Annotated in this window: 218 protein-coding genes, 1 tRNA gene, 1 other RNA gene and 8 pseudogenes (2 of these 228 only partly in view); 114 read left to right on the forward strand and 114 right to left on the reverse strand. The window is 67.6% G+C overall.

Going from position 1 to position 227515, the window contains the following annotated elements; all coding sequences use genetic code 11:
* Window positions 1-1337: the 5' portion of a glycoside hydrolase family 15 protein gene (locus C5E41_RS06365; RefSeq protein ID WP_258080790.1), read on the reverse strand. The gene continues 712 nt to the left of window position 1, outside the view; only the first 1337 of its 2049 coding nucleotides appear in the window; its start codon is at window positions 1335-1337; its stop codon lies beyond the left edge, outside the window.
* A 111-nt stretch (window positions 1338-1448) separates the two neighbouring features.
* On the opposite strand from C5E41_RS06365, the gene C5E41_RS06370 reads away from it, so the two are divergent.
* From C5E41_RS06370 to C5E41_RS06400, 8 genes are all read left to right on the forward strand, one after another.
* Window positions 1449-1781: a hypothetical protein gene (locus tag C5E41_RS06370; protein WP_104374914.1), complete on the forward strand. Its 333-nt coding sequence runs from the start codon at window positions 1449-1451 to the stop codon at window positions 1779-1781.
* A 114-nt stretch (window positions 1782-1895) separates the two neighbouring features.
* A complete protein-coding gene (locus tag C5E41_RS06375) occupies window positions 1896-2153 on the forward strand; it encodes a hypothetical protein (protein WP_062962676.1) in 258 nt (85 codons plus the stop codon).
* Between the two features lie 238 nt (window positions 2154-2391).
* Entirely contained in the window at window positions 2392-2484 is a 93-nt protein-coding gene (locus C5E41_RS35890; RefSeq protein ID WP_310400397.1) for an Ms4533A family Cys-rich leader peptide, read from the forward strand.
* Between the two features lie 187 nt (window positions 2485-2671).
* On the forward strand, window positions 2672-3730 hold the full coding sequence (locus C5E41_RS06380) for a sulfate ABC transporter substrate-binding protein (protein ID WP_104374915.1): 1059 nt from the start codon (window positions 2672-2674) through the stop codon (window positions 3728-3730).
* 174 nt (window positions 3731-3904) lie between these two features.
* Entirely contained in the window at window positions 3905-4672 is a 768-nt protein-coding gene (gene cysT / locus C5E41_RS06385; RefSeq protein ID WP_258080813.1) for a sulfate ABC transporter permease subunit CysT, read from the forward strand.
* A complete protein-coding gene (gene cysW, locus C5E41_RS06390) occupies window positions 4669-5478 on the forward strand; it encodes a sulfate ABC transporter permease subunit CysW (protein ID WP_104374917.1) in 810 nt (269 codons plus the stop codon). Before cysT ends, cysW begins: the two co-directional genes overlap by 4 nt.
* On the forward strand, window positions 5475-6470 hold the full coding sequence (locus C5E41_RS06395; protein ID WP_030512833.1) for a sulfate/molybdate ABC transporter ATP-binding protein: 996 nt from the start codon (window positions 5475-5477) through the stop codon (window positions 6468-6470). The genes cysW and C5E41_RS06395 overlap by 4 nt, the downstream gene beginning before the upstream one ends.
* A 355-nt stretch (window positions 6471-6825) precedes the next feature.
* Window positions 6826-8046, forward strand: coding sequence for an Hsp70 family protein (locus C5E41_RS06400; protein ID WP_146097473.1), 1221 nt, complete (start codon window positions 6826-6828; stop codon window positions 8044-8046).
* Window positions 8047-8206: 160 nt separating this feature from the next.
* On the opposite strand, the gene C5E41_RS06405 is transcribed toward C5E41_RS06400, so the two are convergent.
* Both C5E41_RS06405 and C5E41_RS06410 read right to left on the reverse strand, forming a co-directional pair.
* Window positions 8207-9472 (reverse strand): MFS transporter, encoded by a 1266-nt coding sequence (locus tag C5E41_RS06405; protein WP_104374919.1) that lies wholly within the window; start codon window positions 9470-9472, stop codon window positions 8207-8209.
* A complete protein-coding gene (locus C5E41_RS06410) occupies window positions 9472-10131 on the reverse strand; it encodes a GntR family transcriptional regulator (RefSeq protein ID WP_104374920.1) in 660 nt (219 codons plus the stop codon). Before C5E41_RS06410 ends, C5E41_RS06405 begins: the two co-directional genes overlap by 1 nt.
* 282 nt (window positions 10132-10413) lie before the next feature.
* Here C5E41_RS06410 and C5E41_RS06415 point away from each other — a divergent pair, with 282 nt between their 5' ends.
* The 4 genes from C5E41_RS06415 to C5E41_RS06430 all read left to right on the forward strand — a co-directional run bounded on the left by C5E41_RS06415 (window position 10414) and on the right by C5E41_RS06430 (window position 16752).
* On the forward strand, window positions 10414-11421 hold the full coding sequence (locus C5E41_RS06415) for an AurF N-oxygenase family protein (RefSeq protein WP_104374921.1): 1008 nt from the start codon (window positions 10414-10416) through the stop codon (window positions 11419-11421).
* A gap of 14 nt (window positions 11422-11435) precedes the next feature.
* Window positions 11436-13019, forward strand: a complete 1584-nt coding sequence (locus C5E41_RS06420) for an FAD-dependent oxidoreductase (RefSeq protein ID WP_104374922.1) — start codon at window positions 11436-11438, stop codon at window positions 13017-13019.
* Between the two features lie 420 nt (window positions 13020-13439).
* Complete coding sequence (locus tag C5E41_RS06425) at window positions 13440-15668, forward strand: Hsp70 family protein (protein WP_181063125.1); 2229 nt, start codon at window positions 13440-13442, stop codon at window positions 15666-15668.
* 295 nt (window positions 15669-15963) lie between these two features.
* On the forward strand, window positions 15964-16752 hold the full coding sequence (locus C5E41_RS06430; RefSeq protein ID WP_258080791.1) for an HAD family hydrolase: 789 nt from the start codon (window positions 15964-15966) through the stop codon (window positions 16750-16752).
* Between the two features lie 78 nt (window positions 16753-16830).
* Here C5E41_RS06430 and C5E41_RS06435 read toward each other — a convergent pair whose 3' ends face one another.
* From C5E41_RS06435 to C5E41_RS35900, 7 genes are all read right to left on the reverse strand, one after another.
* Complete coding sequence (locus C5E41_RS06435; protein WP_258080792.1) at window positions 16831-17673, reverse strand: sirohydrochlorin chelatase; 843 nt, start codon at window positions 17671-17673, stop codon at window positions 16831-16833.
* A gap of 1 nt (window position 17674) precedes the next feature.
* A complete protein-coding gene (locus C5E41_RS06440) occupies window positions 17675-19000 on the reverse strand; it encodes a sulfate adenylyltransferase subunit 1 (RefSeq protein WP_104374924.1) in 1326 nt (441 codons plus the stop codon).
* Window positions 19000-19932: a sulfate adenylyltransferase subunit CysD gene (gene cysD, locus C5E41_RS06445; RefSeq protein WP_104374925.1), complete on the reverse strand. Its 933-nt coding sequence runs from the start codon at window positions 19930-19932 to the stop codon at window positions 19000-19002. Before cysD ends, C5E41_RS06440 begins: the two co-directional genes overlap by 1 nt.
* Window positions 19911-20627 carry a phosphoadenylyl-sulfate reductase gene (locus C5E41_RS06450; protein WP_104374926.1) on the reverse strand — a complete coding sequence of 239 codons (717 nt, stop codon included), beginning with the start codon at window positions 20625-20627 and terminating at the stop codon, window positions 19911-19913. Before C5E41_RS06450 ends, cysD begins: the two co-directional genes overlap by 22 nt.
* A gap of 13 nt (window positions 20628-20640) precedes the next feature.
* Entirely contained in the window at window positions 20641-22419 is a 1779-nt protein-coding gene (locus C5E41_RS06455) for a nitrite/sulfite reductase (RefSeq protein WP_104374927.1), read from the reverse strand.
* A gap of 133 nt (window positions 22420-22552) precedes the next feature.
* The gene (locus C5E41_RS35895) at window positions 22553-22645 is read right to left on the reverse strand and encodes an Ms4527A family Cys-rich leader peptide (protein ID WP_368854180.1); all 93 of its coding nucleotides are present in this window, start codon (window positions 22643-22645) and stop codon (window positions 22553-22555) included.
* A gap of 44 nt (window positions 22646-22689) precedes the next feature.
* The gene (locus C5E41_RS35900) at window positions 22690-23073 is read right to left on the reverse strand and encodes a zinc-binding dehydrogenase (protein ID WP_368854486.1); all 384 of its coding nucleotides are present in this window, start codon (window positions 23071-23073) and stop codon (window positions 22690-22692) included.
* A 185-nt stretch (window positions 23074-23258) separates the two neighbouring features.
* On the opposite strand from C5E41_RS35900, the gene C5E41_RS06465 reads away from it, so the two are divergent.
* The 14 genes from C5E41_RS06465 (at window position 23259) to recO (ending at window position 36528) form a co-directional block, all read left to right on the forward strand.
* Window positions 23259-24068 (forward strand): AraC family transcriptional regulator, encoded by an 810-nt coding sequence (locus C5E41_RS06465; RefSeq protein ID WP_104374929.1) that lies wholly within the window; start codon window positions 23259-23261, stop codon window positions 24066-24068.
* 45 nt (window positions 24069-24113) lie between these two features.
* Complete coding sequence (gene hemW / locus C5E41_RS06470) at window positions 24114-25316, forward strand: radical SAM family heme chaperone HemW (protein WP_104374930.1); 1203 nt, start codon at window positions 24114-24116, stop codon at window positions 25314-25316.
* 271 nt (window positions 25317-25587) lie between these two features.
* A complete protein-coding gene (locus tag C5E41_RS06475) occupies window positions 25588-25797 on the forward strand; it encodes a hypothetical protein (protein ID WP_062962660.1) in 210 nt (69 codons plus the stop codon).
* Between the two features lie 233 nt (window positions 25798-26030).
* Entirely contained in the window at window positions 26031-27062 is a 1032-nt protein-coding gene (hrcA, locus tag C5E41_RS06480) for a heat-inducible transcriptional repressor HrcA (RefSeq protein WP_036499751.1), read from the forward strand.
* 131 nt (window positions 27063-27193) lie between these two features.
* Window positions 27194-28342: a molecular chaperone DnaJ gene (gene dnaJ / locus C5E41_RS06485; RefSeq protein ID WP_104374931.1), complete on the forward strand. Its 1149-nt coding sequence runs from the start codon at window positions 27194-27196 to the stop codon at window positions 28340-28342.
* A 7-nt stretch (window positions 28343-28349) separates the two neighbouring features.
* Complete coding sequence (locus C5E41_RS06490; RefSeq protein ID WP_104374932.1) at window positions 28350-29090, forward strand: 16S rRNA (uracil(1498)-N(3))-methyltransferase; 741 nt, start codon at window positions 28350-28352, stop codon at window positions 29088-29090.
* Between the two features lie 147 nt (window positions 29091-29237).
* The gene (locus tag C5E41_RS06495) at window positions 29238-30146 is read left to right on the forward strand and encodes a LysR family transcriptional regulator (RefSeq protein WP_104374933.1); all 909 of its coding nucleotides are present in this window, start codon (window positions 29238-29240) and stop codon (window positions 30144-30146) included.
* 196 nt (window positions 30147-30342) lie between these two features.
* Window positions 30343-31419, forward strand: coding sequence for a PhoH family protein (locus tag C5E41_RS06500; RefSeq protein WP_104375135.1), 1077 nt, complete (start codon window positions 30343-30345; stop codon window positions 31417-31419).
* Between the two features lie 162 nt (window positions 31420-31581).
* On the forward strand, window positions 31582-32136 hold the full coding sequence (gene ybeY / locus C5E41_RS06505; protein ID WP_030512859.1) for an rRNA maturation RNase YbeY: 555 nt from the start codon (window positions 31582-31584) through the stop codon (window positions 32134-32136).
* A gap of 145 nt (window positions 32137-32281) precedes the next feature.
* Entirely contained in the window at window positions 32282-33640 is a 1359-nt protein-coding gene (locus C5E41_RS06510) for a hemolysin family protein (RefSeq protein WP_104374934.1), read from the forward strand.
* Between the two features lie 115 nt (window positions 33641-33755).
* Window positions 33756-34052, forward strand: coding sequence for a cytidine deaminase (locus C5E41_RS06515; RefSeq protein WP_104375136.1), 297 nt, complete (start codon window positions 33756-33758; stop codon window positions 34050-34052).
* Window positions 34049-34969, forward strand: a complete 921-nt coding sequence (gene era / locus C5E41_RS06520; RefSeq protein WP_104374935.1) for a GTPase Era — start codon at window positions 34049-34051, stop codon at window positions 34967-34969. The genes C5E41_RS06515 and era overlap by 4 nt, the downstream gene beginning before the upstream one ends.
* Window positions 34970-35200: 231 nt before the next feature.
* Complete coding sequence (locus C5E41_RS06525) at window positions 35201-35614, forward strand: hypothetical protein (protein ID WP_146097475.1); 414 nt, start codon at window positions 35201-35203, stop codon at window positions 35612-35614.
* 140 nt (window positions 35615-35754) lie between these two features.
* Window positions 35755-36528, forward strand: a complete 774-nt coding sequence (recO, locus tag C5E41_RS06530; protein WP_104374937.1) for a DNA repair protein RecO — start codon at window positions 35755-35757, stop codon at window positions 36526-36528.
* A gap of 9 nt (window positions 36529-36537) precedes the next feature.
* Here recO and C5E41_RS06535 read toward each other — a convergent pair whose 3' ends face one another.
* On the reverse strand, window positions 36538-37413 hold the full coding sequence (locus C5E41_RS06535; RefSeq protein ID WP_104374938.1) for an LLM class F420-dependent oxidoreductase: 876 nt from the start codon (window positions 37411-37413) through the stop codon (window positions 36538-36540).
* A gap of 155 nt (window positions 37414-37568) precedes the next feature.
* Between C5E41_RS06535 and C5E41_RS06540 the strand changes: the two genes are divergently transcribed.
* From C5E41_RS06540 to C5E41_RS06550, 3 genes are all read left to right on the forward strand, one after another.
* Window positions 37569-38387 carry an SAM-dependent methyltransferase gene (locus C5E41_RS06540; RefSeq protein WP_104374939.1) on the forward strand — a complete coding sequence of 273 codons (819 nt, stop codon included), beginning with the start codon at window positions 37569-37571 and terminating at the stop codon, window positions 38385-38387.
* Between the two features lie 71 nt (window positions 38388-38458).
* Window positions 38459-39256 (forward strand): isoprenyl transferase, encoded by a 798-nt coding sequence (locus tag C5E41_RS06545; protein ID WP_104374940.1) that lies wholly within the window; start codon window positions 38459-38461, stop codon window positions 39254-39256.
* An 8-nt stretch (window positions 39257-39264) separates the two neighbouring features.
* Window positions 39265-39663 carry a hypothetical protein gene (locus tag C5E41_RS06550; RefSeq protein WP_439956467.1) on the forward strand — a complete coding sequence of 133 codons (399 nt, stop codon included), beginning with the start codon at window positions 39265-39267 and terminating at the stop codon, window positions 39661-39663.
* Window positions 39664-39689: 26 nt separating this feature from the next.
* Here the strand turns inward: C5E41_RS06550 and C5E41_RS06555 are convergent, their stop codons facing one another.
* Together C5E41_RS06555 and C5E41_RS06560 are read right to left on the reverse strand one after the other, a co-directional pair.
* Window positions 39690-40121: a Fur family transcriptional regulator gene (locus C5E41_RS06555; RefSeq protein ID WP_104374942.1), complete on the reverse strand. Its 432-nt coding sequence runs from the start codon at window positions 40119-40121 to the stop codon at window positions 39690-39692.
* Complete coding sequence (locus C5E41_RS06560) at window positions 40118-40513, reverse strand: ArsR/SmtB family transcription factor (protein WP_258080793.1); 396 nt, start codon at window positions 40511-40513, stop codon at window positions 40118-40120. Before C5E41_RS06560 ends, C5E41_RS06555 begins: the two co-directional genes overlap by 4 nt.
* Window positions 40514-40670: 157 nt before the next feature.
* Between C5E41_RS06560 and C5E41_RS06565 the strand changes: the two genes are divergently transcribed.
* From C5E41_RS06565 to C5E41_RS06590, 6 genes are all read left to right on the forward strand, one after another.
* Complete coding sequence (locus C5E41_RS06565; RefSeq protein WP_104374943.1) at window positions 40671-42062, forward strand: glycine--tRNA ligase; 1392 nt, start codon at window positions 40671-40673, stop codon at window positions 42060-42062.
* A gap of 201 nt (window positions 42063-42263) precedes the next feature.
* The gene (locus tag C5E41_RS06570) at window positions 42264-43184 is read left to right on the forward strand and encodes an NADP-dependent oxidoreductase (protein WP_104375138.1); all 921 of its coding nucleotides are present in this window, start codon (window positions 42264-42266) and stop codon (window positions 43182-43184) included.
* Window positions 43185-43252: 68 nt separating this feature from the next.
* Window positions 43253-44188 (forward strand): ABC transporter ATP-binding protein, encoded by a 936-nt coding sequence (locus C5E41_RS06575; protein ID WP_104374944.1) that lies wholly within the window; start codon window positions 43253-43255, stop codon window positions 44186-44188.
* Between the two features lies 1 nt (window position 44189).
* Complete coding sequence (locus C5E41_RS06580) at window positions 44190-44972, forward strand: ABC transporter permease (protein ID WP_104374945.1); 783 nt, start codon at window positions 44190-44192, stop codon at window positions 44970-44972.
* A gap of 88 nt (window positions 44973-45060) precedes the next feature.
* Entirely contained in the window at window positions 45061-46254 is a 1194-nt protein-coding gene (locus C5E41_RS06585; protein WP_104374946.1) for a sensor histidine kinase, read from the forward strand.
* 253 nt (window positions 46255-46507) lie between these two features.
* Window positions 46508-47155 carry a response regulator transcription factor gene (locus C5E41_RS06590; protein ID WP_181063126.1) on the forward strand — a complete coding sequence of 216 codons (648 nt, stop codon included), beginning with the start codon at window positions 46508-46510 and terminating at the stop codon, window positions 47153-47155.
* 177 nt (window positions 47156-47332) lie between these two features.
* On the opposite strand, the gene C5E41_RS06595 is transcribed toward C5E41_RS06590, so the two are convergent.
* A complete protein-coding gene (locus C5E41_RS06595) occupies window positions 47333-49330 on the reverse strand; it encodes a TPM domain-containing protein (RefSeq protein ID WP_104374947.1) in 1998 nt (665 codons plus the stop codon).
* A 64-nt stretch (window positions 49331-49394) separates the two neighbouring features.
* On the opposite strand from C5E41_RS06595, the gene C5E41_RS06600 reads away from it, so the two are divergent.
* The 4 genes from C5E41_RS06600 to dnaG all read left to right on the forward strand — a co-directional run bounded on the left by C5E41_RS06600 (window position 49395) and on the right by dnaG (window position 54108).
* Complete coding sequence (locus tag C5E41_RS06600) at window positions 49395-50090, forward strand: MBL fold metallo-hydrolase (protein WP_104375140.1); 696 nt, start codon at window positions 49395-49397, stop codon at window positions 50088-50090.
* A 114-nt stretch (window positions 50091-50204) separates the two neighbouring features.
* Entirely contained in the window at window positions 50205-50861 is a 657-nt protein-coding gene (locus tag C5E41_RS06605; RefSeq protein ID WP_258080816.1) for a YdcF family protein, read from the forward strand.
* A 24-nt stretch (window positions 50862-50885) separates the two neighbouring features.
* Window positions 50886-52148, forward strand: coding sequence for a deoxyguanosinetriphosphate triphosphohydrolase (locus C5E41_RS06610; protein ID WP_104374949.1), 1263 nt, complete (start codon window positions 50886-50888; stop codon window positions 52146-52148).
* A 49-nt stretch (window positions 52149-52197) separates the two neighbouring features.
* Entirely contained in the window at window positions 52198-54108 is a 1911-nt protein-coding gene (dnaG, locus tag C5E41_RS06615) for a DNA primase (protein ID WP_104374950.1), read from the forward strand.
* 193 nt (window positions 54109-54301) lie between these two features.
* On the opposite strand, the gene C5E41_RS06620 is transcribed toward dnaG, so the two are convergent.
* Window positions 54302-54547 (reverse strand): hypothetical protein, encoded by a 246-nt coding sequence (locus C5E41_RS06620; RefSeq protein WP_036499775.1) that lies wholly within the window; start codon window positions 54545-54547, stop codon window positions 54302-54304.
* Window positions 54548-54840: 293 nt separating this feature from the next.
* On the opposite strand from C5E41_RS06620, the gene C5E41_RS06625 reads away from it, so the two are divergent.
* The 3 genes from C5E41_RS06625 (at window position 54841) to C5E41_RS06635 (ending at window position 56557) form a co-directional block, all read left to right on the forward strand.
* Window positions 54841-54913: transfer RNA gene (locus tag C5E41_RS06625), tRNA-Asn, on the forward strand.
* A 495-nt stretch (window positions 54914-55408) separates the two neighbouring features.
* A complete protein-coding gene (locus tag C5E41_RS06630) occupies window positions 55409-55858 on the forward strand; it encodes a Zn-ribbon domain-containing OB-fold protein (RefSeq protein WP_104374951.1) in 450 nt (149 codons plus the stop codon).
* Between the two features lie 213 nt (window positions 55859-56071).
* Complete coding sequence (locus C5E41_RS06635) at window positions 56072-56557, forward strand: hypothetical protein (RefSeq protein WP_104374952.1); 486 nt, start codon at window positions 56072-56074, stop codon at window positions 56555-56557.
* Window positions 56558-56569: 12 nt separating this feature from the next.
* On the opposite strand, the pseudogene C5E41_RS36130 reads toward C5E41_RS06635, so the two are convergent.
* Window positions 56570-56823 (reverse strand): annotated as a pseudogene (locus tag C5E41_RS36130) (SDR family oxidoreductase); the annotation flags it as partial.
* A gap of 290 nt (window positions 56824-57113) precedes the next feature.
* Window positions 57114-57995 (reverse strand): MerR family transcriptional regulator, encoded by an 882-nt coding sequence (locus C5E41_RS06645; RefSeq protein ID WP_104375141.1) that lies wholly within the window; start codon window positions 57993-57995, stop codon window positions 57114-57116.
* A 210-nt stretch (window positions 57996-58205) separates the two neighbouring features.
* Here C5E41_RS06645 and C5E41_RS06650 point away from each other — a divergent pair, with 210 nt between their 5' ends.
* From C5E41_RS06650 to C5E41_RS06660, 3 genes are read left to right on the forward strand one after another with little or no spacing between them, the layout of a single operon-like run.
* Window positions 58206-58916: a lipocalin family protein gene (locus tag C5E41_RS06650; protein WP_308706088.1), complete on the forward strand. Its 711-nt coding sequence runs from the start codon at window positions 58206-58208 to the stop codon at window positions 58914-58916.
* A gap of 48 nt (window positions 58917-58964) precedes the next feature.
* The gene (locus tag C5E41_RS06655) at window positions 58965-60302 is read left to right on the forward strand and encodes a cryptochrome/photolyase family protein (protein ID WP_308706089.1); all 1338 of its coding nucleotides are present in this window, start codon (window positions 58965-58967) and stop codon (window positions 60300-60302) included.
* A 24-nt stretch (window positions 60303-60326) separates the two neighbouring features.
* Window positions 60327-61799 carry an SDR family oxidoreductase gene (locus C5E41_RS06660; RefSeq protein ID WP_104374955.1) on the forward strand — a complete coding sequence of 491 codons (1473 nt, stop codon included), beginning with the start codon at window positions 60327-60329 and terminating at the stop codon, window positions 61797-61799.
* Here the strand turns inward: C5E41_RS06660 and C5E41_RS06665 are convergent.
* Genes C5E41_RS06665 through C5E41_RS06675 form a run of 3 tightly spaced genes read right to left on the reverse strand, consistent with a single transcriptional unit; the run spans window position 61794 to window position 65414 of the window.
* On the reverse strand, window positions 61794-62726 hold the full coding sequence (locus C5E41_RS06665; RefSeq protein ID WP_104374956.1) for a phytoene/squalene synthase family protein: 933 nt from the start codon (window positions 62724-62726) through the stop codon (window positions 61794-61796). The two genes, C5E41_RS06660 and C5E41_RS06665, sit on opposite strands and share 6 nt — an antisense overlap.
* A gap of 10 nt (window positions 62727-62736) precedes the next feature.
* On the reverse strand, window positions 62737-64275 hold the full coding sequence (gene crtI / locus C5E41_RS06670) for a phytoene desaturase family protein (protein ID WP_104374957.1): 1539 nt from the start codon (window positions 64273-64275) through the stop codon (window positions 62737-62739).
* A gap of 11 nt (window positions 64276-64286) precedes the next feature.
* The gene (locus C5E41_RS06675) at window positions 64287-65414 is read right to left on the reverse strand and encodes a polyprenyl synthetase family protein (protein ID WP_308706090.1); all 1128 of its coding nucleotides are present in this window, start codon (window positions 65412-65414) and stop codon (window positions 64287-64289) included.
* A gap of 344 nt (window positions 65415-65758) precedes the next feature.
* Between C5E41_RS06675 and C5E41_RS06680 the strand changes: the two genes are divergently transcribed.
* Window positions 65759-66256 carry a DUF6764 family protein gene (locus C5E41_RS06680; protein WP_258080794.1) on the forward strand — a complete coding sequence of 166 codons (498 nt, stop codon included), beginning with the start codon at window positions 65759-65761 and terminating at the stop codon, window positions 66254-66256.
* A 148-nt stretch (window positions 66257-66404) separates the two neighbouring features.
* Window positions 66405-67832 (forward strand): glutamine synthetase family protein, encoded by a 1428-nt coding sequence (locus tag C5E41_RS06685; RefSeq protein ID WP_258080795.1) that lies wholly within the window; start codon window positions 66405-66407, stop codon window positions 67830-67832.
* 9 nt (window positions 67833-67841) lie between these two features.
* On the opposite strand, the gene C5E41_RS06690 is transcribed toward C5E41_RS06685, so the two are convergent.
* Window positions 67842-68330, reverse strand: a complete 489-nt coding sequence (locus C5E41_RS06690; protein ID WP_104374959.1) for a hypothetical protein — start codon at window positions 68328-68330, stop codon at window positions 67842-67844.
* Window positions 68331-68439: 109 nt separating this feature from the next.
* On the opposite strand from C5E41_RS06690, the gene C5E41_RS06695 reads away from it, so the two are divergent.
* Both C5E41_RS06695 and C5E41_RS06700 read left to right on the forward strand, forming a co-directional pair.
* A complete protein-coding gene (locus C5E41_RS06695) occupies window positions 68440-68988 on the forward strand; it encodes a TetR/AcrR family transcriptional regulator (protein WP_104374960.1) in 549 nt (182 codons plus the stop codon).
* A gap of 19 nt (window positions 68989-69007) precedes the next feature.
* Entirely contained in the window at window positions 69008-69814 is an 807-nt protein-coding gene (locus C5E41_RS06700) for a methyltransferase domain-containing protein (RefSeq protein WP_146097476.1), read from the forward strand.
* Window positions 69815-69821: 7 nt separating this feature from the next.
* Here the strand turns inward: C5E41_RS06700 and C5E41_RS06705 are convergent, their stop codons facing one another.
* From C5E41_RS06705 to C5E41_RS06730, 6 genes are all read right to left on the reverse strand, one after another.
* Window positions 69822-70970 carry a cation:proton antiporter gene (locus tag C5E41_RS06705; RefSeq protein ID WP_104374961.1) on the reverse strand — a complete coding sequence of 383 codons (1149 nt, stop codon included), beginning with the start codon at window positions 70968-70970 and terminating at the stop codon, window positions 69822-69824.
* Window positions 70971-71119: 149 nt separating this feature from the next.
* On the reverse strand, window positions 71120-71857 hold the full coding sequence (locus C5E41_RS06710) for a hypothetical protein (RefSeq protein ID WP_104374962.1): 738 nt from the start codon (window positions 71855-71857) through the stop codon (window positions 71120-71122).
* A gap of 35 nt (window positions 71858-71892) precedes the next feature.
* Window positions 71893-72405, reverse strand: coding sequence for a hypothetical protein (locus C5E41_RS06715; protein ID WP_104374963.1), 513 nt, complete (start codon window positions 72403-72405; stop codon window positions 71893-71895).
* Between the two features lie 123 nt (window positions 72406-72528).
* Window positions 72529-72942 carry a hypothetical protein gene (locus C5E41_RS06720; RefSeq protein WP_258080796.1) on the reverse strand — a complete coding sequence of 138 codons (414 nt, stop codon included), beginning with the start codon at window positions 72940-72942 and terminating at the stop codon, window positions 72529-72531.
* Between the two features lie 73 nt (window positions 72943-73015).
* A complete protein-coding gene (locus tag C5E41_RS06725) occupies window positions 73016-73795 on the reverse strand; it encodes an ATP-binding protein (protein WP_104374964.1) in 780 nt (259 codons plus the stop codon).
* Between the two features lie 111 nt (window positions 73796-73906).
* Window positions 73907-75184, reverse strand: a complete 1278-nt coding sequence (locus C5E41_RS06730) for a GAF domain-containing protein (protein ID WP_104375146.1) — start codon at window positions 75182-75184, stop codon at window positions 73907-73909.
* A 97-nt stretch (window positions 75185-75281) separates the two neighbouring features.
* Between C5E41_RS06730 and C5E41_RS06735 the strand changes: the two genes are divergently transcribed.
* Complete coding sequence (locus tag C5E41_RS06735) at window positions 75282-77108, forward strand: flavin-containing monooxygenase (RefSeq protein WP_104374965.1); 1827 nt, start codon at window positions 75282-75284, stop codon at window positions 77106-77108.
* A 158-nt stretch (window positions 77109-77266) separates the two neighbouring features.
* Here the strand turns inward: C5E41_RS06735 and acs are convergent, their stop codons facing one another.
* Window positions 77267-79198, reverse strand: a complete 1932-nt coding sequence (acs, locus tag C5E41_RS06740) for an acetate--CoA ligase (RefSeq protein WP_104374966.1) — start codon at window positions 79196-79198, stop codon at window positions 77267-77269.
* A 159-nt stretch (window positions 79199-79357) separates the two neighbouring features.
* On the opposite strand from acs, the gene C5E41_RS06745 reads away from it, so the two are divergent.
* Window positions 79358-80581: a helix-turn-helix domain-containing protein gene (locus C5E41_RS06745; RefSeq protein WP_104374967.1), complete on the forward strand. Its 1224-nt coding sequence runs from the start codon at window positions 79358-79360 to the stop codon at window positions 80579-80581.
* Window positions 80582-80639: 58 nt separating this feature from the next.
* Here C5E41_RS06745 and C5E41_RS34820 read toward each other — a convergent pair whose 3' ends face one another.
* Together C5E41_RS34820 and C5E41_RS34825 are read right to left on the reverse strand one after the other, a co-directional pair.
* On the reverse strand, window positions 80640-81566 hold the full coding sequence (locus C5E41_RS34820) for an MSCRAMM family protein (protein WP_308706092.1): 927 nt from the start codon (window positions 81564-81566) through the stop codon (window positions 80640-80642).
* A gap of 18 nt (window positions 81567-81584) precedes the next feature.
* Window positions 81585-82991, reverse strand: a pseudogene (locus C5E41_RS34825) (MFS transporter); the annotation flags it as partial.
* Window positions 82992-83232: 241 nt separating this feature from the next.
* On the opposite strand from C5E41_RS34825, the gene C5E41_RS33190 reads away from it, so the two are divergent.
* Window positions 83233-83448 (forward strand): hypothetical protein, encoded by a 216-nt coding sequence (locus tag C5E41_RS33190; RefSeq protein WP_146097477.1) that lies wholly within the window; start codon window positions 83233-83235, stop codon window positions 83446-83448.
* Window positions 83445-84821 carry a lipase family protein gene (locus C5E41_RS06755; RefSeq protein ID WP_258080797.1) on the forward strand — a complete coding sequence of 459 codons (1377 nt, stop codon included), beginning with the start codon at window positions 83445-83447 and terminating at the stop codon, window positions 84819-84821. Before C5E41_RS33190 ends, C5E41_RS06755 begins: the two co-directional genes overlap by 4 nt.
* Before the next feature lie 28 nt (window positions 84822-84849).
* On the opposite strand, the gene C5E41_RS06760 is transcribed toward C5E41_RS06755, so the two are convergent.
* Window positions 84850-86178 (reverse strand): LLM class flavin-dependent oxidoreductase, encoded by a 1329-nt coding sequence (locus tag C5E41_RS06760; RefSeq protein WP_104374969.1) that lies wholly within the window; start codon window positions 86176-86178, stop codon window positions 84850-84852.
* Between the two features lie 244 nt (window positions 86179-86422).
* Here C5E41_RS06760 and C5E41_RS06770 point away from each other — a divergent pair, with 244 nt between their 5' ends.
* The 3 genes and pseudogenes from C5E41_RS06770 to C5E41_RS06780 form a co-directional block, all read left to right on the forward strand.
* On the forward strand, window positions 86423-88018 hold the full coding sequence (locus C5E41_RS06770) for an FAD-dependent oxidoreductase (protein ID WP_104374971.1): 1596 nt from the start codon (window positions 86423-86425) through the stop codon (window positions 88016-88018).
* Window positions 88018-88356, forward strand: coding sequence for a 4Fe-4S dicluster domain-containing protein (locus tag C5E41_RS06775; RefSeq protein WP_104374972.1), 339 nt, complete (start codon window positions 88018-88020; stop codon window positions 88354-88356). Before C5E41_RS06770 ends, C5E41_RS06775 begins: the two co-directional genes overlap by 1 nt.
* Before the next feature lie 210 nt (window positions 88357-88566).
* A pseudogene (locus C5E41_RS06780) lies at window positions 88567-88869 on the forward strand (LLM class flavin-dependent oxidoreductase); the annotation flags it as partial.
* 11 nt (window positions 88870-88880) lie between these two features.
* On the opposite strand, the pseudogene C5E41_RS34830 reads toward C5E41_RS06780, so the two are convergent.
* Window positions 88881-88988, reverse strand: a pseudogene (locus C5E41_RS34830) (zinc-binding dehydrogenase); the annotation flags it as partial.
* A gap of 120 nt (window positions 88989-89108) precedes the next feature.
* The gene (locus C5E41_RS06790) at window positions 89109-89984 is read right to left on the reverse strand and encodes a class I SAM-dependent methyltransferase (protein ID WP_219823103.1); all 876 of its coding nucleotides are present in this window, start codon (window positions 89982-89984) and stop codon (window positions 89109-89111) included.
* 80 nt (window positions 89985-90064) lie between these two features.
* Here C5E41_RS06790 and C5E41_RS06795 point away from each other — a divergent pair, with 80 nt between their 5' ends.
* The 3 genes from C5E41_RS06795 to C5E41_RS06805 all read left to right on the forward strand — a co-directional run bounded on the left by C5E41_RS06795 (window position 90065) and on the right by C5E41_RS06805 (window position 92487).
* Window positions 90065-90865 (forward strand): nuclear transport factor 2 family protein, encoded by an 801-nt coding sequence (locus C5E41_RS06795; RefSeq protein ID WP_104374974.1) that lies wholly within the window; start codon window positions 90065-90067, stop codon window positions 90863-90865.
* Between the two features lie 168 nt (window positions 90866-91033).
* On the forward strand, window positions 91034-92146 hold the full coding sequence (locus C5E41_RS06800; protein ID WP_146097478.1) for a hypothetical protein: 1113 nt from the start codon (window positions 91034-91036) through the stop codon (window positions 92144-92146).
* On the forward strand, window positions 92143-92487 hold the full coding sequence (locus tag C5E41_RS06805; RefSeq protein WP_104374976.1) for a hypothetical protein: 345 nt from the start codon (window positions 92143-92145) through the stop codon (window positions 92485-92487). The genes C5E41_RS06800 and C5E41_RS06805 overlap by 4 nt, the downstream gene beginning before the upstream one ends.
* Here C5E41_RS06805 and C5E41_RS06810 read toward each other — a convergent pair.
* Window positions 92440-92883: a hypothetical protein gene (locus C5E41_RS06810; RefSeq protein ID WP_146097479.1), complete on the reverse strand. Its 444-nt coding sequence runs from the start codon at window positions 92881-92883 to the stop codon at window positions 92440-92442. The two genes, C5E41_RS06805 and C5E41_RS06810, sit on opposite strands and share 48 nt — an antisense overlap.
* 403 nt (window positions 92884-93286) lie before the next feature.
* Complete coding sequence (locus C5E41_RS06815; protein ID WP_104374978.1) at window positions 93287-94147, reverse strand: haloalkane dehalogenase; 861 nt, start codon at window positions 94145-94147, stop codon at window positions 93287-93289.
* Window positions 94148-94675: 528 nt separating this feature from the next.
* On the opposite strand from C5E41_RS06815, the gene C5E41_RS06820 reads away from it, so the two are divergent.
* Together C5E41_RS06820 and C5E41_RS34835 are read left to right on the forward strand one after the other, a co-directional pair.
* The gene (locus C5E41_RS06820) at window positions 94676-95626 is read left to right on the forward strand and encodes a cytochrome P450 (RefSeq protein ID WP_258080819.1); all 951 of its coding nucleotides are present in this window, start codon (window positions 94676-94678) and stop codon (window positions 95624-95626) included.
* 183 nt (window positions 95627-95809) lie between these two features.
* Window positions 95810-96418, forward strand: coding sequence for a cytochrome P450 (locus C5E41_RS34835; RefSeq protein ID WP_258080798.1), 609 nt, complete (start codon window positions 95810-95812; stop codon window positions 96416-96418).
* A 242-nt stretch (window positions 96419-96660) separates the two neighbouring features.
* On the opposite strand, the gene C5E41_RS35905 is transcribed toward C5E41_RS34835, so the two are convergent.
* The 6 genes from C5E41_RS35905 to C5E41_RS06850 form a co-directional block, all read right to left on the reverse strand.
* On the reverse strand, window positions 96661-97191 hold the full coding sequence (locus C5E41_RS35905) for a hypothetical protein (protein WP_219823104.1): 531 nt from the start codon (window positions 97189-97191) through the stop codon (window positions 96661-96663).
* Complete coding sequence (locus tag C5E41_RS06830; protein ID WP_104374981.1) at window positions 97188-97583, reverse strand: hypothetical protein; 396 nt, start codon at window positions 97581-97583, stop codon at window positions 97188-97190. The genes C5E41_RS35905 and C5E41_RS06830 overlap by 4 nt, the downstream gene beginning before the upstream one ends.
* A gap of 128 nt (window positions 97584-97711) precedes the next feature.
* On the reverse strand, window positions 97712-97948 hold the full coding sequence (locus tag C5E41_RS06835) for a hypothetical protein (RefSeq protein WP_104374982.1): 237 nt from the start codon (window positions 97946-97948) through the stop codon (window positions 97712-97714).
* 1 nt (window position 97949) lies between these two features.
* On the reverse strand, window positions 97950-98129 hold the full coding sequence (locus C5E41_RS06840; protein ID WP_104374983.1) for a hypothetical protein: 180 nt from the start codon (window positions 98127-98129) through the stop codon (window positions 97950-97952).
* A complete protein-coding gene (locus tag C5E41_RS06845; protein ID WP_104374984.1) occupies window positions 98116-98307 on the reverse strand; it encodes a hypothetical protein in 192 nt (63 codons plus the stop codon). The genes C5E41_RS06840 and C5E41_RS06845 overlap by 14 nt, the downstream gene beginning before the upstream one ends.
* 14 nt (window positions 98308-98321) lie before the next feature.
* Complete coding sequence (locus C5E41_RS06850; RefSeq protein ID WP_104374985.1) at window positions 98322-99221, reverse strand: GlxA family transcriptional regulator; 900 nt, start codon at window positions 99219-99221, stop codon at window positions 98322-98324.
* 17 nt (window positions 99222-99238) lie between these two features.
* Here C5E41_RS06850 and C5E41_RS06855 point away from each other — a divergent pair, with 17 nt between their 5' ends.
* The 4 genes from C5E41_RS06855 to C5E41_RS06870 are packed head-to-tail and all read left to right on the forward strand — an operon-like array spanning window position 99239 to window position 107256.
* Window positions 99239-100450, forward strand: a complete 1212-nt coding sequence (locus C5E41_RS06855; protein ID WP_104374986.1) for a TIGR02679 family protein — start codon at window positions 99239-99241, stop codon at window positions 100448-100450.
* A gap of 49 nt (window positions 100451-100499) precedes the next feature.
* Entirely contained in the window at window positions 100500-102014 is a 1515-nt protein-coding gene (locus C5E41_RS06860) for a TIGR02677 family protein (RefSeq protein ID WP_104374987.1), read from the forward strand.
* Window positions 102011-103267, forward strand: a complete 1257-nt coding sequence (locus tag C5E41_RS06865) for a TIGR02678 family protein (RefSeq protein WP_104374988.1) — start codon at window positions 102011-102013, stop codon at window positions 103265-103267. The genes C5E41_RS06860 and C5E41_RS06865 overlap by 4 nt, the downstream gene beginning before the upstream one ends.
* Window positions 103264-107256, forward strand: a complete 3993-nt coding sequence (locus C5E41_RS06870) for a TIGR02680 family protein (RefSeq protein ID WP_104374989.1) — start codon at window positions 103264-103266, stop codon at window positions 107254-107256. Before C5E41_RS06865 ends, C5E41_RS06870 begins: the two co-directional genes overlap by 4 nt.
* 21 nt (window positions 107257-107277) lie before the next feature.
* On the opposite strand, the gene C5E41_RS06875 is transcribed toward C5E41_RS06870, so the two are convergent.
* Together C5E41_RS06875 and C5E41_RS06880 are read right to left on the reverse strand one after the other, a co-directional pair.
* Window positions 107278-107931, reverse strand: a complete 654-nt coding sequence (locus C5E41_RS06875) for a Uma2 family endonuclease (protein WP_258080799.1) — start codon at window positions 107929-107931, stop codon at window positions 107278-107280.
* Between the two features lie 138 nt (window positions 107932-108069).
* Window positions 108070-108519 (reverse strand): hypothetical protein, encoded by a 450-nt coding sequence (locus tag C5E41_RS06880; RefSeq protein ID WP_104374990.1) that lies wholly within the window; start codon window positions 108517-108519, stop codon window positions 108070-108072.
* A gap of 452 nt (window positions 108520-108971) precedes the next feature.
* Between C5E41_RS06880 and C5E41_RS06885 the strand changes: the two genes are divergently transcribed.
* A complete protein-coding gene (locus tag C5E41_RS06885; RefSeq protein ID WP_258080800.1) occupies window positions 108972-110234 on the forward strand; it encodes a cytochrome P450 in 1263 nt (420 codons plus the stop codon).
* A gap of 127 nt (window positions 110235-110361) precedes the next feature.
* Here the strand turns inward: C5E41_RS06885 and C5E41_RS06890 are convergent, their stop codons facing one another.
* From C5E41_RS06890 to C5E41_RS06900, 3 genes are all read right to left on the reverse strand, one after another.
* The gene (locus C5E41_RS06890) at window positions 110362-112755 is read right to left on the reverse strand and encodes an MDR family MFS transporter (protein WP_104374991.1); all 2394 of its coding nucleotides are present in this window, start codon (window positions 112753-112755) and stop codon (window positions 110362-110364) included.
* A 188-nt stretch (window positions 112756-112943) separates the two neighbouring features.
* Complete coding sequence (locus C5E41_RS06895; protein ID WP_104374992.1) at window positions 112944-113156, reverse strand: DUF397 domain-containing protein; 213 nt, start codon at window positions 113154-113156, stop codon at window positions 112944-112946.
* Window positions 113153-114031 (reverse strand): helix-turn-helix domain-containing protein, encoded by an 879-nt coding sequence (locus C5E41_RS06900; protein ID WP_104374993.1) that lies wholly within the window; start codon window positions 114029-114031, stop codon window positions 113153-113155. Before C5E41_RS06900 ends, C5E41_RS06895 begins: the two co-directional genes overlap by 4 nt.
* A gap of 372 nt (window positions 114032-114403) precedes the next feature.
* Here C5E41_RS06900 and C5E41_RS06905 point away from each other — a divergent pair, with 372 nt between their 5' ends.
* The 6 genes from C5E41_RS06905 to C5E41_RS06930 all read left to right on the forward strand — a co-directional run bounded on the left by C5E41_RS06905 (window position 114404) and on the right by C5E41_RS06930 (window position 118569).
* Window positions 114404-114589: a hypothetical protein gene (locus tag C5E41_RS06905; protein WP_146097481.1), complete on the forward strand. Its 186-nt coding sequence runs from the start codon at window positions 114404-114406 to the stop codon at window positions 114587-114589.
* Window positions 114590-114750: 161 nt separating this feature from the next.
* Complete coding sequence (locus tag C5E41_RS06910; protein WP_104374995.1) at window positions 114751-115308, forward strand: hypothetical protein; 558 nt, start codon at window positions 114751-114753, stop codon at window positions 115306-115308.
* A gap of 221 nt (window positions 115309-115529) precedes the next feature.
* Window positions 115530-116051, forward strand: coding sequence for a DUF3558 domain-containing protein (locus C5E41_RS06915; protein ID WP_181063128.1), 522 nt, complete (start codon window positions 115530-115532; stop codon window positions 116049-116051).
* A 10-nt stretch (window positions 116052-116061) separates the two neighbouring features.
* A complete protein-coding gene (locus C5E41_RS06920) occupies window positions 116062-116439 on the forward strand; it encodes a hypothetical protein (RefSeq protein ID WP_104374997.1) in 378 nt (125 codons plus the stop codon).
* A gap of 15 nt (window positions 116440-116454) precedes the next feature.
* Complete coding sequence (locus tag C5E41_RS06925; RefSeq protein WP_146097482.1) at window positions 116455-117759, forward strand: hypothetical protein; 1305 nt, start codon at window positions 116455-116457, stop codon at window positions 117757-117759.
* A gap of 3 nt (window positions 117760-117762) precedes the next feature.
* Window positions 117763-118569 carry an ESX secretion-associated protein EspG gene (locus C5E41_RS06930; RefSeq protein WP_104374999.1) on the forward strand — a complete coding sequence of 269 codons (807 nt, stop codon included), beginning with the start codon at window positions 117763-117765 and terminating at the stop codon, window positions 118567-118569.
* A gap of 23 nt (window positions 118570-118592) precedes the next feature.
* Here C5E41_RS06930 and C5E41_RS06935 read toward each other — a convergent pair whose 3' ends face one another.
* Together C5E41_RS06935 and C5E41_RS06940 are read right to left on the reverse strand one after the other, a co-directional pair.
* Window positions 118593-119246, reverse strand: a complete 654-nt coding sequence (locus C5E41_RS06935; RefSeq protein WP_104375000.1) for a Uma2 family endonuclease — start codon at window positions 119244-119246, stop codon at window positions 118593-118595.
* A gap of 104 nt (window positions 119247-119350) precedes the next feature.
* Window positions 119351-120847, reverse strand: coding sequence for an NERD domain-containing protein (locus C5E41_RS06940; protein ID WP_104375001.1), 1497 nt, complete (start codon window positions 120845-120847; stop codon window positions 119351-119353).
* A 394-nt stretch (window positions 120848-121241) separates the two neighbouring features.
* On the opposite strand from C5E41_RS06940, the gene C5E41_RS06945 reads away from it, so the two are divergent.
* Window positions 121242-122921, forward strand: coding sequence for a bifunctional metallophosphatase/5'-nucleotidase (locus tag C5E41_RS06945; protein ID WP_258080801.1), 1680 nt, complete (start codon window positions 121242-121244; stop codon window positions 122919-122921).
* 67 nt (window positions 122922-122988) lie between these two features.
* Window positions 122989-124884 (forward strand): Eco57I restriction-modification methylase domain-containing protein, encoded by a 1896-nt coding sequence (locus C5E41_RS06950; RefSeq protein WP_308706091.1) that lies wholly within the window; start codon window positions 122989-122991, stop codon window positions 124882-124884.
* Between the two features lie 74 nt (window positions 124885-124958).
* Here C5E41_RS06950 and C5E41_RS06955 read toward each other — a convergent pair whose 3' ends face one another.
* From C5E41_RS06955 to C5E41_RS06970, 4 genes are all read right to left on the reverse strand, one after another.
* Window positions 124959-125579: a TetR/AcrR family transcriptional regulator gene (locus C5E41_RS06955; protein ID WP_104375002.1), complete on the reverse strand. Its 621-nt coding sequence runs from the start codon at window positions 125577-125579 to the stop codon at window positions 124959-124961.
* Between the two features lie 113 nt (window positions 125580-125692).
* On the reverse strand, window positions 125693-125872 hold the full coding sequence (locus C5E41_RS06960; RefSeq protein ID WP_104375003.1) for a hypothetical protein: 180 nt from the start codon (window positions 125870-125872) through the stop codon (window positions 125693-125695).
* 129 nt (window positions 125873-126001) lie between these two features.
* Window positions 126002-126520 (reverse strand): gamma carbonic anhydrase family protein, encoded by a 519-nt coding sequence (locus C5E41_RS06965; protein WP_104375004.1) that lies wholly within the window; start codon window positions 126518-126520, stop codon window positions 126002-126004.
* The gene (locus tag C5E41_RS06970; RefSeq protein ID WP_258080802.1) at window positions 126501-126647 is read right to left on the reverse strand and encodes a hypothetical protein; all 147 of its coding nucleotides are present in this window, start codon (window positions 126645-126647) and stop codon (window positions 126501-126503) included. Before C5E41_RS06970 ends, C5E41_RS06965 begins: the two co-directional genes overlap by 20 nt.
* Window positions 126648-126884: 237 nt before the next feature.
* Between C5E41_RS06970 and ald the strand changes: the two genes are divergently transcribed.
* Window positions 126885-128009 (forward strand): alanine dehydrogenase, encoded by a 1125-nt coding sequence (gene ald, locus C5E41_RS06975; RefSeq protein WP_104375152.1) that lies wholly within the window; start codon window positions 126885-126887, stop codon window positions 128007-128009.
* A 16-nt stretch (window positions 128010-128025) separates the two neighbouring features.
* Here ald and sigJ read toward each other — a convergent pair whose 3' ends face one another.
* Complete coding sequence (gene sigJ / locus C5E41_RS06980; RefSeq protein WP_439956466.1) at window positions 128026-128946, reverse strand: RNA polymerase sigma factor SigJ; 921 nt, start codon at window positions 128944-128946, stop codon at window positions 128026-128028.
* Window positions 128947-129061: 115 nt separating this feature from the next.
* On the opposite strand from sigJ, the gene C5E41_RS06985 reads away from it, so the two are divergent.
* Window positions 129062-130054, forward strand: a complete 993-nt coding sequence (locus tag C5E41_RS06985) for a cobalamin biosynthesis protein (RefSeq protein WP_104375006.1) — start codon at window positions 129062-129064, stop codon at window positions 130052-130054.
* A 120-nt stretch (window positions 130055-130174) separates the two neighbouring features.
* On the opposite strand, the gene C5E41_RS06990 is transcribed toward C5E41_RS06985, so the two are convergent.
* Window positions 130175-131194, reverse strand: a complete 1020-nt coding sequence (locus tag C5E41_RS06990; protein WP_104375153.1) for an SURF1 family cytochrome oxidase biogenesis protein — start codon at window positions 131192-131194, stop codon at window positions 130175-130177.
* A 5-nt stretch (window positions 131195-131199) separates the two neighbouring features.
* Window positions 131200-131694 carry a low molecular weight protein-tyrosine-phosphatase gene (locus C5E41_RS06995; RefSeq protein WP_104375007.1) on the reverse strand — a complete coding sequence of 165 codons (495 nt, stop codon included), beginning with the start codon at window positions 131692-131694 and terminating at the stop codon, window positions 131200-131202.
* 118 nt (window positions 131695-131812) lie between these two features.
* Here C5E41_RS06995 and cobC point away from each other — a divergent pair, with 118 nt between their 5' ends.
* Together cobC and C5E41_RS07005 are read left to right on the forward strand one after the other, a co-directional pair.
* Window positions 131813-133099, forward strand: coding sequence for an Rv2231c family pyridoxal phosphate-dependent protein CobC (gene cobC, locus C5E41_RS07000; protein WP_258080804.1), 1287 nt, complete (start codon window positions 131813-131815; stop codon window positions 133097-133099).
* Window positions 133100-133460: 361 nt separating this feature from the next.
* Window positions 133461-134582, forward strand: coding sequence for a Nif3-like dinuclear metal center hexameric protein (locus C5E41_RS07005; RefSeq protein ID WP_258080805.1), 1122 nt, complete (start codon window positions 133461-133463; stop codon window positions 134580-134582).
* 233 nt (window positions 134583-134815) lie between these two features.
* Here C5E41_RS07005 and C5E41_RS07010 read toward each other — a convergent pair whose 3' ends face one another.
* Window positions 134816-135259, reverse strand: a complete 444-nt coding sequence (locus C5E41_RS07010; protein ID WP_181063129.1) for an OsmC family protein — start codon at window positions 135257-135259, stop codon at window positions 134816-134818.
* Between the two features lie 245 nt (window positions 135260-135504).
* Between C5E41_RS07010 and C5E41_RS07015 the strand changes: the two genes are divergently transcribed.
* Both C5E41_RS07015 and C5E41_RS07020 read left to right on the forward strand, forming a co-directional pair.
* A complete protein-coding gene (locus tag C5E41_RS07015; RefSeq protein ID WP_104375008.1) occupies window positions 135505-136242 on the forward strand; it encodes a zinc ribbon domain-containing protein in 738 nt (245 codons plus the stop codon).
* 10 nt (window positions 136243-136252) lie between these two features.
* Window positions 136253-137494: a bifunctional RNase H/acid phosphatase gene (locus C5E41_RS07020; RefSeq protein WP_104375009.1), complete on the forward strand. Its 1242-nt coding sequence runs from the start codon at window positions 136253-136255 to the stop codon at window positions 137492-137494.
* Between the two features lie 17 nt (window positions 137495-137511).
* Here C5E41_RS07020 and C5E41_RS07025 read toward each other — a convergent pair whose 3' ends face one another.
* Together C5E41_RS07025 and C5E41_RS07030 are read right to left on the reverse strand one after the other, a co-directional pair.
* Window positions 137512-138399 (reverse strand): alpha/beta hydrolase, encoded by an 888-nt coding sequence (locus C5E41_RS07025; RefSeq protein WP_104375010.1) that lies wholly within the window; start codon window positions 138397-138399, stop codon window positions 137512-137514.
* Between the two features lie 62 nt (window positions 138400-138461).
* A complete protein-coding gene (locus tag C5E41_RS07030) occupies window positions 138462-139625 on the reverse strand; it encodes an alpha-hydroxy-acid oxidizing protein (protein ID WP_104375011.1) in 1164 nt (387 codons plus the stop codon).
* Window positions 139626-139890: 265 nt separating this feature from the next.
* On the opposite strand from C5E41_RS07030, the gene rnpB reads away from it, so the two are divergent.
* Window positions 139891-140308: RNase P RNA component class A (rnpB, locus tag C5E41_RS07035), an RNA gene on the forward strand.
* Between the two features lie 146 nt (window positions 140309-140454).
* Here rnpB and C5E41_RS07040 read toward each other — a convergent pair.
* Genes C5E41_RS07040 through C5E41_RS07050 form a run of 3 tightly spaced genes read right to left on the reverse strand, consistent with a single transcriptional unit; the run spans window position 140455 to window position 141882 of the window.
* Window positions 140455-140727 carry a Clp protease N-terminal domain-containing protein gene (locus tag C5E41_RS07040; protein ID WP_104375012.1) on the reverse strand — a complete coding sequence of 91 codons (273 nt, stop codon included), beginning with the start codon at window positions 140725-140727 and terminating at the stop codon, window positions 140455-140457.
* Window positions 140724-141014 carry a nuclear transport factor 2 family protein gene (locus C5E41_RS07045; RefSeq protein WP_104375013.1) on the reverse strand — a complete coding sequence of 97 codons (291 nt, stop codon included), beginning with the start codon at window positions 141012-141014 and terminating at the stop codon, window positions 140724-140726. The genes C5E41_RS07040 and C5E41_RS07045 overlap by 4 nt, the downstream gene beginning before the upstream one ends.
* A 34-nt stretch (window positions 141015-141048) precedes the next feature.
* Entirely contained in the window at window positions 141049-141882 is an 834-nt protein-coding gene (locus C5E41_RS07050; protein WP_104375014.1) for an oxidoreductase, read from the reverse strand.
* A gap of 797 nt (window positions 141883-142679) precedes the next feature.
* Here C5E41_RS07050 and C5E41_RS07055 point away from each other — a divergent pair.
* Both C5E41_RS07055 and C5E41_RS07060 read left to right on the forward strand, forming a co-directional pair.
* The gene (locus C5E41_RS07055; protein WP_104375015.1) at window positions 142680-143012 is read left to right on the forward strand and encodes a hypothetical protein; all 333 of its coding nucleotides are present in this window, start codon (window positions 142680-142682) and stop codon (window positions 143010-143012) included.
* A 15-nt stretch (window positions 143013-143027) separates the two neighbouring features.
* Window positions 143028-144497: an RNB domain-containing ribonuclease gene (locus C5E41_RS07060; RefSeq protein WP_104375016.1), complete on the forward strand. Its 1470-nt coding sequence runs from the start codon at window positions 143028-143030 to the stop codon at window positions 144495-144497.
* Here the strand turns inward: C5E41_RS07060 and C5E41_RS07065 are convergent.
* The 6 genes from C5E41_RS07065 to C5E41_RS07090 all read right to left on the reverse strand — a co-directional run bounded on the left by C5E41_RS07065 (window position 144485) and on the right by C5E41_RS07090 (window position 150788).
* Window positions 144485-145354, reverse strand: coding sequence for a CHAD domain-containing protein (locus C5E41_RS07065; protein ID WP_104375017.1), 870 nt, complete (start codon window positions 145352-145354; stop codon window positions 144485-144487). The two genes, C5E41_RS07060 and C5E41_RS07065, sit on opposite strands and share 13 nt — an antisense overlap.
* Entirely contained in the window at window positions 145351-146313 is a 963-nt protein-coding gene (pip, locus tag C5E41_RS07070) for a prolyl aminopeptidase (protein WP_104375018.1), read from the reverse strand. The genes C5E41_RS07065 and pip overlap by 4 nt, the downstream gene beginning before the upstream one ends.
* Window positions 146313-146807 (reverse strand): hypothetical protein, encoded by a 495-nt coding sequence (locus C5E41_RS34840; protein ID WP_258080806.1) that lies wholly within the window; start codon window positions 146805-146807, stop codon window positions 146313-146315. Before C5E41_RS34840 ends, pip begins: the two co-directional genes overlap by 1 nt.
* Window positions 146808-146865: 58 nt before the next feature.
* Window positions 146866-147759, reverse strand: coding sequence for a hypothetical protein (locus C5E41_RS07080; RefSeq protein WP_104375019.1), 894 nt, complete (start codon window positions 147757-147759; stop codon window positions 146866-146868).
* Between the two features lie 67 nt (window positions 147760-147826).
* On the reverse strand, window positions 147827-149164 hold the full coding sequence (gene glnA, locus C5E41_RS07085; RefSeq protein ID WP_104375020.1) for a type I glutamate--ammonia ligase: 1338 nt from the start codon (window positions 149162-149164) through the stop codon (window positions 147827-147829).
* Between the two features lie 73 nt (window positions 149165-149237).
* Window positions 149238-150788, reverse strand: coding sequence for an alpha/beta hydrolase (locus C5E41_RS07090; RefSeq protein ID WP_104375021.1), 1551 nt, complete (start codon window positions 150786-150788; stop codon window positions 149238-149240).
* A 206-nt stretch (window positions 150789-150994) separates the two neighbouring features.
* Between C5E41_RS07090 and panB the strand changes: the two genes are divergently transcribed.
* The 3 genes from panB (at window position 150995) to C5E41_RS07105 (ending at window position 156950) form a co-directional block, all read left to right on the forward strand.
* Window positions 150995-151858: a 3-methyl-2-oxobutanoate hydroxymethyltransferase gene (panB, locus tag C5E41_RS07095; RefSeq protein ID WP_104375022.1), complete on the forward strand. Its 864-nt coding sequence runs from the start codon at window positions 150995-150997 to the stop codon at window positions 151856-151858.
* A 344-nt stretch (window positions 151859-152202) separates the two neighbouring features.
* Window positions 152203-155214 (forward strand): bifunctional [glutamine synthetase] adenylyltransferase/[glutamine synthetase]-adenylyl-L-tyrosine phosphorylase, encoded by a 3012-nt coding sequence (locus tag C5E41_RS07100; protein ID WP_104375023.1) that lies wholly within the window; start codon window positions 152203-152205, stop codon window positions 155212-155214.
* Window positions 155215-155576: 362 nt separating this feature from the next.
* On the forward strand, window positions 155577-156950 hold the full coding sequence (locus C5E41_RS07105) for a bifunctional lysylphosphatidylglycerol flippase/synthetase MprF (protein ID WP_104375024.1): 1374 nt from the start codon (window positions 155577-155579) through the stop codon (window positions 156948-156950).
* 7 nt (window positions 156951-156957) lie between these two features.
* Here the strand turns inward: C5E41_RS07105 and C5E41_RS07110 are convergent, their stop codons facing one another.
* On the reverse strand, window positions 156958-157485 hold the full coding sequence (locus C5E41_RS07110) for a hypothetical protein (protein ID WP_104375025.1): 528 nt from the start codon (window positions 157483-157485) through the stop codon (window positions 156958-156960).
* A gap of 249 nt (window positions 157486-157734) precedes the next feature.
* On the opposite strand from C5E41_RS07110, the gene C5E41_RS07115 reads away from it, so the two are divergent.
* Window positions 157735-159189, forward strand: coding sequence for a metallopeptidase (locus C5E41_RS07115; protein ID WP_104375157.1), 1455 nt, complete (start codon window positions 157735-157737; stop codon window positions 159187-159189).
* Window positions 159190-159278: 89 nt separating this feature from the next.
* On the opposite strand, the gene C5E41_RS07120 is transcribed toward C5E41_RS07115, so the two are convergent.
* The 6 genes from C5E41_RS07120 to C5E41_RS07145 form a co-directional block, all read right to left on the reverse strand.
* Entirely contained in the window at window positions 159279-159746 is a 468-nt protein-coding gene (locus C5E41_RS07120) for a 6,7-dimethyl-8-ribityllumazine synthase (protein ID WP_104375026.1), read from the reverse strand.
* A gap of 9 nt (window positions 159747-159755) precedes the next feature.
* On the reverse strand, window positions 159756-160592 hold the full coding sequence (locus C5E41_RS07125) for an alpha/beta hydrolase (protein WP_104375158.1): 837 nt from the start codon (window positions 160590-160592) through the stop codon (window positions 159756-159758).
* A gap of 92 nt (window positions 160593-160684) precedes the next feature.
* The gene (locus C5E41_RS07130; RefSeq protein ID WP_030515341.1) at window positions 160685-161092 is read right to left on the reverse strand and encodes a DUF3224 domain-containing protein; all 408 of its coding nucleotides are present in this window, start codon (window positions 161090-161092) and stop codon (window positions 160685-160687) included.
* A gap of 37 nt (window positions 161093-161129) precedes the next feature.
* Window positions 161130-162488, reverse strand: coding sequence for a M20/M25/M40 family metallo-hydrolase (locus tag C5E41_RS07135; RefSeq protein ID WP_104375027.1), 1359 nt, complete (start codon window positions 162486-162488; stop codon window positions 161130-161132).
* Complete coding sequence (locus tag C5E41_RS07140; protein ID WP_104375028.1) at window positions 162488-164167, reverse strand: CocE/NonD family hydrolase; 1680 nt, start codon at window positions 164165-164167, stop codon at window positions 162488-162490. Before C5E41_RS07140 ends, C5E41_RS07135 begins: the two co-directional genes overlap by 1 nt.
* A 79-nt stretch (window positions 164168-164246) precedes the next feature.
* Window positions 164247-165158 (reverse strand): oxygenase MpaB family protein, encoded by a 912-nt coding sequence (locus C5E41_RS07145; protein ID WP_104375029.1) that lies wholly within the window; start codon window positions 165156-165158, stop codon window positions 164247-164249.
* Between the two features lie 198 nt (window positions 165159-165356).
* On the opposite strand from C5E41_RS07145, the gene C5E41_RS33695 reads away from it, so the two are divergent.
* Complete coding sequence (locus C5E41_RS33695; RefSeq protein ID WP_181063148.1) at window positions 165357-165524, forward strand: hypothetical protein; 168 nt, start codon at window positions 165357-165359, stop codon at window positions 165522-165524.
* Between the two features lie 73 nt (window positions 165525-165597).
* Here the strand turns inward: C5E41_RS33695 and glnA (C5E41_RS07150) are convergent, their stop codons facing one another.
* Entirely contained in the window at window positions 165598-167034 is a 1437-nt protein-coding gene (glnA, locus tag C5E41_RS07150) for a type I glutamate--ammonia ligase (RefSeq protein WP_104375030.1), read from the reverse strand.
* A gap of 462 nt (window positions 167035-167496) precedes the next feature.
* Here glnA (C5E41_RS07150) and C5E41_RS07155 point away from each other — a divergent pair, with 462 nt between their 5' ends.
* Window positions 167497-167958: an RDD family protein gene (locus tag C5E41_RS07155; protein ID WP_036500011.1), complete on the forward strand. Its 462-nt coding sequence runs from the start codon at window positions 167497-167499 to the stop codon at window positions 167956-167958.
* A 7-nt stretch (window positions 167959-167965) separates the two neighbouring features.
* On the opposite strand, the gene C5E41_RS07160 is transcribed toward C5E41_RS07155, so the two are convergent.
* Window positions 167966-168532 (reverse strand): TetR/AcrR family transcriptional regulator, encoded by a 567-nt coding sequence (locus C5E41_RS07160; protein WP_104375031.1) that lies wholly within the window; start codon window positions 168530-168532, stop codon window positions 167966-167968.
* A gap of 84 nt (window positions 168533-168616) precedes the next feature.
* On the opposite strand from C5E41_RS07160, the gene C5E41_RS07165 reads away from it, so the two are divergent.
* A complete protein-coding gene (locus C5E41_RS07165; protein ID WP_104375032.1) occupies window positions 168617-169477 on the forward strand; it encodes an aldo/keto reductase in 861 nt (286 codons plus the stop codon).
* 334 nt (window positions 169478-169811) lie between these two features.
* Here C5E41_RS07165 and C5E41_RS07170 read toward each other — a convergent pair whose 3' ends face one another.
* The 8 genes from C5E41_RS07170 to sucB all read right to left on the reverse strand — a co-directional run bounded on the left by C5E41_RS07170 (window position 169812) and on the right by sucB (window position 179457).
* Window positions 169812-170555, reverse strand: coding sequence for a DUF4191 domain-containing protein (locus C5E41_RS07170; RefSeq protein WP_104375033.1), 744 nt, complete (start codon window positions 170553-170555; stop codon window positions 169812-169814).
* 65 nt (window positions 170556-170620) lie between these two features.
* On the reverse strand, window positions 170621-172822 hold the full coding sequence (locus C5E41_RS07175; protein WP_104375034.1) for an elongation factor G-like protein EF-G2: 2202 nt from the start codon (window positions 172820-172822) through the stop codon (window positions 170621-170623).
* A 176-nt stretch (window positions 172823-172998) separates the two neighbouring features.
* A complete protein-coding gene (gene lipA / locus C5E41_RS07180) occupies window positions 172999-174009 on the reverse strand; it encodes a lipoyl synthase (RefSeq protein WP_104375159.1) in 1011 nt (336 codons plus the stop codon).
* Between the two features lie 74 nt (window positions 174010-174083).
* Window positions 174084-174635: a GNAT family N-acetyltransferase gene (locus C5E41_RS07185; RefSeq protein ID WP_308706073.1), complete on the reverse strand. Its 552-nt coding sequence runs from the start codon at window positions 174633-174635 to the stop codon at window positions 174084-174086.
* Window positions 174636-174705: 70 nt separating this feature from the next.
* A complete protein-coding gene (locus C5E41_RS07190) occupies window positions 174706-176235 on the reverse strand; it encodes an MFS transporter (RefSeq protein ID WP_104375035.1) in 1530 nt (509 codons plus the stop codon).
* 4 nt (window positions 176236-176239) lie between these two features.
* Window positions 176240-176542 (reverse strand): hypothetical protein, encoded by a 303-nt coding sequence (locus tag C5E41_RS34845; protein WP_146097483.1) that lies wholly within the window; start codon window positions 176540-176542, stop codon window positions 176240-176242.
* A 147-nt stretch (window positions 176543-176689) separates the two neighbouring features.
* Window positions 176690-177589 carry a TIGR01777 family oxidoreductase gene (locus C5E41_RS07200; RefSeq protein WP_104375037.1) on the reverse strand — a complete coding sequence of 300 codons (900 nt, stop codon included), beginning with the start codon at window positions 177587-177589 and terminating at the stop codon, window positions 176690-176692.
* Between the two features lie 32 nt (window positions 177590-177621).
* Window positions 177622-179457 (reverse strand): 2-oxoglutarate dehydrogenase, E2 component, dihydrolipoamide succinyltransferase, encoded by a 1836-nt coding sequence (gene sucB / locus C5E41_RS07205; protein WP_104375038.1) that lies wholly within the window; start codon window positions 179455-179457, stop codon window positions 177622-177624.
* Window positions 179458-179868: 411 nt separating this feature from the next.
* Here sucB and C5E41_RS07210 point away from each other — a divergent pair, with 411 nt between their 5' ends.
* Complete coding sequence (locus C5E41_RS07210; protein WP_104375039.1) at window positions 179869-180219, forward strand: oxidoreductase; 351 nt, start codon at window positions 179869-179871, stop codon at window positions 180217-180219.
* Window positions 180220-180413: 194 nt separating this feature from the next.
* On the opposite strand, the gene C5E41_RS07215 is transcribed toward C5E41_RS07210, so the two are convergent.
* Window positions 180414-181922: a leucyl aminopeptidase gene (locus C5E41_RS07215; protein WP_104375040.1), complete on the reverse strand. Its 1509-nt coding sequence runs from the start codon at window positions 181920-181922 to the stop codon at window positions 180414-180416.
* A gap of 144 nt (window positions 181923-182066) precedes the next feature.
* Window positions 182067-182729 carry a phosphate signaling complex PhoU family protein gene (locus C5E41_RS07220; protein ID WP_104375161.1) on the reverse strand — a complete coding sequence of 221 codons (663 nt, stop codon included), beginning with the start codon at window positions 182727-182729 and terminating at the stop codon, window positions 182067-182069.
* Window positions 182730-182873: 144 nt separating this feature from the next.
* Between C5E41_RS07220 and C5E41_RS07225 the strand changes: the two genes are divergently transcribed.
* Both C5E41_RS07225 and C5E41_RS07240 read left to right on the forward strand, forming a co-directional pair.
* Window positions 182874-183947: a ParA family protein gene (locus C5E41_RS07225; protein ID WP_104375162.1), complete on the forward strand. Its 1074-nt coding sequence runs from the start codon at window positions 182874-182876 to the stop codon at window positions 183945-183947.
* A 443-nt stretch (window positions 183948-184390) separates the two neighbouring features.
* Window positions 184391-184681, forward strand: a complete 291-nt coding sequence (locus C5E41_RS07240; protein ID WP_104375041.1) for a hypothetical protein — start codon at window positions 184391-184393, stop codon at window positions 184679-184681.
* Window positions 184682-184843: 162 nt separating this feature from the next.
* Here the strand turns inward: C5E41_RS07240 and C5E41_RS07245 are convergent, their stop codons facing one another.
* From C5E41_RS07245 to C5E41_RS07255, 3 genes are all read right to left on the reverse strand, one after another.
* The gene (locus C5E41_RS07245) at window positions 184844-185383 is read right to left on the reverse strand and encodes a dihydrofolate reductase family protein (protein ID WP_308706120.1); all 540 of its coding nucleotides are present in this window, start codon (window positions 185381-185383) and stop codon (window positions 184844-184846) included.
* Window positions 185380-186297, reverse strand: a complete 918-nt coding sequence (locus C5E41_RS07250; RefSeq protein WP_219823105.1) for a helix-turn-helix domain-containing protein — start codon at window positions 186295-186297, stop codon at window positions 185380-185382. Before C5E41_RS07250 ends, C5E41_RS07245 begins: the two co-directional genes overlap by 4 nt.
* An 83-nt stretch (window positions 186298-186380) precedes the next feature.
* Window positions 186381-186803 carry a DUF1707 SHOCT-like domain-containing protein gene (locus C5E41_RS07255; protein ID WP_104375043.1) on the reverse strand — a complete coding sequence of 141 codons (423 nt, stop codon included), beginning with the start codon at window positions 186801-186803 and terminating at the stop codon, window positions 186381-186383.
* A 348-nt stretch (window positions 186804-187151) separates the two neighbouring features.
* Here C5E41_RS07255 and C5E41_RS07260 point away from each other — a divergent pair, with 348 nt between their 5' ends.
* Both C5E41_RS07260 and C5E41_RS07265 read left to right on the forward strand, forming a co-directional pair.
* The gene (locus tag C5E41_RS07260) at window positions 187152-188204 is read left to right on the forward strand and encodes a mechanosensitive ion channel family protein (RefSeq protein WP_104375044.1); all 1053 of its coding nucleotides are present in this window, start codon (window positions 187152-187154) and stop codon (window positions 188202-188204) included.
* A gap of 19 nt (window positions 188205-188223) precedes the next feature.
* The gene (locus tag C5E41_RS07265) at window positions 188224-189078 is read left to right on the forward strand and encodes a TIGR03621 family F420-dependent LLM class oxidoreductase (protein WP_104375045.1); all 855 of its coding nucleotides are present in this window, start codon (window positions 188224-188226) and stop codon (window positions 189076-189078) included.
* Window positions 189079-189082: 4 nt separating this feature from the next.
* On the opposite strand, the gene C5E41_RS07270 is transcribed toward C5E41_RS07265, so the two are convergent.
* Window positions 189083-190213 (reverse strand): helix-turn-helix domain-containing protein, encoded by a 1131-nt coding sequence (locus tag C5E41_RS07270; RefSeq protein ID WP_104375046.1) that lies wholly within the window; start codon window positions 190211-190213, stop codon window positions 189083-189085.
* 106 nt (window positions 190214-190319) lie between these two features.
* The gene (locus C5E41_RS07275) at window positions 190320-191147 is read right to left on the reverse strand and encodes an SGNH/GDSL hydrolase family protein (protein ID WP_258080808.1); all 828 of its coding nucleotides are present in this window, start codon (window positions 191145-191147) and stop codon (window positions 190320-190322) included.
* Between the two features lie 288 nt (window positions 191148-191435).
* Here C5E41_RS07275 and C5E41_RS07280 point away from each other — a divergent pair, with 288 nt between their 5' ends.
* The 3 genes from C5E41_RS07280 to C5E41_RS07290 all read left to right on the forward strand — a co-directional run bounded on the left by C5E41_RS07280 (window position 191436) and on the right by C5E41_RS07290 (window position 194716).
* Window positions 191436-193370 (forward strand): UvrD-helicase domain-containing protein, encoded by a 1935-nt coding sequence (locus tag C5E41_RS07280; protein ID WP_104375047.1) that lies wholly within the window; start codon window positions 191436-191438, stop codon window positions 193368-193370.
* 48 nt (window positions 193371-193418) lie between these two features.
* A complete protein-coding gene (locus C5E41_RS07285; RefSeq protein WP_104375048.1) occupies window positions 193419-194225 on the forward strand; it encodes a hypothetical protein in 807 nt (268 codons plus the stop codon).
* A gap of 74 nt (window positions 194226-194299) precedes the next feature.
* Window positions 194300-194716, forward strand: coding sequence for an alpha/beta-hydrolase N-terminal domain-containing protein (locus C5E41_RS07290; protein WP_181063131.1), 417 nt, complete (start codon window positions 194300-194302; stop codon window positions 194714-194716).
* A gap of 47 nt (window positions 194717-194763) precedes the next feature.
* Here the strand turns inward: C5E41_RS07290 and C5E41_RS07295 are convergent, their stop codons facing one another.
* The 3 genes from C5E41_RS07295 to C5E41_RS07300 are packed head-to-tail and all read right to left on the reverse strand — an operon-like array spanning window position 194764 to window position 195976.
* Window positions 194764-195279: a gluconokinase gene (locus tag C5E41_RS07295; protein ID WP_104375165.1), complete on the reverse strand. Its 516-nt coding sequence runs from the start codon at window positions 195277-195279 to the stop codon at window positions 194764-194766.
* Window positions 195280-195326: 47 nt separating this feature from the next.
* Window positions 195327-195467: a hypothetical protein gene (locus tag C5E41_RS36135; protein ID WP_439956444.1), complete on the reverse strand. Its 141-nt coding sequence runs from the start codon at window positions 195465-195467 to the stop codon at window positions 195327-195329.
* A gap of 17 nt (window positions 195468-195484) precedes the next feature.
* Window positions 195485-195976: an NAD-dependent epimerase/dehydratase family protein gene (locus C5E41_RS07300; protein WP_439956445.1), complete on the reverse strand. Its 492-nt coding sequence runs from the start codon at window positions 195974-195976 to the stop codon at window positions 195485-195487.
* Between the two features lie 84 nt (window positions 195977-196060).
* Between C5E41_RS07300 and C5E41_RS07305 the strand changes: the two genes are divergently transcribed.
* Window positions 196061-196639 (forward strand): TetR/AcrR family transcriptional regulator, encoded by a 579-nt coding sequence (locus tag C5E41_RS07305; protein WP_104375050.1) that lies wholly within the window; start codon window positions 196061-196063, stop codon window positions 196637-196639.
* A gap of 27 nt (window positions 196640-196666) precedes the next feature.
* Here the strand turns inward: C5E41_RS07305 and C5E41_RS07310 are convergent, their stop codons facing one another.
* The 9 genes and pseudogenes from C5E41_RS07310 to C5E41_RS07350 form a co-directional block, all read right to left on the reverse strand.
* The gene (locus C5E41_RS07310) at window positions 196667-197830 is read right to left on the reverse strand and encodes an MSMEG_0565 family glycosyltransferase (RefSeq protein WP_104375051.1); all 1164 of its coding nucleotides are present in this window, start codon (window positions 197828-197830) and stop codon (window positions 196667-196669) included.
* Complete coding sequence (locus C5E41_RS07315; RefSeq protein WP_104375052.1) at window positions 197830-198681, reverse strand: carbon-nitrogen hydrolase family protein; 852 nt, start codon at window positions 198679-198681, stop codon at window positions 197830-197832. The genes C5E41_RS07310 and C5E41_RS07315 overlap by 1 nt, the downstream gene beginning before the upstream one ends.
* An 11-nt stretch (window positions 198682-198692) precedes the next feature.
* Window positions 198693-199934, reverse strand: coding sequence for an MSMEG_0569 family flavin-dependent oxidoreductase (locus C5E41_RS07320; protein WP_104375053.1), 1242 nt, complete (start codon window positions 199932-199934; stop codon window positions 198693-198695).
* 17 nt (window positions 199935-199951) lie between these two features.
* Window positions 199952-200266: an MSMEG_0570 family nitrogen starvation response protein gene (locus tag C5E41_RS07325; RefSeq protein WP_104375054.1), complete on the reverse strand. Its 315-nt coding sequence runs from the start codon at window positions 200264-200266 to the stop codon at window positions 199952-199954.
* Window positions 200259-201182: a carbon-nitrogen hydrolase family protein gene (locus C5E41_RS07330; RefSeq protein WP_104375055.1), complete on the reverse strand. Its 924-nt coding sequence runs from the start codon at window positions 201180-201182 to the stop codon at window positions 200259-200261. The genes C5E41_RS07325 and C5E41_RS07330 overlap by 8 nt, the downstream gene beginning before the upstream one ends.
* A complete protein-coding gene (locus tag C5E41_RS07335) occupies window positions 201179-202633 on the reverse strand; it encodes an MSMEG_0567/sll0787 family protein (protein WP_104375056.1) in 1455 nt (484 codons plus the stop codon). The genes C5E41_RS07330 and C5E41_RS07335 overlap by 4 nt, the downstream gene beginning before the upstream one ends.
* 1 nt (window position 202634) lies before the next feature.
* Window positions 202635-203693 carry an MSMEG_0568 family radical SAM protein gene (locus tag C5E41_RS07340; RefSeq protein ID WP_104375057.1) on the reverse strand — a complete coding sequence of 353 codons (1059 nt, stop codon included), beginning with the start codon at window positions 203691-203693 and terminating at the stop codon, window positions 202635-202637.
* 9 nt (window positions 203694-203702) lie between these two features.
* On the reverse strand, window positions 203703-204248 hold the full coding sequence (locus tag C5E41_RS07345) for an MSMEG_0572/Sll0783 family nitrogen starvation response protein (protein ID WP_030515292.1): 546 nt from the start codon (window positions 204246-204248) through the stop codon (window positions 203703-203705).
* A 374-nt stretch (window positions 204249-204622) separates the two neighbouring features.
* A pseudogene (locus C5E41_RS07350) lies at window positions 204623-205505 on the reverse strand (sterol desaturase family protein).
* 75 nt (window positions 205506-205580) lie between these two features.
* Between C5E41_RS07350 and C5E41_RS07355 the strand changes: the two are divergent.
* Together C5E41_RS07355 and C5E41_RS07360 are read left to right on the forward strand one after the other, a co-directional pair.
* A complete protein-coding gene (locus tag C5E41_RS07355; protein WP_104375058.1) occupies window positions 205581-206201 on the forward strand; it encodes a TetR/AcrR family transcriptional regulator in 621 nt (206 codons plus the stop codon).
* Between the two features lie 80 nt (window positions 206202-206281).
* Window positions 206282-207040, forward strand: coding sequence for a histidine phosphatase family protein (locus C5E41_RS07360; protein WP_104375059.1), 759 nt, complete (start codon window positions 206282-206284; stop codon window positions 207038-207040).
* A gap of 22 nt (window positions 207041-207062) precedes the next feature.
* On the opposite strand, the gene C5E41_RS07365 is transcribed toward C5E41_RS07360, so the two are convergent.
* Entirely contained in the window at window positions 207063-207650 is a 588-nt protein-coding gene (locus tag C5E41_RS07365) for a TetR/AcrR family transcriptional regulator (protein WP_104375060.1), read from the reverse strand.
* Between the two features lie 86 nt (window positions 207651-207736).
* Between C5E41_RS07365 and C5E41_RS34385 the strand changes: the two genes are divergently transcribed.
* From C5E41_RS34385 to C5E41_RS07390, 4 genes are all read left to right on the forward strand, one after another.
* Window positions 207737-208660, forward strand: a complete 924-nt coding sequence (locus C5E41_RS34385; protein ID WP_258080809.1) for a nitroreductase/quinone reductase family protein — start codon at window positions 207737-207739, stop codon at window positions 208658-208660.
* 41 nt (window positions 208661-208701) lie between these two features.
* On the forward strand, window positions 208702-209133 hold the full coding sequence (locus C5E41_RS07380; protein ID WP_104375061.1) for a hypothetical protein: 432 nt from the start codon (window positions 208702-208704) through the stop codon (window positions 209131-209133).
* Window positions 209134-209344: 211 nt separating this feature from the next.
* On the forward strand, window positions 209345-210517 hold the full coding sequence (locus C5E41_RS07385) for an aminoglycoside phosphotransferase family protein (RefSeq protein WP_104375062.1): 1173 nt from the start codon (window positions 209345-209347) through the stop codon (window positions 210515-210517).
* Between the two features lie 146 nt (window positions 210518-210663).
* Window positions 210664-211935, forward strand: a complete 1272-nt coding sequence (locus C5E41_RS07390) for a cytochrome P450 (protein ID WP_104375063.1) — start codon at window positions 210664-210666, stop codon at window positions 211933-211935.
* A 58-nt stretch (window positions 211936-211993) separates the two neighbouring features.
* Here C5E41_RS07390 and C5E41_RS33205 read toward each other — a convergent pair whose 3' ends face one another.
* The 3 genes from C5E41_RS33205 to C5E41_RS33700 form a co-directional block, all read right to left on the reverse strand.
* Complete coding sequence (locus C5E41_RS33205) at window positions 211994-212506, reverse strand: hypothetical protein (protein WP_146097485.1); 513 nt, start codon at window positions 212504-212506, stop codon at window positions 211994-211996.
* A gap of 432 nt (window positions 212507-212938) precedes the next feature.
* On the reverse strand, window positions 212939-213238 hold the full coding sequence (locus C5E41_RS07400) for a hypothetical protein (protein ID WP_104375065.1): 300 nt from the start codon (window positions 213236-213238) through the stop codon (window positions 212939-212941).
* 186 nt (window positions 213239-213424) lie between these two features.
* Window positions 213425-213925, reverse strand: a complete 501-nt coding sequence (locus C5E41_RS33700; protein WP_181063132.1) for an integrase core domain-containing protein — start codon at window positions 213923-213925, stop codon at window positions 213425-213427.
* Between the two features lie 143 nt (window positions 213926-214068).
* Here C5E41_RS33700 and C5E41_RS34850 point away from each other — a divergent pair.
* Window positions 214069-214492 (forward strand): annotated as a pseudogene (locus C5E41_RS34850) (transposase domain-containing protein); the annotation flags it as partial.
* Window positions 214493-214843: 351 nt separating this feature from the next.
* On the opposite strand, the gene C5E41_RS07415 reads toward C5E41_RS34850, so the two are convergent.
* The 6 genes and pseudogenes from C5E41_RS07415 to dapA all read right to left on the reverse strand — a co-directional run bounded on the left by C5E41_RS07415 (window position 214844) and on the right by dapA (window position 218886).
* A complete protein-coding gene (locus C5E41_RS07415) occupies window positions 214844-215287 on the reverse strand; it encodes a hypothetical protein (RefSeq protein WP_146097486.1) in 444 nt (147 codons plus the stop codon).
* Window positions 215288-215311: 24 nt separating this feature from the next.
* The gene (locus C5E41_RS07420; protein WP_104375068.1) at window positions 215312-216643 is read right to left on the reverse strand and encodes a hypothetical protein; all 1332 of its coding nucleotides are present in this window, start codon (window positions 216641-216643) and stop codon (window positions 215312-215314) included.
* Entirely contained in the window at window positions 216644-216946 is a 303-nt protein-coding gene (locus C5E41_RS07425; RefSeq protein WP_104375069.1) for a WXG100 family type VII secretion target, read from the reverse strand. It abuts the gene before it with no gap.
* Window position 216947: 1 nt separating this feature from the next.
* Window positions 216948-217238, reverse strand: a pseudogene (locus tag C5E41_RS07430) (WXG100 family type VII secretion target); the annotation flags it as partial.
* A gap of 496 nt (window positions 217239-217734) precedes the next feature.
* Complete coding sequence (locus C5E41_RS33210) at window positions 217735-217953, reverse strand: hypothetical protein (protein ID WP_146097487.1); 219 nt, start codon at window positions 217951-217953, stop codon at window positions 217735-217737.
* 42 nt (window positions 217954-217995) lie between these two features.
* Window positions 217996-218886, reverse strand: a complete 891-nt coding sequence (gene dapA, locus C5E41_RS07435; RefSeq protein ID WP_104375168.1) for a 4-hydroxy-tetrahydrodipicolinate synthase — start codon at window positions 218884-218886, stop codon at window positions 217996-217998.
* 239 nt (window positions 218887-219125) lie between these two features.
* Between dapA and C5E41_RS35910 the strand changes: the two are divergent.
* Window positions 219126-219260: pseudogene (locus C5E41_RS35910) on the forward strand (hypothetical protein); the annotation flags it as partial.
* Between the two features lie 122 nt (window positions 219261-219382).
* Here C5E41_RS35910 and C5E41_RS07440 read toward each other — a convergent pair.
* Window positions 219383-219685: a helix-turn-helix domain-containing protein gene (locus C5E41_RS07440; RefSeq protein ID WP_104375071.1), complete on the reverse strand. Its 303-nt coding sequence runs from the start codon at window positions 219683-219685 to the stop codon at window positions 219383-219385.
* Between the two features lie 93 nt (window positions 219686-219778).
* On the opposite strand from C5E41_RS07440, the gene C5E41_RS07445 reads away from it, so the two are divergent.
* From C5E41_RS07445 to C5E41_RS07475, 7 genes are all read left to right on the forward strand, one after another.
* A complete protein-coding gene (locus C5E41_RS07445; RefSeq protein ID WP_104375072.1) occupies window positions 219779-222595 on the forward strand; it encodes a GmrSD restriction endonuclease domain-containing protein in 2817 nt (938 codons plus the stop codon).
* Window positions 222596-222648: 53 nt separating this feature from the next.
* Entirely contained in the window at window positions 222649-222855 is a 207-nt protein-coding gene (locus tag C5E41_RS34390) for a WXG100 family type VII secretion target (protein WP_104375073.1), read from the forward strand.
* A 17-nt stretch (window positions 222856-222872) separates the two neighbouring features.
* Complete coding sequence (locus C5E41_RS07455; protein WP_104375074.1) at window positions 222873-223289, forward strand: hypothetical protein; 417 nt, start codon at window positions 222873-222875, stop codon at window positions 223287-223289.
* 10 nt (window positions 223290-223299) lie between these two features.
* Window positions 223300-223593, forward strand: a complete 294-nt coding sequence (locus C5E41_RS07460) for a hypothetical protein (RefSeq protein ID WP_104375075.1) — start codon at window positions 223300-223302, stop codon at window positions 223591-223593.
* 237 nt (window positions 223594-223830) lie between these two features.
* Complete coding sequence (locus C5E41_RS07465; protein WP_181063134.1) at window positions 223831-226233, forward strand: ATP-binding protein; 2403 nt, start codon at window positions 223831-223833, stop codon at window positions 226231-226233.
* Window positions 226230-227360 (forward strand): aminotransferase class V-fold PLP-dependent enzyme, encoded by a 1131-nt coding sequence (locus C5E41_RS07470; protein ID WP_104375077.1) that lies wholly within the window; start codon window positions 226230-226232, stop codon window positions 227358-227360. Before C5E41_RS07465 ends, C5E41_RS07470 begins: the two co-directional genes overlap by 4 nt.
* A gap of 2 nt (window positions 227361-227362) precedes the next feature.
* Window positions 227363-227515 carry the 5' portion of an aminoglycoside phosphotransferase family protein gene (locus C5E41_RS07475; protein WP_104375078.1) on the forward strand. Its footprint extends 771 nt past the window's final position, so 153 of the gene's 924 nt are visible here — the first part of the coding sequence; the start codon lies at window positions 227363-227365; the stop codon falls past the right edge of the window.

Below are 227515 nucleotides of genomic sequence, written 5' to 3' on the forward strand. Positions count from 1 at the left end.
AACGTTTCCGGCACCTGCTGGCGTGATTTCACGTGCAGATAGACCGAATCCAGGATGGTGCCCCAGATGTCGTGCTGCTGTTGTTGATAGGCCCCGTTACCGATGCGGACCGGCTTGGCGCCGTCGTACCCGTGTAGGTGTGGAATTTCGAATTCGTCCAGATCGCGTTCCCCGCCGATGCCGTACATCACCTGAAGCGGTTGCGCCTCACCGTCGTTCGCGGTGGCCACATCGTGCAGGAAGGCGAAGAAGTCGTCGGCCTCTCGGTTGAGGCCCAGCGTGTAGAGGCCCCACAGGGCGAAGGTGGAGTCGCGCACCCAGCTGTAGCGGTAGTCCCAGTTGCGTTCGCCGCCCGGCGTTTCCGGAAGGGAGGTGGTCGCGGCGGCCATCAGGGCGCCGGTCGGCGAGTAGATCAGTCCCTTGAGCGTCAGGGCGCTGCGCTGCAGGTAGCCGCGCCACTGATGATCCGGGAATTTGCCCAGAGTGATCCACTGCCGCCAGCATTCGGTGGTCTGCCACATCTTCTCCGCCGCCTCGGCGAAGGTGCGCGGCGCCGGCAACTCCGACCAGGACAGCGCCACGAACAATTCGTCGCCCTCGCGCATGCGGGTGCGGGCACGCGCCTCGCGCCCCTCCAGTCCGAGCCGCATATCCGTAGTGAGAACCAGTTGCCCACAGGGCAATTCGTCGTGGGAGCAGGTCGCGGTGGCGGTGGCGCGTTCGTAGACCTCGCCGGTGTATTCCCAATTCGCGGGCGCTCGGTGGTAGTCGAAGGCCGGCTCGCAGCTCATCTCCAGTTCGACCACGCCGCTGACACATTTCACCGTGCGCAGCAGGATGTGCTCGGCGTCCCAGTCCTCGGGCGTGCGGCGATAGGTCCGGCTACGCCGGTCGTTGTTGTGCCACGGGCCCAGTACCAGCGCGTCGCGGACGATGATCCAGCCGGTGTCGGTCTGCCAGGTCGTCTCCACGATCATGCCGCCGGGTAGATAGCGCCGGTCCGCGGGCACGTTGACGCCGTAGGGGCCGAGCCGGAAGTGGCCGGCGCTGCGGTCCAGCACGGCGCCGAACACACTGGGCGAATCGGGCCGCGGCAGGCACATCCACTCGACCGCGCCGTTGCGTGCGATGAGGCAGCAGGTTTCGCAATCGGAGAGAAAGGCGTAGTCGTCGATCGGCGGATACGACGACTTGTGCACGACGCCCGAAGAAATCGGCAGGTAGTTCGCCGAGATCTCGGCATCGGAGATATCGGCCAGAGCATCGCGCGGCGGCGACATGTCGTCGAGCGTCTCGATGAGAGGTTGTTCGGTGATCGGTTCGTCGTAGGACGCCATACAGCCATCATGGTGGATTCCGGTCGCGTTCGCCGCGACTGTCGGCACCTCGCGACGGCCGGTCGGCATGCCCCGCGGCCGGCGTGCCCGTGACCTACTAGGCTGGTGGTTGTGCATCATGTCGCGGGCTGGTGGGACGGCTTCGAGTTGTGGGTGGCCGGATTACCGTTCATCCCGCAGTTCGTCGTGGTTCTGGTCGGGGCGGTGCCGGTCAGTTTCCTGATCGCCTACCTGCTCGATCGGGGATTGCGGATCGTGCTGCGGCTGCTCGGCCGGGACCGCTCGGTCGTCGCCGAGACCGACATCGTCGCCGGCGACGCGGCAGCCGAGATGGCGGCGGCATCCGAGATCGCGTCCGGTGCGGCGACCATCGCACCGCCCGAACCGGCGTTGGCCGGCGCCTCGATGCATACTCCGGGTCCGAGGCCGAAGGAAGCGATCTGATGCCACGCTCACGGGTTCAGTTGGCGCTGATCGCGCTGCTCGTGCTGATCGTCGTCGCCTGGTTGCTGACGCGATAATCCCCGGCTGTCGGAGGTTGCAGGTACTGTGCAGCCCATGCCAACCGATGAGGAATTCGTCGACCTCGAGCAGCTTCTGGAGATCGAGGACGGACCCCGATTGATCGCGACCCACTACACCACCGCCGACGAGGCGATCGAGATGGTGCGCGCCGCGCAACTGCTCGGTCTGGGTGTGCGGCTGCAGAACCGGCTGCGCGCCGACGAGCCCGACGAGGACGGTGAGGACACCGCCGTCGAGGAGTGGGTGCTCGACCTCTACGAAAGCCCGCCCGAGTCCGCCGACGAGGAGTAGGCCGGCCGCCCGATCGGCTGGTGCCGGAACGCACGCTCCGGGGTCCGCGCGACTGTGGTCTTCACCACGGTTCGCCCGGACCCCGGTTGTCGTTCCGTGTCGGTGCGGTGGCGGCCAGGAATCCGAAACGTGAATACTTCCCGCCGGTCATGGGCGGTTTTTCCCGAGTTTCGACAGATCCGGCCAATTCCGCTTCGACCGATTCGCGCGGTTTCGAGCGCTCTGTTAGAGTCTGCCCGTGTCATCGAGCGTTGTTCCGCAGGTCCGCCATGAATTGGCGTTGATCGCGGTCGGCTGTCTCGTCGTCGCGGACATTCACTGTCGTCGATAGCTGATCGGACACGCTGCGCCTTCTCCATCGGATCGGCGCACATCTTTTCCGCAGCGTTTCCGCTTCCCGCGGCTCTGCCGCATGCGCCTCTGTCCGGCATTCGCCGGGGCAGATCTACCGCTGAATCGAAGTACTTCCGGCCCCGGCAGCAGTATGCCGGTGGCGGGCGGCAGGAAAGGTCACGTCCATGTCTCGCAGATCGTCCAGCAGATCCTGGTTCTCGGTGCGCCGAGGGCGCATCGCCGTCGCGCTCACGGCGCTGGCGGCCGTGGGACTGACCGCCGCCTGCAGTGGTGGCTCGAGCGATACCGCCGGCGGCGACGCGGCCGCTGGTGGCGGACAGCTGACGCTGTTCGCCTATTCGGTCGCCAAGCCGGGCTACGACAAGGTGATCGGCGAATTCAACAAGACCGAGGCCGGCAAGGGCGCGCAGATCCAGCAGTCCTACGGCGCCTCCGGTGACCAGTCGCGAAAGGTGAAGGACGGGGCCCAGGCCGACGTCGTCAGTTTCTCGGTCGAGCCCGACATCACCCGGCTGGTGGATGCCGGCTTGGTCGACTCGAACTGGAACGCCGACGCCAACAAGGGTGTGCCGTTCGGTTCGGTCGTCGTGATCGCCGTCCGCAAGGGCAACCCGAAGGGGATCCACGACTGGAACGACCTCATCAAGCCGGGCGTCGAGGTGGTGACACCCAATCCGTTCAGCTCCGGCTCCGCCAAGTGGAACCTGCTGGCGCCCTATGCCGCGGCGAGTGACGGCGGGAAGAATCCGCAGGCGGGCCTGGACTACCTGGGCAAGCTGATCTCCAAGGACCACATCAAGGTGCAGCCGAAGTCCGGCCGCGAGGCGACCGAGACCTTCCTGCAGGGCACCGGTGACGTCCTGCTCAGCTACGAGAACGAGGCGATCTTCTCCGAACGCAGCGGTGATCCGATCGAGCACGTCATCCCGCCGACCACCTTCAAGATCGAGAATCCGGTGGCCGTGACGAAGAACGCCAAGAACCCCACCACGGCCGTGGCGTTCAAGGACTTCCTGTACTCGCAGGCGGGTCAGAAGGCATGGGCGCAGGCCGGTTTCCGTCCGGTCGATCCGCAGGTCGCCGCGCAGTACAGCAAGGATTTCCCGGCTCCGCAGAAGCTGTGGACCATTGCTGATCTAGGCGGGTGGAAGAAGGTCGACAAGGACCTGTTCACACCCGATACCGGCAGCGTGGCGGTGCTCTACGACAAAGCCACCAAGTGAGCCGGTGACTCGGAGCGCACGGAATACTGGGCAACTGTGACTGACACCCGTACGAAGGCCGAAACCGGCAGGAGTACCGACGCTGGGACCACCACCGGTCCCGGCGTTGTCCGGCAGCGGTCCGCCGGACCGGCCTGGCGGTCGCGGCTCACCGGTTCGGCGGGTTCGCTCGGCCTGGCGATCACGGTGTTGTGGCTGAGCATCATCGTCTTGCTGCCGCTGGCCGCGCTGACGGTCCATTCGTTCGACGACGGGTGGTCCGGGTTCTGGGATGCGGTGACCGCACCCGCGGCACTGGACGCGTTGCGGGTGACGGTTCTCGTATCGGTGGTCGTCGCCGTGATCAACGTCGTCATGGGCACCGTGGTGGCGTGGGTGCTGGTGCGCGACGATTTCCCGGGCAAGAGTTTCGTCAATGCCCTGATCGATCTGCCGTTCGCGCTTCCGACCATTGTGGCGAGCATCGTGCTGCTGTCGCTGTACGGGCCGCAGAGCCCGGTCGGTATCCACCTCAACGCCACCCAGCCGGGACTCGTGGTGGCGCTGGCATTCGTGACGCTGCCGTTCGTCGTGCGCTCGGTGCAGCCGGTGCTGATCGAAGCGGATAAGGAAGTAGAGCAGGCCGCCGCCTCGCTGGGCGCGAACAACCTGACCATCTTCCGTCGCGTCGTGTTGCCGTCGCTCGCGCCGGCCATCATCTCCGGCGGCGGTCTCGCCTTCGCGCGCGCCATCGGTGAATACGGCTCGGTGGTCTTGATCGGCGGCAATATTCCGCGCCGCACTCAGGTGGCGTCGCAGTACATCCAGCAGCAGATCGAGGTGGACCGTCCGGTGAACGCGGCGGCGGTGTCGGTAGCGCTGCTCGCGATTTCCTTCGCCGCCTTGCTGATCCTGCGCGTCTTCTCCGAACGCACCGCCCGCAAGGAACAGGCCAGCCGATGAAACTGTCCGCCCCGTCCCGGATTTCGCTGCGCGTGATCGCGCTCGCGTATCTGATCGTGTTGCTGGTGGCTCCGCTGGTGATCATTCTCTGGCGCAGCTTCCAGCACGGGATCGGCGCATTCCTCGATTCCATCACCACACCCGCCGCGATCTCGGCGTTCAATCTGTCGCTGTTGATCGTCGCGATCGTGGTGCCGCTCAATGTGGTCTTCGGAGTCATCACCGCCATCGCCCTGGTGCGCGGAAACTTCCGGGGGCGCACGCTGATTCAGGGTGTGGTGGATCTGCCGTTCGCGGTGTCACCGGTGGTGGTCGGCGTATCGCTGATCATGCTGTGGGGTGTCGGCGGCTGGTTCGGCGGCCTCGACAGCTTCGGCTTCCGGGTGATCTTCGGCCTGCCGGGCATGGTGATCGCCACGCTCTTCGTGACGCTGCCCTTCGTGGTCAGCGAGGTCGTCCCGGTCCTGCACGAGATCGGCGACGATCAGGAGCAGGCCGCGGCGACCCTGGGCGCCAGTCGCTGGCAGACCTTCTGGCGCATCACACTGCCGGCCATCCGGTGGGGCCTGACCTACGGCATCGTGCTCACCGTCGCCCGCGCCCTCGGCGAATTCGGCGCCGTGATCATGGTGTCGTCCGGACTGCCCGGAATTTCCCAGACCCTGACGCTGCTGGTGCACGGTCGCTATATCAACGACCACAACGCCTTCGGCGCCTACTGTGCGGCGACCCTGCTCATGGCCATGGCGCTCGTCACCCTCATCCTGATGACCCTTCTCGAACGCAAGCGGGGCACTGCCAAATGATCACCGTCACCGACGCGAACAAGCGATATGGTTCGTTCGCCGCCCTCGACAACGTCAGCCTGGACATTCCCTCCGGGGAGCTGACCGCGCTGCTGGGGCCCTCCGGTTCCGGGAAATCGACGCTGCTGCGCTCGATCGCCGGCTTGGAATCGTTGGATTCGGGCATCGTGACCATCGCCGACCGCGACGTCACCCGGGTCTCGCCGCAGAAGCGTGATATCGGCTTCGTCTTCCAGCACTACGCGGCGTTCAAACACATGACCGTGCGCGACAACGTGGCGTTCGGGCTGAAGATCCGCAAGCGGCCGAAGAACGAGATCCGCAAGCGCGTCGACGAACTGCTCGGCATCGTGGGCCTGGACGGTTTCCAGCATCGCTATCCGGCGCAACTGTCGGGTGGTCAGCGTCAGCGCATGGCTCTGGCCCGGGCGCTGGCCGTCGACCCGCAGGTGCTCTTGCTCGACGAACCCTTCGGCGCCCTCGACGCCAAGGTGAGACACGACCTGCGCACGTGGTTGCGGCGCCTGCACGAGGAGGTGCACGTGACGACGGTGCTGGTCACCCACGACCAGGAGGAAGCGCTCGATGTCGCCGACCGGATCGCGGTGATGAACGCCGGTCGCATCGAACAGGTCGGAACGCCCGAAGACGTATACGACCGTCCCGCCAACGAATTCGTCATGTCCTTCCTCGGTGCGGTGGCCAAGTTGAACGGACATCTGGTGCGTCCGCACGATATTCGCATCGGCCGCGATCCGGGTATGGCCCTGGCCGAGCACGAGGGCACCGCGGAGTCGGCGGGCGTGACCCGCGCGACCGTTGAGCGCGTCGTCCGCCTGGGTTTCGAGGTTCGCCTCGAATTGCGCAATGCGGCCACCGGCGATCTGTTCACCGCGCAGGTCACTCGCGGTGATGCGGAGGCTTTGCGGTTGGCGGAGGGCGAGACCGTCTTCGCCCGCGCCACCCGCATCCCGGAACTGCCGGCGGCCTGATCTCGCCTGCCGGCGGTTCCGAGCGCTCGTGCGGCGTTGGGGGAGTGGGTGTTTCGCTGGATGCGCCACCGTTGCCGGATCGCCGGTATACGGTGTCCGAGGATATTCGGACGATTGCTGGCAAACCTGTACCGGTCGGTCGGTGTCGCGAAATGTCCACTGCGCGTATGAATTGCCTGATTTGTTACCGCAGGTAAATGGGTATATCTGCGGTATCGGCGGCGTCGTCGCGGAGTGCGGCGGTTGAGCGGACAACCGATTGTCCGGTGCTTGGCAAGTTCTCAGCACAGTGGTTGCCTGATGCCGGATCGGGACATGTCAGCGAACGTACGCTCGTCGATCGAGGGGAATTGTGATGACGGTTGGGCTCGGAGTGAGTATCGGCACGGTCAACACGGTGTGCGCCGTCGATACTGCTGAGAGCGGGAAGAACACACGTGGCCGCGGGCGCAGCGCGGCCGGCGAATCCGGTGGGCGCGCGGCGACCGGCCGGCGCAAGCGGGCCTCGGGCCCGAAATCCGCGCTGTCGCAGCAGCGTACGATGCCCGGAACCTGGCGCACGACACTTACTTTCGACAGCAGCGGCACCGCGCGGGTCGGCCGGATTCCACGCCACGGCCGCGCCGTGACCGATTTCGCCGATCTGAACGAGCGTGGCCGGACCGCGCGTGTACGTCATCGTTCGCTGTCCGCGGCCGATCTGGTGGCGACCGTCGCGCGCACCGTGGTCGCGGACGTGTCCGCCCACGTGGTGGCCACCGCCGACGGTCGCAGTCCGGAAACCGCTGTCGCCGTGACACATCCGGTGAGTTACGGCGAAGAGCGGATGCTCGAACTGCGCGAGGCCCTCGATTCGATCGGACTCTCCCATGCCGCCCTGGTGGCCGAACCGGTGGCGGCCGCGGCCTGGCTGTCGGCGGCGCACGGTCCGCTGCTGCCGGGCTTGGCGCTGGTCTACGACCTCGGTGGATCGGGGCTGACCGTCACCCTGGTGCGTATCGGCGCCGGTACTCCGGCCCGGCCGGTGATCGGGGAACCCTTGCGCTCCACCGCCTTCGGTGGCCGCGCCTTCGGTGCGAAGATGGCCGCGCAGGACAACTGGCGCGCCGGTGATTGGCCGGCTGCCGACTCCGACGCCGCCATCACGGCCCTGCGCACCGCGCACATCCGTGAGTCGCTCGATGTGGTGTACGAATGCCTCGGACGAGCCCGCGTCACGATGGCCGACGTCGACTGCGTGCTGGTCGTCGGCGGCGCCGCCCGTCCGCCCGAAGTCGCCGCGGTCCTGGCCGCGGCGTTGGCACGGCCGGTGATCGTCGCCCCGGACCCGGAGCGCACGATCGCCGAGGGTGCGGCCGTCCTCGCCCGCCGCGCCGCGGAATCGGCCCGGGAGAGCGAGGTCGCCGAGGCGCCCGAGCGGCCCGAGCCGCCGCGCATGCTGCGCCGCCGGCTGACGCGGGTCGCGGTCACCGTCGCCGTCGCGGCCGGTGGCGCGCTGTTCGCGGCAACGGCTGTGGTGGGTGATGAAGCGGGAGCGCAATCCATGGGCGCCGGGCTCGTGCACATGCAGCACTGACGGCGTGCCGCCGCGCCCGCGGACCGCCATCCCCGCGACTGCACCCGCCGGCAGCGGGCGCAGTCGCGGGTGCGTTATCGCCCGGGGTCGCGGGTGCTTGTGGGATGTCGCGGGCGGGATAAGGGGACGCCGGGGCCGACAACGACCTGCCCGACTCGACTTATCGGCTGATCCGTTGCTCGACGGCGCTCGCGCTGTCCGGATCGCGATAGTTGTCGAGCACCACCGCGAGACATCCGAGGGCGAGGACCGCGCCGACCGCGAACATCACCGGATAGCCGATGCGCCATGCGTTGTGCAGCAGCGACAGCAGCGCCGGCGAACCGAATCCGAGGTAGCTCACCGAATAGAACACCGCGGTCAGCCCGGCCAGATCGTCCGGCCGGGCGATCCGCTCGATCTCCTGCAGTCCGGCGACCATCCCGATGCCGAATCCGAAGCCGAGCAGGGCAGCGGTCGCGACGACGGTCCACAGCTGCAACGATGCCGCCGCGTAGACGGATGCGGCCATGCCGGCGGTGGTGAGGATCAGCGACAGTGCCGCGATCCGCGCGGTACCCGGCAGATCGATCCGCCGCGCCACCGACTGGATGGCGAAACCGCATCCCAGCGTGATCACCGTGATCAAGGCGGAGAAGGCGATCGGCGTTGTGGCGATGCGGTCGGCGGCCAGCGTCGGCAGGATCGCGTAGGCGGCCGCGGCGGAGGTGAACAGCCACAGCGCCAGCGGCAGTGCGATGCGGCGGAAACGCCGATGGCCTGCCACCGGAATCCGCAGATCCTCACGCAGTGGCTTGCGGATCGGTTGCGGCGCTACGGTTTCCGGCACGCGCAGCACCCAGACGGCCGCGATCAGGCACAGCGCCACATTGATGAGATAGGCCAGGGTCGCGGGCCACGGCGCCCACTGCGCCAGCACTCCGGCCACGCCGGCTCCGATGGCGAAACCGCCGGTGAGGCTCATCGCCGAGCGCCGAGCGCCGGTGCCGGGAGCCGACGCGGGCCCGAACGGCGGCTGCGACAGCTGCTTCAACCAGCTGCCGCCCACGGCCATCGCCAGCCCGAGACCGACTCCGCACAGGACACGACCGATCGACAACATCGGCACCACGCCGGAACCGAAGGCCAGCAGCGTCGATCCCACCGCGGTGATCAGCGGTGCCGGCCGCATCAGCCGCTGCCTGCCGTAGCGATCCGACAGCGGCCCGCCGATCAGCAACGCCGGCACGATGCCCAGGACGTAGTCGAACAGCAGCAGATCGACCGTGGTGACCGGCAGGCCGTCGTTCTTGTACATCACCAGCAGTGGGGTGAATTCGTTTCCGCCCCAGGCGATCGCGAAGACCGCCGCGGCCACCCCCCACCAGGCGTGCGGGATGGCGCCGAGCCGTGTCGGGCGGATGTCGACGGCGGTTGGCGCGGTCATCACAGTCCTCTCAGTTCGAGCTGGTGCACACCCGAAAGGTGTTCGGCCAGTGCGGTATCGAAGCCCGCGGTATCGCCGGCGGCGATCAGATCGGTCAGCTGCGCATGTTGTTCCACGATGCGGGCGGTATTCATCGGCGCGCGATGCAGGGCGACGCTGTTCATCCGCCGCTGGCGTTCGCGCAGCGAGTCGTAGAACCCGGTGAGCAGCGGGTTGCCCGCGGCGACCACATAGCCGCGATGAAAGTCGGTGTCCTCGGTGGCGAAGCGGGACAGCGCCCGGCCGTCGGACGTGGCGAGGTTCGCGACGAGTTCGCGCTGGCGGGTGAGCGATTCGCGCAGGGCGTCGATCAGTGCCGGCCGGTCGTCGGCGGTGAGGGCGCGCACCGCCGCGGTCTCCACCACATAGCGGGCATGGGCGACGTGCTCGGCCTCGTGCGAGGGAATCGGTACCACCAGCGCGCCGCGTTTGGGATACAGCCGCATCCAGCCCTCGGTCTCCAACCGCAGGAACGCCTCCCGGACCGGAGTACGCGAGGTGCCCAGATCGGTCGCGATCTCGCCCTCGCTGATCAGCTCTCCGCCGGGCAGTGCCCCGGTCAGGATGCGCTCCTTGATCTCCCGGTACGCGCGCTCCGCCGCTGAATACGTCTTAGACACAAGTTGTAGCTTAGCCGGACATGGGATGAATTGCCATGTGGGTGCCGACACGTACGACCCGCCTCGAAAGTGGGTGGTGACGCCCTCCCCTCCGATGTGACGACCCGCACAGTACATCCCGGTAATGCTGTTTCGGTTGCCGCTGAGCTGCGAATTCGGCGGACTATCGGCGGGGTTGCGCGATCGTGTCCGGCACGGCCGGTCGCCGGTGTTGACCCACGCCGTTATAGGTGTAACTATGGGAAACAGTTACCCATGCGAGATGGAGAGGCTGTGACGACGATGTCCGTTGCCGCGACGCCGGAAGTAGACCCTGTGGTCGCCCAGGCCATGGAATACGCCCAGAAGCTGCTTCTGCTGTCCGAGGGGTCGGTCAACAAGCACTTCGATCCGTTCACCGACATCGACTGGGACAACCCCGATTTCGCCGCCGATGCCGGTGAACAGCGGTGGATCCTTCCGGAATCCGCCGACCCGCTCGGGCGTCACCCTTGGTATAAAGCGCTGCCGGAGGAGCGGAAGATCGCAATCGGCAAGTACCGCCAGGCCAATGTGGCCAAGGTCGGTCTGCAGTTCGAGTCGATCCTGATCAGCGGCATGGCGACCCACAACTTCGGCCTGCCCAACGGTTCGCCCGAATTCCGGTACTGCTCCCACGAGATGATCGAGGAGCACAACCACACCCTGATGTTCCAGGAGATGGTCAACCGGATCGGCATCGACGTGCCGGGGATGGGCCCGTTGGTGCGCAAGTTCCGCTACGTTGCCGCACCGGTCGCCGCGCGGCTCCCCAATCTGTTCTTCATGGCGGTACTCGCCGGCGAGGAACCGATCGACCACATCCAGAAGCAGATCCTGCGCTCCGGCGAGGAAGTGCATCCGATCATGCGCGGAGTCATGGCGATTCACGTCGCCGAGGAGGCGCGCCACATCTCCTTCGCGCACGAGTTCCTGAAGAAGCATGTGCCGGAGTCGAATCCGGCCGCGAAGTTCGTGCTGTCGCTGGCCATGCCGATCGTGATGTGGATTCTCGGCCGGTCCATCGCGACTCCGCCGAAGTCCTTCTTCGAGGAGTTCGACATCCCGGACGACGTGCGTAAGGAACTGTTCTACGGCTCCGCCGAGGCGCGGCAGACCTTCGCCGACTACTTCATCGACGTGCGGGCCCTGGCCAAAGATCTGGGCCTGATGAACCCGATCTCGAAGAACGTCTGGAAGCTGCTGAAGATCGACGGTCCGGCCAGCCGGTACCGCTCCGAGCCGCAGCGCGCCAAGACCAAAGCCGCCTGAAGGGTAGCCATACAGTGCCGTATGTAGTCACCCAGTCGTGCTGCAGCGACGCCTCCTGTGTCTACGCATGCCCGGTCAACTGCATCCATCCCACGCCGGACGAACCGGATTTTCCGACGGCCGAGATGTTGTACGTCGATCCCGCGGCATGCGTGGACTGCGGCGCATGTGCCACGGCCTGTCCGGTGGACGCCATCACCTCCTCGACGAAGCTCACCGCGGAGCAGAAGCCCTTCATCGAGATCAACGCCGATTTCTATCGCCAGGCGCGGCCGCGTCCGCTGCTGGCCAAGCCGGTGCCCGCCGCCGAGGTGGACACCGATCGCGGCCCGATGCGCGTCGCGATCGTGGGTTCGGGCCCTTCGGCGATGTACGCCGCCGACGAGCTGCTCACTCAGCCGGAGGTGACGGTGACGGTCTTCGACCGGTTGCCGGTACCCTACGGCCTGGCCCGCCACGGCGTCGCGCCCGACCATACCCGGACCCGGCAGGTGAGCCGGTTGTTCGATGTGATCTCCGCGCAGCCCGGATTCGGGTCGTACCTGAATGTGGCGGTGGGTGAGGACATCTCGCACGCCGAACTGCTGGACCACTTCGATGCGGTGATCTACGCCGTGGGCGCCTCCTCCGACCGCAAGCTCGGTATCCCCGGCGAGGGTCTGCCCGGCAGCTTGTCCGCGACCGAGTTCGTGGCGTGGTACAACGGCCATCCGGACTACGCGCAGCGCAGTTTCGATCTGTCGCAGCGGCGCGCGGTGATCGTCGGCAACGGCAACGTCGCGCTCGACGTGGCCCGGATTCTCACCATGGATGCCGACCTGCTCGATGCCACCGAGGTGTCGCCGACGGCGCTGGCGGCACTGCGGCACAGCAAGATCGAGGAAGTGGTGATCGTGGGCCGCCGCGGTCCCGCCGAATCCGCCTTCACCGTCCCCGAATTCGTGGGCCTGCTCGGATCCGATCTCGACATCGTCGTGGAAGGTGATGTGCCGGAACCGACTCCGGATATGCCGCAGAAGGTCGAGCGGAAACTGAAGCTGCTGCGCGGCGTGGCCGACCGCCCGGTGGGCGCGCGCAAACGCATCGTCTTCCGTTATCGCTCCTCGCCGGTGGCACTGGTCGGCACCGACCGGGTGACCGGAATCGAGCTGGTGCGCAACGAACTCGTCACCGACGAGGCGGGCATCACCCGGGCCGTCGCGACCGACGAGACCGAAACCCTGGATGCCGCGCTGGTTCTGGCTTCGGTGGGTTACCGCGGTGTGGCCGTGCCGGGGGTGCCGTTCGACGAGCGCGCCGGTGTCATCCCGAACGCCGACGGCCGGGTGCTCGAATCCGCCGGCGCCGCGGTGGTTCCGGGCACCTATGTGACCGGCTGGATCAAGCGCGGTCCGACGGGCTTCATCGGTACCAACAAGTTCTGCGCACAGCAGACGGTGCGACAGCTGGCCGACGACTTCAACGCCGGGCGTCTGCGCCGCCCCACCGCCGACGCCGCCGATTTCGATCGGCTGGTCCAGCGCCGCCGCCCCGATGCGGTGCGCGGCGGTGCCACGGCCCAGCCGTGGTGGAAGCGTAAGCTGCTCGCTCGCGCGTGAGCCGGACATATCAGCCGACCGCCCCGATCCACCCGGATCGGGGCGGTCGTCGTTTCGGCAACCATCCAGTCATCCGGAACGGCGGCACGGAATTCGGTCTCGTGAATGTCATTGCCGCAATTCCATAGAAAACCGGTCGGTATTCTGCGCGATCGACTGTGAAATGGCCAGTTTTGCCAGCTATTCTCGTGCGGTAGGTGAATTCGACCTTCTGATCTTGTCGAAGATCGCGGTCTATCAGGTCTTTTGCTCGATCGAGCGGCGAGTGTGAAAGCTTTTCCGTCCATTCGGTTTCCGTGATCGAGACCGACCAGCTAACCTGTGTTCGCTGTTTGGTAAACGACCGCGACCACATGGTTGAAGCACCTGGGGCCGTGGTCTCGGTGCGTTGACGGGATGGCAATGACGGTTGGCTTCGGCATGAGCATCGGCACAGTGAATTCCGTGTGGGCGGCAACTACCGGTGATCGCGGCCGTCCGGCGGTCCGCGTGCGCCGCACCGCGGTCACTTTCGACCGCTCCGGGGATGTCCGGGTCGGGGGAGTTCCTCGATTCGCGCCGGTGGTCACCGATTTCGCCGATCTCACCCGCACGCGCGAGCCGGTGTCGCTGGGCGGCCGGATCCGATCGTCGGCCGACCTGGTCGCCTCGGTCGCCACCTGCCTGATCGATGGCAGCGATCCCGAAGCGGGGCCGGTCCTCACCTATCCCGCCTGCTACACCGACCGGCAGATCGCATCGCTGCAGTACGCGTTGCACCGCTGCGGCGCCTTCGACGTGATTCTGATGCCCGAACCGGTGGCCGCCGTGGAATGGCTCGACGACGAATATGGTGTTTCCGCAAGCTGTTCCACGCTCGTCTACGATCTGGGCGCCAACAACCTGGACGTCGCGGTGGTCCGGACCGAAGCGGAATGGAATCAGCGCGGAGTGCTCGGCTCGGCGCTGCGATCCGATGCCTTCGGTGGCCGGCCGCTGGGCGCCGTCCTGGCGCGCTACGCGCGGGCGCTGGCTCCGGACGTGCCGGCACCGGTGTCGAAGGTGGTGCCGGCCGAGGACACCCGCCGCCTGCGCACGTGGCATGTGCGCAATTCCCTTCGGGTGGTCCGCGATTGCCTGAAGCGTGCGCGGGTGACCATCGACGACATCGATCGCGTGTTACTGATCGGTGGCGCCGCGCGGCCGGTCGAGGTGGCGGAGGTGCTGGCCGAATTGGGCCCTCCGGTGATCGTCCCGCCGGACCCGGCGCACACGGTCGCGACCGGAGCCGCCATCGCCTCGGCTCGATTCGCCACGAGCAACAGCAATGCCGGGCGGTATGCCCGGGGTGCGGCGGTTGCGTCCTCCGCCGCGGTCGTCTCCGCCCTCGCGATGTCGGCGGCAACCATGATCGGTGGTGGCCCGCTCGGTACCGACGGCCCGATCATGGAATTCGCCCCCGCGCTGGCCGGTCCGGCGGATGCGTTGCGCGAACAGTTCGGCGAGCTGCCGCAGACGCCCGGCTTCGGGGTCGGATTCACGGCGCTGGCGGCCCGCGCCGACAGCCTGATGGGCACCTCGCTGACCGGATTGCGCGGCTATGCCGGTGCGGCGCACGACTTTTCGCACGCCATGACCGATCGGGTCGACAATGCGCTGCGCGACTACGGCGCTGTCACGCCCTGCGTGCCGCCCCGCGCCCGGACCTACTCCGATCCGGCGCGTTTCACCAACCCCATGCCGTTCGTGAACTCGGGTGCGGCGGCGCTCCTGGCGGCCGGCGCCGCGGCCCGCAACCTGCCCGGCACGGGACATCCCGGTGAGCCGGGATCAGGTGATCAGGGCACCCCGCCCGACGGGGGCACCACACCCGGGGACTCGTCGAAATCCGGAAGTCCGGCGCCGAAACCGGACGGTTCGACCACACCCGCATCGGGCACGAACCCCGCGCCCGCCGACAACACGGCCGCCGCTCCCGCAGCGGCGTCCGGGAATTCGCATTCCGGCGATGCCGCGTCCGCTCCGGAGTCCGGGCACTCGAGCGGCACCGCGGCCAGCGGTGACGGCTCGGGTACCACGTCGGCCGAGTCGAACTCGGCCGGCGAGACCGGCGGTTCGAGCGCATCGTCCAACGGCTCGGGGTCCAACAGCGCCGATACGCACGGCGCGCACGCCGACGACTCCGCGAACTCCGGTGGTACGGAATCGGATGCGGCGAAACCGGGGGCCGCGGACTCGGGCCCGGCACGCTCCGGCGACGCCGCGAACTCCGGCACCGGAACCGATGCCGGTGGTACGGCGAATTCCGACGGCGGCTCCCACTCGGGCGACTCCGCGAATTCGAACGGCGCTGCGAATTCGAACGGCGCTGCGAATTCGAACGGCGCTGCGAATTCGAACGGCACTGCGAATTCGAACGGCGCTGCGAATTCGAACGGCACTGCGAACGCCGGGGACAATGCGAAGCCCGGCCCCGGGGCGAGCGCGGCCACACCTCCCGGCGGCGCTACCCGGCCCGGCGGGACGAACCCCGCTCCGGTCGCCCCCGCCCACCCCGGGGCCGTCGCGCCGAGCCACCCCGGCCTGGGCGTCACCCCCGGTGGCGGCTTCCACGGGGGCGGCCTGGGCGGCGGCTTCCACAGCGGTGGTTTCGGCGGTTTCGGGCACTGACCGGGTTCCCCGACAGGCCTCGGCCACCGATAACGCGGCCGGCCGGCGACTACGAGTGCAGCACGACCTTCGACTCGAAGCGGTGGTGCACCGTCGTGTCCATCTCTGTTGTCCTCTCCATATCCGTTGTCTGCCAGACGATCTCGTGACCACTGCCAGTCAAGTCGCGCGAAGCCGACAAAGCTCGCGGGATTCGGACCTGCAGTTGACGTGTCATCCAGCCCTTGGGGGGCATACCGTTGGGTAACGGTGGCGGGGCTGTAAGCGCAGACGCACAATCGGTGACAATGACTCGGTGAACAGTCCTCGACTGATTGCCCTGGATGTGGATGGGACCATCCTGCAGGCGGGCGCACCGATGAGCCCGCGGGTGCGTGCGGCGGTGCGCGCCGCGGTCGATGCGGGCGCCCATGTGGTGATCACGACCGGCCGCACCCTGCTCGCCACCCGGCTCGTGATGGAGGAGCTGGGACTCGAGGAGGGTCAGGCGCTGTGCTCGAATGGCGCTGTGCACGTCGACATTTCGAACTGGGAGCCACTGGCGGTCCACACCTTCGATCCGGAACCCGCGGTCGCGACGCTGCGTTCACTGCTGCCCGATATGGTGCTGTCGGTGGAGAAGGTGGGGGTGGGTACCTGGGCCACCGGCTACTATCCCGGCAGCTTCCGGCTCGGCGAATTCCGCTTCGTCGACGATGCCGAACTGAGCCTGGAGCCCACCACGCGGCTGAACGGCTGGTGGCCCGGCGGCAGCCTCGACGAAATGATCGACGCCGTCGGCGACCTCGACCTCCCTGGAGCCGGCTGGGTGCACGGTGAGGACGAACCGTGGCTGGTCGCCTCCAAACAGGGGGTGTCCAAAGGCTGGGCGCTGGAACAACTTCGCCTGACTCTCGACATCCCGCTCGAGCAGACCCTGGCCATCGGCGACGGCTACAACGATATCGAAATGCTCACCTGGGCAGGACATTCCGTCGCCATGGGCAACGCGGTGCCCCCGGTTCACGAGCTCGCCGACGAAACGACCGCCGATATCAGCGAGGACGGGGCGGCCCTGGTGCTGGAGCGCTGGTTCGCCGGATGAACCCCGGCGCCCGAAGTCGCGCGACCGTCGCGAGTCCAGGGGCCGGTGTGACCGAGACTGCCGTGCGGCCAGGTGGAATCAGGCCGAGAGATCGAGGAATAGCCGGTCGGCGGCTCGATAGCGCTCGAGGGCGACCTCGGTGAGGAACCGGTGCGGCCCGATCGCGGGCGCGTGCACGAGGCCGGGCTCGGCGACGGCCAGACGATCGATGAGCAATCCCGGGGCGAGGAACCATGGGGCGACCATCACCCGGCGGGCTCCCCGGCGGCGCAGATCCGAGACCGCTCGGCTCAGCGACGGCTGCGTGGTCGCGAAGCAGATCGCGGACCGCCAGCGGGTGCCGCGCGTGAGCGCCACTGCGACCTCGGCCGTGATCCGGTTGGCGGCAGCGGACGACGACCCGACGGCTGCGACCGCGATACCCAGCTCGGCATCGTCGCGATCGGCCCCCGCGTTCAGCGCTCTGTCCCGTAACGCCGCCACCAGTCGCTCGTCGGTCCCGAGCACATCGGCCTGCGTGATTCGCAGTAGCGGATGCCGATGGCGGGCAGCCGCCAGCATGCCGGGTAGATCGACCCGGGCGTGAAAAGCGCTGCCCAGCAGCAACGGAACGACGATGGCCTCGGTATGTCCCTGTGTCGCAACGGCATCGATGACCTGTTCCACCGAGGGGGTGTTCAGATCCAGGAATGCCAGTCGTACGTCGACATCCGGACGGTGTCCGGCGATCTCGGCGACCACGGCCGACATCGTCGCGGCGGACCGCGGATCACGGCTCCCGTGTGCGACCGCGATGAACGCCGGGGGACGGCCGGCCCGGTCTCCGGCATCGGCAAGTCCGGTGCCGGAAGCCGTGGTGTGCGCGGCGAACGGCCTGAGCGACCGCTCGCGGTTCACGAACATCCCACCGGCCGAACCCATCTCAGCTGCCGACCTCGACGGAGGTCAGTACGTCGCCCACCAGGCCCGCGGCCAGCGTGTTACCGCCCGCCGGGTCGATGAGCAGGAAGCTGCCGGTGTACCGGTTGACCCGATAGTCGTCGGCCGCGATCGGCTCCGCGACGCGTACCGAGATGCGGCCGATATCGTTGAGCGCCAACGATTCCGGATTCGGATCGGCGGCCAGGTTCTGCTCGTCGAACCGCTCGATCAGCGCGCCGACGATGGCCTGCGTGGTCCGGGTGCCGTGCTTGAGCAGCAGGCGGGCGCCGGGCCGCAGCGGCTTGTCGCCGAGCCAGCAGACTGTGGCGTCGAACGAATCGATCGGGTCGGGCGCATCGGCGGCCGCGACGATGGTGTCACCGCGGGAGATGTCGACATCATCGGTGAGCAGCAGGGTCACACTGCGGCCGGGCTGGGCGGAGGGCAGTTCGCCGTCGGCGGTGTCGATGCGCTCGACCGTGGTCCGGATGCCGGAGGGCAGCACCACGACCTCGTCCCCCTTCGACACCACGCCCGCGGCGACCTGCCCGGCATACCCGCGGTAGTCCGGATACTCCGCGGTTCGCGGGCGGATCACGTACTGGACCGGGAAGCGCAGGCCCACCTGATGACGGCCGGTGCTGTCGGCATCGACAGGCACCGACTCCAGATGCTCGATCAGGGAGGGGCCGTCGTAGAACGGGGTGTTCGCCGAGCGCGACGCGATATTGTCACCGTGCAGCGCCGAGACCGGGATCTCCACGACGTCTTCGGCGGCCCAGCCGAGTTTGCTCGTCAGCTCGGTGAACTCGGCCACGATCTGGGCGAAGACCGCTTCCGCGTCGTCGACCAGATCGATCTTGTTCACCGCCAGTACCAGCTTCGGCACGCCCAGCAGCGCCATCACCGCGGCGTGGCGCCGGGTCTGCTCGATGACACCCTTGCGGGCATCGACCAGCAGGATCACCAACTGTGCCGTCGACGCGCCCGAGACGGTGTTGCGGGTGTACTGCACGTGGCCCGGGGTGTCGGCGAGCACGAAGGACCGTTTCGGCGTCGCGAAGTACCGGTAGGCCACATCGATGGTGATGCCCTGTTCGCGTTCGGCGCGCAGCCCGTCGACCAGCAGCGAGAGATCGGGGGTGGCCAGGCCCTTGTCGACCGAAGCCCGGGTGACGGCGTCGATCTGGTCGGCCAGCACCGATTTCGTGTCGAAGAGCAGGCGTCCGACCAGGGTGGACTTGCCGTCGTCGACACTGCCGGCGGTGGCGAGACGGAGGAGATCGGGCTGTGTTGTCTGCTCGTTCCGCAAGCTCCACTCGCTCATCAGAAGTAACCCTCTCGCTTGCGGTCTTCCATGGCGGCCTCGGAGACGCGGTCGTCGCCGCGGGTCGCGCCACGTTCGGTGAGTCGCGACGCGGCGACCTCGGCGAGGATGTCGTCGTTGGTCGCGGCATCGGAAAGTATTGCGCCGGTGGTGGATCCGTCGCCGACGGTGCGGTAGCGCACCGACTTGACCACCAGCTCCTCACCCTCGCGCGGACCACCCCAGGAGCCCGGGGTCATCCACATGCCGTCGCGCTGGTAGACGGGCCGCTCGTGCGCGTAGTAGATGGTCGCGAGTTCGACGTTCTCGCGCGCGATGTAGCGCCAGATGTCGAGTTCGGTCCAGTTGCTCAGCGGGAACACCCGCACGTGCTCACCGGGCGCGTGCCGGCCGTTGTACAGGTTCCACAGTTCGGGGCGCTGCCGCTTCGGGTCCCAGCGGCCGAAGGCGTCGCGCAGCGAGAAGATCCGCTCCTTGGCCCGCGACCGCTCCTCGTCGCGCCGGCCGCCGCCGAAGACCGCGTCGAAGCGGTTCTCGGTGATGGCGTCCAGCAGCGGCACGGTCTGCAGCGGGTTGCGGATACCGTCGGGCCGCTCGGTGAGCCGGCCGTCGGCCAGGTACTCCTCGACGCTCGCGACGTGCAGCCGCAGCCCGTACTTCTCGACCACGTGGTCGCGGAAGGCCAGCACCTCGTCGAGGTTGTGGCCGGTGTCCACGTGCAGCAGCGAGAACGGCAGCGGCGCGGGCCAGAAGGCCTTGAGCGCCAGGTGCAGCAGGACCGTGGAGTCCTTCCCGCCGGAGAACAGGATCACCGGACGCTCGAATTCGCCCGCCACCTCACGGAAAATGTGGATGGCTTCGCTCTCGAGGGCGGCGAGGGTATCGAATTGTGTTTCGGTCACCGTTGAAGTCATGAGGCGTGCAACCCGCATTCGGTCTTGGCGAGGCCGGCCCAGCGGCCGCTTCGCGGATCGGATCCCGGTTCCGGTTTCCGCGTGCACGGAGCGCAACCGATGGACGGATATCCCTCCTCGACAAGAGGATTGACGAGAATGCCGTGCTGGTCGATATACGCGGCCATCTCGTCGTCGGACCAGGCGGCGATCGGGTTGATCTTCACCAGGCCGAAGCCCTCGTCGAAGGAGATCAGGGGGGCGTTGGCCCGGGTGGGGGCCTCCACGCGCCGGATGCCGGTCACCCAGGCGTTGTAGGGGGTCAGCGACTTCTTCAGCGGGACCACCTTGCGCAGCCGGCAGCATTCACCCGCATCGCGCGCGAACAGATCCTTGCCCAGCAGCCGATCCTGTTCGGCGACGGTGTGTTCGGGCTGCACATTGAGGATGTTCACGCCATAGACGGTTTCGACCGCGTCCCGGGTGCCGATGGTTTCGGCGAAGTGGTAGCCGGTGTCGAGGAACAGGACCTCGACACCGGGCCGCACCTGCGCGGCCAGCTGCACCAGCACCGCGTCCTGCATATTCGAGGCGACGATGTAGCTGGAACCGAAGGTGTCCTCGGTCCACTGCAGCAGCTCGGTGGCCGAGGCGTCCGGACCCAGCCGCGCCGCGCCGTCCTCGGCGATCCCGCGCAGCTCGGCTTCGCTCAGCTTTTCCAAAGTGGTTGCCATACTGAATCTCCCGTTACCGAAGGTCGGCCTCGTCGGCGCGGACGGCCCATTGCGCGAACCGCTCACCGTCGTTGCGGTTCTTGACGAAATTGCGGACGACACGCTCGATGTAGTCGCCGAGCTCCTCGCTGGTCACCTTGTGCTGGCGCAGCTTGCGGCCGAAGCCGCTGTCGAGCCCGAGGCTGCCACCGAGGTGAACCTGATAGCCCTCCACCTGATTCCCCTCGCCGTCGTCGACGAGCTGACCCTTGAAACCGATGTCGGCGATCTGCGAACGGCCGCAGGAGTTGGGGCAGCCGTTGATGTTGATCGTGACCGGCACGTCGAGCTGGGCGTTGATATCGGCCAGGCGCCGGTCGAGTTCGGGCGCCAGGACCTGCGAACGCTTGCGGGTCTCCACGAAGGAGAGCTTGCAGAACTCGATACCACTGCAGGCCAGCAGGTTTCGCCGCCAGGCCGACGGCCGGGCCTGCAGGCCCAGCGGTTCCAGTTCGGCGATGAGTTCTTCGACCTTGTCGTCGGGGACGTCGAGCACGACGATCTTCTGGTAGGGGGTGAACCGGATCCGGTCCGCACCGACCCGTTCGACGGCGTCGGCGACCTGGGTCAGGATCGCGCCCGAGACGCGACCGGCGATCGGGGAGAAGCCGATCGCGTTGAGACCGTTGCGCAGCCGCTGCACGCCGACATGGTCGATGGGCCGGGCCGGCTTCTCGGGCGCCGGACCGTCGATGAGCTTGCGCTGCAGGTACTCGGTTTCGAGAACTTCTCTGAATTTCTCGACGCCCCAGTCCTTGATGAGGAACTTCAACCGCGCCTTGGTCCGCAACCGGCGGTAACCGTAGTCACGGAACAGCGAGACGACCGCTTCCCACACATCCGGCACCTCGTCCAGCGGCACCCACGCACCGACCCGCTGCGCGAGCATCGGATTGGTGGACAGGCCGCCGCCGACCCACAGGTCGAAACCGGGGCCGTGCTCGGGATGTTCGACGCCGACGAACGCGACGTCGTTGATCTCGTGGACCACATCCTGCTGGCCGGAGATCGCCGTCTTGAACTTGCGGGGAAGGTTCGAGTACTCCTTCTTACCGATGTAGCGCCGGGTGATCTCTTCGACCGCCCAGCTGCCGTCGACGACCTCGTCCAGCGACTCACCGGCCAGCGGGGAGCCGAGGACCACACGCGGGCAGTCGCCGCAGGCCTCGGTGGTCTGCAACCCGACCGCCTCGATGCGCCGCCAGATCTCCGGGACGTTCTCGATTTCGATCCAGTGGTACTGCAGGTTCTCGCGGTCGGAGAGGTCCGCGGTGTCGCGGGCGAACTCGGTGGAGATCTGGCCGAGGGTGCGCACCTGCTCGACGTTCAGCGCGCCGCCGTCGCAGCGGATGCGCATCATGAAGTATTTGGCCTCGAGCAGATCGATGTTCTCGTCACCGGTCCAGGTGCCGTCGTAGCCCTGCTCACGCTGGGTGTAGAGGCCCCACCAGCGGAAGCGACCGCGCAGATCGCTCTTGTCGATCGAGTCGAATCCGCCCTTGGCGTAGATGTTCTCGATGCGCGCACGGACGTTGAGCGGATTGTCGTCCTTCTTGCTCTGCTCGTTCGCGTTCAGCGGCTCCCGGTAACCGAGGGCCCACTGGCCCTCGGACTTGCGGCGGACCGGCTTGCCGGTACGTTCGCGCGGGCCGGAAGCCTCCGGGCGGGGCCGAGCGCGACGCTCACGGGCGAGACGTTCACGATCCGCGCGAACGGACTCGGGGGTGGGACCGGCGTCGGTACTCGACGTCATAGGGTCGCTCCTGAAGAAGATGGATCAGGCCTTGCGGCAGGCGGGAGGGGCTGGCTCGCGCCTTCGGTGTTCAGCGAATCGAACCGATGGGCATCGCGACGGATGCCGGGAACCGGGAAGAGGGGAGGCCGAGCTACCGGAGGCGATCCGGCAGACAACTGGCGCTGCAGACGCGCTTGAAGTCGACATGGCGGCGCGCCACGAGTCGTACTCCAAGTCCGGTCATGAGAGTTATTGTGCCATGTCAGATGGGTCTTTCCGACCGGTGGGTCATATTCTCCGCAAAAAAGGGGGAAATTCCCTGGACGGCCGTCCTAATTTGTGAGATGCGTCATAGATCAAGAGGATTCGCCGATCGCGACGCGGCCGGGTCCGTCCGACGGGGCACCGAGGGGTCGGCTCGGGCAGGAGGACGAGCTTTCCGGTCGCCTCGTCGTTCTCCATCCGGTGGTGGGCCGCGCCCACGTCGTCCAGTGCGAAGACGCGGTCGACATTCGGATGCGGAACGCCCGCTACGACGGCGTCGGCGAGGCGCTGCGACACCGCCGTGCTGCCCGCGCGCTCGTCGCTGTGGAAGGCGGTGATCCCGGTTCCGGGCCGGAGAATGGCCTGCCGGGTCCGTAGCTCCGATCGGTTCACCCCCGCCCCGCGCACCCGAACCGGGCTCCATCCCGCCCGGACCCGCGGATCGCAGTTCCCTGATCTCCAGCACCTTCGGCGATCTCCAGCACCTTCGGCCCGCCCGCTCGCATACAGACCGCCGCACGCATCGTCGTCTCCTTCATGCGTTCACTGTCGTCGGCGTCCGAGGCGGCGGACCATCGATAGAATGCCGATTCATGCCCGTTCGTCGCCAACCTGCCGAGGCGGCTCCCACGTCGCGGCTGTGGCCGTCCGGGGGCGTTCACCAGTGGGCTTCGGGAGCGTCGAGTTCGGTCCACGCGCATGCGCGCGGGCATCTGGTGTACGCCGCCCGCGGTGTGCTCTCGGTGCACACCGAACGCGGGACGTCGATCGTGCCGGCCAACCGAATCGGCTGGACTCCAGCCGGATTCACGCACCAGCACCGCGCCCACGGGCGGACCGACATGCGGATCGTCTTTCTCCCGGCGGCACCGGCCCGGCTGCTACCGGACCGCCCCGCGGTGTTCAGGGCCACCGATCTGGCCCGCGAGGTATTCCTCAGTCTCACCGGGCCCCGCGACCACGATCGCGGTGCGCGCGCCCGGCTGCATCGCGTGCTCGTCGACGAACTGCGGGAAGCGCACGAGCAGCCGCTGCAACTGCCGCAACCCCGCGACGACCGGTTGCAGGCCCTGGCGCGGATTCTGCACGACGACCCCGGCGACAACACCGCCCTGGCTGAACTCGGGCGCAGGGTCGGGGCCGGTGCGCGGACGCTGAGCCGGCTGTTTCACGACGAGCTCGGCGCGACCTTCTACGAATGGCGCACTCAACTGCGCATCTCGCACGCGCTCGTGCTGCTCGCCGACGGCCACGACGCGACGTACGTCGCGCACGCCTGCGGGTGGGCGAATCCGAGCGGCTTCATCGCGGCGTTCGCCGACATCGTCGGCACCACTCCCGGAAAATACGCCCGCGCGCACCGAACCCGCCGCGGGCGATCTGTGCCGGAAGCGATCGACTAGCCGGTGTGCCGCCGGTCACTGCGCCGCACCGGGCACACTGGTGGGGTGACCGCATCCGCTCCCGAACACACCACCGCCGCGCCGGCGCTGCGCGATTTCGGCGGCGGGCCGTTCGGGATCTACGTGCACGTCCCGTTCTGCGCGACGCGCTGCGGCTACTGCGATTTCAACACCTATACGGCGGGCGAGTTGGGCTCCTCCGCCTCGCCGGAGTCGTGGCTCGAGGCCCTACGTGGGGAATTGGCCACCGCGGCAGCGGCTTTCGCGGAACTGCCGAGTGCGCAACCGCCGGTGTCGACGGTCTTCGTCGGCGGCGGCACCCCTTCCCTGCTGGGCGGCGACGGTCTGGCCGACGTCCTCGACGCCATCCGCGCCGAGTTCCCCCTCGCCGCCGATGCGGAGGTGACCACGGAATCGAATCCGGAGTCCACCTCCCCGCGGTTCTTCGAGCGCATCCGAGCGGCCGGATACACCCGCGTCTCCCTCGGCATGCAATCGGCCGCGAGCCACGTCCTGCGCATCCTCGACCGCACCCACACTCCCGGGCGCGCCGTGGCCGCCGCCCGCGAGGCCCGGGCAGCCGGTTTCGACCACGTCAACCTCGACCTCATCTACGGCACGCCCGGCGAATCCGACGCCGACCTCGACACCAGCCTGGACGCGGTCCTTTCCGCCGGTGTCGACCACGTCTCCGCCTACTCCCTGATCGTCGAGGACGGCACCGCCATGGCCCGCAAGGTCCGCCGCGGCGAACTCCCCGCCCCCGACGAAGACACCCTCGCCGCCGGCTACGAACGCATCGATGCCCGCCTCACCGCCGCCGGATTCGGCTGGTACGAGGTATCCAACTGGGCCACAACGTCTCCCGCGCGCTGTCGGCACAACCTCGGCTACTGGGACGGCGGCGATTGGCTCGGCGCCGGCCCCGGCGCGCACAGCCACCTCGGCGGCGTGCGTTGGTGGAACGTGAAGCATCCGGGCCGCTACGCCGAGCGCGTCGCCGCCGGCGACGGACTGCCCGCCGCCGGCTGGGAGGCGCTGACCGACGCGGAGCAGTACACCGAGCGGGTGATGCTCGGCGTACGCCTGCGCTCCGGACTCCCGCTCGAGGAATTGGATGCCGATGGGCGCGCGGCATGTGAGCGTGTGGTCGCCGACGGTTTGGCCGTTGTCGACCGTGACCGGTTGGTGTTGACCGACCGTGGGCGTCTGCTCGCCGATGGCGTGGTTCGCGATCTGCTGGGCTGACCGGCGGTCGGCTCTCGGATCGGTCTGTTTCGCTGCTGGTCTCGCGCTCATCGAGCCCGGCAGTGCCGTCTCGCGTGATCGGAGCGTTCGGCAACGATGGCCGAATGGAGTTGGTACCCGGACGATTTCGCGGTCGTGGGGTATAGCGATGCCAACGATCGGATTCCGCGGTGACGGGCGCTACCTATCAGTCTATTTCGCCCCGAATTCGGCGCTGCGGCCCGGGCGCGGGCCCGGACAGCGTAGGGTTCGAGGCAACTTGAGGAGATCCATGTCACAGGCACGCCACATCACACTTGTCCACGAGCAGAGCGAGTTCGCTGAAACGCGTGCCGCAGAGAAGGCCGAGGCCGCACGGCGCAGCGCGCTCGCCGCGCGGGCGGTGGCCAGTCATTCGACCGGAGTCGACGACTGCCAGTCGCTGCTGACGATGCTCGGATTGGATGCGGCGGCAGGCAAACTTGTCGCCGAATCCGACTGAGTTCACGCCTCGGGCGCACGACGGACGTCGTCGCCCGCGCCGCCCGGGGCTGACCTCCGTTCCGCTGCGCGACCGGGTGCCCGGCGCCGGTCCGGCGCCACTGTGCGACCTCACACGCGGGAACTCGTCCGCACAGGAACTAAACTGGTAGCGGATCAACCGGGAATCCGCGTGGTAGATGCTGCCCGTGTGCGGCCACGTGGACTCCGAAGGCGAGCGAGGAGGTGGGGCCGATGTCGAGCACCGAGAAGCGGCGGCTGGAGGTCCTGCGTGCGATCGTCGCGGACTACATCGCGACCAAGGAGCCGATCGGGTCGAAAACGCTGGTGGACAAGCACAATCTGGGCGTCTCCAGCGCAACCGTGCGCAATGACATGGCGGTCCTCGAGGCCGAGGGGTACATCACCCAGCCACACACGAGCTCCGGTCGCATCCCGACCGACAAGGGCTATCGCCAGTTCGTGGACAACATCGCCGAGGTCAAGCCGCTGTCCAATGCCGAGCGCCGCGCGATCATGGAATTCCTGGAAAGCGGAGTCGACCTCGACGACGTCCTGCGACGCGGGGTGCGGCTGCTGGCGCAGCTGACCCGGCAGGTCGCGATGGTGCAATATCCGACCGTCTCGGCGTCGACCGTGCGCCACCTGGAGGTCGTGGCGCTCAATCCGGCCCGGTTGCTGCTGGTCGTGATCACCGATACCGGGCGGGTCGATCAGCGGCTCGTCGATCTGGGTGCGGTGATCGACGACGAGGATCTCGCCGCACTGCGCGGCATGCTCGGCAAGGCGATGGACGGTAAGCGTCTGTCGGCTGCCTCGAGCGCCGTCGCGGCGCTGCCGGAGAACGCCCCCGCCCGGCTGCGCGACGTCCTGGTCCGGGTGTCGACCGTGCTGGTCGAAACCCTGGTGGAACATCCGGAGGAGCGGCTGGTGCTGGGGGGCACGGCCAACCTGACCCGCAACGCCGGCGATTTCGGCTTCCCGGGTTCGCTGCGTGCCGTCCTCGAGGCGCTCGAGGAGCAGGTGGTGGTGTTGAAGCTGCTGGCCGCGGCGCAGCAGCCCGGCACGGTGACGGTGCAGATCGGTGAGGAGACTCGCGTCGAGCAGATGCGCGGCACCTCGGTGGTATCCACCGGGTACGGTATGCCGGGTACCGTGCTGGGAGGTATGGGAGTGGTCGGCCCGACCCGGATGGACTACCCCGGCACGATCGCCTCGGTCGCCGCGGTCGCTCGTTATATCGGCGAGGTGCTCGCGGAACGATGAGCCCGCCCCGGTAACCGGGATCCGCGCCGGCCGGCAACCGAGTTCGCCGGTCGGCCACAGTGAACATGGCAGCATCGGCTGTGAGCAGGGATGCTGGACGACACCCATTCGGAACAGGACTAGAGACTCAAGTGGCACGGGACTACTACGGAATCCTCGGCGTCGGGCGCAACGCGTCCGACCAGGAGATCAAACGCGCCTACCGCAAGCTGGCCCGGGAACTGCACCCCGACGTCAACCCGGATCCGGACGCGCAGGAGCGGTTCCGCGAGGTATCCACCGCCTACGAGGTTCTCACCGACTCCGAGAAGCGCCGCATCGTCGATATGGGCGGCGACCCGATGGAATCGGCGGGAGCGGGCGGCGGCTTCTCCGGCGCCGGTTTCGGTGGCCTGGGCGATGTGTTCGAGGCCTTCTTCGGCGGTATGAACGCCACCAGTTCACGCAAACCGCGCGGCCGGGTGCAGCCGGGCGCGGATTCGCTGCTGCGGACCCGGTTGTCACTGGCCGAATGCGCGGTCGGCGTCACCAAACACCTCACCGTCGACACCGCGGTGCTCTGTGATCTGTGCCAGGGCTCGGGCACCAACGGCAATTCCACGCCGGTGCGCTGTGAAACCTGTGGCGGCGCGGGTGAGGTGCAGACCGTGCAGCGGTCCTTCCTGGGACAGGTGATGACGTCACGGCCGTGTCCGACCTGTCGCGGTACGGGCGAGACCATTCCCGATCCCTGCCGCAAGTGCGGTGGTGACGGCCGGGTGCGTGCCCGCCGCGAGATCGCCGCGCCGATTCCGGCGGGTGTCGCCAACGGCATGCGGGTGCGGCTGGCCGCGCAGGGTGAGATCGGCCCCGGCGGCGGACCGGCCGGTGATCTGTACGTCGAGATCGTGGAGCAGCCGCACGACACCTTCGTCCGGGACGGCGACGATCTGCATTGCACGATCCGGGTACCGATGGTCGATGCCGCGCTCGGCACCACGGTGGTCATCGACACGATCCTGGATGGCCCCACCGAACTGACCATTCCGCCGGGCACCCAGCCGGGCGAGGTGTCGGTGCTGCGGGCCCATGGCATGCCCAAGCTGCGTTCCAGTTCGCGCGGTGACCTGGTCGCGCACCTGGACATCGTGATTCCGACCAAACTGGACAACAAGCAGTTCGACCTGCTGCGCAAGTATCAAGCGCTGCGCAACGGCGAACACACCGAGGTGCTCTCGGCCCAGTCCGAACACAACAGCGGATTGTTCGCGCGGCTGCGGGCTTCCTTCAGCGGTCGCTGAAAACGCCGTGGCCGCAACGGTTTTCTATCTCGACGAGATACCGCCGGTCGGCGCGGTCGCGGTGCTGGACGGTCCCGAGGGGCGGCACGCCGCGACCGTGCGCCGCATCCGGGTCGGCGAGCCGGTCACCCTCTCCGACGGTGCGGGACTGCTCGCCGAATCCGAGGTCGTGGCGACCGGGCGCGATCGCCTGGATCTGAAGGTGCTCGATCGCGTGGTCGCCCCGCCCGTGTCGCCGGCGGTGACGGTCGTGCAGGCACTGCCCAAATCGGATCGTTCCGAACTCGCGGTCGAATTGATGACCGAGGCGGGCGCCGACGCGATCGTGCCGTGGCAGGCCGCCCGGTGTGTCGCGAACTGGGAAGCCAAGGCGCGCAAGGGCGTCGACAAGTGGCGTGCTGCGGCCCGGACGGCGGCCCGGCAGTCGCGGCGGGCCTACATCCCCGAGGTCGCCGATCTGCATCGCACCGCGGATGTGGCCGCATTGGTCCGGAAATCCGTCGCGGACAATGGCATAGCGATCGCCCTGCACGAATCCGCGACGGCGCGATTCGCCGAGCTGGCGTTCCCGCAGTCCGCGCCGATCGTGCTGATCGTGGGACCCGAAGGCGGTCTCGACGACTCGGAATTGGATGCGCTCACCGCGGCGGGGGCCACCGTCGCGCTCCTGGGGCCGACGGTCCTGCGCACCTCCACCGCCGCGGCGGTCGCGCTCGGTGCGCTGGGGGCATTGACTCCGCGCTGGTAGGTCCCGGATCCGGGCGACATCCGCGGTGCACCGTGCTCCGGCAGTGCGGCGCGGTCGTCAGGCGGGGCCGGCAGTACCGACCTCGGCTGGGCCGGCCGCAGGCCGGGACCGGGAACTCTCGCCACGCAACCGGAATCCGGTCTTCTGATGGCGAGTGACGATTTGCACTGGTTTCTGACTCTCGCCGAACTCGAACGCGTGGGTGCGGCGGCCGATCGGTTGCATCTGGCCCAGCCCACGCTGTCGCGCATGCTCGCTCGGCTGGAACACCGGCTCGGCACGCAGTTGTTCGATCGGCACGGTAAGCGGCTGACGCTCAACGAATCCGGGCGCATTTTCTACGAACACGCGCGCCGCGCCCAGGCCGAACTGGACGCCGCGGGCCGGGCGCTCGCGGAGCTGGCGAATCCGGCCAGCGGGTCGGTGCGGCTGGCATTCGTGCCTTCCTTCGGCGGGCGGGTCGTGCCGGAGCTGATCGCCGGCTTCCGGCGCGTGTCCGGGCGGATCACGTTCCGGCTCGACCAGGGCCCCGCCAATGTGGTGGCCGCCGAGGTGCTCGACGGTACGGCGGATCTCGGTCTGACCTCGCCCGAACCGGCGCTGCCCGGGCTGGGCTGGCGCACGCTGTTCCGGCAGCGCCTCGCCCTCGGAGTTCCGGTCGATCATCGGCTGGCGGGGCGGCGGCAGATCCGGCTGGCGGAGGCCGCCGAGGCCGAATTCATCGCCATGCCCATCGGGTACGGGATGCGCAGAATTCTCGACGAGCTCTGTGCCGCAGCGGATTTCCGGCTGCGGATCGTGCTGGAGTCCAGTGATCTGGTGACCGTGTCGGGTCTGGTGGCGGCGGGACTCGGAGTGGCGCTGCTGCCGTTGGAGGAGCCCGCGGTGCGGGGGCCGCAGCCCGGGCCGGTGCTGGTTCCGCTCTCGGATCCGGGTGCCGCCCGCGCGGTCGGGCTGATCTGGTCGGCCGACGCGGTACCCGGCGACGCGGTGCGCACCTTTCGAGAGTTCGCCATCGAATGGTCGCGCGAATGGTCGCGCGGGAGCGGTCGGTGAACGGACGGTGACGACTGCTCATCTTCCGGGTGAGCGGCCTCTGAGCTGGGGCTGGAGATCAAATAAGTGGGCGGTGTCGGTGCCGCGCGATAGACTTTGGAGAAAGGAGAGGATCCGTTCGAGACCGGAAAGCAGGCTATAGCCCCTTTTGCGAACATCAGGCGATATCGGCGACCCGACAACTCCCACGACCGGCATCGGAGCCGGTGCCCCCGGCAATGGTAACGGTTCGGGTCCAGCGGCCCGGACGGTGCGGTCCAGCATCGAACTGGCCCCGGAGTCCGTGTTCGGATTCCTCGGTTCCGCCGATGCGAACCTGCGTGAACTGGAAGATCTCCTCGACGCCGACATCCACGTGCGCGGGAATTCGGTCACCCTCACCGGTAAGGCCGCCGACGTGGCGCTGGCCGAGCGGGTGGTCGAGCAGCTCGTGGCGTTGACCGCGCACAATCGCGTCGTCACTCCGGAAGCGGTCCGGCATACCGTGTCCATGCTGACCGAGGGGTCCTCCGATTCTCCGGCCGAGGTGCTGAGCCTGGACATCATCGCGCGGCGCGGCAAGACCATCCGCCCGAAGACGCTGAACCAGAAGCGCTATGTCGACGCCATCGACGAGCACACGATCGTCTTCGGCATCGGTCCGGCCGGTACCGGTAAGACCTATCTGGCGGTCGCCAAGGCCGTGCAGGCGCTGCAGAGCAAGCAGGTGACCCGCATCATCCTCACCCGTCCGGCGGTGGAGGCCGGGGAGCGGCTGGGATTTTTGCCGGGCACGCTGAACGAGAAGATCGATCCGTATCTGCGTCCGCTCTACGATGCCCTGCACGACATGATGGACCCCGAGGCGATTCCGAAGCTGATGGCGTCCGGCGTGATCGAGGTCGCGCCGCTGGCGTATATGCGCGGACGCAGCCTCAACGATTCCTTCATCATCCTGGACGAGGCGCAGAACACCACGCCGGAACAGATGAAGATGTTCCTGACCCGTCTCGGCTTCGGTTCGAAGATCGTCGTCACCGGCGACGTCACCCAGGTCGATCTGCCCGGCGGTACTCGATCCGGGCTGCGGGTGGTCAGCGACATCCTCACCGATATCGACGACATCCATTTCGCGGAGCTCACCTCCAGCGACGTGGTGCGCCATCGGCTGGTCTCGGAGATCGTCGACGCCTACGACCGCTACGAGTCCGACGCCCGGCCGCAGGTGGCGCGGCACTACCCGGGCGGCAACCGCGCTCAGCGCCGCGCGGCCGACAAGGCGGCTCGCCGCTGAGTGGGTTGAGCGGCTCGCCGCTGAGTGAGTTGAGCGGCTCGCCGCTGAGTGGGTCGAGCGGCTCGCCGCTGAGTGAGTTGAGCGGCTCGCCGCTGATCCATCGGAGCGGCTCGCCGCTGGTGTGGTGGTAAGGCCATGCGCGGCCCCCATTAGGCTGGCAGGGTGAGTATCGAGATCGCCAACGAGTCGGGCATCGACGTATCGGAACCGGATCTGGTCAGCGTCGCGCGGTTCGCGATCGAACGGATGGACGTGCATCCGGCGGCCGAATTGTCGATGGTGCTCGTTGATCTCGACACCATGGCCGACCTGCACATGCGATGGATGGATCTGCCGGGTCCCACCGATGTGATGTCGTTCCCGATGGACGAACTCGAACCCGGTGGCCGTCCCGACGGCGCCGAACCGGGCCCCTCGATGCTCGGCGATATCGTGCTCTGCCCGGAATTCGCCGCCGCTCAGGCCGGTAAGGCCGGCCATTCCCTCGACCACGAGCTGGCGCTGCTCACCGTCCACGGGGTACTGCATCTGCTCGGCTACGACCATGCCGAACCGGAAGAGGAGAAGGTGATGTTCGGCCTGCAGAACCGCCTGCTCGCCGAATGGTACGAAAGCCTGCGCGAGGCCGCCCGCCGGGCCGAACTGGCCGAACGCGACCGCCGCCTGCTGGGCAAGACCGGATTCACCGCCCCGGGTGACCCCCTGGACCCCGCATGAGCGGTCAGGGCCGGAGGCGGCAGCGTAGCGTCACCACGCAGGCCCGAGCTCATGCGGCCAATGAACACAGCATGAGCGGTCAGGGCCGGAGGCGGCAGCGTAGCGTCACCACGCAGGCCCGAGCTCATGCGGCCGAGGGCAGAGCGTGAACTGGCTGATCCCACTGCTGCTGGCGATCCTGCTGGTGCCGGTCGGCGGGGTCTTCGCGGCGATCGATTCCGCGTTGATGACCGTCTCGCCGGCGCGGGTCGACGATCTGGTCCGCGCCGACCGTCCGGGCGCTCGCCGGCTGGCCCGGATCGCGATCGACCGGCCGCGCTATGTGAATCTCATGGTGTTGCTGCGGCTGGCCTGTGAGATCGCGGCGACGGTCCTGCTGGCCGCCGCGCTGAGCGAGGTGCTCAGCTGGGGGTGGGCGCTGGCCGTGACCGCGGTGATCATGGTCGTCATCGACTATGTCGTCATCGGTGTCGGCCCGCGCACGCTGGGGCGCCAGCACGCGTATTCGATCTCGCTCGCGGCCGCGCTGCCGCTGCAGGCGATCGGGGCGCTGTTCGGTCCGGTGAGCCGGTTGCTGATCATGATCGGGAACGCCATCACCCCGGGTCGCGGATTTCGCAACGGCCCCTTCGCTTCCGAAGTGGAACTGCGCGAGATCGTCGATATGGCGCAGCAGAGCGGTGTGGTCGACTCCGAGGAACGCCGCATGATCCAGTCGGTGTTCGAACTCGGCGACACCGCGGCCCGCGCGGTGATGGTGCCGCGCACCGAGATGGTGTGGATCGAGGCGGACAAGGCGGTGGCGCAGGCGATGTCGCTGGCCGTGCGGTCCGGGCACTCGCGCATTCCCGTGATCGGCGAGAACGTCGACGACATCCTCGGTGTGGTCTATCTGAAAGATCTTGTGCCGTATGCGGATCGGGGCCGCAGCGTGCAGGTGCGGGCGGTGATGCGGCCGGCCGTGTTCGTGCCCGATTCGAAACCGCTCGACGCCTTGCTCGACGAGATGCAGCGTCGCCGTAACCATATGGCGCTGCTGGTGGACGAATACGGCGGAATCGCCGGGCTGGTCACCATCGAGGATGTCCTCGAGGAGATCGTCGGTGAGATCGCCGACGAATACGACACCGACGAGATCGCGCCGGTGGAGGAGCTGGGCGAGGGCGTCTACCGCGTCTCCACCCGGCTGCCGGTCGAGGATCTGGGCGAGCTGTTCGGCCTGGAGATCGAGGAGGAGGACGTCGACACCGTCGGCGGCATGCTGGCCCACACCCTGGGCCGGGTGCCGCTGCCGGGATCGGAGGTCGTCGTGCACGGGCTGCTGCTGCAGGGGGAGGGCGGCGCCGATACCCGCGGCCGGGTGCGGGTGCACACCGTCGTCGCGCGCCGCGCGGGGGAGCCGGATGAACTGTCGGACGCGCTCGCGGATGCGGTGCGCGGCGACCGTCAGGGGCGGGAAGAGACGTCGAGATACGAGAACGGAGATGGCGATGACCGAGGGTGAAACCGCCGATGTGAACCCCGCTGATTTGAACCCCGCCGATTTGAGCACCGCCGATTTGAACCCCGCCGATTTGAACAACGAGGACGGCAAACTGCTGCTGCTGGCGCGCGGTGCGATGGGACGCACCGGTGGGGTGGCGGGTGCGGCGATCCGCGATACCGACGGCCGCACCTATGCGGCGGGCACGGTGGATCTGAACGCGCTGTCGTTGTCCGCGCTGCAGGCGGCGGTCGCGGCCGCGATCTCCAGCGGTGCGGAGGGATTCGAGGCGGCGGTGCTGGTCGGTGGTCGGGATTCCGATCCCGGGGTGGCCGCGGTCCGTGAGGTGAGCGCGGCGGCGGTCGTCATCGTCACCGATCGCAAGGGCGCCACCTACCGCACCGTCGACGCCGGAACCGAGTCGGCACGATGAGCGTCCAGCAGCCCCGCGAGGGCGAATTCCGTTCCGGCTTCGTCTGTTTCGTGGGCCGGCCCAACACCGGCAAATCCACGCTCACCAACGCCATGGTCGGCCAGAAGATCGCGATCACGTCCTCGCGGCCGCAGACCACCCGCCATACCATCCGCGGCATCGTCCATCGCGACCACGCCCAGCTGATCCTGGTCGACACTCCCGGACTGCACCGGCCGCGCACTCTGTTGGGGCAGCGCCTCAACGATCTGGTGCGCGACACCTACTCCGAGGTCGACGTGATCGCGCTGTGCATTCCGGCCGACGAGAAGATCGGCCCGGGTGACCGCTGGATCGTCCAGCAGGTCAAGCAGATGGCGCCGAAGACGACGCTGATCGGCGTGGTCACCAAGATCGACAAGGTGGACAAGCCGCAGGTCGCCGAGCAACTGCTCGCGGTATCGCAGCTGCTGGGCCCCGAGGCCGAGGTGGTTCCGGTATCGGCGGCCAAGGGTGAGCAGGTCGAACTGCTCGTCGATGTGATCGCATCCAAGATGCCGGAGGGCCCGGCGTTCTACCCCGACGGGGAGCTGACCGACGAGCCCGAGGAAACCCTGATGGCCGAACTCATTCGCGAGGCGGCGCTGGAGGGGGTGCGCGACGAGCTGCCGCATTCGCTGGCGGTGGTGATCGAGGAAGTCATGCCGCGCGAGGATCACGAGGACATGCTCGACGTGCACGCCCTGCTGTACGTGGAGCGGCCGAGTCAGAAGGCGATCATCATCGGTAAGCGCGGCGCCCGGCTCAAAGAGGTCGGCACCGCGGCGCGCAAGCAGATCGAGCACATCCTGGGCTCCCGGATCTATCTGCACCTGCACGTGAAGGTCGCCAAGGACTGGCAGCGCGACCCCAAACAGCTGCGCAAGCTGGGCTTCTGACCGGCGGTCGGCCTGGGTCGGTTCGCTTCCCCCGGTCGCTTTCCGGCGCCATCGTCATCTGTGATCTCCGTCTCGCGGAGGTTCCCGAAATGTCGCGCGGATCTGGTCAATCGTCCATATCGGAGTCGCAGGTCGGCCGTAGTCGAATTGTGATGTGCGATTCCGGTATTTCCGCAGGAGCGCGCGAACTGTGTGCGCACGCACATTGTGAGACGGGCCTACGATCCTGGCGTGAAGTGGATGTCCCGGGCGTTCGGCTCGAAAGAGCTGCCGCCGCAAGTACGTTCGGATCTGGAATCGGAAGGGATCGTCGTATTCGGCCCGGTGAGTGGATCGCTGGCCAGGCGCAATTATCGGACACCACTGCACTACGGTTCTTCCAGTTGGGAGAATATCGTCGGCGGAACCATCGGGATGAGCAGAAAACGCCTGGTCATCTGGGGGAATCGGGAGGCGTTGGTCGACGTCTGGCTGGGCCATCCCGCCGTCACCTTGGAACTGCAGGGGCCCGAACGAATGCTCGTCGAGGCCGACCGTGGCGCGATCGATCCGATTCGCACCGGCTGGACCACGTTGCTGCTGCGCACAATTCACGCACCGCGCATCGCGCAGCTGTATGCGGAGGGGCTGCCGCGCAGCGTGTGAGGCGCTGCGCGTGGGTGCGGGATCGAAGCGGCGGTGTGTCCGGCGGGCGAGTATTCCGACCGGACGACCTCGGAAAGTGTCACGCGATCCGAGTGGCGTGGGGTCGTGGGCGCGTCGGAGCGGCGTGGGAGACTGTCAGCGTGTTGTTGTATCGGGACCAGGCGATTGTGCTGCGCCAGCACAAGCTGGGTGAGGCCGATCGCATCGTCACGCTGCTCACCCGTCAGCACGGGCTGGTCCGGGCGGTGGCGAAGGGTGTGCGCCGCACCCGGTCGAAGTTCGGCGCCCGGCTGGAACCGTTCGCCTATATCGACGTGCAGCTGTATCCCGGACGCAACCTCGACACCGTGACGCAGGTGCATACCGTGGAGGCGTTCGCTGCCGATATCGTCGCCGACTACGGTCGCTACACCACCGCCTGCGCGGTACTGGAAACCGCCGAACGCCTCGCCGGCGAGGAGCGCGCCCCCGCACCTCGCCTGCACACCCTGACCGCCGGCGCCCTGCGCGCGATCGCCGCCGGCCGGCGCCCGCACGAACTGATCCTCGACGCATTCCTGTTGCGCGCCATGGGTTTCGCGGGCTGGGCGCCCGCCCTCGACGAATGCGCCCGGTGTGCCACCCCCGGCCCGCACCGCGCCTTCCACGTGGCCGCCGGGGGAGCGGTCTGCGTCCATTGCCGCCCGCCCGGCTCGGCCACGCCCTCGGTCGGGGTCCTCGAATTGATGAGTGCGCTCAATCGCGGGGACTGGACCGGACTCGACATGGTCGCCGAGTCCGTCCGCCGCCAGGCCAGCGGGCTCACCGCCGCCCATTTGCAATGGCATCTGGAACGGCAGTTGCGGACCTTGCCGTTGATCGAGCGCTCTCGTCCGCACGAGGCGGCGGAGCCGCCGGCGTCGCGGGTGGGATAGCCCGCCCGCCTACCCGAGGTCGGCCAGTTGCGGGACCGCCGGCGCCATGCCCTCGATCCATGCGGCGGGCGAGCTCGTGGTCGGGGTGATCAGCACCGCGTCGATGCCCAATTTCGCGTAATCGGCCATGCTGCGGACGAATTCGTCGCGAACGTCCGGATTCGGGCGCGGATTGTTGGGCATGATCGTGGTGCGGATGGTGTCGAAATCGCGACCGACATCGTCGCAGTGGCGGCGCAGCACGTCCAGCTTGTGGGCGACATCCTCCGGCGACGTGCCGAACAGATTACAAGCGTCGCCGTACTGTGCGACCAATCGCAGCGTCTTCTTCTCGCCACCGCCACCGATCAGCACGTTCGGACGATGGATCGGCTGCGGTGAGCACAGCGTCTCGGCCAGCTGGTAGTACTTGCCCTCGAACGGCCCGTTGTTGTCCGGATCCCACATCTGCGCGCAGATCCGCAGCGTCTCCTCCAGCCGCTCGAACCGCTCGGCCAGCGGCGGAAACTCGACCCCGAGCCCGCGATGCTCCCGCTCGAACCAGGCGGCGCCGATACCCAGCGTGGCCCGGCCGCCCGACAGCACGTCGAGGGTGGTGACGATCTTGGCGAGCAGGCCCGGATGCCGATAGGTCACGCCGGTGACCAGCAGCCCGAGGTCGATCGAGGTGGTATGTGCCGCAAGGTATCCCAGCGTGGTGTATCCCTCCAGCATGTTCGCCTCGGCCGGCAGTCCGGTCGGCTCGATTTGGAAGTAGTGATCCATGAACGACAACCAGGTGGCGCCCGCCGCCTCCGCGGCCTGCCCCACCCGCGCCAGCTCGCCCGCGATCGCGGTGGTACCGCCGTCGATATCGAAGATAGGAATGTGAAACCCGAGCTCCATGGAGTTCTCCTCGTCAGTGACCGACTTCCCGTGGAGAACGCTATGCCCTGGAGCGCACTCCAGGTCAAGAGGTTTCCCGGAATGCGGGCCCTACCTGCGGTTCGGACGAGGTAACTTCACTCGAAGGTCCCACCAACCTTACGGAGAAAGCTTCGATGTCTCACGAACTGGTCGAGTTCGATACGGAGAAGGCGCATTCGGCGCGGATGTACGACTACTACCTCGGCGGCAAGGACAACTATCCGGCCGATCGTGAGGCCGCGTCGAAGGTGATGGAGGTATTTCCCGAGACCGCGCAGGCGGCGCGGGCCAATCGCGAATTCGTCCATCGGGCAGCGCGTTTCGCGGCGCGCAACGGCGTGCGGCAGTTCCTCGACATCGGTACCGGAATTCCGACCGAGCCCAATCTGCACAACGCCGTGCAGGCGGTCGACCCGCACTGCCGCGTGGTGTACATCGACCACGACCCCCTGGTGCTGGCGCACGCCCGCGCCCTGATGATCGGCTCGGAGGAGGGGCGTACCGAATACATTCCCTCCGATGTGCGCGATCCGGACGTGATCCTCGGCTCCGAGGAGTTCCGCGCGGTGATCGATCTGTCCCAGCCGGTGGCGCTCAACCTGGCCGCGATCATGCACTTCGTTACCGACGAGGAGGGCGCTTACGACATCGTGCGCACCTATATGGACGCGGTCGCGCCCGGGTCGTACCTCAGCATCACCCACGCCTCCAGCGATGTGAATCCGGACCGGCTCGCGAAGGTGGCGGCGGTCTACGCCCAGGCTGGAATAAAGGTCGCCCTGCGCAACCGGGCGGAGGTCACCCGCTTCTTCGACGGATTGGAGATCATCGAGCCCGGCGTGGTTCCGATGCACCGCTGGCACCCGAATCCGGACTTCTACATCCCGGAGGAACGGCTCGCGTGGGCCGACGAGGCGTTCGGCATCTGGGCCGCGGTCGGCGTCAAGCCCTGAGTGGATGCGTCGTCGCAGTTCGGTCAGGAAATCCCACGGCACCGGTCACGTGCGGCGCGCGGTGATGCAGGATAGGTGGCGTGATCGGTAATCGCTCCCAGACCACCCGCACGATTCGTCCGCCGTCACCGCACCCGTCCGGCGCCACTCCGCCCGCACTGCCGCCGGAATTCGTGCCCAGGCATGTGGCGCTGGTGATGGACGGCAACGGCCGGTGGGCGCAGGATCGCGGGCTGCCGCGCACCGCCGGGCACGAACGCGGTGAGGCGGTGCTGATGGACACCGTCGAGGGGTGTATCGAGATCGGCGTGAAATGGCTTTCCGCCTATGCCTTTTCGACCGAGAACTGGCGGCGCAGCCCGGACGAGGTCAAGTTCCTGATGGGCTTCAACCGCGACGTGATCCGGCGCCGCCGCGACGAGATGCACGAGATGGGGGTGCGGGTGCGCTGGGCGGGCCGGCGGCCGCGCCTGTGGCGCAGCGTGATCAAGGAATTGGAGATCGCCGAGGAGCTCACCAAGGACAACACCGTGATGACGTTGACCATGTGCGTCAACTACGGCGGCCGTGCCGAAATCGCCGATGCGGCACGGGAAATCGCGCGGAGGGTGGCGGCCGGACAGCTGGATCCGGAGAAGATCACCGAATCGACCTTCGCGAAATATCTCGACGAACCGGATATGCCGGATGTGGATCTGTTCCTCCGGCCCTCCGGTGAGCTGCGCAGCTCGAACTTCCTGATCTGGCAGTCCGCCTACGCGGAATTCGTCTTCCAGCACACTCTGTTCCCCGATTTCGACCGCCGCGACCTGTGGGAGGCCTGTGTGGAGTACGCCAAGCGTGATCGCCGGTTCGGTGGCGTGAAGTGAGCAACGATCTGACCGTCGCCCGGGAGTTGCAGGCCCAAGCCGCCGCCTGCCTGCGGAAATGCGATATCGCCGTGCGGGAGGAGGACGGCGGCGCCCTTGGGTTCGAGTACGAGGGCGCGCTGTGCTCGCTGCGCGGCGTCACGCTGGCGCCCGGCCTGGACGTTCTCACGCTGACCTGCGTTCTCGCCTGGGATCGTCCCTTGAAACCGCAACTGCACAAGCGGGTCGCCGATCGCAACAACGCGTTGCAATTCGGCTCGCTGACCATCATCACCCACGAAAAACTCGCCGACGTGCTGCTGCGCTACACCTTCCCGGCGGCAGGCCTCGACGACGACGCGCTGGCGACGATGCTGCTGCTGGTGCTGTCCGGCGCGGGCCGCGCCCGCCAGGGCCTGGTGCCCTGACCGGCACGGCGGGGTGGCCGACCGAATCAGCGCGCGAGGTGGGCGCAGTCGCGGCAGGTGCCGAACACCTCCATGGTGTGGCTGATATCGGTGAATCCGTGCTCGCCCGCGATGGCCGCGGCCCAGGCCTCCACGGTCGGGCCCTCCACCTCGACGGTGCGTCCGCAGTGGCGGCAGACCAGGTGGTGATGGTGGCCCCTGGAGCACTGCCGGTACACGGATTCGCCTGTGTCCGTGCGCAATACGTCGACCCTGCCGGCGTCGGCGAGCGACTGCAGGGTGCGGTACACGGTGGTCAGGCCGATGCCCTCACCGCGACGGCGTAGTTCGTCGTGCAGCTCCTGGGCCGAACGGAATTCCTCGATATCGCCCAGCAGGGCGGTGATCGCGCTGCGCTGGCGGGTGCTGCGAATTCCGACAGTCTTCTCGGCGGTGCCCGTCTTCTCCGGCACGGTCATCCTTCCTCGGCGTGTGCGACGGCGTCGACGACGATGCGTGCCAGATGGTCGTCGACGAGCTCGTAGATCACCTCACGGCCGGTGCGTTCACCGCGCACCACGCCCGCGGATTTCAGAATGCGCAGGTGCTGGCTGACCAGGGGCTGCGTGACGCCCAGCGTATCGACCAGCTCGTGCACACAGCGCGGCGATTCCCGCAGCTGCAGCACGATCGCGATCCGCACCGGCGCGGCCAGCGCGCGCAGCAGTTCACCCGCATTGTCGAGGGTGGCGCGGGCGGGGACCGCGGGCGCGGTCGGGGCGCGATAGGGATACGGGTCGTGCGGGATCGGCGTGGGCGCCTCGACGGCGACGCGGCTTCGACGCGCGGGGACACCGCTGTCGGCGGTCATCGAACCAACTCCTTATTGGAAACCGATGCCATTATTGATATGCATAAGTGCGCATGTCAAGGAGCCGCGCCGTTGATGCTGCTTCGCGGTGCGCCCAGGGGTGTCGCTAGGCTGGGGCGAATCGTTCCACCCATCATCCAGAGGGAGAGCTCGTACCGTGGCACCCAAGTCGAAGATCGACACCGTCGCGAATCTCGCCAAGCGCCGGGGTCTGGTGTACCCCAGCGGCGAGATCTACGGAGGGACCCGGTCGGCGTGGGATTACGGTCCGCTGGGTGTGGAGCTCAAGGAGAACATCAAGAAGCAGTGGTGGCGGGCCATGGTCACCAGCCGCGACGATGTGGTCGGCCTGGACTCCGCGATCATCCTGCCGCGGCCGGTGTGGGTGGCCTCCGGTCACGTCAGCGTCTTCAACGACCCGCTGGTCGAATGCCTGAACTGCCACAAGCGGCACCGGCAGGACCATCTGCAGGAGGCGTACGCCGAGAAGCACAAGATCGACGATCCGGACAGCGTGTCCATGGATCTGGTCGGCTGCCCGGACTGCGGCACGGTCGGCAAGTGGACCGAACCGCGCGATTTCAACATGATGCTCAAGACCTACCTCGGGCCGATCGAGTCCGAGGAGGGCCTGCACTACCTGCGGCCGGAGACCGCGCAGGGCATCTTCGTGAATTTCGCGAATGTGATGACCACCGCGCGCAAGAAGCCACCGTTCGGTATCGCGCAGATCGGCAAGAGCTTCCGCAACGAGATCACCCCCGGCAACTTCATCTTCCGCACCCGCGAATTCGAGCAGATGGAGATGGAATTCTTCGTCAAGCCGGGTGAGGACGAGCAGTGGCACCAGTACTGGATCGACACCCGGTTGGCCTGGTACGCCGACCTCGGCATCGCCCCGGAGAACCTGCGGCTCTACGAGCACCCCAAGGAGAAGCTCTCGCACTATTCGACCCGCACGGTCGATATCGAGTACCGCTTCCACTTCCAGGGCAGCGAATGGGGTGAGCTCGAGGGTGTCGCCAACCGCACCGACTTCGACCTGTCGACCCACTCCAAGCACTCCGGCACCGATCTGAGCTACTTCGACCAGAACACGAACGAGCGCTACACGCCGTACGTGATCGAACCCGCGGCCGGTCTGACCCGCTCACTGATGGCCTTCCTGATCGACGCCTACACCGAGGACGAGGCGCCGAATGCCAAGGGCGTCATGGAGAAGCGGACCGTGTTGCGCCTGGATCGTCGGCTCGCGCCGGTGAAGGCCGCCGTACTTCCGTTGTCGCGCAACGCGGATCTGTCGCCGAAGGCGAAAGACCTTGCCGCGCAATTGCGTAGGAACTGGAACGTCGACTTCGACGACGCCGGCGCGATCGGCCGCCGCTACCGTCGCCAGGACGAGATCGGCACCCCGTTCTGCATCACCGTCGACTTCGACACGCTCGAGGATCAGGCCGTCACCGTGCGCGAGCGGGACTCGATGACGCAGGAACGGATCGCGCTCGACCAGGTGGAGGGCTACCTGGCTCAGCGTCTGCTCGGCGCCTGAGTTCAGCACCGCGCGGACGGGTATTCCGGATTCGGACATAACCGAAGACCGGGGCGTCGTCGGTGCGAATCGCGCGCCAAAGGGGCCGCGGCGGAAATATCGCAGTGTCCCGAGTCGTTCCGGGCACTGAGAAATCCGAGATCGGCGGGCCGACTGCGGTCCGGCGAGCCCGGCCCACAGGTGCGACGAAAGGTCCTGATCATGGCGCAGGCGGTCAAGTTCGATCGTTACGGCGATATCGATGTACTCGAGGTTCGTGAGGTGCCGGATCCGCAGCCCGGACCCGGCCAGGTCGCGGTCGAGGTGGTGGCCGCCGGCATCAATCCGGGGGAGGCCAAGATCCGCAACGGCTCGCTGCACGAACGCTGGCCGGCCACTTTTCCCGAGGGGGAGGGCACCGATTTCGCCGGGCGCATCGTCGCGCTCGGCGACGGGGTGAGTGGGATCGCCGTCGGCGACGAGGTGCTCGGATTCAGCGACAAGCGGTCCAGCCACGCCACCCGGGTGGTGGTGCCTGCCCAGCAGGTCACCACCAAGCCGGTGGGCCTGTCGTGGGAGGTGGCCGGATCGCTGTACGTCGCGGGCACCACCGCCTTCGCCGCCGTGCGGGCCGTGAGCCCGGAGGCCGGCGACACCATCGCGGTGTCCGGTGCGGCCGGTGGAGTCGGATCCATTGTGGTGCAACTGCTTCGGGCCCGCGAGGTGACGGTGATCGGCATCGCGGGGCCGGACAACCAGGACTATCTGCGCGAGCTGGGCGCGGTCGCGGTGGAATACGGTGACGGTCTCGCCGAGCGCCTCCGGGAGGCGGCGCCCGGCGGTATCGACGCCTTCATCGATACGCACGGCAACGGCTACGTCGAACTCGCCCTCGATCTCGGCGTGAAGCCTGAGCGCATCGATACGATCATCGACTTCGCCGCAGTGGAGAAGTACGGCGTCAAGGCGGAGGGCAATGCCGCCGCCGACACCATCGACGTGCTCGCCCAGCTGGCGGAACTGGCCGCCGCGGGGACCGTCCGGATTCCGATCGCCGCCACCTATCCGCTCGGCGAGGTGCGCGCGGCGTTCACCGAACTCGAGCGCGGCCACACCCGGGGCAAGATCGTCCTGCTGCCATGACATCTGTCATGGCACAGTCGTGACGCTCGGGCCAGGTACGGCGCCCGGTTCCACGCGACAGTGGAACCATGACATCAGCAATGACATCCGGTTCGGCGGAACGGGTCGCCGCCGCACCGGTGATCGAGCTTCGCGGACTGACCAAAACCTTCCGCAGCTCCGCCGGGCCCGTCCGCGCGGTCGACGGACTCGATCTGACAGTCACCGCGGGTGAGGTGGTCGCCTTCCTGGGACCCAACGGTGCCGGCAAGTCCACCAGTATCGACATGATGCTCGGCCTGCTGCGGCCCGATGCCGGAACCGCCCGCATTCTCGGCGCAACGCCGGCGGAAGCGGTTGCGGCAGGCCGGGTTTCGGCCGTACTGCAGTCGGGTGGTCTGCTACCGGATCTCACCGTCGGCGAAACGGTGCGGGTCGTCGCGGCCCTGCATCGGAATCCGCTTCCCGCCCGGGAGGTGCTCGTTCGCGCCGGAATCGACGGCATCGCCGACCGCATGGTGGGCAAATGCTCCGGCGGTCAGCAGCAACGCCTGCGGTTCGCGCTCGCGCTGCTGCCCGAGCCGGACCTGCTGATCCTCGACGAGCCGACCACTGGCATGGACGTCGAGGGCCGCCGCGATTTCTGGAACGCCATCCGCGCCGACGCGGATCTCGGCCGCACCGTCGTCTTCGCCACCCACTACCTCGACGAGGCCGACGCCTACGCCGACCGCATCGTGCTGGTGCGAGGCGGGCGGGTGGTGGCCGACGGCAGTGCCGCGTCGGTGAAGAATCTGGCCTCCGGCCGCACGGTCTCGGCGACACTGCCCGATGCCGATCCGGCGAGCCTGCTCGCCCTCGCCGGCGTGGACCGGGTCGAACAGCGGGGCGATCGAGTGCTGGTGCACGGCAACGACTCCGACGCGGTCGCGCGCTACCTGCTGACCAGGACACCGGCGGTCGACATCGAAATCACCGGCCGCAATCTCGAAGACGCCTTCCTCGCACTGACCGGAGACAACTGAGATGACTACATCGATCGTGCCCGCACCGCATGCCGCCCGACTGGGCGCCGGCGGATTCAGCTGGGGATTTCTACTGCTCGAATTGCGCCGCATGCTGCGCAACCGCCGCACCGTCATCTTCGCACTGGTGATGCCCGTGGTGTTCTTCGTGATCTTCGGCGCCCAGAACTCCTTCCGCACCGAAACCGACGGCTCGGCGAATGTGACGGCTTACGTGATGGTGTCGATGGCCGTCTACGGGGCGATGCTGGCCACCACCAGCGGTGGCGCCATGGTGGCGGTGGAGCGCGCCGCCGGCTGGGTACGCCAGCTCCGCCTCACGCCGCTGAGCCCGGCCGCCTACGTCGCCACCAAAGTGGCCGGCGCGATGGTGCTCGGATTGTGTTCGGTCGTGGTCGTTTTCGTCGCCGGCGCGGTGACCGGCGCGCATCTGACCACGGCGGCCTGGGTGGGCTGTTTCCTGATCGCGTGGCTGACCTCGGTGGTCTTCGCGGCGTTCGGACTGTTCATGGGCTATGTGCTGCCCTCGGAGAATGTGATGCAGATCCTCGGCCCGGTCCTGGCGCTACTGTCGTTCGCCGGTGGCTTGTTCATGCCGCTGCGCGGCTGGTTCGAGACGGTGTCGAAGGTTTTCCCGACCAACGGCGTCGCGACCCTGGCCCGATTGCCGCTCGGCGACACCGGTGCCGGTTCCGCCGCACTGGCCGTGCTGAACATCGTGGTGTGGGCGTCGGTATTCGCCCTCGGAGCCGCGGTTCTGTTCCGGCGTGACACCGCTCGCTGACCGCCGCGCCGCACCGTCGGCCCCGGTGGGCGGTGCGGTAGCGTCGGAATCCGGCGGCGCCGGCCAGAGCGGGAGACGGAGGGTAACGATGCGGGTACCTCCGGTCGATCGGCCGATATCCGGAGCGCTGGACCGGATCGCCCGCAGGATGGACCGCGATCCCGCCCCGCATACCGCCATCCAGCATCGACGCCTGTTCTTCGGCGCGGTGCTGGCATTGATCTGGCTGCTGTATCTGATCGCGCCGATCGTCTCGCAGTGGCAGGACGGGCACCAGGGGCGGGCCGTCACGGCGGCGGTATGCCTCGCGATCTTCTGGGTGCTGACGGCCTCGTGCTTCGGTCCGTTCCGGCAACCGGACTGGGACGAGGGGCAAACACAGGCGGTGCTGCCGGTCTCGTACGAGTGGCCGCGCTGGCTCGTGGTGGGCGCGCTGGCGGCGCTCGCCGCCGCGATGACCGTACTGCTGGGTGTCACCGGCCTGGGCACCGCCATCTATGTCGCGGCCGCCGCGATCTTCGTGCTTCCGACCGCGAAATCCGGTGCGGTGGTGGCGGGTACGGCCGCGCTGCTGATCGCTCTGTCGCTGCATTACGGCAGCGCCCCGTTGTATTTCGCCTTCATTCCGGTGGTGATGTGGACCGGTCGCGAAATCGGCCGGCGGCGCGGGCAGTTGCGGGAACTGACTCGCCGCCAGCAGGGCGAGCTCGCGATCGTGGAGGAACGCAACCGGGTGGCACGCGACGTGCACGACATCCTGGGCCATTCGCTGACCGTCATCACGGTCAAAACCGAGTTGGCGCAACGGCTGCTCGATTCCGATCCGTCCCGGGCCCGGCAGGAGATAGCCGATGTGGAGCGCCTCGCGCGCGAGGCGCTGGCCGGGGTGCGCGATACGGTCGGCGGGCTGCGCGAGGTGTCGGTCGCGAGTGAGCTGGTCAATGCGCGCACGGCCCTGCGCGCCGCCGGTATCGAGGCGGAGCTCCCGGACCCGGCCGAACTCCCCGGGCGATATGCGGTGATCTTCGGGTGGGTCCTGCGCGAGGCGGTGACGAACGTGGTGCGCCACAGCGGCGCCCGCCACTGCCGAGTCCGGGTGAGCGAGTCGCGGATCGACATCTCCGACGACGGAAAAGGACTGTCCGGCAGTATCTTCGGTTCGGGGCTGAGCGGCTTACGCGACCGGGTGCGCGCCGAGGGCGGTGTTTTCACGGTCGACACACCTCCCTCCGGGGGAACCTTGATCGCCGTGGACTTCACCACGGCGGACGAGCAACGCTGAGCGAAGCATTCACCGGTATCTTCCTTACCCGGGGCAATGCCGGGCAGGCGGCCGCGAACGACACCGGCCCCATCGCCGGGCACAGTCGCCACTGTGGCCGGTATCGAGCGAGGCGCAGGCAGCGGACGGACGGCCGGAGTCGTGCCTTGGTCGCAACGCCGCGAGCGGCGGCGCCCGGCCGGGGTGCGGCGCCGAGGTTCGGCCGGCCGGGCGGCGGCGAGCCTGCCGTCCGGATTAGGGTCGCAGGTGTGCGATGGATGAGGTCGGTCGGTGTATCACGGCGGGGGCGACGGCGGTGATCCGGTTGCTGCTCGCTGACGACCAAGCGTTGGTGCGGGGCGCATTGGCGGCACTGTTGGGGCTGGAGTCCGACCTCGAGGTAGTAGCCGAGGTGGGCCGGGGCGACGAGGTTGTCGAGGCGGTGCGGCGCACCACACCGGACGTCGTGCTCCTCGATGTGGAAATGCCCGGAATGGACGGTATTTCGGTCGCGGCGCATCTGCATGCGGAATTCCCGAGTATCCGGATTCTGATGGTGACCACGTTCGGCCGGCCCGGCTATCTGCGCCGCGCCATCGACGCCGGAGCCGGCGGATTCGTCGTCAAGGACACGCCCGCACGGGAATTGGCGGACGCGGTGCGACGCGTGCACATGGGCCTGCGTGTGGTGGATCCGGCGCTGGCCACCGAAACCCTCACGGTGGGAACCTCACCGCTCACCGCACGCGAGCGCGAGGTGCTCGCCGCCGCGGCCGACGGGTCGACGGTGGCGGTGATCGCGGGCCGCCTGCATCTATCCGAGGGGACCGTCCGCAACCATCTGTCGGCCGCGATCGGCAAGACCGGCACCCGTACCCGCGCCGAGGCCGTCCGCGCCGCCGAACGCCTCGGCTGGTTGTGAGCCGCTCAGGTTGCCGACGACCCCGCGGCGCCGAAATCTCGGGCGAACCCGTCGAATACGACGGCCGTCTCCGCTACGCTCACCTGCGCGACCCCGAGGGCAACCTGATCGAACTCCAGCAGTGGCTCGCGACCCGCACCGGCGACGCCGTACCACCGGCACGGTGAGACGACCGGATCAGAACCGTCCGCCCCGGCTGATCCGGCGTGAACTGTCGGATCCACCGAAAGAGGCCGGACCCCAGCCGGATCCGCCCATCGAACGGCCGCGATAGCCGCTGCCCGCGCCGCGCAGCAGACTGTCGATCAGAATTCCACCCAGCACCGCGCCGGCCTGTGATGACCCTGACACCGGCCGGCGCGCCTGCCACTCCCGCACATCGGCCTCGGCGGTGTGCAGCGCGCGAGTGGCCAGATCGGCGGCCTGTTGCGCACTGTCCAGTGCCGCCCGCGGGTCGGTGGCCGAAAGCTGCTGCGCCCGATCCAGATTCCGCTGTGCCTCGGCCAGGCGGGTGCGGGGGGTGGCGTCGATACCGCCGCGGCGTGTGTCGATGAAGTCGGCGGCCGCCCGGACCTGGCTCTGCGCGGCGATCACGGCCTGGTCCAGGCGGCGTCGCAGTTGTTCGGCGGCGAGTTTGCGCTCACCGGCCGCCGCGACCGCGCGATCCAGTGCGGTATCGGCCGCGACCGCGCGGTGGAACGTGCCGAGCGGGTCGCGGTCCCCGGTGGTCCGGGCCGCCTCCCACGCGGTGCGGGCACCGGACATCGCCTCCGCCAGTTCCGGGCCGCCGTGTTCGTTCAGGCCCTGCGCGGTCTCGAGGTCGCGTCCCAGTTCGTCGATCGCCGCCGGCAGACCGGCCCGCGCCTGGGTGATATCGGTCTCCGCGGTGTCCACGGCGTCGAGCAGGGTACGGGCGGCGGTCACGGCGGCCTCCGCCCCGCGGATCGCCGCGACCACCCCACCCTGGCGTCCGACCGGCTCGGCCGTGGCCTGCCTGCCCTGTTCGATCGTGCTCTCGGCGAACCCGATTCGCTCCCGTGCCATCGTCACGTTGTCGCGCACCGGCGCGGTGACCGATTCCGGTTGTGCGGCCAGCAGCCGCCGCAGCGTCTCCTCCGAGCGCGGCAGGCGCACGGTGAGATCGACCACATCGCGTGTCAGCGCGTCCAGCCGTTGCGGGGCGTCGATCAGCAGATTGCGCATCGCGTCGAATTCGGCCACCTTGTCGTCGAGTTCGGCATCGGCCCGCCCGCAGGTGGTGATCAGCTCGACCAGCAGATCGCGGCGCTGATCAGGAGTTTCCGGGATGTCGTCGTCGAGCCGCTGGCGAATCGAAAAGGCATGCGCCATTGCCTGTTTCGCCGACTCGAGCGCGGCGGCGAACGGGGTGGTCGCGGTAGCGCCGAATTCGTCGGTGGCCAGGCGCAGTTCCTCGGCGCTGGCCCGGATCGCGTTGTCGGTGTCGACGAGCACCTGCGCCGAGCGAGCCTCGAGCAGATCCGGGCGGAGCCGAGCCAGCGCGGCGGTGTCGGTCGGGTCGACCGCCCGGGCGGCGTCGGCCTCGGCGCGCCCTCGCGCCCGCCGGCGCAACTGCGAATAGCCCAGCACCACGCCGATCACCCCCAGCACGATGAGAGTGATCACGATCAGCGGCCAGATCCCCACACCTCCGGAATCGCCCATGGCCGTGGACAATCCGTCCGCCGCGGCTACCGCGGCCTCGGCCCACTGGCCGTTGTGCAGTCGCGGCTCGACCTGATCGGTGAGCAGCGAATTCAGTTCCGCATCGCTCACCGAGGGCGGGAGCGCACCGGTGAAGGCGTAGGAGCGGTCGCTGGTCGCGATCGACAGCAGCACATCGCGCTCGCCGAATCCGGACGCGGTCGCCGTGCGCTGACCCCAGGTCTGCGGGTCCAGACCGCCGAAATCGCGGACGTAGACCACCCACAGCCGCTCCCCGTGCGCGGTGTAGAGCGCGTCCACCGACGCGCGCACGGTGTCGCGCTGCGGGCCGTCGAGAACCTGGGCGGAATCGGTGACGTATTCGTTGAGCCGCATCGGCTCGTCGGCGACGGCCGGGCCGCAGCAGCCGAGCACGAACCCGAACACGATCGACAGCAGCACCGCGAGCAGCGTCGGCGGCTGTGATCGGCGAAGACGCGAGTGCGGCGGCATAGCACGAATGTATCCGCCGACACGGCGCGAAGGGCGTTGATCCGGCCGACCCGTGTCGGAACCGATGATTACCATCGGCAGGGTGATCACGCTGGATATCCCCTATACGGGCCACGTCGCGCCGGGCTCGAATCCGCAGCAGCGCGATGTGCCGGGCGCCCGGATCGTCAAGATGTCGGTCGGCGGCATGGACAACAACGTCTATCTGGTGCAGGACACCGCCACCGGTGACGCGGTGCTGATCGACGCCGCCAACGACTCCGAACGCATTCTGGCTCTGCTGGACCAGGAGGCGCCCGGGCGGCTGCGGCTGATCGTCACCACCCATCAGCATTTCGACCACTGGCAGGCATTGAGCGCGGTGGTCGCCGACACCGGCGTACCGACCGCGGCCCACGCCCTGGATGCCGATCCCCTTCCGGTGCGACCGGATCGGCTGCTCGCCGACGGTGACACCGTCACGATCGGTGAACTGGAGTTCGAGGTGGTCCACTTGCGCGGACACACCCCGGGGTCGGTCGCGCTGGCGCTCACCGACGGCTCCGGGCGCACCCATCTGTTCACCGGCGACTGCCTGTTTCCCGGGGGTGTCGGTCGCACCACCTCCCCGGAGGACTTCGATTCACTCTACGGCGACGTCACCACCAAGGTGTTCGACCGCTTCGGCGACGATACGGTCGTCTACCCGGGCCACGGCGACGACACCACCCTGGGTGCCGAGCGTCCGCAGCTCGCGCAGTGGCGGCAACGCGGTTGGTGAGCGGCTCCGGTGCCCGGCAGCGGTGAGGATCCGGCGCTCCGCAATCGTGGCGTGACCGAGCACTGGCACACTCGGGGAATGCCCTCGGCCCTCACCCATCCCGCCCCGACTCGCATGCCCGTCGCGCCGCGCCGTCCGCGTGGATCGGCGGTCGCGCGCTGGGTGCGCCGGATGATCGCCGGCACCGTCCTCATCGGGGTCGTGCTCGTCGGCGGCACCGCTTTCCGGGTCTGGCAGGTGGCTCGGATCGACGACTACAGCCGTGCCGACGCGATCGTGGTGCTGGGCGCCGCGCAATACGACGGCACCCCGTCCTCGGTTTTCGAGGCCCGGCTCGGCCAGGCCTACCACCTGTACACCAAAGGTGTTGCGCCGCTGGTGATCACGGTGGGTGGCAAGCAGGTGGGCGACAACTACACCGAGGCCGCCTCCGGTAAGAACTATCTGAAGAATCGCGGCGTGCCCGCCGACCGGGTACTGGCCGTGGAGACCGGATCGGACACGCTGCAGAGTATCGAGGCGGTCGCCACCGCGATGCGGGCTCGCGACCTGTCCTCGGCGGTGCTGGTCAGCGATCCCTGGCATTCGCTGCGCACCCGCACCATGGCCCGCGACGCCGGTCTGGACGCGTGGACCGCGCCGACGCGCACCGGCCCGGCGGTCTACACCCGGGAGTCCCAATTCCACGGCATCGCCCGCGAAACCGGTGCGCTGCTGTGGTATCAGCTCACTCACTTCTCCGCGGATTTCAAGTACACCGCGGAGCAGTGAGAAACGTACCAGGCGGTATCTCCCATGAGTTTCGACGCGATGCCCGAATGCCCGTATGTCGACAGCGATCACGAGCGCATGAAGTCCGAGACCTCGCCCACGGCGGGGTTGCGGTGGTCGCCCGCACCGGCGCGGCGCAGCGACTTCGCGCGCGACCGGGCGCGGGTGCTGCATTCGGCGGCACTACGGCGACTTGCCGACAAAACCCAGGTGATGGGTCCGCGCGACGGTGACACACCGCGCACCCGGCTGACCCACTCGCTGGAGGTCGCCCAGATCGGGCGCAGCATCGCCGAGGGGCTGGGCTGTGACGCGGATCTGGTCGATCTGGCCGGGCTGGCCCACGACATCGGCCATCCGCCGTACGGCCACAATGGCGAACGCGCCCTCGACGAATTCGCCGACGCCTACGGCGGGTTCGAGGGCAACGCCCAGAATCTGCGGATTCTGACGAGGTTGGAGCCGAAGGTCTTCGATGCCGCGGGGGAGAGCTACGGCCTCAACCTGACCCGGGCCGCCCTCGACGCTACCGTCAAATATCCTTGGGGCAGAACGGGTTCCGGGGCGAAGTTCGGCGCCTACGACGCCGATCTGGACCGGCTGAACTGGGTTCGCAAGGGTGCGCCCGAGCGGCGGCAGTCGCTGGAATCGCAGGTCATGGACTGGTCCGATGATGTGGCGTACTCGGTGCACGATGTCGAGGACGGGGTCATCGCGGGCCGGATCGATCTGCGGGCGCTCGCCGATCCGGCCGAACAGGCCGCCCTCGCCGAACTGGGCCAGCGCCAGCACCGCGACCTGTCCGCCGACGATCTGATCGCGGCCGGTCAGCGGCTCTCGCAGTTGCAGGTGATCGCCGAGGCCGCCGGCTACGACGGCACTCTGCGCGCCTCGGTCGCGCTCAAGCGGCTGACCAGCGATCTGGTCGGCCGGTTCGCGACCGCGGCGGTCGAGGCGACCCGTGCGGCGTGGACCGGGCAGTCGCTGTGCCGCTACGCCGCCGACCTCGAGGTACCGGCCGTGGTGGCCGCGGAGGTCGCGCTGTTGAAAACGGTCGCCCTGCGATACGTGATGTCGGACCCCGAACATCACGAACGCCAGGCCGAACAGCGCGAGCGCATCCGTTTCGTGGCCGACCGCCTGCTGGCCGGCGCCCCCCAGAGCCTCGACCCGATCCTGCTGCCGTGGTGGGAGGCGGCCACCGACGACACCGCCCGGGTGCGCGTGATCGTCGACCAGATCGCCTCCTACACCGAGAGCAGGCTGGAGCGGATCGCGGCCCGGTGACCCCGGTCGTCGGCGTAAGCCGACCGGTACGCGGCTAGACTCGGATGCCGTGGCAGGTCGACTTCCGGATCGCGATATCGCGGCAATACGTGAACGCGTACGCATCGAGGATGTCGTCGGTGAATATGTGTCGCTCAAGCGGGCCGGTGCGGACTCGCTGAAGGGGTTGTGCCCGTTCCACGACGAGAAGTCGCCGTCGTTCCACGTGCGGCCGAATCACAGCCACTTCCACTGCTTCGGCTGCGGTGAGAGCGGCGATGTGTTCGCGTTTCTGCAGAAGATCGAGCACGTCGGATTCGTCGAGGCGGTCGAGCAGCTGGCCGACCGGATCGGCTACACGATCAACTACGAGGGCGGCGGGACCTCGGTGCAGCGCGACCGGGGCACCCGTTCCCGGCTGGTCGCCGCCAATGCGGCCGCGCACGAGTTCTATCAGGCGCAACTGCGCGAACCGGGTGCGGAGGTGGCTCGCAAGTACCTCACGGACCGCAATTTCGATGCCAACGCCGCGCGGCATTTCGGCTGCGGTTACGCCCCGGCCGGCTGGGACACGCTGACGAAATACCTGCTGCGCAAGGGTTTCGACATCAAGGAGCTGGAGGCGGCGGGGCTGTCCAAGCCCGGCCGCCACGGCCCCATCGACCGGTTCCACCGCCGGCTGCTGTGGCCGATCCGGAATCTGAGCGGCGACGTCATCGGCTTCGGCGCGCGGCGCCTGTTCGACGACGACCAGATGACCGCCAAGTACATCAATACGCCGGAAACGGTGTTGTACAAGAAGTCTCAGGTGCTGTTCGGGCTCGACCACGCCAAGCGGGAGATCGCCAAGAGCCATCAGGCGGTGGTGGTCGAGGGCTACACCGATGTGATGGCCATGCATCTGGCGGGTGTGACGACCGCGGTCGCCTCCTGTGGCACCGCCTTCGGCGACGAGCACCTGTCGATGCTGCGCCGGTTGCTGATGGACGACAATTTCTGGCGCGGCGAGATCATCTACACCTTCGACGGTGACGCCGCCGGCCAGGCCGCGGCACTGAAGGCCTTTTCCGGTGACCAGAAACTGGCCGGGCAGACGTATATCGCGGTCGCGCCCGACGGGCAGGATCCGTGTGAATTGCGTCAGCGTTCCGGCGACGGGGCGGTCCGCGATCTGGTGGCCCGGCGGGTCCCGTTGTACGAGTTCGTGATTCGCGGCCTGCTCGCCGACCACAACCTCGACACTCCCGAAGGACAGGTGGAGGCGCTGCGGCGCGCGGTGCCCGTGGTGGCGCAGATCAAGGACAACGCGCTGCGCAAGGCGTATGCCACGAAGCTGGCCGGGTGGGTCGGCTGGGACGACATCCAGCTGGTGGTGCGACGGGTCGGCGACCATGCCCGCCGCGGCAAGCCGGTGAAGGGCGTGCCCGGTCGCGAAGCAGCCACCGCGACAGCGGTCGCGGAGTCGGCCGCCGCCCGGCCGAATCCGGGAGACCCGGTGCTGCTGCCGCAGCGCCAGGTTTTGGCCGCCGCCCTGCAGTATCCGGCGACCACTGGACCGATCTTCGACAGCCTCGAGCCCGAAGCGTTCACTCATCCCGCCTACGCCGCCGTGCGCGCCGCGCTCGCCGCCGCCGGTGGCACCGCGGCGGGACTCGGTGGCGCGGAATGGGTTTCGCGCGTCGCCGACCACACCGACGATCTGATGCTGCGCGCACTGGTCTCCGAACTGGCCGCCGAGCCCCTCCCGGTGAAATCGATGGACGATCTCCCCCGATTCATCTCCGGCGTGCTGGCCCGGGTGCAGGAGGCGTGGGTCGGGCGCCAGGTCGCCGCGCTCAAGTCGAAGCTGCAGCGGGTCTCGTCGACCGAACAGCCGGACGATTACATGGCCCTGTTCGGCGATCTGGTCGCCCTCGAGCAGTACCGCAAGAGCCTGCTCACCCAGGCCATGGGCAACTCGGATGATTTCAACGTGGCCTGATCATTCCAATCGGAATGAGATCGACCTCTTTCCATCGCTCCGGAACCGCACTGACCGCCGAGATCGTCGCGGCGGTGCGCGCGGGCTCGGTGGCCGACGCAGCGCTCGGGATGATCGGCCCGGCCGGTAGGTAGGCGCGACCGCTGGCACGCTGCCCGGCGCTCCCGCCCCAGCGTGTTACCGAGATCGCGGCTCAGCGGCGGAGCTGGTCCTGGGGAACGAGGACGGTGGTGCGCTCGTCGATCGGCTCCATGGGTTCGAGCCGCGGCTGGGTATTGAGGCGGTCCGACAGCTTCTGGCGGCTGGCCTGAACCAGCTTGCGGGTGACCGGGCTGGCGGCGACAGCACGGGTGGTCTTGCTGATCTGCTCGTAGCGAGCCCGCCCCGCCTTGGCCCCCAGCACATAACCGGCTGCGACGCCGATGATCAACCGCAGCATTCTTTCGGGCTCCTCCCAGTAGCTGTCCGCGCCGTACATCCTGCCCGACATCGAGCCGGACTGTCGATCCGGCACCACCTTGCCAGACCCCACCGACAATTTCCGACCCCTGCCGGGCTCTCGAATTCCCCACCCACACTCCATGGTCGGGGCCCGCAGTCACGGCCGCTTCGTCCGCCCCCCGACACGCCGCTGTGTTCCGCATTTCCCCAGCTCCCGGGCCGATTTGGGGAGCGGACCGGACATAAGCTAAAGTTTGTGCTCGGCTGGCCCACACGGGCTGACCGGAGCAATCCCCTATAGCTCAATTGGCAGAGCAGCCGACTGTTAATCGGCAGGTTTCTGGTTCGAGTCCAGATGGGGGAGCAGAAAACGGCCTCTGACCAGATTGAATGTCATTCCGGTCAGGGGCCGAATTCGTACCAGGGTCCTCCGGCTCGTAGAAAAGTCGTCGTAAAGTCGCCGATCGTCGATTTTCGTCCGTACCCCCATCGAGCCGGGACCGCAGCCCACCCAGCACCGCGTCGTTGATCACCGCCGCCGCCTCGTGATGGATCTTCCCGCGGCGCATGTATCGCCGTTGCGTCATCGCCGGGTCGGCATGTTGGAGCACGTTGACCCGTGCGGACATCTTCGCGTCATCGAGGGTGAAGGCGATGAACTTGCGGAATGTGTAGGGCGTGATGTCGTCGGGAAGGCCCAGAGCTTCCCGAACCCGCTGCCACAGTGGTTGACATTCGTGTCACTCGGCAAGTCGGTCTCCAAGAAATAGGTATACGGACACGTAGTTCTACCGTCGCTGTGGTGCCTGCCAGTGACGAGCCTGGAGTGCGTTCTATCGGTCACCTTGCGGAGGATTAGATGTCTGCACCCGAGCTTCAGTACAGGTCTCATGCCGGCACGACGACCACGGAAGAGATCTTGATGATCCTGCGATGCGCGAAGTGTGACAAGTTGTTCGCGCCGCTCACCGCGGGGTGTTCCTCGTGTGCGTCGGATGACCTGGAACGGGTACCGTCGTCGGGTTCGGGTTCGATCGTGTCGTGGCGGGTGGTGGACCGTGTCGGTGCAGGTGGGGCGCCGTCGACGGTCGCGATCGTCGAACTCGACGAGGGTCCGTGGGTCTACACCTCGCTGGAGGGGGAGGTGCCACTGCTCTCGGATCGGCCGGTGCGTGTGCATTTCCAGCCGCGTCCGCAAGACGACAGGTTTCCGGTCTTCGAGGTGTGCGCTGATCGCCGGCACAGGCAGCGCCGGCGCGAATCGGTGACTTTCACTGCCTCCGATAGACGAGCCCAAGCGCACCGGTGAACCTCGTATTGCCCAGTGCTAGTCGGGCGAGGAATTGGGCGGCGACAGCTCCGTCGATGACGGGTTCTGGGGTTGCTTCCGGCGCCACGTGGGTCCCAGTACGTCCAGTGTGGGCGCGCAAACGCAACCGGGCGGTCGGCCGATGGCTCCACCTGCGCATTCGCCCGCTCGTCGACGCCGTGTGACGGTGCCCCGTAGGGGTATATCGGTCCTATGACTGAACCTGCTCGTTTACGGTTTCCGCGCCGATGGAACCAGATCGAGGAATCTCGCCGGGGCATCGTGCTGGCCTGGGTCGCGTTCACCGTCACTTTCGGTGGCGCCCGACTGGTGACCTGGCTGATTCATATCGACACCAGCGATCTCGGCGATGTGTCCACGGGCGGCACACATCTGCACCACTACCTGTGGGGACTGGTGCTGCTGGCCGGCGTCGCCATTTTCGGCATGGTCGACCGCAGTCATCGTGCCCGCACCTGGATGGGACTGGCACTGGGTATCGCGCTGGCGCTGATCGTGGACGAGGCCGCCCTGCTGATCACGCTGAAAGACGTGTACTGGCACAAGGACGGCTGGTCGAGCATTGCCATCGCGCTGACCCTCATCGGTGTCGTGGGTACCGGACTTGCTCTGACACGCAATCGCGTTCACGACGACGAGGAAGACCGTCCGGCCATTCGTCATGCGCCGCAGCGGTAACCGGTGCGCGCGTGAGGCGTCGGAGGCGAGAAACAGTGCGGTTCCGACGATTTCGCTGGGGCGGCTGATGCGTTGGAGGCCGTGGGCGGCGAACGGGTTGTCGTCCGGGCCGAGGTTGTCGAGGTCCATCCGGCCGTGGCATCGGTGCGGTAAGGCCCGGCCATCAGGGTGTCGACTCGAACGTCCGGGCCGAATGCCAGGGCCAAGCCCTCGGCCGCGGCATTGAGCTCCGCCTCGGCGGCGGCGTAGGGCACGATCGACGGGCGGCGCGGCCGGTTCGCTGCGCGATCTCCTCGGCGGTGGCCACGCAACTGTCGTCGTTGCGACTGGCGTCACCGCGACAGCCACAGATCGGCGGGCGCACACGGCAATCCCACCTCTTTCACCGTCGATCTTCCCGCTGGTCTATCAATTGATGCGCACGTGATCGGCCTTTCGAGTTGCCGGTGCCGCGAGAATGAGATTCTCGTGCATGGAAATTAGCATCACCTGCACGAGTCGACAAGGTCCGAGCTGATCTCGCCGCGCCCTCCGGGCGGGGTTGCGCGGCCGCCGATCACTGTCGTTGAGGTGATACCTCTGCCGGGTGGACGCCGGTCAGCTCCGTCAGCGCGGATTGGAGGTCTTTGACGATTTCGGCGGAGTCCGGCGCGGGCACGTCCTCCCACCCGGGGCCTGCCAAGAGGACGCGGGTGCCGCGTTCGGCGCACGTACGCACGGCCGAGAGGAGGGCGGTCGATTCCTGCTGGGACCACAGCACCGCCACCGACTCCGAGGTGCTGCGATCGAGGGCGTCGCCGAGGGCCGGGGTGGGAACGTTGGGGCCGAGCATAGTGGCCGGGACGTCGTGTTCGGCGAGTGCCGCGCGCAGTACCTCGAGTGGCAGGGAGTGCGCTTCACCGCTGGTGCAGGCGAGCAGCACGGGCGTTGCGGACGTGTCGGCCGGCGGCGGGACCGCCTGGTGCAATGCGGCGGTAATGCACCAGGACAGTAGATGTTCGACGTCGATGCAACCGGTACCCGCGCCCTGTCGCTCGACGATCTCGGCGAAAGCCGGGCGGCACAGGCGATCCCAGGTGTCGACCACGCCGAACGTGCGAATGTGGGCCAGCAGCAACGATTGCAGTGTTGTGGGGTCGGAGGCGAAGGCGGCCTCGAGCAGTGATGTGTGGTCTTCGGCGACCGGCAGTGGTGCGCGCACGGACTCGGCCGCTCGCGCCGGGCTCGATCCGCCTCGGACGAGCACGACCATGCGCTCGAGCCGGGCGATGTCGGCCTCGGAGTACAGGCGGTGGCGACCGCGCCGATGCTGGGAGGGGCCGATGCCGTAGCGCTGATTCCAACTGCGCAGCGTCGCGGTGGGGATGCCGATGCGCTCCGCGACGGTGCGTACCGAGAATCCGGTGGCGTCGTTGTCGGGGGGTGAATCAGCGGACATGACGATCATTCTGCCTTTCGCGGGCATGGGCACCGCAAGGTCGCAGTGCTCGAGGTCGCAGTGCTGCGGCACCCGCGCGGTGGGGGACGGAGGTAGCGGACGGAGGGCAAGGCGTGGGGACGACACTCCCATTATGCATCGATTATGCATCGATTACTGTAGGATCGTCAGTGTTGTCGAACCCATACTCATCGAACAGAGGAGTCGCAGGTGCTCGAACATCGCTCGCAGGTAGACCGGCCCGGTGCCGTCGACGGAAAGATGACGAGAACGCCGGCCGGTGGTGCCCGTCGGCTGGTCCTCTTCGCTGCGGCAGCGATGCGTCCGGCTCGGCTGGCCGGTGCCGCCGTCCTGGCGGCGGTCGTGTTCGGTGGCGTCGCGGCACCGGCCGGGGCGAGTCCGACGCCCGCAGCGGCACCGGCTCCCGTTCCCTTCCTCGATCTGAACCGGTACGTCGGAACGTGGTATCAGCTCGCGGCGGTTCCTCAGTTTTTCAATCTCGTCTGCGCCCGCGATACGCGCGCCGAGTACGCGGCACTGCCGAATGGTGATGTGTCCGTCCACAATTCGTGTACCACGTGGTCGGGTGCGGGCAACGACATCCGGGGTGCGGCGCGCGTTGTCGATCCGGTGACCCGGGCACAATTGCGCGTCGCGTTCCCCGGGGTGCCGACCCAGGAAAGCCTGGACGGCCCGCCCAACTACATCGTGACCGCGCTCGGGCAGGACTACTCCTGGGCTCTCGTCACCGACCCCTACCGGATCTCCGGATTCGTTTTGTCTCGCACGCCCGCGCTGGACGCGGACCAGTGGAACCTGGTTGTCGCGGCGATCGTCGCCGCCGGTGAGCAGCCGTGCCTGTACCTGACCTCGCCGGTGACCGGTGGGCGCGGCGACATTACCCCGCTGTGCCGGCTGTGAGCTCGCCTCGATGCGACGTACCAGCCATGGCGAGTCCGGTGATGGGAGGTGAGTAGGGTAGCGATGGGTGTGGCGATAGCTTTGTTCACCCGTGACCTGCGGGTGCACGACAATCCGATGCTGACCGCGGCGCAGCGTGCCGGCGATGCCGTAGTTCCACTGTTCGTCCTGGACGAATCGTTGGTCACCGGCTCGGAGGCCGCGCCCAATCGGGTGCGATTCCTCGCGGCCGCGCTGGACGAACTCGGCGGCGAATTGCGTGCGCGCGGCGGCCATCTCGTGCTTCGGCGCGGCACGGTCGTCGACGAGGTGGAGCGGATCGTCGCCCAGTCGCAGGCGGAGTCGGTGCATCTCGCAGCCGAGGTCAGCCATTACGGCAAGCGCCGCGAATCGGCTCTGCGCGACCGGCTCGAATCTCACGGATGCCGCGTGCATACGCATGCCGCGACGGTGACCAGCGTGGACCTCGATGCGATCGAGCCGAGCACCGGACGCGATCATTTCGCGGTGTTCACGCCGTACTTCCGGCGCTGGGAAGCCGCGCGCCATCGGCGTCCGCTGCCACCGCCGAAAGATCTCACCGTGCCGTCGCTGGAGGGGAAACAACCCGGTCTCGACAAGCTCCGCACCGCACGGGCTTCGCCGAACCTGCGGGTCGGCGGCGAGACGACGGGGCGAAAGATGCTGTGCCGCTGGCTGTCCGATCCGGTCACCGCGTATGCGGATGCCAACGACGATCTCGCCGCCGACGCCACCTCGCATCTCTCGCCGTATCTGCACTTCGGATGCCTGTCCGCCGCGGAAGTGGTGTCGCGCTTGGACCTGTCGGATCCGGGCGCGCACAGTTTCGCCCGCCAATTGGCCTGGCGCGATTTTCATCATCAGGTACTGGCGGCCCGGCCCGCGGCGGCGTGGTCCGATTACCGTTCGGGACCGGTCGAGGTCCGCAAGGATGAGCAGGCGTTCGAGGCGTGGACGCACGGTCGCACCGGTTTCCCGATCGTCGACGCGCCGATGCGCCAACTGCGTGACGAAGGGTGGATGCCGGGACGCGCGCGACTGATCACCGCATCGTTCCTGGCCAAAACGCTGCGGTTGGACTGGCGGATCGGCGCGGCCCATTTCCGATACTGGCTGGTCGACGGGGATGTGGCGAACAATCAGATGAACTGGCAGTGGGTCGCGGGGACCGGAACCGACACCCGCCCCAATCGCACACTCAATCCGCTGCGGCAGGCGAACCGTTTCGACCCCGAGGGTGCGTATGTACGGCGCTGGTTGCCCGAACTCGCCCACCTGTCCGGTGCGTCGGTGCACCGGCCGTGGCGCGAGGATGTCGATGTTGCGACCTATCCGGCGCCGATCGTGGAAGTACCCGGCATGTAGTCGATTCGGTGATCAGGAGACGGTATGCGATGTGTGGTGTTCGGTGCGACCGGCTACATCGGGGGCCGGCTGGTGCCCGAGCTGCTGGCCGCGGGTCACGAGGTGCGGGTGCTGGCCCGCACACCGGCCAAACTCGACGACGCCGCTTGGCGCGACAGCGTGGAAGTCCTGCGCGGTGACGTGCTCTGCGCCGAGGATGTGGCCGCGGCCTGCGCCGAGGCGGATGTGCTCTACTACCTGGTGCATTCGCTGACGCGAACGGATTTCGACGATGTCGACCGCCGCGCGGCGACTCTGGTGGCAGAGCAGGCGGCTCGGGCGGGGGTACGCCGGATCGTGTACCTCGGCGGTATCGTCCCGCCCGGCCAGCGCCTCTCGCGGCACCTGTCCTCCCGTGCCGAGGTCGGACGCATCCTGCTTGCGGGATCGGTTCCGGCGATAGCGATGCAGGCTGCCGTGATCATCGGATCCGGTTCGGCCAGTTTCGAAATGCTGCGGTATCTCACCGAACGGCTGCCGGTGATGGTCACGCCGCGGTGGGTGCGCAACCGCATCCAGCCGATCGCGGTGCGCGATGTGCTGTACTACCTGACGCGGGCGGCCGAACTGCCACCGGATGTGCGCGGTGCTTTCGATATCGGCGGTCCGGATGTGCTCACCTACGAACGGATGATGCGCGATTACGCCGAAGTGGCGCGGCTGCCGCGGCGCGTGATCGTCCCGGTTCCGGTTCTCACGCCGTGGCTCTCGGCACAATGGGTCAATCTCGTTACCCCGGTCCCCAAGGCGATCGCGGTGCCGCTGATGGAATCGCTGGTCAACGACGTGGTCTGCGGGGATCACGCGATCGCCGAGCACATACCCGATCCGGCGCGCGGATTGATCGACTACCGCACCGCGGTCGAATTGGCGTTGACGCGTATCCGCGACCTCGATGTCCCCACTCGCTGGTCGGATGCCGATCAGCTCGGTCCCGAACCGTCGTCCCCGCTCCCCACCGATCCCGCGTGGTCGGGCGGTTCCCTCTACGTCGATGTGCGAGAACGCCATACCCGGGCCGATCCGGCGACCCTGTGGTCGGTGATCGAATCCATCGGTGGCGAATACGGCTGGTATTCGTTTCCGCTGGCGTGGTCGTTGCGCGGCTGGATCGATCGACTGGCGGGCGGCGTCGGATTGCGGCGCGGCAGACGGGATCCGCATCGGCTGCACGCGGGCGAGGCGCTGGACTGGTGGCGAGTGGAACGCATCGAACGACCGCACACCCTGGTGTTGCGCGCTGAGATGCGGGTGCCGGGGCGGGCGTGGCTGGAGTTGAGCGCGGACACGGATGCGCGGGGCACGGTCTACCGGCAGCGGGCCGTCTTCGACCCGCACGGTCTGGCCGGTCACCTGTACTGGAAGGCCATCGCTCCCTTCCACGCGCTCATCTTCGGCGGGATGACCCGCAACATTACGGGCGCGGCCGAAGAGGCTGCGGCTCAGCCGGTTTCATAGCCCCGGCTGTGTCTGCCTGGACCAGAGAGCGTGGGCGAGACCGCGGCTTCCCACCGCGGCACGCCGTGGGATACCGACGCGGGCACGATGCACGAAGATGTCGAAGTCCAGGCTTTCGATGCGATCCAGAATTTCCGAATAGAGGGTGAGCGCGGTGGTGACGCACGGCCGCGACCGCGGCACGAGCAGGGCGATACCGGCGCGGGCGTAGTCGTAGATTTCGCGGGTGTGCGCATGCTGGGCGACCAGAGCGCGCCGGACGCGGGGATCGGTGCGGCGGTGCGCCTGACACCACAGCAGCAGGTCACGGTCGACGCCGTATGCGGCGAGTTCGTCCGCGGGCAGATACACCCGGTCCCGGACCAGGTCCTCGTTCACATCGCGCAGAAAGTTGGTCAGTTGGAAGGCTTTTCCGAGCGCGGCGGCGTACGGGGCGGCCTCGTCCATCGGGCACACCGTGCCCAGCACCGGCAATGCCTGTAATCCGATGACTTCGGCGGAACCGTAGACGTAGCGGTCCAGCGCGCGCCGATCTGGATAGTCGGTGATGGTGAGATCCATGCGCATCGACTCCAGGAACGAGTCGAACAGCGCCGGAGCGATGCGATAGGAGTGTGCCGTGTGCAGTACGGCCGGGAGGACGGCGTCGGCGTCGGTGTCCTCGGTGGTGAACTGCGCGGCCAGCGCGTCCAGGCGTGCCGCTCGCTCGGTGACGGGACGGCTCGGATCGATGTCGTCGAGGATGTCGTCGGCGCGGCGGGCGAAGCCGTAGAGCGCATGGATCGCCGGACGCTGGTCGGGGGCGAGTAACCGGGTGGCGAGGAAGAAGGTTTTGCCGTGGCGGGCGTTGAGCGTCCGGCAGGCGCGATAGGACCGCTGCAGCTGGGTATCGGTGCGGCCGTTGTCGAGGAAAGCGATGGGGGACATGAGTTTCCGATCAGCGGACGATGGCGGCGGCCGGGGTGGACAGCGCCGTAGCGCGTCGGCGCGCGGGCCGTGGAGAAGGCATCGGTCCGGTGACGCGGTCCGCGGCGAGCCGGCCGGAGATCAGCACGGGGGGTATGCCTACACCGGGCACGGTGCTGCCGCCCGCCAGCACGACGTTCTCGAGTCCGCGGATCATATTGGCCGGGCGGAAGGGGCCGGTCTGAGTGACGGTGTGGGCCAATGCGAACGGGCTTCCGGCCAGCATGCCGCGCCGGGCCCAGTCGACGGGAGTGGTGATGTGGAGCAACCGGGGATCGGTCAGCGAGATCGGCAGGCGATCCTGGACGGTGGTCAGAACCTCCTCGGCGTAGGCGGGGCCGAACCGGTCCCAATTGATCGGTCCCCGAACGAGATTCGGTACCGGAGCGAGGATGTAGAGCAGGTCGCGTCCGGGTGGAGCCAGGCTCGGCTCACCCGCGGTAGGCCTGGTGACCAGCAGCGACGGATCGGTCATGACGCTGCCACGAGCGATGATGTCGTCGAAGGCTTCGTCCCAGGCGCGGCCGAAGAGCAGATGGTGGTGCGCCGCCTGGGGCATGGCCTCGCAACCGACGTGCAGCACGACCGCGGACGGCGCCGCGGTGGGACGCAGCGGGCGGCGCGGGGAATGGCCCGTCAGCCGGTAGCTGTCGGACAACTCGGTGGTGAGCACGACCGCATCGCACGGGATGCGCTCGCCGGTCTCGGTGACGATCGTGCGGATCCGGGATCCGGTGCGGTCCAGGCTTGTCACGGCGGTGTCGTAGCGGATCTCGACGCCGGCGTCGTGCGCCGCCGCGGCGAGCGCGTCGGGCAGCGCTCGCATCCCGCCGCGCGGGAACCAGACGCCGGCAATCGTGTCCATATAGGCGATCACCGCGTATGCCGCTATCGCCCGGCTGGGCGCGACTCCGGCGTACAAGGCTTGAAAGGTGAACAGGCGCCGCAATTCCGGATCGCCGATGTGCTGTGCGACCGCACGGTCCCAGCGGCGGAATCCGCCCATCGCCGCCAGGCGGGCCAGCGAGGGACGCAGCGCCGAGAGCGGCGAATCGAAATTAGCCGCGATGAACGAGTCGAACTCGGTCTGGTAGAGCCGGGTCAGCCACCCGCGCAGTCGCCGGTAGCCCGCCGCCTGCCCGGCCCCGGCGAACTCGGTGATCGCCGCGGCCATGCGGTCGGCGTCGCTGTGGACCTCGAGATGACGCCCGTCGGAGAAATGGGCCCGATAGGCCGGATCCACCGGCACCAGCGACAGGCGGTCGTCCAGCTGCTCGCCGACCGCGGCGAACGTCTCCTCGACCAGGTGCGGCATCGTCAGCACGGTGGGGCCGGTATCGAGGCGGTAGCCGTCCACATCGATGCGACCGGTGCGGCCGCCTGGGACCGAATCACGTTCCAGCACGGTGACTTTGCGACCGCGGCCGGCCAGGTGCAGTGCCGCCGACAGTCCGGCCAGCCCCGCTCCGACTACGACGATATGGTCGCTGCGACCAGTGGTCGTGCGCATAATCTTCCTCCTCAGGGGTGCCGGGTGACGCAGATGAGTCCCATGCCGTCGAGTACGCGGCGCATCGGTTCGGGCAGGGTCGCGCTCTCGGTGGTACGCCGCGCCTCGCCGATGCGATCGCTGATCATCGCCTCGATCCGGGCGGGCGCTCCGGATTCGGTGATCAGGGCGCGCAGTCTGTCGGTGGCGCCGGCGTCGACGACCGGTGCGGACAGCAGCGTGTCGAGTTCGCGGCGCGCGGCGGGTTCGGCGAGCTGCCGGGCGGCGATCACCACGGTGGTCGCCTTGTGCTGAGTCAGATCTCCGTCACCGGGTTTGCCCGTGGCAGCGGGGGTTCCGAACACTCCCAGCAGGTCGTCGCGCATCTGGAATGCCTCGCCGACGGCGCGTCCGTACCGGCTCAGCGCCGACAGGGTCGACTCGTCGCATCCGGCCATCGCCGCGCCGAGTTCGAGCGGCCGGCGCACGGTGTAGTTACCGGATTTCGCGCGTGCCAGCGCCAATACCTGCCCGAAATCCGGTTCCGTGCGGACGTCGTTGAGTAGATCGCCGAACTGTCCCACCGCCAGCTCGATGCGCATCTCGTCGAAGCGCGGCCACACGCGGTACAGGCAGTCGGGGCGAATCCCGCTCTCGCGCAGCATCTTGTCCGCCCAGACCAGGCAGATATCGCCGAGGAGCACGGCCGCCGACTCGCCGAAGCGACCCGCGTCGCCGGGCATTCGAAGGTCCCGGTGTGCGTCGGCGAAGGTGACATGCCCCGTGGGCGCGCCGCGGCGCAGCGCCGACTCGTCCATCACATCGTCCTGAATCATCGCGAACGCATGGACCAGTTCCAGCGCGGCGGCGGCTCGCAGTGCGGCGGCGTCGGGGGCCTCGCCACACAGCCAGCCGATGTACATGAATGTCGATCGCAGGCATTTGCCGCCGGCGACGTATCGGCGGGCGATATCGTCGATGGCGATCCCTTGAACGGCGCCGATCCGGTTCTCGCGCAGGAATGCGTCCAGTTCGGTCAGGACTCGATCCCGCACCGCGGTACGCCACCGCGCGACACCATCTACCGTATTCACTGGGTGATCGGCCAGAATTGGTGCGGGGGAACACAATCGGTGCGCATTGTCGATGGTGACGCTCACGTCCACTCCTCGGTTCGGCGGTGCAGCGATATGGGTGCCGGCTGGCTCTCCGAGGCGGGGATCGAGACCGCGTATTCCGGCCCGTCCGTGGATCCTCCCTCGACGTCTGATTCCAAGGCTACAGCAAACGATGCATAAATGATGCACTGTGGGCGGAAGTCGTCTGCCACGGCCGGATGTGTGCCCGGTGGCCTCGGCGAGCGGTGCGGATTCTCTTCGTGCCAGGTAGGGCCGGTTCGGCGGTGTCCCGCTGCGGTCGGTTCACGAAAAAAGCGACATGCATCGTTTATGCATCGAATTACGGGGTACCCTGGCCGAGGATGGAACCAACCAGAGGAGGCCTCATGTCTCGTTCTTCCGCGCGTCGCGCGCTGGTCGCGCTCGTTTCCGGCGGTGGTATCGCCTTGACCTCGGCCGCGTTACTGGCCACCCCGGCCCAAGCCGACTCCACCAGCTGTCCGGCGCCGGGCGCCACATCGGTCGCCGCTACGGGTGCCGATGCCGCGTGTTCGGCCACCAGTACCGCCGGAGGCGCGGCGGCCGCCTACGGCATCAACGGGTCGGCCACCGCGAATGCCGGGCCGACGAGTTTGTCGCTGGCCATCGCGCAGGGCGGTGGCATCGCCCGGTCCACGTCGGGGCCGTGGTCGGGGCCCGCGGCGATCGCGGTCGGGCCGGGTGCGACCGCCGACCTGAGCGGGGTCCGGCCCGGCCTGGCCCTCGGCATCGCCGGGCCGGGTGCCACGGTCACCGTCTCCGGCGTCGGGACGCCGGTGTGCAGCGGCGGGCCCGGTCTCGCGGGCGATTTCCAGACCCTCCAGGGCTGCCTGTCCATGCGGTGACCTCGCATCATCACGAATGGTCTCGTGCAGGTTCGGCACGGGTGTGGTGCCGTCGAGTGATCCGGCGTGGTAGCGGCGCACGTGCGGGCGATCGAGACATCGGCGCGTAGTCTCGAACGCGGCAACCCGCCGGCGAATGTGTCTGGTTGTGCCGGCTTCCAACGAACTCCCGGGAGTCGACGTGGAACCACTGACCGAGCAACTGCGCCGCGACCGCGCGGATCGGGCGAGCGCCGTCGCCGCCACGCTGAGCGCCCACGATATCGACGCCGTGGCGGTCACCTGGGTTGATACCAGCGGCATCGTCCGGATGAAAGCCGTTCCGGTGGAACGGTTTTCCCATGCCGCGGCCTGGGGAATCGGCGCCTCGCCGGTCTTCGACGCCTTCTTGGTCGACGACTCCATCCTGACCGAGCACGTCGCCGGTGGCCCGACCGGTGACCTACGGCTGTACCCGGACCTCGATCGGCTCACCGCCGTGGCCGCGCTTCCGGGATGGGCATGGGCGCCCGCGGATCGATATACGCAGAGCGGTACGCCGCATCCGCGCGATTGCCGGTTGCTGCTGCGCCGACTCGTCTCCGAGCTGGCCGACGACGGCTACGAGTTGCGCACCGCGATCGAACTGGAATGGACGTTGTCGCGCCCCGACCCGGCCGACCCGGACACGTTCAGCCCGGCCACCTCGGCGCCGGCCTACGGCATGGCCAGGCTGAGCGAACTGGCCCCGTATCTGCGTGACGTGGTGTCGAAGGTGCGCGACAGCGGTGTCGGTGTCGAGCAGATTCATCCCGAATACGAGGTGGGTCAGTTCGAACTCTCCATCGCCTCCGGCGATCCCGTCCGTACCGCCGACAACGCGGTCCTGGTGCGCGAAATAGTCCGTGCCGTCAGCGGTGCTCACGGTTTGCGAGCGACGTTCAGCCCGATGGTCGTGCCCGGTGTCGTCGGTAACGGCGGCCACGTCCATCTGAGCCTGTGGCGAGATGGGGTGAACCGGATGGGTGGAGGTCCCGGTCCTTTCGGACTCGGCGCGGAGGGGGAGCACTTCGCCGCCGGGATCCTGGACCGTCTGCCCGCGCTGCTGGCTCTCGGCTGCCCGGCAGTGGCAAGCTATCTGCGCTTGCAGCCCCGTCACTGGGCGGGTGTCTTCCGATGCTGGGGGTTGGAGAATCGGGAGGCCGCCCTGCGCTACATCACCGGAAGCGAGGGGGAGCGCGACCGTGCGGCCAATATCGAGATCAAGACCTTCGACGCCGCCGCCAACCCGTACCTGGCCTTGGCGGGCCTGCTGGCGGCGGGCCGGGCGGGTGTGCGGGCGGGCGCGACCCTGCCCGAGCCGGTCGCCGGCGACCCGGCTCGACTCGACTCCGCCACCCGGTCCGCGCGCGGGATCACCCCGTTGCCGACCACGCTCGCGGACGCGGTGGCGGCTTTCGATGCCGACGAGGTGTTGTGCGCGGCATTCGGCGACGACCTCGCCGACACCATCGCCAGTGTGCGGCGCGGTGAGATCGCGCTGTTCGCCGATGCCACGCCCGAGCAGATCACCGACGCCTGCAGGTGGAGGTACTGACCCGCTCGGTCACCTCGCCGCCGGCTCAGCACCGACAGCTCGTTCGAGGAGTGAGCGCACGAACGCCAGATGGCTGGGTACCACGGCGAACCACACATCCGGCGCATATGTCCCGCCCATGGCCACGAAGGTGGCCAGTGCGACGACGCCGTCATGGATCTCCAGCGCCAGTTCGCCGTGGAATCCGAGGCCCGAATCGGCCCGCAGCAGAAGGCATTCCGGTGCGGAGAAGGTGATGCGCCAGCCGGCGACGGTGTCCGGCGCGCCGGGGGTGAGACCAAGTTCGATACCGGCCCACGCCGCCCGCAATCGCGTACGAACATCCTCGGGAACGTCCTCCATGATCGCGCGGGCCCACTGCTCGGCGGTCTGGGCGGTGGCGGCGGGGGTTTCCAGCATGTGGCTGTCGATGTAGACGACGTCGTCCAGGGTGGTGAGGGCGAGCAGGTCGGCGGTGATTCCGCATTGGCGGACGGTGGGGGAGGTGTGCACGGACATGACGAGAACCTTCTGGTTCGATACTGCACAATAGATACAGAACAGTACTGTATCTATCGAGGGGTGATCTAATCAAGGGCATATCGAGCCGGTCGGGAAGGAGGACGTGATGGCGCCACCGGTGCGAACCCCGCGACAGGCGTGGATCGATGCCGGGCTCTCCGTGCTGGAGCATCACGGTCCCGACGCGGTCCGGGTGGAGGCGCTGGCGGCCCAACTCGGCGTGACCCGCGGCGGTTTCTACCGGCAATTCCGCTCCCGCGACGAACTGCTCGAGGCGATGCTCGACGACTGGGAGCGGCGAGCCGTCGACGATGTGCGCGAACAGGTCGAACGCGAGGGCGGCGATCCGAAGAGCAAGATCCGGCGGGCGGGCACACTGACCTTCGCCGAGGATCTGACGCCGCTGGATCTCACCATCCGGGCCTGGGCCCGGCGCGATCCGGCGGTGGAGGCGCGGCTGCGGAAAGTGGACAACGCCAGAATGGGCTACCTGCGCACGCTGTTGCGGAACTCCGGCGTCGCACCCGAGAACGTGGAAGCCGTTGCGCTGCTGTCTTTTTCGATGGTCATCGCCAATCGATTGATCAAGGCCGAGCATCCCGGCACGAGCAGATCGCAGGTGCTCGCCCACGCCGCGCACCTGCTGTTCGACTGACCGCGCGCATACTGGCGGGGTGAGCGATCAACGAGGCGTTCCTTCCTTCCATATCGACCAGGTCGACCACCCGGAGCAGGAGCTGATCGTCCGGATACTCGACAATCAGGCCGCCCTACCCGGCGTGGTACGGATGCGCGAGTGGGCGCGCGCCGCGCTGGCGCTGCGACCCGGCGAAACCGTCCTCGATGTGGGCTCTGGCACCGGTACCGAGGTGGTGGAGCTGGCCGCTCTGGTCGGTGCGGCCGGGCGGGCCATCGGTATCGATCCGAATCCGTCGATGCTCGCGGTGGCGCGCGAGCGCGCCGCGGACGTGCGGGCCGAATTCATCGAGGGCTCGGCCTACGATCTGCCGCTGCCGGACGCATCCGTCGACGCGGTTCGCTGTGAGCGGGTCTATCAGCACCTCGACGATCCGGCGAAGGCCACCGCCGAGATCGCGCGGGTGCTGCGGCCGGGCGGACGGGTGGTGCTGATCGACAGCGACTGGTCGACAGCAATCTTTCATCCCGGCGATCCGGAGGTCGTCGCGGCACTACAGCAGCGGATGGAAACCAACAGTCCGAATCGCAACTCCGGCAGGCATTTACGGGGCCGGCTCGTCGAAGCCGGCCTATTGATCGACGATATCGGTTCCGAGGCCGTGATCTGGGAACCCGAGTCGATCCTCCCGATGTTCACGGCGGTCACCGATCGGGGTGTGGCCGACGGGGTGATCACCGCTGCCCAGCGCGACTACGTTCTCGCCGAAATCCGGCGCGGTGCCGAGACCGGCGACTATCACTTCTCGGTGACCATGTTCGCGGTGGTAGCGCGCAAACCCTGACCCTCGCTCACGGCGCGACGGGATCCGCCACCGGCGGCCGTCGCGCCGCGAGCGCGGCAGCCACCGCCGCCGCGACGATCGTCACCAGCGCGCCCAGCATCATCGCCGCCGCCTCGGCCGGAACCAGCACATGCAGTTGGGTGCCGACGGTGACGGCCGCCACCGGCACACCGATCTGGGCGGCGGCCAGCGCGCCGAATGTGACCGGCTGCCCCAGCAGACGCATGAGCAGATGCACCAGCAGCGCGCCGGCTCCCAGCGCGAGTCCGAGCAGGATCAACCGCGGTCGATCGGCGAATTCCCGCAGATTCAACCGAGCGCCCAGCCAGACGAAGAACAGGGGAGCGAGGAATCCGTCGGTCGCGGCGAACAATTGCCGCGCCACCCGGCGCGGTTCGCCGACTGCCGCTACGGCCAGTCCGGCCGCGAACCCGGCCAACATGATCGACACCTGCGTGCGGGTGGCGATGGCGGCCATCCCGAATACGAGAGCCAAACTGACCCGCAGTTCGAGAGCGAATTTTCGGCGTTCGGAGACTCGGTGCGCACGTCGGCGCAGCCCGGAGCGTTCCAGCCACCGCAGCAGCACGAACAGCAGCACCGCGGTGCCGATCACCGCCAGCGTACCCAGCGCGGCGTGTCCGGCGTTGCCCGCGTCGATCACCAGCGGTAGCGCGACGATCGACGCGGTGTCGGCGATGGCCACCTGCGCCGTGAGTTCCAGCACCGATCTGCCCTGCAGCCCTTGGGAATCGATGATCGGCAGTACCAGCGCGGCGGAGGAGGAGGCGAGCAGCACCGCATAGATCGCGCCGTGCCCGGTGTCGAAGAAAGCGGCGAGCAGATAGCCGATGACGGCCGCGGCCGACCCGACCAGTACGGCTCGGACGGCACCGATCCCCAGCGCCGAGCGGATCCGCGGATCGCGAATCGGCACATGGGTGCCGGCGACGAACATCACCAGCGCGAAACCCATGTCGGCCAGGAAGGCGAACACCGGATCCGAGGCCTCGAGCAGCCCGAATCCGGTGACGCCGCAAACGATTCCGGCCAGCAGTTCGCCAACGATCACCGGGATGTGCCAGGCTTCGCGCCACGCCAGCAGCGGTCCCGCCAGCCCGAGCGCCAGCACCAGGGCCAGGGTGGACAAACTCATCGGTGCCTACTTCTTCCGCTCGACCTTGCGCCGCTCGACGTCGTGCATACTGTCGGCCGCACACCACTCCCGGTCACGCCGACACGCCGTAGCCTGCCGTCCGTCGCCGTGCCCGGCCGCTTGCGCGGAGGGCCGGGCACGGCGATGACTCAGTGCGCGCCCTGCGCGTGCTCGGCCTGAAGCTGGTTGTACTTCTGTGTGCCCGCGGCGATTCCGACCGGAATGGCGACCGCGACCCCGCCGAGGCTCGCGCCGACGCCACCGACCGCGACCAAGCCGACCAGGCAGGCCGCGGCCACCGCGGGCACGGTCATGGTGCCGGCGGTGGCGAGGGACATGAGGGTGCCGCCGGTGGCGATACCCAGTGGGCAGCCGACGGCCGCGCCGATCACCGAACCGGCCATAGCGCCGACCGCCATTGCCAGACCCATGTGCGGTGCGGCCGCCGCGACAGCCTGGTTGAGATCCGACATTTGCGTGTCGGCGACGGAGCTGGGCTGTGCCGCAGCCGATTCCGCGGTGCCGGCGACGGCCTGTGGCGGCGCCGCCGGGTGGGCGGGATCGGCGGCCGCGGGAACATCGATCGGAGTTCCGAGCAATGTCCTGCCCGTACTGTCGCGAATGTCGAACTGTCCGGGGCGCACCGCCACCGCGCCGAGCGGAGTCTGCAGGGCCGCGGTTGCGGTGGTCGTGTCGTCCTGGTAGCGGATGCCGGGCCCCAGGTCGGTGCTGGTCCACTCCGATTGCGGGGCAGCGGGTGCGGGGGCAACAGGTGCCGGGGCGGTGGGTGCCGCGGCGAAGGCATCGGCCTGGGCGGTTCCGGCCGCCGCGACGACGGCGGTGGCGAGCAAGGTGGACACGGCGATGGTCCGGGTGGTGGTCTTCATGAATTCTTCCGCTCTGATCGGTGGGTGAGTGTCGATTACCGCGCGTTGCTCTCGGCCGGCATCGACTGTGCGATCAGGCCTTTGGAATGTAGTGAGTTGTACTGGCCACCCACCGCGTTCGCCAAGCCCGGTCCACCGGTGGCGATACCGCCGGCCATGCCACCGAGGAATCCGAGCGTGCCCGCGCCGACAATGCATCCGCCCACGATGCCGATCGGAGTCAGCACCGGCACCGGAATGGTCAGTGTGCCGCCGGTGATCGCGCCGAGCGGGCAGCCGACCGCCAGGCCCGCCGCCGTGCCCACGACTTGACCGACCATGGAGTCGTTGGCCCACGCACCGGCGATGGTGTCGAAGGCGTTCAGATACTCCGTGGTCGGATCGACCGGTGTACCGGCGGGAGTGGCGGGATCGGCCGGTGTGCCCTGGTCGCCCGCGACTATGGCGGGCGCGGGCGACCCAGACTCGGCGAAGGCGGGAGCGGCGATGCCGACCGCGGCGGATGTGGCGAGAACCGCGATCGCGGCTGCGCGAATGACGTGACGCATGATTCTTCTTTCTCGATGCCTGATATCGCCCGTGCCCTCTCGATTGGTGAATCGAGATTCTCACGAGCTGTTCGTACATTAGCCACTCGCGCTTCGCGCCGGGACGGGAACGGCCGGAGATAATCAGAACGGCAGACCGACATCGGCACCACGGTTTTCAGCCGGGCGGCACGGCGGAGATCGAAGGCCTTGTAGGCATCGATCATCGACTGCGGTTCCGCGTGCTGGGTGATGAACCGCGCCGATCCCGCAGGTCAGCTCGCGGGTCACCGTCACCGGATCCTCCCGATGGAAGTCGATCGGTCCGGCGTTCTGGGCGCGCGCGGTCTCGAGCCGGTCGGCGATGCCGTCGACGACGAGCACCCGGCCGGCGCCCTGGCGAAACGCCGACGCGATCACGCACTGCCCGACGACGCCCGCGCCGAGGACCAGAACGGTGTCGCCCTCGCTGACCTGTGCGAGCCGGACGCCGAACCAACCGGTCGGCAGGACGTCGGAGACCATGATCGCCTGGTCGTCGGATACGCCCTCGGGCACCTTGACCAGCGTGTTGTTCGCATACGGGATGCGTGCGTACTCGGCTCGAGATATGTCTGCGCTGTCGGCTGAACTAATCGACGCGGGCGGTCGCCAGCGTCGCCCACACGACCTTGCCGGTCGGCCATCGCAGGACGCACCCCCAGGCCGAGGCCAATGCGGCCACGATGTGCAGGCCGTGCATCCGGTGCCCGTCGGCGCCGGGCACCGATTCCATCAGGACGGCCTCGTGCGGGTCCGGATCCGCGATCGCGATGGTGAGCAGGTCGTCGCGAAATTCCAGTCGTACATCGATATCGGGAACCCCGGTGAACAGGCCGTGCAGGTCGGCGTTGTCGATGAATTCGGTGGCGATGATCTGGGATACCTCGCTGATGTCAGCTATGCCCCAATCGGCACACGTGTCGTCGATCAATCGGCGCACTCGGTGCCCGGTGACCGGTGAGAGCGCCACAGTCAAGTCGGTCCGCCGCCGGGACGGCGGCTCGGCCGCCGCGGCGACAGCGGCGGCGACAGTCGGTTGCACCGACAGAAACCGGTGGACGGCGCTGCGCCCCAGCCGGCGTTGGAGCTCCGCGTCCTCGGTGACCAACAGGAACGGCACGCACGGCCAGTTCAGCGTGCGCAGCCAGGCAGTGGTGAAGGCGGTGAGTACGGGCTCGGACGCGATGGTCATGCGGTCGACGCGCACGATGACGGCCCGAGGCTGGCCAACCGCGAATTTGACCAGGTCATCGCTGAATTGGCGATAGGTCGCCGCATCGAGGGTGATATCGGGTTCGAGCACCACACAGCGATCGATGTCGGTCGGCTGCCAGCAAATGGGCGGAACGGAATTCACGGCCAGTCGCATCCGCGTGCCGACACCTCGACATCTGAGCCCGCCCGGTGACCGGCACTCGTGGATGAGTGCGTGATGCACATGACCCGACCCTACGCCTGTCGAGGCCGTCGGCGATCGGTCTCAGCGGACCGGGGGCCCGTCGCCGGTGAGCGCGCGCAGGAGAGTCGGCGCAGCCCCGCGGAGGAATGCGCAGTCGGCGAGCGTCGCGCACTCACCGAGTTCGAGGCGGAACTCCACCGCCGCCGAGATGCGGTAGGGCCGGCTTTCGATCACCGAACCGAGGATGCGGCGCAGCCGGGAGAGCTCCGCGCGGATCGCCACCGCGTGGTCGGGATCCCCGTGTATCGCCGTGCTGAGTTCGGTGACCGACATGCCGCGGCGGCCGCGCCGGTGCAGGAGCAGCAGGATCTCGGCGTGCCGTCGCGAAAGTGGGGTGTGCCAATCGGTTTCGCCGCCGATGCTGCGGACCAGCGGTGCACCGGAAAGGTCGAGGATCATGCGGATCCGGGTGTCGGTGGCGGCGGGGCGCAGTAGCCAGCCCTCGGCGAGGGGCTCGGCGCTGCACAGGCCGAGGCCCGGAACCTGCACGGCGCGTTGGGCATTCGGTATCGCGATGCGCCGCGTGGGTGCCACACCGGTGGCGTGGGCGACCCAGCCGTGCCGGTCGATGATCAGCGCTGGACCCCTCAGTGCGGCGAGGGTGGGCATGGCGCTATCACGCAGCCGCTGCAACCGTTCGTGCTGGCGGTGCAGCAGTTGCCCCTGCGCGATCTCCACCGCGGCGCTGACCAGGGCGGTCACGGTGGGGTGCAGGGTCAGCGCCGGGCCGCTCACATCGACGACACCGAGCAGATCGCCGGTACGCGGATCGTGCAGCGGCGCCGCGGTGCAGTACCACGGATGCTGCGACTGTTCGAAGTGCTCCCCCGAGAACAGTTGCACCGGAACGGCTTCGGCGAGCGCCGTGCCGATGGCGTTGGTGCCGACCGTGGTTTCGGTCCAGGTGGCTCCTTCGCGGAAGCCGAGTTCGTCGGCGCGACCGCGTACCCGCGCGGCGCCCGAGCGCCACAGTACGATGCCGTCGGCGTCGGCGACGACCATCATCATCTGCGAGGAGTCGGCGACGCCGGTGAGGATGCGCGACAGATCGCCGATCACCTCCTGCAGCGGTGAGGCGCGGCGGCGCTGTTCGATCTCGTCCAGCGGCAGGATCGCGCGGGTATTGGTCCGATCGGGCGCCAACCCGGCCGCGAGCACACGCGACCAGGACCGCGCGACCACCGTGCGCGGGCGCAGCGGCGGTCGTCCGCCGCCGATGACCGCGTCGTGCATGCGCACGAGGTCGCGGGCGTAGCGCGGCAGATCCGTTCCGGGGGTGATCGCCTCGAAGCTGCCCACGTGGTCCATTCCTGAAGAGTGCAACGCCTTGCAACGATTGTGACACCGGTTCGACTCGCGTGTGCTGTAGGTCACAGATCTTGGGAAGGAGTATCCGATGACCTCGACATTGGAACCGGTGGCGGAGCGTTCCGACGGTGCGGGCACGCAGCAGCGGGTCGAGACCTGGCTGCGCGACTTCGAATCCGCGCTGGCAGCGCGCGACATCGCGGCGGCGGCCGGCATGTTCGCAGTCGACAGCTTCTGGCGGGACCTGGTCGCGTTCACCTGGAATATCAAGACCGTCGAGGGGCGCGACGGGGTCGCCGACATGTTGCGCGCCCGGCTCGGCGACACCGATCCGCGAGGGTTCCACATCACCGAACCGGCGACCGAGGACGGCGGCGTGATCACCGCCTGGATCGGATTCGAGACCGCGGTGGGACGTGCGGTCGGCCATGTGCGCCTCACCGACGAGGGCGCGTGGACGCTGCTCACCAGCCTGCGCGAACTGAAGGGGCTGGAGGAGAACAAGGGCACGCGCCGGCTCAAGGGGGCCGAGCACGGAGCCAACCGCGAGCGGGTCACCTGGTCCGAGGCGCGGGAGCGGCAGGAACGCGAACTCGGCTACACCACCCAGCCCTACGTGCTGGTGATCGGCGGCGGACAGGGCGGTATCGCTCTCGGCGCCCGGTTGCGGCAGCTGGGAGTTCCGGCGCTGGTGGTCGACAAGCACGATCGGCCCGGCGATCAGTGGCGCAAACGCTACAAGTCGCTGTGCCTGCACGACCCGGTCTGGTACGACCACCTGCCGTATCTGCCGTTCCCGGACAACTGGCCGGTGTTCACGCCGAAGGACAAGATCGGCGACTGGCTGGAGATGTACACGCGGGTGATGGAGGTGCCGTACTGGTCGAAGACCACCTGCACCTCGGCCGCCTACGACGAAACCACCGGCGAATGGACGGTTCGAGTCGAACGCGACGGTGAGCAGGTTGTGCTGCGCCCGCGGCATCTGGTCCTCGCCACCGGGATGTCGGGTAAGCCGAACATCCCGGATTTTCCCGGTATGCAGCGGTTCCGGGGCGAGCAGCAGCATTCGAGCCAGCACCCGGGGCCGGACGCCTACGCGGGCAAGCGGGTCGTGGTGATCGGCTCCAACAATTCCGCGCACGATATCTGCGCGGCGCTGTGGGAGGTCGGTGCGCAGGTGACGATGGTGCAGCGCTCCTCGACCCATATCGTGCGCTCGGATTCGCTGATGGAACTCGGACTCGGCGATCTGTATTCGGAGCGGGCGCTGGCGAACGGCATCACCACCGACAAGGCCGATCTGATCTTCGCCTCGCTGCCGTACCGGATCATGCACCAGTTCCAGATTCCCATCTATGACGCCATCCGCGAACGCGACGCCGAGTTCTACGATCGGTTGGCCGCGGCCGGATTCGAACTCGACTGGGGGGACGACGGTTCTGGACTGTTCCTGAAATATCTGCGCCGCGGCTCCGGCTACTACATCGACGTCGGCGCGAGTGAGCTGATCGCGAACGGCGATGTCGCGTTGGCGCACGGGCAGATTCGCGAGCTGACCGAGGATGCGGTGGTGCTCGACGACGGTACCGAACTGCCGGCGGATCTGGTGGTCTACGCCACCGGGTACGGCTCGATGAACGGCTGGGCGGCGGATCTGATCGGCCAGGAGGTGGCCGACAAGGTCGGCAAATGCTGGGGTTACGGGTCGGGCACCACCAAGGATCCGGGGCCGTTCGAGGGGGAACTGCGCAATATGTGGAAGCCCACCCGGCAGGAGGGACTGTGGTTCCACGGCGGCAATCTGCATCAGTCGCGCCACTATTCGCTGTATCTCGCGCTGCAGTTGAAGGCGCGGTACGAGCACATCCCCACACCCGTCTACGGGTTGCAGGAAGTACACCACCTGAGCTGAACGGGTGCGGGCCGGGGCGTTCGACATGAGCGACCCGGCCCCGGAGTCGGATGAAGTACAGATTTTTCGTGAGGTGACGGCAGATGATGTCCGATATCCCCGCGACGAGCGACCCCGCCGCACATCACATGTGCGGCGGGGTCCGGTCGATGGGTGTCTCAGTCCGCCGGGCGGAACTGCCGCGAAATCTGCTCCACCACAGTGGGATCGGCCAGTGTGGTGGTTTCGCCGATCTCGCGTCCGTCGGCGATGTCGCGCAGGATGCGGCGCATGATCTTGCCGGAGCGGGTCTTCGGCAGTTCGGGCACGAGCAGAATGTGCCGGGGTGCGGCGATCGGGCCGATCTCGGTGGAGACGTGGGTGCGCAGCTGGTCGGTGGCGGTGTCGCCGCTGCCGTCACGGGTGACGACGAAGGCGACGATGCGCTGTCCGGTCACCGCGTCGGCGGCCCCGACGACGGCCGCCTCGGCCACCGCGGGATGCGAGACCAGTGCCGATTCGATTTCGGCGGTCGAGAGCCGATGGCCGGAGACGTTCATGACGTCGTCGGTGCGGCCGAGAATCCAGATGTCGCCGTCGGCGTCGTAGCGGGCGCCGTCCCCGGCGAAGTAGTACCCGCGGTCGGCGAAGCGTTCCCAATAGGTGCTGCGGAAGCGTTCGGCGTCGCCCCACACCCCGCGGACCATGCCCGGCCACGGCTGATCGAGTACCAGGTGCCCCGATTCACCCGGCGCCACTTCGTCTCCCGCGTCGTCGACCACCATCGCCGAGATGCCGGGCAATGGTTGTTGTGCCGCACCCGGTTTGGGCCGGCGTGTGCCCGGCAGCGGCGCGATCATCGCCGCGCCGGTCTCGGTCTGCCACCAGGTGTCGACGATCGGCGTCCGCCCCGCACCGATGTGCTCGCGATACCAGGCCCACGCCTCGGGATTGATCGGCTCACCCACGCTGCCCAGCACCCGCAGGCTCGACAGGTCGTAGCGGGCCGGAGTGTCGTTGCCCCACTTCATGAATGTGCGGATCAGTGTCGGCGCGGTGTAGTAGATGGTGACGCGGTAGCGCTGCACGATCTCCCAGTGCCGGCCCTCGTGCGGGGTGTTCGGCGTGCCCTCGTAGACTACCTGGGTCGCGCGGTTGGCCAGCGGCCCGTACACCAGATAGGTGTGCCCGGTAATCCAGCCGATATCGGCGGTGCACCAGTACACGTCACGTCCCGGGTCGTGGTCGAACACCAGGCGATGGGTGTAGGCGGCCTGGGTCAGGTAGCCGCCGGTGGTGTGCAGGATGCCCTTCGGCCTTCCGGTGGTGCCCGAGGTGTAGAGGATGAACAGCGGATGTTCGGCATCGAAGGCCGTGTACTCGTGTCGATCCGGGACGCCGGCCAGCAGATCGTCCCACCAGATGTCGCGGCCCTCGGTCCAGGGCAGCTCACCGGCGAGGTCGTCGCCGACGCGGCGGATCACGACCACCTTCTCCACCGTGGCGGCGCCGGCCAATGCCTCGTCGACCCGTTCCTTCATCGGCACCGCCGCGCCGCGCCGGTACTGGCCGTCGGCGGTGACGACCACGCGCGCCCCGGCGTCGTCGACCCGGGCGCGCAGGGCGGCGGGGGAGAATCCGGCGAAGACGACGCTGTGGACCAGGCCAAGCCGGGCGCAGGCCAGCATCGTCACGATGGCCTCCGGAATCATCGGCAGCTGGATCGCGACGCGGTCACCGGCCCGCAAACCCAGGCGCGCCAACGCATTCGCCGCGCGATGGACCGCGCGTTGCAGGTCGGCGTAGGTGAGGTCACGGGTGTCGCCGGGCTCGCCGACCCAATGGATGGCGACCTGATCGCCGTAACCGGCATCGACGTGGCGGTCCACGCAGTTGTGGGCGACATTGAGGCGCCCGCCGGTGAACCAGCGGGCGAGATGGGGTGCGGGACGTTCCAGCACGGTGTGCCAGTGCGTGTCCCAGTGCAGGCGCTTGGCCTGTCGTGCCCAGAAACCGTCCTGATCGGCGACTTCCAGTCCGTACAGTTCCGCGTCGGAATACTCGCTCCGGTGCGTCGAGAGATCCGGATTCCCGGTGATCAAGTCGTCCATGGCGGCAGTGTGGTGCGCCCGGGTTGGCAACTGGTTGACGCGCCGGCAGGGACGCGACGAGTTGCCACAGCTGGAGCGGGCTTCGGCGTCGGGAGACGAGAGACGACTCCGGAGGGACGGAGAACAGCAGTCGGTGCCGGAAAGGCGGAGTAGAGGACGATGAACGACAGCAGCACCCTGGTTCGGCGGCGAGCAGCACTCGAATCCGAGTGGGCCCGATGGGTCCGCGGCGGCGGAGCGGATTCGGCATCGAGGGCGGTGTGTGACGGCCCGTTACGGGCCGAGGTGAGTCGATCGTGGCGGCGGTCGCTGGGATCGGTCGATCCGGCTCGCGACAGCGCACCCGGCAGCGACACCGATATCGGTGCGCGCTGGCTCGAGTCGCCGCTGTACCGGCCGGTGATCGAGTTGTCCGAGCAACTGCGCGGCATCGCCGAGGATGCGGGCTTCGTCGCCGCGGTCACCGACGACACCGGAACGATTTTGTGGTCGGGTGGCGGACCGGTGATGCGTCGTCGCGCCGAGCGAGTGAACTTCGCGCCCGGTGGTCGCTGGGACGAGCCGGATATGGGCACCAACGCGCTGTCGCTGGCCCTGCGCACCGGGAGGCCGAACCGCGTGTTCTCGGCCGAGCATCTGGTGGCGGCACTACACGGCTGGGTCTGCTACTGCGCGCCCATCCACGGCGCCGACGGTCGCCGCCTCGGTTCATTGGACCTGTCCTCCACCTGGGATCGCACCCATCCGCTCGCGATGGCGACCGTGCAGTCGCTGGTGACCGCGATCGAGAATCGTCTGCGCACCCTCGACCCGCCCGCCGCCGGCCTCCGGCTGACCTGTCTCGGCGCGGGGCACGCCACTCGGGACGGCCATCCGATTCGGCTGCGCCCCAGGCAGATCGAGATACTCACCCTGCTCGCCCTCGAACCCGGCGGCTTCACCCCCGATCGCCTGCACTACGCAATCTACGGCGACCGCCCGGTCGTCTCCAGCACCCTCAAGGCCGATGTCTCGCATCTGCGCCGCGCCACCGACGCGGCCATCGCCAACCGCGTCTACCGGTTGACCACGCCGATCCGTTGTGACGCGGCGGATCTGCTCACCGCCCTGGATGCGGGAGATACCGATGCGGCGCTGCGGCTGTATCGCGGCCCACTGCTACCGGATTCGGAAACGCCCGGCATCGTGGAATGGCGGGAGCATCTCGACGTCGCGGTCCGCACGGCGGTCCTGGCAGGTGGCGATGCCGGCCATGTCCTCGCCCTGGGCGAACGCATGCCGGCCGATATCGAAATCCACGAGCGCGCACTGGAATTGCTACCTACCGGCGACGGTCGCCGGGCCGTAGCCGCAGCACGACTGCACACCGCGCTGCGGAGCTAGATGTTGCGCCGATAGGCACTTTCGCGACACCAGCACCGGGCAGTGCGCGAGACCATGACTAGCCCGCCGAAAACCGCGCCGTGAGCTGCTCGACGGAGTCGGATCCGCTCGAATTGCTGTGCCCCAGTTGAACATTCAGTTCTTCGGACTCGGCACCGACCACCACCGGGGTGTGCACCGGTGCGTAACCGCTCGCCACCACGGTGTAGGTGCCGTCGTGCAGGTCGGCGAAGGTGTAGGCGCCGTCGGGGCCGGTGACCATGGTGTCGACCACGTTGCCGTCCCAGTCGGTGAGGGTCACCAGGGCGTCGGGCAGGGGTCGGCCGTCGCGTCCGCGCACCACGCCGTGCAGGCGGGCGCAGGGGCGCAGCGTCACGTCGAGGCGCGGCGTCTCGCTGCCGCCGGCTCGCACCGGGAGAGCGGCCGGGTGGAAGCCGTTGGCGCTCACCGCGATCGTGACATCGCCTTCGGGCAGTTCCGCGAGGCCGAAGGCGCCGTCATCGGCGGTGGCCGCGGAGGCGAGCACCTCACCGCGAGCGTCGAGGGCCGACACCCGGGCGCCTGAAATGGCGGTGCCGTCGTCACCGCGCGCGACGGTGCCGGTCAGTCCGGCCATGGCGGTGAGCACCACATCGCAGGGCACCGGATGGTGCGCGAGCTGCACCGTGGAGGCGTCCGGGCGTCGGCCGTCGATCGAGGCGATCAGTACGTACGAGCCGGGTTCGGGGGCGGTGAGTTCGAAATAGCCCTCGGCGTCCGTCAGCGACCGGCCGATCTGGCGGCCGGACATCGAGATCAGGGTCAGCACGGCATTCGGCAGCGCGGCGCCGCGGGAGTCGTGGACGCGGCCGAAGGCGACCGGTCCGGAGACGGCGGGGTGCCGCGGAGTCCGCGCAATGCCGTTGTGGTGCTGAGTATTCGCGTCGGACGCCATCACAGGTTCGGTGGCATGCGGGGCCGAATGTGAGCTGTGCTCGGCATCCATGTCCACCGCGGCGGTGGCGGCGATGGCGGGCGACCGGTGCCCCGGAATGAACGTCGCCACCAGTGCGCCGGCTATGGCCGCACCGCATCCGATCAGCAGCGTGACCCGGAATCCGTTCTCGCTGGCCACGGCATGTCCGCCGAGCGAGATCGTCATCTGCGCCAGGACCGCGCCGACCACGGCGGCCGCGACCGAGGTGCCGATCGAGCGCACCAGCGTGTTGAAGCTGTTGGCGGCGGCCGTCTCCGACTGCGGCACCGCCCCCATCACCAGGGCCGGCATGGCGCCGTAGGCGAATCCCACACCGGTGTTGCAGATCATCGTCACGATCAGCAGCCCCCAGGTGCTGCCCATCAAGGCCATCGAGGATCCGTATCCGGCGGCGATGATGACGCAGCCGACGATCAGGGTGATCTTGGGCCCGCTGCGGGCGGAGAGTTTGGCGCCGATGGGGGAGATCAGCATCATCATGAGTCCGGCCGGTGCCATCCACAGGCCCATGGCCATCATCGATTGCCCGAGGCCGTAACCGGTGGCCTTCGGGAGCTGCAACAACTGCGGCACGACCAGCGTCTGGGCGTACATCGCCATGCCGACGACCATCGAGGAGACGTTGGTCAGCAACACCTGCGGTCGCGCGGTGACGCGGAGATCGACGAGCGGGTTGCGGGCGGCCAGTTCCCACCAGCCCCACAGCAGCAGTACGACGGCGGCGGCGATGAACAGTCCGATGGTCAGGCCGCTGCCCCACCCCCAGCTGGAACCCTTGGACACCGCGAGCAGTAAACACACCAGACCCACACCGAGGCCGAGCGCGCCGAGCACATCGAACCGTCCGTGGCCGGTGGCACTCGGCGGGGTGGCGGGGATCACGGTGAAGATCAGGAGGCCGATCACCGCGGCAAGGGCGGCCATCGTCCAGAACAGCACCCGCCAGTTGGAGTATTGGATGACCGCGGCCGCCATCGGCAGGCCCAGCGCGCCACCGATACCGAGTGAGGAGCTGATCAGCGCGATACCCGAGCCGAGGCGCTCCCGCGGAAGCAGATCGCGCAATGCGGCGATACCGACGGGCACGATGCCGGCGCTCACACCCTGCAGGCCGCGGCCGACGATCATCGGCCACAGCGACGAGGAGACCGCGCAGATCGCCGATCCGGCCAGCAGTGGCACGGTCAAACCGAGCAGCACCAGGCGTTTGCCGTAGAGATCGCCGAGCCGTCCCGATACCGGTGTGGTGACCGCGGAGGCCAGCAGGCTCACCGTGACCGCCCAGGTGGCATTGGCCGGGCTGGTGTGCAGTAGTTCCGGTAGCTGGCCGAGTAACGGCACGACAACCGTCTGCGTCAGCGAGACGGCGATGCCGGCGAATGCCAGCACCGCCAGTATCGCGCCGGAACGCCCGGCGGTTTGTGCTTTCTCCACGTCCTACTCCTCGGAAATCGCGAACCGAAGGTTGCATCATACATATCGGGTGCATGATGCATATCTAAGAGAAAGGCGCCCGTTTCACCCAGCGGCTCGTTGTGCTGGGCACCGACATCAGCGGTCCCGTTTCGTGAGTTCTGAGCGACCGTGGCGCGAGCGGCTCGCCGCAGTACCCGCCGGCCGTATGGTGTGCCTGCATCGAGACATTCATTCACAAAGGGGCACACTGACTTTCAGTGTGGCAAGCGGATTCTCCCGATCGGCCCTACTGGCGGTCGTCCTCGGCGCCGGCATCCTCGTGGCCGACGCGGTCGGCGGCTCCGCGAGCAGTTGCGCGCAGGTGCCGACCGCCGGGGATATCGTTGTGGCCGGCGGGTACTTCGAACCTGATCTCGGCTCCAGTCACTACCGCCCTGGCACGGGGCTGGTCGATCTGTTGTGGAGGTTACTGTGAAACGAGCCCAGCCGCTGCTGCTCGTCGTGCTGGCGGCATGCGCCCTGCTGGCATCGATGACGGTTCGTCCACCACTGGGGCGGGCGGACGAGGGACCGGCTCCCAGCGACGCCACCGAGTGGCAGCAGTGGATCGATCGCACGATCCCGGCGCCGAGCCTGCCGCCGGCGCCGTCACCGCCCAACACCCAGCTGCGACCGGAGCTTGCCGCGCTGTGGCGGTCGGTACTGTCGCCGCCGGCCGGCGACCCGCTGTTCGATCAGTGGCCGACCGGACTCGACGCCATGCGGCCGGGCGATCCGATCGAGGTCCGCGATGTGACGGCGACGGCCGCGCCGCTGGCCGTGGTGCCGATCGCCCGCGCTCTGCAGCTGAAATTCCGCTCCACGGGCGCGACCGGTTCGCCCTCGTTCGGCACGGCGACTCTACTCATTCCCGCCGCGAACTGGGCCGGTCCCGGACAGCGACCGGTGCTGGTGAACGCCATCCCGATCAATTCGCTCGGCCTGCGCTGCACGCCCGGCTACGCATTGGCACACGGATTGCACCCCAAATTCAGTGCGGGCGACCTCTTTCCGCCGACTACGTGGTGGGCGCTCTCGCGCGGATACGGCGTTCTGGTTCCCGATCACGAGGGCCCGTGGATGGCCTATGCCGAACCGCATGTCGCGGGACAGGTGATCCTCGACGCGATGCGCGCGGTCCGAGCGGTCGAGCCGAAGACGTTGGGGGACAGCAAATTCGCGATCGGCGGCTATTCCGGCGGCGCGATCGCCGCCTATGCGGCGGATATGCTGCTCGGCGAGTACGCCCCCGAACTTTCGGGGTCGATCGTCGGGGTGTCGGTGGGTGGACTGGTCACCGACTACCGTGAGGTGGCACACCATTTCGACGGCAATATCGCGTCCGGAATTCTGATGGTCGTCGCATTGGCCTTCGCGCGCGAACATCCGGAACTGCTGGAACAGTTGAACCACTTGGGGGAATGGCTGGCCACTTCCCCGGTGAAGGACACCTGCGGTGACAGCAACGGGCCGCTGGGCGTGACGGGTGTCCCGATCGAGGTGGCCACCGATACCGCCCGGCCGCTCGACACCGACGCGGCCCGCGCAGTCTTCGCCGCCAGCGATCTGCGGGGCCGGAAATCCGCTGCGCCACTGTACATTTACCATGGCAATTTCGACATCTGGATTCCCGAGCGGGAATCCACCGATCTGTTCCGGACGCAGTGCGCACGCGGTGTCCCCGCGGTGTTCCGCACCTACCTGGGGGAGCACTCCATCACGCTGTTCGCCGGATTTCCGGGCGCGATCGACTGGCTCGACCAACGGCTACGGGGAATTCCCGCTCCGGACGAATGCCCGCCGCGCTGAAGCGTTGTGGCAGAACGGGATCGGCCGCTCAGTTTGCCGCGGCCGATCCGGGCCGCGGTAACCCGAAATGCTCGCGCAGCGTCTTCCCGGAATATTCGGTGCGAAACAGCCCGCGGCTGCGCAGAATCGGCACCACCGTGCCGGTGAATACCTCGAGTCCGCCCGGATAGTAGGGCGGCATGACGTTGAATCCGTCGGCGGCGCCGTGGCGGAACCACTCCGCGATAGTGTCGGCAACCTGTTCGGGCGTCCCCGCGAAGACGCGGTGCCCGCGCGCGCCCGCCAGCCGGTGCAACAGTCCGCGCAGCGTGGGCCGATCGCGGGTGACGATGCCCGCGATCACCTGCCGGCGGCTGGCCGCGTTGTCGGTCACATCTCCCGCGTCGGCGAACACTTCGGCGGGCACCGGTTCGTCGAGAGCCAGATTCCGCAACGATTGCCCGGCCAGGCTTTCCAGCTGCCCGAGACCGTATTCGGGCACGGTCAGCTCGTTGAATTCGCGTTGCAGCTGTTTCGCCTGCGCCTCGGTATCGGCGATGAACGGACTGATACCCGGCAGGATCTTCACATGCTCGGGGTCGCGGCCGAACTCGCGGGCCCGGCGCTTGATATCGGCGTAGAACGTCTGGGCGTCCTCGAGCCGTTGGTGGGCGGTGAAAATGGCCTCGGCGTAGCGGGCCGCGAAGGCTCGTCCGTCGTTGGAGGCGCCGGCCTGCACCAGCACCGGATGGCCCTGCGGGGTGCGCGCGGCGTTGAACGGTCCGCGCACGCGCAGATAGTCGCCGCGGAAATCGATGCGATGGATCTTGTCGGGATCGGCGTAGATGCCGGCGGCGCGGTCGAGGAGCACCGCGTCGTCATCCCAGCTGTTCCACAAACCGACAACCGCGTCGACGAATTCGCGTGCCCGCGCATAACGTTCGGTGTGATCGGGGTGGCGATCCAGGCCGAAATTGGCTGCGGCGAGATCGGTTCCGGTGGTGACGATATTCCATCCGGCGCGCCCGCCGGAGATGTGATCGAGCGAGGAGAATAGTCGCGCCAGATTGTAGGGCTCGTAATAGGTCGTCGACGCGGTCGCGATCAGCCCCGGGTGGGTGGTGGCCGAGGCGATCGCGGTGAGCAGCGTGATCGGTTCCAGGCCGGGCGCGGCGTTGTAGCGCACATCGGTGCGCAGCGCGGGCCCGTCGGCGAAGAACACCGCATCAAGGGTGGCGGCCTCGGCGGTGCGGCCGATCTCCTGGTAATAGGTCACGTCGTAGATGCGATCGGGCCGGCTGTCGGGATGGCGCCACGCGGCCTCGTGATGGCCCGCGGGATAGATGAAGGCGTTCAGATGCAATTGCCGTTCACTCATACGAGCACACCCGTCCGATAGTCGCGATAATCCCGGTCTCCGGACCGGGCGACGGCAGTCAACCAAACGGCTGCGGTCGCGTAAACGGTTTGCGCGAGGCGTGATTCGAACTCGGCCGGCGTCCGCGACTGTGCCACAGAATCCTGCTGATCGTAAGGATTCTCCGCTGCCGGAGCACCGGCGACGATTTCTGTCGGGCAGGTGTCCGGCAACGGTTTCGGCCCCGTTTCGAAGGAGTACGGCGATGAGCGAGGCATGGCAGATCGATGCCGATGTGCTGGTGATCGGCGGTGGACCGGCGGCCTGTTGGGCCGCGATCCACGCCCGTGAGGCCGGTGCCGAGGTGGTGCTGGTCGACAAGGGGTACTGCGGCACCAGCGGTGCGACCGCACCCGCGGGGACCGGTGTCTGGTACGTGGCGCCGGATCCGGCGGCCCGGGCGGCGGCCAAGGCCAGTCGCGAGGAGCTGGGCGGATTTCTCGCCGACCACCACTGGATGGATCGAGTGCTCGATCAGACCTACGCGAATATGCATCGATTGGCCGAGGAGGGCCGGTACCCGTTCCCGGTCGATCCCCACACCGGCCACCCGATCCGCACCGGCGTGCAAGGCCCGGAATACATGCGCCGCATGCGGGCCTGGGTGCGGCGGTTGGGCGTGCGGATCGTCGACCACGCCCCGGCCCTGGAACTACTGGTCGACCGGGACGGCACGGTCCGCGGCGCGGCCGGCTACCTGCTGCGCGAGCATCGGGACTACCGCGTGCGCGCCGGCGCGGTGGTGCTGGCCACCGGCGGCTGCGCCTTCCTCTCGCGCGCGCTGGGTACCAACGTCGACACCGGTGACGGCGCGCTGATGGCCGCCGAGGTGGGCGCCCGATTCTCCGGGATGGAGTTCTCCAATGCCTACGGCATCGCCGCGAAGGGCTCGACCGTCACCAAGACCGCCTATTACCGCTACGCCACCTTCTTCCACGAGGACGGCAGCGTTCTCGAGGGCGCCGGATCGGTGCAGGGACGGTCGGTCATCGCGCGAACCCTGTTGCAGGAGAGAGTGTTCGCGCAACTGGACCGAGCGGACCGAGTCACTCGGGAGCAGATGCGGCGCGGACAGCCGAACTTCTTCCTTCAATTCGACCGCCGCGGCATCGACCCGTTCACCCAGCGTTTCGAGGTGGATCTGCTGGCCGAGGGAACGGTACGGGGGACCGGCGGGATCGAAGTGGTCAGCGACGAGTGCGCGACGTCGGTGAGCGGGCTGTATGCCGCGGGCGACGCGGCCACCCGCGAACGCATCTGCGGCGGATTCACCGGCGGCGGCAGCCACAACGCGGCATGGGCGATGTCGTCGGGCAGCTGGGCGGGCCGGGGTGCGGCGCGATTCGCACAGCGAGGTGACCGTCCGGACGGTCTGACCCGAGCAGGGCGAACCGGATTGCGGCCCACCGGGTCCGGGCGCATCGGTGCGGACGAGGTGCTCGCCGTGGCACGCGCCGAACTGCTGCCGGTCGAGAAGAACTATCTGCGCCACGGCGATCGGGTCCGTCCGGCGCTGGCCGCCCTGGACGCGGTGTGGGCGGAGGCGGCCGCGGGGCTGCGGGCCACCGGCGCCGAGCGGGTGCGGGCGCGCCAGGCCGCCGCGATCACCGCGGTCGGGCGGCTCATGTACCGATCCGCGTTGGCGCGCACGGAATCTCGCGGCATGAGCAAATGGGCCGACCATCCGGAGCTGGATCCCGCACAGCACCACCACGTCCTCAGCGGCGGGCTCGACGAGGTGTGGACGGTGGCGGCGGCACTGCGATCGGCCGATGTCCCCGCGGTCGCGGCGGTGGCCTGATGATCGAACTGGTTCACGCCCCGGCCTGCATCGCCTGCGACACATGCGTCGACGTCTGCCCGACGAACGTCTTCGACCGTGGTGACGACGGAATCCCGGTCATCGCACGGCAATCCGACTGCCAGACCTGTTTCATGTGTGAGGCGTACTGCCCGACCGACGCGCTGTACGTGGACCCTCAGTCCACGCCGCTGCCGCCGCGGCACGCGATCCCGCGTGAGCACATCGGCGCGTATCGACGTGAGATCGGCTGGGGGAAGGGGCGCCGGCCGGGCAGTCTCACGGCGGTGGGTCCGGAACTTCCGCCCGGCCCGGCGCCGCGGCCCCCGGGAGCATGAGCCGGGCGCCTCTGCGGCGGCCGAGCTCACGCCTGGGTACGCACAACTCGTATGCGGTGTCGTGAAACATACTGTTTCCCAACATAATTCCCGAAATGCGGAAACGATCCGGCTGCATGCAACCGGTGGCGGCGAGGACGGCTATCGATACCGTCGGGGGATGGGTAGCAGTGCGCGACGCCGGACGCTGAAGATCGTGACCGGCGTCAGTTCACCGCCCTGGCTCGATCCGGAAAAACGTTGCGCGAGTTGATTATCGCCGCCAAGGACACCGGCCACTGGGCGGCCGCCGGCACGCCCGGCCAACTCGCCGACGCGATTCAGGAACGCTACAACGCCGGCGTTCTGGACGTGATCGGCCTCGGCGGGCTCGACGACCCGCGTAACCGCGACTTCCTGCTCGAGGGCTTGCTTCCCGAACTTCGCCGCCGGGGCATCGTCGGCTCGGACTATATGGGCGAGACCTTCCGCGACAACCTCGAGTTGCCGCCCCTGCCGCCGCGGAAGGAATAAAGCGCCCTTCGGAATTCGAGGACGATGCGGCCCCGGACGCCGCCTGCTTCGAGTAATTCGTGAGCTTGCTCGGCTTGTTCGGCGGGGAAGGTTCGGGCCACACGCAGGGTCAGGGCACCCTCCGGGCCACCCGGCTCCTCGAATCCGATCGCCAGCATCGCACCTCCCGAGTTCGCGGTCTTACTCTCTCGGGCAACCGTCGTCTGCCGGTGATTTGTTCCAGTGCGCGCGCTCGGCGGTCAGGACCTCGCGCGAACGAGGTGTGGACCAGGCAGCGCCGGTCCGGTGCCGGGGAGGTCGGCATAGGACCGGACCAGGGCGAACCCCGGGAGATCCTCGATGTCGGTGAATCCGGCCGACTCCAGTTCACCCCGCATCTGCTCGTCGGTGAAGAAGCTGATCCACGGTTCCCCGACGGCCGCAACGCGTTTCCCGCGCGCCTGCTGCCCCGCGTCGGGTGGGTAGGAGTAGTCGAACACCACGATCGCACCGCCGCCCTGGCCTGCGATATAGCGCAACGTCTCGGCGATGGCAGCGTGTTCGAGGTAGACCACCACGCCGAGCCAGACGTACACCGCGCTGCGGGCGCGATCCAATCCGGCCTGTGCCAGCGCGTCGGCGAGGTTGTCGCGGGTGAAGTCCACCGGGGAGAATTTCATCGAGTCCGGCACCTCGATTCCCGCTTCCGACAGGCGATGTCGCTTCCACGCCTGGGTGTCGGGGTGGTCGACTTCGAAGAATTGCACATCCGCATGGGGATTGCGGTAGGCGGCGGTATCCATGCCCGCGCCGAGCACGACCACCTGGCGGGCACCGTCGGCGACCGCCTCCGCGACGGTGTCGTCGGCGAAGCGACTGCGCGCGGCCAGGAACAGCCGGCGCCGCCGGGCCAGTTCGGGGTCCACGTCCTTGTCGAACGGATTATCGCGGGCCGCTTCCTCACCCACGATCCGCACCGCCAGCGGATCGGTGAAGATCCGTGGTTCGTCGGCGAGTTGGTGATAGGCCCGTGCCCGTGCGGTGGCCATCGCGGTTGTGCTGGGTTGCCCGACCTGCATACCGGTCACCGTACGCCCGGGCTGCAGCGTGATCATCGCGAGATCCGTCTCGCGCACTTGCCGATGGTTCGCTGGTTACCCCGTACAGAAACTGAAACAGGTTATAGATTGGAGGGGGTTGAGAGTCTGGAGGAACGATGTCCGCGAATGCGTCGGCGGCGGAGCTGCTCGCCACGGTGGAACGATCCCCGCGGGCGGTCGCGGGGCACGATCGTGCGGCCTGGGTGGATCTGTTCGCACCCGAGGGCCGGGTCGAGGATCCGGTCGGCTCGCGCCCGCACACCGGCCGCGCGGCGATCGAACGGTTCTACGACACCTTCATCGGTCCCAACGACATCGTCTTCCACGTCGACCACGATGTCGTGCGCGGTGCCAGCGCCTATCGCGACCTCGCCCTCGACACCACCATGTCCACCGGTGTGACCCTGCGGGTGCCGATGCATCTGCGCTACGACCTGACCGAGGTCGGCGGTGAATGGAAGATCGGCCGCCTCTACGCCCACTGGGAGCTACCGGTCATGGTCGGCCAACTTCTCACCGCCGGCGGGCGCGGGCTCCGCGCGGCCGTGAAACTCGCCCCGCAGCTGTTCGCGAACCAGGGCGTCGGTGGCGCTGTGGGCTTCACCCGCGGTTTCGCCCGCGTCGGCGCGGCGGGTAAGCGCGCCGCCACCGGATTGCTGGAAGCGGCCGGGCGCGGCGACGTCGCCGGTGTGCGCGCGGTACTCGGCTCGCGCGCGGTGGTGGAATGGCCGGCCGGTTCCGGTGTGGGGCACGCCGAATTCGTGAAGCGGGTGCGCGGGCTCGAGGTCGGCAAGACGATCGCGGCGGGCCGGTTCGTGACCGTCAGTGTGCGCACTCCGTCCGAGCGGGGTATCGCGGAGCTGGAGGTCGACGGCCGGCAGCTGGTCGCGCTGCGCGGCTTCGTCGCCGAGGACTGAACCGGTTCGCTGAGCTCGTATTCGCCGGCGAACGGCCCTACGGGTGCTCTCGGGCGGTGGAGGCGGCTCGATCGCCCGGTACGGTGAGGTATGGAATTACCCTCGGGCACTGCGGAGTCCGATCGGCCCGGTGTGGCGAGCATCAGATGTCGCCGTTCGATTGCCATCGTGGCCGGCCTCGTCGTGGCGGCATCGGTGGTGTGCCTGCTGCCCCGATGGTGGTGTGGTCGCGAGGCCGATGCCTGGTTTCGCGGGGATTCGGTGCGGGTGCACGGTCTCGCGGAGGAGTTGGTGGCCTTCGAAGCCGAGGACGATCGGCAGCGTGCCGCGGGGTTTGGTGCGCTCGACGGGATGTGGGGACTGCTCGCGCACCAGATGACAGCCTTGGGTCTCGCCCAGGTGGTGCTCGCGCATCCCGAATGGCGAGGCCGCTACGCTCCGATCGCGACTCGGGCGGCAACCAAAAGCCTGCTGCCGCAGATGCGTTCGATATTCACCGATGCCTGGCACGGCGAGGACTGCCTCGCCCATCTCGACAGCGCGCACGGCCACGCCTACCTGTCCTATCCCGCTCTGGCGCTCGGGATGGCGCGGCTGGTCGACCCGGCTTTCCCGCCCGATCTCGCCGAGCAACTCGACGCGATCGTCGCCTCCTTCGAACGGCGACTTCTCGCCGCCCCGACCGCGCTGATCGACACGTATCCCGGCGAGGCCTATCCGACCGACGTGGCCGCCGTGGCCGCCGCGATCGCGGTGCACGGCCGGGCGACCGGCGCCGACCACACCGCGGTGCTCGAGCACTGGGCGCAGCAAGTTCGCGCCGTCCAGATCGACCGCGGCACAGGGCTGGTCATCCAGCGCATGGGTGCCGACGGCCGCGCCCACGACGCCCCCCGCGCGTCGGGAACCGGCCTGGCAGCCTACTTCGCCGGCTTCGCCGATCGCGCCCTCGCCGCACAGTTGGCGAACGTGTTGTTCCATCAGGAGCGAAATGTTCTCGGCTTCAGCGCTGTTCACGAATACGGCCATGGACACAGCGGCCCCGGCGATATGGACAGCGGCCCGGTGATTCTCGGAATCTCGGTCTCCGCCACGGGTTTCGCTTTGGCTCCCGCTCGCGCGTTCGGCCACCGCGACATTTTCACCCGGCTGTTCCGCACCACCGACCTGCTCGGCCTGCCGGTGCGCAGCGGAGACCGGCTGCGTTTCGCGACCGGCGGTGTGATCGGCAATGCACTCCTGCTGGCGTTCCTCACCTCGGGTCCGGAGCTCGCGCGATGAAACGTCCCGACATCGAGCGGCTGCTCGCCGCCCTCCGACCGCTACGCATTCCCCTGATCCTGATGGTGCTGTACCTCGCCCTGCGTGCGGTGACGGCGGCGCTGTCGGCGCGGCACGGCTACGGCTCACCCGACGGGCTGGGATTCGGCTATCTGGCTGTGACCGCGACGGTCGTCGTGCGATCGGCCCTGCTGACCATCGTGCCGGCCGTTCTCGTCTACCGCCTGGTGGTGTGTGTGCTGACGAGCCTTCCGCGCCCCGGGCGGAGCGGGACGCCGCGTCCGGAAATCGCGTCAGTTCATCGAGAAGCCTTCGGTGGAGAAGGCGAATCCCCTTCGTGAGGTGTCGTCTGTGCACGAGAGGCCGGAGTCTCGGGCCGTACAGGTGAAGCCGTCGGCGGACAGGGATGTGTTGTAAGGCAGAACTTTTGCTTCCTCCGGCGCCAGCCGGAACACCGCTTGCCTCAGTACGGCGAAACGTGGCTCGCTGCCCCGCTCGATCAGAATCGTGTCGGGCGGAACCTGCTTGTGGGAGTAGCTGCTCTCCACCGTCGGAGCGCCTTTCACCCCGATTCCCGCTCCGATATTCGTCGCAGGCTGACATCCGGCCATGTGCGGGTCACCGCCGACGATGATCGCGCACTGCCATCGCCCGGTCGGTGTGGTGAAGTAGTAACCGTCGATCCCGCCGGAGTTGGCGAAGTACGTCCGGGCATCGGCGACCGCTGTGCCGGGCACGGCCACCTCGGACAACGCAACCGATGTGCTTGCAGGCGAAGCAGTCTCGACACGTCGAATACCAGGTACCGCCTCGCCCTCGCCGACCGTCTCGCCGGCCGAACCACCGCACCCGACAACCCCCATCGTCAGCAAGCAGATCGACATCGTGGCGAACGGTGAAAGAAGAGCACGCCTGTTCATCGCACGCTTTCCGAAACCTTCACGGTCTCATCAGGTTCGAGTGGTCGGCCGACTCGCCGCGGAACGGCTACCGATTATCGCTGGGCTGATCGGCGTCCACAATAAGCCGTTCGACCGACAACCGCACAGGTCTTCGTGCGGTTCGGTTCACCGTGCGGAGTGTCGGACGGCGCGTCGGCAATGCGCTGGAGTACCACGCCTACTCCTGTGACGCGACCACTCACGGGAAACGATTCGCGATGGCCGTCGTGATCGCGTCCGGCGCCTGTTCCTGGACGAAGTGCCGGGCATCGGGCAATTCGACTATTTCGAGATCGGCGAAAGCGGCTCGTATGCGAGGCAGACATGCTTTCGGCCGGAACACCATGTCGCGCATCCCCCACACCGCCAGCGTCGGCTTGTCTCCGAGGAGTGCGGGAACATCTCGGGATAGCCGCGCCAGCAGGGGGGCCGCAGCACGAATTTCCCGGGGCATCACCGCGAGCCCGCACCGCGCCTGCGCGGAGGGCTGCACCGCGCGATAGTGCTCGGCTTCGGCCACGCTGAGCGTGCGGCCCAATTCCGAGAGCAGCACGCGCTCGATGAGAAAATTCTGCTCGAGTATCCGGCGCTGCATCGGACGGCTGCTCATGATCGCACTGAACGCCTTGTTCGCCAACGCTTCGATAGGCCAGAACACCGTGTTACTCACCACGATTCCCCGCACCCGATCGGCACGCGCAACCGCCGCGCCCAAGCCGATGGGGCCGCCCCAATCGTGTCCCATGACGATAAAATCGTCGAGCCGCAGATGATCGATAAACTCGCCCAGCACGGCGGTGTGCTCCGCGACCGTATAACCGAAACCGGAAGGCCGCTCGGACAATCCGAACCCCGGATAGTCCACCGCGACACACCGATACCGATCTCGCAGCCCCGTCACGATGTGGCGGTAGAGGAAACTCCACGTCGGAGACCCGTGGCAGAACAGGATCGTCGGCCCGGAACCTTCGTCGATGTAGTGCACGCGCCCGGCCGACGAGTCGAACCAGCGCGATTCGAACGGGTACAAACTTTTGTTCGGAACGAAATCGATCAACATGCTGCCCTCCCTTCGGGCCAGGCTATCCCGGCCGCCGCCTGCCCGGCGCGCTGTGTGACCTGAATCGCCCTGGTCACCGTCCTGACTGCTGCCGCGCTGACTGTTTCGTCACAAACATTGATGTACAACAGCTTCCGCTAGGGTGTCCGCCGTGCCTATACAACGAATGGCAGGCAATTTCGCAGGACTTCGAACAGGACACACAACATCTCGCGTGGGGGACGCATGCTGAACGACGCAAACGCGGTGCCGAATACGGGACGCCCGGCTGATCACGGGTCGCCGGCGCGCTCCGCGGAACCACAGATCCGGCTGGACTCCGCCGCGTTCGCCGCGGACCCGCACCGCGCCTACGAATCCATGCGCGGGCGCGGGCCCCTGGTTCCGATCGAGCTGGCGCCCGGTGTTCCGGCCACGCTGGTGATCGAATATCAAGCGGCGCTGCAGATTTTGAACGACGAGGCTCGCTTTCCCGCGGATCCGCGCCGCTGGGAGAAGAACGTTCCGCCGGACTGCCCGGTGATCCCGATGCTGGGTTACCGCCAGAACGCCCTGCGCACCGCGGGCGCGGAGCACGCGCGTTACCGGCGGACGATCACCGACGCGCTGGAAACCGTCGACTTGCACAAGGTCCACAAGGCGGTCGCGCGCGCCGCCGACATCCTTATCAATTCCTTCTGTGAACGTGGTGCCGCCGATCTTCGGATGGATTACGCCTTTCCCCTGACCTTTCGGGTTCTCAGTGAGCTGATGGGCTTCCCCGAAGACGCCGCATCGACGGCCTATCAGGGGATGGCCGCGATGGTGGACGGGGTCGGCGCCGAAGAAGGTCAGCAGCGGTTCTTCGAAGCGCTGCTCGGAGTGGTCGAGCAGAAGCGCGAGCGCCCTGGCGACGATCTGACCTCGCGACTGCTGACCCACCCGGAGGGCCTCGACCCCATGGAGATGATGAACCAGGCGGCGTTGTTGTTCTCGACAGGCACGGAGCCGACCTGCAATCTGATCCTGAACACGCTGCTGCTGCTGATGGCCGACGAAGAGTACGGCGGCAACGTGCTCAGCGGCGCCATGGACACCCGCGACGCCATCGACGAGGTACTGTTCGCGGATCCGCCGCTGGCCAATTTCTGCATGACGTATCCGCGGCAACCGCAACTTATCGGCGACATGTGGTTGCCGGCCGATCAGCCGGTGGTCGTCAGCTTGGCCGCATGCAACAGCGACCCGCACATCGTCGGCGGTGACCGCCGGGGAAATCGGTCTCACCTGGCGTGGGGCGTCGGCCCGCACTCGTGCCCGGCACAGCCCCTTGCGCAGACGATCGCGCGGCAGGCCATCGACTTGCTGCTCGATGCGCTTCCGGATATCCACCCGGAAGTTCCTGCGCAGCAACTGAGTTGGAGGACCGGGCAGTTTCACCGTGCCTTGGCAGCCCTGCCGGTGGTGTTTCCCGCATGCCCGCCGATGCGTCTCACCTGATGGAGGGTCCGACGACATCGGTGTTGCCGGCGATTCCGATTTCCCGGGTGCGCGGATCAACCGAGGCGATGCGATCATCGCGTCCTCGGCCGGTGCGGACGGGATCGGAAACCGCACGGCGACAACGCCGATGCGTTCGATGCGGGGCGGCGGCCGAAAGAACACCTCGCGTTCGGGTACGGGGTGCACCATTGTCTCGGTGCACCGCTGGCCCGGCTCGAGGCGACGATAGCGCTTCCGGCGCTGTTCGCGCGGTTCTCCCGAGATGGACTGGCGGTGGATCCTGGTGATTTGCGGGCGATTCCGAGCATCGTCACCAAACGGGCATCGCGAAATCCCGGTACGGCGAGTGCCGTAAAGCTCCTGACCGCAACCGACCGAAAGATGGCCTCGCTCGACGGTGGGCGGGCCCATTTTCTCCGCGACTTCGGCCGGGTGCAACCGCCGCATGGTGGACGAACTGAATTAGCCGTGGCACGTCGGACGACGACCGAAATCGGCGAGCTGTCCGTAGCTGCCGAATTACTCCTCGTGCGCCCGATTTCGGTTCATACCGTGGCCGAACCGGATAGATCGGCCGCCCTAGTGGGTGCGCCCGTTAGTTCGTCGGGGGGTTATGCGGCGAGCGGTCGGGGTGCGTGCAGGTCGTGGCGTCCGAGTCGGTGCAGGAGCTGGTTGAGGTCGTCGCGGGTGAAGGTTGTGCCAGTACTGTGCACGGCAGGTGGCGCAGCCATAGGCGGGTTCTTGGGCGGCCAGGCGGGCGGATACGTAGCCGAACAACCTTTCCACTAATTGTTGCAGAGGAGACTCCAGGTGCTCGATAGCGAACGTGGCGAAAGGAAAGCTAACCCGCTACTGCCTTGGCCCGCCGGATGGGGTAGCGAAAGGCCACGCAGCACTCCGGTTCTTGGAGCCATATTCTTCTCGCTGACTTTTCTTGTATTCATCCCGTTCTCGATTTCGGCATCATCCGCAGGGGACACGCTGAAAGCGTCGCGGGGTGTCTCGGCTCCTTGAGCTTCGTGGCGGTCGCCCTACCGCACCTCCGTCCGCGCAGTTCCGCCCGAGACCTGATTCGCGGCGGCCACGGCGAGGCTGGCACCGGACGGGGCTGTTCCGTTCTGCCGAATCTCCACTGTGAGGTTCCCGGGCGAGGCGGCGCTGATGCAACGCACGCTGATCGCGTCGATCGTGACCGCCCGTTGCAGTTTCAGGCCGAACGGGAAATCTCCTGTGCCGGTTGCGCGCACCGTGTCCTTACCGCACAACACAATCGGGATGTCGTACGGGGATGTGCCGATGGTGGGGGGTGCGGGTGTCGCCAAGTCGAGCGTCGTTTCCGGCCCATGCGGTAGCGCCGGATGTGCCAATCTGCAGGCTCGATCTGCCAGCACCGATCGCGGACCCGGCCGCCGCAGCATCCGCCGCGGTGAGGACCGTTCGACCCACGGTAGTCGAGTCGGATATCTGGGATGCGGGGTGCATGTGCACAGCCGCGGCCTTGCCCGCGAGACCTGCACGGTTGGCGCGGCCGCGGTGCCGCCGAGGTCTCCGGCCAACTTCACGAGGCCCTTGACACTCGCCGTGGCATCCGGTGCGGGCGGCCCTGTTCGCCGGTGTCGCCCTTGGGCAGCACGCCGTCGACCACCCAGTGCGGCGGCCCGCCCGACACGGTGAGCGATGCCGGGGCGTCCGACGCACCGGTGGTGATCGTGCCCACGGCCAACGTGAACGAATCGACCGCGGCCTGCGCGGCATCACGGGCAGCGTCGGCCTCGCTCGCGCTGGTCGCTGCGGCTGCCGCCGCGTCGGTCGCCGCGGTGATCTGCGGGACCGTGACCGGGTCGAGGCGCTCGCCGTTGGATGCCGGTACGGGCGATACCTTGGTGAGGTCGACCAGGCTGCTCGCCCCTTCGTCGGGATTCCCAGGATCGGGCCCGGGCACATAGACCGGCACATCGAACGAGAAGACGACATCGGCACCTTCGCGCCCTCGTAATAGAGGTCGAAATCGGCGCGCCACGTCCAGCCCATCGGGTTGATATCGGCGGTCGGCGACACGAGCATGATGCCGCGTCCGCCTCGCTACGTCAGGTACCCGAATTCGTCAAGGCTGCACTCGTAGTACGCGGATAGCTGCACCACCGTTGCCGGATCCGGCTCGCCCTCGTAGACAAGGAATTTCGGAACTGCCGCAGTGAATCGCACCGTGCCGGTAAGGGGCGGGAATTCCGGGCCGGTGTTGATGACGGGGCCGTCGGCGATGTTCGCCAGAAACCTACCGACGGCCCGGCCATATTTGAGTGGTGGCAGATCGGCCATGTCAGACGTCCTCCCGGGGTGGGGGTGGCGCGACCACGACGCCCAGTTCGTGCAGTGATGCCGCGACCTGGGTGTCCCACGCGGCATGCCGGGCGGCGGCGATCTGGCGGCGCTGGTCGCGCTCGGCGATGTGTCGAGCTTGAGCCGACAGCTCACGCACCCGCGCCTCAGCCGCGGACATGCGCGTCTCGGCGCTCGCCCGCGAGGCGGCCTGAGATCTGCTCGAGCTTGTCGAGTACGTCGGTGCGGTCGCGGCGGCGGCCGAGCATTTTGTCGACCAGCTTCGCCGTGACCCCGCCCGTGCCTAGCCGGAAGTTCTCGACTCTCGGTGTCCTCGACGTCGAGCCGACCTTGCTCAACCCTGGTGGGGAATTCAGGACCCCCGGAAGGCGCGCCGATATGCCCCCGGTGTGGTGCCGACCTGAGCGTGGAAACGTCGACGGAGATTTACCGCCGAGCCGAGGCCGACCCGGACGGCGATGGCATCGATAGGTAAGTCCGTCTCCTCCAATAACATTCGAGCCTGTGCCACTCGACGCGACAGCAACCACCCACCCGGGCTGGTGCCCAGCTGATCGGCGAACCGTCGCGCCGGCGTACGCGGCGAGACGTTGAGCTGCGCGGCCATATCGGCAACCGAGAGCGATGTCTCGAGCCGCGCCTCGGCCCATTCCAGCAGGCCGTCGACTCCGTCCTCGATCGGTGACGGCGGCGCATACTGAACCTGTCCGCCGTCGCGATGAGGCGGCATCACCATGTGCCGCGCGATGAGTGCGGCATGCGCGGCACCGTGATCGGTGCGAACCAGGTGCAGGCACACATCGATTCCGGCGCCCGCTCCCGCACTCGTGGCCACATCGCCATGGTCCACATACAACCGATCCGGCTCCACCCGAACCTGCGGAAACTCCCGCGCCAACTGCCCGGCCCTAGCCCAGTGCGTCGTGGCCGAACGACCGTCCAGCAGCCCGGTCCGCGCCAACGCGAACACCCCGGAACAGATCGTCACCAGCCGCGCCCCACGGCTATGCGCCCGGACCAGCGCCCGCCGGACCGGACCCGACAGCGGCGTCTCCACCGGCAGCCACCCCGGAATGATCACGGTGTCCGCGGAATTCAGCGCCGCCAATCCCCGCGTCACCGATATCGCATAACCCGCGGTCGTCGGCACCGCCCCCGGCGCCTCCGTGCACACCTCGAACTCGTAGTACTGCGGCACGTAGATCACACGCGGTAGCCGCTGCTCGCCGAGTGGGTACAGCCAACGCTCCATACCGGATACTGGTGCCTATGACGGGCGGGACGGTGGTCGGTCTCTCAGCCGATCTGATGATTGTCTGGCGGGCGCTGCATCGGCGATTCGAATCCGGCACCACGGTGACGTCGGTTCGATTCGGTCCGATGAACGTGGCTGAGCGCGATGCGCTGGCCGATCTGCTGGGTATGGCAATGCTGCCGCCCGAGGTGTGCAGCATTCGTGTCGATCAGCTCGACTCCGCATTGGCAGAGGCCGTGGGGATGACAGCCCGTCAGGTTGTGCAACAACTCGTCGGACCGATCGAGAATCGGTCGGCCGCTCGTGCGGAGCAGGCGGGTCGGCGGCGGGAGTTGTGGGACTGGCTGGACGTTCACCCGGTCGTTCGCGCACAACCGGCGCTGGGGGAATGGGCCCGCGCCATGCGACGTGCCGGCATGGTCGGGGGATCGGTGGACACAACGCGCGACCTGCTGGCCGACGCCCTGACAGTGCTCCAGGCCATACCCGCACCAGGGACCCCGCTCCCGGTGTTCGCGGAGCAGACGGTGCGTAACCCACACGCCTTGGACAACGGAACTCGGTTGCAGGCGATCGTTTTTCGTGCGCTGGCAGTAATCCACGACTGTGATGTGCCTGGTGATGCTGTCGGGGTGCGCGGTTTCTGGGAGATGGCGGGCGTGGCCGACGACGAACTCTCGTCCACGGTTCTCGCCGCCGGACTACGCGTGGCCGAATCCGGATCGGTGCTCGAAGCTGTGCTCGGCATCTGCGTGGCCGCAGGTTCGGCCGCCTCGCTGACGCTGCAGCAGGTGCGCCGTGCACAGCAGCTCACTGTCGTGCCGGAAGTGGTTCGGGTGGTGGAGAATCCGAGCGTGCTCGCGAGCGCGCTGCGACGCTTCGGGCCGTCCTGCCCGCCGATCGTATGCACCGCCGGCTGGCCGTCCAGCGCAGGTATACGACTCTTGGACCTCCTGGCGGCCGCAGGTGCCCGGCTGGAATATCATGGCGATTTCGATGGTGAGGGCTTGCGGATTGCCGCCCACGTAATCGCGCGGACCGGTGCGCATCCCTGGCGCATGGGTGCCGCGGACTACCTGGCGTTGGTCGGTCCGGGCGGGCCCCCGGTGGGTAGGGTGTCCGAGGCCCCCTGGGACAGCGAGCTGGCCTCGCATATGCGGCGAACCGGGGTCGCGGTGCCGGAGGAACGGGTCGTCGAGAGCCTCCTCGACGATCTGGCGCTGTAGTTGTCGGTGCCCGGCGTTATCGTGGCCGCTGATCGAGGGGAGACGGCGCATGGACCCGATTCGAGTCCCGCCGGAGATGTTCCGGTTCACCGGCGCGGAGCGTTCGGGGCTGTATACCGCGGTGCTGCACGCGTTCGGGGAGGCGAACGAACATCTCGAGACCGCGCTGAGTCTGGACGATCTGCGTTCCCGGTTGCCCTCGGTCGGCCGGCTCGAACCGGTCGCCGACGACGAACTGGCCGAGGTGCTGGACCAGTTGCGCGCCTGGAATCTGGTTGATGTCATCCAGAATCATTCGGAGAACTACCGCACCGCAGCCGACTACGAACGCCGCAACCTGCTGTATTCGCTGACCAGGATGGGGGAGGCGGCCTTCGCCGGAGTCGTGCACGCCTTGACTGTTCTCGCCTCGAGTGGTGCCTTGCAGACGGCGGTGCTGGACGCGATCGCCGACCGGTTGGCCGACCTGATTCGGGTGGTGGAGTCCGGCACCGACCGGCAGGTCTACGTCGTGCTCGCCGAGCTGGAGGGGCACTTGGAGGCCTTGCGTTCCGGGACAAAGCAATTCAACGGTGAGTTGCAGCGCTTACTGCGTGCCGAAGGCGTGGATCTGGGGGTGTTCCACGAAGTGAAGGCCGCCACGGTCGCATACCTGCAGGAGTTCCTCGACGATCTCGATACCCGTGCGCACACCATCGCGATCCGGATTCGGCAGCTGGAGGATTTCGGTGTCGCCCGGCTTCAGCAACGGGCGTTGGCCGGTGCCGATCTGCCCGCCTTCAGCGGAACCGATCCGCGCCCGGCCTGGCTGGATCAGCGCCGGGCCCGCTGGGCAGGGTTGCGCGCCTGGTTCCTGACGGTCGACGGCTCCGCGCCACGTGTCGATCAGCTGCGACAGGTAGGACGGCGTGCCATCGTCACGCTCTTGCAGGTTCTCGATCGCCTCACCGAATCGCGCCGCCGGTCCAGCAATGCGGTGGCCGACTTCCGTGAGCTCGCTCGCTGGTTCGCGATCATCCCGGCCGACGACGATCTGAATCGCCTGTGGTCCACGGTTTTCGGCCTCAGCTCGGCGCGACATGCTCATCTGGCCCACCCGGACCCGGAGCTGGTGAGTTACACGGCATCGTGGGCCGACGCTCCAGGTGTGCCGGTGTCGCCGCTGCTACGCAGCGCGGGAAAGACCGAACGGATGGGACGGACGGGCGCTGTCCCCGATGTTTCGGCCCTGCGTAAGGAGCGAGCCGCCAAGGCGATCGCCGAGCGCGCGGAAATCCAGGCTGCCTGGGACATGCTCGATACCGGCGGCGCCGCCCGGCGGCTGTCGGAATTCGAGCAACTCGACCACGCGATGTTCCAGCGCCTCCTCGACCTGATCGGCCGCGCGCTCGGTTCAGCACCAGGTTCCGGGGGCGTCCGCTCGGCCCGGGCACACGACGGCCGCATCCAGATCGTGCTGCGACCCGCGACCGACGGCGCTGTCGCCGAACTGCGCCTGCCGCACGGCGTCTTCCGCGGCCCGGACTATCTCGTCGAGATTCGTGCGGCCGGAGTCCAGCGATGACCGATCTCACCAATCAGCTAGCGATCGCCGAAAAAGAGGAGGTAGGGCGCGGCATCCGCTATCTGCTCGCCGAACCACTGCTCACCGCCAGGTCCGCCCCGGACCGGTTCGACATCGTTCGCCGGCGCCGGGTGCCGATCGCCGCGTGGTTCGACACCTTCTGTGGATGGGGGCTCATCGTGGAGCCGCGGGTGGGATACGCGCGGTTGCGCAAGGTCCGGGCAAGTGCCGATCCCACGCGTCCGGCCCGCAGACATCGTTCCCAGCGCGCACCGTTCGACCGCCGCCGGTATGTGCTGATGTGTGTCGTCGCGGCGGAGCTCTGCACAGTTCCGGTGACCACGATCGGCATCCTGGCCGGAAATGTCGCGGCCGCTACTGCGAACGAACCGCTGATCAGCGGATTCGACCCGGTCGACCGGACGGAGCGGCGAGCGTTCGTCGACGTCCTACGACTTTTGGAGTCGTTCGGAGTCCTGGAGACGGTCGACGGAGCGTCGGACAATTACGTCGATTCGACGCAGGCGAAGGTGCTCTACCGGGTCGACAACACCCTGTTGCTGCGGCTGCTGGTCACCACGTCGGGGCCATCGCAATTGGGCGTGCCGGTCGAGGAGGTGCCGCTGCGGCTACCCGACATACTCGGTGAACTGACCCGGGAGCGTCGTTACGGCGCCGCAGCCGAACCTCGAGGTCGTCATGCCGATTCGCCGGCAGTGCCGGATGCGCAACGTAATCTCTGGTTGCGGCACAGTGTGTTTCGCCGGCTGGTCGACGACCCCGTGCTGTACTTCGACACTCTGACCGACGCCGAGCGCGCCTACCTGGCGACCCCGACCGGACGGCAGATGCTGAAACGAGCCGCCGATACTGCCGGCTTCGTCCTGGAGGAACGGGCCGAAGGGGTGATGTTCGTGGATCCCGAGGCCCTGTCCACCGACCAGAAATTCCCCGATGATGCCGCCACCGCCAAGGTCGCCGCGTTGCTGCTGCTGGAAGAGCTGAGCGGCCCGACCGCGGTTGAGCAGCTGCGCCGTCACGCGGCGGAACTGTTGCAGCGATTCCCCCGCTGGGCACGCACCTACCGCACCGACGACGGTCCCGGTGACTTGGTTGCCGACGCGCTGGCGGTGCTCACCCAGTTCCAACTGGTTCGCACCACCACCGCCGGGCTGGTCATCCCCCTGCCCGCCGCGGCGCGCTATCGCGTGCAGCAGGCTCGTATCGCCGATTCCACCCAGGAGCCGTCATGACCACTGCCACTCAGGTTCGCTGGACGCCGACTCGCGCCGGAATCTTGAACGTCTGGCGCTACTACCGCGAAGTATTCGAATTTCACGAGGGCCGGCTGCTGTTACGCGGTGCGAACGGCAGCGGAAAGTCCAAGGCGCTCGAGTTGTTGCTGCCCTTCCTGTTCGATGCCAGCCTGCGGGCCAATCGGCTCTCGACCTTCGGCACCAATGAACGAACGATGCACTGGAATCTGATGGGGGAGGGCGCCACCGGTGTGACCCGCGTCGGTTACGTATGGCTCGAATTCCGGCAGCAGGACCGCTGGTTCACCTGCGGTGCCCGACTGCAGGCCACCAGCCGGACCACCAGCGTGCACCCGGACTTCTTCACCACCGGTCAGCGGATCGGCGAGCCAGGCGAAGAAGGAGTGCTGGTACTCACCGATTCGGAACGGCCGATCGGCAAATCCGAACTCGATGCCCGGATCGGTGAGTACGGCGACGTCTATGAGAACGCCGCGGACTACCGGCACGCGGTGCGCACCACCCTGTTTCCGGAGCTATCCGAACAACGGTACGACGCTCTCATCACGGCGCTGCTGCAGTTGCGGATGCCGAAATTGTCCCAGCGCCTCGATCCCGGACTGTTGTCGACATTGCTGTCAAAAGCACTGCCGCCCTTGGGAACCGACGAACTTGCCGACCTCGCCGAGGGTTTCGAGCGGCTGGACGCGCAGCGGGAGCGGCTGGCTCGCCTCGATGAGGAATCGGCGGCGGTGGCGAAACTCGCGCATCAGCAGCGCACGTACGCGCAGCGCGTGCTGCGAGCTCATGCCGGGGAACTGGTGACGGTAACCACCGAACTCGACAGTCTGTCGGAGCGGGCAAAGGAGGCCTCCGAACAACACACTGCGGCAAACCGGCAGCTCGCAGAAATCCAGCAGAAAGTGGTCGATCTCGAAAAGACGCATGCCCGGCTCGTCTCGCGGCGGGATGGGCTGATGAAGTCTCACGCCTACCGGGAGGGCGCGAAACTCGAGGATTTGCGTGCGGACGCAGCAAGGGCGCAACGATGGTACAACGGTGCCCAGGAGCGGGCCCGTCGCGACGCTGCCGCGGCGGGTGCGGCGGCCCGGCGGTATCGGCAGGCCCAGGAGGCCGCCGAATCGTGGCGGGAAGCTGTGGCCCAGGCCGCAACAGAAGTACGGCACGCGGCCCTACCCTGCGGAATGGGCGCCACTGTGGACGAGATGGCCGCGGGTTCGGCACTGTCGGCTTGCTCCGGCCTACTTCGCAATTCTGTTGCGGCGCGCGATGATCGGATTCGGCTGGTCGAACGGGATATCGCGGAGCACGAGAAGAAGCGGGCGTTGAGTGAGGCCGCGGAAAAGCGTGTCGAGCAGGCCCGGGATGACCTGACAGCCGCCGATGAGCGACTGCGCACCGCCGGTGACGAACGAGATCGAGCGCTCGAATCGCTGCAGCACGGAATCGAGGAGTGGGTGCGGAACTGCTCCGAACTGCGTCTGGATGTCGAGTCGCTTGTTTCCGTCGCGGATTCGGACACCGGATTCGCTGAGCGTGTCAACGATGCTGTCGCCGACGCACGCGAGGGCATCGCTGCCGCGACCGAAGCCTGCCGCCGGGATAAAGAAGAGGCGGTTGCGGAGCGTGATCGCACGGCCGCCGAACGTGAGAAGCTGCTCACCGAACAGGACGTGCCCCCCACTGCGCCAGGATGGCGAACGGCCGACCGGTCCGTTATGTCCGGTGCACCCCTGTGGCAGTTGGTCGATTTCCCACCGGCACTGGATTCCGCCACGGCCGCGGCGATCGAAGCCGCACTCGAGTCGTCCGGTCTCCTCGATGCCTGGATCGGCTCCCGAGGCGAGATAATCGGCCACGATATCTTCGCCGACCCTGACGCAGTTCGGGCTGTTTCCGGTGATTCCCTCGCCGATGTGCTGACCGTGCATGACGAGGGCGGAGCGGAAGCCGAGTCGGTACGAAAGGTGCTGGCAGCCATATCCTTCGGCCGGACGCTCACCGATGGTCCGGCGATGGCGGTCGCCTCGGACGGCAGCTGGCGCGTCGGTAACCTGCACGGTAGCTGGGCCAAATCGGCGGCCACCTATATCGGTGTCGAAGCCAGGAGACGAAACCGGCAGCGCCGCATCGCCGGACTCGACTCCACCATCGCCGAAATCAACGGGCGCATCGAGCATTACGACCTGAAGCTGGAGGAGCTGTCGAACCGGCGCCGGTCGATCGACGCCGACGTGCGGGCACAACCGGACCGCGGCGTCTTTCGCTCCGCCCGGACGGCCCTCGCGGAAGCGGACCGCAGCCGGGATTCGGCGGACCGGGCAGTGCGGACTGCGATCGACGATCTGCGCAGCGCGCAAGCAGCGCAGACAGCCGCGTTGGAGAACCTCCACATGCGCAGTGCCGAGAGCGGATTGCCGACCGAACTGTCGGCATTGGAAGCACTCCGCGCCGCGTTGAAGTCGTTCCAAGGGAAAGCGCAGACGTGGCTCGACCACCGCCGCGACCTCCAACATGCCGAGACCGACGAGCGAGCCAGTGCCGAAAGCGCCGCCGACGCGGCCGATGAGGCACAACGATCCGCCGAAAACGAAGAGCGCGCTGCATCCGAACTCCGTGACGCCAGTGAGCAATTGCAGGCTGTCGAAGATTCCGTGGGCATGGAATACCGCGAGGTGTTGAACGAGATCGCGACGTTGCGGAGCGAAATCGCCACCACCGCAGATTCTTTGGACGCCGAACGTAACCGCGAGCGCGATTGGACCGGTAAAGAAGCCGCGCTGAGCACCAAGGCCGACGCCGCCGCGCAGGCTCACCGGGACAAGGCCGCCGAGCGCGACCTCGTCGCCCAGCGGTTCCGCGAGCTTGCTGGCGGAAACCTGGCAGCAGACGCCGAAATCCCTGATTCCGAGAGTTTCCGCGAACTGCTCGCCGGTTCCGGCGGCGTCCGTGCGGCTCTCGACGCCGCCCGCAGGGTGACGGCTGCCTGGCCAACCATCCCGCACACCGCGAACAATATCGGCGATGCCCTGCGCCGCCTCAGCGAATCCGTGCACGAATGTCGCACGTCACTGAGCGCTCGTGCCGATCTGGACCTCGAATCAGACGGCGACGTCCAACTTTTCACCGCGGTCGTCGACGGTGTGCGTGTCGGCGCCGCCGGTCTGAAGGACATCCTGCGGCGAGAAGCCGACCAGAGCCGCAACGACATCACCCAGCACGAACACGAACTGTTCGACAAGACCCTCACCGGTGACACCCGCCGTCACCTCGCTTCCAGAATCCGGCAGGCGAACGCACTCGTCGACGCCATGAACGACCACCTGTCGCGCGTGCGCACCGCCTCCGACGTCGGCGTGCAATTGCGGTGGCAGGTCGGTAAGGACCTGCCACCGGGCACTGCCGCGGCCCGCGAGTTGCTCTTGAAGGACCCCGCTCGTCTCAATGATGCCGATCGTGAAGCCCTGCATAGGTTCCTGCGTGACCGCATCGAGGAAGCCAAGGCCGCTGACTCGGCCACCAGCTGGGAACAGCAACTTGCCGAGGTGTTCGACTACACCCGATGGCACCAGTTCACAGTCCGTATCGACCGTGGACGCGGGGAGGGTTTCCAGGAACTCACCAAGAAACTGCACGGCGCCCTCTCCGGCGGCGAGAAGGCCATCGCTCTGCACCTGCCGCTGTTCGCGGCTGTCGCCGCGCATTACCACGCCAGCCCCACAGCGCCCCGAGTGATCCTGCTCGACGAAGTGTTCGTCGGCGTCGACACCGCCAACCGCGGCCAGATCTTCGCCCTGCTGTCCGCACTGTCACTCGACCTGGTCCTCACCTCCGACCACGAATGGTGCACCTACTCCGAACTGAGCGGAATCGCCATCCACCAGATCGTCACGGGCGACGACAGTAATGCTGTGACGACAGTCCGGTTCACGTGGAATGGGTCGGAGCTGGAAGCGGCGGCGTAGCTGGGAGGCGGCGGCCTGAGCTCAAAATTCCAGCTCGGACCAGGGGATACTGATGGGAAACGGGTGATTGATGGTGACCGCCCCCGCATCCGTAGGGGACCAGGCTCCGGCCAGGACATAGTTGGCGCGATGCAACACGGTGATGCCGGGATCTGGGGGTTTTACCTCGGGGATCAGCGTATAGGCGTGGATGTGCGCGATCTCGCTGCGGTGCGTGGCAAGGGTCACTTCCCAATACCACGGGATTCCGGCTCGTGCGTAGCGAGCCTTCTTCGCTTCCATGTCGGCATCCGAATTGGACGGTGAGAGCACTTCGCCCACCAGAACCACCCGATCGGATCGGACGTACTGGTACGGCTCCGATAGGCACCGGTAGACCATGAAGTCCGGTGTGACGAAATCCGACATGCCGGTGCGTCCGAAGAACACGTTGGTCTCGGTGCTTACCCGCAAGCACTGCTCGGGATCCGCCTTCAATGCTGCTTTGGCGCAGGCGCGCAGGCCATTCCAGATCAGGTTGGTGAATTCGTGATGTTCGAGCGGGCAGTGTGGTGTCCACACCACGCGCCCGTTCCAGAGCTCGATACGCTCGGCGATCTCATCGGGAAGTGTCCCCAGTTCGTCCCAGGTCAAGTGCCCCGGGAGTTCGGGGCGCTTCGCCTCTGGGACGGCCACGCAGTCATGGTAGTTCAGCATGCGTCGATCTAGTTCGTGCCAGCAGAACCCGGCTTCGACGAATACCGGAGCCACCGATCACGGCACCCGGACAGCCAGGGTTGCCGACGTGGCTCGCGCGCGAGGGTAGGGCGGCGCTCAGTCTCGTCGGCGCGCGTCGGACGGGGTGTGCCGGAGAAGTCGAGACACGGTGATCGTGGCCAGGTAGACCAGGAACGGGGGCCCTAGCAATACCACGACTCCGACCAGCAGATAGGGCCATAGTGGGGCGGCCAGGACAACGAGCAGGCCGGCGCCGATCTTGCGGATCACACCACGAAACGCAAGCATGGCCGCGGGGACGGCTATCTCGAGCGCCAGCCACCACCCTCCTCGCGGATGTATTCCATACGGTGACAGCGCGACCCGGAGCACCACTGCGGCGGCGGCCGTGCCGATGCCGAGCCATCCGACCCATTCGGTGAGGAAGGAACGTATCCGAGCCAAGCGACCGCGACCGTCGGCGAAGGTCTTGTCCCACTCGCGGCGCGTGCCGGACAAGATGGCGATCGGCAGCCAGACCACCCAGCTGCCGTATACGGCAGCCATTGTGTCGATTTGATCGTAGGCTGCCGGCCCGACGAGCAGTGCGGTGGCGGCCAGTCCTGACCCGAGCGCCGCAACGGGACCCGGTGGCTCGCTTGTCATTCCAGAGCGATACCTTCCTCTCGGCCCCTGCACTTCTCGCCCTTCCTCTGCGCTCGCGACGATACCTGCGGCAGGCTGGTCGGCTCGTCAGCGATGGTTCGTGCCGTCGAGTTGGTCGAGAACCGCTGCGGTGTGGGCGTAGTCGGACTTCAGCTCCTTCTCGGTGGAGGCGTTCGTCCGGGTCGGGCGTCCAGAGTGTTGTGACACCGGCCGACGATCTGTTTTACGAATAAGCTAGCTGGCGGGCTGCCACAGCCCCTATTCTCACCACAAGCATGAGGTTACGTTGTTAGCTAACGACCGATAGCGAATCCCCTGCCGCGCTTGTTGGTTCATCCCCTGGAGTCACCCCTTTGTCAAGCCCACCTTCTGACCTGTCTGCCGCCACCGGCTGCCCCGTCCAGCAGGCCGGCTCCCCGGTCGACACCGACGGCCCCCGGATCGTGCTGGACACACCGGAATTCGTTTCCGACCCGCACCGCGCCTATGAAGCGATGCGCCGTCGCTACGGCTCCCTGGTGCCGATCGAGCTGGCGCCCGGCGTACCGGCGACCCTGGTCATCGGCTATTACACCGCGTTGCGGATCCTCAACGATCCCGACCACTTCCCGGCCGACCCGCGGGCGTGGGAGAGGACCGTTCCCGCGGATTGCCCAGTTCGGCCGATCATGGAGTGGTATCCGAACGTGATTCGCAGCGCCGGCAATGCTCACGCGCGGTATCGGCAGGCCTTCACGGCCGCCTTCGACCGGGTCGACCTGCACGAATTGCACACCACCGTCGAGAAAATCGCCATCCCGCTGATCAACGGATTCTGTGAATCCGGTTCGGCGGATCTGGTATCGCAGTACGCATTCCCGCTGGCTTTCGAGGTGCTGAACCGCATGGTCGGCTGTTCGCCGGAGTTGGGTCAGCGCGTCGCCACCGGGATGGCCGCGATATTCGACACGGTGAACGCCGCGTGGGGTATGGACCATATGAGTCAGGCGCTGATGGAGCAGGTGCAGCTGCGCCGCGCCGCACCCGCCGACGATGTCACCTCGCATCTGGCGCATCATCCGGCCAAACTGACCGACGAGGAGATGGTCCGCAACCTGATCGTCTTCTATGGCGGGGGTATCGAGCCGCAGCAGAATCTGATTTCCAATACGCTGCTGCTGATGATCACCGCCGAGGGTTTCGGCGGCGACATCCTCGGCGGTAACCTGTCCACTCGCGATGCGCTGGACGAGGTGCTGTTCACCGATCCGCCGCTGGCCAACTTCTGCATGACCTATCCGCGCCAGCCGATTCTGATCGACAACACCTGGCTTCCCGCGCATCAGCCGGTGGTGGTCAGTCTGGCTGCCTGCAATAACGATCCCGACATCGCGGGTGGCGATCGCACCGGTAATCGCTCGCATCTGGCCTGGGGTGCGGGCCCGCATGCGTGCCCGGCTCGTTCGGTGGGTTATCTGGTGGTCCAGGACGCGATCGATCAGCTGCTCGATGCGCTGCCGGAGATCCGCCTCGCTGTCGATCCGAGTGAGATCAGCTGGCGGCCTGGGCCATTCCATCGATCGATGGCGGCACTGCCGGTCACTTTCCCCCCATCACCTCGGCTGAATCTGAGGTAGGGAGTTTCCGGTGGCGCGCTTGGCATTCCAGCGCCACACTTTCCCTCTGGCGCGCCGCGCCTCCCGCTTGTTCTTCATGTGGTGTGCTCTGGTGCGGTTTCTCGGGCAGTTCGTCTTGTGTGCCCGATCAGTGGAAACTCTGGGCGGCGTGTACGGGAAAGCCGGGGGCCGGGGTGGTCGGTGCGGGGTTCCGCCGGATGAACAGTGCAGTGGCTATTGCACCGGCCGCCAGGAGCCCGACGGCCAGCAGTCCCAAGTTCCGCAGGCCAGTGTCCAGACCACCGCCGCTTCGGTACTCGGAACCGATCAGCTTGCTGAACGCGACAGACCCGAATGTCGGACCGATCAGGTACACGGTCGCGTAGATGCCGCCGCCGACACCGGCCCGGTGCGGCGGGAGGACGCGAGTCGCAGCCGCGGCGAGTGGCCCCCAGACACAAGCCGAACCGAACGCCAGTACGGCGCCGATCAGCGCAAAGGCCAGGGTGGGGTTGGCGTCGATCGTCATCGCGACCGCAATCCCGCCGGCGGCGATTGCCGACAGCGCGAATCCGAGGGTGGGAATGATCGCCGGATGCATCCGGTCGGCGACGTTGCCCATTATGGGCGAGAAACTGCCGGTGATCAGGGCCGCGGGCACCAAGACCATTGCCGCGAAGACCACGGCTGCACCGTGGACGACCTCCAGGCTGATCGTCACCGCTATCAGCAGCGCGCTGATCGAAGCCGTCATGACGACTGTCGCGAAACCCGACAACCACCAATTGCGGTCGCGCAGAACGACTCCGGGCAGCAGCGGATCGCTGGTACTGCGCGCCTGGACAAGCAGGAACAACCCGAACACCAGCAGACCACCGACCAGCCCGAAACCCCATACCGTCCAACCCTGAGCAAGTCCCTGCTCGACGCTGAGAACCAGCAGTAGTACTCCGGTCCCGGAGAGGAGCACACCGAGCGGGTCCGTGTTCGATCGCTGTGCAGGCAGCGTTGGTATCAGCGCGGCACCCAGCGCGATCGCGACCACACCGAGCGGAAGGCCGAGAAGAAATATCCAGCGCCAGGTGAAGTAGTTCACAAACGCGTCGGCGACGGCCGGGCCCAGCAGAGTGGCCGCGCCACCGGCGCCGCCCCACAAGCCGAGAGCCGCGCCGCGCTTGCCCGGCGGGAAGGTGCGGGTGATAACCGCTAGGGTCTGCGGCACGATCATCGCCACGCCCAGTCCCTGCACAGCGTGGGCCACGATCGCGATCGCGAAATTGGGCGAGAGCGCGCTTGTCAACGCGGCAACCAGGAACAGTGCCATACCGATCACATACATATTCTTGGGACCGAAGCGATCTCCCAGCCGCCCGGCGAACAGCATCGGCACCGTCGCGAACAACAGATAGGCGGTGTCCAGCCAGTCGGCCTCGACGAGGCTGCCGTGCAGGTCGCGGAGCATCGACGGGCGCCCGCTCCTCGAGGCGGTGGATTCGAACAGCACGAGGAAGAATCCGAATGCCAGCGCGCATCCGGCCGGCCACGGACTGCTCGGCCTCGGCGCACCGCGGTGATGGGGCGCGGCGGGCCATCCCTGTGGCGGGACCGCAGGACTAGGGAAGTATTGATTCGCCGGGGCGCTCGGCCAGGTGTTGTGCGGCGCAGGTTGGTGCTGGAACTGAAGCGGTGGCTGCGGCTGATACGCGAAAGCCTGCCCGGACACTGCCCGCAGTGCCGCGGCCGCGAACTCTCCTGTGCTCGCGAAGCGTTCGGCCGGATTCTTTGACATCGCCCGCGCGATAACAGCATTCAATTGCGGCGGCACATCCGGACGATCCAGCGGTGGAACCGGTCTGGACAGATGGCCGGCTACCACCTGTCCTGGATCGTTGGCGGCGAACGGAGTCCGGCCGCAGAGCAACGCGAAGAGCGTGCAGGCCAGCGAGTACTGATCGGTGCGGTGATCGACCGCAATTCCGGACAACTGCTCAGGGGAAGCGTATGCCAGTGTGGCGGTGAAGGTTCCGGTCGAGGTCAACTGGGTATTCGCGGTCATCAGGCGCGCAATGCCGAAATCGGTGAGTACGGCGCGTTCCACCCGACCGGCCTGTGTCGTCGTCAGCAAAATGTTCGCCGGCTTAACATCTCGGTGCAGCACACCGTGGCTGTGCGCGTAATCGAGTGCGGCCGCGACCTCCCCGACAATCCGAACGGCCCGCTCCACACTGACAGTCCGCGGATCCAGTCGGCTCGCATCGGTCCCCTCGATGTACTGCATGGCGAACCACGGCTGTCCGTTCTCGAGGCCGCGATCATGGATCCCGACGATGCCCGGATGATCCAGGTGCGCAACGACATTGGCCTCCCGCTCGAACCTCGCCCGCAGCTCCGGATCCGTCGACACATCCGCATTGAGCAATTTGAGCGCCACACTGCGCGGCAATCGCGGATGCCGGGCCCGATACACCGTACCCATTCCGCCCTGTCCGAGCACGCCCTCGATCGCGTACCCTGCCAGCGTTCCGCCGTGCGAAGAGTCCATCACCCACCCCCAGCTTCGTCATTCGCCAGAACCGTACACGGCCGCAAGCCAGTCCAACCATAGAGCGATGCCGGACCGCCTCGGTTGGGCCGAGAACCTATCGCGGACTGGGCGACATTCAAAGGATTCGACGTCCACTGAGAGACCCGCGAATGGTGGTCAAGGGGGAGGTCGGTGTGCGTCGATCGCTATGCGCTGGGCTGATCGAGTCCGGTGCTTGCGACGGTTGCGGTGAAGGCGTCCCATTCTTCGGGCGCGAAGGCGAGGGCGGGCCCGGTGGGGTTCTTCGAGTCGCGTACGCCCACCGTGCCGTCGGCGAGGAAGGCGACTTCGACGCACTCTTGGCTGCCGCCGCTGTGGCTGCTCTTGAACCAGCGAGCCGTGGATAGATTTGCGTTCACCTTGCGAACTCCCTTGCCTTATCCCTCAGCAACTTCCTGCTGTCTTGCGCATCCAACGCTACCTTCTGGAGGGCGGTGTGCGCCTCGCGATACCGCGCGACGACCTCGGAATCGTCGAAATACATAGCCCCCGTGTAACCCTCGGCGTAAACCACGGACGGTTCGGCCGGTCTATCACTCATGGGTTGGCCGAAATCCAGGATGATGAAGGGGCCGGTGAGGTCGCCCAGAGGCACGCCAGCACCGAACGGCAGAACTCGGACCGAGATATTGGCCCGGGTGCCCATGTCAGCGAGGTGGCGGAGCTGCGCGCCCATCGCGCGGCGGTTGCCGACGACACGGTGCAATGCGGATTCATCCAAGATTACGTCTACTTGTAGCGGCGCTGCCTTCTTGGTGATCACGACTTGGCGCCGTGACCGCATCTCCACTCGCCTGCTGATCTCGCTTTCCGGTTCGGAAGGATGCGCCAAGCGGCTCAGGGTTTGGGCGTACTCAGGTGTTTGCAGCAGTCCGGGCACGAGTTCGGCGAATGACGTCAGTTTCGCTGCACTGGACTCCAGGCCCATGTACACATCGAAGTTCATCGGTATCAGGTCCCCGTACTGATGCCACCAGCTCTTGCTGTTTCCCTGCTGTGCAAGGCCTTTGAGCGCTTCTGTGGTCGTATCGTCGGCACCGCAGACTTGGCAGATCGCGTCGACATCCCACAGCCGTATGCGGTCGGCCGTACCGGTTTCCAGACGTTGGACCGTCGTGGCGCCGCGCTCGATGCGCCGTGCGAGCTCCGCGATCGTCAGCCCGGACCCCTGACGCAGCTCCCGCAGATACCGTCCGAGTTGACGGCGGGGGAGCGTCGAACTGATATCCACCATGACGAGCTGCCTCCTTCGGATGCGGCGATCCGGGGTTGTGGATGAACGCCGCAGGGTTCTGGGACGACGAGCTTGGACTTCTGATGAATCCCTACGGATTAACCATTTTCGATTGTCGATTCGCAGCCAATTCGCTGTGCTGGGCCTACATCCGGGGCGCGGGCGGGTCGAAGAGCCCGTCGGTCCCTCCCATCGACCGAAGGCATCGCGGTGACGACAACTGAGCGATCGGCAAGGCAAGAGCGTAATCCGTTGGCGCACAGACGGGAAGAGGATTGCGCGGTCAGTGGTGACCGGATCACCGAAGTCGATGGCTTGTGTGCGGTGTGGCGGTCGACTCGCAACCCTCGGGCCCGTATCGAGGTATCGGCCGTGCGCGACACGAACGCCGAGCCGGAACAGGTTCTGCGGTTCGCGCCCGGTACGGACCTCGCCGAGGCGCGTGAGCGGTGTCCGAAGTGGATTCGGTTGTGGGACAGCGTGCAACGCGAGTTCTGGTCCGATATCGCCGCTGCTGCCGGCTGCTCTCCTGCTACCGGGCGGGAGAACTGCCGGTGAGGAACCACAGTCGGTCGCGCAGGCGGTCGCGCAAAGACCCTGTCGCCGCTTTCCCGCCCGACAGCGATCCGGATTACGCGCCGGGCGAGGGTGATCGCTTCAGGCTTCCGACTCGCACCAGGCGAACCGATAGCCGATCACCTGTCGCGAAGGCGCAAGACATGCACGGCTGGAACACAATCGGTGAAAATGACGACGCGGCGGACGCGCTGCGGGAGGCGGCGGGTGCGCTCACGGTTATGTCGGTGGCCCACACCAAGGCCGTCGGCCTCGTGCGGCCCGAGATCTCGGGCCCTGACACTGTGCAACACGATCTCGAAATACAGTGTCTTGCCTATCATCTCGAACTCAGTTGGCTGTGCACGCTGCGTCCGCCCGAGGGGACTCGCGATCCGGTCGGGTACAGCCTCGCGATCGCGGCGGGGATGGATGCGTCCGCCATCATCGTCTTCGACCTGGGGCATGTCGACAACCAGCCGGAACGCGTCAGTGCCGAATTCCATCTGGCCACCGTCACGCCACCCCGCCTGTGGCGGGCAGGAACGTCGGAATCGTATGCCGTGGCGTCGCCGTCGTTGAACGACTGCACCTGGGAACCCGCTCACCTCGAACGCGATTGTGCCCGGCGATTGTGGGAGGCCCACCGTGATTGCTTCCCCGGTTGCCTGGCCGGGCTTGCGGCGAGTGCGGCGTTGTCGGCGCTGGACGAGGTGGACTGATGGATGCGGTCCACGGTCCGCGGCCGGATCTGCCCGGCGACATGATTTTCGCGGCGACCTCCGGCGCTCTGCTGGCCGTCTGCGCGACCGCGATCGGGGCTCGGCTGCACAAACCTGGAACGAGAGGGAACCGGATCGGCCCAGCGTGCGTCCTACACTCCAAGAGGAAATCTGCGCGGGGACAACGGGAGGCATCGGTGATACGACGGACGGCCGCAGCCATGCTGGCAGCTACGGCGGTGCTGGCGTTGGGAACCGGGTGTTCCTCATCGAATTCGGGGACGGCGACGCCCGCGACGAGTGATGCCAAGGCGGCGACAGCGGCGCTGTGGGATCCGTGCACGCAGGTCACCGATGCCGCACTGCGGCAGGCGGGGGTTGATCCGGCCACCCGCACCGTCAACATCGGTGGTGTAGCTGTCGATGGTTGGAAGCTTTGCTCCTGGCACGACAGTCCCGACTTCTATTACACGCTTGGTGTCTGGTCGTCGGTGTTCACCGTTGACGATTTGAAGAAAAAGCCGGACAACATCGATTTTCAAGAAGTCACGGTAGGTGGGCGGAAGGGGTACCAGTATCGAACCGCATCGGACAAGAACGGCACGAACTGCTACGCGGCCTTCCCTGCAAGCCAGGGGACCTTCGAGGTGTCCATTTACAACATGAGCTCCCGCGCTACGGAGTCGCCGTGTCCCCACGCGGTCAGTGCTGCCGCGGCAATCGTGCCGCTGTTTCCGTCCTGATAGGGGAGTTATGGGACAGAACGAAGATGTGACGCTGTGGAAGTATCTCGCGGGCGAGTCTCAGGCCGGTCGACTGGATCTTGATCCGACGGTCTCGCGTGATTGCTTGAAAGCTTGCGAAGATCAACTTCACGTTTACAAGGAATGCAAGGCGATGCTGCTGCAGATGTCCAATGTCACCGGATTGGGTGATTTCCCGGCCGCCGACGAGTTGGCAAAGATGTTGGGCGCCAAAGCCGTTGGTGGCGAGGGAGACTTCGACTCGGCCTTTGATCAGCACATCCAGGTGCTCGAACTCATCCGCGACACCATCAAGCATTCCGTCGACCGCCTGGTCGACCACGACCAGCAGAGTGCCGGCACCATAGCCGGTTCCGAGAATCGCTGATCGGGGGAGTTGATCGTGCTTCCGCTCGTCCCGTTGGTTGCCGCGCTGTGGGAACAGCACAAGGGCGGTCCGCCGGACTCGTTCGCGAACGCACAGGGCGATCAGAGTCCGGATGCGACGGCTGCTCGAAATCGAATCAACCAGATCGTCAACGGCGGGTTCGGAGGGCAATACCAGAACCCTGAGGTGGCGCAGGACGCGTACAAGAACCCGCAGAATATCGACAATCTGTACGACCGCATTCAGAAGATGCAGCCGAGCACCGTCGTGACGTTGCACAACTTCTGGGAGGGGCTGCGGAACACAATCGAGAACGGGCACAACACTTTCGGGCCGCAGATCCAGAAGGCCATTGCGGAGAAGTGGCAGGGGGCCGCGGCTCAGAAGACTGCCGAGGGCATCAAGAACTTCACCGACAAAGAGAAAGATCTGGTGAGCTCCGCCCAGTTGGTCAGCGAGAAGGTGAAGTTGGTTCGCTCGGCGGTGGAGATCGTCAAGCCTGCCGCGCAGCCGACCCCGCGCACGAGTTGGACCAGTGATCTTGCCGGTTGGGTGCCGGGGCCGACGTGGAAGCTGAACGACCATCGCAAAACTCAGGCCAACGCGGCGAACGAACATTTGATCAACAATGTGTTCTACCCCGCCGTGCGCGAGAGTGACACGCAGGTGCCTCTGGCGCCTCGACCGTACAATCCCGTGAATACGCCGGACGACAACACGGAATGGAAGCCGCCGGGAGTCCCGCCGGTGGGTCCACTCGCGAAAGTCCCCGACGACGGCCACGGCCCCGGCGATACCAACCAGCCCAAACCGCCGAGTTCCGATCAAGGTCCCGGCGACGGCACGACACCGAGCGCTGTCGACTCGTCAACACTGACCAGCCCGACGCAGAATGCCGCGAATACCACCTCGGCTGGATGGGATCCGTCAGCGGCGGGTGCGCAGACCACCCCTTCTTCGGCGACACCCGCCGGAATCGACCCGCGCACCGGGCTCCCGTACGGTTCGGGTGGACCCGGCGTCACGGGAACCTATGGTGGGTCCGGTAATTCGGCCGGTCGCGGCACGTCGGTGCCCGGTTCGGGTGCCCAGGGGCAGGGGACAGCTCGCGGCTTGTCCCCCGGAGTGGGCAAGGGCGCAGCCGGAATGAACGGTATGCCCGGCATGACGCCGCCCGGCGCCAAGCCGAAGAGAGAGGACGAGAAGACCCACAAGTCCAAGATCAGCGAGGAACTGGTGTCGCGGGACAACGGCGACGAACTGACCGGCCTGTCCGAGGAACAGCGGCAGCAGACCGTCCCACCGGTCTTGGGTGAATAGCGCATGGCAGGTTGGACTTTCAGCGCGCTCGGTTTCACCGTTCTGTGGCGTGCCGCCGGACACGACGTCCTGCCGTATCCCTTGCAGTTCCGCTCCACCGCCGAGACCTCGGACGAGCTGGAAGCCCAGTGGAAAGCCGAAGCCGCCGACCTCGCCGGCCGCATCGACGACAATGCCGAAGCCGCGGTGCGCATTCTCCACGGCCCGGAATCGCGGATCGAGATCGCCGGGTTCGCCGCCACGACAACAGGTTCCGACGATCTCGAGCAGATGGGCGATCCGCGCCATCGCGTCCGCATCCACGCGGCCGTGCACTACCGGCAGGCGGTCCTGGTCACCCAAGAACCGACATCCGATTCGGAATCAGGTGGGGCCGTTCGTATGTCACTCCTCCGTGCCGAAAATCTGACCCGCCATCTACTCGCCGCCATCCCCGGCCACCCCCGAGGCGCCCGCCCCGCACTGCAGGTCAACCGCGCCGACCTCACCGACGACGACCGCCCCTACACCGCATTCCACGACGGCGCCCCCCGCTCTCCGCGCGACGAAGCCGTCCGCTTCTTCGAACGCACCCGCAGCACCGTCCTCCACGTGGCCGTCTGCCCCGGCCCCGCCTGGGATCGCCGCCCCACCCCGGCCCGCGATTTCCACATCATGGACTACTCCGACGGACGCTACCTGGTCCGCCACACCAAACACGACCTCCGCGCCGACCCAGCGGACACATCCATCATCCAGAACCACCTGCAACGCCTCATCGACGCGACGGTTCAAGGGTTCCGTGAGGACAACGACCCGGGTTATGCGTGAGAAGGGAATTCTGGCCTCGGCCGTCAGTACTCGAGTTCCTGCCAACCGATGACGATGGGGAACGGGAAATCGATCCGCACCTCTTCCGAGTCGGCGGGGGACCATTCGCCCGCAAGCAGGTAGTTGGCCGGATGTAGCGGCCGGACGCCCGGGGGGAGGTCGCCGTGACCGATTTCGAGGGCGTAGGCACGAATCGTGGCGATCGCGCTTTCCGTTCGGGCCAACGTCACTTCCCAGTACCAGGGGATTCCGGCACCCGCGTAGCGCGCCTTCTTGGCCTCCATATCGGACTGCGTGTTGGATGGCGACAACACCTCACCGACGAGCAGGGTGTCAGCGGCGCGGATGTCCTGGTAGGGCGACCCCTGGCAGCGATGCACCAGAAAATCCGGGGTCAGGAAGTCGGATTTTCCGCTACTGCCGAGGAAGACGTTCGTCTCGGTCGTCACTCGCCAGCACTCGTCCGGGACCGTGCGATTGACCTCCCGGGTGTGCCGCTCGAGCGCAACCCACAAGCGATTGGTGAAGATCTGGTGCTCCGCGGGCCCGCGGCGGACCCACACCACACGACCGTCCCACAGTTCGATCTGCGCGGCGATCTCCTCGGGCACTTGTTCGAGTTCCTCCCACGTCATGAACTCCGGGAGGTCGGGGCGCTCGATCCGCGGCTGGGACATACGGTCATGGTAGGCCCACCAGGTACTCCGGTTGGTTGTCCCGGAGTTGCTCGAGTGATAGCGGCGCCGTCCCGCTATTCGAGCGACGCTTATGACCGGTGTCGTCAGCAACCTGCTTGGAACGGATAGCAGGTTGCCCCTTCCGTAGGCGTGGCCGGACGCTGTGATGTGCCCGGTCGGTCAGTGGTCGCGATTGGTGACGTCGGAGTCGGCGTTGTCGTCTTCTCGGGCGGGTGAACCTGGGATGGTGCCGGTTGGGAGCCGGATTGTGCGCGGGGGTGGTCTCTGCCGGCCATGTAGCCGATGCCGCAGACGAGGATGAGGGCGGCGGCGATTCCCAGGAGCGCGGTGCGGAGGCGGTGGCGTGCTGGCGGTTGAGTTCTGGGGTCGAAGTCTGTGACGGGCTCGGTCCAGTCGGGTTCCGGTGCGTCCGCCTGGTGGGATGTGATCGGCGTGGTGTGGGCGATGGCGTCGGACGGCGAGGCGCTGTGGGTGGGCTCATCCGATCTCCGAGGAGGTGCGGACGAAGGGATCGGGGCGGAGTTCGCGGGATGCGTCGTGGTGGGTGCCGGAGCCACTGCGCCCGGAGCGTTGGGGACCGGATCGGATGTGGACGCGGTAGCCGGTGTCGGGTGGGCTTGCGGTGAGGGTGTCGACTCGCCGTGCGAAGCCGACGGCGCCGAGGAGGGCGGCCCGGCGTCCGAAACCGATGAGTTCGCCGGGATGGGTTCGTGCTTCGCAGCCGGTGAGGCCGCCGGGGTTGCGCTCGTCACGGGGGCCGGCGGCTCTGCCGGGTTCGAATCGGTCGGAGAAGAGAAGGGATGCGAACTCGTAGGCACTGCTTGCGAATTCGGTACACCCCAGTCTTGCGATTCGGCCTGGGCGGTGTCCGAAGGGGCGGAGACAGTTCCCGTCGTCGAGCGTCGACTTTCTCCCGCCCGAACTGCCGACACCTCGGTCGGGAATCCCTCTGCTACCAGTTCGGCGTAGAGCCGCCGGCGGCTTTCGGCGTCGCGGGTGCGGTCGACTCGCAGGGCTGCCAGGACGGTGACGACCAGCTCTGCGGTCCACGGTGTTCGGTCGCGGTGCTGGGCGGTTCGGCCGAACCACGAGTAGAGCTGGGAGGCGCTGTCGCCGAGGAGGACGGTGAACCCGCCGGGCATCGGGCCCTTGTCGAGGGTGACCGTGTTTCCGGACTTGGGTATGAGCAGGATCAGGCCGTCTACGAACGGTTCCGGGCCGCGTGTCAGTTCGGCGACGAAGGTTCTCAGGGCGGAGACGGGCCCGCGTATTTGGTGCAGCGGGTTGAGGTCGTCGCCGCGGAGTTGGACCGGATCGCCGTGGATTCCCGGTGCGGACCATCGCTCGTTCATCGAATACGACAGCGGTCCGCGGGTCTTCTTGCGGAGAGCGTCGACCTCGATGACGGCCGCCGCGTGCGGAGTGAACACCAGAAGATCGGCTTCGGCGCTCCCGCCGTCCAGCCTCGGGATGTAGACCCCGGAGACGGCGATTCCGGGATGGGTGACGTAGTTCGCGAGCCATTCGACGACCTGCTGTTGGGTCTTCGGTTTGGTGATGTCGCCGTTGATTATCAGCATGGCCGGTTCGACCTCCAGAAGCGTTGGAACACATCAACGTTAACCGAGTGCTGGCACCGAAAGTCGCGTGATAGCACTGCGCTACAACGGCTTTCGACGGGTAATGGCTGGTGGGCTGCTACGCGGCGGCCGACCGGCCGAAAAGTGAGATAAGACAACAGATTCCGACCGGACGGAATGTCGACTCCGGGTTGGTGAGGGTGTACGCGGAACGGGTCGGATCGACGTTCCGCGTCGTCGCCGCTTATCGACGGTGCGCGGCTGGGAGACATCGCCGATCACCGTGGGCTGACGAGCACGAGCAGCCGTTTCGAGTCGGCGATGGCGCAGGGCGACCGCAGAGTTCACCGAACCGTCGTTTCGGGGACGTTCCCGTATGTCAGAGTCTGACGGTATGGGTGTTCTGCGGCGCATGGCGGCCGGTGGTGCCGTCGCGATGAGTCTGGTCGCGCTGTCCGGATGCGGCGGAAGCAGCGAAACCCCACGTCAGGGTGCGATACCGCTGGTCTCCACCAGCGACCTTCCGGCGGCGCAACCCGGCGAGGTGCATCTGTTCGGGATCAACGATCTGCACGGCAATCTGGAACCGCCGGAGGCGAGCAACGGGCAGGTGGGGGAGTACACCGCGGGCGGGGCGGCGTATCTGGCCACGCATTTGCGGCGGTTGCGGGCGGCGTATCCGAACAGCGCGGTGGTATCGGCGGGGGACAATATCGGGGCGAGTCCACTGGTGTCGTCGTTGTTCCACGACGAGCCGACGATCGGCTACCTCAACCAGATCGGGGTGGTGGCGTCGGCGGTGGGCAATCACGAACTGGACCACGGGGTCGTGGAGCTGGGACGGTTGCGCGCGGGCGGATGTGCGCTCGACGGGTGTTCTCCGGGGGAGCCGTTCACGGGAGCACGCTTCGATCTCCTCGCCGCCAATCTCACCGATTCCCGCGGGGAGCCTCCGGCCGGAGTGCGGCCGTGGACGATGCTGACGATCGGCGGGCACACGATCGGTGTCGTCGGTGTGGTGACACCCGATACGGTGAATCTCGTTTTCCCGGAAGGAATTCGCGGCTACACCTTCGGCGAGGAAGCCGAGGCGATCAACAAGTACGTGCCCGCCATGAAACAGGCCGGTGCGGAAACCGTTGTCGCCCTCGTGCACGACGGCGGCGCCCAGGGAACACCGGCGAAGACCACCGATTACAACGGCTGCGCCGACATCAGTCCCGATGTGCCGGCGCTGGCGGCGCATACCGATCCCGCCGTTCGAGTGCTGCTCACCGCGCACAGCCATCAGGCCTACAACTGCGAATTCGACGGCAAGGTGGTCACGCAGGCGGCGTCCTACGGCCGCCTGATCACCGATGTCACACTGCGATTCGACCATGGGAAGGTGTCCGCGCACGCGGTGAACCGGGTGGTGACCCGCGATGTCGCTGCCGATCCGGCGGTGAACAAGTCGATCGGATTCTTCGCCGGCCAGGCGGCGCCGCGCGCGCAACGGGTCGTGGGCACCGCCACCGCGCCGCTGACGCGCAGCGATCGCGGTGGCGGTGAATCGCCGCTCGGTGCGGTGATCGCCGATGCGATGCTCGATGTCACCCACGATTCGGCGCAGGCGGTGGCGGCGTTCATGAATCCGGGTGGCGTGCGCGCCGACATCGGCCCCGGGCCGATCACCTACGGCGGCATCTACGAGACGCAGCCGTTCGGCAATCAGGTCGTCACCGTCACGCTGACCGGGCGCCAGATACTGGACCTGCTGGAACAGCAGTGGGACAACAAGAGCAAACCCGCCCTGCTCTCGGTCGCGGGCATCTCCTACTCCTACGACGACAAGGCCGCCCCGGGGCACAAGGTGATCGCCGATTCCGTCCGCATCGGCGACCGGCCCGTGAATCCGGTCGCGACCTACCGGGTGACCACCAACAATTTCCTCGCCTCCGGAGGTGACGGCTTCGCGGTGTTCACGCGGGGCACGGACACGACGGTCGGCCCGACCGATCTGGACGCCCTGGAGACCTACCTGCGTGACCGGGGAGCGGTCGGTCCGCCCGAGGAGCGCGTCCAACGCCGGTGAGCGACCTGCGGCGGCGCGAAACGTCGAGTTCGCCCACATTTGTCCTCGCAGCAGGCAGAATGCGGACATGCGCGGCGGGCGGGAGCGGCCAGCAGCACAACGCCGGGCGGGACGGGAGCCGGGCGGGGGTGGAGCGCGGAAACGGCACGGGCGGCATTACACGCCGCCGCGGTTGGCGGAGTTTCTCGCGGAGCGGATGCTCGCGCATCTGCGGCCGGGACGTGCGTTGTCGGTGCTGGACCCCGCCTGCGGGGACGGGGAGTTGTTGTCGGCGGTGGCACGTATTGCGGCGCAACGCTTTCCGGATACCTCCTTGCACCTGGTGGGGTACGACCTGAATGCCGCAGCGGTTCACGAAGCTCGGGCTCGGGGTGTGTCGTGGAACAGCCGGTCACAGGTCCGGCCGGAGGAGTGCACCGCCGAGTCGTGGGTGGCGGACATGGTCGGCACCTGCTTCGACGCGGCTCCCGGGACGGATACCGCACCGCCGTCGAATCGTGTCGTCATCGAGTGGCGTGTGGGCGATTTCCTCTGCGCGGCAGCAGAATTGGCCGACTCGCGCTTCGACGCGGTGATCACCAATCCGCCGTATGTGCGGACCCAACAGCTGGGCGGCGCGACCGCGCAAATGTTGAGCAAGCAGTTCGGGCTGTCGGGACGGATCGATTTGACCCATCCCTTCGTCGCGACGATTCCGCGGCTGTTGCGGCCCAGCGGGGTGCTGGGGCTGCTGTGTGCCAATCGATTTCTCAGCACGAAGGCCGGAGCGAATCTTCGGGCGCTGCTGTATGCGGAGCTGACGCCGGTGGAGCTCTACGACCTCGGGGATACTCGGCTGTTCGAGGCGGCGGTCCTGCCCGCGGTGACGATCGCGGTGCGTGGGGACGAGCAGCGGAGCTGCCGCTTCGTCACGGCCTACGAGTCCGAGCGGGAACCGACGGCCGCTACCGACCTGTTCGACGCTTTGGTCGGCCGGGCCGATTCCGTGGTCGACCACGGCGGTCGCCGCATTGTGGTGGAGACCGGAACGTTGTGGACCGGGGCGCACGACAGCGTGGGCCGATTCGGGAACCCGGGGCGCGGTATGGGCGGCTCCAGGGCATCGGCGAACGAGAAGTCACCGGCGAGTACGACGTCGCGTACGTTCGATCCCGCCACTCCCTGGCGCATGTCGCGACCGGATACCGATGAGTGGTTGGGGCGAATCGCCGCCGGCACGTGGCGCACGTTCGGTGAGGTCGCGCGCATCAGGGTGGGCATCAAGACGAATGCGGACCGAGTCTTCATCTCGGACCGGTGGGAAGATCGTCCCTGCTGTCCGGAGCCCGAACTGCTCCGGGAGCTGCTGACTCATCACGACCTTGCTCCGTGGCGGATCGCACGCGCCCGTGACACCCGGGTGCTGTATCCCTACGAGATTTCCTGCTCCTGCCGCACACCGGTCGATCTGAGCGAATATCCGGACGCCGCGGCCTATCTCGCACAGCACAAGGACACTTTGGCCGCTCGGAACTACCTCACCGGCACCGGGCGGGAGTGGTTCGAGATCTGGGTGCCGCAGCGGCCGCATCTGTGGTGTCGTCCGAAGGTGGTGTTCCCGGATATCAGTGTGGCGCCGCGGTTCGCGCTCGATCGCAGCGGCGCGGTGGTGAACGGGGACTGCTACTGGATGTCGCTGGCCGATATCGGTGACGAGCGGATCGCGTATCTGCTCATGGGCGTGGCCAATTCGACGCTCGGTCCGCGGTTCTACGATGCCGTGTGCGGGAATCGGCTCTATGCCGGGCGGCGCCGATGGATCACGCAGTATGTCACCCGGCTTCCGCTGCCCGATCCGAATACCGGTGCGGGACAGCGGCTCACCGACCTGGCTCGCGAATTGGCGAACGGCGGAGCCGAACCCGATGTCGCACTGCTCGATCGGCGAGTGGCCGCGGCGTTCGGACTGGGCGAGACCGGGTAAGGCCGCCGAGTGTCGCATCGGAGTCTTCCCGGTAGCCGGCGGTAGCGCACTCCGCGTCGCCGGCCACGCGGCCGTCAGGCGGTGTGGATCCCGACCATCGGCAGCAACGTCCGCCGGGCGAAGGCGCGGGCGGCCTCCGCGTCCGAGAGCGGAATCAGCCCATCGGGAGTCAGGGCCAGGGACTGCGCCAGCCGGGCCATGATCTCGGCGACGAGGTCGGCATCGAAATCCAGCTCGGCGTTGGTCTTCTGCAAACCGCGCAGCTTGTCGCCCAGGTAGACGCGGCCCACCGTGAGGATCGGGCCGGCGTCGGTGGTCAAGCGCGGCAGGATCAGCTCCGGTTCGGTGCGCAGCAGTCGCTGCAGCAGCTCGTTGTGCGCCAGCGCGGTGATGAAGACGACGAAGATCTCCACCAGCTGATCCTCGCTGTCGGTGATGCTGCCGACCCGCTGTTCGATATCGGCGACGAAGCGCTGCGCCTCGCGCACGCTCACCGCCTCGACGAGATCGTTCTTGGATTCGAAGCGGCGATACAGCGTCGCGGGGCTGATGCCGGCGCGGCGCGCGATCTCACCCATGCTGGTCCGTTTGATCCCGAAGTCCAGGAAGGCCGACAGGGCACTCTCGAGCAGCTGCTCACCGTCGGAGCGGGGCTTCTCGAGGATGCGGGCCAGGATGGACGGAACAGGCGGCATGGGGTCTCCAGTCGAGTCGGCGAATGACCACGTCGATGCGGAAGGCAGACGATCATTATCTCATCGCGCCGGACCGTCACCGACGTTCCCGACCGGGCTCCCGCCGCCCGCGCTCAGCGCAGATTGAATGCGGTCATTTCCTGCTCGATCGCATTCGCGGCGAAATCGCTTCCATTACAACGTAATTCATGGACACGGCGCTGTAGCGCCTCGATGCCACCGGGTTGGGCCGCGATATCGGCCACACTGATCCGCCCCTTGGGTCGGTGCATACCGGACTGCTCGTACGACACCGTCTAACCTCCTGCATACCCACGTCGCAGTACGCCGCCCGGGGCGCTGATTCACTGCCGCGGACCGCGAACATGCTGCGACGATGCTACCAAGAGATCAACCTGGACGTTTGACCAGTGTGGCCCGACTCACAGCTGGGTGCCGGTGTCGCGGTGAGTGCTCAGATTGCGCAGATAGACCGTGGCGTTGAGCTTGATGCGATCGCGTTCGGCATCGCCGAGTTCGCGTCGCACCTTGCCCGGTACGCCCGCGACCAGGGAGCCGGGCGGAATTTTCATGCCCTCGGGAATCAGGGCGTTGGCGGCGATGAGGCTGCCCTCGCCGATCACCGCGCCGTTGAGCACAGTTGCGCCCATACCGACGAGTACGTCGTCGCCGATCGTGCAGCCGTGCAGAATCGCGTTGTGGCCCACCGACACTCCGCTGCCGACCTGCAGTTCGAATCCCGGATCGGCGTGCAGTACGCAGCCGTCCTGGATGTTGGTGCCGGCGCCGATGCCGATGTCCTCCAGATCGCCGCGGATCACCGCGCCGTACCAGATGCTGACCTGCTCACCCAGCCGCACCCGGCCGATCACCGTGGCCGTCGGCGCCACCCACGCGGTGTCGTCGATCTGCGGCTCGTGCTCACCCAGCTTGATCATCATGCGGGTCAACATAGCTGGCCCGGAACTGCGCGCGATGTGCGGCCGGTGGCAGCCCGAGGGTGTGATGGAAATGGTGGCGCAGATTCATCGCCGTGCCCAGACCGGTCTCGGCCGCGATGCGGTCCATCGTGTCGTCGGTGGATTCCAGCAGCAGCCGAGCGCGGTCGATGCGCTCACCCGCGGCGCACCTTCGGCTACGGCGGGCGCGAGAAGCAGCTGCGGATTCCGCCGCTGGACGAGTCGATCACCGTGCGACGCCGATGGCGGGCTGGCGGGCGCGGATCGATTGCCGATTGATTGCGGTTCTGTGAATCGCCGTGACTTGATCATGGCACCGCGCCCGGATCAGGGCCACGATGGCGGTATGAGAATCGGGGTTCCGCGCGAGATCAAACCGCAGGAGAGCCGGGTCGCCCTCGCCCCGGCCGGCGCCGTCGAACTCACCCGGCACGGTCATCGGGTGCTGATCGAATCCGGCGCCGGACTCGGGTCCGGATTCACCGACGCCGATTACGCTGCCGCCGGGGCGGACATCGCCGCGAGCGCCGACGCGGTGTGGGACGAGGCGGAACTGGTGTTGAAGGTGAAAGAGCCGATCGCCGCAGAATATTCGCGCATGCGCGCCGGGCAGGTGCTGTTCACCTTTCTGCACCTGGCGGCCTCCCGGGAATGCACCGACGCCGTGCTGGCCTCCGGCATCACCGCCATCGCCTACGAAACCGTGCGCGGACCCGACGGATCACTGCCGCTGCTGACGCCGATGAGCGAGATCGCCGGCAAACTCGCACCCCAGGTCGGCGCCTACCACCTGATGGCGCCCGAAGGTGGCGCCGGAGTGTTGTTGGGCGGCGTGCCGGGGGTGCGACCGGCGGAAGTGGTGGTGATCGGCGGCGGGGTAGCGGGAACGAGTGCGGCGACGGTCGCGGTCGGGATGGGTGCGCGGGTGATCGTGCTCGACACCAATCCGGTGCGATTGCGTGAACTCGACATCCGATTCGCCGGCCGGGTCACTCCTCTTGCCTCGAATGCGGCCGACATCGACCGGGCGGTCGTCGCCGCGGATCTGGTGATCGGTTCGGTACTGGTGCCGGGAGCGCGAGCGCCGCAACTGGTCCCGGACGCCCTGGTGGAGCGAATGCGGCCCGGGACGGTGCTGGTCGATATCGCCATCGACCAGGGCGGTTGTTTTCAGAGCTCGCACCCCACCACGCACGCCGAACCGACCTTCCCCGTGGCGAATTCGCTGTTCTACTGTGTCGCGAATATGCCCGGCGCGGTCCCGCACACCGCCACCGTGGCGTTGACCAACGCCACCCTGCCGTATGTGCGGACGATCGCCGATCTCGGCTGGCGGGCGGCCTGCCGTGCCGACCCGGGCCTCGAATCCGGGCTCAATGCCGATGCGGGACAGCTCTACTCACCGGAGGTGGCCCGGGCGCACGGCCTGCTCGGGGTCGGTCACGGGGCCCGGTGGCAGGCGTGCCGGTGACGCGCCGCGCGGACCCTCACATCGTCCAATCCGGTTCGCCCTCGGGCAGATCGTGCAGCTTCTCCGGATTGCGGACGATCGCGATCGAGGTGATGCGGTCCTGTTCGACGGTGAAGGCCATGATCCCCACATGGTTGCCGTCGAAGACCATGAGGCCCGGCAGGCCGTTGACGTGAACCATACGCGCCCATGCCCCGGTTCCGGCGCGGTACCAGCCGAAGTACAGCTTGGCCACCAGTTCGGCGCCCCGCACCGGCTGCCGGATCGCGGGCACGCGACCACCACCGTCGGCGGTCAGGGTGACGTTCTCGTCGAGCACACCGAGCAGGCCGCTCAGATTGCCCGACCGCCAGGCCGCGGAGAAGGCCGAGACCACCTTCTCGTGTTCGTCGCGGGAGGCCGGGAAGCGTGGGGTGCCGTCCTCGACGTGCTTGCGGGCGCGGGAGGCGAGCTGGCGGACGGCGGCGGGCGTGCGGCCCACCACGTCGGCGACCTCGGGACCGGTCATGCCGAAGATGTCCTGCAGCACGAAGGCGGTGCGTTCGGCGGGCGAGAGCGATTCGAGTACCACCAGCAGGGCGGTGGTGACGCGCTCGTCCTGCGAGATGCGGTCGGCCGGGTCGTCCCAGCTGGTGACCTCCGGTTCCGGCAGCCATTCACCGACGTACTGTTCGCGGCGCGCCCGGGCCGAACCCAGCTGATCCAGCGCGAGGCGGCCGGTGACGGTGGTCAGCCAGGCGCGCAGATTGTCGATTCGCTCACCGGGAGAACGGGTTTCGTACCAGCGTTGCAGCCGCAGCCACGCCTCCTGCACGACGTCGTCGGCATCGCTGAGACTGCCCAGCGTGCTGTAGGCCACGCGGCGCAGATACTGGCGATGCTCCTCGAACTGCCGTGCCAGTTCGGTCTGGTCGATATCGTCGTGTCCGGTCGTCACAGCTGCCATCCTCGTCTCGCCGGGCGGGCCCGCCACGCGGTGCCTCCCTATCGTGACGATGCCGCCAGGCCGAGTGTGACATCGGGGTGCCGGAGGGGGCCGATAGTCTCGCCCGGTGCGATATGGAACGGCGCGGGCCGCGGGACTGCTGATCGGATTCGCGGCGGATCGACTTCTGGGTGATCCGCGGCGGGGACATCCGGTGGCGCTGTTCGGGACGGCGGCGGCTGCGCTGGAATCGGCGGGATATCGCGATACGCGTGGTGCCGGTGTCGTCCACGAGATCGTGTTGGTGGGCGGGGTCGTCGTCTTGGGGGCGGGCGCGGACAGGGTCGGGGGCCGTGCCGGTCGTCGCGCGGGGGTCGGCACGATCGTGACCACCGCGGTCGGCACGTGGATCGCGCTCGGCGGCACCACGCTCGCCCGGACCGGACGCGAGATGGCAAATCGGCTGGAGACGGGGGAGTTGACCGGTGCGCGGGAGGTGCTGCCCGCGCTGTGCGGACGCGATCCCGAAGCCCTCGACGCCGACGGATTGGCCCGTGCCGCGGTCGAATCCATTGCCGAGAACACCTCCGACGCCACCGTCGCGCCGCTGGTGTGGGGTGCGGTCGCGGGGGTACCGGGGCTGCTCGGCTACCGCGCGATCAACACACTCGACGCGATGGTCGGCTATCGCAACGAGCGCTACACCAACTTCGGCTGGGCCGCCGCGCGCGTCGACGATCTCGCGAATCTGCTGCCCGCGCGGGTGAGCGGGGTCCTCACCGTGATGCTCGCACCGCTGGTGGGCGGGCGGCCCGGCCATGCGTGGCGCGCGTGGCGCCGCGACGCCGGGGCACACCCGAGCCCCAATGCGGGCGTCGCCGAGGCCACGATGGCCGGAGCGCTGGGCGTGGCGCTGGGCGGGCGGACCGAGTATCGCCACGGGACCGAGATGCGGCCGGTGCTGGGCGATGGGCGGACCCCGCAGGTACCCGACCTGCGCCGGGCGGTGCGATTGTCCAACGGAGTGCAGCTGACGGCCGCGGTGGTGGCGGCCGCGACCGCGTACGCGCTCGGGCGCCGCCCAGGCTGCCGGGTCCACGATCGCTGTACGGCGTCGTAGGCCTGCCGGATGGCGTTCATCCCGTTCTCCGCTCGCATCGAAACGATCTAGCTGTATCAATCAATAGCCAAATAAGTCGATCGAGCCGGTCGTGAAGCGGTCGGATTGTGCGGGAGCCGGTCAGCGGCGGGCGTTGCCGTAGCGGTCGGCGAGGCGGTCCGCGGTGGTGCGTGGTTTCGGCGCGGCCGGTGGCTCGTCCGGTGCGGGTGCGGTCTCCGGCTGGGCATTCGGAGCCGAATCCGATGGGGCGGAAGCCGCGGCGGTGCTCATGCTTTCGGCTGATTCGGCAGCGGGAGATCCGGCTGTGCTCATGGCCGGGACGTGCTCACTCGGGGTGGCCGTAGCCGCCTCCGCGGCGGCACGGTCGCGGCGGCGTTCGCGGATTTCGGCATAGACGAAGTAGCCGAGGCCGAGCGGGGCCATCACACCGAACGCGATCCACTGCAGCCCGTACGAGAGATATGGGCCCGCGTCGAGCTGGGGGAGTGGCTCGGGGGTGAAGGCGCCGGGCTGGCCGGCGTCCAATTGCAGATAGCCGCCGTGCTCGCCGGTGGCGAAGCTGGTCAGCGGCGTGCCGAGAACCGTGGCGAGCTGAGCGGTGTCGACCGAATACACCTGACGGAGGCCGTCACGGACCATCGGATCCTTGCCGGGGATGGCGCCCTCGGACTTACGGACCCGTCCCTCGATGTGCTGCGGACCCGATGGCGGCTCCGCGATCGCCGGCAGATCCGAGCCGTTCACCGCCGCGATCAGGCCGCGATCGACGAGCACGACCCGGCCGTCGTCGAGCCGGAAGGCGGCCAGCACCCCGTAGGCGGGCTGATCGTCGAGCCGCCGCAATCGCTCGACCACCATCGAATTCGGCACATAACTACCGGTCGCGACCACCCGCCGCCATTCGGTGTCGGCCGGATTCGTCCCGGCCGGTGGCGTGCCCTCGCCCGTGTTCAGCAGGTTCTTCGCCGGGACCGGGTCGGCGTTCACCGAGGCCGCGATCAGGTCGTTGCGATGTGACGTCGAGGTGTTCTTGCCCAGCTGCCAGGGCGCGAGCACGGTGAAGCACAAGTAGGCGAACGCGACCACGACGACCGCCAGAATCGCCCAGCTGGGCCGCAGGAGGAAGGTGAGCCGGCGCAGGATGTTCATTGCCGCGGTCCGGCCGTCGCGGGCTCGCCGAGTTGTTCGCGCACCCAGTCCAGCAGCGCGGGAACGGCCGCCTCGATCTGCTCGCGCACGAGCTCGAAATCGGTGTCGTCGCCGTAGTAGGGATCGGGGACGTCGTGATCGTCGGCGTCGGGGTCGAAGCTGCGCAGCAGTCGCCGCCGCGCTTCCGGGATCCGCAACCGGGTCAGTTCCCGATCGTGGTTGGAATCCAGCGCGACCAGCAGATCGGCATCGAGATGATCGGGGCCGATCATGGCCGCGACGTGCCCGATCGGATATACGTGCCGGGTGAGCAGGGCGGTGGTGCGCGGGTCGGCGTCCGAGCCGACATGCCAGGCGGTGGTGCCGGCGCTGCTCACGCGCACCCGATCGGCCAGTCCGGCTCGTTCCAGATGCGCGGCGAAGATCTTCTCGGCCATCGGCGACCGGCAGATATTGCCGGTGCAGATGAAGGTCACGTGCAGCTCGCCCACGCACCCATTGTGGCCGGTCGGTGCGGGCGGCGGCCACGTAGGGTAGGTGGCTGTGCCCGAGGACACCCCCACGACCGCCGGCACGCGGTCGCGCCGAAGCCGCCCGAGCGATAGGCCCGTGGCCGGACCCGCAGCCGACGCCGATGTGACGCGTGCCGGCTCCTTCGTGGGCGGTCACGGGGAGATGGGCAGCATGCGGGCGTTCGAGGGAACGTCGCACGACGAATCGGCGACCGTGGACCGCGAAGCGTGCGATTCCGGCGAACGCATCGAAACCGGCGGTGTGGCAGCCCTCGGGGGCGCCGGGTTCGGGGGTGCCGGGTTCGGCGGTTCGCGATTCGCCGACGCGCAGTCCGGTCGTGCCGGGATCGGTGTTACGCCGTTCGATCGTTCGGCGTTGCGGCATCACGGGGATCGCGACGTGCGGCCGGGGATGCTCGACTTCGCGGTGAATGTGCGGGGCGACGCGCCACCGGAGTGGTTGCTGCGGCGGCTGGCCGCGCGACTGCCCGAGCTGGGGCGGTACCCGTCCGAGGCCGAGGCCGACGCGGTGCGCGCGATCGTGGCGGCACGGCACGGCCGCGCGCCCGAGGAGGTGTTGCTGCTCGCCGGGGCCGCGGAGGGATTCGCGCTGTTGCCGCGGCTGGCATCGCGGCTGGCGGCCGTCATCCATCCGTCGTTCACCGAACCGGAACTCGCTCTGCGCGAGGCCGATGTTCCGGTCACTCGGGTGGTGCTGGCACCGCCCTACGAGCTGGCCGGGGCGCGGGTACCCGAGGATGCTGATCTGGTGGTGCTCGGCAATCCGACCAATCCGACCTCGGTGTTGCATCCTCGCGCGGTGATCGAATCGCTGCGCCGGCCCGGTCGCATCGTGGTGGTCGACGAGGCCTTCGCCGATGCGGTGCCGGGCGAGCCGGAAACACTTGCGGGACAGTCGTATCCGGACGTTCTGGTATTGCGCAGCCTGACCAAGACATGGGCGCTGGCCGGGTTGCGGTGCGGATATCTGCTGGGTCCGCCCGAACTGCTGAACCGGTTGAACCACGGTCGCCCGCATTGGCCGCTGGGTACGTTGCAGCTCGAAGCGATCGCGGCGACCTGCGAAGCGCACGCGATCGCCGAAGCCGATGCGAGCGCGGCCCGGATCGTGGCCGAGCGGGAGGCGATGATTCCCCGCCTGCGGGCCCTCGGCATCGACGTGCACGAACCGGCCGCCGGCCCCTTCCTGCTGATCCGCGTGCCCGACGGAGAGTTGCTGCGGAAACATCTGGCGGACAGAGATATCGGTGTCCGGCGGGGCGACACCTTCCCGGGCCTCGACGGTGAGTTCTTACGCCTGGCGGTCCGCGACAGCGACGCTGTCGATCGTTTGGTCGCCGCGATCGAGGCCGTCGGGCTGTGAGGATTCGCGCCGTGTCCGAGCGCCCGGCGCGGAGTTCTCGCTGTCGACCGCATCCGGCAGCCGATCCTGCCTCCGCCCAGTGTGGGCGCAGCGTGCGCGCCGGAGGTGGAGGGGAGCTTTGCGCTGAGCAATTGCGGAAAGAGACGGATGCGGCGTTGTCACTGAGTGTGGTATTGCGCATTTCCCGGCTGCCCGGCTGCCCGGCTGCCCGGCTGCCCGGCTGCCCGGCTGCCCGGCTGCCCGGCTGCCCGGCTGCGCGGAGGCACGCGGCGCGGTCCGGCCCGGCAGGCGGCATCGGAGTGGATAATGACCGGGACGGCGAAACGGTGGAGGTGCGGTGGTGACAGCGACGAATTCTGTTGTGACGCTGACGGACTTGATCGGTGTCCTCGACGGCGCCTATCCGCCCCGACTGGCGGAGCCCTGGGATTCGGTGGGGCTGGTCTGCGGTGATCCGGGGGCCCGGGTATCTCGGGTGCTGTTCGCGGTCGATGCCACCGCCGCCGTCGTCGATGAGGCGATCGATTGGGGTGCACAGGCTTTGGTCGTGCACCATCCGCTGCTGCTGCGCGGCGTGGACACCGTGGCCGCGAGTACTCCGAAGGGCGCGCTGCTGCATCGGCTGATCCGCAACGACTGTGCGCTGTTCACCGCGCACACCAACGCCGATTCGGCCGATCCCGGGGTGTCCGACGCCCTCGCCCACACGCTCGGGCTCACGGTGACCGGGCCGCTGGAGCAGAAAGCGGCGACACCCGTGGACACGTGGGTGGTGTTCGTGCCGCGCGCCCACACCGACGCGGTGCTGGCCGCGATGTTCGAGGCGGGCGCGGGCGGTGCGGGCCTGTACAGCGAATGTGGTTGGCGGGTCCCGGGAACCGGGCAGTTCCGGCCGATGGCGGGGGCCAATCCGGCGATCGGGCAGGTCGGCGATCTGGAGTTCGTCGAGGAGGACCGTGTCGAGGTGGTAGCACCGCCGTCGGCCCGCGCCGCGGTGCTGGCCGCCTTGCGCGCCGCCCATCCCTACGAGGAACCGGCCTTCGACGTGACCGAACGCGCGGCCCTGCCCACGGGACAGGGCCTGGGACGCATCGGCACGCTGCCGGAACCGGAAACGTTGCGCGTCTTCACCGCTCGCATACGTGCCGCCCTGCCCGGCACCGTGTGGGGCGTGCGCGCGGCCGGCGATCCCGACCGGGAAATCCGCACCGTCGCGGTATGCGGCGGCGCCGGCGATTCCTTCCTGGATACCGTCGCGCGGCGCGGCGTGGACGCCTACGTCACCGCCGACCTGCGCCACCATCCGGCCGATGAGCACCTCCGCGCGGGCGGCCCCGCCCTCGTCGACGTCGCTCATTGGGCCAGCGAATTCCCGTGGTGCGCCCAAGCGCAAGATGTTGTGCAAGAAGCTTTTCCGGGCCTGCAGACCCGGGTCAGCACGCTCCGCACCGACCCCTGGACTCTCGGCGCCGCCGACGACTGACGGGCCGAACAGCGGTCACCGGCCGGTCGGTCGTCAGCGCGGCCGACGGGTGAACAGACCCCTGCTCGCTCGGCGCCCGAATTCCGCACAGGGTGCGCAGCAGATCGGCGCGGCGAAGAGACGGCGGTAGAACACGGCAGTTCGCATTCGGCCGGCTGCCGATGCGGCAGATGTGCGCGGTGCGAACCTCCCGGCCGGCGAGCCACGGCTTCGACCGTGGAGCCGGCGCGGATTCACCCGACCCGGATGTCCGGGTTGTGATCGACCGGGAAATTGACCGAGTTGGCGACGAAGCAGCGCTTGTGCGCCTGCGCGTGGAGTGCGCGAGCCTGCTCGACCCGAGCGGCGTCGGTGATGGTGACGCGCGGGTGCAGGGTGACGTGTTCGAAGCGCTGTTCGTTCATCACGCCTTCGGCCTCGTCGAGATAGTCGATCACGACGATTCCGGCCTCCACGCACAGATGCAGATACCAGAGCATGTGGCATTCCGAGAGCGAGGCGACCAGGAGTTGCTCGGGATTCCAGCGCGTCGCGTCGCCCCGGCCGACGACCGGGTCCGCCGATCCCGGCAATGGTGGCCGCCCCTCGGCGAGCACCTCGTGATTGCGCGAATACGAGCGGTAGTCGGTGGTGGCGCCGGTCCACACCACATCCACGCGGTAGCGATGTTCGCCCATCCGGTCAGAGTCTCACAGCCACGGCAGCTGCGCACCCGAGTTGCGCCGGGTGGGTGCGAAGCGGATTCGGCGGCCCCGGCGTCGGGTTGGCAACCCGTCGAGCGCGCTGTATGCGGTGGTCGCGGGCGGGCGACGCGGGGTTGGAACGAAACCGGCCGCGGGCAGAGTACGGTTGAGCACCGGCGTCGCGCACCCGCTGCCCGGCGTCCCGCAACCGTCCATAGTGTCGAGGAGTACGTCCCGCGTTGAATGTCGAACCACCGATCCAGGCCAAACTGCTCGACCTCGCGGCCGTCGACGCCGAGTTGACGCGGATCGCGCATCGCCGCAAGGTGCTGCCCGAACAGCAGGAAGTGCAGCGGCTGGAAGCCGAACGCACCGACCGCAAGGATGCGGCGGTCAAGGTCGAGATCCAGCTCGACGATCTCGACCGCGACATTCGCAAGCTCGAGGGCGAGATCGACGCCGTGCGCAAACGCGAAGCCCGCGACCGCGGCATGCTCGAGGGCGGCAACGTGGGTGCCAAGCAGCTCTCGGAGTTGCAGCACGAACTGGGCAGCCTGGAGCGCCGGCGCGGAGTCCTCGAGGACGAACTGCTCGAGGTGATGGAGCGGCGCGAGGCGGCCGAGGCCGACCACCAGCACGCGGGCGCCAACCTCTCGCGGGCCGAGGAGGATCTGACCCTGGCGCAGAGCCGCCGCGACGACGCGGTCGCCGACCTTGATGTGGCCGCGCGGCGCTGCGACGCCGACCGCGAACAGCTGCTCGCCGGATTCCCGGACGAACTGCTCGCGATCTACGACAAGCAGCGCGCCCAGCACGGTGTCGGCGCGGCGCTGTTGCAGGCTCGCCGGTGCGGCGCCTGCCGCATCGAACTCGACCGCGGTGAGATCGCGCGGATCGCCAAGACCGATCCGCAGGTCGTGGTGCGCTGTCCCGAATGCGGTGCGATCCTGGTGCGCACCAAGCAGTCCGGATTGTGACGGGCCGGCGATGACGGTACGTACGGTGATCGTCGAGGCCGACGGCGGCTCGCGAGGCAATCCGGGCCCGGCCGGCTACGGCGCGGTGATCTTCGATTCCGACCACGCCACGATCCTCGCCGAACGTCGCGAATATCTCGGCGTCACCACGAACAATGTCGCCGAATACCGCGGTCTCATCGCCGGTTTGGCGGCCGCCGCGGAACTGGGCGCGCGCACCGTCGAGGTGCGCATGGACTCCAAACTCGTCGTCGAGCAGATGTCGGGACGCTGGAAGGTCAAGCACGCGGCCATGATTCCGCTCGCCGAGCGGGCCCGGCAGCTGGTCGCGGGCTTCGACCGAGTGAGTTTCCACTGGATTCCGCGCGAGCAGAATTCGCATGCCGATCGGCTCGCCAACGAGGCCATGGACGATGCGGTGGTGGTCGCCGAGGTGCGCGAGGCGGATACCGAGCGCTCGGTGATCGACAGCGTGGCCGAATCGGAATCGGTTGCGCAGGAATCGGTGTCGGCGCGCGGCGTCGAGACGGAGCTGCCGAGCTGGATCGACGAAGCGGCCGACGCCCGTGCCGCGCACGAGGATCCGGTCGTGCAGGAGACGACTGCGGCGACGGCCGGTCCGGGCTGGACCGGCGCCCGCGGGCGGCCGACCCGGCTGTTGCTGTTGCGGCACGGCCAGACCGCATTGTCGGTGGAGCGACGGTATTCCGGGCGCGGAAATCCGGAACTCACCGCGCTCGGCCGGGAACAGGCCGCCCGTGCCGCGAAGTATCTCGCCGCGAAAGGCGATATCGCCGCGGTCGTCACCTCGCCGCTGGGCCGGGCTCGTGAGACCGCGCAGGCCGCGGCCCAGGCCCTCGACGTCCCGGTGCGCGTGCTGGACGCGCTGACCGAAACCGATTTCGGCGAATGGGAAGGCCTCACGTTCACCGAAGCGGCACAACGGGATCCGGACCTGCATCAGCGCTGGCTCGGTGATCCGTCGCTGCCCGCCCCCGGCGGGGAGAGCTTCGCCCAGGTGCGCGAACGCGTCGAAGCGGCGCGTCGCGATCTGCTCGCGCTGTATCCGGGGCAGAACGTCGTCGTGGTCAGCCACGTGACGCCGATCAAGACACTGCTGCAATTGGCCCTGGAAGCCGGTCCGTCGCTGCTGTATCGGCTGCACCTGGACCTGGCGTCGCTGTCGATCGCCGAGTTCTATCCCGACGGCGGATCGTCGGTGCGGCTGGTCAACGACACCTCGTATCTCTGAACGCCGACCGGCGACAGTCAGGGACGCAGGACCGACACCAGGAATTCGGTCTGGTCGTGGACGGCCTTCTCGAACCAGTCGTCGAAGTAGATGTCGAAGTGCCCGATCGGGTATCGCTTCACGATGCCGTGTTTGGTGCGTTCGGCGGCCTTGAGCGTCGGACCCACCGGCGCGACCGAATCGTTGTCGCACACCGCGTACAGCACCGGAACCTTGATGCCCTTGGTGCGCCGCCACGGTGAATCGAACACCACCGACATACCCACGCGGGCAGCCACTTTCGGCTGGTACTGCTCGCTCTCCTCGGCGAGGCGGCCGAAACCCTCGGGTACGTCGGAGGCACTCATCAACGCCGCCGAACGCTTGCGCCCGGCCAGGCGCACGCCCACCGGCTTGCGGCGGATCGGGCCCACGAGGATATCGATGAGCGCGAGGGTGCCGGTCTTGGTGAGGCTGATCGGCCCCTTCGCCATCGCCGAGGACCAGCCGCTGCTGAACGGGCACTGCGCCACGACCGCGGCCAGGTAGTCGTCCTCGTGGGCGATCGACAGCACGTGCCCGCCGCCGAAGGAGCTGCCCCACAACGCGATTCGCGTCGCGTCGAACCCCTTGAGGGTGCGGGCGAAGGCGATCGCGGCGCGCCAGTCGTCGCGCTGGCGGGCGATATTGATCAGCTGGCGCGGTTCACCACCGCTGGCCCCGAAATGCCGGTAATCGAAGACCAGCACGCCCATTCCGGCCGCGGCGAACCGGCGTGCGTAGCGATCCAGACCCATTTCCCGGTTCGCGCCCAGCCCGTGCCCCATGATGACCAGCGGACGCGGTTTGGGCGGGCCGTCCGGAAGATAGAGCCACGCTGCACACTGTTCGCTTCCCGAACCGAACCCCACCTCGACACGCTCCATGGGCGAATACCGTACTGTGTCGCGCGCTCGGCCGCAGACGTGGATCCCCGCTCAGGGCACGATTACGGGTGAACGGAACGCAAACATTCGCGAGTCAGATCCTTCAGCGCCGGGTAACCGTCGACCGCCATGATGAGGTCCGCTTCCGCCAGCAGAGTGCGCAGGACGTGCACGATTCCGTTCACCCCGCCGAGCGCCAGACCGTAGGCGTAGGGCCGGCCCACTCCGACCGCGGTGGCACCGAGCGCGAGCGCCTTGACGACGTCTGCGCCGCTGCGGATTCCGGAATCGAACAGCACCGGCAGGCCCTCTGCCGCGGCGACGACCTCGGGCAACATGTCGAGCGCGGGCAGTCCGCCATTGGCTTGGCGCCCACCGTGATTCGAGCAGTAGATGCCGTCCACACCACCGTCGCGGGCCCGGCGCACATCGTCGGGATGGCAGATTCCCTTGACGATCAGGGGCAGCTCGGTGAGCGAACGCAGCCAGGCCAGATCCTCCCAACGCAGCGGGTTGCCGAACAGTTGCACCCACCGCAGCACCGCACTTATCGGATCCTCCTCCGGTGAGCGCTGCAGACCGGAGAGGAAGACCGGATCGGTGAAGTAGTTGGCGAGGCAGTGTCCGCGCAGCTGCGGGAAGTTACCGGTGGACAGATCGCGCGGCCGCCAGCCGGTGATCCAGGTGTCGAGGGTGACGACGATGCCCTTGTACCCGGCCTGCTCCGCGCGGTGCACCAGGCTGGCCGCGAGCTCGCGGTCGGTGGGCGTGTAGAGCTGGAAAAAGCCCGGGGTGTCACCGAATTCGGCGGCGAGATCCTCGAGCGGATCGACCGTCAGGGTCGAGGCCACCATCGGGACACCGGTGCGGGCGGCGGCGCGGGCGGTCGCCAGATCGCCGTGGCCGTCCTGCGCGCAGAGGCCGATCACGCCGACCGGAGCCATGAAAAGCGGTGTGGGAAACGTCATTCCGAACAGATCGACCGACAGGTCGCGCTCCTTCGCGCCAACGAACATGCGGGGGATGAGCCCCCAGCGGTCGAAGGCGGTGACGTTGGCGCGCTGGGTGCGCTCGTCGCCCGCGCCGCCGGCCACGTACGACCAGATCGAGGGCGGCATAGCCGCCTGCGCGCGCTGTTCGAGTTCGGCGAACGCGACCGGGTACTCCGGTACGACACCGCGCAGCCCCTGGAAGTAGATCTCGTTCTGGAAGTCGCCGAACCCCATGTGCGCTGCCCTTCTGTGCCGTCGGTTCGCCGGCGAGTATGCGCGCTCGACGGCGAATGCGGGCTTCACTGTATGCGTGACCGGCGGTACCGCGCCACGATCGCGCCGGTGCCCGGGTCGGATCGGGGGGTCGCCCCGCGACACCGGCACGAGCCGTGGTCGCAGGCGTGGGCACGCGACCTCCGAGCCGGTGGTGCCGACGTACGGGAGCGATAGCCGGGGCGGCGTGCGCTCGGCGCCGCCCGCACGGCACAATGGTGCGCGACGAGTCGGTCGGGCGACCGCGTCGACGGGAACGGGCACAGCTGTGCCGCCGCCCGTCGCCGAGGAAAGTCCGGACTCCACAGAGCAGGGCGGTTGTTAACGGCAACCCGGGGTGACCCGCGGGACAGTGCCACAGAAAACAGACCGCCGGCGGTCTCTCCGGAGGTCCGCCGGTAAGGGTGAAACGGTGCGGTAAGAGCGCACCAGCGCCCCGGGTGACCGGGGCGGCTCGGTAAACCCCGCCCGGAGCAAGGTCGAAGGTCGCACTCTCGCGAGTGCGGCTGCGCAGGTGCCCGAGGGCTGCTCGCCCGAGCCTGCGGGTTGGCTGCTCGAGGTGCCCGGCGACGGTGCACCCAGATGGATGGTCGCCTCCCGGTGCGAACCGGGAACAGGATCCGGCTTACAGACCGACTCGTCCCCTTCGGGGATTCTCGTTCGCGGCATGAGACCCTCGATTTTGCCGTGCGGGGATGTCCGACGAGCGGGGCGCGATGATCCGCGAAGCGCAGGTCACCGAGTTCACGGTCGGCGGCGAAACCTCACTTCGCTGACCGACCGCGTTCAGCTAGCGCGCACAGCCCTCGCCGTTGTCCGGATGCTCGGTCGGGTTCGGGTACGGTCCGTTGCGCAAGGTTTCGTGCAAGGCGTCCGAGATCGCCGCCAGATCGGCGCCCGCGCGGTGAAAGGCGTGGGCGACAGCGGAATTCGGGTCCTGCAGGCCGGCCAGGACGAGGTGTTCGGTGCCGAGGGCGGTATGGCCCGCCCGGCGCGCGATCGCCGAGGCATCGTCCAGCATTCGTCGCAGGGCGGGGGTGTGCGGTAGCGGTTCCGCGTTCATGCCTCCATGATCACCCTCGCGGGCAACTTCGGAGCAATATTGGGAGCAATATTGGCATGTTCCGTGATCAGCGCAAGGGTCGCCGGATCACGGTCGCAGCGGTTTCCGCCGTGGGCGCACGATGCGGTGGGTGATCTTCCAGCCCGCGCCGACGCGCTGGCGCTGACGTCGTAGACGACGTCCTCGGCGAACAGTGCCGGCCAGCCGTCGAAATCGCCGTTGTCGGTCAGGTGGCCGTGCAGATTGATCAGGTCGGTGATCGCGAAGTGGTCTTCCGCGGGCAGCATGGCGGGTCCTCCGGCGGTCGGGGCGAGGGAGTGGTCAGCGGAAGCCGGTGTCGGCGGCCCAGGGTTCGAGCTCGTCCAGATCGGCGAGGCGCTGGGTGAGGGTGGCGCGGATGCCGGCGAACGCCTCGGGGCCCAGCGGCAGCCGCAAGGGCGGCTCGTCCATGGCGACCGCGCGCAGGATGGCCGCGGCGGCGCGGGCCGGATCCCCGGGCTGGGCGCCGTCCTGGGCTTGGAAGCGCTCGCGTTCCTCGGCGAAGACGGGTGTGTATTCGGGCATCGATGCGGCCCACTGGATGGATCGTCCGGCGAAATCGGTGCGGAACGGTCCCGGCTCCACGATGGTGACCTTGATGCCGAACGGCGCGACCTCGTACGACAAGCCCTCCGAGAGTCCCTCGACCGCGAATTTGCTGAGTGCGTAAGGGGTTCCGCCGAGCCGGGCGCGCACCCCGCCGACCGAGGACAGCTGCACGATATGCCCGCTGCGCTGGGCCCGCATGAGCGGCAGCACCGCCTCAGTCACCGAAATCAGGCCCCAGACATTGGTTTCCATCAGTGCGCGCAGTTGCTCGTCGTCGCATTCCTCGAGCGCGCCGCGCAGTCCGTAACCGGCGTTGTTGACCAGAACGTCGATGCGGCCGAACCGAACTCGCGCCGCCTCGACCGCCGCGGTGATCGACGCCGGATCGGTGACGTCCAACTGCGCGACGAGCACCCGCTCCGGAGCGCGATCTCGAAGGTCGGCAAGGGATTCGGTTTTGCGTGCGGTGGCGACCACGCTGCCGCCGTCGGCGAGCACCGCCTCCGCGATCGCGCGGCCGAAGCCGCTGCTGGTGCCGGTGATGAACCAGACGTGATCGGTGGTCATGGTGGAGGCCTCCTGTGTCGGATCGTCGTCGAAGCCGGGCCTTGCGACCGCATGCGGTGCCCGCGGCGGGCCGCCGGCACCGGGTGCGGTCGTGCGGTGATCAGCCGGCGGGGTTGATCACCAGAATCTGGGCCCAGTAGGCCGCCTGCTCCGGACCGACGAGAGGCAGCAGGTAGTCGAAGACGATGGACGACATGCGGTGTGGAACTCCTTGTACTCGAGGAACTATTACTCGACGACTCTCGCCGCGCGGCGGACTCTCGTTACTGCACGGACCCCCGAATCCGTGGGTACGCCGGGGCCTGTCACCATCGGCAACAGTAACAGCGCGCTCGGACAGTCGCAGGCCCAGCGGAAAACGGACTCGACGCGGGGATTCGGCGTGCGGTAGCGTGATCTGGACGCAGGTCCGACCCGTCGGAGTGATACCTGTTCACTCTGAATGGTGTGCTATTTCTATTCGGAATGATCCGGTTCGCGGGCCGTCGGAGTTCGTGCTCGACACGATTCGTCGACTCCTGATGCGCTCGGCGGAACGCGGTCGCCGCCGTCGTGGGGCCGGTCGCGAAATCGCAGGCACCGAAGCTTCGCGCGGTCCGCGCCCCGGTGCGGGCGGTGGGCGCATTCTCGGCAAACGCGGGCGAATCGGCTGCTCTCGGCGTGTCCTGTGCGACGAACCGCCCCGGAGTGGCCGGAACCGTGACCGACGTCATACAGTGTTGGCCGTTGGAAGTGTCGCTGCCGGGGGCGGCAGCGACTATGGGTGCTACGAGTGTCGGAAAGCAGGTTCTGTATATATGCGAGTAGTTCGCAAGTTGGCGGCCGGTGCATTGATCGCCGCGGCTGCGTCGGGTGTGGCGGTGCTGGGCGCGGGATCGGCGTCCGCGGTCGCGGTCACTCCGCTGCCGGGTGGCGTCCAGGTGGACCTCAGCCCCGGTGACACCCAGTGGGTCCATCAGACCCACGTCGGCCGGTCGATCGCGGTGCTGCCGCACCCGTCGGCGGCCTCGTTCGGCCAGGCTCTCGATGCCGCGGCGGCCCTGTCGTCGCAGTACCCCGACGGCCGCGTCGTCTTCACCGTGTACGGCCCGTTCGATCAGCTGAACGGCACCATGCTGGCGCTCAAATAAGGTTCAGCGCCCCGCGTGGAACTGCATCCCAGGATCGTCTCGGCACCGGTGAATTTCGGTGTCGTGCGATCCGAATTCGGACTCGCCTCGGAGTATCCGTCCGAGGCGGTCTCGGAGGCCCGCGACGCAGCCGATGCGTTCGCGGGCGTCCGGGCCGATCGCACCGACATCCCGTTCGTGACGATCGACCCACCCGGCGCCCTGGATCTCGACCAGGCGCTGCATCTCGAACGCACCCCGGCCGGATTCCTGCTGCACTACGCCATCGCCGATGTGGGCGCGGTGGTCGCGCCCGACGGGGCGCTCGCGCGGGAATCCCTCGCACGGGGACAAAGCTTCTATCTGCCCGACTGCACCGTGCCGCTGCATCCGCCAGTGCTCTCGGAAGGGTCGGCGAGTCTGCTGCCCGGTGCGGTTCGTCCCGCCGCGCTCTGGACCATCGTCTGCGACGACAAGGCCGAGCCGCGACGCTTCTCGGTGCAGCGCGCCCTGGTTCGTTCCCGCGCCCGCCTGGACTATCCCGGCGTCCAGGCCGACGCCGAAGCCGGCCGCCTGCATCCTTCGATCGCCGCGCTGCCGGAATTCGGCCGCCTGCGCATCGAGGCCGGTCTGGCCCGCGGCGCGATCGAACTGCGGCTGCCTGCGCAATCGGTGATCCCCGACGGACGCGACCACGACACCGAACACTGGCAGTTGGCGGTCGAGCCGCGCACCGCCGCCGACGACTGGAACGAACAGGTTTCCCTGCTCACCGGTATCTGCGCGGCCCGAATCATGTTGGCCGACACCGATTCCGACACCCGAATCGGATTGCTGCGCACCATGCCGGCGCCTCCGGCCTCGGCGATAGCGTCCATGCACCGTACCGCCGCCGCGCTCGGGGTGCGCTGGCCGGCGGGTATGCCGGTGGGCCGGATGCTGGCCGGACTGGATCCCAACACCCCCGCCGCGCTGGTGCTGAACTCGGAGGCGACCAGCCTCCTGCGCGGCGCGTCCTACACCGTCCTCGACAGCCAAGCGCCGGATGTGTTGCAGCACAGCGGTATCGGCGCCCCCTACGCGCATGTGACGGCGCCGCTACGCCGCCTCGCCGACCGCTACGCCACCGAAATTTGCCTGGCTCGCTGCGCGGGCACCCCGGTACCGCAGTGGGTTCGCGACGGGCTCGGCGCCGCCGCCGACGCGATGCGGCGCAGCGACGCGGTCGGCGGCAAACTCGAACGCGCGTGCATCGATCTCACCGAATCCACCGTTCTCGCACCACGTCTGGGCGACATCTTCGAGGCGGTGGTCATCCGCGAGGGCAACGGCAACCGATCCGCCGAGATCTTCGTCGCCGACCCGCCGGTAGGCGCCAAATGCACCGGCTCGCCGCCGGAAGGCCGGCGGGTACGGGTGCGCCTGGACATCGCGGACCCCGATAAACGCGTGGTGGGCTTCAGCTTCCCGGCGGACTCGCGCGACGCATCCGCTCAGGACAGGTAGTCGTAGTTCAGGAATTCGATCAGCGACGGGTACTGGTCGAGGGCGATGCGCGCGGCGTCGACTTCGGCGGCGCACAGCAATTCGTAGGGGGTCGTATCGTCGCCGCGGCCGCGCACGATTTCGGCGCGGGCGGTGATGATGGCCAGCGCCTCGATGGCATCGCGATGGTCGCCCAGGACGCCCTGCACTTTCTTCGCGCGGCGGGCCAGGTCCTCGGCGGGTCCGTCGAGGATATCGGTGGCGGCCTCGGCGCTGTACCGTAAACGCTTGGCGGCCTTGCGGATATCGTGCAGGGCGTCGACGCGATCGGCGTCTTCGACGGCTCGTTCCGCGTCGACCCGTGCTTTCAACCGGCGCAGGTCCGCGCGCACTGCTGCCCTGAACACGCGGTCGGCGTCGCGGCGGGCGCGTGTGCGGCGTAGCGGCGGGTCGGTGCGCAGGCCGACCACTCGCGCACGCAGCAGGGCGTAGCGCTCACCGTCGAGCTCCCGCAGCACGGTGCGGTGGGCATCGGTGTAGGCCGCGCGTTCCGCGCTCACCAGCTGCCGCCCGAGCTGCCGCTGCACGTCGGGATATTCGTCCAGCAGCGCCGCGAACCGGTCGGCGCGCACCTCGGCGTCGCGGGCGATGCCGAGCAGCCCTGCCAGCCACCGCAATTCATCGCCGATGGCGTCTATCTCGTCGCGGTGGAACACCTTTCGATACGACCGCAGCACCGACCGCAGCCGGCGAGTGGCGACCCGCATCTGATGCACCGAATCCGATTCGTCGGCACGGACCTTCGGTTCCGCCGACAGCAGCCGGTCCACATCCGCACCGAGGGCGGCGACGACGGCGGGACCGGCCGGACCGCTCATCGCCGATCCCGGAATTCGTCGGTGGCCTCGATCAGATGATGGGTGGTCCCCGGCTCGGCCGCGGCATGACCGGCATCGGCCACCAGATGCAGGCGCGAACCGGGCCAGGCCCGATGCAGATCCCAGGCGCTGACCGCCGGGCAGACGATATCGTGGCGGCCCTGCACGATCACCACGGGAATATGTGCGATCCGGTCGATATCGCGCAGCAGCTGGTTCTCTTCCAGGAATCCGCCGTGCACGAAGTAGTGGTTCTCGATGCGGGCGAAGGCCAGGGCGAAATGGGGTTCGGCGGATTCTGCGACCCGTTCCGGCTGTGGCAGTAGCGAACTCGTCGCGCCCTCCCAACTCGACCACGCCACCGCGGCGGCGGTCGCCACGTCGTGATCGGGGGAGTGCAGCAGCCGGTGATAGGCCGCCACCAGATCCCCGTCGCGCTCGTCGTCCGGGATCGGCGCCAGGTACTTCTCCCATTCGTCGGGATAGACGAATCCGGCGGCGCCGTTGTAGTACCAGTCGATTTCCTTGCGCCGCAACAGGAAAACGCCCCGCAGCACCATCTCCGTTACGCGCTCGGGGTGGGTCTGGGCGTAGGCCAGCGCCAGCGTCGAACCCCAGGACCCGCCGAAGACCTGCCAGCGCTCGATACTCAGATGAGTGCGCAGCCGCTCGATATCGGCCACCAGATGCCAGGTGGTGTTGACCTCCAGACTCGCCCCGTCGGCCACATGCGGCGTCGAACGCCCGCACCCGCGCTGGTCGAACAGCACGATCCGGTAGGCGGCGGGATCGAAGAACTGCCGGTGCATCGGATCAGTGCCGCCACCGGGGCCGCCGTGCAGGAACACCACCGGCTTGCCGTCGGGGTTGCCCGACTCCTCCCAGTAGATGTGCTGCCCATCGCCGACGTCGAGCATGCCCTCACGGTAGGGCTCCAGCGGCGGGTAGAGGGTGCGCATCAGAAGGCGATTCCCGAGGCGAGATCTGGCAGCTCCAGCGCCTGCAGCGCCTGCGTGCGAACATCCGAGCAGGTCTTGGTGGTGATCCGGTCCACCACGGCCTTGTCGCCGAGCACCGCCAGGTTGATGCCGCCGCTCTCCGCGGCCCACTGGTGCACCGTGATGTTCAGCGCCACCTTGCCCAGCGTCGGGCCCTGGACCCGCCAGTCCGACAGCTGCGGCGAGATGGCGTCGCACAGCTTCTGCGCGACCGGATCGGGCACCTGGACGGGACTGGTCTGTCCCGGCTTGGCGGTGACGCCCGCCGAACCGCTGGGACGCGCGGCCGTCGACGTCGCTGAGGCGCCCGATTTCTCGGGGCCGGCCGAACCCGTGCTTTCGCCACCACATCCGGCGACCAGCACGACGCCCAGCGCCGCACCGACGGCGAGCGCTCCGCGAGTCATCCAACGGCTCTGCGACATCTGTTCCCTTTGTTCGATTCCGGCGTTCATCCGGATTTCCTGCTGTGCACCTACGAGTCTGCCACCTCACCGCGAGTGGCCGGGTGGCTCAGGCGAAGTTCGCGCGCAGCAGGTCCAGCATCTCGGCGACGAAGGGCGCGAACCGTTCGCCCGGGCGGCCCGGTGCGGTGTCGATCGTCAGCCACGAATGCAGGGTGGTCAGGGGCGCGAGGCGCCCGGCCAGCTCGATCTCGCGGTCGGTGACGGTGGTCCGTTCCCGCCAGGCGTCGAAATACGCCGCGCGCTGCGGATCCCGGAACGTGCGCACGGACAGGAAGGGATGGGTGATCAGCGCGTCGCCCCAGTCGAATACCGCGGCGGTGGTGCGGAAGACGTGGCCCGGATACAGGTCGTTGTGTTCCACGCTCAGCCGGCCGTATTGCGCGAGCTCGGCAGCGGCCGATTCGATCGCGAACTCCAGTCCCGGGGCGCGATCGGCGAAGTGGCGGTAGACCTCGATCAGGCGCGCCGGCGGAAGGTACGGAGTTCCGGTGTCGCGCAACGACTCCGCGTGCGTGCACAAGGTGTGCTGCAGGCCGGCATAGGACCGCAGTACCGATTCCCATTCCGGCGGACGTGGCGGGGGCGCGTCCGTGTCGTGGAGTGCGAATTGGCGGTCGAGTGGTCCGGTTCGCATGGTCTCGCCGCCGTCGCCTGCGAGGAACCATCCGTTCTCACGGTGTATCGCAAGGGGTTTCGGCGCCGATCCCGGAACGAGCCGATCCAACGCCGCCAGCAGCGGACCCTCGTGGGCGAACGCGCGCGCACTCGCCTTTGCCCAGACAGCTTCGCCGTTCGTCTCGATGCGCGCGAGCAGCGTCCAGTCCCGGCGCCGCATCTCCTGCGCGCCGGTCACCGTCATTCCGCGCTGTGCGAGTTCCCGGGTGGCCCAGTCGATCAGCGGTCGTAGTGGTTGATCGGCCACCGATACAGGCGCGTTCATCCGGGACAACCTAACCCAGCTCACCGATCGTCGGCGCGGCCGGCCGGAACCGGTCTCGCACCGGCGATCACAGCGTCAGGTACTCGCCCAGCTCCCACGGGGTGACCTGGGCGCGGTAGGTGGCCCATTCGCGGCGCTTGTTGCGCAGGAAGAAGTCGAACACGTGCTCGCCCAGCGTTTCGGCGACCAGCTCGGACCGCTCCATCGCCCGCAGCGCCTCGTCCAGGGTCGAGGGCAGCTCGCGGAAGCCCATCGCGCGGCGCTCGGCGGTGGTCAGCGACCACACGTCGTCCTCGGCCTCGGGGGGCAGCGTGTACCCCTTCTCGATACCGCGCAGGCCCGCGGCCAGCAGCACCGCGAAGGCCAGATACGGATTGCACGCCGAATCCGGGCTGCGGATCTCGACTCGCCGCGAGGACTGCTTGTTGGGTGTGTACATCGGAACCCGGACCAGCGCAGAGCGATTCGACCGGCCCCAGGACGCGGCGGTCGGCGCCTCGCCGCCGTGGATCAGCCGCTTGTAGGAGTTCACCCACTGGTTGGTGACGGCGCTGATCTCGTTGGCGTGCTCGAGAATGCCCGCGATGAACGCACGCGCGGTCTCGGACAAATTGTTCGGATCGTCGGGATCGGCGAAGGCGTTGTGCTCACCCTCGAACAGGCTCATATGCGTGTGCATGGCCGAACCCGGGTGATCCGAGAACGGCTTGGGCATGAACGAGGCGCGCACGCCTTCGTCGATGGCCACCTCTTTGATGAGGTAGCGGAAGGTCATCACGTTGTCGGCCATCGACAGCGCGTCCGCGTAGCGCAGGTCGATCTCCTGCTGGCCGGGCGCACCCTCGTGGTGGCTGAACTCCACCGAGATGCCCATCGATTCGAGCGCGTCGATGGCGTGGCGGCGGAAGTTCGGCGCCTCGTCGTGGACGGCCTGGTCGAAGAAGCCACCGTTGTCGGCGGGCGCCGGACGACCGTCCTTGAGCGCCGAACGGATCAGGAAGAACTCGATCTCCGGATGCACGTAGCAGCTGAACCCCAGGTCACCGGCCTTGTTCAGCTGCCGTCGCAGTACGTGGCGCGGATCGGCCCACGATGGCGAGCCGTCGGGCATGGCGATATCGCAGAACATGCGCGCCGAATGCTGATGGCCCTTGCTGGTGGACCAGGGCAGTACCTGGAACGTCGACGGATCGGGCTTGGCGACCATATCGGCCTCCGACACCCGGGCGAAGCCCTCGATCGCCGAGCCGTCGAATCCGATGCCCTCCTCGAAGGCGCCTTCCAGCTCCGCGGGGGCGATCGCCACCGACTTCAGATATCCCAGGACGTCGGTGAACCAGAGTCGCACGAAGCGGATGTCCCGCTCCTCGAGCGTCCGCAGCACGAATTCCTTCTGGCGATCCATACGCGCGAGCGTAGGCACCCGCGGTTAAATCCGTGTTACATCATGCAACAACCGCCGGTCCGCATGTGTGGCGTCAGCCGCAGGTGAGTCCTTCCGGCGGTGTCTTCAGGTCGATCAGGTAGGCGAAGACCGCGTCGTCCACGCACGGCACGCCCCCGGAGAGGAAGGCGGTGTGGCGGGTTCCCTTGTTGGTGATCAGCGCCGCGCCCAGCTGATGGGCCAGATCGACACCGGCCTGATACGGGGTGGCCGGGTCCGCGGTCGTGGAGATGACCACGGTCTTGGCCAGGCCCGGTGCGGAAATGTTGTGCGGGGAGCCGCTGTTGGGCACGGGCCAGAACGCGCACATCTCGAGCGGCGCCTGCCCGGTGGCGTGGCCGTCGTCGAGGAACGGGGCAACCTTGCGGTATTCCGCGTCCTGCTTATCGGTTTCGGCGCGGTCCTTGATGGCCGGATCGTCGACGCAGTGGATGGCCAGGAACGCGTCCTGCGAATTGTCGTAGGTACCGTCCTTGCCGCGGCCGTCGTAGAGATCGGCGAGCTGCAGCAGGATGTCGCCCTTGCCCTTGGCCAGCTGAGCCAGGCCCGCGCTCAGCACATTCCAGCTGTCTTCGGCGTAGAGGGTGTTCTGCACGCCGGTGACCGCGTCGCTGTAGGTGAGCCCGCGGCCGTCGCGGGTCTCGGCCGGGTGGTTCCAGAGCGGGTTGACCAGATCGTGGAAGCGGGCCACCGCCTGACTCGCGTCCTGGCCCAGCGGGCAATCCGGTTTGCTCGTACAGTCGGCGGCGTAGGCGTCGAAGGCCTTCTGGAACCCGGCGGCCTGCTGCACCGATTCCTTCTCCGGATCGGCGTCCGGATCGAGTGCGCCGTCGAGCACCATGGCCCGCACCTTGTCCGGGAACTTCTCGGCGTAGATGTAGCCGAGCCGGGTTCCGTAGGAGTAGCCGACGTAGTTCAGCTTGTCGTCGCCGAGCACTCCCCGGATGATGTCCATGTCCTGCACGACCTCGCGGGTGCCGACGTGGGCGAGGAATTCGTTGCCGGTCTTCTCGGTGCAGTGCGCGGCGAAATCCTTGTTCTCCCGCTCGGCGGCCGCGATGCCGTCGGGGGTGTAGTCCTTGGGCGGTTCGGCGCGTTGCTGATCCCACTGCTGCCCGGTCAGGCATTCGATCAGCGGCGTGGAGGCGCCGACACCGCGCGGATCGAAACCGATGCGGTCGAACCGCTGTGCGAGCGGGGTGTCCTGGCCCTGCCCGGCCATCCACAGTCCGGCCTGGCCGGGCCCGCCCGGGTTGAACAGCAGTGATCCGATGCGCTGCCCGGTCGCCTTCATCCGCGACACCGCGATCTGCGCGGTCGCGCCCTCGGGCTTGTCGTAATCGATCGGTACCGAGATGTGCGCGCACTCGGTGCCCTGCGGGAATCGGGTCGAGGCATCGCCGAATCCGTCACAGCTACCCCACGCCGGAACCTGGGTGTAGTACTTCTGCAGCGCGGCCGGACTCGGCGCGGACGGCTGGGCGACGGGGTGATTCTTCGACGTCGACGAGCAGGCGGCGGCCACACACATCAGGGCCACCGCGGCTGCGACGCGACCGGATCGCGACAAGGACATGCGCGCCATCCTTCCATCTCCGCCTGTGATCATTGCGGTGTCCGCGGCGGCCTCCGTGGTTACGCAGGCTGCCTCCTCCGGCCGCGTCGCTCCCACCGCGTGTGACAAATCCCATCCCGGGCACGCCTTAAATGCGGCCCTGCCGCGGTGGCAGACTGGACGGGTCATAGCAACCCGGGGACCCGATCGGGCCTCGAGGACAGACGAAAGGGACGATGATGTCCGCTGCTCAGGACAATCCTGCTTCCGAAACCACCGCCTACGGTGCCGCACCGACAACTTCCCGGCGGAAGACGCGAGTACAGCACCTGCAGCAATGGAAATCCGCGGGCGAGAAGTGGGCGATGCTGACCGCCTACGACTACTCCACCGCGAAGCTGTTCGAAGAGGCCGGCATCCCCGTGCTGCTGGTCGGCGATTCGGCGGCCAACGTGGTCTACGGCTACGACACCACCGTGCCGATCACGATCGAGGAACTGCTGCCGCTGGTACGCGGCGTGGTCCGCGGGGCGCCGCATGCCCTGGTGGTGGCCGACCTGCCGTTCGGCAGCTACGAGGGATCACCCGAACAGGCGCTGGCCAGCGCCACCCGCTTCATGAAGGAGGGTGGTGCGCACGCGGTGAAACTCGAAGGCGGAGAACGGGTTTCCGAGCACATCGCCCGGCTCACCGCCTCCGGCATCCCGGTGGTGGCGCATATCGGCTTCACCCCGCAGAGCGTCAACACCCTCGGCGGCTATCGCGTGCAGGGCCGCGGCGACGGCGCCGAACAGCTGATCGCCGACGCCATCGCGGTGCAGGAGGCCGGTGCCGTCGCCGTGGTGATGGAGATGGTGCCCGCCGAGCTGGCCGGGCAGGTCACCCACAAGCTGACCATCCCGACCGTCGGCATCGGCGCCGGCAGCGACTGCGACGCCCAGGTGTTGGTCTGGCAGGACATGGCCGGCTACACCAGCGGCAAGACGGCCAAGTTCGTCAAGCGCTTCGGCCGCGTGGGCGACGAATTGCGCAGCGCCGCAGCGGAATACGCGCGCGAAGTAGCGCAGGGGACCTTTCCGGGGCCGGAACACAGCTTCTGAGAAACGGGTCGACCGCGGGGTGCTGCGCGCGCTCCGCGGTCGATCTCTGTACACCACGGACGCCGATGCCCGCCCGTACTGCGGCGGGCGGCTCAGGGCGTTCTATCCAGGTCTGTGTGGCGGCCGGGGCCGGGCTTGCCGCGGTCTGCGATCGAGACGGCTCGCTCGCGGTCCCGGTAGCCCGTCGGCGGGAGGCTGTGTTCCCCGCGGCCTTCGCCGAAAAGGTTCCCCGCGGCCCTCGCCCAAAACGAATCGGCTCCGTGACGAGGGTCGGCCCAGCACTCTCTCGACCGCCCGCGAGCAGGCAACTTCCGCAGGCTCGGTCGTAACGGTAATTTGAAAGGATGGTCCGCCCACCGACTGCACGTCCCGCAGTGCCCGGTGCCGGTCGGCTGGGATTGCTGGAGCCGACGGCAGCCGCGTCGTTACGAGAGCTCGACTGGGACAATGTCGACAGCGTTGCACTGCTGTGGGCGTTGTCGCGGTCGCCGGATGCCGATCTGGCGCTGCTGACCCTGGTCCGCCTGCGCGAGGCGCTCGGGTCCGGATGGGCCGCACTGGATTCCGCGTTGCGCACCGATCTGTCGTTGCGCGGCAGGCTGTTCGCGCTGATCGGCTCGTCGAGCGCGTTCGCCGACCATCTGGTGGCCGATCCGTCGAGCTGGCAGCTGTTGCGGCGAGAACTGCCGGGCACGCGCGAGATCCTCGACGATCTGCTCGACGCGGTCGGCGCCGCGCCCGAGACGGGGCCGAACGCCGCGCCGATGCTCTACCGCGCCACCCACGCCGGACCCGACGCGATCGCATTGCTGCGCAAGCGATATCGCGATCAGCTGATGCTGCTGGCCGCCCACGATCTGGCCGCCACCGTCGAGAACGAACCGGTGCTGCCGTATCAGCAGGTCGGCAACCATCTCACCGACCTGGCCGAGGCCGCACTCACCGCCGCGCTCTCGGTGGCGGTGGCGCGGATCTGCCCCGACGACCCGGTTCCGGTCCGGCTGGCGGTGGTCGCGATGGGCAAATGCGGTGCGCGCGAGCTCAATTACGTCTCCGATGTCGACGTGGTGTTCGTCGCCGAACCCGCCGACACCACCGCCACCCGGCTGGCCGCGGAGATGATGGGCATCGCCGGCAGCGCGTTCTTCGACGTCGATGCCGCGCTGCGTCCGGAAGGTAAGGCCGGGGCGCTGGTGCGCACGTTGGATTCGCACATCACCTACTACAAGCGCTGGGCGCGCACCTGGGAATTCCAGGCGCTGCTGAAGAACCGCCCCGCCACTGGCGATCTGGAACTGGGCAGGCAGTACAGCGAGGCGCTCATGCCGATGGTGTGGAGCGCCTCGGAACGACCGGATTTCGTCGCCGACGTGCAGGCGATGCGGCGCCGGGTCGAAAGCCTGGTGCCCGAGGACATGCGCGAGCGGGAGCTGAAACTCGGCCACGGCAGCTTGCGCGACGTCGAATTCGCGGTGCAGCTGCTGCAGTTGGTCCACGGCAAGGCCGATGAATCGCTGCACGTGCCGGGTACGGTCGAGGCGCTGACCGCGCTGGCCGCGCGTGGCTATGTGGGCCGCGACGATGCCGCGAACCTCACCGCCTCCTACGAATTCCTGCGCCTGCTCGAGCACCGCCTGCAGTTGCAGCGGCTCAAGCGCACCCACACCTTGCCCGCATCCGACGATGAGGAGGGGATGCGCTGGCTCGCTCGTGCGGCGCATATGCGTCCCGACGGGCGCCAGGACGCGGTCGGGGTGCTGCGCAGCGAAATCAAGCGCAACACCGTGCGGGTGCGCCGGCTGCACGCGAAGCTGTTCTACCGGCCGCTGCTGGAATCGGTGGCCCGCCTCGACGCCGCCGCGTTGCGGCTGAGTCCGCAGGCCGCGGTCCGCCAGCTCGCCGCCCTCGGCTACGCCGCCCCGGAGAACGCGCTCGGCCACCTCAAGGCGCTCACGGGGGAGGTGGGGCGCAAGGGCCGCATCCAGGCGCTGCTGTTGCCGACGCTGCTCGAATGGCTCGGTGACACACCGAATCCCGATGCCGGTTTGCTGGCCTACCGGCGGGTGTCGGAGGGCCTCGACGACCAGATCTGGTTCCTGCGCGAACTCCGCGACGAGGGTGCGATCGCGCAGCGGCTGATGATCGTGCTGGGCTCCTCGGCCTATCTGCCCGATCTGCTGATCAACGCGCCCGAAACCATCCGGATGTTCGCCGACGGACCGGACGGGCCGCTGCTGCTGAGCCCGAAGGCCGAGGATGTGCGCTCCAGCATCCTGGCCGGGGCCGCCCGCTACGACGATCCCAGACGGGCCGTCGCCACGGCCCGCTCGCTGCGGCGCCACGAGCTGGCCCGCATCGCCTCCGCCGACGTGCTCGGCATGCTGGAGGTGCCGCGGGTGTGCCGGGCACTGTCGTGGGTCTGGGTCGCGGTGCTCGAGGCGTCGCTGCAGGCCGTGATCCGAGCCTGGGAGGCCGAACACCAGGAGCCCGCGCCGGCGGACTTCGCCGTGATCGGCATGGGTCGTCTCGGTGGGATGGAACTGGGCTACGGGTCCGACGCCGATGTGCTGTTCGTCTGCGATCCGCGTCCCGGCGCGGACGAGACGGTCGCGGTGAAGTGGGCCATCGGCGTCGCCGAACAAGTGCAGCGGCTCCTCGGCGCGCCCAGCACCGATCCGCCGCTGCAGGTCGATGCCGGGCTCCGGCCCGAGGGACGCAACGGTGCGCTGGTCCGCACCCTGGCCGCCTATCGCGCCTACTACCAGCAGTGGGCGCAGCCGTGGGAAGTGCAGGCGCTGCTGCGCGCACATCAGGTCGCCGGCGACGAGGACCTGGGTCTGCGGTTCCTGCATTCCATCGATCCGGTCCGCTATCCCAAGGGCGGGGTCTCCGAGGATGCCGTGCGCGAGATCCGGCGGATCAAGGCGCGGGTCGACTCCGAGCGCCTACCGCGCGGCGCGAACCCGGCCACTCACACCAAGCTCGGCCGCGGCGGTCTCGCCGATATCGAGTGGACCGTGCAACTGCTGCAACTCCAGCACGCGCACGAGGTGCCCGATCTGCACAACACCTCCACTCTCGAATGCCTCGCGGTGATCGAACGGAACAAACTGCTCGACGCCCTCGATGTCGAGCTGCTGCGCACCGCCTGGCTCACCGCCACCAAGGCCCGCAACGCGCTGGTGCTGGTGCGCGGCAAACCCGCCGACCAGCTGCCCGGGCCCGGGCCGTTGCTCTCGGCCGTGGCCCGGGTAGCGGGCTGGCCGACCGACGACGGCAGCGAATTCCTCGACCACTACATGCGCGTCACGAGGCGGGCGAAGACGGTCGTCGAACGCGTCTTCGGCGGGGCGTAGCTCCGTCGCGGCGGAGGTATGCGGTGAATGGCACGGATGCGTGCGCGCGGCGGTTGTCGCGGTCGCGTAGGTCACCGGGGGCAGGCGGCGGTTTCGTGAACCGGCGATGAATTCTCGCGATACGCCGAGCCCGTGCGGGCCGAAAACGTGTTGCGGGGAACAGACCGGACGCGATATCGGTTGGTTCACAGTGTGCTGTGCCGTCGTGACCGTGGGGCCCGGCCGAGCCGGAACCAGCGTTCCGCATACTGTATCGGTACGCGACCATTCGGGAGGACCGCCATGGTGAGGATGTTCGTGGACGTGCGCAACGCCCACCGGCTCGACGACACACGCGATGCGCTGTGTGATCGGAGACCGTGATGGCTGAACTCAATTCGGCCGTCACCGGTTATCGCACCTATCGGCACGCCGCCCTCAATCCGACCCGCGCCGTGCGGGTTCCGTTGATCGTGGTGCTGTTGCTGGTCGGTGTGGTGCTGCTGTACGCCGCCGACCGCGCCTCCCGCGAAGGTGTCAATCGCGGCTGGTTCGTGGCGGTTTCGCTGTCGGGCCTGTTCGTGGCGCGCGGACTGCATCTGCGGCGGCCGATCACACTGCCGCACTTCACGGTCGCGGTGATCGTGCTCGGGGTGTCCAATATCGCCTACCGCAGCGATCACGGCACCGTCGGCTTCGTGTGCCTCGCCTCCACGGGCCTGATCCTGATGCTGCCGCAGAGTTCGCGCCCGCAACCGGATCAGCGGGACCGCATCGCCGCGCTGGTCGACCGGACGGTCGAGGATCCGCTGGCCCCGTTCGCCCTGCATTCGGCCAAATCCTATTTCTTCAGCGCGGATTCGAACGCCGCGATCGGCTACCGCGCGCGCTTCGGCATCGCGGTCGTCGCGGGCGACCCGGTCGGCAGTTGCGCCGAATTCGGCCGGCTCATCGCCGAGTTCTCCGGATTCGCCGCCGCCCACGGCTGGCGGATCGCGGTGCTGGGCGCCAGCCCCGCGGTCACCGAACTGTGGCGCACCCGCGCCGCCGATCATCATGGCCTGCGCGCCATTCCGATCGGTCGCGACGTGGTGATCGAGGTCGACTCGTTCGACATGGTCGGCCGCAAATTCCGCAACCTGCGCCAGGCGGTGAGCCGCACTCGCAACTTCGGCGTCAAGACCGAGGTGATTCCCGAACGCGAACTCGACCGTGAGATGCGCGAGACGCTGCTGGGCATCGTCGACGAATGGGGGACCGGCCACCAGACCCGCGGCTTCTCGATGATCCTGGATCACCTGCTCGACGGCCGGAATCCGGGCATGCTCGTGGTGATCGCCCGCGACGGTGAGGGCCGGGTCGCCGGATTCCAGCGCTACGGATCGTCCAATCACGGCAGCGAACTCAGCCTCGATGTGCCGTGGCGGCGCAAGGATGCCCCGAACGGCTTGGACGAGCGGATGATCGTCGACCTCGTCGACTACGGCCGCGACCACGATGTGCACCGCATCTCGCTGGCGTTCGCGGCGTTCCCCGAATTGTTCGCCGACAAGCAACGATCGCGCTCCAAGCAGGCTGTCTACGTGCTGGCCCGCACGCTGGATCCGCTGATCCGGCTGGAGTCGCTGTATCGGTTCCTGCGCAAGTTCAACTCCTTCGGCAATCAGCGTTTCGTCCTCGTCCGCTGGCGTGAGATCGTCTTCACCGTGCTCGCGCTGCTGACGCTGGAATTCGTTCCGCACCGAAAACAGGGCTGACCGGCGATCACGCCATATTGCCCTCGTAGCACAGGCCGGTTCCGCGCCACGTCGGCTGCGGGGCAACGGTTCCGCGATCGAGGCGCCATGCGCTGACGGGTTCGGCGGCCTTCCAGAACAAGCGGCCGTCGTGGCCGCGCACCACCTGGTAGACGTCGTCGGTGCCCTCGACCAGCTGATTGCCGACGCAGTAGTCGTTGTATGCGGTGCCGGGCTGGCGCGCGCCCAGGCTGAAGTGCGCGGCCGGGTCGCCGGCCGCGCCCGGGTTGGCGACGGTGTCGGGCCGGTCCGACACGGCGCCGGCCGACCACACGGGAGTGCCGCGGCCGTCGGCGCCGCAGGTGTAGCCGCGACCGCCCGCGATGACGGTGGCTCCGGCGGGGTGGGCGGTTCCGGCCCACAGGCAGCCGGTGGCGGGTTGGGTGGCCGCTCGCCTGGATTCGGCTTCGGCGGGCGCCGCGGTGAAGCCGAGGCCCGCGGCGGTGAGCGCCGCCAGGGCGGGAAGGGTGAGGGATGCGCGGGGGTGTCGGGGCATGGTGTCGGCCTCTCTGCTCGCCGTTGAGCATCTACTATCTACGTAGGTAAATAGTAGATGAACGTCCGGTGTGCGCGCCATGTTGTGGCCGTCACTCTGCGGCATCCGTGCCGATATCGAGACATGCGTTGCGCATTCGCGCGGGCGTCCGATTACGATGTGAGCGCTCGGGAGACGGGGGGACCGCTGTGCGGAATCCGGATCGTCGTCGGTCCGGGCGTCGACAGTGGTATTCGGGGAGGACACGAGATGAGACACGACAGGCGGCTGCGGCTGGCTGCGACGGCCGGGTTGCTGGTGCTCGGTGCGGTACTGGCCGGATGCGGCACCGATGCGAAAACGACTGTGGCACACGATGTTGCCGCGGCGAACGAGAATCCGTGGGCCGTCAGCGGCGCCGCGCCCAATGCCTCCGGCCCGAGCGGTCCGCGACCGGGCGTGCCCGACGCGCCGTTGCACGCCGACAACGGTGACGGCGGCGAGATGGACCGGCTGGCCCTCAACACGCTGTGGGATCTGCAGGATTACTGGGGCGCCGAATACGGCAAGAACTTTCCGGGCACCTTCAAGCCGGTCGATCACTTCATCTCCTGGGATGCCAACGCGCCCAAGGAACAATCGGTCACCTTCTGCCGCTCCAGCACCTATCACGTGGTGAACGCGGCCTACTGCAAGATCGACAAGACCGTCGGCTGGGATCGCGGCAAACTGCTGCCGCTGATCTCGAACAAGTACGGGAAGATGGCCGTGGTCATGGTGCTCGCGCACGAGTACGGTCACTCGCTGCAGGACCAGGCCCGGCTCAACGGTTTCTTCACGCCCGGAATCGTGCTCGAACAGCAGGCCGACTGCTTCGCGGGGGTGTTCCTGCGGCATGTGGCCGAGGGCGGTTCGGCGCATTTCACCCTGAACACGACCGACGGGCTCAACGGTGTCCTGGGTGCGACGGTCGCCGTGCGCGACCGCGACCCCGACAATCCGAAAAATGTGCACGGGTCGGCGTTCGAGCGCGTGACGGCGGTGCAGATCGGCTGGTCCGACGGTGCGGCCGGGTGTAAGGGCATCACCAAGAAGGAGATTCAGCAGCGCCGCGGCGGCCTGCCGACGACCTTCGAACCGGGCGACGAGGAGAATCAGATGGGCGTCGACGTCGACGGGCTCAATGCCGTCGCCGCCGCCCTCGGCCGGATCTATCCACTGCCGCAGCCACCGGCGCTCGACTATTCCGGAATCGTCAAGAACTGCCCGAAAGATAGTGCGGTGGAGCCGGTTTCGTACTGCCCAGCGAGCAATACCGTGGGTACAGATGTGCCGGAACTGGCCAAGCGTGCCGGTCAGCAACGGGGCGACGAGGAACCGCTGTCCGCGGTGGTCGACGGCAACTACAACGCCTACGTCGTATTCATCTCCCGTTACGTGCTCGCGGTGGAACGGGATCGGCACCTGTCGCTGCAAGGACCGGAATCCGCCGGGCTGCGCACCGCCTGCCTGTCCGGCGCCGTCACCACCAAGCTCAGCGATCCGGCCAGCGATCCCCGGCTCACCGCGGGCGACCTGGACGCCGCGGTGTCGGGTCTGCTGTCCGACGGCCTGGCTGCGAGCGATGCCGACGGCAAGGTGGTGCCCAGCGGGTATCAGCGGCTCGATGCGTTCCGCGCCGGGGTGCTCGACGGTGAGGCGGCCTGCCTGAACAATTACAAATGAGGAGCAGGGGCGACCGGATTGCCGGTCGCCCCTGCCGTGCTTTGCTGTCGTGCTCTGCCGTCGGCCGGTCCGCGGGCGGTGGGCCGGTCTCAGACCGCGCTGGTGGGGAGGGTGCGCAGGGAGCTGAGTGTGGTCGCGACCGCGCGGGCGGCCTCGGCGCCCTTGGTGTGGAAGTGCTTGGTGAAGTAGTCCACGTGTTCGCTGTGCTCGTGGAAGTGATGCGGGGTCAGCACCACGGAGAACACCGGGACGTCGGTCTCGAGCTGCACGCGCATGAGCCCGTCGACCACGGCCGAAGCGACGAAATCGTGCCGGTAGATGCCACCGTCGACGACCAGCGCGGCGGCCACCACCGCCGTGTACCGGCCGGTGCGGGCGAGCCGCTGCGCGTGCAGCGGGATCTCGAACGCGCCGGGCACGTCGAACACCTCGACGGCATCCGCCGAATACCCCAGATCGCCGTACTCGGCCAGGAAACCCGCGTAGGCCTGGGTGACGATGGACTGGTGCCAGTTGGCCCGGATGAAGGCGATACGTCCCTGGTCGGTATTGCTCATTCTCGGATGTTACTGCGCGCCGGTGTGCTCCTCCAACCAGTGCACCAGGTCGCCGAGTACCTGCTCGCGCTCGGGTTCGTTGAAAACCTCATGGTAGAGGCCCGGATAACGCAGCACCGTGAGATCGGTCGCGGTGGCGCCTGCCTCGATCCGATCGGCGCCCACCGGGGCGGCGAGGGCATCCTCGCCGCCGTGCAGCACCAGCGTCGGCACCCGCAGCGCGTCCAGGTGAGCGAGGACGAATTCGGCGCCGCGCAGAATTTCGGTCGCCGTGCGGGCCGGCAGTTTGCCGCGATAGACCAGCGGATCCTGATCGTAGGCGCGCACCACCTCCGGATCGCGGCTGATCTGCGCCGAATCCAGTTGCAGCACACCCAGGTTCGGCGCCCAGCGGCTCAGCGCGGGGGCGAGTAGCCGCTGCACGGGATTGCCGGCCTCGATGACCACCGGCGGCGCCGACACCGCGATGCCCGCGACCTCCAGCGGCGCCCGCGTCGCCAGATACAGCGTGATCAGGCTGCCCATGCTGTGCCCGAGGACGAACCGGGGCAGGCCCGGATGTTTCGCACTCGCGATATCGAGCATGGTGTTCACATTGTCGGCGGCCGCGTCGATCGATTCGATATTCGACTGCCCGCCGCCGGAGCGCCCGTGCCCGATGTGGTCGAAGGCGTAGACCGCGAAACCGCTGTCCGCCAGCCGTTTACCCACATGGTCGTAGCGTCCGGAGTGTTCGGCGACGCCGTGTACCAGCACCACGACCGCGCGCGCCTGTTCGGGCAGCCAGGCCCGCCAGAACACGTGCCCGCCGCGAGCGTCGAATTCGCCGGTATCGCCTGTCGTCATCGCTGCCTCCGTCTGTGCCGTCGCTGCGCCGCCATTGTCGCGCACGGCGGGCCGGAGCGCCGCACATCGGCCCGCCGCGCCGGGGTCGATGTTCAGCCCAGGTCGTAGTCGAACCAGATCCGGTGGGTGCCGTCGGCGTCGACCGCCAGACCACCGGTTCCGGTGATCTCGCTCAGCTCCCCGGTGCCGCTGCTGGGCACGATCGTGAAGAATTCGGCGCTGCGGTCCTCGCCCGCGGTGGTCGCGGAATGGGCGAAGTTGAACGTGCCGGCCAATCCGTTGAGCGAGCCTTCGAACGACTCCATCGCCACATAGGTGCCCCGGCCCGACAGTTGGTCGAACGCGGCGGTGAACAACGTGGCCGAACGTCCGACCGCCTCACCCTCGAAATGCTTTTCCAGCCGGGCGATTCCGACCGGCGTCGCGGTCGGGATGTCCGGATCGGGAAGGACGTCCGTGGCGACGAAGGATTTGACGGTGAACGTTGCTGTAGCTCGCACTCGTTGAGGGTAGCGGCGAACACCGACATTCCCGGCATCAGCCGCCGGTGCCCGTGTAGTGCGCGAGGACGCGGCGGTTGAATTCGATCAGCCGCGCGTAATTGGCCCGGGAGAGCCGTTCGTCGGTGCCGTGAATGCGCTCCAGATCCGCCGCGTCGACCACGATCGGCGCGAAGTTGCAGCGGGTGGCGGCCAGCCCGTCATAGTGGCGGGAATCGGTGGCGCCGGGCACGATGCCGGTGGTCACCACGGCTTCGGGAACCAGGGCGCGGGTGATGTCGGCGAGCACGTCGAAGGCCGGACCAGGCCCGGTGATCCGCGAGGGTTCGGAGGCCGTTCCGACCACCTCGAGCGCGACGCGCGGGTCGGCGACCACGCGGCGGCAGTGGTCGAGCACGGCGGACACCGAATCGCCGGGCAGGATACGGAAATTCACCAGCGCCTCGGCGCGTTGCGGCAGCACGTTCGCCTTGACCCCGCCGCGGATCACGGTGGGTGCGGTCGTGGTGCGGACCAGGGCCTCGGTCTGCGGCCGCGCCGCCATCATCCGGGTGATCACCCCAGCCGCGAGCGGGGCCAGCCGCAGCGCGGAACGTCGCGGTTCGGCCATGGCGGGGCGCATCCGGGCCAGCATGTCGGCGATCACCGGCGTCATGCGCAGCGGCATCGGATGGTCCTGGATGCGCGCGACCGCCCGCGCGATCCGGCCCACGGCGGTTTCGCGGCCGGGCATCGAGGAATGCCCGCCGGTGTCGGTGGTGCGCAGTTGCACCGTGGCCCAGCCTTTTTCACCGAGCATGATGGAGGCCACGGGTGCGGTGGCCCCGTCGGCGACGCCCTGGGTGATCACCCCGCCTTCATCGAGCAGCAGGTCGGCGCGCACCTCGAGCTCGCGCAGCCGGGCGGCCATCCGGGTGGCGCCGGCGCGGCCGAAAATCTCCTCGTCGTGGCCGAAGGCGAAATAGATGGTCCGGCGCGGACGGCGGCCCTCGGCCAGCAGCGATTCGGCGGCCTCCAGAATGGCCAGCACCCGGCTCTTGTCGTCGATCGCGCCCCGGCCCCAGATGAATTCGTCGTCGACCACACCCGCGAACGGGGGATGGGTCCAGCGGGCCTCGTCGTCGACCGGAACCACATCCTGGTGGGCGAGCAGAACGGCCGCCGTACCGGGTTCGGTGCCGGGCCAGCGATACAACCGGCTGTGACCGAATCGTTCCAGGTCCAGATGGGTGTGCACCAGGGGGAATTCGTTGTCGAGAAGGCTTGCGAGCCGGTCGAATTCGACCACGTCGGCATCGGCGTCGTCGCGGGAGACGGTGGCGCAGCGCAAGGCGGCCGCGAGCCGCTGGGCGGTCGCGTCGTCGACGGTGGTCGCGGTCGTACCGGTCGCTGTCATCAATCTCCTCGTCGTTGCGGGAAGTCCACCGTCACACCGGCATCGCGCAGCACCTCGGGCGCGATCGTGGTCACCCGGCGGGCGCGCCATTTGCCCAGCGCCTCACTGCTGCCGCCGGTCAGATCGAAATTGCGGGTCTCGGTGAGCAACGGCAGCTCGACGGTGCCGGAACGCACGCTCACCCGGGCATTCGCCGGGGTGTGCGACCACACGGTGTCGACCACATCGGTGATCCGCACGCCGATCCGATGCCCGGCCGGTACGGTCCAGTCCTGGGCCAGCAGGCGGATGGCCGCGGTGTCGGCGACCTGCGCGATGCCGCGGGTGATCACGGTGCTGAAGCCGTCGGGCGCCACATCGTAGAGTTCCGCGGCGATTGTGGCGTTCGGCGGACCGCTCAACGTCAGTGTGGCCGTGGCGATTCCGGACAGATGCTGATCGGCGGGCAGCGGCTGCGACAGTGACCAGTACTCGCGGTCCGGTCCGGGGAGCAGGCCGCGATCGGTGTACTCGCCGGGGCGGATCGGCATCGCCACCCGCGCGGAATCGGCGGGCGGCCAGACCTTTTCGCCGCGCCAGCGGTCGTCGAAGCTGCCGACGGTCACCCGGGGGCCCGGCACCGTGACATCGTGCTGGGCGACATACTTGTCGAAGAAGGCCAGCAACTCACTGTCGAATTGCGGTGTGCCGCAGCCTTCATGGCAGTTCTGGTGTCCCCACTGGCCGAACCAGCCCTTGTCCTCGGGCAGATCGTGGTTCTTCCAGACATCGAAGACCCGGTAGGCGCGAGTGTTGTAGTCGAGGAAGCCCTGGCCGAGGAACAGCGGAACCTTGCTGCCGCGCACGCGATCGGTCAGATCGCGGTCGCGCCAGAAGCGGGTACCGCCGTCGTGGTCGGTGGTGCCCGTCAGATAGGACTGCGCGCATTCGATCGGTAGCCGCGCGGCGTTGGCCCTGTATTCCGGTGAGTCGGAGGGGTGCGCGGGGGTGGAGGAGATCAGCAGATGTTCGAATCCGGCCATATCGCCGGGGCGAATACCGTCCTCGGTCACCGGTTTTCCGGAGAACTTCCACGAAATGCCCTGCATGTACAGGTAGCTGTAGGGGTCGACTACGGGTTCGAACGACGCCACCGCCGCCAGCCCTTTCGGGTTGGTGGCCAGACCCATGATGCCGGTCCATGCCTCGTAGGAGGTACCGGTCAGGCCGACTCGTCCGATCGACCACGGTTGTGCCGCAGCCCATTCGACCGCGGTACGCACATCGCTCTGCTCGCCGGGGCCACCGAAGTCGGGGCAGCCACTGGACCCCCCGAAACCTCGCAGATCCACGATCACATAGGTGTAGCCGGCGTCGAGGAACAGTTCCGAATACAGATCGCGCAGCGACGGCCCGCCCTGCGGATGGACTTCGGCTGTGAACGCCAGATGGTTGCGGTAGGGGCTCACCGTCATGACCACGGGGGTGCGCACGTCGTCGGCCATGCCGGCGGGCCGGAGGATGTCCGCGTGCAACCGCACACCGTCGGGGGTGGTCAGGAACTCCTGGCGCCACTGATACGCCGGGGCCGGGGCGGCGGTCGCGGTGACCGGCGCGGCCGCCGCGATCACGAGGACCAGCCCGCACAGCACACGCGTGAGCACGCGCCGGGCGCGGGGCGATGAATTCTCGAGCACCATAGGACTATCGAGTCTGCACCGCCGCCCGTCCAGCCCTCAGAACCGGGGTCGGGAAACGGCCGACGACCCGGCGCATCGACTACATCGGGCGCAGATCGAGCACCTTGCGCAGCCGGGCGCGGTCGCGCTCGAGTTTGCGCGCCTCGTAGGCGATGGGGAAGTAGCGGATCCGTTCCGGCAGCAGCGGCACGAGCCGCGCCAGCAGCCAGCCCAGGATGCGCAGGTTGCGCTCGTCCTGCGCGGTCCAGGTCAGCCCGAGTTTGCGGCGCGCCGGTTCGGGCGTGGTGCCTACCGTGCAGAAGTACTGCATGCGGCCCAGCGGTGCGGCGGCCAGCTTCCACAGCGGCACCAGCGGTGTGGGCAGCGACTTCGGCGGGGCCACGTGGCGGATCGTCTTCAGGTAGTCGCGGGCGGTGTCGGTGGCGACCAGATGGTTCTCGACGGTGTCGGCGAAGAAGACCTCGAAATCGGCGTAGGTCGGCGGAATCTCCTTGGGCGCCACCGAGAACATGCGCAGCAGCTGCAACACCTCCTGGTAGTACTGCTCCTTCTCCGCATACGTGAGCGGCGTGCGGCTGAAGTATCTCGACGCCTCGTTGAAGGCATACGTGCCGGTGTGCAGCACCCAGGCCCACGGACCGGAGGCGAGTGCGGAGTGGCGTTTGCCCTGCGCGTCGACGGTGTTGAGGGAGGCGTGCATATGCCGCAGGCGGTCGGCCTCGGCGACGGCCTCGTGACCGCCGTAGGTCCAGGTCATCACCGCCGCGAGACTGCGCATCGCGCGGCCCATCGGGTCGGTGCGGAAGGTCGAGTGCTCGTCGACGACCGCGGAGATCGTCGGTTCCATGGTCTGCAGCAGGAATGCCGATCCGGCGGTGAGGGAGAAGGTGATCAGTCCTACCTCGTCCCACATGCGGGTTCCGGGCTCGATCGGCTTGCGGGGGCCGAGTTCGTGTTCGCTGCGCTCGGCGCGGGCGACGGAGCCGGTCATCCGTGATCTCCTTAGACCACTAGACATGATGAGAAGAGTATATGCGAATCATCTCATTCCCTTTCGATCGTGGCAACCGCGCTCTCGACAGGCGGCTCGCCGCTCGCCCCAGAAGTGAACACAACCTGAAATCTCAGTGAACTGATGGAAGAATGGAATCCTCGCCACATCGAAAGTTCAGGGAGGAGGGATCCAGCCATGATCCATACTCACGCCGCCCCCTCGTTACTGGGGACCTTGCGCACCTACGCCCGCCGCGCGCTGGCCCGCCATACCCTGACCGCCGAGGAGCGCCGCAATCTCGCTGCCGCCCAAGCTCATCCGGCCGTCTACAGCGCATCCCTGGGCAGCCACCCGCATCTATAACGGGTCTCGAAACACAACGAAGCCCCAGCCGGATTCGGCTGGGGCTTCGTGAGAATGACTGTGCCGTAACGACTTACACGTCGTAGTACAGCTCGAACTCGTAGGGGTGCGGACGCAGGTTCACCGGCGCGATCTCGTTGTCACGCTTGAGCTGGATCCAGGTCTCGATGAGGTCGTCGGTGAAGACGTTGCCCTCGGTGAGGTATTCGTGGTCCTGCTCGAGGCGGTCGATCACCGAGGCCAGCGAGGTGGGGGCCTGCGGGATGTTCTTGGCCTCCTCCGGCGGGAGCTCGTAGAGGTCCTTGTCGACCGGGGCCTGCGGCTCGATCTTCTTCTTGATGCCGTCCAGGCCGGCCATCAGCATGGCGGCGAAGGCCAGGTACGGGTTACCCGAGGAGTCGGGCGCGCGGAACTCGATGCGCTTGGCCTTCGGGTTGTTGCCGGTAACCGGGATGCGGACCGCGGCGGAGCGGTTGCGCTGCGAGTACACCAGGTTGATCGGGGCCTCGTAGCCCGGCACCAGACGGTGGTAGGAGTTCACGGTCGGGTTGGTGAACGCCAGCAGCGACGGCGCGTGGTGCAGGATGCCGCCGATGTAGTGGCGGGCCAGGTCGGACAGGCCACCGTAGCCGGCCTCGTCGTGGAACAGCGGCTTGCCGTCCTTCCACAGCGACTGGTGCACGTGCATGCCCGAGCCGTTGTCACCGAACAGCGGCTTCGGCATGAAGGTGACCGACTTGCCTTCCTGCCACGCGGTGTTCTTCACGATGTACTTGAACAGCTGCAGGTCGTCGGCGGCCGACAGTAGGGTGTCGAAGCGGTAGTTGATCTCGGCCTGACCGGCGGTGCCGACCTCGTGGTGGCCGCGCTCGAGCTCGAAGCCCGCGTTCTGCAGGTTGGTCGAGATCTTGTCGCGCAGGTCGACGTAGTGGTCGTAGGGGGCCACGGGGAAGTAGCCACCCTTGTTGCGGACCTTGTAGCCCAGGTTGCGAGTGCCGTCCGGGTTGAACTCCTCGCCGGTGTTCCACGAGCCGGAGACGGACTCGATCTCGTAGAACGCGCCGTTCATGCCGGAGTCGTAGCGGACGCCGTCGAAGATGTAGAACTCGGCCTCAGGACCGAAGAACGCGGTGTCGGCGATACCGGTCGAACGCAGGTACTCCTCCGCCTTGCGCGCGATGTTGCGCGGGTCACGGGAGTAGGCCTCGCGGGTGAACGGGTCGTGCACGAAGAAGTTCAGGTTCAGCGTCTTCGCGGCACGGAACGGGTCGATCCTGGCGGTGGAGTAATCGGGCAGCAGCAGCATGTCCGACTCGTCGATCGACTGGAAACCGCGCACCGAGGAGCCGTCGAACGCCAGGCCCTCTTCGGCCAGGTCGGCGGTGAACGACTTCGCCGGGATGGAGAAGTGCTGCTGAACGCCAGGAAGGTCCGAGAAGCGTACGTCGACGTATTCGACGTCCTCCTCCTTGATGTACTTGATGACCTCGTCGGCCGTGCTGAACGCCACTTAGTACTCCTTACGGATCGGTTCCCAGCCTGTGCCGATTGCTGGGTTTCAGCGCTGAACGGTATGGATGCGGTGTTTCCCCGCAATCAAGGCTGTGTTTCGCCAGTGTTACACGTGCTGCTGGACGGGTCGGCGGCCTCCCCGGGCAACACCGCGCGGTGGGTCGTTCACGATGCGGTGCCGGACCAGCACCGTTATCCTGCCACCACGGCATCCGGCGCTCGATTCGAGGACCGCGCATCGTCGCCGATCGGTGCGCGCGACTCCGAGAGTTTCCGGGCCGCAACCGCTTTGGGGAATCGCCCCGGCGGGGTATCGTGCTGCCGTCGCCGCGGGCGGCCGGACGTGGTGACGCGGACCCGCCGGCGGGCAACCGGCGGCAGGCGGCCGGTGTTCCGTGGCTGCCGGGTGCCGGCCCGGGTGTGACGTAATCCTCACCGTGACCACGCCTAAGCTGGGAGCATGGCGCGAATTACCGGTTCCTGGCTGTCCGGCCCGAATGCGGCCCACCCCGGCGAGCCGCAGCCCGACGACTATCCCGGCAAGCTGCTCGGCTTGCCGCAGGAGGGTGTGGGATCGCTGGCGCCCATGTCGCGGCGCATCGTCGCGCTGTTCGTCGACTACTTCATCGCCATGGGTATCGCCGCGCTGATCGTGCGCGGCGCCGGCTCGCTCAACACCGTCACCTACCTGATCTGGTTCGTGATCGGCGTGGTGACGGTCATGCTGTTCGGGTTCACGCCCGGCCAGTACTTCCTGGGGATGCGCACGGTCCGGATCGATGCGTCGGCGCCGGTCGGATTCGTGCGGTCGGTGGCGCGGCAGGTACTGCTGACCTTCGTGGTGCCCGCGTTGTTCACCGACGGGGATCGGCGCGGTATGCACGACCGGGCGACCGGGACGGCACTGATCCGCGCTCGGTAACGAGGGTCTACGGCCGGCCCCCGCCCGAGCGCAGGCCGTCGAGCAGGAGATCGAGGAGGCGGTCGATCTGCTCGCGGTCGATACCGGCCAGCGTCGCGCCCGCCATCGCCGCCGTGATGTCCTCGGGGCGGACGTCGTCTCGCAGAGTGCCGGCCGAGTTTCCCGCATCGAGGACGGAACGTATTGCCGCGCTGAGTCTTTCGCGTGTCTGCGCCGAGGTCACCGCCCCGGAGACGATGACCTCGCGTAGCGCCTCTGCCATCCCGCGTTTGGTGGCCACGAAGTCGGCGTAGCGGCCGAGCCAGATGCGCAGTGCGTCCTCCGGGGTGTTGTCGGCGAGCAGGTGCGTCGCCTGATCGCACAGTTGTTCCAGTTCGCTGCGGTACACGGCCTCGATGAGCGCTTCCCGCGACGGGAAGTGCCGATACAGCGTGCCGATGCCCACCCCGGCGGATTTGGCGATCGCTTCCAGGCTGACCGTGCCTTCTTCGCCGGTGAACGCGGTGAGGGCGGCATCGAGGAGTAGTTGGCGGTTGCGCTGGGCATCGCGGCGTCCACCCGGCTGTCTGGACAAAGTGGAGGGTCCTCCGTTTCTGTCCTACTCTGGTCTTGAGCGGAGGATCCTCCGTTTGATGTCAGGGTAACAAGGGAGACCCGAATGACGGTCATGAGGCAACCGCGTGACGGCGAGCTGGCGGGACGTGCGGTCGGCCGGATCGGCTACGGCGCGATGCAGCTGGAGTCCGGCGCGGACGGGGTAGCGGTTGTGCGGCGAGCGGTGGAACTCGGCGTGAGCCACATCGACACGGCCGGTTTCTACGGCAACGGCTCGGTGAACGCCCTGCTCAGGGAGGCGCTGCATCCGTTCCCGGACGATCTGCTGCTGGTCGACAAGGTCGGCGCCGGGCATACGGGTGATGGTCTCGTGCCGGCGCAGAAGCCCGAGCAACTACGGGCCGCGGTGGAAGCCGATCTGCGGGCGCTGGGCGCCGAGCAGCTGGCGGTGGTGAACCTGCGCCGGGTCGACGGTCCGCCCGGAATCGTGGCGACCGGTGATCAGATCGTGGATATCGACGACCAGCTGGCCGAGCTGATCTCGTTGCGGGACGAGGGCAAGATCGGGGCGATCGGATTGAGCAATGTCACCGTCGAACAGCTCCGTCGCGCCGCCCCCGCGGGCATCGCGTGCGTGCAGAATCTGTACAACCTGCTGGAACGCGGCGAGGAGCCGCTGCTGGCCGAATGTTGTTCGCGGGGAATCGCTTTCGTGCCGTACTTTCCGCTCGGCTCGGGATTTCCGGGTCGGCCCAAGGTGGCCGGCGACGACGTGGTGCGTGATATCGCCAGCCGCCTCGAGGTGACGCCGAGTCAGGTGGGTCTGGCGTGGTTGCTGGCCCGCGATCCGCACATCCTGCTGATTCCGGGGACTCGCAGCATCGACCATCTCGAGCAGAATGTCGCGGCGCGGGAGGTCGAGCTGGATGCCGGGATGCTCGCCGCGCTCGGACAACGGGCCTGAGGGCAGGCGGCGCAGAACATCATCCGCACCGTCTTCTCCTCGGTGTAGGCCTCGATGCCGGCCGGGCCGAGTTCGCGGCCGAATGCAATCGCTGGGCGGCTCGGCGCACCGCATCGGCCATCGCCGGAGTTTCCTGCCCGACCAGGCTGACCACGCCGACTGCGGCCGGGGGCCGGGGGGCCGGGCAGCGAGGCGACGACGCCGTGCGTGCCGAGCACCAGCTTGCCCTCGCTCGCGAAGATGCCGCTCTCACCGCGCAGCGACGCCATCCCGAACATCCAGGGTGGTGGCGATCAGGGGCTTCAGCTGTGCGACAGAACCCAGCGTGCGCGATTCAGCGGCGGCGGATGGTGCGCTGCACTCCGCGCATCTTCGCGCCGGCCGGCAGCGGGCCCTTCGGCAGGGCCGGTCCGCCGCGGGTAGCCAGTGCGGTGAGGCGGCCCTCGATGAGATCCATCCGCTTGGCGTCGATATTGCGGGGAAGTTTGGTGAGGTGGCGCTGCAGGTTCTTCAGCGGAACCTGGCCCTCCTCGTTGCCGATCACGATGTCGTAGATCGGGGTGTCACCGACCAGGCGGGCGGTCTTCTTCTTCTCCTGCGCCAGCAGCGATTTCACCCGCTGCGGCGATCCCTCGGCCACCAGGATCACACCGGGCAGGCCGATCACGCGATGGACGGCGTCGAGTTGAGTGGTGGCGGCGACGGCCTGGGTGGCGCGCCACTTACCCTGCAGGTTGTCCAGCACCCACCAGGCCGCGCCAGCTTGCCCCTCGGCCTTGGCGTAGACGTTCTTCTGTACGCGGCGACCGAAGATGATGAATGCGACCAGCGCGCCCAGCAGAATGCCGACCGGCAGCAGGAACCACTGGATGTCGAACAGGAAGCCGATGAGGAACAACACCACGGTGATGCCGACCAACGCGCCGATCATCAGCGGCAGCAGCAGTTTGTCCTCTTTGCGCACCATCTGGAACGTCTGCCAGAGCTGCTGACGCCGCTCCTTCGACGCCTGCCTGCGCGCCGCCTTCGCCGCGGCCTTCGCTTCCTTCGACGGTGTGCCGCCCTTACCTGCTGCCATATCTCTCAGGATAGTGGTCGAGCGGGACATACCCCGCACGGGCCGGGCGCAGGTGCGACGCTCGCTCAGGCGGTGGCTTCGCTGCGACTGCGCAGGTCTGCGGCGATCTGGCTCGGCATCGGTTCGTGCCGCACATAGCTACGGTCGAACTGGGCCGCGCCGCGCGAGAGTGAGCGCAGGTCGATGGCGTAGCGGCTCAATTCCAGTTCGGGGACCTCGGCGCGGATGACGGTGCGCCCGGCGGTGGCCGGTTCGGTGCCCAGCACGCGGCCGCGGCGGCCGGACAGATCGCCGAGGATGGTGCCGACGAAATCGTCGGCGACGGTCACCCGCACCTCGGCGATCGGTTCGAGCAGGTCGATCCGGGCGGCAGCGGCCGCCTCCCGCAGGGCCAGCGCTCCCGCGGTCTGGAAGGCGGCGTCGGAGGAGTCGACCGAATGCGCCTTACCGTCGAGCAGGGTCACCCGCACATCGACGAGCGGATATCCGGCGGCGACGCCGCGCTCGGCCTGCGCGCGCACGCCCTTCTCTACCGAGCCGATGAACTGGCGTGGCACCGCACCGCCGACCACCTTGTCGACGAATTCGATCCCGGAACCCTCCGGCAGCGGTTCCACCTCGATATCGCAGATCGCGTACTGGCCGTGGCCGCCGGACTGCTTCACATGCCGCCCGTGCCCGGCGGCCTTGCCCGCGAACGTTTCTCGTAATGCCACCCGATACTCGTCGACATCGACCTGCACGCCGAACCGGGACCGCAGCCGCTCCAGCGCGACATCGCGATGCGCCTCGCCCAGGCACCACAGCACCAGCTGATGGGTACGCGGATTCTGCTCCAGGCGCACGGTCGGATCCTCGGCGACCAGGCGGGCCAGGCCCTGCGACAGCTTGTCCTCGTCGGCCTTGCCGTGGGCGCGCACCGCCACCGGCAGCAGCGGTTCGGGCAGCGGCCAGGGCTCGATCAGCAGCGGAGAATCCTTGGCCGACACGGTATCTCCGGTCTCGGCGTGCCCCAGTTTGGTGACGTAGGCGATATCGCCGGCGATGGCCTGGCCGATCGGGAACTGTTGTTTACCGAACGGCGCCGTCACCGCGCCGACCCGTTCGTCGACATCGTGCCCGTTGCCGTTGTTGTGCCCGCAGATGTGGACGGTGTCGTCGGCGTGCAGGGTGCCCGAGAACACCCGCACCAGCGACACCCGGCCCACATACGGGTCGGAGGCGGTGCGAATCACCTCGGCGGCCAGCGGCGCGCCCGGATCACAGGACAATGGCTGCGGCGCCGCACCGTTGCTCGGGCAGCGCGCCGCGACCGCATGTTCGGCGGGAGTGGGGAAGCCGCGGGTGATCAGCTCGAGAATCTCGACCATGCCCAGGCCCTCGCGGGTGCCCTCGGGCGGGGGTGCCGCGATCAGGATGGGATGGAAACGGTCGTGCGCCACCGCGCGTTCCAGATCCGCGATCAAGGTGGTGAGGTCGATCCGTTCGCCCTCGAGGTAGCGGTCCATCAGGGTTTCGTCTTCGCTCTCGGCGATGATGCCCTCGATGAGCCGGTTGCGCGCGGTCTCGATCTGCGCGGTCTGTTCGGCGGTGGCATCGGTGCGGGTGTGCGCGCCGCCGGAACAGTCGAAGACCTGCTCGGCCAGCAGGTCGACGACACCGGTGACCGGGCGGTGCCCGTCGGCGCCCTTCGGGCCGTACACCGGCAGCTGCAGCGGCAGGATCGCGTCGGAATCGCCGTCGCCGAGCAGATCCGCGCAGGTCTGAGCCATCAGCTCGAAATCGGCGCGGGCCGCGTCCAAATGGGTGATCACCAGAGCCCGCGGCATTCCGACCCGCGCGCATTCCGCCCACAGCGCCAGCGTCTGCCCGTCGACACCGTCGGCGCCCGCGGCGGCCGAGACCACGAAAAGGGCCGCATCCGCAGCTCGCAGACCGGCCCGTAGTTCGCCGACGAAATCGGCATATCCTGGCGTATCGATCAGATTGACCTTGAGGCCGTTCCAGGCGACCGGCACCACCGACAACTGCACCGAGCGGTGTTGGCGCTGCTCGATATCGTCATAGTCCGACACACAGGTGCCGTCCTCCACGCGACCGGCTCGGGTGAGCGCCCCGGCCTCCATGGCCAGTGCCTCCACCACGGTGGTCTTGCCGGAGCCGGTATGCCCGACCAGGACTACATTGCGGATACCGTCGGGCTGCGACGCCTCGATCACTCTGCCGGCGGAACTGTTACGGGCGGCGGTGCTCGCTTTCTCGGCCATGTCTCTTCACTTCCCGGAGTCGACACGTGCGGTTGCTTCGAGCTTCCCACCGGCACGCGGCTGTGTCACCCGTTCCGGGGATCCGCACCCCATCCGTGGTGAATCCGCACCCTGTATGCAACGAACGACCGGCCGAACGGGAATTCGGCCGGTCGCTGCGGGGTGGCTGGGGCGGATCAGCCGCCGAATCGGGCGAGCACCGAACTCGCCTCCTGGCTCGCCGAGCCCTCCTCGCCCAGATGCGCCATCTCCGGTGCGATCTCCCGCCCGTGATGCGCCATGGCCTGCGCGTACAACCGGCCGGCGCGGTAGGAGGAGCGCACCAGCGGCCCGGCCATCACGCCGGCGAAGCCGAGTTCGGTTGCGACGCGGGAATGTTCGACGAATTCCTCCGGCTTCACCCAGCGGTCCACCGGATGGTGGCGCGGCGAGGGCCGCAGGTACTGGGTGATGGTGAGGATGTCGCAGCCGGCCTCGTGCAGATCACGCATCGCCTGGGTGACCTCTTCGGGCGTCTCGCCCATACCGAGGATCAGATTCGACTTGGTGACCAGACCGGCCTCGCGGGCCGCGGTCAGCACCGCCAGCGACCGTTCGTAGCGGAACGCCGGGCGGATCCGCTTGAAGATGCGTGGCACGGTCTCGACGTTGTGCGCCAGCACCTCCGGCCGCGAGGAGAACACCTCGGCCAGCTGATCGGGATCGGCGTTGAAATCGGGGATCAGCAACTCCACGCCGGTGTGCGGGTTGAGTCGCTTGATGGCGCGCACGGTTTCGGCGTACAGCCAGGCGCCACCGTCTTCGAGGTCGTCGCGCGCGACGCCGGTGATCGTCGAATACCGCAGGCCCATGGCCTGCACGCTCTCGGCCACCCGGCGCGGTTCGTCGCGGTCGAGCGCGGCGGGCTTACCGGTATCGATCTGGCAGAAATCGCAGCGCCGGGTGCACTGCTCGCCGCCGATGAGGAACGTGGCCTCGCGATCCTCCCAGCATTCGAAGATGTTGGGACAGCCCGCTTCCTCGCAGACCGTGTGCAGCCCTTCTCGTTTGACCAGGCCCTTGAGTTCGGAGTACTCGGGGCCCATGGTGGCGCGGGTGCGGATCCACTTCGGCTTGCGTTCGATCGGGGTCTGCGCGTTGCGGGCCTCGATGCGGAGCAATTTGCGACCGCCTGATTCCCGTACCAGGGAATCGGGGGACGAAGTGGCCGGCGCGGCCCCGTGTGCCGCGCCGCTGTTCGATGCCGGGGTGTCGACGGAGGTCACTCGAACGACTCTACGCCCGCCGAAATCGGGCGCGCCAGCGTGCGCTGCATCAAGGTCAGATCCATCCAGCCGCCGAACTTGTGCCCGACCTCGGGCAGCTGGCCGACGATTCGGAAGCCGAACTTCTCGTGCAGCAGAATCGAGGTCTTGTTGGAGGTTTCGATCGCCGCGATCACGGTATGCACTCGCCCGGACTCCTCGGCCCGTCCCAGCAAGGCCGTCAGCAGTGCGGTCGCCGCGCCTCGGCGCTGGAACCGCTCCGAGACGTACACCGAATTCTCCACGCAGTACCGATAACCGGACTTGGGCCGCCACTGCGCGTAGCTGGCATAGCCGGCCACCTGACCGTCGATGATGGCGACGAGCACCGGGTATCCGGCGGCCACCCGGTCGCGCCACCACCGCAGGCGATCGTCGAGGTCGACCGGCTGGGTGTCCCAGATGGCGGTCGTCTCGGCCACGGCGCCGTTGTGGATGGCGAGGATCGTGGGGATGTCGCGTTCCTCGGCATCGCGAATGCGCGGTCCACCCGACTGGATATCGGTCACCGCCTCAAACTATCGGCAACCAGCGGTGGCGGCGAGCCGACTCGGTCACAGGCGTGGGGGCGACGGGCGTCTATCTCCGCGACTTCCGGCGCAGGGGCAGCAGACAGGTCAGCCCCGCGACCACGAGCGGTAGGACGCTGATGGTCAACATGGTCAGCCGCAATCCGCCGGCGACGTCGAGTCCCAACTCCAGTCCGCTGGTCTGCCGCAGCAGATTCGGGTCGTAGGTACTGCCCGGACTGAGCGCCATGCCGCTGCGCACCGCGTCGACGGCCTGTTCGGCCCGCGTCACCGCCATGCCGCGTGCCTCGGCGTCGGCCGACCATGCCTGCCGGAAGAAGAACTGGAACAGCAGCAGATAGACGGTGGGCCCGAACGCGCAGCCGATCATGCCGAACGCCAGCTGTGTGGAGGCGACGGTGCCGGAGTGCCCGGGCGGCGCTTCGGCGAGGACCGCCTCCGACACCGAAACCGACGTGACCAGAGATCCCAGGTTGCCCAGCCAGACGACCGCCACGAGCAGCCACAGCGCCATCGTGGGGCTCGCGGTGGCTGCCAGCACGAATCCGCTCGCCGCCAGCAGCAGCAGGCCGGTGATCATCACCGGCCACGGAGTGGTCTTTCCGACCACGCGGCCCGCGAAGACGACGGCGCCGGCGATCAGCAGGGTGCCGGGTAGATACAGCAGGCCGATGGCTTCGGGGGACAGCGCCAGCACCACACTGCCGAATTGCCCGAGGACGAAACCCAGCCCGGCGGCGAGCAGATTCAGTGTGAGGGCCGCCGTCAACGCCACACAGAATCCGGAGCTGCGGAACAAGGCCAGGTCCAGCGCGGGCTCGCGGGCACGGCGTTCGTGGCGGACGAAGAGCAGGGCGGCGGTCGCGCTGATCGCCAGAGTCAGCCAGGTCTGCGGGCGGGTGATCCCGTTCTGCGCTGCCGCCAGGCCGATGACGAGGGTCGTCAGCGTCATCCCGAACAGGCTGATTCCGGCGACGTCGAGCCGTCGGCGCTGGGTGCGAGAAGCCTCCGGCACATAGCGCGCGGTCAGCCCGAGCGAGACCGCGGCCAGCAACGGAGTGAGCAGGAACAGGAACCGCCAGCCGGCGGTGGTGATCACCCAGCCCGTGAGCGCGGGGGTGACGCCACACAGGACCATTTCGACGGCCATGAGCACGCCGATGGCCGCCGCCCGCTTGCTCTCCGACACCGACGTTTTCAGCAGGGCCAGGGGCCCGCCCAGCAGCGCGGACATGCCGAGTCCGGCCAGAGCCCGCATCGCCAGCAGGAAGCCGAAACTGGGCGAGAAGAAGGACAACAGGTCGGCGACCGTGACGACGATCAGCCCCAGCGTGAGCAGCCGCTCGAGTCCGAATGCGTCGCCGAGGTTGCCCGCGGCGAGGACCGCGGCGGCCATCACCAGCGTCGCGGTCCCACCCAAGAGCCCGATGAGATGCGGCGGAACGTGGAGAGCGCGGCTCACCTGCGGCAGGTTCAGGCTGAGCACCAGCGGGTCCACCACCGTGATGGTGAAGGCGACAGCCAGTCCGACGACGATCGGCAGGATCTTCGTATCCGTCGCTGACCGTGGCGGTGGCATCGCCTCACCTCCTATGCGGTACGAGGGCGAATGTCACGACCAGAACAGCGCGGTAGGCCGGCCGGCTCGGATCCAACGGAGACACGGACGACATGCTGTGCAAAGTGCGGCGGCCGTTCTGCCGACCGACCAGCAGCGACGCGACCAGCGTGACACCGTCGCGTTCGTCCACGCCGAGACACGACGTGGTGACGGCGGCGGGCACGAGGTGAACACCATCGTGCAGCAGCGCCTGCCGGGCCGCCGCCGGGACGACAGGCGAGCGCGTCTGCGGCCCGGGGGAAGTCTGAGAAGCCGTCTGTGCCACACCGGTCACCTTCTCTGCGCGATGACCCGCTGTCCGCCGGCTTGCGTTGTGCGACTTCGCGCGAGATGCCGGACAGCGACCGAGCCGATTACGCCATTCGAGCGTACGGCGGCGTGGCCGGGGAACGCCACCGCGGGCGGCGGTCGATCAGCGGTTGTCGCCGATCACCGAGGCCAGCGCCTGCCCGATGGTTTCGTGGCGGAAGGTGTAGCCCGCCTCCTCGAGCACGGTGGGAATCGCGCGGGGGCCGCGCAGGATCGCCTCCTGGGCCAGTTCGCCGATCGCGGCCTGCAAGGCCACGGCGGGCACGATGAACGGCGCCGGCCGGCGCAGCGCCCGCGCCAGTGCGCGGGTGAATTCGGCGTTGGTCACCGGTGCGGGGCCGACCATGTTGACCGGTCCGCGCACCGACGGATTCGTCAGCACGAACGAGATGCCGGCGACCTCGTCGTCGAGTGAGATCCACGGCTGATACTGGCGCCCGCTGCCGAGGCGCCCGCCCAGTCCGATCGAATACAGCGGTCGCAGCAGGGCGAGCATGCCGCCGTTACGCGACAGCACCACCGCACTGCGCACCTGCACCACCCGCACCCCGGCGTCGACGGCGGGCTGGGTGGCGGCTTCCCAGTCCCGGCACAGCCTCGCCAGGAAACCCGTTCCGGCGGAATCGGATTCGGTGATCACCCGGTCGCCGGTGTCGCCGCCGTAGAAATGCACGCCGCTGGCGCTCACCAGCGTCGGCACTCCGGCGGCGGCGACCGCGGTGGCCAGCACATCGGTCGGGCCGATGCGGCTGTCGCGCAACTGCTGCTTGTAACTGCCGTTCCAGCGTCGCGCGCCGAGTCCGGCGCCGCAGAGGTTGACCACGGCATCCGCCGCTCGCAGGGCCGGTGCGGGCACCTGTGCCCGCACCGGATCCCAGCTGAACTCGTCCTCGGCCGCGGCGGGACGGCGCACCAGGCGAGCCACCTCGTGCCCGTCTCGACGCAGCGCGGCGACCAGCGCCGTCCCGACGAGTCCGGACGAACCGGCGATCACAACCTTCATGTCGTCACCGAATCGTCGTGTCGCGCAGCGATTTACAGGCCGAGATCGGCCTCGAACGCAGCCTCCTCCAGTCGGTGCCTGATGGTGGTCAGGAAGCGGCCGGCGTCGGCGCCGTCGATGAGGCGATGATCGTAGGTCAGCGGCAGGTAGCACATCGAGCGGATGCCGATGAACTCGCTGCCGTTGTCGGAGATCACCATCGGGCGCTTGACGATCGCACCCGTGCCCAGCATCGCCGCCTGCGGCGGAAGCAGGATCGGGGTGTCGAACAGGGCGCCCTGGCTGCCGATGTTGGTGATGGTGAATGTGCCGCCGGCCAGCTCGTCGGGCTTCAAGCCGCCGGTGCGGGCCCGGTTGGCGAGATCGGCGATGGCGCGGGCCAGTCCCGCCAGCGACAGGTCACTGGCGTTGTGGATCACCGGCGAGAGCAGACCCTGCTCGGTGTCGACCGCGATGCCCAGGTGTACCGAGGAGTGGTAGGTGATCTCCTTGGTGCCCTCGTTGTAGGAGGCGTTGACGTTGGGGTGCACGCCCAGCGCCTCCACGGCGGCCTTCGCGAAGAACGGCAGGAACGTCAGGTTGACGCCTTCGCGGTCGGCGAAGGCGCTCTTGGCCTTGGCCCGCAGCGCCGCGATCTTGGTGACGTCGACCTCGTGGGTCTGGGTCAGCTGCGCGGTGGTCTGCAGCGATTCGCGGGTCTTGGTGGCGGTGATCTGCCGGATGCGGTTGGCCTTCTGGACCGTGCCGCGCAGTGCCTGTAGCTGTGGACGGGCGCCGGCCGGAGCCTTGGGCGCGGCCGGGGCGGCAGCAGCGGCCGGAGCGGCGGCGGGCTGCGGAGCGGCCGGGGCCTTCTTGGCCTCCGCCGCCGCGAGCACGTCCTGCTTGCGGATGCGGCCACCGACGCCGGAACCCTTCAGTGTCGACAGATCGACGTTGTTCTCCTGGGCCAGCTTGCGGACCAGCGGGGTGACGTAGGGGGATTCGCCGTTGCCGGACGCGGTCGACGGCGCGGCTTTGGCCGGAGCTTGCTGGGCCGGTGCCTGCTGGGCCGGTGCCTGCTGGGCCGGAGCTTGCTGGGCGGGAGCCTGCTGGGCGGGCGCTTCCTGCTTGGCCGGAGCTTGCTGGGGTGCCTGCTGCTGGGCCGGCGCCTGCTGCGGTGCTTGCTGGGCGAGGGCCTGTTGGGCGGGGGCCTGCTGCTGCGCGGGCGCCGGAGCCGGGGCAGGCGCGGACTGCGCGGCGGCGGGCGAACCGCTGCCGATCACGCCGAGCTGACCGCCGACCGACACCACGTCGTCCTCGTTCGCGCTGATCTCGAGCAGCGTGCCGGCCACCGGCGACGGGATTTCGGTGTCGACCTTGTCGGTGGAGACCTCGAGCAGCGGCTCGTCGACCTCGACCTGGTCGCCGACCTGCTTGAGCCAGCGGGTGACGGTGCCCTCGGTGACGGATTCGCCGAGTTCCGGCATCTTCACCGGGGTGCCGTCGGCGGCGCCGCCGGACTGTGCGGCGGGGGCGGGCTGCTGCGCGGGGGCCTGCTGCGCGGGCGCTTCCTGCGCGGGCGCGGATTCGGCCGGTGCCTGCTGCGCAGGTGCTTCCTGGGCCGGGGCGGGCGCCGACGGGGATTCCTCACCGGCATCGCCGATCACGCCCAATTCGCCGCCGACCTCGACGACGTCGTCTTCCTGGGCCACGATCTTGGTGAGCACACCCGCTGCGGGGGACGGGATTTCGGTGTCGACCTTGTCGGTGGACACTTCGAGCAGGGGCTCGTCGACCTCGACCGTGTCTCCTTCCTGCTTCAGCCACCTGGTCACAGTGCCCTCGGTGACGCTCTCACCAAGAGCTGGCATCTGGACGGAGAAGGCCATGTCCGTTGACTCCTCTAACTGCTCGACGGGTTCACAACAGTTCGTCTCTCGGCGGGGGCGCGCCGCGGTCGCGGCGAGCACCCGACTGCCACCGAACATTCCTGTGGCACCGGAGATCCGTGCGGTTCTTGTTCCGGTTCTCCATCCTTGCACTCGCCGTTGCGATACGTACCACAGGGCAGGCGGTCGGCGGGCCCATGGCGACATCACAGCCTCCGTGCCGCTGCGGAGAGCTGCTCCGATGTCGATCGTCCGGCGCGGCGTGTCTGGTTCGACACCCCGCGCGAAACCGCCGGGTTCGGACACGGTGTCCGCGGCGTACCTGGGCCTCCGCCCGAAATGCCCGACAGCTGGCACTATCGATGGATCGGGGGTGCACGCGCCCGACATTCGAACAGGAGGTAGGCGGCCGTGGGGTTGCTCGATCGTTTCCGCGGCGGCCGCGTAGGCAGAGGCGCCGACGCCTCCGATATCCGGTATCTGGCCGACTGGGTGCGCACCCACGTCGGTGTCGAGGCGTATATCGAACCCAAGACGACAGTGACCGATGTCACAGCGATTCTTATCGCCGCGGATGGGGAATGGACGCGCCGGGTCGTGGGCGAGCGCGGCGCACGCCACTTGTCGAGCCGCCTGGGGATTCCCGTCTACGACGTCGGCCGCACCGGTTACCCGCAGCGCATGCGCGACTACGACGCCCGCAAACGCATCGAGCGCAAGCGCGCGCTGGAGGTCGATCTGCGAGATCTGTCCGCGGAGTAGGCGTCCGCGGTTCGATACCCGTCAGCCGATCCAGCAGGATAGGCGCCCCGCAACCGTGGCCGGGCAGGGCGCCGACGTCGATGCCGAATCACTCCGGGTGACGGTGACACGGGGCGATGGTTACCCGTCGACCGAGACCCCGGACGGCCACGTCCGAGCGTGCCGCCCGGGGTTCTCGCATGCTGTTGCGTCGCTTATTCGCCCGCGATATCGGTCAACACGGCGACCAGCGTGCGCACGGGAACACCGGTGCCGCCCTTGCCGATGTAGCCGAACGGCCCGCCGGTGTTGTAGGCCGGACCCGCCACATCCAGATGCGCCCACTGCACACCCTCGGGCACGAATTCCTTGAGATAGGTTCCGGCGACCAGCATGCCGCCCCAGCGGTGCGGGGACACGTTGGCCAAATCGGCGACCTTCGAATTCAGGTCGGCGCGCAATTCGCTGGGCAGTGGCATCGGCCAGCCGTTCTCGCCGACCTCCTGCGACAGCCGCGCGACCCGATCGCGGAACTCCTCGGTGCCCATCACGCCGGGAGTGCGGGTGCCGAGTGCGACCATCTGCGCGCCGGTCAGCGTCGCGACGTCGATCAGGTAGTCCGGATTGTCCTCGCCCGCGCGCACGATCGCGTCGGCCAGGATCAGCCGGCCCTCGGCGTCGGTGTTGATGACCTCGATCGTGGTGCCGCCGTACTGGGTGAGCACATCACCGGGACGCTGCGCGGTTGCCGAGGGCATGTTCTCGGCCATCGGGACCGTCGCCGTGACCGTGATCGGGAGCCCGAGCCGCGCCGCCACCAGTGTGGTCGCGATGACCGCCGCGGCGCCACCCATATCGGAGGTCATGTTTTCCATATTGGCCGCCGGTTTGATGGAGATGCCGCCGGTGTCGAAGGTGATGCCCTTACCGATCAGGGCGACCTTCGTGTCCCCGCCGGAGTAGGTGATGCGGATCAGCCGCGGCGGACGTGCGGAGCCCTTGCCGACGCCGACGATGCCGCCGTAACCGGCCGCCTCCAACTGCTTCTCGTCGAGGATCTCCACCTCGAGTCCCGCCGCACGCGCCAATTCGGCTGCGCGCTCGGCGAATTCGGCCGGGAAGAGGGCGTTCGGGGGAGTGTTGACGAAATCGCGCGCCGTCGCGACCGCCTCGGCGACGGTCTGGGCGCGGAACAGTTCCTCCTCGCCGGAATCGGCTGTGGGAACCAGGAATTCGACGCGCTGTAGTGGCCGCTCGGCCGGTTTGGGCGCGGACTTGTCGGACTTGAACGTGGTGAAGGTGTAGGCGCCGAGGTAGAAGCCCTCGGCGGCGGCGCCCAGATCCAGTCCGGACAGCGTGGTGACGGCCGTGGCGGTGCCGGCGAGCGAGCGGGCGGCCACACCGGCGGATTTGCGGATCTGCTCGGCGTCCAGCGCGTCCTGTCCGCCGAGTCCGACCGCGAGCACGCTGGTCGCGCCGAGCCCATCCGGTGCCGGGATCCGGGTCAGCTCCTCGGCCTTACCCTTCGCGCCGACGGCCAGCAGCGAGGCCAGCAACTGCTCCCGGGTGCCGGCATCGAGGACCGCGTCGAAAACGTCGGCCGCGGCGATCACGGGCCCGTCGTCGGTGGACAGAAGTCCGACCACGAGGACATCGGTGTCGGGGCCGATGCTCTCGGTACGTGCCAATTCCGGGCCGAGTGAACGATCTGCAACAGCTGTCATGCGCCCAGGTTACTGGGTGGGGGTCTGAGCACCACGGCGAGCGATGCGGTCGAAGGCGGCAGCGCGCGAACCACGCAGGCCACTGCGGCCACCACCGCGCACGGAATTCTCCGGTGCCGGCCGGTGAGAGCATGCCATTGCGGCTCACTCCTCGTCGGTCTGCGCCGACAGCGGCACGCCGGTGTGGAAGAACCGAATGAGCCGGCCGATCCGCACGCAGTGTGCGGCGCAGCGCTCGAAATGGTGTGCCAACAGGGCCGTTTCGACCGCCATCACGTTGCCGTGCCGCCAGCTGTCGCCGGCGACCGCCCGCAGCAGTTGCTGCTGGAGCTGTTCGATCGCCGGATCCGGCGGAATCAAGGTGGTGTCCGGCTCGACCTGCTGGGCCGAGATCACCGCGATGGCCGCGGCGGTGAGGTCGACCAGCGCCGCGGCCATCGCCGAGAGTTGATGCGTGATGTCCTCGGGCGCCACGGGTTCCGGGAAGTTCCGCACCACGCCGTCGGCCACCCGGCTGAGCCCGCCCGCGATGCCGGACAGATCCTCCGCAATCTGGATCGCGGTCACCACATTGCGCAGATCCCGCGCGACCGGCGCCTCCAGGGCGAGCAGAATCACCGACCGGTCCTCGCATTTGGCGTGCTCGGCCTGGATTCTCTCCTCCAGCGCGAACACCTCGTAGGCAGCGGTCAGATCGGCGTTCTCGATCGCCACCGCGGCGCGTTCGGCCGCCTCGTGTGCCAACCGAGCCATATGAGCGAGCTCTTCGGTGAGCGCCGCGAGTTCGGAGGAGAATTTCGTTCGCACTCTGGTATCTTCGCCGCCCGCCGCGCCGAACGTGCGATATCGCACGAAAAGTCGTCGAATATCCGCCTCGCGGGCCGGTGTCGCGCAGTGCCGCAGCGGGTGTCGATCATTAAGGTGTAGCGCACCGTGCCGACGGTTGTGCGAATGGAGGGTCTCGGGCTGGTGGAGTTACAAAGCGAGACATTATCCGGACAGCGCAGGGAATCGGTCGAGGTCGTGGGTCCGCTCGACGCGGCGCAGCCGGCGAATGCGGCGGCGGGCGACGAGGACGGTTTCGATTGGCTGGGCCGTACCCGGGCGGGCCGGGTGCTGCGGCTGGAACGGCCGCAACGGATCTGGGAGGCCGAGCACACTCCAGGCCGCTCGCGCCCGTATGTGGTGGCGACCTTCAACTTGAAGGGCGGGGTGGGCAAGACCACCACCACGGCCGCGCTGGCCGAAATCCTGTCCGCCGAATTCGACAAGCGGGTCCTGCTGATCGATCTGGATCCGCAGGCCAATCTCACCGCGATGATGGTCGGCGAAAACCGCTCGGTGGAACTGGATTCCGCCGACCGCACGCTGGCCGCGATCTTCGCCGCCGCTCTGGCCGGGCGCCCCGCGCCCGATGTGCGCGCGCTGATCCAGCACGAGGTGTCGCCCATGCACGCCGTCACCACCGTTGATCTGCTGCCCGCCTCGCCGAAATTGATTGCGCTGCAGGACGAGATGCCCGCACTGCGCCACGGCGAGCCCACCACGGTGCTGGCTCGCGCGCTGTCGGGGGTGCTCGAGGACTACGACTACGTCCTCGTCGACTGCCCGCCGAACCTCGGCCCGATCACCCAGAACGGCTTGCGGTTGTCCGACGGGTACGTGATCCCCACCATCCCGGACATCATGTCCACCTACGGAATTCCGCCGGTGCAGGCGCATCTGCGCCACCTCGCCGCGCGGTGGGGCGACCCGCTGGAGGAGGTCGGCGTCGTGGTCACCAAGTACCGGCGGTCCTCCGCGGTCCACCGCACCACCCTGGAGATCCTGCAGGCCAATCGCACCCTGCCGCGACTGTTCCCGACCCGCATCCCCGACTCCAATCAGATCGCCGCCGCGGCCGCGTTCACCGACTTCGGAAGTTTGCGAAGGAAATACGGGACGGGCGGGCAGTTTCTGGCCCTGCGCGAACTGACCGCGGATTTCCTCGCGACGACGCGGATAACCCTCGCGTGGGGGCGGTGAGGACCGCAGGCCACAAGCAACGACCCGCCAGTTCGTCAATCACGCATTGACATTTTCCTTATATGTCAACTGTTGGTTGACGCATATGGCGGCCCGCCCTACCCGCAAGCCATGATCGACCGCATCGTCGCGGCGAGCCCGGGCCCGAGCTACCTGAACACCGGCTGTGGAACCGGCATCGAAGCGCGGCAGTTCCGGGCGTGCTGGGTGTCGAACCCGACACCCGCTGACGCGAGCTCCGGCAGAGGTGGTGGATCAGGTGCTCGCGGGCGCCGGCGCGGCCATCGACGCGATGGGCGGCGGCTTCACGATGCCGTACGCCACCGTGGTCCTCACCGCCGCCCGGCTGTGAGGTGACTCACACCTCCGGTCCGATGGAACCGCCACGCCTCGGGAGCGTCCAAACCCATGACGGACAACACCTTTCGAGACAAGGAATCGGCATGATACGCACTACTGCCGCACTTCTCGCCTCCGCCGCGATCGTGGGCTTCGGCCTGACGGCCGCGCAGGCGGCGGCTCCGCTCGCACCGGCACAGCATCAGGCCGTGGAACCGTCGGCCGCGCAGAACGGCTGCCCGCCCCCGCCGATCGGCCCGGACGGTCGCCCGCTGCCGCCGCCGCGGGGTGTGGACGGCAAGCCGCTGCCCCCGCCCACCGGCGCGGATGGGAAGCCGTGCCCGCCGCCGATCGGCCCCGACGGCCGTCCCTTGCCCCCGCCGCCCGGCGCCTGACGCGGTATCTGCCTCGCGCGCACGACCAATCACTGCCGGCGGTGCCGGGTGGGCACCCAGGCCGATGTCGCTGATGCCATCCGCTACGTCATCGGCGCGGACTACGTCAGCGGCACGGTGTTGCCGGCGGACGGCGGGTTCACGGTCACACAAGCGCTTGCGCTAACGGACGATGTCGTAACGGGCGCAGGCGAATTCACCGTTGCGCGCTAGTTCGGTCAGCTTCATCTCGATCCGGCGGGGCAGCAGCGGCTGTCCCGCCCCGAGGGTGATCGGCGCGATCGATACACACACCTCGTCCAGCAAACCGTGGTCGGCGAACTGCCCCGCCAGCTCGCCGCCGCCGACGATCCAGATGCTCTTGCCCGCCGCGGCCTCGGCCATCTCCTTGTGCACGACGGTGACCGGCTGCTGGGTGTACCGCACGTCGGCCCCGTCGGTGCGCGGGGCGAAGTCGCGGTGGGTGAGGACCCACGCGGGCATCGCGTACGGCCATTCCATATCGGGATGGTTGTCGAGGATCCACCGGTAGGTGTTGGCGCCCATGGCGATGGCACCGATATCGGCGATGAACGCGTCGTAACCCATCGGTCCGTCGTTGTCGACCTGCCGGGTCAGCAGCCAGTCCAGTTGATGGTCCGGTGTGGCGATGAATCCGTCCAGGGTGGTGGCGGTGTAGTACACGGTGCGGGGCATGGTCATCCTCTCCTGCGCAACCACATGATCGGGTCGCCGTTGTCGTGTTCGGTTGTCTGGTCGGGAAATTCGCGGTCGAGCCATTGGCGTACCAGCAGTCGCCGGTAGGCCGAATAGGTCAGAACGTGGGCGATCACGGAGCCGAGGACGAAACTCTCCGGCGGTTCGCACAGGGCGTCGATCAGGGTGTCGTCCCAGCCGCCGCGGCGGTCGATGTCGCGGACGGTATCCAGCCATCGCGGCACCACCTGCTCGAATCGCCGTCTCAGCTCGGGGAGATCGTCGGATCCACGGTCGGGTTGATCGGTGCCTTCGATCGAGGCCAGCCACACCTGTTTGGTCCACACCAGGGTCGCGAGGACGGTCGCGATCGACGCGTCCGGTCCGTCCCACGCCAGCACCGCCGCCGTCGAACGCTGCCGCCGGTACCGATCGTCGTCGAGGCTTTTCGCCCTATCGAGGAGTTCGCGCGTGTCCTCCACGTCGTGGTGCAGCAGCAGCGACGTCGGATCCATATCGTGTCTGCCTTTCGGTTCGCCCTCCACCCACAGCGACATCGGCGGGTGAAAATGGATCCCGTTCACCGCGGGAAGCCAACGGGTGCGGGATGCGGCCGGGGTCGCGCTGGGCGGATGTCCGTAGGCGCGGCTGTAGGCCCGGCTGAACCCCTCGACCGTGTCGTATCCGGCCGCGAAGGCCACGTCCGTCACCGCCGCCCCACCACTCAACTGCCAGGCGGCGCGTTCCAGCAGCACTCGCCGCCGCATCGCCACGGGCGACTCGCCGGTGCCGCGCGAGAATTGCCGGGAGAAGTGATAGGGCGAGACGAAGGCCCCCTGCGCCATCGCGCTCAGCGTGGTGTTGTTCTCGTCGAGAACGGAATCGAGCAGTTCCCGTAATCGGTCACGTCCGGTCGTCACACCGTTCAGTGTGGTCGGCGCGGGTTATCTCGCGCTTGACCGATCTTGCGCATGTCCGCGCGAACCGGCTCCGTGCCGTGCGCTCACACCCGGTAGTGCCGCCGGGGCCCGTACCCGGGCGGGCCGTATCCGCGGCGGTGGTGGATGAACAGGAAGAACAGCGCCGGGAAGACGAAGAACGGAATCATATGTGTCGTGGCGACGATCACCACCGCGACCACCACGGCGGCCAGCAGCAGGGCCGGGAACATCGGTCGTGGCCGCCGCTGCTCCCGCTGTGGGCGGGCCGGCGGGGCGGGTTGCGGACGCGGCAGGTCGGCGAACAGGACGGTCAGGTCGGCGGCCGTCTTCGCGGCATAGGCGCGGCTCACGCGCTCGTCGTATTCGTCGAGCTCGAGGCGCCCGGCCGCGAAATGGTCGCCGAGCGCGGCCGCGGCCTGTTCACGTTCGGCTGTGCCGACGCGGACGCTCGGCGACCCGAACACCGCGGGGTCGAAATCGGTCATGGCAACCGCCTTACCGGGAAAACGAAATCACGATGCACCCAGCGTAGGACGCTTCGGCGAATCGTGCCCGTGCCCGTGGGCGTATCCACGGCTACGCCCCTCGACGGACCCGGCGTGTACCCCCTGGCGCGTACGGTGTGGCTCAGTCCCGGATGAGCCCCGGATGCGCGAGGAAAATACCCGGAAGCCTTGCGGTGAAACACTATTCACCGCGTCGGCGCAGGTCGCGAAAGTGTCGGATTTCGCACAGCTGCGAGCGGCGGCGACCTTCGGTTTCGCTCGGTAGCGTGGCTGGAAACCCGAGAGACAGCAAGCCCGAGATACAGCCATCGCAAGGAGTTGGAAGCCTTGGAGGAGGTACTTCGACCGCTGGTGGTCTTCGCCGCGACGCTCGCGGTCACCATCGCGCTCGGCGCGGTGGTCGACCGCCTGTTGAATCACGCCGCGCAGAAGCATCCCGCTAACCGACTGCCCGGTCTACTGCGTCGGGTCCACCTGCCGTTGCAGGTGTTCCTGGCGACGATCGCCCTGCATTTCACCTATCCGCTGGCAGAGATCCACCTGCGCCACGACGCGGTCGTGCTGAACATCCTGGCCGCGGTGGCGATCCTGTCCGCCGCCTGGGTGGTGGTGCGCGCCGTCGACGCGGTCGCCGAGAACACGCTGGACAAATACGCGCACCGCACCCACGACATCGCCAGGGTGCGGCGGCTGCACACGCAGCTGACCTTGGTCCGGCGCATCATCACCACGGTGCTGGCGATCACGACCGCGGCGGTCGCGATCCTGCTGCTGTTCCCGAACCTGCGTACTCTCGGGACCTCACTGCTGGCCTCGGCAGGCATCATCGGCGTGATCGCCGGTGTCGCCGCGCAGTCGACGCTGGGCAATCTCGTGGCGGGCCTGCAGATCGCGTTCGGTGATTCGGTGAAGATCGGCGACACCGTCGTGGTCGAGGGGGAGTGGGGCACGGTCGAGGAGATCACGCTGTCGTTCCTCACGGTCCGCATCTGGGACGACCGCCGCCTCACCATGCCGGTCTCCTATTTCAATTCCAAACCGTACGAGAACTGGTCCAAGGGCGGCCCGCAGATCACGGGCACGGTTTTCCTCTATCTGGACACCAGCACGCCGGTCGTCGAACTACGCGAACATCTGCGTGACTACCTGCGCACCCGTGACGATTGGGACGGCCGCAGCTGGAACCTGCTGGTCACCGACAGCACCCCCTTCGGCATCCAGGTCCGCGCCTCCATGTCGGCCCGCAATGCCGACGACGTGTGGACGCTGCGCTGCGCGGTGCGCGAGGAACTGCTGGCCTGGCTGCGCACCGAGCATCCGAACGCGCTGCCGAAGGTGCCGACCAGCGTGGTCGAACGCGAACATGCGATGGCCGAGTAGCCGCCTATAGAGTCGTGGGGTGCGTGAATTCCGCTTCGGAGTCAACTTCCTGAGCCCCGGGTCCGCCGACGAGTGGGCCGCGAAATGCCGGCGGGCCGAATCCCTCGGCTACGACGTGCTGCTGGTCCCCGACCACCTGGAACTTCCGGCGCCCTTCCCGTCGGTGCTCGCCGCCGCGCAGGCCGCCGAACGCCCGCGGGTGGGCACCTTCGTCCTGAACGCCGCGTTCTGGAACCCGGTCCTGCTGGCCCGCGATGTGGTGAGCACCGCCCAGCTCACCGGCGGCAGGCTCGAACTCGGTCTCGGAACCGGTTACGTGCGAGACGAATTCGAGGAAGCCGGAATCGAATTCGGCACCCCTCGAACCCGGGTCGACCACCTCGAGAAGACCCTGACCGAACTCCGGCGACTGCTGCCCGAACCGCGGCCCACCATCCTGCTGGGCGGCAGCGGTAACCGCATGCTGCGGCTGGCCGCCCGCCACGCCGACATCATCGCCTTCACCGGTGGCGAACCCGTCCCCGGGGCCACCGACGGCTCGATGCGCCTGTCCAGTGCCGAGACGGTCGACGAACGCGTCGCCGCGGCACGACGTTTCGTCACCGAGTACGACCGCGATCCGGAATTCAACATCCTCGTCCAGCAGGTCGTCGAAACGACCGACCGCACGGCCGCGGCCACCGAGATCGCCGCGCAGATGGATCATTTGAGCGTCGATGAGGTGCTGGACGCGCCGACCCTGCTGATCGGCACGCCCGCGGAGATGGCCGATCAGATTCGCGAACGCCGGGAACGGTACGGGTTTTCCTATGTCACCGTGTTGGAGCCCGCGATGGAGGGGTTCGCGAAGGTGATGCGGGAAGTGCGGGGCTGAGCCGCTAGTGCACGACCGACAGGTGCGGGCCGATCTGCGCCTCGCCGAGGACTTCCGCGAGAAGTGATGCGGTCCACCGCAATTCGTCGGTGAGCTCGGTGCGCCCGAACCCTGCGTTGTGCGCTCGCACCACGGCCTCCGCGAGCAAGCCGGGGCCCTCGCCGGGATATTCGGCGACCGGCTCGCGGTCGTGGTGCAGGGTTCGGGTCGCTTCGATGCTGCGCATCCGAGGCGCTCGGTCTCGCACGATCCGCCTGATCACCTCGGTCGGCACACCCCACCGGCGCGCGAGCGCCGCCGGGCTGGGGAAGTGAATCGCCGACGGACCCAGCCGGTCCATCTCCTCGCCGGGCACGAGCAGTTCGGCGGCGAACCGGTCTGCCTGCTGTGCCTGAGTTCGGTCTCCCGGCAGTGGGCAGGGGTGCAGCAGCAGATGACCGAGTGCGCGCGCACAGGCGAACCGGTAGCCGTAGACACATTGCGCATGACGTGCCGCCACGACGATCAGCGAGCGGCCCCAGGTGTGCGTGGCGTAGGTGCCGACCCGCGCCATGGCCGCGCTCGTCGCCGGCGCCAGAGCCACCACGATGCCGCGTGACTCGAGGGTCGCGCCCAGATGCGCCAGCGGACCCGGTGCGATTCCCCAGTGCTCGCGAAGCAGGCGCGCGGCGTCGGCGGGTGACAGTCCCTCCTCGAGTGCGGGCAGGTCGAGCGCCGGGAACCGCATCCGGCTGGCCAGCGTGTACGCCAACTCCCAGATGTATTCCGCGAACGCCACCGCCTTCGCCCGATCCGATGCCGACGCCGAACCCGGATCGTCGAAATGCACGTCCGCGGCGTCGATCCGGCACATCGGGCGCCCGGTGGCGAAATAGTCGACGGGGACTTTCAACACCCGCGCCAGGTCGGCCGGAACGTCCGGATCGGGCTGCACGGCGCCGATCTCGTACTGTGCGACGACCGCGGGAGATAGACCTGCCGCGTCCGCGAGTTCGGCGACGGACAGTTCGGCCCAGCGGCGCGCCTGTGTCAGCCGGATCGGCTCGAATGCCGACGCGACGAATCCGCCCGGCTCGTCGCTGCGGTCGGTGAGGAGTTTCAGCCCGCGTCGGTCCTGCCGACCGTCACTGTCCACCCGAATTGTTTACCGCATCGACGAGCGCCGCGGGGGATCCGACCCGAGGAAAAATTTGGTTTCCGGCGAAGCGGACAAACTCGGCCGCGGCGAATTCTCCGGCTTCTCAGGGTATTCCGCCGGGCGTGACCGGCAGCAGTTCCGGGCGTTTCGCCAGCCGGCCGTCACCGGTCGACACGCCGCGCAGCCGCCGCCAGACCCACGGGCGCAAGGTCGCTGCGGCCCAGGCGAGTTCGCCGGCCGCACCGGCCGCGCGGAACCGCTCGGAGCCGTCCGGCGGGTGGGCCCAGCTGTGGTCGGCGCCGTCGAGGCCGAGTGCCTCCGCGGCGGCCAGTGCGAATCGTTCGTGGCCCAGTTCGGAGCCGTGCAGCCGGTCCGCGCTCCACATGCGCAGATCGACCATCGACGGGGCCCCGAACAGATCCACCAGGCGCAGTCCGTACCGGTTGGCGCACAGGCGAATTCGATCGTTGATCAGGTCGACGCGGGGGCCGATGTAGCGGGCGGCCAGGGGCACGATGCGGCGTACGTCCGGGAAGGTCGTTGTCACAACCGTTGCGCCGCAGGCGGTCAGCTTCGCGTACAGCTCCTCCATCAGGTCCAGTGCCGCCACGAAATCGGTGCCGGGGGCCGTGACGTCGTTCATGCCCGCGCAGATGCCGACCAGATCCGGGTCCATCGCCAGAGCGGCGTCGAGTTGTTCATCGCGGACCTCCGCGAGGCGACGTCCACGCACCGCCAGATTGGCGTACCGGATCTCCGGATTGTCCTGAACCAGCCGCTCGGCCAGACGATCGGCCCACCCGCGCAGGCCGTTGCCGTCGTCACCGTCCCACAGCCCCTCGGTCTGACTGTCGCCCATCGCGACGAAGCGTTCGTAGCGGTTCGGCGATGCTGCGGGACCATCCGAACGCGGCGAGGACAACGTCGTCATGGCAGACCTCCGGGACGTGAAGAGGGTGATGCGGACAGCGGCGTGACGAGCCCGCGGCCGCCATCGCCACCGGCTGGACAGGCTACAACGGTGCGGTCCGGTCGAATCAGGGCGTCCGACTCGTGGCGGGATCAGCCGGTGTGAACCGTTCCCGCCGATATTCGCCGCCCCATATCCTCTGCGCTCCGTTGCGCGATGTAATACCTTGATAGACAGAGGTTTTGGTAGCCAGGGGTGTGGCGGCTCCACCGAAGGACCCGCCCGGCTACGCCGGCAAGGGGGTCCGAGATGCCCGATATCCATTTCGAGCGGCGGCGTCAGCGTGTGGCGCAACAGCTCGGCGAACTGACCGTGCTCACGCCGGCCTGGCGGCGATTCCTGTCGGTGCCGCTGATGCGCAACGGCTGGCATGTGCTCGTGGAACGCGAGAACAGCCGGTCGGATCGCGTCGACGCCTACGCCGTCGGGCCGGGCGGTGTCTTCGCTCTGGTCCGCACCGACGTGGTGCCGGCCGCCGCGGAACTGCGCCGGATCCGCTGGCGTGCGGAGGAGACTTTCGCGAATCTCACCGCGGGCCGCACCCGGTACGTGCCGCATATGATCGAGGTATTGCTGCTGATGGACTCGGCGGCCGACACGCCGGCCGAGGCCCGCTACGTCGCGGTCGACCCGGCGACCATCGCCGCGCGGCTGTTCGCCGAAGCGAGCCTGTCCAGCCGCAGCGCCCGGCAGATCGCGATGACTGTGGCCGAACACAACACCTGGTTCGCGCTGCTGTCCGCCGACAGCGGCGCCGGGCCCGAAACCTCGCCCGCCGAAGGACTTGTCGACACGACGACGCTGCGCGAGGAGGAACGAGCGCGGGCGTTGAAGCGACCGTTCAGCGAATGGATGACATTCCTCGACCCGGCCCAACTCGACCTCGTCTACCGCAACTACAACGGGCCCGCGAGATTCAGCGGACCGGCCGGAACCGGGAAGACCGTCGTCGCCCTGCACCGCATGGCGCGGCTGTCCAAGGAGGGGGCCGGGCGGCAGCTCTTCACCAGTTTCGTGCGGACGCTGCCGACCTATCACGAATCGGGATTCCGGCGCCTGGCACCGCATGCGGGCGAGCGGGTGGAATTCACCGGCCTCCACTCCTGGACCACTCATTTCCTCCGCAGTCGCGATATCGGTTGCCGCCTGGGCAGCGGCGACAACGCCTTCTATCACGCCTGGCGCACCGCCCGCCGTCACCTTGAACCCATCGAACCGAATCCGAGCTATTGGAAGGACGAACTGCATCGGGTCATCAAGGGCCAGGGCATCGATCACGATCTGTATCTGAAAATCGACCGGGTGGGCCGAAACCGCTTGCGTCTGGACAAAACTCAACGCGAACTCGTCTGGACGCACCTGTACCTGCCGTATCAAGCAGCGCTGCGGGATCTAGCGACGATGGATTTCAACGACGTGATCGATCTGGCGATCGACGAACTGCGCGCGGCGCCGCTGGACGCGCCCTACGACCTGGTGGTGGTCGACGAGGTCCAGGACTTCACCCTGATGGAACTCAAACTCGTCCACCAGATCGCCGGCGGCACCTCGACCTCACCGCTGCTGCTGGTCGGGGACGGTCAGCAGCAGGTCTATCCCGGCGGCTGGCGCCTCTCCGATGCCGGGATCCCGATCGTCGGCCGCGGTGCGGTGCTGCGCACCAACTACCGCAATCGGGCCGCGGTGCACGACTACGCCAAGCGGGTCGACGCGACGAATACGGTCGACGACCTGGACGGTGCCCCCGGATTCGTCCTGCGCGACAGCGAGGTCGTGTTGGCGGGCGGTACGGCCCGTTCGGAGACCTTCTCGCGGTCCCGGGCCGAGGAGAAGGTGATCGCGGCCCTGACCGATTCCGGATATCCGCACTCCGACGTGGCCGTGATCACCGACACCGGCCGCCAGGCCGAGAGAATCCGAGCAGCATTGCGCCGCAAGAAGATTCCGTCCGTCTCCCTCGAATGCTACGACGGCACCCAGCACGATGCGGTGAAGGTGGGAACCGTCCATCGCGCCAAGGGGATGGACTTCGCCGCGGTGTTCCACCTGACCGACGCGCCGACGGCGCCCGTCGACCGATTGCGCGGCAGCGAGCGCGACCGGGCGGAGCTGGCAGCACGGCAGACCATGGTGGCGCTGACCCGCGCGCGGGACCACATCTGGGTCGGGCTGATGCGGGATTGAGGGCCACGAGTCGGTCTTTCTCAGCTGAATCGGTTACCTTCGGCATCCATGACCGACGCATCACCGGGTTCGGCCGGGCCGCGAGCCCTGCCGGAATCGATGTCCACCGCACCCGCCCGAGATCGCCGGCCACGACGCCTGGGCAAGGTTCGCCAGGTGGTCGTCTCGGTACTGCTGGCGGCGATGACCGCCATGGTCCCGCTGGCCTTCGCACCCGCCATGCCCGCCTCGGCGGCGGTGGCGAAGCCGGGCGTGGAGAATCTGCCGGCTCGTGCCGCCGTGGCCGATCTGGTCGGCGACCACCCGTGGTCGGTGGCCGTGCCCGCTGATTTCGCGGCCGAGGCGGGTTACCGTCCGGTGGTCGAGGACGGGATCCTGGTCGATCCCGACGGTGACTGCTCGTCGCCGATCCAACTTCCCGCCGAGTTCACCGAGGCGTGCAAGGCGCACGACCTGGGCTACGACATGCTGCGCTACGCCGAGCAGCGGCAGCAACCGCTGCAGCCGTGGGCACGCCAAGCCATCGACGCCACCCTGCAGCGCCGCATGCACGCCGCCTGCGATACGCGCACCGACACCGCCGCCCGCGCCCGGTGCGACGTCCTGGCCACGGTCGCCACTACGGGGGTCGACCTGAATTCCCGGCGGCAGAACTACGCCACGCCGGATCCGGAGTTTTTGTTCGGTACGCAACTGTCGGGCGAACGGCTCAGCGATCAGCTGCTCCATGTCGGTGGTCCCGCCGCGGTGGGAGCGGTCTCGGCGGCGATCGTCGGCATCGTGGCGTGGCGGCGTCTGCGGCCGGCTCGGCTCACGGCCACCGCTGCCATCGCGGAATCCGGTGCCGCCGCGTGACCGCCGTGACGATGCGGAGCACAACCCCGCGGGCGTACTCGACGACGAAGTCGCGCCGACACCGGTCTCTCCACGTGCGGCCGCGCATCGATACCGTCGTCGCCGTCACCCTCGCCGTCGTGATGTCGCTGCTTCCGGCTGTGCTGCCGCGCACGTCCGTATCCCAGGCGATCCTGACCGGTGCGCCGGTGGCGCTCGCCATCGGAGTGTCCGGTCTGCTGCGCTGGACGCTGGGCCATTGGCGGATCGACATCGACGAACGCTTCGGTCGCCACCGCGTCCCGATCCTGCTGATCTGCGGCTTCGTGGTGACGGCGGTCGTCGTGCGCGCCGCCGCGTGGCAGAACGGCCTGCACGCGGCCATGGGGGAGGCCCCGGTCGGCGCGGCGTACTGGCTGCGCTGCGCGTTCGGTTCTGCCGCGGTTGTGGTGTTTCTGGTGGCGCTGGGACGTGGAATACGGTGGGGGATAAGAAAACTCCTACGCGTCTGAAGTCATAGCGCACCGAGTCATCGACCGCTGGACCGCCGCTGAACGCATCAACGCGTGTTCAGCTCGCGCACCAGAGCGGCGGCCTTGTCGGCGAGGACCTCCGGAGTCCGATCGGTGCGGAGAACGGCTCCCCGTTCGTCGGCGTCCAGTGGCTCGAGCGTGCGCAATTGTGAATCGACAAGGGACACAGGCATGTAATGGCCGCGGCGGCGAGACATCCGGGCCACCAATTCGTCGCGATCGGCGGTCAAATGCACGAAGATCACCTCGGGCGCGGCGGCCCGCAAGATATCGCGATACCGTCGCCGCAGTGCCGAGCACGCGATCACACCACCGTTCTCCTCGGCCGTACGATCGTGCAACCAGCCCCCGACCGCCGCGAGCCAGGGCGCGCGATCCTCATCCGTCAGCGAGATCCCCGCGGACATCGTCGCGATATTGGCGGGGGAGTGGAGGTCATCCGCATCGGCGAACACAATACCGAGCCGGTCGGCCAGGAGACGACCGACCGTCGATTTCCCGGTGCCGGAAACCCCCATCACGACCACACCGAGCGGGCGCATGCGGGCGTTCACCCTGGCACGGTAACCGACACTGTCACCGTGCCCGATCAAGGGCGGATATTCGTCAGGTCCTCCAGCAGGCCGGGATGCGTCGGCTCCCAGCCGAGAACCTCGCGGGTGTGTGCGCTGGACGAGGGCTGGTCGGCCGCGAAGATCGGGCCGAGCGGGCCGTAGGTATCCGCGGGCACCGACTCGACCGGCAGGTTCAGCTGTCGACCGATGACCTCCGCGATGTCTCGTACTCGGTCGCCCTCGTCGGCGACGGCGTGCCAGGCAGTGCCGGGTTCCGCCCGCCCACGGGCCCGTCGGTCCACACGGGATCGGTCTCGGTGGATGCCCGGCCCGCCACGCTGGGCGTCCCGGAGACCGTGACGAAGGGACGGTCGCTGCCGACGAGTTCCTCGCCCATGGTCGCCAGGGCGGCACTTTCCTCGGCGACGGTGGCAGCGAGGGCATCGGCGCTGCTGAAGTCGTTGCCGAAGGCCAGGTGGATCACTCCGTCGGCCTGAGCGGTACCGGCCCGCAGGACGTCGAGGTCGGCGAGGCCGCCCCGCAGTGGTTCGGCGCCGGCGGCCTCGGCGGCGCCAGCGGACGCCTCGGAGCGGGCGAGTGCGAGCACGGTGTGGCCGTTGCCGAGCAGTTCGGCAACCACCGCGGAACCGATCAGTCCGGTGCCGCCGGTGACGAAAACGCGCATGGATAACTCCTCCAGTGATGGGACCTTTGTCCCGTCACGCTGCCATGCTGACGGGACAAAGGTCCCATCACTTATGATGAACCCATGGGTCGATGGGAACCGGGCGCACGAGAACGCCTTGTCGTCGCCGCGGTCGACCTGTTCACCGAGCAGGGATACGACGCGACGACGGTCGCGCAGATCGCCGAACGCGCCGGCGTCACGAAAAGCACCTTCTTCCGGCACTTCCCGGACAAGCGCGAACTGCTCGTGGCCGGCCAGGAGACGCTGAGCCGGCTGCTGGCCGAGGGCATCGCCGAAGCGCCCGAACGCGCCACACCCCTCGAGGCGGTCGCCGCCGGCCTCGAACGCGCCTCGGCGGCAATGGGTCCCATGAATCGCGAGCTCGCACCTCGCCTGACGGCGGCCGTCGCCGCCAGCGCGGAACTACAGGAGCGCGACGCCCTCAAAAGCGTCGGGCTGGCCGCCGCGATGACCGAGGCGCTCATCGCGCGCGGTGTCCCGGACCCGACCGCGGCCCTCGCCAGTGAGCTGGGAGTTCTCGCCTTCAAACGCGGGTTCGCCGAATGGACCGACGGGGAGCGGGACGCCTCGGACGAGCTGGCGCGGCATGTTCTCTCGGCGTTGGACGAATTGCGGGCGGCGAGCGCAGCGCTGGGCTGATTGCGCCCGAGCGACACCCCGGTCCGATCAACCCTGCCGGGCGAAGGGTTCCGCGGTCGGCTCGGGCACGATGGCATCGGAATCCGCTCGAACCCGCGGACTTCGGAGATGGGCCCGGTAGAACTCCATGTGCGCGAGAGCCGCTGTCTCCCAATCGTATCGGCGTGCGAGTGCTCTGCCGCGGTCGATGCGCGCCGTGTCGCGCCGCAGGTTCTGTGCCATCGTCGCCGCCATTCCGGTCGGATCGGTGGCGTAGGAGATCGCGTCGCCGAAGATCTCCCGAAGCACCGGAAGCTCGCGCGCGACCACCGGCACCCCGGCGGCCACAGCCTCCATGGCCGCCAGTCCGAACCCCTCCTTGGTGGAGAAGAACGGAACCAGCGCAGCTCCGGCGACGAGTGCGGGCAGCGTGTCGTGGGCAACCGTGCCGAGAATGACGGGCCGGATGCCCAGTTCGGTCGCGCGTGCGTCGAATTGTGCCCGGTAGTCGCGGTAGTCGAAGAGGGTTTCACCGCCCGCGAATACGAGGCGCAGCTGGGCGTGATCGCGGCGCAGCAGCGCGAAAGCCTCCAGCAGATCGATACTGCCCTTGCGAGGTTCGATGCCACCCAGGGCCAGAATGTAGGGACCGAGGAATCGCTGCCAGCTGCGACGGGCGGTCGACGCGGTGTCCGAATCGCTTGCGGCGGAGGCGAACCGGTCGTACTCGACGCCGTTGGGAATCACGGCGGGGCGCAGATTCCAGCCGGCGTGAACTTCCGCGGCGACCGCGGCCGAGACGCAGATATGAGCGTAAGGCTCGGTGATGGCGCGGTCGTGGCAGCGGGCCAGTTCCGGCGTGGTGAAGGTGTCGAGGTGATGGATGGTTCGAATGCACCGGTCGACCGCGTTGGCGCTGATGCAGTCCTGGGCATGGACGATGTCGTAGTCCATGGGAGTGAACGCGGACCGTAATACGGTGATGGAACGCAGGATTCGTGGCCCGACCGCTTCGCCGTCGATGGCTTCGAACGGCACCACCCATACGCGCACCGCGGGATCCACCGGGCGGAACAACCCCCCGTCTCCGCCTCGGCCCAACGTCCACACCGTGACCTCCGCACCGAGACGCGCAAGCGCCTCGGCGAGATTCAGCGTGTGGACCACCCCGCCTCGCGGCTTGGTCGAATACGTGAGCAGTGCGATTCGCATCAGTAACCGCCTTTACCGGTCATCAGATTGTGGTAGGCGTCGACGCGGCGTTCCGCGAGATGCCGCAGCACCCGGCGCGCCCGCTCCACCTCCGCGTCGACGTCGATATCGGCCACTGCGAGCCCGCCCTTGGACCAGGTCTTGGCCAGGATGTCACCACCTGGCCCCACCACCTTGGCCTGGCCGAGGAACCGCAGCGACCCGGTGATACCGGTCTGATTGGAGGACGCGAGCACGACCTGGTTCTCGGCCGCGCGGGCCTGGTCGTAGAGATCGAACAGGCGCGATTGGCGGTCGTTGGGCATCCGGGAGGCGCGGTCGGTGACACTGGCCGGCCACGCGGACAGCGCCGCGATCGTTCGCGCACCGTCGAGGGCCAGGGTGCGCGCGGATTCGGGGAAGGTCTTGTCGTAGTCGATCAGCATGCCGAGGCGGCCGACCGGGGTGTCGAAGGCGAAGAAGCGATCCCCGGCGGAATATGCCAGGTGTTCACCGGCGGGCTGGTGGACCTTGCGGTGGCGGCCGAGTACGCCGTCGCCGGTCAGGCAGACCGCCGCGTTGTAGCGGGTGCCGTCACAGTGTTCGGCGTAGCCGACGCAGATGGTCATGGCCCCGGCCAGCCGGCACAGCAGGCGGATCTCCGGACCGTCGGGATCGATGGCCTCCGGCCCGGTGGCGGGATCCGGGTTGCGGAGGTCGCCGATATAGCCGCCGAGCGTCGCGTCGGGCAGCACGAGCAGGTCGACGCCATCGGCGGCGAGCCGGTCGACGATGCCGGTGATCTTGTCGAGGGCGCGGGCGATGCCAGTGCCGAAATGAGCGGCGACGGCGGCGATCCGGGTGACGGCCATGAGAATTCGATTCAGGCGGCGGCGGTCGCGCGGGCGGTGACTGTGATCCGATCCGCGAGATACTCGGCATCGCGGGCCACGGCGGCGAACCGGCCCGACCCCCACGTGTGCAGCCAGGGCAGGCCGAGGAAGTACAGACCCTCGACGGAGGTGACGCCGCGGTTGTGGCAGGGATGGCCCTCGCCGTCGAATACCCCGACGCGCAGCCACCGGTAGTCGGTCCGGAAGCCGACCGACCACACTACCGACGTGATTCCACCTGTGGTCAGGTCGATTTCGGTCACTTCGTGCTCGGGCCGCCACACCGGCCGGTAGCGCGGTTCGGTGGGCGCGTCGATGCCCGCACGATCGATGTAGGCGTCGATGGAATCCTTGATGCTCTCGGCAACGGCATCCGCGGCATCGAGCGAGGACTCCAGTGACGGCTCGAAATGTGCGGTGCCGCCTGCGATATCGGTCATCCGCCCGTAGAGCCGCATCCCCTCGAGCGCGAAGCGGCGCAGGTCGATATCGCGCCCGCCGTCGCGGCCGGTCACGTAGTGGTTGGTGTTCTCGCGCTTGCCGAGCCCGCCGGGCTGATCCTCGATGGGAATGTCGTAGTGGCCCATATCCTGCAGCCACGCCACACAGTCGCGGCCGCGATAGAAACGGGCCACTCTAGGCGCGCTGCCCACCGCCAGATGCACGTCGCGACCGGCCAGGTGCAGGTCCTCCGCGATCTGGGCGCCGGACTGCCCGGTGCCGACGACGAGAACGGCTCCCTCGGGAAGATCTGAGGCACTGCGGTATTCGGCCGAATGCACCTGCCGGATCGAGCCGGGCAGCCGTTCGGCGAAGCGCGGCACGGTCGGGATGTGATATCCGCCGACGGCGACCACGACCTGATCGGAATGCACCGGCCCGCCGGTCGTTTCGATATCGAACCCGCCGCCCGCGGCCACGGACATCGCGGTGACGGCCACTCCTTCACGCACCGGCGGATCGAAGGTGTCGGCGTAACCGCGCACCCAGGCATAGACCTCGTCACGCTTCATGAAACCGTGCGGCTGCGGGCCGTTGTAACGGTAGCCGGGCAGCACGCACTGCCAATTGGGAGTGACGAGAGTGAAATTGTCCCAGCGGGTGTCGCGCCATTCGTGCGCGATGGTGTCGCGTTCGAGCACGAGATGATCGATCCCGCGCGCGGTCAGATGCCAGCTGATAGACAGCCCGGCCTGCCCGGCGCCGATCACCACCACCTCGTGGTGTTCCATCGAAAAAAGTTGCGGAGTCACGGTTTTCCTCCGGGGGTCGCGGCGGGTACGGACGGCGGGGTCATCGTCAGCACGCGGACCGTGCCACGCGGCGATGTCGCGGCCGCCGATTCGATATCGGCGAGGGTCTGCATGGCCGAGGTGCAGGAGAGGCCGAACCGTTCCCGCACTCGTTCGGCGGCCAGGTTCAGGGCAGTGGCGGCCCGGCGCACGAACTCACCGACTGGATATTCGGTCCCGGCGCTCAGGTGGTCGTGGATCACCAGCGAGGGGGAGTAGCAGGACTGGACACTGCCGTCCGGCCAGCGGATGTCGAAGGTCATCTCAGGCATGCGCGGCCGCCAATTCCTCCGGCAGCGACGGCTGACCGACGACGCCGTGGCGCGCGACCACGCTGTCGTAGACTTCCGGCCGCCGGTCCCGCAGGTTGTACATGCCGCCGCCGCGGGCCAGCCCGAGTACATGGGCGAGGTCGACCGAGGCCGTCGCCAAGCCGGACGCGGTGCCGGTGGTGGCGAGTATGTCGCCGCCCGGCCCGACGATCTTGGCGCTGCACACGAACCGCAGCGAGCCGAAGGTGCCGGCCTGGTTGGAGGCGATCCACAGCACCTGGTTCTCGACCGCACGGGCGCGGTCGAAGATATCGAAGCGCTGGGTCCAGCGGTCGTCCTCGAGCCGTTCGGCGGTGGCGGTGCGGGCGGTCGGCCAAGCCGACAGCGAGGTGATGATCTCCGCGCCGTCCAGTGCCAGCGCCCGCGCGGCCTCGGGAAAGGCCTTGTCGTAGCAGATCTGCATCCCCATCCGCCCGATCGGAGTGTCGAAGGCGCGATACGCCGAACCGGCGGCGTAGCAGAGGTTTTCACCCAGCGGCTGATGCACTTTGCGGTACGAGCCGAGGATGCCGTCGCCGGTCAGGGTCACCGCGGCGTTGTAGCGCCGCTCACCGTCGGCCTCGCAGAATCCGAGGGTGACGACGAGATCCCCCGCCATGGCGGCGATTCGCGCCAACTCCGGCCCATCGAGGGCGAGAGCGGGCGGCAAGCTGCGCAATCGGCGCTGCCGGGCCTCGTCGTTCTCGTCGCCGCCGCCCAGGCTGGGCAGATATCCGCCGAGACATGCCTCGGGCAGGACCAGTAGCCGGCTCCCGCGGGCGCGAGCCTGCTCGATCAAGGCGGAGATGGTGGCGTAGCAGGCTTCCATATCGCGGCCGAATTCGGCGGCCGCCACGGAGATGGTCAATTCGGTCATGAGATACCCAATCCGGTCACGGTGCCGGGCACCGCTGTGGTGGTGGTTCCGTCCGGCCAGCGCAAACGCACGCCGGGTTCGGAGGTGAGGACGCCGCAAATCGCGGAGGTGGCGGGTCCGGTGCGGCCGATCGCGGATCCGGGGCGGTCGGCGGTGAGCATGGCGAAGCCGGGGAAGCAGGTGATCCATTCGGCCGGTGCGGTATTCGCCGGGCGCGGCATCCGGGACACATCCAGCTCCACGCCGACACCCGATGCTTCCGCCAGCATGCCCGCTGTACCTGCGATCCCGGCCATGCTGACATCCTTCGCGGCCGCCGGCGCGGTGTCGGCGACGAACCGGCCCAGCGCCCGCAGTTCGTCCCCGGTGCGGTAGGAAGACGAATCCCATTGCCGCCCCGTATATCCGGCACGCCAGCGGCCACCGAGATCCGCGGTGAGCCGCAGTTCGTGGCCTGCCCGGCCCCCGCCACCGGGAACCGGCCGGGCGGTGCGGCCCAATGCGGTCACCGACAGTGCGGCCGGGCCGATCTGGGTATGCCCGCCCAGTACGGGCACCCTCCAGGTGTCGGCGGCCCGCGCCAGGCCGCGCAGGATCCGGGTGAGCAGCGAGCGGGTGGGGGCCGCGACCGCGTCGAGCAACCCCACGGGTTCGGCGCCCATCGCGGATAGATCGTTGAGGTTCACCAGGGCCGCGCACCAGCCTGCCCACTCCGGATCGCGTTCGACCATCGAGGCGATGATGGCGTCACACGCGGCGACGAGATCGCTGCCCGGCACCGGTGCACCGTCGTCACCGCGGAAACCAGTGCCGCCCAGTGTCATCGGATCGTTCCCGAGGCTCGTCAGCAGCGGGCCCAGCATCGCCTTGGTCGAGCGCGTGAGCCGGTCGATGCGGTCGATGGGCCAGCGCACGCGAACGTGCGGTGCGCCGCTGAACGTGGTGTCTCCCAGCCGGATCCAGCCGAGGTGGGTGAACAGCGGGGCGTATCGTTGCTGCACCGTCGCCTCGAAGCGCAGCACGTTGTTGCTCTCCGCATAGGCGCAGGCCGCGCGCACGAGGGCGTTGCCCACCCCGCGGGTGCGGCGGCCACAGTCCACGACCAGCCGGCTGCCGGTCCACCAGCCGAGATCCTCGTCGGTGGCGGGCGCCAGGCGCACGCCGCCCAGCACAGTGCCGTCCGATGCCAGTGCGACCAGCACGACGGTGCGCGGATGGTCGTCGATATCGTCAGCGTCGCTGCCGTGGAACAGTCCCTGTTCGACCACGAAGCTCTCGCGGCGCAGCGTTCGATAGGCGGCCAGCTGCCGGGAGTCCGCCGGACGAATCAGGAAGCCGCCGGGTGGTTCCTTCGGGTTCGAATGCCCGGACAGCACACAGTAATCGGGAGACGGCCTGCTGGATGCCACAGATCCGTCGAGCCACCAGCGCGGCGTGTCGATCGTCCTCATTTCAGCCTCCCGCGGTCCGCAGCACGCTGCACGCGCCGCATGCCGCGCACCCGGCCGTCTGATCGGCGCCGCGCATCCCAGCGCGCCGCAGTTCGGCTGCGACCCTGCGCGTTACGTCCTCGAGCAGCGCCGGTGACGGTGCGCTCGCGTTGTCGACGTCGACGGCGAGGGTTCCGGCGAGCGGCCGGAAGGGAACGATGAACGGGTACACACCCATCGCGATCAACTCCCTCGCCCCATCGACCAGTTCGTCGGGGTTCTCGCCGAGACCTACCAGGAGATAGGTCGACACCTGGTTGCGCCCGAACAGCCGCACCGCCTCGGTCCAGGCCGCCCGGTAATCCGCGAGCGGCACCGTCGATTTGCCCGGCATCCAGCGCGCACGGACCCGATCGTCGAGCGATTCGACATGAATACCGATGGATTCCGCCCCCGCCGCCCGCAGCTCCGCGAGGACCGCCAGATCCCCGGGCGGCTCACACTGCACCTGAATCGGCAGCTGTGGCACGGCCCGCTTCACGGCCCGCACACAGCGCGCGAGATGCCGTGCGCCACGGTCTTTTCCGGCGGTGGTGCCGGTGGTCATCACCATCTGCCGCACCCCGTCGAGCCGGACCGCGGCGGCCGCTACCTCGGCAAGCTGCTCGGGCCGCTTGACCGCGACCGTCGCTCCCGCGGCCAGCGATGCCTCGATCGCGCAGAACCGGCACCGTTGGTCCTCGCCGTATCGGACGCAGGTCTGTACCACCGTCGTCGCCAGCACATCCGTGCCGTGCAGCCTCGCGATCTGCTCGTAGCCGATGCCTTCGGCGGTGCGCAGGTCGTAGAACCTGGGCCGCCGCACCGGCTCGACGGTGACGCCGAGATCGGTGCCGTCGCGCAGCAGACGATCCCCGCTCAGCGTATAGGGGCTGTCGGATCGAATGGGAATGGCAGCGCCGGCACCCCCGAACGACACATGACCGTCGTCGCTGGGCCCGGCTCCGGAACGGCGCCGCACCGGTACGTCGACGCGAATACCGAGTAGCGCCAGGTCTACTCGCGTGGATACCTCGGTCATGCCGGCCGCCTACACCTGATAGGTGGAGTTGATGATCGCGCCCTTGCGTGCGTAGTAGATCAGCGCATCCTGCACATCCAGCGGATGCGCGGGGATGACACCTTCGATCAAATCCTCCTCGCGGGCCCCGTGCAGAGCCAGACCGAAGCGGCAGGCGAATACCTTGCCGCCCTCCTTGATGAAGGTCGACAGCGCGTCGTTGATGTTCTGCTCACCCGGAAAACCGCTGTCCCCGGTGGTCGGGAATCCACGGTTGGCGATGCAGTTGATCGCACCCGGCCCATAGAAGTAGATGGCCGATTCGAACCCCTTGCGCAGCGCCCGAGTCGCCTGCAGGACGGCCACGAAACTCACCGACGACTCGTGCGCGATCCCGTGGACCAGGGTGAAGTATGTTTCCCCGGCCTCGGCCTGATAGTCGGGAAAGATCTTTGTGGCGCCATAGATATTGGTGCCTTTCGGCAGCGCCGGATGCGGAATCTCGGACAGCGATTTCGCGATGTTCTCCTCGATCGCCTTGTCGATCTCGGAGGTGGTTTCGGTGGGTGCGGACATGTGTGTCTCCTGGGGATGTGACGAGGATCGGTGCGGAATCGAGGTGATTCACCGACGGGTTCAGTTCACGCCCCAGGTGTTTCGTGATGGTCACATCCGGAGTAATACGACGTTGCCGGGTGTTCACCGTTCACGGCTTTCGTCGCTCGCACGTAATCGATTGTCCGGCAACATATCTCGATGGGCCCGGCATCTGAATACGTGGTATTCCGGAAGGCGGATGCCGTGCCGCGTAATCAATGTGCTGGGACTTCCAGCCTGCCGTTAACATTCGGCTGCGGTGGAAAGAGCCGATTTGTAACAGGGACGTCATCGACGCGGCTGCGAGCTGGGTTCGGGCAGACAGTTGTCGCCCGGAATGCGATGCCGATGCGTCAGGCTTCGGGAATCCGATGGCCGATCTCGCCCGTGCGTGCGGCTCCGGGCTCCCACCCGGGCGGCCCGAACAAATACCCGGCCCATTCGCGAATCCGCCTGGTGGAGCGCAGATCCCGCCACAGCGCGCCGAATTCGTAGTACTGGAGCGTGAAGACGTTCGAGCTGTCGATGTTTTTTTGTGAGTCCGTAGGTGGGCCGGAAGGTCTCGGCGCGAAAGGTGCCGAACACGCGGTCCCACAGGATCAGAATGCCGCCGTAATTGCGGTCCAGATACTCCCGATCGCTGGCATGGTGCACGCGGTGATGGGAGGGGGTGTTGAAGACGAATTCGAACCAGCGGGGGAGTTTTCCGATGGTCTCGGTGTGCACCCAGAACTGGTAGATGAGGTTGAACGACCAAGCGGTGAAGATCATCCACGGCGGCACGCCCAGGAGCGGCAACGGAACCCAGGCCAGAAGTTCGAACCACGGATTCCACTTCTGGCGCAGCGCGGTCGCGTAGTTGAAGTAGCGGCTGTTGTGATGCACCTGATGCGCCGCCCACACCACTCGAACTCGATGCGCGAGGCGGTGATAGGCGTACCAGAGCAGGTCCACCCCGAGCATGACTGCCAGCCACGACAGCGGATTGCGCGGATCGACGTGCCACGGGGCGTGCACGTACAGCACGGCATAGCCGATGAGTGCGGCGAATTTCGCGGCACCGCTGACGAAGATCGACACCACCCCCATGGTCAAACTGGCCCGCGCGTCGGTCACGTCGTAGCCCGCGCGATCCTCGGCATGGCCGCGCAGGGCCGCGATCTCCAGGACCATCGCGAGCAGGAAGAACGGAATCGCGTAGGTCACCGGCTGGTTGATCTGCTCCCACAGGGTCATCGCAAGTACTTTCGGAACGGCTATATGACCCTACGGTCACTTCAATGGAAGTGACCGTAGGGTAAGTTCGATCACATGTCAACGGCCGCCGGACTCGGAACCAAGGGCATGCCCGCGCAGGACCGACGCGAGGAGATCCTGATCGCCGCCATGCGGGAGTTCGCCGAACGCGGATTCGGCGCCGTCTCGATGGTGTCCATCGCCGGACGCGCGGGTATCTCCAAGGCCCTGGTCTATCAGCACTTCATCTCGAAGGAGCAGCTCTACGCGGAATGCCTGACCGCGCTGGCCGACCCGCTCCTGGAGCGCCTTGACGACGAAATGAGTCCCGCCACAGCGCCTTTCGCGATGCCCGGCAACGCATTGCGCGGCCTCTTCGACACCCTCGGCCCCGACCGCACCGCCTGGCGGATCATCCACGACCCGACCGCGCCGCCGACCGGGGCGGTGGCGGACCTGGTGCACGGCTACCGCAACCGGATCGCCGCACACGCCGACTCGGGAGTGCGCCGGTTCCTCGATGCGCTCGGCGACACCGACGAACGCGATATCGAGGCGCTCGCCGGCATCTGGACCGCCGCGGTGGACGCGGTCATGGCGTGGGCCCGTGCGCATCCCGAAGAATCGGCCGCTGACCTGACCGCCCGCTTCACCCGTTTGATCGAGATCGTGTTCTCGATCGGAGCGGCACGCTGAAACGGCTCGTGTAGAACCATCGAACTCGGCGCGCCGAGCGCATCCTGGTCGCAGTGGAGCACCGAAACAGGGAGGATCGGATGACGGCAAGGGGTCCGGACCCGGCGAGCACGGCCCCGGGAGTCCGCTCGGCTGGGATTCCGCCGCGGTATCGCCTGCGTGACCTCTGGATCATCCGCCACGGCGAAAGCCGAGCCAATGCCGCGTTCGGCGCCGGCGTCGAGGAGCCCTTTCCCGGCAGCGACCGCGACGTCGCGCTCTCGCCCGCGGGGTACGAGCAAGCCGCTGGGCTCGGACGGTGGCTGGCTGGCCTGGCCCCGGAGCGAGCGCCACAGCTGGTGGTGTGCTCACCGTATCTGCGCGCGCAACAGACCTGGGCGGCGATGGCGCGCTCTGCCGAAGGCGTCGGTGCCATACCCACCGTGACCGACGAACGCTGCCGTGACCGCGAGATGGGAATCTTCGAACTGTATCCGCCGCAAGCCATTCGACGCCGAGCGCCACAGGAGTATGAGCGCCGCACCCGCCTCGGCGAATGGTTCTATCGGCCGCCGGGTGGGGAGTCGCCGGCCGATGTCGCGCTGCGGATGCGCGATCTGCTCACCGAACTCGACCGGACCACCGCCGAGCGGATTCTGATCGTCGCCCACGACGCGATCGTCGTCACCGCAGCACACGTCGTGGCCGGTGTGGGTGCGACGCCACCGGCTGATATGCCGCCGGTGCCGAACGCCTCGATCACGCACTGGCACAACGGCGAGCACCATCTGCGGCTCGCCGCATGGGGCATCACGACATCCGCGCACGACAAGACGATGCCGGGAACCACGGACGAGTGAGCGGCGCGACCCACTCACCCGTTCAGGTGAACAGCCCGGCACGCGCGGCCGTCAGAGCCACCTTCGCGGCAGCGTCCGCGGTGCCGTCGTCCACCCGCTCTCCGGTGATCAGGACGCGGAAATAGATCGGCGACACCAGCGTTTTGATCATCTCTGCCGGATCGGTGCCTTCGGGTAGCTCCCCGCGAGCGATCGCGCGCGTCACCACCGGCAGCGTTTGCCGAATCCGATCGCGGAAGACGTGGCGTGCGGAGTTCGGGGGTGCGGGCAGACCCGCGGCGGTGGACACCAGCACGGCCAGAATGGCTCGCCCGGAGGCGCTGTCGGCCCACGCGACGAGGCTGCGCGCCAGGGCGCGGAGATCCTCGTCGACCGAACCGGTGTCCGGAATGGGAATTTCCGCCGCGACACTCTCGGCCAGCGCCTCGGCGATCAGGCTGTCGCGGTCGGGCCACCGCCGGTAGACGGTGGTCTTGTGCACTCCGGTGCGCTGGGCGACGTTGTCGATCGTGAACGCGGCGTATCCGCGTTCGCTCAGCTCGTCGACGGTGGCGGCGAGCACGGCGGCGCGGACCTTCGGTCCACGTCCCAGAGGCGCGGACGAACTCATTGCAACTCCTAGTTGCGATATCGCGGATAGGCGGGCATGCTGACGATATCGCAACTCGGTGTTGCGATATTCAGATGGGAGTCTCGATGCTGTCGAAATCCGTCCGGGGAGCCGCAGTCCTGTTCCCCGGTCTGCTGGCCGGAGCGTTCGGCTACGGCGCCGTCAATGTGCTGTACGCGTTTCGTGAAGTGCCCCTTGATGTTCGGTTCACGTTCCATGTCGCGCTCATGCGAGTCAACGGCCCGGTCATGCAATCGCTGATGGCGCTGGCGGTGCTCGGTACCTTGGTGCTCGCGGTGCGATCGCGGGGAGGGCAGCGTCGGATCGCCGCGAGCGCCACGGTGCTGGTGTTTCTCTCCTTCCTGGTGACGCGATTCGGGAACGTACCGATCAACCAGCAGATCAAACGGTGGGCGGTCGGCACCCCGCCGGCGAATTACGCCGATATCCTGCGACGCTGGGAACTGTTCCATTTCACCCGAACCGGTTGCGCCGTAGCCGCATTCGTTCTGGTGATCGTCGCGGTGGTCGGATTCACCGCGGCCGACGACGGCATCCGCCGGAAGGGCAATCCGCATCGGTCGCCCTCGCGGCGCGACTTCCGCAATCGCATCGTCGTCACCGCTCATCGCATCGGCCTGCCGTTCGGCCCCATCCACCTGCTCACCGTTGCGGGTCGTTCGACGGGAATTCCCCGGACCACTCCCATCGCCCCGATACGGCTCGACAGCGACCGGTACCTCGTGCAGGCCTATCCGAACGCCGAATGGGTCGAGAATGTCCGCGCGGCAGGGCGCGGTGTGCTCGCTCGCGGCCGGAAATCCCGGATCGTGAATCTGATCGAAGTACCCGAACCGCAGCGCCAACCGGTGCTGCGTGCGTTTCCTGTTCAAAATCCCAGGGGTGCACAAGCTTTCGTCAGGAATGGTCTGGTCGAATCCGGCTCGCCCGACAGCTTCGCGGGCGCGGCGAGCCGCTGCGCCGTCTTTCGCATCGAGCCGGTCTCCTGAGTCCGAATGTCGTCGCCGGTGCTGGATTCGGAGAGGTACCAATGATCCGCACGTCGTTTACGCCCGTCACCGGGCATGCCCTGGGAGTCGTTGCCGACGGCGCCGTCAAATTAGTGCTCGCCGCCGTCTACATCATCGGCGCCGAATCGCTGAGTCATCGACTCGGTGTCGCCACCTGGCTCATAATCGCCTGCGCCGCAGCCCTGCTCATCGCAGGCGCCGGTGAATTCGCATACCTGCGCAGCCGCCCGATGGGCACATATATGCGGCTCATGATCGGCTACGACACCGGCTGGACGATTGTCACCCTCGTCGCGCTGCTGCTGGCATGGCAGGGGAACGGAACGGCCGGCGAACTTTGGATCGGTTATCAGACACTCGCGCCCCTCGTCTTCGCGGCTCTGCTCGGGGCGGCAGGCGACCGGAAATCCGAATCCGGTCAGGTCGGCGCCGGCAACTCCGGCTCCGCATGATCGCTTGCTGGCGTGCGCTCCGTCGCGGGAGAGGAGCCGCATCTCAAACCCGACTCGTCTGTATGTACTGACGAGTAATGACGGCTTCGGTAATTCATTGTCTTACAACGCTTTCGACTGATGTAAGGTACTGTGCCTCTGGCGCCGCGATCGGAGGGGGCGCCGGATCGCTCGGATAATCGTTGTCTTACAGTGGAATCGAGATACGTGCGTGAATCACAAGCTCTGGTTGCTCGGTCGTTCTGTCACCGTCGGGACCCGGATGCTGGGGGAGAAGATTCATGGACCCAGATTGCGCTCCCTCGCCGACGTACCGATCTCCGGTGACAAGCTCACCCCCGAATGGCTGACCGCGGTGCTGTGCCGCGATGTTCCCGGAGCCGAGGTGTCGGGCTTCGAGACGTCCGACGGCAGTAGCGGCACCTCGACGAGGGTGGCGATCCGGGTCGAATACAACGATGTGGGGACCCAGGCGCAGTTGCCGACCCGATTGTTCGCCAAGACCACCACCAGTTTCAGCCAGCGAATCCTGCTGGGCGGCGGGAAGATGATCGACGGGGAAACCCGCTTCTTCCGCGACTTCCGCCCCGCCGTCGACATCGAGGCGCCGATCGGATACTGGGGCGCGTCCGACCCGGCCTCGTGGCGGTCGATCGCCCTGATGGAGGACATCGCCGCGACGCGCGGCGCCGTCTTCAGCGAGCCCACCGCCTCGATCACCCGCGAGCAAGCCGAGGATCTGGTCCGCAATCTCGCCCGCCTGCACGGCAGCTTCTGGGAATCCGAGGCGATCGACATCCTCAACACCCCGGCGTACATGCTCGACGTGTACCTGTCCGCGATCGATATGAAGAAGCGGTGCGAAGTGGGCCTTCGCCGCGCGGAGGAGGTCGTTCCACCCGCCCTGCACGGCAGCAGCGAGCGGCTGTGGGCCGGTGTCGAGCGGGCGGTCACCATCGCGACCGAAGAGGTTCCGCCGACGCTGCTGCACGGCGATCCCCACATCGGACAGACCTACCGCACGAGCGCCGGTCGCATGGGTTTCGTGGACTGGCAGGTCGTGATGCGGGGCGGATGGGCCCACGATTTCGCCTACACCGTCAATTCCGGCTGCGAGCCGGACGATCGCCGACTATGGGACAGGGACCTGCTGGCGGCCTACCTGGACGAACTGGGAGAGGCCGGCGGTAAGCCCCCGGCCTTCGACGACGCCTGGTTGCTCTACCGGCAGCAGTCGCTGTTCGCCTACGCCGCATGGGCTTTCACTATCGGGCGCGCGAGTTACCAGCCCAAGATGCAGTCGACCGAAACCTGCCTGACCCTGTTACGACGCATCACCACGGCCATCGACGACAACGATTCCCTGGGCGCCCTCGGCGTCTGACGCACCAACGCTTTACCACGAATGATCATCGTGCTGCCGATGGTCGTACCGGCCAGGGTCGTCCGGTGCGACTACCGCAGCCCTCGACGCGCGACATCGCGTCATGCAGTTCGACGCAGCGTGCGATACGACAACTGGAGTGGTTGATGACTACGTCGCAGTTCCCGACCCGCCCGACGATGTGTCCCGTTGCCCACGGCTCTCCGACGAGTTCCGACGGCCCGCGAGTCCCGCTGTTCACCCCCGATTTCTCCGACGACCCGCACCGCGTCTACCGCGAAATGCGCAGCAAATACGGCTCGCTCGCGCCCGTCGAACTGGCGCCGGGCGTGCCCGCGACGCTGGTGATCGGTTATCGCACCGCGGTACGAATCCTCAACGACCCCCAGCACTTTCCCGCCGACCCGCGTGTCTGGCAGCAGACGGTGCCCTCGGACTGCCCGATTCTTCCGCTGCTGGAATGGCGCCCGATGGCCAGTAGAAGTTCCGGCGCCGATTTCCACCGGTACCGTGAGGCCATTACCGCCGGTATCGACGCCGTCGATCTGCACTCCCTGCGTGCGGCGGTCGAGAAGGCCACGCTTCCCCTGATCAACAGCTTCTGCCAGGACGGTAAGGCGGAACTGATCACCCAGTACATCTATCCGCTGGCGTTCGAGCTCGTGAACGTGATGCTCGGCTGCCCACCGGAGATCGGCGCGCAGGTCGCGGCCGGTACGGCCAAGCTGCTCGAGGGCGTCGACGCCGAACAGGGCAACCGCATTCTCGGCGAGGCGCTGATGAGCCTGGTGCGTCTCAAACGAGCCACGCCGGGCAACGACATCACCTCGGTACTGCAACAACATCCGGCCGCCCTCGACGACACCGAGGTTTCCCACCACGTCTCCCAGATCTACGGCACCGGAATCGAATTCGAGCTGAACCTCATCGCCAACACCTTGCTGCTGGTCCTCACCGACAACCGCTTCGGCGGCAGTGTGCTCGGCGGCAATCTCTCTTCCCGCGACGCGGTGGACGAGGTGTTGTTCAACGACCCGCCGCTGGCGAACCTCCTGATCACCTACCCCCGCCAGCCCATGCTGATCGACGACGTCTGGCTACCCGCCAATCAGCCGGTTGTCATCAGCATGGCCGCCTGCAACAACGATCCCGTAATTCGCAGCGACGATATGACCGGCAATCGATCCCACCTGGCCTGGGGCATCGGCCCGCACGCCTGCCCCGCACAGTCGATCGCGTATCTGATCGCCCAGGAAGCGATCGACCAACTCCTGGACGCCCTGCCCGAAATCGAGCTCGCAACGGATGCGCCGAGCTGGCGGCCGGGACCGTTCCACCGGGCCTTGACCGCCCTGCCGGTGACATTTCCTCGGACCGAGCCGCTGAATTTGAACAACAAGCCGGCCATGCCGGGGTGAGAATGCGGCTGCGCGCCGCACGGTGACGCCGTTCGGGGAACAGGCCGAGAATGCCTGGTTACTTGCGATGGCGCCCGGTATATCCCTCCGGCGACGAAGAATCCTGAGCACCGTTGCGGTTGCCGCCGTCGGCGCCCTCGACGCCGGTGCGATCACCTGCAGTGGTTCCGATCCGGCGCGGTTTGGCGATCCGCCGGATGCCGGCGGTTGGGGCAGTCTCACCCGCTCGTTTCCGCCGCAGTTCGTCCAGATCGACGACGCTCGCATCCTGATCACCGGGGCAGGCGTCATCCGCCGCAGGGCCTGAATCGGCCACCGCGGGGCCGTGCCACGCCGCAGCAGGATTCACTGGCCATGCCCCGGTCTCCCGCTGCAATTCCGATCGCATGACGGGTCTGGTCGGCGGCGGATCGTTGACGCGGCTGCCCTCCGAACGCCACGTCTTACGGGCAGGCTGGGCAGCATCCTGCGCCACCCGCCGGGGGCGCCGGGGCAGCTGGACAACCTTCGGCGCGCCCGCCCCGGTGTTCTTCGGCGCGGATCGCCATCCCGGTACTTCCTGGTCAGACATCGAATTACCGGGCGACGAGCGCCGCTGTCCCAGTCGCGGCGCCGGTCGGGTCGCCGAGTCGAGGTCCACTTCTGTGGCTGATGGTGGTGCTCACGTTCCTATTGTCTCAGAGCGCCGCGGGTGGGAGGGAGGTCGGTGGGGCCGGGCGTGTGTTCTGATCATGTTTCGGAGTGGATCGGCAGGCTTGGCCGTCCCCTTCGAAGGGTATCGGTCTGGCTGCAGCGGGACGCTGGCTGGTGCGCAGTGCCAGGCCATCGGCTTTCGACCTCGTGTCGCAGAGGCGCTGGCTTCTCAGTCGGTATAGGGAGGGTCCCCCACTCCTCAGCGGTCAGGTAAGGATCGTCGTGCCACGGATCGCCGTACTTTTCATACGGATTTCCCAGCGACTCGAGCCTTTTCCGGCCTGAGTCTGTAATCTCCGCTCGGAAGACTTCACTCGATCCGATCTGATCTGATCTGATCGTCAGGAATATGCAAGTAGCCGGTGACGTCGTTGTAACCGTTCGCGATCCGCTCGATTCCCTCGTCTATCGAAACATTCCATGGCTCCCACGACTTGCCGCCACCCGGAAATGCGCCCAAGCGAATATATCCGGACTCGGCGAAGTGCCTGACCACCTCGAGAACGAACTCTCGGCTAAAGTGCTCGGAATCGAAGCGTCGTACCGCTTTTTCGAACTCCGAAACCGGTGCCCAGTCGTCCGAGACGCCATAAAGTAGGAAGTGCTCCATTGTGGGTTGACAACTTCGGTGGATGGGTTATCCATACTCTACTCACTGTACTTTTCGCAGCAAGCGGCGGCTTTTTCTCGCCGCCCTGTGTGCAGCGATGGATTCAGGACTGGGCTGGCCGACGCCGTGAGTAGTCCCCGATGACGAGACCACCCGGGAATAGAGTCAGGTGATTTCGTGCCGTGTTCAGTTGATCCCGCGGGCCACCGGGTGGTGGGTGTGGGTGCAGGCCGCAGCGTACTCGGCCGGCGTCAGGTAGCCCAGCGCCGAATGCCGGTGCCGTCGATTGTGGTCGGCCTTGGAATCGCCGATCACCACCCGGGCCTCGAGCAGGCTGGTCCAGTGGTTGCGGTTGAGGTACTCGGTCCGCAGTCGCCGGTTGAACGATTCGACGAAGCCGTTGTTCCAAGGCGTGCCCGGTGGAATGTAGGAGATCCCGACCCGGTTGGCGCAGAACCGTTGCAGGGCAACCGAGATCATCTCCGGACCGTTGTCCATCCGCAGCACCCTCGGCGGCCCGCCGGTAGCGGTGAACACCGTCTCGCGCTCCGCGACGAGCCGGTCGGGGGTGATCGACTGTTCCACCATGTGCAGCAGGGATTCGCGGGTGTGTTCGTCGATCATCGACGCGATCTTCACCGCCCGGCCGTCGGTGGTGGAGTCGAACTGGAAGTCCAACGCCCACACCGGGCTGTGAACCGTCTCGGGTTTGGGGCCAATGTCATTGACTTTGGGAGTTTGCCTGGGTCGGCGTGGTTGACTCGTTCTCGTCCGTGCCTTCTGTGAGAGCTGCTGTGCGACAGTATGTTCCGGGGTAGGGTGGGCGGTTCGTGGCGGAGGTGGAGGCGGCGGACCGGTTGACCGACCGGATCGGTCTGGGTGTGCTGACCCGGGTGGTGGGTCCGGATCTGGTCGATGAGGTGCTGGTGGCGAACTGGTCGGACCGAGAAGCGGCGGCGGTTGTTGCCGGCGCGGGTGGTGGTGTATTTCGTACTGGCGATGACGTTGTTTTTCGACGACGTCTACGAGGAGGTGATGCGCAAACTCGTTGACGGGCTGTGGTTTCTGCGGTCGTGGGACCAGGACTGGCGGGTGCCGACATCCCCAGCGTTGTGCAAGGCCCGTGCCCGCTTGGGTGAGGAGCCGGTGCGGGAGTTGTATCGGCGGGTCGCAGTGCCGCTGGCCGGTGCTGGGATGCCGGGTGCGTGGCTGGCGAGTCGGCGGGTCATGGCTGTGGACGGCGTCCAGATGGATATCCCCCGAAGGCGTCATCGTCCGGGTGGTCGAGTACGAGGTCGCCAACCGCGACAGCGATCAGCTGCCCGGGCCGATCCGGCTGATCACCACCCTGGCCGACCCAGCAGAAGTGACCGCGACCGAGCCGGCCGCGGCCTACCAACTGCCGTTGGGAGTTCGAGACCAGCCTCGCCGAGATCGAAACCCGCCAGCGCGGCAGCTACCGGCTGCTGCGCTCACAGACGGACGAGATACGATCTTGCACCCGCTCGAAGCGCAGAGAGCTGCGGCATACTGGTCATTGGGACTGCTGCACGGAGAGGTGACCTGCCCCACCGGTAGGGTCAAAATGATTAGATGGTGTTCTAATCAGTGGGCCATTACTTCTACGGCGGCCAGAGCGTTTTCTATCTCGTCCTCGTCGTAGCCGGTTCGGTACCTGCCCTCTAAAGGCCCGAGATGCTGCCATGCTATGCGGAGCGATGTGAGCCAAATATTCACGATGCTTTCTGGGATAGTCCTGATGATCGGCGCTTCAGGATCGCTTTGCTCCGCGGACCGACGTTTCGCATTCAGCTCCGCTGCTGTGTGGTTGTCGATCTCTCGAATCGTCAACTGTACTTGTTTCGGTTCTTCCAATTCGCGAGAAACCGAATACATGAGATTTTTGAGGAACTGCTTTGTATCAGCGGTCCATCCGATGTCTTGAAGCTCGTCCTGTGCGACGTTCGAAAGTTCGTACGTCAGCTGCCGCGCAACGCTGAAGTCCGTCGCACTCAGAGGGAACGTCCGCACGGCTTTCTGGTTCCTCATATGTCCTCCGTGCACGGGTGTTGGTTACCTGAGTTCGTGTTCGAAATAGTCGTGCCCATCTTTTGGAGTATAGACCGATCCGCCATTGCCGTTTTCGATGACAACTGCGCCAGTCGCTGGATCCCAGTAGGCGATCCGACCGTTGGACAGATATCTTGTTTCCTCGTTCGGAAGTTCGTTGTTCAGCACCTTTTCGACATAATCAGCGAGATTCTCGGGAGCCACGCCCTTGACATAGTGATCGCCGGTTCCTTGTTGTCCTCGGCTATTTGCGTGTTCAGCGATATTTTTGGCGATCTCTCGGGTTGGATCGTCGATTGCGGAGCCGGATCCGTCGCCGTGGTCGTCGATGATGACTTTCATGGCGATGATGGCGGCGAGTTTGGCGGCGTCTTTTTCGAGTTCGTTGACGGGAACGGCTTCGAAGGCTTTGACGGTAGCGACGGTGCCGACGGCGAGGGTCGTGACGCCGAGGATTTCGACGAGGGCGCTGGACGAGAAGGCTTCTTGGATGGCTCCGATGGTGGCTGTGACGGCCGCTGCTATGCCTTCTCCGGCGGCTTCGACGCTCATGCCGACGGTGAAGATGGCGAGGGCTATCCCGGCGACGGCGGCTGCGGCGACGCCTGCTTCGAGCCAGTTGATTTTGTTGGCGGTGTCGTGACCGAAGGAGACGGTGGCGTCGTGGTATTGGGCGGCGGCTGTGGCGATATTCTGGGCACCGGTGGCGACGTTGTCGGCGCTGGTTTTGAGGGTGGCGAAGTGGTCTTGGATGAGCCGCCGGTTGGTGGCGTCGTCCATGCCGTCGAACATGGCGGAGATGGTGGCGATGTCGGCTGCGGCGTTGGTGAGGGTCTGGTGGGTGGCGAAGGTGTGCCAGGTGGTGTGCGCTTTGTCGAGTTTGGCGGCGTCGGCATTCGGGAGTTTGCCGAATTTGTTGGCAACCTCGAGGACGAGTTTGTCGAAGAATGCTTTCACGCCGCCGTGGTCGTCGAATCCGCGTCCGCCGTCTGTGGGGACCGAGGTGGGCAGGTTGACGGTGTAGTCGCCTACTTGGCGGGTGTCGGGTCGTGGTGGGTAGGATTTGTTGGCGTTGCCCCAGTGGAAGCCCTGGGCGTAGAGCACGGCACCGTAGTTGGTGAGGGCGTTGGCGAGGCTGGCGGAGGCTTGCAGGGTGTGGTGTGCGGCTTGGTCGTAGGACTGGCCCCATTGTTTGCAGCCGTTCGCGTCGCCTGACATTCCATTGCAGTCGTCTTTGACAGCGTCGTGGACGGGTTTGTCTGCTCTGCGTAGTTCTGTTGCGAGGTCCTGGCATTTCTTGGCGGCCTCGTAGTAAGTCTGCCAGTCGATATTCATCTACTGCCCGCTCTGGAGCATGCGCCGATTGAGTTCCAGCGCGCGGGTGTAGCCGGTATGCGCCTGTCTTGCGGAGTCGCTCATCTCGCGGACACCGTCGACGAGTTCTTTCGCCCCGCTCATCCATTCGTGGTGTGCGTCGTCGTAGGCGCGAGCGGCCACACCCTCCCAGCCGGTGCCTTGCAGAGTGGCGACGCGTTGTTCGATGTCGGTGAGGTGATCGGCGATGAAGGCGGCGAGCCCGGATAGTCGGGAAACGATCTGGTCGAGGCGGTCCAGATCGACGGAGAACTGCGACCCCATGCTATGACCAGTTCAGTTTCGGGACGCCGAGCGCGTCGGCGCTGGCGTGGTCGACGGTGGCGAAGGTGTCGGCGGTGACGCCGAGTTTCTCGGCCATTTCGGAAAGTGCTGCGAAGATCCGGCGGCCGCCGTCGTGGACCTCGTCCCAACCTTCGGAGAATTCATCGGCATAATCCCCGGTCCAGCTGCCGTTCAATAGTTCGGCGACGTCCTTGTCGGCGGAGTCCAAAGCGCCGGAAAGAGTATCGGCCAAACCGTAGATATAGATCCCGACGTCACGCACCTGGTCCGGAACGACCGAAAAATCTCGGCCAGTAGCTGGAACGTTCCCCCACCCTCACTCATGGCGTCATGTTAAGTGATCGGCCGACTGTCGTCCAACGTAGGTGTTGTGAGGCCGTGGGGCATGACGTCCAGGTCAACGGCTTGCGGATTCGGCCACCCGCTACCTGCCAGTCTCATGAGAGACCTTGGTCATGTGCGTGCCGGCTGACCTGCGTGGTCACGCATCGCTCCGAACGAGTCCTGGTGACGAGCGAGATGACCGACTTTCAAGTCGCACCCTTCTTTGTTGGACGTACGAGAGTGGCGTTCGGTTCCATCTCCTCGGAGCGGCTGCCAGCCGTTGCGCGGTTCACGGCTTGTTTCGGTGTTCCGGTAGCGTCACGGACAGGATCGGCACGGCGAGCAGCAGGCCGATTGCGAGGATGAATCCGAGCGTGATCACCGTTCGTGCCCTGCATGCCTGGTAACTGCCGACCACAAGGTGTATTCCTGTGTGTCGGTGATCAGGTCGGCGGCTCGGGCGACGCCCATCCATGGGCTGCCCGGTCGATAGCGTCGAGGTGCGGGATCACGACCGCATCCGCGGCGTGCTCGAGGGCGTACTGCACCGAGATCAGAGCGACCAGGACCGCGACCGTGACGTCGTCTGGCGGCCGGTTAGCTGAGCGCTTGTGAGGCCTGACCAGTTGGCGACACTCGCGGGCCGAATAGACCTGCTGCATGGGCAGATTGAGGCTGCCGCACGGTGGTGTTCGCGTGCCTGTCTACAACAGCCCGGATTCCTCGAGTCCGGTACGCAGGCGTTGCTGATGCTCCGGCGGGCCCTGCCGGTATGGCATGCGCAGTGCATCGGAGGAGATGACGCCGAGCATTTTCATCGCGGCTTTGGCCTGAATGGCGCCCTGTGAGACGTGCATGATCGCGTCGACGGCGGGGATGAGACGCCGGTGGATCTCGCGTGCCCGAGACAGGTCGCCGCGGTCGACGGCGGCGATCATCTCCGCGTAGCGATCGCCCGCGACGTGACCGACCACCGATACGATGCCGGTCGCGCCTTGAGCGAGGTGTGGCAGGTTGACGACGTCGTCGCCGGAATACCAGAGCAGGTCGGTCTTCGACATGATCCGACTGGCCTCGAAGAAGTCGCCCTTGGCGTCTTTGACGGCGCGCACGGCGGGAATGTCGGCCGCGCGGAGGATGGTGTCGGTGCTCAGCGCCGTTCCGGTCCGTCCCGGGATGTCGTAGAGCATGACGGGTACTCCGCCGCCGGCCTCGGCGACCAGACGGAAGTGTTCGAGGATGCAGTCCTGCGGCGGTTTGTTGTAGTACGGCGTGACAACGAGCAGAGAGTCGGCCCCGCAGGCAACCATCTCACGCGCCGCACGAGTGGAATGCTCGGTGTCGTTGGTGCCGCAGCCGGCCATCACCTGGACCCGGTCGCCCACGGCCTCGACCACCGCCCGTACGCAGGCGTAGTCCTCCTCGTCGGTGGTGGTGGCGGACTCACCGGTGGTCCCGTTGACCAGCAATCCGTCGTGGCCGTGGTCGGCGAGATATACGGCGAGGTTCTGCAGGCCGTCGTAGTCGATCGAGCCGTCGGCGTGCATGGGGGTCACCATCGCCGTGATGACTCGACCGAAGGGGGTGTCCACCATGATCGTGAGATTACATCCGGCGAGCACCTCACTGCCCGTGCAAAAGGCCGTGCCCACCAGAAGTGTGTCGTCGGGCGGTTCCACGGGCGCTCGCCGGGGGCGTAAGCCTCAACCAGCGGCCGGCTCGACCACTCCTACCTTGAACAAGTGTGGCGTAAAAGCGTCTGAGGGTTGCCTTATGTAATAGCGATGGTGGATGTGGATTGCCGCGTTCCTGACGGCACCGGGGCGTCTCACCCCTGGTCCAGACGACTGGTAGTGGTCGGGCACTCGTACTTCGCGACGGTCAAGCGTTCCCAGCCGTGTGGTCCCGACCCCCGCAGGCAGGCACAACCTATACAACCCCCGCAGCTACAGCCATCCCCTTCGCGCCGGGGCAGGTCTGGACAGTTCTGATTCCAGAGCAGCTCTGGTTTCCGGCGGTTTCCCGTGCGCTGGACGCCGCCGATCACGCGGCCATTCATTACCACGTACAACTGGTGCTCGTTCGCGGTGTTCATCGCTCGAACTTCTTCAGATGCGCCTCCAGGTCGATCGGTTCCTCGTCGACGGACTCCCGCCTGCCCATCCGGCTTCTGTCCGGCGGGGCCAACACCAGTGTCACGTCCAAGGCCGAGGCGACGCGCGTCACCATGTCCAGCGGTGCCGACGGCTTATTGCCCAACTCGAAGGAGTTGAGCCACTGCCGCCCCACGCCGGCTAGCGCCGCCAGCGCTGACTGTGTGAGGCCATCGGCGACCCTGATCTCACGCAGCGCGGGGCCGAGGTCATCGGGGCGGCGCGCGGTAGCTGTCGTCATACGACGACATGTGTAGCGAGCCTATTGTCGCAAACACGCGCCGCCCGTACCGGTAATCTGCCGCTGGTCGGGCGTACGAGGGTGAGGGTTGGGATGAAGGCGTCGGAGACTACGTTCGCGGCACTCGTGCAGGGGGAGAAGCAGTTTCAGATCCCGTTGTATCAGCGCACGTATTCATGGACAGACAAGCAGCTCGCGCAGCTGTGGGGCGATATCTACGAGCAGGCCGAGTTGCTGGTGCAGGGAGACCGGAGCACTACGCATTTCTGCGGGTCGGTGGTGCTGGCGCCATCACCCCTGAATGATGCGAGTTTCGCGCGTTGGCTGGTCGTAGACGGACAGCAGCGGTTGACGACGTTGAGCCTCGCGCTGGCCGCGATTCGGGACCATATCGGCGCCACAGATCCGCGGCAGGGAGAGAGGATCGACGAGCAGTATCTGATCAACAAGTACCAGGAGGGCGACGGGTTCTTCCGGCTTCTGCCGACCCAAGCCGACCGCGGTGCGTACGGCGAGCATGTGCGGAAGACGCCCTCCGGTGGTGGCGATCGAATCAGCGCCGCGTACGGCTACTTCCGTAACCAGTTGCTCGCCCTGGATGGTCCGGCGGGCGCACCCGAAGTCCTCCAGATCGAGAAGGCGATTACGACGCGGCTCACGCTGGTTCAGGTGGTCGCCGATAAGGACGACAACGTCCATCGAATCTTCGAGTCGCTCAACAACACCGGCTTGAAGCTGTCCCAAGCGGACCTCCTGCGCAACTACTTGTTCATGCGGCTCCCGACGCGAGGCGAGCACGTCTACCAGACCTATTGGCTGCCGCTGCAGCGCAGTTTGGCCAATGATCAGCTCGAGCATCTGATGTGGCTGAAGTTGGTGCTCGACGGTGAAGCGCGGGTCCGTCGTCAGGATATGTACATCGCACAACAGCGGCGCTTTCAGGGCGATGACTCGGAATCCGATGTCGAGGCATACGTCCGCGAGTTGTATCGGCGCGCACAGCATTTCCTGCGCATCGTAGAACCGGAGCGTGAGCCGAATCTCGAGGTGCGGCGGTACCTTCGACGAATCGATCAGTGGCAGGCCGCGACCACGCACCCGGTGCTGATGATGTTGTTCGACCGACGCGAGGAAGGCGTAATCGACGCGGCAGAACTGGTCCGGGCGCTGTCGTACATCGAGTCGTTCCTCGTTCGGCGGATGATCTGCCATCGGTCGACGCAAAGCCTGAACAGGACGTTCCAGGAGTTGCCGGGCCAACTTCCCGACGATGCGACGATCGTCGACGGCTTGCGCCAGGCGTTGTCCGCACCCCGCCGCTACTGGGCGACGGATGCCGAACTCCGGGAAGCGATTGCGACGAAACCCTTCTATTGGCAGGGCAAGTCGGAGCAGCGGCGGCTTGTGCTACAGCGACTCGAGGAGAGTTACGGACATCCGGAGCCGATCGACTTCGACGCCGCCAAGCTCACCATCGAGCATGTTCTTCCGCAGCAACCTGGGCCGGAATGGCTGCAGGCCTTGGCTGTTGGAGTCGGCGAAGAGGGCACTCCTGAAGAGCTGCACGAGCGCGTCGTCCACACCCTAGGCAATCTGACGCTGACCGCGGAGAATTCGCGGCTGTCCAACCATCCTTTCCAACGCAAGCAGGATTTGCTTGCCGGCTCACACCTGGAGATGAACCGCCGTATCGCTGCGACGACGAGCTGGGGAGTAGCCGAAATCGCAGCGCGCGCAGACGAGCTGGCCGACCGGGCGATCGCGCTGTGGCCCAGCCCGACCGTCGGAGCCGACAAGGTGGAGATGACCCGGGATTGGACTCTGCTTCGTCAGGCTGTTGCCGCTATCCCGAAGGGCACCTGGACGTCGTATGGCGATTTGGCTGCCCTGGTCGGTTCGAGCCCGATCGCTGTCGGTCAGCAAATGACTCGATCGTTCTCCGGCGCGCATCGGGTACTCGATTCCGGCGGTCGGGTCGCGGCCGGATTTCGCTGGCCCGAGGGCGAGGACCGTGGCGATGTCGTCGAGGTGTTGCGCGAGGAGGGAATCATCTTCAGCGACAAGGGCGTAGCCTCCCGCGAGCAGCGATTGTCTACTCGGGAATTGGCGGATCTGCTCGGTATGACCGGTGGCGACGATGCCGAGAAAGACGGCGCTGCACCTGACGTCAAGATCCGTCGCGATCGGTTCTTTTCCCAACTTGCGCAGAACAATTCACAGCAAGTGGTGGACGCGGTGGGAAACCTTCTCAACTTCTGGGAGTCCGTCGGCGGATATCTGGACTACGGGTACGGCTCCAAGTCCACCAGTTGCTTCCTCATGCTCGAACGTGCCGCATCCGACGCGATCTGGCCGTTGACGTTGTATCCCGGCAACGGTGGGGTCGGGAAGGCTGAGGTCGTATTCCAATACCTCGCCGACCGTGCCCCCTTCACCCACGCCAGTGTGCGAGACAAGCTGCGGTACCGAATGAATGAGCTGACGAAGGTGAACATCCCCGCCGGCAAGCTCGCCCTGCGACCGGGCTTCCCGCTGACCGCGATCGTCGACGAAGTCGACTACAAGCGACTGTGCGAGACGTTGGTCTGGTTCCGTGACACCGCACTCGACCTGGTCGGTGATGTGCTGGTTTCGGAGGGGCCATGGGGCCTGGATCCCGCGTTGGTCTCGGCGCCGGTTCTCGAACTCCTGCGGACGCTGTGCGAGAGAGGAATTGGAAAGCCGGAGATCGGCGTCGAGCGTGGAAAGCGGAACTGGCCGGTAGAGGCAGCGTGGCTGAATCAAGGCGTTGTGCTCGTCGAAGGCGTGGACAGCGATCGGGACAATGGGTTGCGCGCGGAGGGGTACAAGGTCGTCTCCGTCGAAGGAGCGGATGTCGATCGCCTGACCGCGGAGCTGGGCAGCAGTTGAGTTCCGGCGGCCCCGTTGTGCGGATCCATTCGTTCGTAGGAGAAAGTGTGGGTGTGACATCCGCAGACGCCGCCGCCGAATTCGCGTTGGTTCCCGAGCATGTGCGCGATGCTGGGCAATTCGTCCAACAAACCGCACATGCTCTGATCTCCGGAGTTCGCTCTGCGGACACTGAAGTCCAGGGCCTTATGGCCACATGGAAGGGCAGTGCGGCCGACTCCTACCTGACAGGCTGGGAGGAAGCGCAGGTTCGGCACTGAGCACCGACGAGCGATGGATGCTGACACGGGGTCCCAGCAGCGACCTGATTCGCGGACTGCGCGAGGGCAACCTCACCGCCGACCAGCAGGCCGAAGCTGCGCGCATCAACGCCGCTCTGGACAAGTTGCCCGCATACCAAGGGCCGGTAACCCGGCACATCGAGCTGTCACCGCAGGAGCTCGCGAGGTTCGAGCCTGGACAGACGGCACCGGTAAACGGATTCATGAACAGCAGCAGCCGTGCCGGCAATGACATCATGACGAACACCACCAACACCGAGTTCCAGATCTTGAGCAAGAGCGGCCGCCAAGTCGCCGATTACGGTGGAACCCCTGACGAAGTCATGTTCAAAACAGGAACAAACTTCTACTGCAAGAGCAAAACGGTCGACCCGGCAACTGGTCGCACCATCATCACCCTGATCGAACCTTAGGAGATACGTCGTGGCGAAACGAGTCGGTCGGTTCACCTTCTTCAGCAGGGAGGAAACGGAGGCGCGCGGATTGGTTCCGTCCGAAGAAGAACTGGCACGCGCCGACGAGATATTTGCCGAATTCAACGAGAGGCGTCGGAACGCCCCGCCCGAGCCCGCGCGGTCACCTTCGCTCGGGCTGGGTGAAAAATGGGGCGTCGATAGCTTCATCGGCACCGAATTCGAGGGCTGGACCCGCGACGCAAGTGGGCAGTGGTACGACAAGGACGGTCAGCCGGTCGCCCACGACCGTGATGCTCAGTAGCGTTGAAAGTGGAGGCGGCCGCGGTGCCGCATCGGCCCCCCGAGCAGTCGTCACATAGTTGAGGGAGCTCCGGAAGACGCTGCGTGGCAATCGGATTCAACACTTCGACGCCGAAGACGTCCCGGCTGTCGCGATCATGCGCGACATGTTGCGTTTCGACGTGAAACCAGCAGGGCGCCAGCGACATTGTCGATTAGACTGCACCCTCATCAGGCTTGACTGATCTGGAGGGGAATCTTGTCAGCACTCGCGGAGCCCACACCATTGGTCGACCGTGTCAATGAGCTGGCCGAGCTGCTCGGGCGTGTCGACCACGTTGTCGAGACCGGCAAGGGTGATGTGCTCGTTCTGCAGGGGGAGGCCGGCGTCGGAAAAACGAGTCTGCTGGAGACGTTGGCGCATCGTGCCGTGCAACGGCATGTTGAGCAGGGCTTGCTGGCGGGGTACGGCCAGGCGATGCTGAATTCGTTGGCGTCCGACTCTTTTCAAGCGGTCAGGGAATGCCTGCGTTCGCTGACTTCGTCGGTCGAGCGATCAGGCTCGCGGTCGAGACTCGAGCGGCTGGCCCGCTCGTTCGGGGAGCACGCGCCGGACTGGATCGAGTCGGTGCCGGTAGTAGGTCAGTTGCTGGCGGCCGGGGTGCGGACAGGGCAGACGTTCGCCGCGTCCGGTCATGATCAGGCGGAGATCGACAGCCGGCTGGATCAGTTGCTGCGATTCATCGAGGATTTGCTCGCCGAAGGACCGGTGCTGATGGTTCTCGACGACCTACACTGGGCCGACACCGCCACAATCGATCTGCTCACGACGATCGCATTGCGGATCGACGGTCCGCTGATCATGGTGCTGGCGTTCCGCCCGTATCAGCTTCGTGCACAGGATCAGACGCACCCGCTGCAGCGAGCGGTGTATCGACTGTGCCGGTATCGGCCGGAGACCATGGTGATGGATTTGCCGCGGTTGTCGAGCGCCGATACCGAGCGGCTGATCCGTCAGGTGGCGAAAGATGCTGCCGTTCCGGTGCATTCGGTGTCGAGGATCGTTCGATTGAGTGCGGGCAATCCGTTGTTCGCGGAGTCTCTCGTGCGAGTGAGTGGACAGACGGATGTGGTTGCCCCACAGCAGATCACCGCGGTCCTCGAAGAACGGCTGTCCTACCTCACTCCGGAAGATCAACGGCTGCTGGAGGTAGCTGCGCTGATCGGTTACAGCTTCGAGGTCGACTACCTCGCTCGGCTCGCCCGCATGGACATCGATGACGTCTACGATCGCTTGCACGTGCTGTTCGAGGAGTACGGTTTGGTGCGGCCCGCTGAACCGCGCGGCAATTTCGATCGGTATCTGATTCATCATCCGTTGTTCGCCGAGATCCTGCGGGAACGCGGAGCCAGGAACGCGCCGCGTTGGCGTCGTCATCATGCCCGGTTTCTGGAAATCCTCGAAGAAGAACCGCATTGGGACGATGAATCGCAGGTGCGCGCAGCCGCGGTCGCTGTCGCGGCTCGTGACCAGACGAAGGCCGCGTCGCTCTCGCTACTGGCCGCACGTCGGCAGCTCGCGCTCGGCGCGGTGTCCAAGGCCCGCGAACTGGCGCAGATCGCGGTCGAGCATGCGCCGTCGTTCGAATCGTGGTCTCTGCTGGCCGAATCCCAGTCTGTGAGTGGCGATCACGGCGCTGCCACGCAGTCCTGCGCAGCGGCGTTGGCGTTGGCCGAAGGGGATCGGCTCGATCCCGCGGACGACGCTCGGGTGCGGCTGCTGTGGGCGCGTAACCTGCGGATGACCTGCCACTGGGATGATGTGGACCGCGTACTGGATGAAGTGCTCGCAGTGCATGTGTCTCCGGGCGAGATTCGAGCCGAGGCTTTGATGCTGAAGGCGGAGATCGCGTTGTGCGGTCCGGCCCAGGACGCTGCCATTTGCATCGACCTGTGCGAGACGACCGCAACGATGACCAGCCGACCGGAGGTCCGTTCACGCGCATTCGGCCACCGAGGTCTCGCGCACCTCGCTGCGTATGAGCCCACCGAGGCCGACCATTGGCTCACCCGATCGATCGAGGTAGCCGGGGACGTCGGTCATCCCTACACCAAATATGAGGCATTGCACTGGCTGAGCAAGAAGACGATGGCCTGCCTCGAACTCGAGCGCTCGTGGAAGTTGCTGGAGGAACTGGGCCGCATGTCGCGGACATCGGGGGTTGCCAGCGACAATCCGCCCCATCTGCGGGATTCCAGCCGGGTATTGGGCCTGCAGCGGGACTACGTCGGCGCGGCGGAGGCATTCGCACGTTATCTCGATGTCAGCTTGTCGCCGGGGCTGGGCCGGGTTGCCGCGACCCTCGCTTGTCAGGTGATCGAACTCGATGCTCTGCACGGGCGAGCATCCGGTGATGGACTCCTCGCCGAACTTCGGGGCGTGTCACAGCGGGACTTACTGACCGCGGACCGGCGGGCGAGGCTGATCGAACTGCTCGAGGTCATCGACGGCCGCCGCCCGGATTCGAGCCCTGTCGATCTCGCTATCGCCCAGCTCGGTGTCGCACCCGACGACGCTCTCGCCGCCGATGCGATTTTCCGCTTCGACGTGCCGAGCCTCACGAACCTGCGGGCCGTCCTCGGACATGGTGCGGGATCGTGAAAGCCTGCGCCTACGAGAGTTTCGCACTCGCCCCAGGTCTGGTGCAGCTCAACCACGCCTCCTACGGCCTCACGTCGCGGCGGGTGATGCGGGCCGCCGACGAGGCTCGCAAGCGGATCGAGGCCGATCCGACCGTTCGGCTCGGTGCCGAACTGTTCGAACTCCTTCGCGACCGAACCTCGCGTGTCGCAGAGGCTTTCGGCCTCGAGCCGAGTCAGACCACATTCTGCGCCAACGCCACCTCCGGCGCAGCCGCCGTCATCAGCTCGCTGCCGCTCTCCGCCGGCGATACTGTGGTCGTGCTCGACACGGAGTACTCCTCGATCATCCGGGCATGGGAAGTCGCCGCGGCCCGGGTATCGTCCAAGGTCGTTTTCGTGCCGGTGACGTTGCCGTTCCACAGTGCCGAGCATCTGCTGACCGCCCTCGACGCCGCGGTTCCCGGCGCCGTCGCCTACCTCCAGATGAGTCTGGTGAGTTCTTCAGCGGCGGTGCGCCTTCCGGTCCAGGCGGTCGCCGCATGGGTGCGACAACGCGGCGGCCGGCTGATTCTCGATGCGGCCCACGGGCCCGGTCACGTTCCGGTCTGTCCGTCGGAATGGGGCGCCGCCGCAATGTTCGGCACCCTCCACAAATGGCTGCCGTCCCTCCGCGCTGTCGGTTTCCTCTGGCTTGCGGAAGAGTTCGTCGACCGCGTCCAGCCGGCCGAGGTTTCACTGACTTGGGATTCCCGCGACCTAACCGAAAGATTTTCCTGGCCAGGAACATTCGATCCGGCGCCGCGACTGACGATCGACACCGCGCTCGAGCAGTGGACCGACTGGCAGACACGCGGCCTGCTCGCCGAGAGCGAGGCGCTGGCCGACATCGGGACGCGACTGCTCACCGACTGCGGCGCTCGCCCGACCGCGGACGCGGCACATCTCCCGCCGCGCATGCGGGCGTTCCTCCTGGATGGTGTGACCGTGCCGGAAATCAAAAACGCGGTGCGAGCTGCGAACATACGAGTATGGGCAGGCCCAGGCCCGCGCGGTGAATGCCTCCTCCGATTCGCCACCCACATCTACAACGATGAGCCCGACTTCGAATCCCTCGCCCGCACGATCAAGGAGGTTCTGACCCGGTGACCATGCCCGCCATCCCTGAACGCCTGGAAAAGGCGATCCTCTTTCTCCGCGGTGAGCAGGACGGCCGCAGGTGGCTCGACGCCCTGCCCGATCGAATCGCGCACTACGCCCGTGAATGGAAGCTCGAACTGGATCGTGTCGCCGACAGCGGAGCG

It is taken from the genome of Nocardia nova (genome assembly GCF_002933465.1).
GTDB lineage: Bacteria > Actinomycetota > Actinomycetes > Mycobacteriales > Mycobacteriaceae > Nocardia > Nocardia nova_B.

Bases quoted from the DNA above. Each gene is read 5' to 3' on its own strand.
- C5E41_RS06375 (WP_062962676.1), top strand. From the start codon at position 1,896: ATGCCAACCGATGAGGAATTCGTCGACCTCGAGCAGCTTCTGGAGATC.
- C5E41_RS06380 (WP_104374915.1), top strand. From the start codon at position 2,672: ATGTCTCGCAGATCGTCCAGCAGATCCTGGTTCTCGGTGCGCCGAGGG.
- cysW (WP_104374917.1), top strand. From the start codon at position 4,669: ATGAAACTGTCCGCCCCGTCCCGGATTTCGCTGCGCGTGATCGCGCTC.
- C5E41_RS06395 (WP_030512833.1), top strand. From the start codon at position 5,475: ATGATCACCGTCACCGACGCGAACAAGCGATATGGTTCGTTCGCCGCC.
- C5E41_RS06400 (WP_146097473.1), top strand. From the start codon at position 6,826: ATGACGGTTGGGCTCGGAGTGAGTATCGGCACGGTCAACACGGTGTGC.
- C5E41_RS06405 (WP_104374919.1), bottom strand. From the start codon at position 9,472: ATGACCGCGCCAACCGCCGTCGACATCCGCCCGACACGGCTCGGCGCC.
- C5E41_RS06415 (WP_104374921.1), top strand. From the start codon at position 10,414: ATGTCCGTTGCCGCGACGCCGGAAGTAGACCCTGTGGTCGCCCAGGCC.
- C5E41_RS06425 (WP_181063125.1), top strand. From the start codon at position 13,440: ATGAGCATCGGCACAGTGAATTCCGTGTGGGCGGCAACTACCGGTGAT.
- C5E41_RS06435 (WP_258080792.1), bottom strand. From the start codon at position 17,673: ATGGGTTCGGCCGGTGGGATGTTCGTGAACCGCGAGCGGTCGCTCAGG.
- C5E41_RS06440 (WP_104374924.1), bottom strand. From the start codon at position 19,000: ATGAGCGAGTGGAGCTTGCGGAACGAGCAGACAACACAGCCCGATCTC.
- cysD (WP_104374925.1), bottom strand. From the start codon at position 19,932: ATGCGGGTTGCACGCCTCATGACTTCAACGGTGACCGAAACACAATTC.
- C5E41_RS06450 (WP_104374926.1), bottom strand. From the start codon at position 20,627: ATGGCAACCACTTTGGAAAAGCTGAGCGAAGCCGAGCTGCGCGGGATC.
- C5E41_RS06455 (WP_104374927.1), bottom strand. From the start codon at position 22,419: ATGACGTCGAGTACCGACGCCGGTCCCACCCCCGAGTCCGTTCGCGCG.
- C5E41_RS35895 (WP_368854180.1), bottom strand. From the start codon at position 22,645: ATGACCGGACTTGGAGTACGACTCGTGGCGCGCCGCCATGTCGACTTC.
- C5E41_RS06465 (WP_104374929.1), top strand. From the start codon at position 23,259: ATGCCCGTTCGTCGCCAACCTGCCGAGGCGGCTCCCACGTCGCGGCTG.
- C5E41_RS06475 (WP_062962660.1), top strand. From the start codon at position 25,588: ATGTCACAGGCACGCCACATCACACTTGTCCACGAGCAGAGCGAGTTC.
- hrcA (WP_036499751.1), top strand. From the start codon at position 26,031: ATGTCGAGCACCGAGAAGCGGCGGCTGGAGGTCCTGCGTGCGATCGTC.
- C5E41_RS06495 (WP_104374933.1), top strand. From the start codon at position 29,238: ATGGCGAGTGACGATTTGCACTGGTTTCTGACTCTCGCCGAACTCGAA.
- C5E41_RS06515 (WP_104375136.1), top strand. From the start codon at position 33,756: ATGGGACGCACCGGTGGGGTGGCGGGTGCGGCGATCCGCGATACCGAC.
- era (WP_104374935.1), top strand. From the start codon at position 34,049: ATGAGCGTCCAGCAGCCCCGCGAGGGCGAATTCCGTTCCGGCTTCGTC.
- C5E41_RS06535 (WP_104374938.1), bottom strand. From the start codon at position 37,413: ATGGAGCTCGGGTTTCACATTCCTATCTTCGATATCGACGGCGGTACC.
- C5E41_RS06540 (WP_104374939.1), top strand. From the start codon at position 37,569: ATGTCTCACGAACTGGTCGAGTTCGATACGGAGAAGGCGCATTCGGCG.
- C5E41_RS06555 (WP_104374942.1), bottom strand. From the start codon at position 40,121: ATGACCGTGCCGGAGAAGACGGGCACCGCCGAGAAGACTGTCGGAATT.
- C5E41_RS06560 (WP_258080793.1), bottom strand. From the start codon at position 40,513: ATGACCGCCGACAGCGGTGTCCCCGCGCGTCGAAGCCGCGTCGCCGTC.
- C5E41_RS06570 (WP_104375138.1), top strand. From the start codon at position 42,264: ATGGCGCAGGCGGTCAAGTTCGATCGTTACGGCGATATCGATGTACTC.
- C5E41_RS06575 (WP_104374944.1), top strand. From the start codon at position 43,253: ATGACATCAGCAATGACATCCGGTTCGGCGGAACGGGTCGCCGCCGCA.
- C5E41_RS06580 (WP_104374945.1), top strand. From the start codon at position 44,190: ATGACTACATCGATCGTGCCCGCACCGCATGCCGCCCGACTGGGCGCC.
- C5E41_RS06585 (WP_104374946.1), top strand. From the start codon at position 45,061: ATGCGGGTACCTCCGGTCGATCGGCCGATATCCGGAGCGCTGGACCGG.
- C5E41_RS06590 (WP_181063126.1), top strand. From the start codon at position 46,508: ATGGATGAGGTCGGTCGGTGTATCACGGCGGGGGCGACGGCGGTGATC.
- C5E41_RS06595 (WP_104374947.1), bottom strand. From the start codon at position 49,330: ATGCCGCCGCACTCGCGTCTTCGCCGATCACAGCCGCCGACGCTGCTC.
- C5E41_RS06600 (WP_104375140.1), top strand. From the start codon at position 49,395: ATGATTACCATCGGCAGGGTGATCACGCTGGATATCCCCTATACGGGC.
- C5E41_RS06605 (WP_258080816.1), top strand. From the start codon at position 50,205: ATGCCCGTCGCGCCGCGCCGTCCGCGTGGATCGGCGGTCGCGCGCTGG.
- C5E41_RS06610 (WP_104374949.1), top strand. From the start codon at position 50,886: ATGAGTTTCGACGCGATGCCCGAATGCCCGTATGTCGACAGCGATCAC.
- C5E41_RS06620 (WP_036499775.1), bottom strand. From the start codon at position 54,547: ATGCTGCGGTTGATCATCGGCGTCGCAGCCGGTTATGTGCTGGGGGCC.
- C5E41_RS06630 (WP_104374951.1), top strand. From the start codon at position 55,409: ATGTCTGCACCCGAGCTTCAGTACAGGTCTCATGCCGGCACGACGACC.
- C5E41_RS06635 (WP_104374952.1), top strand. From the start codon at position 56,072: ATGACTGAACCTGCTCGTTTACGGTTTCCGCGCCGATGGAACCAGATC.
- C5E41_RS06645 (WP_104375141.1), bottom strand. From the start codon at position 57,995: ATGTCCGCTGATTCACCCCCCGACAACGACGCCACCGGATTCTCGGTA.
- C5E41_RS06660 (WP_104374955.1), top strand. From the start codon at position 60,327: ATGCGATGTGTGGTGTTCGGTGCGACCGGCTACATCGGGGGCCGGCTG.
- C5E41_RS06665 (WP_104374956.1), bottom strand. From the start codon at position 62,726: ATGTCCCCCATCGCTTTCCTCGACAACGGCCGCACCGATACCCAGCTG.
- crtI (WP_104374957.1), bottom strand. From the start codon at position 64,275: ATGCGCACGACCACTGGTCGCAGCGACCATATCGTCGTAGTCGGAGCG.
- C5E41_RS06680 (WP_258080794.1), top strand. From the start codon at position 65,759: ATGTCTCGTTCTTCCGCGCGTCGCGCGCTGGTCGCGCTCGTTTCCGGC.
- C5E41_RS06690 (WP_104374959.1), bottom strand. From the start codon at position 68,330: ATGTCCGTGCACACCTCCCCCACCGTCCGCCAATGCGGAATCACCGCC.
- C5E41_RS06695 (WP_104374960.1), top strand. From the start codon at position 68,440: ATGGCGCCACCGGTGCGAACCCCGCGACAGGCGTGGATCGATGCCGGG.
- C5E41_RS06705 (WP_104374961.1), bottom strand. From the start codon at position 70,970: ATGAGTTTGTCCACCCTGGCCCTGGTGCTGGCGCTCGGGCTGGCGGGA.
- C5E41_RS06710 (WP_104374962.1), bottom strand. From the start codon at position 71,857: ATGAAGACCACCACCCGGACCATCGCCGTGTCCACCTTGCTCGCCACC.
- C5E41_RS06715 (WP_104374963.1), bottom strand. From the start codon at position 72,405: ATGCGTCACGTCATTCGCGCAGCCGCGATCGCGGTTCTCGCCACATCC.
- C5E41_RS06725 (WP_104374964.1), bottom strand. From the start codon at position 73,795: ATGCGACTGGCCGTGAATTCCGTTCCGCCCATTTGCTGGCAGCCGACC.
- C5E41_RS06735 (WP_104374965.1), top strand. From the start codon at position 75,282: ATGACCTCGACATTGGAACCGGTGGCGGAGCGTTCCGACGGTGCGGGC.
- acs (WP_104374966.1), bottom strand. From the start codon at position 79,198: ATGGACGACTTGATCACCGGGAATCCGGATCTCTCGACGCACCGGAGC.
- C5E41_RS06745 (WP_104374967.1), top strand. From the start codon at position 79,358: ATGAACGACAGCAGCACCCTGGTTCGGCGGCGAGCAGCACTCGAATCC.
- C5E41_RS34820 (WP_308706092.1), bottom strand. From the start codon at position 81,566: ATGGATGCCGAGCACAGCTCACATTCGGCCCCGCATGCCACCGAACCT.
- C5E41_RS06760 (WP_104374969.1), bottom strand. From the start codon at position 86,178: ATGAGTGAACGGCAATTGCATCTGAACGCCTTCATCTATCCCGCGGGC.
- C5E41_RS06770 (WP_104374971.1), top strand. From the start codon at position 86,423: ATGAGCGAGGCATGGCAGATCGATGCCGATGTGCTGGTGATCGGCGGT.
- C5E41_RS06775 (WP_104374972.1), top strand. From the start codon at position 88,018: ATGATCGAACTGGTTCACGCCCCGGCCTGCATCGCCTGCGACACATGC.
- C5E41_RS06795 (WP_104374974.1), top strand. From the start codon at position 90,065: ATGTCCGCGAATGCGTCGGCGGCGGAGCTGCTCGCCACGGTGGAACGA.
- C5E41_RS06805 (WP_104374976.1), top strand. From the start codon at position 92,143: ATGAAACGTCCCGACATCGAGCGGCTGCTCGCCGCCCTCCGACCGCTA.
- C5E41_RS06815 (WP_104374978.1), bottom strand. From the start codon at position 94,147: ATGTTGATCGATTTCGTTCCGAACAAAAGTTTGTACCCGTTCGAATCG.
- C5E41_RS06820 (WP_258080819.1), top strand. From the start codon at position 94,676: ATGCTGGGTTACCGCCAGAACGCCCTGCGCACCGCGGGCGCGGAGCAC.
- C5E41_RS06835 (WP_104374982.1), bottom strand. From the start codon at position 97,948: ATGGCCGATCTGCCACCACTCAAATATGGCCGGGCCGTCGGTAGGTTT.
- C5E41_RS06840 (WP_104374983.1), bottom strand. From the start codon at position 98,129: ATGTCCGCGGCTGAGGCGCGGGTGCGTGAGCTGTCGGCTCAAGCTCGA.
- C5E41_RS06850 (WP_104374985.1), bottom strand. From the start codon at position 99,221: ATGGAGCGTTGGCTGTACCCACTCGGCGAGCAGCGGCTACCGCGTGTG.
- C5E41_RS06855 (WP_104374986.1), top strand. From the start codon at position 99,239: ATGACGGGCGGGACGGTGGTCGGTCTCTCAGCCGATCTGATGATTGTC.
- C5E41_RS06860 (WP_104374987.1), top strand. From the start codon at position 100,500: ATGGACCCGATTCGAGTCCCGCCGGAGATGTTCCGGTTCACCGGCGCG.
- C5E41_RS06865 (WP_104374988.1), top strand. From the start codon at position 102,011: ATGACCGATCTCACCAATCAGCTAGCGATCGCCGAAAAAGAGGAGGTA.
- C5E41_RS06870 (WP_104374989.1), top strand. From the start codon at position 103,264: ATGACCACTGCCACTCAGGTTCGCTGGACGCCGACTCGCGCCGGAATC.
- C5E41_RS06880 (WP_104374990.1), bottom strand. From the start codon at position 108,519: ATGGCTGCCGTATACGGCAGCTGGGTGGTCTGGCTGCCGATCGCCATC.
- C5E41_RS06890 (WP_104374991.1), bottom strand. From the start codon at position 112,755: ATGGACTCTTCGCACGGCGGAACGCTGGCAGGGTACGCGATCGAGGGC.
- C5E41_RS06900 (WP_104374993.1), bottom strand. From the start codon at position 114,031: ATGGTGGATATCAGTTCGACGCTCCCCCGCCGTCAACTCGGACGGTAT.
- C5E41_RS06910 (WP_104374995.1), top strand. From the start codon at position 114,751: ATGCACGGCTGGAACACAATCGGTGAAAATGACGACGCGGCGGACGCG.
- C5E41_RS06915 (WP_181063128.1), top strand. From the start codon at position 115,530: ATGCTGGCAGCTACGGCGGTGCTGGCGTTGGGAACCGGGTGTTCCTCA.
- C5E41_RS06920 (WP_104374997.1), top strand. From the start codon at position 116,062: ATGGGACAGAACGAAGATGTGACGCTGTGGAAGTATCTCGCGGGCGAG.
- C5E41_RS06930 (WP_104374999.1), top strand. From the start codon at position 117,763: ATGGCAGGTTGGACTTTCAGCGCGCTCGGTTTCACCGTTCTGTGGCGT.
- C5E41_RS06935 (WP_104375000.1), bottom strand. From the start codon at position 119,246: ATGTCCCAGCCGCGGATCGAGCGCCCCGACCTCCCGGAGTTCATGACG.
- C5E41_RS06940 (WP_104375001.1), bottom strand. From the start codon at position 120,847: ATGCTGATAATCAACGGCGACATCACCAAACCGAAGACCCAACAGCAG.
- C5E41_RS06945 (WP_258080801.1), top strand. From the start codon at position 121,242: ATGGGTGTTCTGCGGCGCATGGCGGCCGGTGGTGCCGTCGCGATGAGT.
- C5E41_RS06950 (WP_308706091.1), top strand. From the start codon at position 122,989: ATGCGCGGCGGGCGGGAGCGGCCAGCAGCACAACGCCGGGCGGGACGG.
- C5E41_RS06955 (WP_104375002.1), bottom strand. From the start codon at position 125,579: ATGCCGCCTGTTCCGTCCATCCTGGCCCGCATCCTCGAGAAGCCCCGC.
- C5E41_RS06965 (WP_104375004.1), bottom strand. From the start codon at position 126,520: ATGATGATCAAGCTGGGTGAGCACGAGCCGCAGATCGACGACACCGCG.
- C5E41_RS06970 (WP_258080802.1), bottom strand. From the start codon at position 126,647: ATGGACCGCATCGCGGCCGAGACCGGTCTGGGCACGGCGATGAATCTG.
- ald (WP_104375152.1), top strand. From the start codon at position 126,885: ATGAGAATCGGGGTTCCGCGCGAGATCAAACCGCAGGAGAGCCGGGTC.
- C5E41_RS07010 (WP_181063129.1), bottom strand. From the start codon at position 135,259: ATGGGCGAACATCGCTACCGCGTGGATGTGGTGTGGACCGGCGCCACC.
- C5E41_RS07020 (WP_104375009.1), top strand. From the start codon at position 136,253: ATGACGGTACGTACGGTGATCGTCGAGGCCGACGGCGGCTCGCGAGGC.
- C5E41_RS07025 (WP_104375010.1), bottom strand. From the start codon at position 138,399: ATGGAGCGTGTCGAGGTGGGGTTCGGTTCGGGAAGCGAACAGTGTGCA.
- C5E41_RS07030 (WP_104375011.1), bottom strand. From the start codon at position 139,625: ATGGGGTTCGGCGACTTCCAGAACGAGATCTACTTCCAGGGGCTGCGC.
- C5E41_RS07040 (WP_104375012.1), bottom strand. From the start codon at position 140,727: ATGAACGCGGAACCGCTACCGCACACCCCCGCCCTGCGACGAATGCTG.
- C5E41_RS07045 (WP_104375013.1), bottom strand. From the start codon at position 141,014: ATGCTGCCCGCGGAAGACCACTTCGCGATCACCGACCTGATCAATCTG.
- C5E41_RS07050 (WP_104375014.1), bottom strand. From the start codon at position 141,882: ATGACCACCGATCACGTCTGGTTCATCACCGGCACCAGCAGCGGCTTC.
- C5E41_RS07055 (WP_104375015.1), top strand. From the start codon at position 142,680: ATGCGAGTAGTTCGCAAGTTGGCGGCCGGTGCATTGATCGCCGCGGCT.
- C5E41_RS07065 (WP_104375017.1), bottom strand. From the start codon at position 145,354: ATGAGCGGTCCGGCCGGTCCCGCCGTCGTCGCCGCCCTCGGTGCGGAT.
- pip (WP_104375018.1), bottom strand. From the start codon at position 146,313: ATGCGCACCCTCTACCCGCCGCTGGAGCCCTACCGTGAGGGCATGCTC.
- C5E41_RS34840 (WP_258080806.1), bottom strand. From the start codon at position 146,807: ATGAACGCCGGAATCGAACAAAGGGAACAGATGTCGCAGAGCCGTTGG.
- C5E41_RS07080 (WP_104375019.1), bottom strand. From the start codon at position 147,759: ATGAACGCGCCTGTATCGGTGGCCGATCAACCACTACGACCGCTGATC.
- glnA (WP_104375020.1), bottom strand. From the start codon at position 149,164: ATGGATCGCCAGAAGGAATTCGTGCTGCGGACGCTCGAGGAGCGGGAC.
- C5E41_RS07090 (WP_104375021.1), bottom strand. From the start codon at position 150,788: ATGGCGCGCATGTCCTTGTCGCGATCCGGTCGCGTCGCAGCCGCGGTG.
- panB (WP_104375022.1), top strand. From the start codon at position 150,995: ATGATGTCCGCTGCTCAGGACAATCCTGCTTCCGAAACCACCGCCTAC.
- C5E41_RS07100 (WP_104375023.1), top strand. From the start codon at position 152,203: ATGGTCCGCCCACCGACTGCACGTCCCGCAGTGCCCGGTGCCGGTCGG.
- C5E41_RS07105 (WP_104375024.1), top strand. From the start codon at position 155,577: ATGGCTGAACTCAATTCGGCCGTCACCGGTTATCGCACCTATCGGCAC.
- C5E41_RS07110 (WP_104375025.1), bottom strand. From the start codon at position 157,485: ATGCCCCGACACCCCCGCGCATCCCTCACCCTTCCCGCCCTGGCGGCG.
- C5E41_RS07115 (WP_104375157.1), top strand. From the start codon at position 157,735: ATGAGACACGACAGGCGGCTGCGGCTGGCTGCGACGGCCGGGTTGCTG.
- C5E41_RS07120 (WP_104375026.1), bottom strand. From the start codon at position 159,746: ATGAGCAATACCGACCAGGGACGTATCGCCTTCATCCGGGCCAACTGG.
- C5E41_RS07125 (WP_104375158.1), bottom strand. From the start codon at position 160,592: ATGACGACAGGCGATACCGGCGAATTCGACGCTCGCGGCGGGCACGTG.
- C5E41_RS07135 (WP_104375027.1), bottom strand. From the start codon at position 162,488: ATGACAGCGACCGGTACGACCGCGACCACCGTCGACGACGCGACCGCC.
- C5E41_RS07140 (WP_104375028.1), bottom strand. From the start codon at position 164,167: ATGGTGCTCGAGAATTCATCGCCCCGCGCCCGGCGCGTGCTCACGCGT.
- C5E41_RS07145 (WP_104375029.1), bottom strand. From the start codon at position 165,158: ATGACCGGCTCCGTCGCCCGCGCCGAGCGCAGCGAACACGAACTCGGC.
- C5E41_RS33695 (WP_181063148.1), top strand. From the start codon at position 165,357: ATGATCCATACTCACGCCGCCCCCTCGTTACTGGGGACCTTGCGCACC.
- C5E41_RS07155 (WP_036500011.1), top strand. From the start codon at position 167,497: ATGGCGCGAATTACCGGTTCCTGGCTGTCCGGCCCGAATGCGGCCCAC.
- C5E41_RS07165 (WP_104375032.1), top strand. From the start codon at position 168,617: ATGACGGTCATGAGGCAACCGCGTGACGGCGAGCTGGCGGGACGTGCG.
- C5E41_RS07170 (WP_104375033.1), bottom strand. From the start codon at position 170,555: ATGGCAGCAGGTAAGGGCGGCACACCGTCGAAGGAAGCGAAGGCCGCG.
- C5E41_RS07175 (WP_104375034.1), bottom strand. From the start codon at position 172,822: ATGGCCGAGAAAGCGAGCACCGCCGCCCGTAACAGTTCCGCCGGCAGA.
- C5E41_RS07190 (WP_104375035.1), bottom strand. From the start codon at position 176,235: ATGCCACCGCCACGGTCAGCGACGGATACGAAGATCCTGCCGATCGTC.
- C5E41_RS07200 (WP_104375037.1), bottom strand. From the start codon at position 177,589: ATGAAGGTTGTGATCGCCGGTTCGTCCGGACTCGTCGGGACGGCGCTG.
- sucB (WP_104375038.1), bottom strand. From the start codon at position 179,457: ATGGCCTTCTCCGTCCAGATGCCAGCTCTTGGTGAGAGCGTCACCGAG.
- C5E41_RS07215 (WP_104375040.1), bottom strand. From the start codon at position 181,922: ATGACAGCTGTTGCAGATCGTTCACTCGGCCCGGAATTGGCACGTACC.
- C5E41_RS07225 (WP_104375162.1), top strand. From the start codon at position 182,874: ATGGAGGGTCTCGGGCTGGTGGAGTTACAAAGCGAGACATTATCCGGA.
- C5E41_RS07240 (WP_104375041.1), top strand. From the start codon at position 184,391: ATGATACGCACTACTGCCGCACTTCTCGCCTCCGCCGCGATCGTGGGC.
- C5E41_RS07245 (WP_308706120.1), bottom strand. From the start codon at position 185,383: ATGACCATGCCCCGCACCGTGTACTACACCGCCACCACCCTGGACGGA.
- C5E41_RS07255 (WP_104375043.1), bottom strand. From the start codon at position 186,803: ATGACCGATTTCGACCCCGCGGTGTTCGGGTCGCCGAGCGTCCGCGTC.
- C5E41_RS07275 (WP_258080808.1), bottom strand. From the start codon at position 191,147: ATGACGACGTTGTCCTCGCCGCGTTCGGATGGTCCCGCAGCATCGCCG.
- C5E41_RS07280 (WP_104375047.1), top strand. From the start codon at position 191,436: ATGCCCGATATCCATTTCGAGCGGCGGCGTCAGCGTGTGGCGCAACAG.
- C5E41_RS07285 (WP_104375048.1), top strand. From the start codon at position 193,419: ATGACCGACGCATCACCGGGTTCGGCCGGGCCGCGAGCCCTGCCGGAA.
- C5E41_RS07295 (WP_104375165.1), bottom strand. From the start codon at position 195,279: ATGCGCCCGCTCGGTGTGGTCGTGATGGGGGTTTCCGGCACCGGGAAA.
- C5E41_RS07300 (WP_439956445.1), bottom strand. From the start codon at position 195,976: ATGCGCGTTTTCGTCACCGGCGGCACCGGACTGATCGGTTCCGCGGTG.
- C5E41_RS07305 (WP_104375050.1), top strand. From the start codon at position 196,061: ATGGGTCGATGGGAACCGGGCGCACGAGAACGCCTTGTCGTCGCCGCG.
- C5E41_RS07310 (WP_104375051.1), bottom strand. From the start codon at position 197,830: ATGCGAATCGCACTGCTCACGTATTCGACCAAGCCGCGAGGCGGGGTG.
- C5E41_RS07315 (WP_104375052.1), bottom strand. From the start codon at position 198,681: ATGGCCGTCACCCGGATCGCCGCCGTCGCCGCTCATTTCGGCACTGGC.
- C5E41_RS07320 (WP_104375053.1), bottom strand. From the start codon at position 199,934: ATGGAACACCACGAGGTGGTGGTGATCGGCGCCGGGCAGGCCGGGCTG.
- C5E41_RS07325 (WP_104375054.1), bottom strand. From the start codon at position 200,266: ATGCCTGAGATGACCTTCGACATCCGCTGGCCGGACGGCAGTGTCCAG.
- C5E41_RS07330 (WP_104375055.1), bottom strand. From the start codon at position 201,182: ATGACCGAATTGACCATCTCCGTGGCGGCCGCCGAATTCGGCCGCGAT.
- C5E41_RS07335 (WP_104375056.1), bottom strand. From the start codon at position 202,633: ATGAGGACGATCGACACGCCGCGCTGGTGGCTCGACGGATCTGTGGCA.
- C5E41_RS07340 (WP_104375057.1), bottom strand. From the start codon at position 203,693: ATGACCGAGGTATCCACGCGAGTAGACCTGGCGCTACTCGGTATTCGC.
- C5E41_RS07345 (WP_030515292.1), bottom strand. From the start codon at position 204,248: ATGTCCGCACCCACCGAAACCACCTCCGAGATCGACAAGGCGATCGAG.
- C5E41_RS07355 (WP_104375058.1), top strand. From the start codon at position 205,581: ATGTCAACGGCCGCCGGACTCGGAACCAAGGGCATGCCCGCGCAGGAC.
- C5E41_RS07360 (WP_104375059.1), top strand. From the start codon at position 206,282: ATGACGGCAAGGGGTCCGGACCCGGCGAGCACGGCCCCGGGAGTCCGC.
- C5E41_RS07365 (WP_104375060.1), bottom strand. From the start codon at position 207,650: ATGAGTTCGTCCGCGCCTCTGGGACGTGGACCGAAGGTCCGCGCCGCC.
- C5E41_RS34385 (WP_258080809.1), top strand. From the start codon at position 207,737: ATGCTGTCGAAATCCGTCCGGGGAGCCGCAGTCCTGTTCCCCGGTCTG.
- C5E41_RS07380 (WP_104375061.1), top strand. From the start codon at position 208,702: ATGATCCGCACGTCGTTTACGCCCGTCACCGGGCATGCCCTGGGAGTC.
- C5E41_RS07390 (WP_104375063.1), top strand. From the start codon at position 210,664: ATGACTACGTCGCAGTTCCCGACCCGCCCGACGATGTGTCCCGTTGCC.
- C5E41_RS33205 (WP_146097485.1), bottom strand. From the start codon at position 212,506: ATGTCTGACCAGGAAGTACCGGGATGGCGATCCGCGCCGAAGAACACC.
- C5E41_RS07400 (WP_104375065.1), bottom strand. From the start codon at position 213,238: ATGGAGCACTTCCTACTTTATGGCGTCTCGGACGACTGGGCACCGGTT.
- C5E41_RS07415 (WP_146097486.1), bottom strand. From the start codon at position 215,287: ATGAGGAACCAGAAAGCCGTGCGGACGTTCCCTCTGAGTGCGACGGAC.
- C5E41_RS07420 (WP_104375068.1), bottom strand. From the start codon at position 216,643: ATGAATATCGACTGGCAGACTTACTACGAGGCCGCCAAGAAATGCCAG.
- C5E41_RS07425 (WP_104375069.1), bottom strand. From the start codon at position 216,946: ATGGGGTCGCAGTTCTCCGTCGATCTGGACCGCCTCGACCAGATCGTT.
- C5E41_RS33210 (WP_146097487.1), bottom strand. From the start codon at position 217,953: ATGCAGCAGGTCTATTCGGCCCGCGAGTGTCGCCAACTGGTCAGGCCT.
- dapA (WP_104375168.1), bottom strand. From the start codon at position 218,886: ATGGTGGACACCCCCTTCGGTCGAGTCATCACGGCGATGGTGACCCCC.
- C5E41_RS07440 (WP_104375071.1), bottom strand. From the start codon at position 219,685: ATGACGACAGCTACCGCGCGCCGCCCCGATGACCTCGGCCCCGCGCTG.
- C5E41_RS07445 (WP_104375072.1), top strand. From the start codon at position 219,779: ATGAAGGCGTCGGAGACTACGTTCGCGGCACTCGTGCAGGGGGAGAAG.
- C5E41_RS07455 (WP_104375074.1), top strand. From the start codon at position 222,873: ATGCTGACACGGGGTCCCAGCAGCGACCTGATTCGCGGACTGCGCGAG.